Origin of the sequence: Pseudomonas sp. SWRI111 (assembly GCF_014268555.1) — a bacterium.
Lineage (GTDB): Bacteria > Pseudomonadota > Gammaproteobacteria > Pseudomonadales > Pseudomonadaceae > Aquipseudomonas > Aquipseudomonas hamedanensis.
The window spans coordinates 1-226240 of sequence record NZ_JABWQQ010000002.1 but is presented as its reverse complement, the minus strand read 5'-3'; the positions used below and the strand labels follow the sequence as shown (position 1 = coordinate 226240).

Here is a 226240-nt window from a genome sequence, read left to right as displayed (position 1 = left end):
GTCGCTGTTCATGATTGTCGCGCTGGTCATCGGCATCCTTCTGGTGCCGCGCCTGCTGGCCTACGTGGCGAAATTCGACAGCAACGAGATGCTGCTGATCACCGTGCTCGGCCTGTGTTTCGGCTTCTGCCTGCTGGTGGTCAAGCTCGAATACAGCATGGTCCTCGGCGCCTTCCTGATCGGCGCGATCATGGCCGAGTCGCGGCAACTGCTGAAGATCGAACGGCTGGTCGAGCCGGTTCGCGACCTGTTCAGCGCGATTTTCTTTGTCGCGATCGGCCTGATGCTCGATCCGCTGATCCTCATCGAATATGCCTGGCCGATCGCGGTAATCACCGTGGCTGTGGTGCTCGGCAAGATGTTGTCCTGCGGCCTCGGCGCGTTTATCGCCGGCAATGACGGACGTACCTCACTGCGGGTTGGCATGGGTCTGTCCCAAATCGGCGAGTTCTCCTTCATCATCGCCGCGCTGGGCATGACTTTGCAGGTCACCAGCAATTTTCTTTATCCGGTCGCCGTGGCTGTGTCGGTGATCACCACGCTGCTGACGCCATACCTGATCCGGGCGGCGGATCCGCTGTCGATCAAGCTGTCTGCCGTCGTGCCCAAGCGTCTTGGCCGCGTGCTGGGCATGTACGGCGAATGGTTGCGCAGCATTCAGCCGCAAGGCGAGGGCGCGATGCTGGCGTCGATGATCCGGCGGATTCTTTTGCAGGTCGGGGTGAATCTGGCGCTGGTGATTGCGATCTTCTTTGCCGGCGCGTATTTCGCCGAGCGCATGTCGCTGTGGCTGCAAGACTGGATTGGCGACCCGAGCTGGCAGAAGGCATTGATCTGGGGCGGGGCGCTGCTGGTATCGCTGCCGTTCCTGATAGCTGCGTACCGCAAGCTCAAGGCGCTGTCGATGCTATTGGCGGAGATGGGCGTCAAGCCGGAAATGGCCGGGCGTCACACGCAGCGAGTGCGCCGGGTGATCGCCGAAGTGATTCCGATCCTCTCGCTGCTGGTGATTTTCCTGCTGTTGGCAGCCTTGTCGGCCAGTATCCTGCCGACCAACAAGTTGCTGGTGCTGATTGCCGTGGTCGCGGCCGCCGTGGCGGCGCTGCTTTGGCGCTGGTTCATCCGTGTGCATACGCGGATGCAGGTGGCCTTGCTGGAAACCCTCGACAACCACAAGGAGTCGTCGGGGCATTGACCACTCGGGGCGTCAGGCGAATCAGCTTTCCAGCCAGACGTCCCGCGCCCAGTGCCAGACCGATTCCCAGGTCTCTTCGGCAATCAGCTCTTCCTCGGCCTGCCACAACACCACAGTGCCGTCTTCTTCGACACAGTAGTAATCGTCGCCGTCCTGGCAGATAGGGATCAGGCTGCGATCGACACCGGCATCCCAGGCATTGGCGGCGACGTCCGGCAGGTAAGTGTGTGATTGCGGGTCGGTGACCGTCACCGGTTCCAGGCTGCCGTACACCACATCGCTGACCGTCAGCAAAAACTCCCTGAAAACAAACGGGATATCGATGAACAGTTGTTCTTCGATTTCCACCAGCAGGTCTTCGTCAGGCAACTCCAGCGGAACCGGCACGGGTTCGTTGGCTTCGCGCAGTTGTTCGATGATTTCTTCCACGTCCGGGATCCTCTTGCTGAATGGCGCGGTTCATATGGGCCGGTTTATACAGTAGCTCGCTATAGATGCAACCGTGAAATGAAAAACCCCGGCCTGGGCCGGGGTCTGTTACCACAAGGAAGCGCAGGAAGGGATCAGCCGTTCTGGCGGATACCGGCCACCAGCCAAGGCTGGTTCTCGCCCTGCGGACGTTCCATGTTCCAGCTCTCGCTGAACACTTCGCCCTGGTCGAAACGCGAAGTTTTCGAAACGCCGGTGAAGGTCAGGGTGGCGATGGTCTTGTCGGCACGATCGTCGACGCCGTCCAGTTGCACCTGCAGGTTGTCGATGTAAGTCGACTGGAAGCCCTCGCCCAGGTCCGCACGCTCACGCTTGAGGAAGTCGAGCATTTGCGGGGTCACGAACTCGGCGATCTTGTCCATTTCGTTGGCGTCCCAGTGCTGCTGCAGCGACTGGAAGTGGCTACGCGCGGCTTCAAGGAAGTTCTGCTCGTTGAACCACGCCGGTGCGTTGATCACTGGGCGGGCGGCAGCAGGCGCGGCCGAACCACCGAAGATCGAACCCATACCGGCAGGCTTCTGCTCGAACACTTCACGCTGCATCGGCGCGCCGGCCGGAGCCAATTGCTCCTGCTGCTTGCGACGACGGGCGGCGATGAAGCGGAAGATCACGAACGCGATCAGGGCCATGATCAGGATGTCGAAAATCTGCATGCCCTGGAAGCCGCCGCCCATGAACATGGAGGCGAGCAGGCCACCGGCGGCGATACCGGCCAGCGGGCCAAGCCATTTCGAGGCACCGCCGGCCTTGGCCGCAGCGCCTGCGGCACCGGCAGCACCCGCGGTTGCGGCGGCGCCGCCCACGCCTGGAGAAGAAGGAGCCATCTGGCTGGTCTGGTGCGTCGGCGCAGCGCCGGCGCTTTTGCCACCACCAAAGCGCTTGGCGTTGGCGTCGAGGCTCATCGTCAGGCCGATGCACAACGCCATGGCGATGCTAAGAAAACGTTTCATAAAAGGTATTCCCGTTTTGTGGAGACTCGCGCGTCATGTTGCACAGCTGAAGTGTTACTGGCTAGCGAGAGAGTGTTTCGGGCTTTTGCCTGACAGGTTGCGTTCAGCTTGGCGAGGCAATCGGCCGATGTACTTTTGGCTGTAGGAAAAGACGATTGGTTCAGAGAGATTTTTGGTCAGAGCACTGAACCCTGTGGGAGCGAGCCTGCTCGCGAAAGCCACACCGCGGTTAATCAGATCAACCGCGGTGTTTTCATTCGCGAGCAGGCTCGCTCCCACAGAAAGGCAAAATCTACGTCAAATGGCTTCCAGCTTGGCGTAGCCGAGCATCAGCCACTTGCTGCCTTCACTGAAGTTCACCTGCACCCGCGCCTGGGCACCGGAGCCTTCGAAGTTGAGGATCACGCCATCGCCGAAGATCGAGTGGCGCACGGTCTGACCGAGGCTGAAGCCGGTTTCCGGGATCTCGCTGCCACTGAACAGGTTGCTGCCGCTCATCGACTGGTTGCCGCCGAACGGGCGGCTGACACTGTTCGACAAACGAACTTCCTGAATCAGGCCTTTCGGCACTTCGCGTACGAAACGCGAGACCTTGTTGTAGGTTTCACTGCCGTATAAACGGCGGGTCTCCGCATAGGTCATGACCAGGTTCTGCATGGCCCGGGTGATGCCCACGTAGGCCAGGCGCCGCTCTTCCTCAAGGCGACCCGGTTCTTCCAGGCTCATCTTGTGCGGGAACAGACCTTCTTCCATGCCCACCAGGAACACGTAAGGGAACTCCAGCCCTTTGGCGCTGTGCAGGGTCATCAGTTGAATGCTGTCTTCGTGTTCGTCGGCCTGGGTGTCGCCGGCCTCCAGCGAAGCGTGGCCGAGGAACGCGGCCAGCGGTGTCAGCTCTTCATCTTCTTCGGTGTTCTCGAAGTTGCGCGCGGCGCTGACCAGTTCCTCGAGGTTTTCCACCCGGGCCTGGCCTTTCTCGCCTTTTTCCGCTTCGTGGTAGGCGATCAGGCCGGACTGCTCGATAACGGTCTGGGTCATCAGGTGCAGCGGCATCTCGGCACACTTGGCGGCGAGGTTTTCGATCAGCTCGATAAAGGCGCCGAGGGCGCCCGCCGCGCGTCCGGTCAGGCCTTTGTTGGCGACCAGCTGGCGCATCGCTTCCCACATCGACACGTCGCTGTGGCGCGCATGTTCGCGGATCGCTTCGACGGTTTTCTCGCCGATGCCACGGGCCGGCACGTTGATTACCCGCTCCAGCGCCGCATCGTTGCCGCGACCTTCGAGCAGGCGCAGGTAGGCCATGGCGTTTTTGATTTCCGCCCGTTCGAAGAAGCGCTGACCGCCATAGATGCGGTACGGAATGCGCTCGCGCAGCAGGGCTTCTTCGAGAACGCGTGATTGGGCGTTGGAGCGGTACAGAATCGCAATGTCGCTACGGGCCAGACCGGTTTTCAGCGCGCTTTCGATGGTTTCGACCACGTAGCGCGCTTCGTCGTGTTCGTTGAACGCGGCGTACAGGTTGATCGCTTCGCCATCGCCGCCGTCGGTCCACAACTCTTTGCCCAGGCGCCCGGTGTTGTTGGCGATCAGGGCGTTGGCGGCTTTCAGGATGCCGGCGGTGGAGCGGTAATTCTGCTCCAGGCGAATGGTCTCGGAGTCCGGGAAGTCAGACGAATACTGATGGATGTTCTCGATCTTCGCGCCGCGCCAGCCGTAAATCGACTGATCGTCGTCGCCGACCACCATCAGGCTGTCGCCGCCCTTGCCGAGCAGGCGCAACCAGGCGTACTGCACGGCGTTGGTGTCCTGGAACTCGTCGACCAGAATATGCCGGAAGCGCTTCTGATAATGCGCGAGCAGGCCGGGGTGGTCACGCCACAGGTCGAGGGCGCGCAGCAGCAGTTCGGAGAAGTCGATCACGCCGGCACGCAGGCACGCTGCCTCGTAGGCTTCGTAAATGCCGCGCATGGTCGCCAGGTACAAGTCGCCGCTGGCCTGAATGTGCTGTGGACGCAGACCTTCGTCTTTCTGTCCGTTGATGAACCACTGGGCCTGACGGGCCGGCCAGCGCTGCTCGTCCAGGCCCAGCTCGCGGATCACCCGCTTGACCAGGCGTTGCTGGTCGTCGCTGTCGAGAATCTGGAAGGTCTGGCTCAGGCCCGCTTCCTGCCAGTGTGCCCGCAGCAGGCGGTGCGCGAGGCCGTGGAAGGTGCCGACCCACATGCCGGCCGGGTTGATGCCCAGCAACTGCTCGATGCGGTGACGCATCTCGGCAGCGGCCTTGTTGGTGAAGGTCACCGACAGAATGGAGTGAGGCGAGGCGTTTTCGACCTGGATCAACCAGGCGATACGGTGCACCAGCACTCGGGTTTTACCGGAGCCGGCACCGGCCAGGACCAACTGACGGCCAACGGGGGCCGCTACGGCCTGGCGTTGGGCATCGTTGAGGGAGTTCAGCAGAAGGGAGAGATCATCGCGCATCCGGGCATTCTAGGGTGCGCCGCAGGCCCGGGCAAACCGAGCTTTGCATTAGCCGATGAAAGCGCCTTCGATGACGACCGGTCGGTCACTGGCTGCAGGCTTCGGCCCGTCTCGCTTGAGGGGTTGAAGCGGTGCCTGGGCAGCGGGAAATTTCGCGCAAATTCTGATCTGCAGCAGTTTGGCAACGGGATCGCCTTGTGTATGCTCCGTCCACGTTTCGGGCGCAGGCCCTTCCTTATAAGAACAAGAACGTTGCCCATGACCCTCAGCGCCGAACTGTCGGGCCCCTTCGTGGAATCCCGGGTGATCCGCAAGCACTATGCCGTCGAAATGGCGGTGGAGCGTACGCGACTGCTGTATCAGGGCTCGCTGCTGCCCACGCTGTTCATGTTGATCAATGGTCTGATTTGCGCCGCTTTGCTCTGGAGCCCGCAGCGCTACTTCGTGGTCAGTGTCTGGCTGGTGTGGTTGCTGTCGCTCGTCGCATTGCGGGTGATACAGGTGGCCGCGTTCGATTCGGCGATCCCCGAACGCCAGGCCCAGCCAATCTGGTTTCGCATGTTCCTGCTCGGCTCGACCTTGACTGGCCTGACCCTGGCCGGTGCCGGCATCGCCTTGGTGCCTGCGGACAATTTTATCCAGCAAGCCTGGGTTTTCGGCCTGATCGGCGCGGCGACCCTGTCGGCCAGCGTCGCCTATGCGGTGAGTCTGCCGGCATTCCTGTCGTTTACCTTGCCGTGCCTGCTGCCGGCGATCGGTTATCTGTTCTGGGGCGGCGACGATCAGGCGCGTGGCTGGGGCTGGCTCGGCTTGATTCTGCTCGGCTCGCTGAGTGTGGTGGCGTGGCAGGTCAATCGACTGATCGATCGCGGATTGCTGCGGCGTTTCCAGAATCAACACCTGATCGAGCATTTGCAGCAAGCGCAAACGCGCAGCGAACAGCTCAACCAGGAACTCGGCAAGGAGATCGAACAGCGCCGTTGTGCAGAAGCGCAGTTGCGTAAAGCGCAGGTCGATCTCGAAGACCGCGTGGCCCAGCGCAGCCGTGAACTCGATGCCGCCAACCAGGCCTTGAGCAAAAGCGAAGCGCGGCTGGCACTGGCACTCAAGGCCAGCGAACTCGGGCTGTGGGACTGGAACCTGCAAACCGACGAAGTTCATCACACGCAGATTCAGGAACTGTTCGGCCTTGCCCCGGAATACGTCACGGCGCTGCTGCGCGACCTCAAACCGCGACTGCACCCCGAAGACGTGCCGTCACTCAAGTTCGCGCTGGTCGAACATCTGAAGGGGCGCACGGAGGACTATCAAGTCGAATACCGCCTGCGCCATGGCGACGGCCACTGGGTGTGGATCGAAGACCGCGGTCGTGCCGTGGAGCGCAGCGACAGCGGTCGGGTGATGCGCATGGTCGGCACCCGTCGCGATATCAGCGCCAGCAAAAGCCTGGAAGAGCAGCAGCGGCTGGCAGCCACGGTATTCGAGGCAGCCAGCGAAGGCATCGTGATTCTGGACCCGGATTACGCGCTGATTGCGATCAATCAGGCCTTCAGCCGCGTCACCGGCTATGAAATCGACGACATGCTCGGGCGCAACGTCGTCGAGCTGCCGTGCAGTCGCGATGCCCGCCGTCACTACGTCGCGATCCGCCACGCGCTGGACCAGCATGGCACTTGGCAGGGCGAACTGGTGGAAACGCGCAAAAACGGTGAGTTGTATCCCCAATGGCTGCAACTCAATGCCGTGCGCGGCAGCCGAGGCAATGTCAGCCATATCGTCGGCTTTTTCGCTGATCTCTCGGCTCGGCGCGAGTCCGAAGAGCGGATGCGCTACCTGACCCACTACGACGAACTCACCGGCCTTGCCAACCGTTCGCTGTTCCGCGAGCGCCTGCACGAAGCCCATCAGCGGGTTCGGCAGGGCGGGCGGCGCAGTCTGGCGCTGCTGCACATCAACCTGGATCGTTTCAAGTTGCTCAATGACAGTCTGGGCCACGAAATCGCTGACCAGTTGCTGCAAAAAATGGCCCGTCGACTGGTTAACGCGTTGCCCGAGGCCGACACCATCGCTCGCTTGTCCGGCGACGAGTTTGCGGTGCTGTTCGATGCTTACGGCAATCTTTCCAGTCTGGCTCGGGTGGCGACGCGGTTATCGGCCAAGTTGCGTCTGCCACTCAGCGTCGACGGGCATGAATTGGTGGTCAGCGCCTCGATGGGCATTAGCCTGTTGCCGGACAACGCGCGGGAAATTGCCGCACTGGTCAGTCAGTCGAACATGGCCATGCAACATGCCAAGCATTTGGGCGGTAACAATTTCCAGTTCTACACCGACAGTCTGCAAGCGAGCACGCTGGAGCGTCTGCAACTGGAGAATCAGTTGCGCAAAGCCATTGAAGACCGACACCTCAAGGTGTTCTATCAGCCGAAGTTGTGCCTGGCCACCGGGCGCATGAATGCCGCCGAAGCGCTGGTGCGTTGGGACCATCCGACGCTGGGTCAGGTCCCGCCGGCGGACTTTATCGGGCTGGCCGAGGAAACCGGGCTGATCGGGCCGATTGGCGAGTTCGTCCTGCGTCAGGCTTGCTGGCAGGCGTGCCAATGGCAGCGCGAGGGGCTGGCGCCGATCCGCGTATCGGTGAACCTGTCGGTGCATCAACTGCGTCAGGGCAAGCTGGTCAGCCTGGTGCGTCAGGTCCTGGAGGAAACCGGTCTGGCGCCGCACTACCTCGAACTGGAGCTGACTGAAAGTCACTTGCTCGACAGCGTCGAGCACATCATTGCGACGTTCCGGCAATTGCGTGAGCTGGGGGTGAAACTGGCCATCGACGACTTCGGCACCGGTTATTCGTCCTTGAGCTACCTCAAGCGGATTCCGGTGGATTACGTGAAGATCGATCAGGCTTTTATCCGCGGTCTGGGCCAGGGCAGCGAGGACGCGGCAATCACCCGGGCGATCATTGCCATGGCCCACGGGCTGTCGTTGAAAGTGGTGGCCGAAGGCGTCGAACGCGAAGATCAGCTGGCGTTTCTGCGCGCCGAAGGCTGCGATGAAGTGCAAGGCTATCTGATCAGCCGTCCCGTGGAGGCCGCTGGGCTGGCCGGGATTTTGCGTGAACAACTCAATCCGTTTTAAGGGCTACATGCACTTGATCATGCCTGATTCGGGGACATCGAGTTACGCATTGAGCAGGCAAAATGCCAATTCATGTAGTATAACTACAAGCATGCTACATCCCTGCCCATAAGAAGAGTCCAGCCCCTTGAATCTGCTGCAACACATCGCCCAGTCACGTCACCTGTTACGCAAGTCGGAGCTCAAGGTCGCCGACCACGTGCTGCTTGACCCTGCGGCCGTGATGCACAGTTCCATGGCCGATCTGGCCCACAGCGTGGGTATCAGTGAGCCGACCATCGTGCGTTTCTGTCGCGCCATCGGTTGCTCGGGCTTTCAGGATCTGAAACTGAAACTGGCGCAAAGCCTCGCGGCCGGGGCCAGCTTCGGCCAGTTCGCGATCCACGAAGACGACTCTGTCGCCGATTACAGCCTGAAGATTTTCGACACCACGCTGCACACCTTGATGGAGGTTCGCGAGAAGCTCGATCCGGTGGAGCTGCAGCGTGCGGTAACGCTGATGTCCCAGGCCCAGCGGGTCGAATTCTATGGATTTGGTGCCTCGGGTGCGGTGGCGGCGGATGCGCAGCACAAGTTCTTCCGCTTGCTGCTGACAGCGGCGGCGTATTCCGATCCGCACATGCAGGCGATGTCGGCCGTGACCTTGAAGCCGACCGATGTAGCGATTTGTATTTCCCAGTCGGGGCGCTCCAAGGATTTGCTGATTACCGCCAATCTGGTGCGTGAAAGCGGAGCGTCGTTGATCACCCTTTGCCCGAGCCAGACGCCGTTGGCGGAATTGTCGACCGTGAACCTGGCGATCGATGTCCACGAAGACACCGAGATCTATACGCCACTGACTTCGCGGATTGCCCACCTGGTGGTGATCGACGTGCTGGCGATGGGCGTGGCAATGGCGCGCGGGCCGAGTCTGGTCAATCACCTCAAGAGTGTGAAGCGCAGTTTGCGCAGTTTGCGCTTGTCGCCCAAAGCCGTGAAAGCCTTGGATGACTGATGTCATCACAAGGTCGTTCCGACCTTGATCGCGAGCAGGCTCGCTCCCACAGGGGATCTCCCTGTGAACACAAATTTCCATATCATGTCGAGATCAAATGTGGGAGCGAGCCTGCTCGCGAAGGCGTCCTCAACCACACCGCACATTTGCGAAACTTTCATCAGTCTGTAACCCCGGCGCAGCCAAACCGTCATCCTGTCTGCCTATCGTGAAACTCCCGTCATCGCCTTGGGAGACTCGAAATGGCTCAGCCCTACGAAGAACGCAACAGCGCCGCGAAAACCCGCCGTCAGCAGGAAGACCAGCGCCGCATGGAATTTCGCCGCGCGATTGAAGATCGCTTCGAACTTCGCCAGCTTCAGGCCGAAATCGGCGATTTTCCCGAAATCACTCACTGGCAGGCAGCGCCCGCAGCTTCCCGTCGAAACGCTCAACCAACGCGCTGATCTGCGCGCGCTCGCTGCGGATAAACGCCAGAAAGGCGTGTGCCACCGGTGACAGCCGTTTGGCTTTTGCCTGCACCAGGCACCAACTGCGCAGCAGCGGCAACTCTTCGACCGGCAGCTCGACCAGCCCGCCGGTCGCCAGCTCCAGGTTCAGGGCGTGGCGCGTCAACAGCGCCAGGCCCAGACCCGCCAGTACGCATTCGCGCTGAGCTTCGGCCGAGGCCACTTCCTGGGTCTGGGTGAAATGCACGCGCTTTTCCTTGAAATACTCTTCGCACGCCAGTCGCGTGCCTGAGCCAGACTCGCGGATCAACAGCGTGTAGGGCTCAAGGTCCTGTAAACGCAGCGGGCCCATGTGTGCCAGCGGATGATCGGGACGGGCCACGGCGACAATCGGGTTGTTGAGAAACGGCAGAAATTCCAGGCCCATGTCCTGCGGCACCATCGACATGATCACCAGATCGTCGCGGTTGTCCGACAGACGCCGGATCACCTGGCCACGGTTGACCACTGTCAGTTGCAGGTTCACTTCCGGATGCTGGCGCTTGAAAGCGGCGAACAGGTGCGGCACGAAGTATTTGGCGCTGGATTCCACCGCCAGTTTCAGCTGACCCTGCAGCGAGCCCTGCATATCCGACAACTGCATATCGAGGTTTTCCAGCCGCCCGAAAATGTCACGGCTGGCGCGCTGGAGGGCTTCGGCGGCCTCGGTCATGTAGAGTTTTTTGCCGACATAATCGAACAATGGCTGGCCGATCAGCTCTTCGAGCTGACGAATCTGTAGGCTGACGGCCGGTTGGGTCAACGACATTTCTTCGGCGGCGCGGCTGTAAGAGCGTAAATCGCACACTTCATTGAAGATCTGCAACTGACGCAACGTCATACGCATCAATGACTTACGCATATTATTCTGGCTCTTGGCACAAGCGGATGCTTCAACTATAAGTGTTTACTTATGCCTGACCCAATTTTTATTCATTTTTGTTAATCCCTTGTGAGCGCTAGTGTGGGCCTGCGACTGAATTGAAACATTTGGTCACGCGTCGACCTGGGTCTAGCAGGTCGTGGTGCCACCGGCTCAAGGGAACCTCCAAGTGATAAAAAAGATCCTGATCGCCAACCGTGGTGAGATTGCCGTACGAATCGTACGAGCCTGCGCCGAAATGGGCATTCGCTCGGTAGCGATTTTCTCCGACGCCGATCGCCATGCCTTGCATGTAAAGCGTGCGGACGAGGCCCACAGTGTCGGTGCCGAGCCGCTGGCCGGCTACCTGAACCCGCGCAAGCTGGTGAACCTGGCGGTGGAAACCGGCTGCGATGCGCTGCACCCCGGCTACGGTTTCCTGTCGGAGAACGCCGAACTCGCGGAAATCTGCGCCGAGCGTGGTATCAAATTCATCGGCCCGTCGGCGGAAGTCATCCGGCGCATGGGCGACAAAACCGAAGCGCGCCGCAGCATGATCAAGGCCGGCGTACCGGTGACGCCTGGTACCGAAGGCAATGTTGCCGGTATCGAGGAGGCGCTGATCGAAGGCGACCGCATCGGTTACCCGGTGATGCTCAAGGCCACTTCCGGTGGCGGCGGCCGTGGTATCCGCCGCTGCAACAGTCGCGAAGAACTCGAACAGAACTTTCCCCGGGTGATTTCCGAGGCCACCAAGGCGTTCGGTTCAGCGGAAGTGTTTCTGGAAAAATGCATCGTCAATCCCAAGCACATCGAAGCGCAGATTCTCGGCGACGGCTTCGGCAACGTCGTGCACCTGTTCGAGCGTGACTGCTCGATCCAGCGGCGCAACCAGAAGCTCATTGAAATCGCACCGAGTCCGCAACTGACTCCGGAACAGCGCGCCTACATCGGTGACCTGTCGGTGCGGGCGGCCAAGGCGGTGGGTTACGAAAATGCCGGTACCGTGGAGTTCCTGCTCGCCGAGGGCGAGGTGTACTTCATGGAGATGAACACCCGGGTGCAGGTGGAACACACCATCACCGAAGAAATCACCGGCATCGACATCGTCCGCGAGCAGATCCGCATCGCCTCCGGCTTGCCGCTGTCGGTCAAGCAGGAAGACATCCAGCACCGTGGTTTCGCGTTGCAATTCCGCATCAATGCCGAGGATCCGAAGAACAATTTCCTGCCAAGCTTCGGCAAGATCACCCGCTACTACGCTCCCGGCGGTCCGGGCGTGCGCACCGACACGGCGATCTACACCGGCTACACCATTCCGCCGTTCTACGACTCGATGTGCCTGAAGCTGGTGGTCTGGGCACTGACCTGGGAAGAGGCGATGGACCGTGGCCTGCGCGCCCTCGACGACATGCGTCTGCAAGGTGTGAAAACCACCGCCGCGTACTACCAGGAAATCCTGCGCAACCCGGAATTCCGCAGCGGCCAGTTCAACACCAGCTTTGTTGAAAGCCACCCGGAACTGACCAACTACTCGATCAAGCGCAAACCCGAAGAGCTGGCCCTGGCCATCGCCGCCGCCATCGCCGCCCACGCAGGCCTGTGAGGAATACCCGAATGAGCAAGAAGATCTTCGTAACAGACACCATCCTGCGCGACGCCCACCAATCGCTGCTCGCCACCCGCATGCGCACCGAAGACATGCTGCCGATCTGCGACAAGCTCGACAAGGTCGGCTACTGGTCGCTGGAATGCTGGGGCGGCGCGACGTTCGACGCTTGCGTGCGCTTCCTCAAGGAAGACCCGTGGGAGCGTCTTCGCCAACTGCGTGCGGCGCTGCCCAACACACGCCTGCAGATGCTGCTGCGCGGGCAGAACCTGCTCGGTTATCGCCATTACAGCGACGACGTGGTCAAGGCCTTCGTCGCCAAAGCCGCGGTGAATGGCATCGATGTATTCCGCATCTTCGATGCCATGAACGATGTGCGTAACCTGCGTGTAGCGATCGAAGCGGTGAAGGCGGCCGGCAAACATGCGCAAGGCACCATCGCTTACACCACCAGCCCGGTGCACACCATCGATGCCTTCGTGGCGCAGGCCAGGCAAATGGAATCCATGGGTTGCGATTCGGTGGCGATCAAGGACATGGCCGGCTTGCTGACGCCATACGCCACCGGTGAACTGGTGCGCGCGTTGAAAGCCGAACAGTCGCTGCCAGTGTTCATCCACTCCCACGACACCGCTGGCCTGGCGGCCATGTGTCAGCTTAAAGCGATCGAAAACGGTGCCGATCACATCGACACCGCAATCTCCAGCTTCGCTTCCGGCACCAGCCATCCGGGCACCGAATCGATGGTCGCCGCGCTCAAGGGCACCGAGTACGACACCGGTCTCAATCTGGAACTGCTGCAGGAAATCGGTCTGTACTTCTATGCGGTGCGCAAGAAGTACCATCAGTTCGAAAGCGAGTTCACTGCCGTCGATACCCGCGTGCAAGTCAACCAGGTGCCGGGCGGGATGATCTCCAACCTCGCCAACCAGTTGAAAGAACAGGGCGCCCTGAACCGTATGGCTGAAGTGCTCGCGGAGATCCCGCGCGTGCGTGAAGACCTCGGCTTCCCGCCGCTGGTGACCCCGACTTCGCAGATTGTCGGCACCCAGGCGTTCTTCAACGTGCTGGCCGGTGAGCGGTACAAGACCATCACCAACGAAGTGAAGCTCTATTTGCAGGGCGGCTACGGCAAGGCGCCGGGTGTGGTCAACGAGAAGCTGCGCCGTCAGGCGATCGGCAGCGAAGACGTCATCGACGTGCGTCCGGCGGACCTGCTCAAACCGGAAATGACCAAGCTGCGTGCCGACATCGGTGCACTGGCCAAGTCCGAAGAAGATGTGCTGACCTTCGCCATGTTCCCGGACATCGGCCGCAAGTTCCTCGAAGAGCGCGCTGCCGGCACCCTTACCCCGGAAGTGCTGCTGCCGATTCCGGAAGCGGGCGCGGTTGCCTCGGTGGGCGGTGAAGGCGTGCCGACCGAGTTCGTCATCGACGTCCACGGCGAAACCTACCGCGTCGACATCACCGGTGTCGGCGTCAAGGCCGAAGGCAAGCGTCACTTCTATCTGTCCATCGACGGCATGCCGGAAGAAGTGGTGTTCGAGCCACTCAACGAATTTGTCGGCGGGGGCAGCAGCAAACGCAAACAGGCTTCGGCACCGGGCCACGTCAGCACCACCATGCCGGGCAACATCGTCGATGTGCTGGTCAAGGAGGGTGACACCGTCAAGGCTGGCCAGGCTGTATTGATCACTGAAGCCATGAAGATGGAAACCGAAGTCCAGGCCGCCATTGCCGGCAAGGTCGCCGCGATCCATGTGGCCAAGGGTGACCGGGTCAATCCGGGCGAAATCCTTATCGAGATCGAAGGCTGAGATAACCGCCGCGATCCAACGCTTTAAACCTCGGGGGAGCATGTGCTCCCCTTTTTTTTGCCTGCGATTTTTCGACTTTGCAGGCCATTGCAGGAGATCCAATGTGGGAGCGAGCCTGCTCGCGAATGCGTCGGATCAGCCAACATCATTGCTGAATGACTTACCGCTTTCGCGAGCAGGCTCGCTCCCACAGGGAGAATGTTCAGCCTGTCAGAACGCCATGCGCCACTGACCTGCCACGCCATACGTTCGGCTGTCATTGCCCATTTCGCCGGTTAACGCTACACCAAGGGTGTGCGCCGCCGACAGTCCGAGATCCAGCCCCGCCTCCATGGACAGACTGTTTCGATCCAGCGCGGCACCGGCCACCTCGAAACGCTTGCCGCCGTTGAGCAGTTGCTGACGGGTATCGCTTTCGATCTCGCCGAAGGTGTGTTTCCAGCCCGCGCTCAGCCGTGGGGTCAAGTGCATGCCGTTATCCAGCGAATTGATCTTCGCAACCCGCAGGCCGAAGGTGCTGCTGAAATTGTCACGGGTCTGGCCATAGACTTTCAGCGCCGCATCGCCGCCCTTTTCGCTGTAGGTGTCGCGCTGATAGCGCTGATAACCCAGGCTGGCGAAAGGCTCGAGGGTCAGATGGTCGCGGCCCAGATTGAACCCGGCCTCGGCAAACGCCTGTTGAGTATTGGCGTCGTAGTTGCCTTTGAGGCGATCACTGAAACCCTTGAAGGCGACCCGCCGTGTGCTGCTGCCGTCATGGCGTGCGTAGATGGCGCCGAGGCGCAGAGACAACGGGCCGTCCTGGCGCACGGCGTAGGCGCCGAGATGCCAGCTGTCGAGATCACCATCGTATTGACGGGCATCGAGCTGCGTCTGTGATTTGCCGCCGAGCAGGCCGACATGCCATTGCTCGTCGAGCCGCCAGTCGGCGCCCATGACCAAGCCTTGGGTGGCGTGCTTGAGGGTGGTGTCGACGTTGCGATCAACTTTGCCGCCATGGCCCAGCGCCTGAATCCAGACCCGACCGGAATCTTCGCCGCCCGCCGCTTGGCGAGGTGAGCTGCGCGAGCCGTAAGTTGCGCCGGAACGGTTGTCCAGTTGCCCCATCGCCGAGAGCATGCTCGCACTGACCGGCATGATGCTGTTCAGCGTGGCTTTGGCGAGGTTGGCGTTGCTGCCGGCGGCGAGTTGTTCCAGCGCAATGGGAGCAGTGGTTTTATCGCTGGTTAGCAATGCAGCGACGGCTGCGTTAGCGGGTTTCGCAAGCTCGACGATTGGCTGTTCGGGCGCCTCGTCAATTTGTGCGGTGACGGTCTCGTCAAGCATTGGCGAGGGCAGAGGTGCGGTTGATGAAGAGGCCACGGGACCTGCAGCGGGGGCCGATGCAACCGCTGATGCCGGTATTGCCGATGGCAGTGCCGATGCCGATGCCAATGCTGATGCTGATGCTGATGCTGATGCTGATGCTGATGCTGATGGCGACGGCGATAGAGGGGCTGTCGGCGCTTCGATAATGCTTTCGGCAATTGCCCGGCCGTTGTCTGTGGTGGCAACGCTCGGCAGCTCTACCTCGTTGCGAGCGTAAGTCAGTCCGACGGATTTCTTGTTGTATTGCGCTGTGGCGGTCATGAACGCCAGATCGTTCTCGATCCTGCCGAACTGGCCTTTCACCTCGCGCGCTTCAATGATTTTGTATTGGCTGCTTTGTGGATATTCGCCGGGAGCTGCAACGATCTTCAGGGTGGCGCCTTCCAGCTGGGCGGTGCCATCGACCTTGATTGTCTGAGCGCCGCCGGGAGTAACCTCGTAAGCCAGTTCGGCAGTGGGGGACAAATGCAGATTGCCTTTCACTCGCGGACTGCCGAGGGCTTCATTGACGGTGAGCAACCCGTCGACCTCAAGATTCCCCACTGTGCCTTTACCTGCGAAGCCGCCGCCCTTCTGGATATAAACATCACCCTTGATGCTTCCAAGGTTGGTCAGGGCTCCGCCGCTGTTTACCAGCACGCCTTCCTGAAAACTACCTTTTGGGCTCAGCGTCCAGTCGCCCTGGGCGATGAATAGTCCATTGAAGTTGCGCGTGTCGCTCAACGTGCCGCCGTTCGCAGCATCCAGGAGCAGCACGTTATCGCCCTTACCCCCATCCAGCCGGCCAGTGAAGCTGGCGCCGTCCTTGAGAATGATCAGGTCGTTGACGTCGGTACCGTTGAAAGCGGTTTCCGGTGCTGTGAAGGTGATGGGGACCGTGCTCGCGTCGCTGAGAAAGCCCTGAAGTCGTTGCACGGCTTTTTCTTTAGGGCTTGTTTCCGGCACCTCGGTCGCGTCCACGCTTGGGGGCGGCTCGGTGCCTTCAGCGGATTGCTCGGCGTTGGCCAGTGCTACGCAACCCATTGCCAGCGAAATAGCCAGAGCCAAGTGTTTTGGTGCGAATACGTATTGAGCGGTCATCGAGTTCAACCTCCTTGTATGGAGGCCCCAACTCTATTGATGCACCACAAAAAGCGCTGTCGGCCGCTTCCCGTAGCCATGCAGCCGACGTCGGATCGTTCTGTAGTAAATCCTCACCGGATTTCGCAAACAAAGCTTTTGCGCGGCGGCGCCTGTTCTTTTTCCTACAGCCGATAGGGGCTCCAGAGCGGCATTTATCGGTAATCGATCTGCATTGTTTTGCATCGATTGAAGCTTCAGCGGCTCCGCTCTGCATTTTGTTGCAGTTTAATCACCAAAACGGCGATCGAGCTGCACTACATTGCGTGTTTCCCCAAAATCCTGTCGAAGTCATGAAGAGACTGAAATCAGCAAAGGATCTGACCGTTCCCGAGCGCATAGAACTAATCGAGAGCATTCAGCAAGCACTGGCCGAAGGCACTCTGGAAATCGGTGACGCCGTGCGCCGCTTGCGCGTGGAAGTCACTGGTTTGCATCAGACCCAGTTCGCGAGGATGTGCAAGATCTCTGTCCGCACCCTGGTACATATCGAACACGGCGAAGGCAATCAGACCCTGAAATCATTGAACGCCGTGTTCCGCCCATTCGGCATGAAAATGGGCGTTGTGCGGATTCGCCGGGACAACCTTTGAACCGCGTCGCCCCCCTCAGCTGCGCCGCACATACGCCTTGCCGTAGTGCCGCTCCATCCGCGCCTGGATGAGTTCCAGCCCGATCGACATCAGCCAGTAGATGATCGCTGCCGCGGTCAGCATCTCGATGTAGCGATAGCTCGAACGGCCATACGATTGTGCGAGAAACATCACTTCCCAGACGCCCATCACCGAGATCAGCGAGGAGTCCTTGAGCATCGAGATGAACTGGTTGGTGGTCGGCGGAATGATGGTGCGCATCGCTTGGGGCAGGGTGATGCGCCAGAAGATCACACTTTCGCGCAGGCCCAGCGCCAGCGACGCTTCGCGTTGGCCGTGATCGACCCCGACGATGCCGGCGCGGAAGATTTCGCTCAGGTAGGCGCCGTAATTCAGCGACAAGGCAATGATGCCGGCGACAATCGCGCCGGGCACGATGCCCAGTTGCGGCAGGCCGAGGTAGATCAGCAGGATCTGGATCAGCAACGGCGTGCCGCGAAAGAACGAGGTGTAGAAACTGGCGATGCCGAACGCCACGGCGCTGTTCGACAAACGTGCCAGAGCGGTAACAAAGCCCAGCAGTGACGAGGCGACAATCGAGCAGGCACACAGGAACAGCGTCAGCGCTGCACCTTGCAGAAAGCCATTAGGCGCCAGTTTAAGACCGACGAGATTGGGCAGCTTGTCGAGGATGATCGCGAACTTCAGATCGAAGCTCAGAAAAAATCCGGCAAACAGGCAGAACAGCGCGAACCAGGTCAGGTACAGCCGGGTGCGAAAGCCGAACAGCCGTTGCAGGCGTGATTCAGCCACCGGTTGCGGTGGCTGTGGCGGGGGCGGAAAAGAAGTCATCGGCTGATATCGGCGCCGATCCATTTCTGCGAAAGCTTGCTCAGCGTGCCGTCCTGTTTGAGCTGGGCAAACACCTCGCGCACTTTGCCGTCCCACTGTGGATCACCTTTTTCGATGGCCACCGAGTTTGGCTCCGAGTACAGCGGTTCACCGGCCAGTTTGAAACGCTGATCCTGATTCAGGCGTGGCTGCGCGGTGACCAGGTTGGTGAGGATCGCATCCAGCCGCACTCCGGCGCCTAGGCCGAGGTCCTGGAAGGCGACGTTGTCGGTGTCGTAAGGCGCGATCTGCACATCCTCGAACGGATATTGCAGTTGCGTGTCCTCGGCGCCTTCGATGACCAGGTTCTTGTTCAGATAGCTTTCATAGCTGGAGGCGCTGGTCAGGCCGACTTTCATACCGCTCAGGTCTTTGGCGCTGTGAATGCGTTCATCCTTGGCGTTGACCACGATTACCGCTGGCGAGGCGTAGTACTCGACGGGGAAGTCGAACACTTCGGCGCGGGCCTTACTCGGGGTCATCGAGCAAATGCAGATGTCGTAGCGCCCGCTCCAGCGGCCGGCGGCAATCACGTCCCAGGACGGGGTTTCGAGGCGCAACTTGACCCCGAGTTTGTCAGCCACGGCTTTGGCCACGTCGACGTCGAAGCCGTCGAGTTGATTCTGCTCATTGAGAAACGAGAAGGGCGGATAGCTTTCCATCAGCACGCCGACCAGCTCTTTTTTCGCCTCGATGCGATCCAGCGTCGCGCCGCCGAAAGCTTGGGTAGAGGCGGCCAGTATCGTCAGGCCCAGGGCCAATAGCGGTTGGAATTTCACAGTCGATCCCTGTTGAAAAAAGAGGTTGTTATTAACCGAGTGGTGCGTATTAAATAGTTATAAGAACGACTCTGATAGTGAGTTATTTTCATAAGCATATGAGTGAAAAGCATATGGGCGCAGCAGGTACGGTCATTCTTGATGGCGGCATGGGCCGAGAGTTGCAACGCGCGGGTGCGCCGTTCCGCCAGCCCGAGTGGTCGGCATTGGCACTGAGCGAGGCGCCGCAAGCGGTCGAGGCCGTGCATGCCGCCTACATCGCCAGTGGTGCCAACGTGATCACCAGCAACAGCTATGCGGTGGTGCCGTTTCACATTGGCGAGGCACGATTTGCCGCTGAAGGCCAGGCGCTGGCGGCGCTGGCCGGGGAGCTGGCGCAGCGTGCGGTGCAGGCGTCGGGCAAAGCCGTGCGAGTGGCCGGCTCGTTGCCGCCGCTGTTTGGCTCGTACCGTCCGGACCTGTTCGAAGCGGATCGCGTGACCGAGCTGCTGACGCCGCTGGTCCAGGGGCTGGCTCCCCACGTCGATCTATGGCTGGCGGAGACCCAGAGTTCGATCGTCGAGGCGCGCGCCATCCACGCCGGTCTGCCGAAGGATGGCAAGCCATTCTGGCTGTCGTTCACTCTCAAAGATGAAGACACCGATGAAGTACCGCGCTTGCGCTCCGGTGAGCCTGTGGCCGAAGCGGCTGCTGCGGCGGCGGAACTGGGTGTGCAGACGCTGCTGTTCAATTGCAGCCAGCCGGAGGTGATTGGTGCGGCGATTGATGCGGCGCGCGACACTTTCCAGCGTCTTGGGGTGGCTATCAATATTGGCGCTTACGCCAACGCCTTTCCACCACAGCCCAAGGAAGCCACGGCCAACGACGGACTCGATCCGTTGCGCGATGATCTCGATCCGCCAGGTTATCTGCACTGGGCGCTGGACTGGCAACAGCGCGGCGCCAGCCATCTGGGCGGCTGCTGCGGGATCGGGCCGGAACATATTGCGGTGCTGGCGCAAAAACTCGGTAGCTGAGCAAATACAAATCCGAAATGTGGGAGCGGGCTTGCTCGCGAAGGCGGCTGCTCAGTCAGTGTTTGCAGTGACTGACACATCGCTTTCGCGAGCAAGCCCGCTCCCACAGTGGGGTATTGTCAGATTCAGCTACGGCATTCGGCCAGGGTTTTCAGTTGCCCCGACGTGGTCTGATTCGCCTCTGACAGCCAACGCTCAAACCCTGCGCCGATCGCCGGCCACTCCGAATCCAGCATCGAGAACCACGCCGTATCGCGGTTCTGTCCCTTGACCACCATGTGCTGACGGAACACGCCTTCGAAGCTGAAGCCCAGACGCTCGGCGGCGTATCGGGAGCGGGCGTTGCCGTTGTTGCACTTCCATTCCAGCCGACGGTAGCCGAGTTCGAACGCGTACCTGGCCAACAAATACACCGCCTCGGTACTTTTGGGTGAACGCTGCATCGGTGCGCCGAAGGTGACGTGGCCGATTTCGATACGGCCCTGCGCCGGGACAATCGACATCAGGCTGAGAATGCCCTGCACCTGACCCGTAGCGTTGTCGATGACGCTGAAAAAATACGGGTCGCTGTTGGCCGCGTGGTTGTTCAGCCAGGCGTTGAACGTACTGCGCTGGGCGAACGGGCCGTAAGGCAGATAGTCCCAGAGTTTCGGATCAGCGCCGGGGCCTTCGAGGGCGGCGTACAGTTCGTCGGCATGACGCGCCGGATCGAGTTTTTCCAGACGAATGAAGCGGCCCTCGAGCAGGGTGGCGGAAGGGGCGGGTACGCCTTTCCAGTCAGCGAGTGAAGCGGTCATGCGCATCTCCTTAAAGGGCTTTGCGAAACTGAATGAAGCCCGGGCGTTCAGCGATGCGCTCGTAGAGCTGGATCGCCGTGGCGTTGGTTTCGCGCGTCAGCCAATGGACTTTGCAGCAACCATCAGCCTTGGCGGTCGCATAGACATGTTCGATCAGCAGACGACCGACTCCGGTGCCACGCGACTCGGGGACCACCAGCAAATCCTGCAGATAGCAGGAGTTTTCGATGCTCCAGTTCGAGCGGTGATAAATGTAATGCACCATGCCCAGCGCCTTGCCATCGGCCCAGGCCAGCGCCGCATGCGTTGGTTCGGTCGGGTCGAGAAAGCGCTGCCAGGTACTCTCGCTGACGGCCTCCGGCAGGTCGGTGTTGTAGAAGCGCAGGTAGGCCTGCCACAGCGGCAGCCACGCGGCGTGATCAGCGGCACTGACCGTGCGAATGTCGATCCGGGTCATGGTGATTTTTCCTTAGCGCATCAAGCGGGCGAGGGTTTGATCGTGGGCGTCCGGGCTGGCGGCGAGGCCATCACGCACGCCGGCAATGTCGGCGGCGCTGCGGTTCTGGCTGAGCTTGCGCTTGCCCTCGAGACGGTCGATGGGGATGGCGAAACCGACGATGGCTTTGAGCATCCCGTCAATGTAATCGGCCGGCGCGTCGTCGACTGACCAGGGCTGTGCGCGGCCCGCTTCATGGCGGTTGGTCAAGGTGCTGACGATGTCGAGCAGGCGCCCGCCGTCGCTGAAGGTTTCGGCGTGGCCATAGGCATGCACCGCGACATAATTCCAGGTCGGCACGACTTTGCCGTGCTCGGCCTTGCTCGGGTAGAAGCCGGGACTGACGTAGGCGTCGGGGCCAGCGAAAATCAGCATCGCCTCGGCGCCGTCACGCAGGTCTTTCCACTGCGGATTGGCCTTGGCCAGATGCCCGTACAGCGTGCCGTACTCGCCTTGCTCGCAATGCAGCAGCACCGGCACATGGCTGGCTTGCAGACCGTTTTCGCCGTGGCTGACCAGAATGGCCAGGCGCGTGGCGAGGATCAGTTCGTGCAGTTGGGACAACTCTTCGATGGCAAAGGCGCGTGGCGTGTACATGAGCAGATTTTCCTTGGCGAATGCCTGCATCCTAGGCAGGCTATTGGTCTGTTGTAAGAGCCATTGATGGCCAATTTCATAGGTCCATTGCCATGCCTGATTCGCCACCGTTGCCGATGCCCTTCAATCCGGCCGGCATAGCGCTCGATCGCCGACAAGGTTTGAGCCGCCAGCTCTATCAGGCGTTGCGCCTGCGCGTGCTTGATGGACGTCTGGCCAGTGGCACGCGGTTACCGGCCAGTCGTGATCTGGCGGGGGCCCTGGGTATCTCGCGCAACAGTGTCGTACGCGCCTACGATCAGTTATATGCCGAGGGGTTTATCCAGGGGCGTGTCGGCGATGGGACCTACGTTGCTCGATTGACCCCGGCGTTGGTCCCGACGAAAAAATTATCCACAAAACCATCCACAGGTTTGTCAACAGGCTTACCCACAACCTTATCCACAGAATCGCTGGATTTGCCTGTGAATCCATCCAGTAAAGTTATCCACAGTGGCGGTTTTTCCCGCATCGAAAAACACCATTTGCCTCGCCCGCCGAGCGGTCCGCCGCGGGCTTTTCGGGTTGGCGTTCCGGCGTTTGATCTGTTTCCGTTCGAGGTCTGGGCCAAGCTGAATGCGGCTTTCTGGCGCAAACCGGATCTGCAGCAACTCTGTTACGGCGATCCGGCGGGTGATGCGCGACTGCGCACGATGATCGCGGCCTATTTGCGCAGCTCGCGTGGCATGCAATGTGCCGCTGAGCAAATAGTGATCACCAGTGGTGCGCAGCAGGGCATCAGCCTTTGTGCACAGTTGCTGGTCGAGCCGGGAAGCGGCGTGGCAATCGAAAATCCTGGCTACCGTGCGGCAGGTCATGCCTTTGCCGTGGCGGGTGCACGCTTGCATGGGATCCGTGTCGACAGCGAAGGCATCGATTGCAACGAAATGGCTCGCCTCAGCGACTGTCGCGTGGCCTACGTGACGCCCTCCCATCAATACCCGACCGGCGTGGTCATGAGCCTGGCCCGACGCCTGGAGCTGCTCGCCTGGGCCGAGCGCACCGATGGCTGGATCGTCGAAGACGACTATGACGGCGAATACCGCTACACCGGCGCGCCGCTGGCGCCCTTGGCCGCGCTCGACCGGCAGGGACGCGTGCTCTATGTCGGCACCTTCGGCAAGGTGGCGTTCCCGGCGCTGCGCCTCGGCTATCTGGTCTTGCCACCGGGGCTGGTGCATGCGTTTGCGCAACGCCGCGCGGTCGACGTCCGGCATTCGGAAGTCAGTACGCAAGCAGTCATGGCCGAGTTCATGGCCGCCGGGCATTTCCAACGGCATATCCGGCGCATGCGCCGCGCGGCGCTGAGTCGGCGCAATGCGCTGCTTGCCGGTTGGCCGGCGGCGGTTGCCGGTGTGGGCAGTCTTCCCGCGGTCTCGGCCGGACTGCACCTGACCGTGGCGGTGGACAGCATCGAGCGCGAGCAGCAGTTGATCGAACTGGCCGCTCGCGCGGACGTGGAAATCAACGGTTTGAGCAGTTATTGGCTAGCCGACTCGGCGACGCCCCTGTCGCAGCGCGCCGGACTGGTGTTGGGGTTCGCTGCCGTGCCCGAAGCGGCCATCAGCGCTGCACTGGCGCGCCTGCGCCAGGCGTGGCAGGGCTGAAGAACAACGCTTGCGCCAGGGTGCTGTCAATTTTGCTGCGGTAAATTTCGATGAGCTCTTCGTTGCTTTTGCCTTGTTGATAGAACGCTCGGCCCAAACGCCGTTGGGCGGCGGTTTTCATGTGCCCAGCGGTGAACGCACTGACCGCGTCTTCGGCGTTGGCATAATGGAAATGGGCGTACCACAGCACCCCGCCGTCTTTATCGCGGACTTCGTATTCGTCCATATAGTCCCGTCGCGAACCCTTGAGCCGGCGTCGGGTAACGGTCTTGGCGATGCGCACGTCGTTGCGACTTTTCAACCACTGCACCCGAGCGGCCGTCGGCGGCTGTTGCTTGATCAGCTGGATGCGCGCCGCAGTACCTTTTTCATACAGCGCGGTTGCCGCTTCACTGAGCGAATGCCCAAGCCTCTCGGCTGATCCTGTCGAGTCTGCACTTTGGTTCGCTGCGGTCAGTGCCGCATCGATGGCATCGCCAGCGCGGCGTAAACGCGCCGCGTGTTGATGGTAGATTTCTTCGATCTCCACCGGGATCCGCGCGCCTCGCTTGATGTGAGCCTCGTTCTGTCGATAAAACTGCGCTAAGCCGTCCACCAGTGCCGTCGCTGACGCGACGCTTTCTTCGACACTGGGTACGGTCTTGGCAGGCGTCGGAGTCGAGGTGACATGTTCGACCCATTCCCCTGGTGATTTTTCATGAAAGGTGGCGATGACGCCGGTCAGTTGGGTGCGCACCTCGACCAGATCGGTGTCCTCGCCGTTGAGGCTTTTTTTCCGTTCGCCAACCAATGTCCCCTTGAAGCGGGTTTTGATGATCTTTCGGTTCCCTGCCGCTGGTGCTGGCCTGGAGGGACCCGGTAACGGCTCCAGTACGTGCTTGTTGCGCAGCAGGTCGGCGAGCCGTACGTCGCTGCGTGCCTTGAACTCGACCACCCGTTTGCGCACGTGTGCCAACCGCTCGGTGTTGATCTGCTCTGGATATTCTTCGGCGAAGTCGGCGAAGCGTTGATCGACCGCGCTGAATTGTTCGCAAACGTTGCTCAGCGCATCAATCCGTTCACGCAGATCGCTCAGGCTTTCGTCCTCGATGAGGCTCAGCGAACTCTGAATGTTCAGCGCAGCATCTTCGATGAGCTCGGCGAGGACCTTTCTCGCATCGGCATGGGCTGCGGTAGTGCCGGTCTTGAGGCAAATATTTTCCGCAAGGCTGATTTGCAGCAGCTTGAGATCGTGCAACTCGTAGCCCGGCAGTGCCTCGCTGTAGGTAAGACGGACCTCGACGGCTTCCTTCCCCAGTCGTTCCAGTTCTTCGAAGCGTGTCTGGGCGAATTCGATTTTTTCAATGATCTTTTGGGTCTGGTCGGTCGTGACTTCCTGGGCCTGAATGTACGCCTGGTCGTCGGCGCGGGTTCCACTGGCCATCATTGCCATCACCGATTGCAGCTGTTGCTGATACTCCGGGATATTTTGACTCAGCCACTCTTGCCCCAGGAACAGCTGCATCTCCAGCCGCTCGATCATGACCGTACGATAATTGGGAATGGATTCTTCCAGCTGCAATGCCTTGATCTTTTCGATGATCGCCTCGTACGCCTGACTTTGCGAGACGAGGGTAGCCAGGTAGCGTTCGCGTGCCTGCGCACGTGTTGCCGGGAGGGCTGTTTGCAAGGCCTGACGGTCTTCCTGCAGACGTGTTTCCTTGGTTTGCATCGTTTGGTCGAATGCTGTGATGTCGGTTTTCAGTGCCTCGATATGCGTGTTGCGTTTTTCTCTTGCCTTGCGCCGGCGTGCGGACAGCCCGCCACCGCGCAGACGCAAGCGCAGATCGATCACCCACTGCGCACCGCCGGCCCGGCTGAGCAATGGTCCGACACGAGGGGGAGGCTGGCGTGAGTCGATGATCTGCACATCCCCGTGCTCATTGAGCATCACCTCGAACCAACGCTCGCCAACCGGCGCGTACCAGCGCTCTTGATGCGCATGGAGAAAACGATGCGCGCCTGTGCTGGCGGCTGTGCCGAGCGCCTTGGGTTTGTCAATCTTGAAGCGGTCGAGTAAATCGTTGAGCGCCACGGGCGAACGTTTCAATGCCGCGACACCGTTGAGCGATGCTTCATGATTGGCCGACAGCTCCGTGCCGGTGATATCGGGCAAGCGTAGCGGCTCGATGAGTTTTAGCGGTGCTGTCGGGAGTGGCGTCATCTCTTCCGTTATCGTTGCCGGTTTCGACTCGGGTAACGGCCTGTTGCCCACGGCTGCGCGGTGGGCCAGCACCATGCCCAACGCCAGCAGAATGTCGGCGATGGCGCTCCAGGCGACCTTGCCGGGTTGCTGATTGGCCTCGTCGCTGACTTCCTGAAGGTCATCCAGGATCTGCCAGATCCAGGCGGCCGTGCCGACACTGCGCCCGAGAAACGGCAAGGCTGCGTTGAACATTGCCCAGCCGCCACGTTTGAGCGAGGCCCAGCGCGCTTCGGCGTTGGACACTGACTGGCGGTCAGCCTGGGCGATGATGGCCTGGACGTTGGCCTTGTGCAGTGTCGTCAGCACATCGCTTTCGATCGCTGGGGTGCCCAGTGCTACCGGCCCCGACATGTCGAGGGCCGTACTTGGGTTGACGAGCAATTGCGGGATTGTCCAGACCGAAGGCAGGCTGGCCGTGAACACGAACTGGCTGTAGTTGAATCGCGCGTCATCCGGCAGCCAGGCGAGTACCGATTCGCGCAGTTGCCGTGAATGCTCAATGGCATACAGCAGGTTGGCGTGGCTGGGGTACTGCAGCAGCGTCTGCTCGAACAACGGCTGATAGAGCACGCAGGGACCTTTGTCCGTTTCCCGCGGGCCGATGACATACATGTTGGCGACCTTATCGGCCCGCGATGTGCTGCGATGGGCGACGAATGCCAGTTCACGGATGACGATCTCATGGCCATCGACGTGGCGCGCGCCGTGGGTATTGGCCAATGCTGCGACGACATACCGGTAACCCAGCTCATCGATGCCGGCGCGGGCCCGAATCTTGTGTTGCAACGCCAGCAGCGGCAGTTCGATAGCCAACTGGCTGGTGTACAGCGCTTGCAGCGAAGTGGCCTGCCGGATGTCGTCGACCAAGTGCTTTTTCAAGTATGCCGGGTAGGTTTCACCAATGTTGACCGTATTCACCAGCGATTCGACATAGGCCACGGTCATCCAGTCCGGGACGGCGCTGGCGTCTTTGTAGCGGACGGTCTTGTTGCCCAACGGCTGTCCCGCGAGGTTTTGCAGGGCCAGATCCATCAGCGACAGGGATTGGGTCTGGGTATTGCCTGGCCAGACGAACGTGCCCCAGACCTGCAGGCTGGTAATACTGATTTCGATGTCATCAAGGTTTACCTCACTGGCGGTGGGATGGTCCTTGCGTATTTGTTGTGTCAGGGCATCGCGGGTAAACGTTTGCAGGCTGGCCAGTTCGCTCTGAAAGGTCTTGCCGTTGTGTTCATGCTGGACGGTTGTCAGATCCAGCAGATGGCGGCTGTAACGGGTCTGGTCGGCCGCCGGAGCGTTGCTCAGCCAGTCGGGCAGCAACGGGCGCAGGCGCTCGATGTGCGGCTCCAGGCGTGGTGTCGGGCGATCAGGATTGCCGGTTGCGCCGGAATGAGGGAACAGGTTGGAGAGGGTCGAACCCTCGAAAAAATTGATTGCGCCGAGGGCGTCGGCCTCAAGGGCAATCAAGGTGCAGGCCTGATGGTCGAAAAAATGGCCTTGGGGCTCGACCAGGCGCCATTTGAAGCTGGCGCCGGGGGTTCCTTGCCGGAAGCGGCGCGGCAACGCCTTGGCGATGTCCTCCACCGAATCGAAGCGCTGGAAGCCGTTGACCACCGAGTGGGTCACGATCAATGTACGTTTTTCAACCGTCCCGATAATGACCGCCGTATCGAGCATCATCCTGTGACGGCGGTCAGTACCCTCGTCCTGGTCGATGTCGATCAGGCAGGCTCGCGTCTGGTATGGGTCCGCGACTCGCTGAAGCTTGTCCGGGTGGTTGAAAACAGCCTGGGCCATGGCGCACTGGTCGGCATCCCAGCCAAGGCTTGCATCGACATTCCACACATTGCGCAAGGCATCTGACATTTGCTGCCAGCGCGGTTGACCCGGGTAGGTGAAATCGTCCCAGTAGTCAACCTGCTGCTCTTGATAGGCAATGAACAGTAACGGCGCCAGTTCGTTGAGCAGGCAACCGATGGCGGCGATTTTCACCGGCAGATGAATGGGCGAGAGCAGCTCGGCCTCCCGGGCCAGGAAATGTTCGCCATCGATGTAGGTCACGCTGGAGCCAGACAGGGCGAGCCGTACCAGAACGCCGGTCAGGGACTCGATTTGATTGTCTCCGGGGATGACCCGGTCGCCGACGACAACCCAGGCAGGTGTCACCACCAGGGTCAGTTGCGGATCAAGATCAAGTTGCGGATACAGCGTCTCGAGTGCCGGGCGCAGGGTCTTCGAGGCGACCTCGCGCAACGACGGTCCAGTGACCAGTTGGGTTACGACATCAACGGCACTGGGTGTGGGCATTTCGGACATGGGCACTACCTGCTCTGATTGGAGCGCCGGAAGGCGCGGAATCGGAGCAGGCTAAAGCGGCCGTGGAAAGGTCGTGCGGTAGATAAATATCACCGGCCAAAAAAGCCCGTACGCGCGATCACTGTGGCGAGACAGCCCTCGCCACGGTGATCGCGTCATCTTTAAGTGCACCCGTTTTAGACGCGCAGGGTGCGATCTTCGCGTGGGCGCCAGCGCTCAGCATGGCCGCGCACAGCGCCGAGGCGATCAGTCGCTTTTTCATTGTGCAAAACCTTCCAGCACGTTCACCGCGTTGATGCCGATTTCTTCCACCGCATAACCACCCTCCATGACAAACAGCGTCGGCTTGCCAAGGGCGGCGATGCGTTTGCCCATGGCCAGGTAATCCGGGCTGTCGAGTTTGAACTGCGAGATCGGGTCATCCTTGAACGTATCAACACCGAGTGAGACGACGATGACGTCAGCAGCATAGCGGTCGATCTTGTCGCAGGCCCGATCCAGCGCCGCGCTCCACACATCCCAGCCGGAACCGGCCGGCAGCGGATAGTTGAAGTTGAAACCTTCGCCAGCGCCTTCGCCGTGCTCATCGTCATAACCGAGGAAGAACGGAAACTCGGCTTCCGGATGGCCATGGATCGAAGTGAACAGCACATCGCTGCGCTCGTAGAAAATCGACTGAGTGCCGTTGCCGTGGTGGTAGTCGACATCGAGGATCGCAACCTTTTTGTGGCCCTGATCGAGAAAGGCCTGGGCGGCGATGGCGGCGTTGTTGAGGTAGCAATAACCGCCCATCAAATCGCTGGCGGCGTGGTGCCCCGGCGGACGGCACAGGGCGAAGGCACTGTGTGCACCGGCCTGGACGTGCGCTTGCGCGGTCAGTGCCACCTGCGCCGCGCTGTATGCCGCTTGCCAGGTGCCGGCGGTGATCGGCGCGCCGCCGTCGAAGCTGTAATAGCCGAGCTGGCCATGCAGGCTGGTCGGCTTGATCGCCCGCAGAGTACGCGCCGGCCAGGTGTAGGGCAGCAAGTCACCGTCGGTGTTGAACGCGCTCCAGCGATCCCACGCGCCTTTGAAAAATTCCAGATAGTCGCGGCTGTGAATGCGTGCGATTGGTTCCAGACCGAAGTCCTTTGGCGCCTGGACCGCACCGAGGTTCTGCTGCTGTACGCGTTGCAGCACATGGTCGGCGCGCGAAGGCATCTCGAAACACGGTTTGAGCTGGCCATCGATGAGTTCACAGCGGCCATGGTGCAGGTGGTGATCATCTGAGTAGATCGTCAGCATTTGTTGTTCTCCGCAAGGCTGATTCGGTTGACCTCAGTGTTGCGGCGCACGGCGAATCGGAGAACGTCGGGAGCGGCCAAAAGGGGATTGATATGGCCAAAACCTGTGACCGCAATTCGCCCCTCGTTGACGCAGGCTGAGGGGTGAAATACGAACCCTTGTGGGAGTGAGCCTGCTCGCGATAGCGGTCTGTCAGCCAACAAAAATGTTGGCTGATAAATGGCTATCGCGAGCAGGCTCACTCCTGCAAAGGGATATCAATGCGGGCGAAACTGACTCGGCGCCACACCACTCCAGCGCACAAACGCATGCCGGAAACTCGCCGTCTCGCTGAAACCCAGCGTCTCGGCAATCCTGTAGATCGGCAACTGATCCTCACACAACATCTGCTTGGCCCGCTCGAAGCGCAGCTCATCGAGCAGTTCCTGATAACTGCTGCCCATGTCTTTCAGACGTCGGCGCAAGGTACGCGGCGAGCATTTCATCTGCTGCGCCAAACCTTCCAGCCCCGGCGCGGCATTCAATTGCGCGCCGAGCAACTGCCGAATCCGCCCCAGCCAGGCCTGGCGCCCGGTGAATTCCAGATTCTGCTTGCGGCAGCGCTCAGCCATGGCTTGATGGGTAATGGCGTCGGCCAGTGGTAACGGTTGATCCAGCCAGTGACGGTCAAAGGCGAATGCGTTGTCTTTGGCCGAAAAGTGCAAGGGCGAGTCGAAGGGGTCGGCATAGCTGTCCCGGTAGTCCGGCGCGGCATGTTCGAAACGCGTGGCGCGTAGCGGCAGCGGATGGCCGAGCAAGTCGTCACAGATGACTTTCAGCGAGACCAGGCAAAATTCGGCATTGAACACGGCCATGGCCGGGCTTTCGCGATAATCGGCGGCGACGAACCAGACCTGTTCGCCAGCGTCTTCCAGACTCAGTTCGAAAAGTGTTCCCAACAGCGCCGGATAGCGGATCGCCAGACGCAAAGCGTCACCGAAGGTGGCACAGGTCAGCAGTGCATATCCGAGCATGCCGTAACAGGACACGTGCATGCGCCGGCCCAGTTCGAGGCCGATGTCACGCTTGAGTGCGACGGCGTTGGTGCAGACCTGCATTTCCTGATGGGTGGTGATACGCGTGTCGGCACGCTGCAGATCCGCCGCTACGATGCCGCTGCCGGCCAATAGCGCCTCGCTCGACAGGCCTTCGGCCTTGAACGTGTTGAGGATCAGCGAGACGGCGTTGAGGGTGGTGAGGTGGGAGTGCAGCATAAAAAGTTTCCGGCCATGGACGATAAAGCTCAGCAATTTATGTGCCGTACACCTCGATTGATGACTTAAAGATTAGATCAGAAATTTTTTGATACTAAGCAGGGAATAATGCGTTAAGCATTGTTTGTTTTTTTTTAGTTGTTTTTTGGGGCTTTGTATTCGTTGGGCACGGCCTTGTGCATGTCAATCTTAAATTCCAGAATCGGTTAGTGTCTACTGTTAGAAATTACAGGTTTTGAGCGATTTTTTAACCGCTTGTCGTATATATTTATTTGTATATTTGTTTTTTGACAGTGCGCTAAGTTGGGTCTAGGTTGCATTGCGTGGCGAGAAATTATTTGACACGGACTTTAACTTAATGAGCTGGAAGGAGGTTTATATGGGTGAGTTAAATTCGAGCCAATATACGAAGGAATTCTTCGAGGGGATCAAGAAGGCAAGTGAGGGCCAACTCAAAGTTAAAGTAGGTGGTGTCGCGCAGACGTTTCCGGTTAGCCGCGCTGAAGTGCGCGCAAACGATATTGTTATGGAATTCGATATGAGTGGCGGGAATCCGGACTTTAATCGCATGATTTATATTGTTATTAAAAAGTCCGAGTTGAGCCGGAAAGTGGTTTTCACCGCGCCGGGTGAACCCGTCTATTTCTTGTTCCAGAATGCTACGCAAGAGTGGTTGGCAGCAAGTGGCTGGATCAGTGTTGAGTGGCAGGAAGGCAGTAAGAAAATCGAAGGTTTGCTGGATGACATCCAGGGTGAGCGGGATGAGGGTTCCAAACTTGCCAGCGGCGAATTCTGGGTGACATTGAGTTGATCTTTCAAACCTTCCTGCAAACAGTTTTGCAGGAAGGTTTGATTTTATTGCCAACGCTGATCAGAGGCGTTCCCCGCAAAGGTCAAGCTCGATAAGTCGGCGCACTTCTTGTATTTCAAGCTCAGCACCCAGCAATCCATGTAGCTTGCCGAACGCTGTCTCGCGAGTCATGCCACCACCGGACAACACACCCACGCCGCGCAAACGGCTACCGGCCTCGTAAACATCCAGTTCCACGCCACCTTCATGGCACTGCGTGACCGCGACCACCACCACGCCGCTATCCCGCGCGCGGGCGAGGCTGGCGAGGAATTGCGGGTTGTCGCTTGGCCCGGTACCGCTGCCGTAACATTCCAGCACCAGGCCTTGAATGCCACTGTCGAGCAGGCCGTCGAGGATTTCGGCACTGATGCCGGGGAACAGCGGCAGCACCGCGACGTTCGCCAGTTGCCTGGGCTGGTTGTAGTTCAGAGAGGCAGGGATCGAAGCGGCTTTCGCTCCGCCGCCCTGACGCTCCAGGCGTTGGAACGGATGGCGGCCGAAGCTGCGCACTTTCGCGCAGCGGGTCGGGTCCAGCAACTCACCGTGAAAATACAGATGCACACCCGGTGCAAGGCCCTGACCGAGAGCAACCAGCGCGCCGCTGAGGTTTTCCCAGGCGTCGCTGTCGGTCACGCCCGCCGGCAACATCGAGCCGGTGAAACACACCCGGGCATGCAGGCCGAGCAACTGGAAGCTCATCGCGGCCGCGCTGTAGGCCAGCGTGTCGGTGCCGTGCAGGATCAGCACGCTGTCGCAGCCCTGTACGTCAACGGCATCGACCACCGCTTCGCGCAGTTGCTGCCAATAGGCCGGGGTCATGTTGGCGCTGTCGATCAGCGGCGACATCTCGCGGAAACGCCACTGCGGCACGACGAGTTCAGGCTGGCTGTGCAGATAGTCGCGCATCCGTGTTTCGAAACCGGACGCCGGAGCCAGACCGTTGGCGCTGGCCTGCATGCCGATGGTGCCACCGGTGTAGAGCACCATGACGTGTTGAGCGGCGGGATAGGAATTGGCAATCATCTGAGATCTCCACAAGAGATGACGTTGTAGGAGTGAGCCTGCTCGCGATGGCGGTTCATCATTCAACATTGATGTTGGCTGAAAGGTAGCTATCGCGAACAGGCTCGCTCCTACAAGTTATTGCACCACAATAACCGACGGGCGCAGGGGATGCGCCCGCCATTTACCTGTCAGCGTTGCGCAGCAGGTACGCCTTGCGGCGCAGTTTCAGTGTTGCCCTCAACTGCCGGCGGGTTGACCGGCCAGGCGTTGCGATCCAGATCGAGATCGGCGAATTTGCTGGAATCGAACACTGGCTGTTTGACGCCGGCGCGGCGCTGCTCGTCGTAGTCACGCATCACGCGCAGGCCGACCTTGAACAGCATGGCCAGGGCCACCAGGTTGACGAAGGCCAGGCAGGTCATGGTGATGTCGGCAAAGGCGAACACAGTCGACAAGTCCTGCATCGAACCCCATACCACCAGCGCCAGCACCAGGCCGCGGAAAAGCATCAGCAGGGCGCGGTTGCGGCTGAGGAACTGCAAGCTGTTCTCGCCCAGATAGTAGTTGTAGAGAATGCAGGTGAAGACGAACAGCGACAGCGCGACGCTGACGAACATGCGACCCCAGTCACCGACCACGGCGGCGAGCGAGTTCTGGGTCAGGACAATGCCGTCACCTTCGAAGCCTGGCGTATAGAAGCCCGACAACAGGATCAGCAGCGCGGTGCAGGTGCAGATCACGAAAGTGTCGAGGAACACACTGAAAGCCTGGACCACGCCCTGCGCGCCCGGGTGTTTCACGGCGGCCACGGCGGCGACGTTCGGCGCACTGCCCAGACCCGCTTCGTTGGCGAACACGCCACGCTTCACGCCCATGACAATGGCGCTGCCGAGCAGACCGGCAAAGGCCGGGTCGAGGCCGAAGGCGCTCTTGAAGATGGTCTCCAGCATGGCAGGCACGTGTTCGATCTGGGTGCCGATCACGTACAGGGTCACGCCGATATAGGCCAGCGTCTTGATCGGTACCAGCAGATCGGACACCGAGGCGATGCGCTTGATGCCGCCGATGAAGGTGATGGCCAGCAGCACCGCCAGGACAATGCCGGTGTGCTGTGGGTTGAAGTCAAAGGCGTTCTGCAGCGAGTGAGTCACGGTGTAGGACTGCAGGCCAATGAAGGCGAAGCCGTAAGTGACCAGCAGCAGAACGGAGAACACTATTGCCATGCCCTTGAGCTTGAGGCCGTGCTGGATGTAGTAGGCCGGGCCGCCGCGGTACAGGCCGTCGCCATCGGCGCGCTTGTAGACCTGAGCCAGGGTGCATTCGAAGAAGCTGCTGGACATGCCGACCAGCGCGGTCACCCACATCCAGAACACCGCACCCGGACCACCGAGGGTCACGGCGATGCCGACACCGGCGATGTTGCCGGCACCGACGCGGCCGGCGAGGCTGAGCATCAAGGCCTGGAACGAGCTGAGCTGTCCGGCGCTGCCTTTGAGGCTGTCGCGGAAAACCGCGAACATGTGGAAGAAATGCCGCAATTGAACGAAACGCGAGCGAATCGTGAAGTAGCTACCGAGCCCGACAATGAGCACGATCAGTACTTTCCCTGAGAGGAAGTCGTTGATGACTTCGAGCATGGATTTTTCCTCGCTGTTTTTTGTGGGTGCAAATGCTGGATCGGAGAAACATCGTGTTACACCGGTCTGCGCGCGGCACGACGGGTGAGGCGAAGGTTTCGTCCCGGATCCATATCGCGGGTTTTGTTATTAGTTCGGGTTTCGCATGGGTTATGGCCTCGTTACCGACGACCGCTCACGCGAAGAGGGGCGGCACTATACCGATCAGTGGCGCGCCCGTCTGCACGGTTGTGGTGCAAGCGACGAAACGAAGCTTTGAAACACCTTGTGGCGAGGGGATTTATCCCCGTTCGGCTGCGAAGCAGTCGTAAACCGTTGCACGCGGTGTTTCTGATACATCCTTATTCCTGGTATCGGGGCCGCTTCGCGACCCAACGGGGATAAATCCCCTCGCCACAAGGGTTCACCTCCATATTGTTCAGTCCTCTACATTCGGGTCTCAGGATCAAACGGTTAAAAAAAAGGGCTCGGGGACAAAATCCCCAAGCCCTCAAAAGGTGAGAGGTGTCTAGTCCCTCGACCTGGTGAGCGGTGCTACAAGTGCGCGTCGGTTCAGGCTTTGAGCGGAACCAGGCGCGGGGCAATCATGTTTTCCGGGCGCAGGATGTCGGCGAGCATGGCTTCGTCGAGCAGGCCTTCTTCGCGCACCAGTTCCAGCACGCCGCGGCCGCTTTCAAGGGCGAGGCCGGCGATGCGCGTGGCGTTTTTGTAGCCGATGTACGGGTTCAGTGCGGTGACCAGACCGATCGAATGTTCGACCAGTTCACGGCAGCGCGCTTCGTTGGCGGTGATGCCGACGATGCAGTGTTCGCGCAGCATGTCCATGGCGCGTTGCAGCAGGCGGATCGAGTCGAAGATCTTGAAGGCGATCAGCGGCTCCATCACGTTCAGTTGCAGCTGACCGCCTTCGGCGGCCATGGTCAGCGCCAGATCGTTGCCGATGACCTGGAAGGCCACCTGGTTGACGGCTTCTGGAATCACCGGGTTGACCTTGCCGGGCATGATCGAACTGCCTGGCTGACGCGCCGGCAAGTTGATTTCGTTGATGCCGGTACGTGGGCCGCTGGACAGCAGGCGCAGGTCGTTGCAGATCTTCGATAGCTTGACCGCGGTGCGCTTGAGCATGCCGGAGAACAGCACGAAGGCGCCCATGTCGGAGGTCGCTTCGATCAGGTCGGCCGCCGGCACCAGCGGTTGACCGCTGATCAGCGCCAGACGCTGAACCGCCAGCGCCTGATAACGCGGATCGGCGTTGATGCCGGTGCCGATCGCGGTGCCGCCCAGGTTCACTTCGGTCAGCAGTTCCGGAGCCAGTGTCTTCAGACGCGCGAGGTCTTCGCCCATGGTGGTGGCGAACGCGCGGAACTCCTGGCCGAGGGTCATCGGCACGGCGTCTTGCAGTTGGGTACGGCCCATTTTCAGGACGTGGTCGAACTCTTTCCCCTTGGCCGCGAACGCCTGGATCAGGCTGTCGAGGCTGGCCAGCAGGGTGTCGTGACCCAGCAACAGACCCAGACGGATCGCGGTCGGGTAGGCGTCGTTGGTCGACTGCGCCATGTTCACGTCGTCGTTCGGGTGCAGGTACTGGTACTCGCCTTTCTGGTGACCCATGGCTTCGAGAGCAATGTTGGCGATCACTTCGTTGGCGTTCATGTTGGTGGACGTACCGGCGCCACCCTGAATCATGTCGACCACGAACTCTTCGTGGTAATCACCGCGGATCAATCGTGCACAGGCTTCGCTGATGGCAGCGTGCTTGGCTTCGCTCAGATGGCCCAACTCACGGTTGGCGTCAGCGGCGGCCTGTTTGACCATCGCCAGGCCGACAACCAGTTTCGGGTAGTGCGAAATCGGAACGCCGGAGAGGCGGAAGTTGTTCACCGCTCGCAGGGTCTGGATGCCGTAATACGCTTGAGCGGGTACTTCGAGGGCGCCAAGCAGGTCGGTTTCTGTGCGGAAAGATGCAGCGGAGGACATGATAGAAATCATCTCGATAAGGACCCGGTCTGTGCCGGAACGCTGCGAATGCTAGGCTTGTAGGAATTTTTGGGCCAATGCTGTTCAGCACTGCCCTATGCACATTCGGCATAATGCCGATGTGACGCCGCCTGTGCGGCAGACGTGTGACCTGTTTTGGTGCGTGTCCGGGAGGACGTGATGAATCTGGAAAGCAAATGGCTCGAGGACTTCAGTGCTCTGGCTGCCACTCGCAGCTTCTCGCAGGCCGCCGAACGACGCTTCGTGACTCAGCCGGCGTTCAGTCGGCGGATCCGCAGCCTTGAAGCGGCGCTGGGCCTGACGCTGGTCAACCGCTCGCGCACGCCCGTCGAACTGACGGCGGCGGGGCAGTTGTTTCTGGTTACCGCGCGCACCGTGGTCGAACAACTTGGTGAAGTGCTGCGCCACCTGCATCATCTGGAAGGCGGGCAGGGCGAAGTGATGCAAGTCGCTGCGGCTCACTCGCTCGCGCTGGGTTTCTTTCCCCGCTGGATCGCCCAGTTGCGCAACGAAGGGTTGAACATCGCCACGCGACTGGTGGCAACCAACGTCGGCGACGCCGTGCATGCACTGCGTGAGGGTGGTTGCGATCTGATGCTGGCGTTCTACGACCCCGATGCGGCGATGCAGATGGACCCGGAGATCTTCCCGTCGCTGCATTTGGGCCAGACCGAAATGCTCCCGGTGTGCGCGGCGGATGCCGAGGGCAAACCGCTGTTCGATCTGGAAGGTGACGCCAGCGTGCCGTTGCTTGCCTACAGCGCCGGGGCGTTTCTCGGCCGCTCGGTCAATGGTTTGCTGCGTCAGCGCCAGTTGCGTTTCACCACGGTCTACGAAACGGCCATGGCCGACAGCCTGAAAAGCATGGCGCTGGAAGGCCTGGGCATTGCCTGGGTGCCGCAGCTGAGCGTACGTGCCGAACTGGCGCGCGGCGAACTGGTGGTGTGTGGTGGCCCGCAATGGCATGTGCCGCTGGAGATTCGTCTTTACCGCTGCGCATTGGTGCGCAAGGCAAACGTGCGGTTGCTGTGGCGCAAGCTTGAAGGTGGTGCTGCACAATCCTCCTGACCCACCACAAATCCACTGTAGGAGTGAGCCTGCTCCCGATGGCGGTGTGTCAGTCACAGCAAATGTAGAATGTACCGACGCTATCGCGAGCAGGCTCACTCCTACAAGGGATTGGCGGTGTTCTTTGGCTGACCTGAAGGTCAATAAAACCGGGCTATTGCGGCATTTGACAGATGGTCGTTTCGGGGGCTGTTTATTGCTTTCTTTGCGGTATACTGCGCGGCCTTCGGCCGGCACGTCCGGCCATTTTTCGTACAATCAAGCCACGCAACCTGCGTGGCTTGTTGTTTTATGACGCGCCTGCGGGCGCTCCAGAGAGAAGAGGCGCGACGATGAGTGCACTGGTTGGCGTGATCATGGGCTCCAAGTCCGATTGGTCCACCCTTAGCCACACCGCCGATATGCTGGAAAAGCTCGGCATCCCGTACGAGGTCAAGGTGGTTTCCGCCCACCGCACCCCGGATCTGCTGTTCCAGTACGCCGAAGAGGCTGAAAGCCGCGGCATCGAGGTGATTATCGCCGGTGCTGGCGGCGCAGCCCACTTGCCTGGCATGTGTGCGGCCAAGACCCACCTGCCGGTGCTGGGTGTGCCGGTGCAGTCAGCCATGCTCTCGGGCGTCGATTCGCTGCTGTCGATCGTGCAGATGCCTGCAGGCATTCCGGTTGCCACCCTGGCCATCGGCAAGGCTGGCGCGATCAACGCCGCGCTGCTCTCGGCGAGTATTCTGGGCGCCAAGCATCCGCAGTTCCACGCGGTACTGAAAACCTTCCGTGCCGAGCAGACAGACAGCGTCCTGGACAATCCAGACCCACGTATTGCCTGAGGTTGTTGAGATGAAGATCGGTGTAATCGGTGGCGGCCAGTTGGGCCGCATGTTGGCCCTGGCGGGCACTCCGCTGGGCATGAACTTCGCTTTCCTCGACCCTGCGCCGGACGCCTGTGCGGCCGCGCTGGGCGAACACCTGCGGGCCGATTACGGCGATCAGGATCATCTGCGCCAACTGGCCGATGAAGTCGATCTGGTGACCTTCGAATTCGAAAGCGTCCCGGCCGAAACCGTGGCGTTTCTCTCGCAATTCGTGCCGGTGTACCCGAGTGCCGAAGCCCTGCGTATCGCCCGTGATCGCTGGTTCGAAAAGAGCATGTTCAAGGATCTGGGCATTCCGACCCCGGCCTTCGCCGACATCCAGTCGCAAGCCGATCTGGACGCCGCCGTCGCTTCGATCGGTCTGCCGGCCGTACTCAAGACCCGCACCCTGGGTTACGACGGCAAGGGCCAGAAAGTCCTGCGCAAGCCGGAAGACGTCGCCGGTACTTTCGCTGAACTGGGCAGCGTCGCCTGCCTGCTCGAAGGCTTCGTGCCGTTCACCGGTGAAGTGTCGCTGATCGCTGTACGCGCTCGCGATGGTGAAACGAAGTTCTATCCGCTGGTGCACAACACCCACGACAGCGGCATTCTCAAACTGTCCGTCGCCAGCACCGATCACCCGTTGCAGGACCTGGCGGAAGACTATTCCAGCCGCGTACTCAAGCACCTCGACTACGTCGGCGTGATGGCCTTCGAATTCTTTGAAGTCGACGGTGGCCTGAAAGCTAACGAAATCGCGCCGCGCGTACACAACTCCGGACACTGGACCACTGAAGGCGCCGAGTGCAGTCAGTTCGAAAACCACCTGCGCGCCGTGGCCGGTCTGCCGCTGGGCTCGACCGCCAAGGTCGGCGAGAGCGCGATGCTCAACTTCATCGGCGTTGTGCCGCCGGTTGAAAAAGTCATCGCCATCCAGGACTGCCATTTGCACCACTACGGCAAAGCCTTCAAGGCCGGGCGCAAGGTCGGTCACGCCAACCTGCGCTGCGCCGACATGGCCACGCTGCAAGCGCAGATCGTCAAGGTCGAAGCGTTGATTGCCGAGTAAAACAGTTTCATGTGACAGCGGCGGAACCATTCAGGGCCCGCCGTTCTCTGATGGCAGGATGCCAAAGTCTGGCTAGGCTATAGCCAATCAATCAGAGGGAAATGTCATGGGAATTATCGGAACCATTTTTATCGGCTTGATCGTCGGCCTGCTGGCGCGGTTCCTGAAACCGGGCGATGACAGCATGGGTTGGATCATGACCATCCTGCTCGGTATCGGCGGTTCTCTCGCGGCCACCTATGGCGGTCAGGCTCTGGGTATTTATCAGGCTGGTGAGGGTGCCGGTTTCCTCGGCGCGCTGGTTGGCGCGGTCGTGCTGCTGGTGATCTACGGCCTGATCAAAAAGAACTGATCCAAAGCGACAAAGTCCTCTCTGCCATCGCGGCAGGGAGGGCTAGAATGCTCGGCGATTCACTGTTCTAACTTTCATACCGAGCACCTCATGCGCCATTTTCTGTTGACTCTCCTCTTGCTGGGCAGCGGCTTGGCCCACGCCGGCGAACTGCCGGAAACCGACTGGCTCGACCTGATGCCCAAGTCGGACCAAAAGGCCCTCGAGGCCATGCCGGAAATCGACCACAACTCCCCCGAAGCCAGCGGCACCTTCACCGAGAAAGGCGGGATGAAGCAGGCCAAAGGTTTGCCGGCGGTGATGTATTCAAGCAAAACCGTAGCGTCGATGAACGACAAGCACATCCGCATCGGCGGTTACCCGGTGCCGCTGGAATCCGATGCCAAGGGCCGCAGCACACTGTTCTTCCTGGTGCCGTACCCGGGCGCGTGCATCCACGTGCCGCCACCGCCGCCAAATCAATTGGTGCTGGTGCGCTATCCCAAGGGCCTGAAGCTGGATGACATCTACACACCGCTGTGGGTTACGGGCACGTTGAAGATCGAAAAGGTCAGCAATGACCTGGCCGACGCGGCGTATGCGCTGGAGGCAGAGAAAGTGCGGGTGGTGCAGGAGGCTGACCTCTAAAGCGCGCCGCACATAAATTTAGGAGCGAGCCTTTGTGGTGAGGGGATTTATCTGTGGCGAGGGGATTTATCCCCGCTGGACTGCGCAGCAGGCCCCAGCTTTTGATTTAAAAAAAGCGGGGGCCGCTGCGCGACCCAGCGGGGATAAATCCCCTCGCCACAGGGCTCTTTGCCCTTTTGTATGGCGCTAGAGCTTAGAGCGGCGTAGTGGCTACGCTCACACCCATGGTATGGCTCGCCCCCGGCGCCAGGGTGACGATGTCATCCATCACATTCGCGGTCTCGATGCACAGCATGCGCTGCCAGCCGTCGTTGTCCATGTCGGGCAGTGCGGCGGCGCGGTCGATCCACGGGTTCCAGATCACGGCGGTGCGCGAGCCCGTTGAGGTCAACACGATGCGGCGTTCCCAGGTTGGATCAATGATGCTCAACTGCGGCGGTACGTCGAGGTAGATGCGATCGGTCTCGCCGGTGAACTGCAGATCAGCCTGCTGGCGATGCGTGTTCCAGTTGTCGAGCGTCTCGATGTAATTCAGTCCGGCCACGCCGTCGACATGCACGTTACGCACGTCACTCACGGAGAAATAGGTGTGCAGCGCCTGGCTCAGGCTGACGGTGTCATGGCCACGGTTATGGCTGGTCAGGCTGTAATGCAATTGATCCGAGAGATGCAGGGTCAGGGTCAGGTCGACTTCATGCGGCCAGCCCGGCAGGCCACCTTCCGGGCAGGGCAGCGTGAACTCGACCTTGATGCCGTCAGCCTCGGATTCGATGCCGCCCAGCTCCCAGTCCATCGCTCGCACCAGACCGTGCGCGGGGGCCGGTTGCTCGCCGACGTACATGTTCTGCACGCTCTGCGGGTTGCGTTCAAACTTGCCGAACCACGGCCAGCACACGGGCACGCCGGCACGAATGCTCTTGCCGGTTTTCAAGTCGGCTTTGTCGTTCAGCCAGATGATCGGCGGCTGTCCGTCGATCTGATAACTGAGGAGGTGCGCGCCTTGCTGGGCCACCAGCACTTCAGCCTTGCCGTGGCGGATGCGCCAGCAGTTCAGTTCATCCAGTTTCACGGCTTCAACGTTTGGCGTGTTCATGGGCAACTCTCGATCAGACACTGGGGACGACTATCGACCGCGAAACGGCCGCGAGGTTTAACGCGCGCGTGGCGGAACCGAGCGCGTGCGACCACTGCCGTCGATGGCAACGAAGACAAAGACCGCTTCGGTGACCTTGCGCCATTCGCTGGAGAGTGGGTCGTCGCTCCACACCTCGACCATCATCTGGATCGAGCTGCGGCCGATTTCCAGGGTCTGGGTATAAAAGGACAACTGTGCGCCAACGGCGACCGGTACCAGGAACGCCATGCGGTCGATGGCGACCGTGGCGACGCGGCCACCGGCGACACGGCTGGCCATCGCGGTGCCGGCCAGGTCCATCTGCGCCACCAGCCAGCCGCCGAAAATATCGCCAAAGCCGTTGGTTTCGCGCGGCAGCGCGGTGATTTGCAGGGCCAGGTCGCCCTGTGGGATCGGATCTTCTTGTTCGAGCTCTATCATGCCGGGGGGCCTCTGACCCGTGACTCTTCGTGGGTAATGCGGGTGGTAGCCGTCTTCGCGAAAAACGATTCAACACCGAACATACTACGTTCGTCACGTTTTCCATCAGGCGCCTAAAGGGAAACTCTGCGAAAAAGGCTAAATCCCGAGCAAAGGACGGGCCAACAACGTTTTCGCACAGCAACCTCCTACAAAGCCTGCGCAGGGGGCGAGTATATCGGTCGACAGACGCCACGACGACCACCCGGTTCTGATTTCGACCGTCAATTACGCGCCTCTATGTGCTTTTTCGAACAATTTGCTATGGTGCCGAACCTGTCCGAGCCACTGCCAGCGTTGTTGTGGCGACAGATTCGACTATAAGAGAAGCCCTTGCCATGACCTCAGCGCCTTCGAGCCTCGCGCAGCCCGAGCAACCCGCACGACCGTTGACCCGCAATGACTACAAGACCCTGTCGCTGTCCGCCTTGGGCGGCGCGCTGGAGTTCTACGATTTCATCATCTTCGTTTTCTTCGCCACCGTCGTCGGCAAGCTGTTCTTCCCGGCCGACATGCCCGAATGGCTGCGCCTGATGCAGACCTTCGGCATTTTCGCCGCCGGCTATCTGGCGCGTCCTCTGGGCGGCATCGTCATGGCGCACTTCGGCGACCTGCTGGGGCGCAAGAAAATGTTCACCCTGAGCATTTTCATGATGGCCGTGCCGACCCTGATCATGGGTCTACTGCCGACCTATGCGCAGATCGGCATCTGGGCGCCGATCCTGTTGCTGTTGATGCGGGTCATCCAGGGCGCAGCGATCGGCGGTGAAGTGCCGGGGGCCTGGGTATTCGTTTCCGAACACGTTCCGCAAAAGCACATCGGATATGCCTGTGGCACCCTCACCAGCGGCCTGACGGCCGGTATCTTGCTCGGCTCGCTGGTCGCCACGGCGATCAACAGCCTTTATACGCCAGCAGAAGTGTCGGATTACGCCTGGCGGATCCCGTTCCTGCTCGGCGGCGTGTTCGGCCTGTTCTCGGTGTACCTGCGCCGCTGGCTGCACGAAACCCCGGTGTTCGCCGAACTGCAACTGCGCAAGGCGCTGGCCGAAGAAGTGCCGTTGCGCGCGGTGCTGCGTGACCATCGCGGGGCGATCGCCATTTCGATGTTGCTGACCTGGCTGCTCTCGGCTGGCGTGGTCGTGGTCATTCTGATGACCCCGACGGTGCTGCAGACGGTTTATCACTTCTCGCCAACCACCGCGTTGCAGTCCAACAGCCTGGCCATTGTGTTCCTCAGCCTCGGTTGCATCGGCGCCGGCGCACTGGCGGATCGCTTGGGTGCCGGCCGGGTCTTCGTGTTCGGTTGCCTGGGCTTGCTGATCAGTTCCTGGACCTTCTATCACAGCCTTGCCGATCACCCGAACTGGCTGTTTCCGCTGTACGCGCTGACCGGTCTGCTGGTCGGCACCATCGGCGCGGTGCCGTACGTGATGGTCAAGGCGTTCCCGCCAGTGGTGCGTTTCAGCGGCTTGTCGTTCTCGTACAACGTGGCTTACGCGATCTTTGGCGGGTTGACGCCGATGGTGGTGAGCCTGCTGCTCAAGGAAAGCGCGATGGGCCCGGCTTACTATGTCGCGGTGTTGTGCGGGGTGGGGATGCTGGTCGGCGCGTGGCTTTGGAAGAAGGGGCGCTGACCCCAGGATCTTCCCCCGGCAATACCGGCCCCTTCGCGAGCAGGCTCGCTCCCACAGTTGGAATGCATTTCAATTGTGGGAGCGAGCCTGCTCGCGAATGGGGGCACCACAAATCATCCAGTAACAGCCTGATGCTGGCCTTTCATCCAATTGTCATATTTCAGCCATAGAGTGTTCACACGGCCTGCTGATACTTGGCCCCGACTTAACACACCCTATCTGCTAGGAGTAAGGCATGAAACTGAAGCGTTTGATGGCGGCAATGACTTTTGTCGCTGCTGGCGTTGCGACTGCCAACGCGGTTGCCGCTGTTGACCCTGCTATCCCGAGCTACACCAAGACCACTGGTGTGTCGGGCAACCTGTCCAGCGTCGGTTCCGATACCCTGGCCAACCTCATGACCCTGTGGGCCGAGAACTACAAAAAAGAATACCCGAACGTCAACATCCAGATTCAGGCCGCCGGTTCTTCGACCGCGCCACCGGCGCTGACGGAAGGCACCGCTAACCTGGGCCCGATGAGCCGCAAGATGAAGGACAACGAGCTGCAGGCCTTCGAAACCAAATACGGTTACAAGCCAACCGCGATCCCGGTGGCTGTGGATGCCTTGGCCGTGTTCGTGCACAAGGACAACCCGATCAAGGGCCTGACCATGGAGCAAGTCGACGCGATCTTCTCGTCCACTCGCCTGTGCGGTGCCAAAACCGACGTGAAAACCTGGGGCGACCTGGGCGTGACCGGCGACCTGGCGAACAAGCCGGTTCAGCTGTTCGGTCGTAACTCGGTATCGGGCACCTACGGCTACTTCAAAGAAGAAGCCCTGTGCAAAGGCGACTTCAAGCCAAACGTCAACGAACAACCCGGTTCGGCCTCGGTCGTGCAGTCGATCAGCTCCTCGCTCAACGGCGTGGGTTACTCGGGCATCGGTTACAAGACCGCTAGCGTGAAAACCGTAGCGCTGGCCAAGAAAGGCAGCACTGACTTCATCGAAGACACCGAAGAAAACGCCCTGAACGGCAAGTACCCGCTGTCGCGCTTCCTCTACGTTTACGTGAACAAGGCACCGAACAAGCCTCTGGCCCCGCTGGAAGCCGAGTTCGTCAAACTGATCCTGTCCAAACAGGGCCAGGAAGTCGTGGTCAAGGACGGCTACATCCCGCTGCCAGCCAAGGTTGCTGCAAAAGCACTGGCTGACCTCGGTCTGCAGGAAGGCGGCGCTGTCGCCAAGAAGTAACACCCTGAGTCCGGCCTGAAACCGGACTCCTGTGGGAGCGAGCCTGCTCGCGAAGGGGACGTCATTCATGTGACTGACCCGATGCTTTCGCGAGCAGGCTCGCTCCCACAACCACCAAATTTTCGACTCCGCTGCCGGACCTCCCCGGTGGCGGATTTGCTGCGTCACTGCATTGTCATCTTTCTGTCATACAGGATCGCTAGGGTGTGCGCATGAATGATCTGGCCAATTCCCCAATGACTACGACTTCCCCTCCCAAGCGCATTGATTTCAATACGCCTGAGCTGCAACGCAAGCGCCGCATTCGCGCGCTCAAGGATCGCTTCACCCGTTGGTACGTCCTCGTCGGCGGCCTGGCGGTGCTGGCAGCCATCACCCTGATCTTCTTCTTCCTCGCCTATGTGGTCGCGCCGCTGTTCCAGGGTGCCGACCTGACCGCGAAAGACTCGATCACCCCGGCCTGGATGCAGGACGCCGGCAAGCCGCTGATGATTTCGCTCGAAGAGCAGAATCAGGTGGCCATGCGCGTGTCCGACAAGGGGCAGGCGCTGTTCTTCGAGGTCGACAGTGGCGCTGAACTCAAGCGCGTCGATCTGCCATTGCCGGCCGGCGCAACCGTGAGTTCCATTGGTGAAGACCAGCCCGGTCATCCGCTGGTGGCCGTGGGCCTGTCCAACGGTCAGGCGCTGGTGTTCCGTCACACCTATAAAGTCACCTACCCCGATGGCAAGAAAACCATCAGCCCGGCCATTGAATACCCGTATGGCGAGGCGCCGATCGCGCTGAACGAAAGCGGCGGCGCGCTGGAGCATGTCAGCCTCAACGCCACCGACTCGACCCTGGTGCTGGTTGGCTCCACCGGTTCGCAACTCAATGTGCTGTCGCTGACCAGCGAAGAAAACATGATGACCGGCGAAGTCACCAACGAGCAGAAGCGTATCGATCTGCCGCAGATGACCGAGCCGGTGAAAAACATCTTCGTCGACCCGCGCCAGCAGTGGCTGTACGTGGTCAACGGGCGTGCCCAGGCCGACGTGTTCAGCCTGCGCGACAAGAGCCTCAATGGTCGCTACAAACTGCTGGAAAATGCCGACGCCGAAGTCACCGCGACGACGCAACTGGTCGGTGGCATCTCGCTGATCGTTGGCGATTCCAAGGGTGGTCTGGCCCAGTGGTTCATGGCCCGCGACACCGATGGCGAGCAGCGTCTGAAGCAGATTCGCACCTTCCAGATGGGCACCACGCCGATCGTCGAAATCGCTGCCGAAGAACGTCGCAAAGGCTTCCTCGCCCTTGATGCCAGCGGCAAGCTTGGTGTGTTTCACAGCACCGCGCATCGCACTTTGCTGGTTGATCAAGTCGTTGAGGGCCAAGGCCTGTTCGGTCTGTCGCCACGCGCCAATCGGGTGATCGTCGAGGCCGGCGGCAAGCTGCAACCGCTGCTGCTCGATAACCCGCACCCGGAAGTTTCCTGGAGCGCGTTGTGGAGCAAGGTCTGGTACGAGAACTACGACGAGCCTAAATACGTCTGGCAATCGACCGCGGCCAACACCGATTTCGAACCTAAGCTGAGCCTGTCGCCGCTGACCTTCGGTACTCTGAAAGCCGCGTTCTACGCCATGCTTCTGGCTGCGCCTCTGGCTGTCGCCGCTGCGATCTACACCGCGTACTTCATGGCCCCGGGCATGCGCCGCAAGGTCAAACCGGTGATTGAGCTGATGGAAGCGATGCCGACGGTGATCCTCGGTTTCTTCGCCGGTCTGTTCCTTGCGCCGTATGTCGAAGGCCACCTGCCGGGCATCTTCAGCCTGTTGATGTTGTTGCCGATCGGCATCCTGGTCGCCGGTTTTGGTTTCAGCCGCTTGCCTGAGTCGATCCGCCTGAGAATCCCGGACGGCTGGGAAAGTGCGCTGCTGATCCCGGTGATCCTGTTTGTGGGCTGGCTGTCGCTGTACATGAGCCCGTTCATGGAGAACTGGTTCTTCGGCGGCGACATGCGCATGTGGATCTCCCACGACCTGGGCATTACCTACGACCAGCGCAACGCTCTGGTGGTCGGTCTGGCCATGGGTTTCGCGGTGATCCCGAACATCTACTCGATCGCCGAAGACGCCGTGTTCAGCGTGCCGCGCGGCCTGACCCTGGGTTCGCTGGCCCTCGGTGCCACGCCATGGCAGACCATGACTCGTGTGGTCATCCTCACCGCCAGCCCGGGCATCTTCTCGGCGCTGATGATCGGCATGGGCCGTGCGGTCGGCGAAACCATGATCGTGCTGATGGCGACCGGCAACACCCCGGTGATGGAAATGAACCTGTTCGAAGGCCTGCGCACCCTGGCCGCCAACGTCGCGGTGGAAATGCCCGAGTCGGAAGTCGGCGGCAGTCATTACCGTGTGCTGTTCCTCTCGGCGCTGGTGTTGCTGCTGTTCACCTTCGTCATGAACACCCTGGCAGAACTGATTCGTCAGCGTCTGCGCAAGAAATACTCGTCGCTTTAAGCAAAGGTAGAAGTCTGTGAAACAGAACTCCCTGAAAGGTTGGTTCAAGAGCGGCGCCCCAGGCGTCTGGATCAGCGGTGGCGCGGTGTCCATCGCGGTCATCATGACCATTGGCCTGTTGGCGGTGATTGCCGTGCGCGGTCTCGGTCACTTCTGGCCGGCGGACCTGATCCACGCCCATTACGACGTGCCGGGCCAGGCCAATCACCTGATCGTCGGCGAAGTGGTGCAGAAAGAACAAGTGCCCCGCGCGCGTTTGAAGAGTGCCGGCCTGCCGGTGCCTGACGAAGGCCCGGAATTCATGACCCGCGAGCTGATCAAGGTCGGCAACCGTGACCTGAACGGCAACGACTTCACCTGGATCGTCGGCGAGTGGCTGACCAACCAGACCACGCCGCCCGAGTTGATGGCGATCGAGCGTCGCGAATGGGGCAACTTCTACGGCTACCTGGTCAACGTCAAACAGGACGGCAAGGTCATCGCTGAAGGCGAAGCCGCATGGCCTGAGCTGCAAGCGCGGATCAATCGTGTGAACGATCTCGCCGCTCAGCTCAAGACGCTGGAAAAAGTCGACATTGGCGCGATCAACGCCGGTCTCGAACGCATCCGCCTGCATGGCCGCAAACTGGAACTGGAAGGCAAACTCGACGCCACCGCACAAGCGGACATGGAATCCGAGCGCGCCGAGCTCAATGCCCGCTATCAAGACATCGAAGCGCGCCTGGCCGACCTGCATGCCCAGTTCAACCGCGATGCCCTGACGGCTCGCGATGCCAACGGCAAAGAGATCGAAATCGGCCTGGGCAAAGTGGTTCACGCTTATCAGCCGAACGCCATGGGCACCCTGACCAAAATCGGTTTCTACTTCAGCAAGATCTGGGAGTTCCTGTCGGACGACCCGCGTGAAGCGAACACCGAAGGCGGGATCTTCCCGGCGATTTTCGGCACCGTGATGATGACACTGATCATGGCGATGATCGTGACCCCGTTCGGCGTGCTGGCGGCGGTGTACCTGCGTGAATACGCCAAACAGAACACCCTGACCCGCATCATCCGCATCGCCGTGAACAACCTTGCCGGCGTACCGGCGATCGTTTACGGCGTGTTCGGCCTGGGCTTCTTCGTTTACGTGCTGGGTGGTTCGGTCGACCGTCTGTTCTTCCCTGAAGCATTGCCGGCGCCGACCTTCGGTACGCCGGGCCTGCTCTGGGCGTCGCTGACCCTGGCGCTGCTGGCGGTGCCGGTGGTGATCGTCGCGACCGAAGAAGGTCTGGCGCGGATTCCGCGTACCGTGCGTGAAGGCTCGTTGGCACTGGGCGCGACCAAGGCGGAAACGCTGTGGAAGATCGTCATTCCGATGGCCAGCCCGGCGATGATGACCGGCATGATCCTCGCCGTGGCCCGTGCCGCCGGTGAAGTGGCGCCGCTGATGCTGGTGGGTGTGGTGAAACTGGCGCCGTCGCTGCCGGTGGACGGCAACTACCCGTACCTGCACCTGGACCAGAAAATCATGCACCTGGGCTTCCACATTTACGACGTCGGCTTCCAGAGCCCCAACGTCGAAGCGGCCCGCCCGCTGGTGTACGCCACGGCGCTGCTGCTGGTGCTGGTGATCGCGACGTTGAACCTGTCGGCGGTGTATATCCGTAACCACCTGCGCGAAAAGTACAAAGCACTGGATAGCTGAGGATGACGCAAACCCTGTGGGAGCGAGCTTGCTCGCGAAGCTTTTGGCGGCCGCACCGGCCCCTTCGCGAGCAAGCTCGCTCCCACATTGAACTGCGTCCGTCGCAACATTGATGGAAGCTGCAAAAGCAGTGTTCCGAACCGAATTTGTCAGCACAGGGAGCCTCCCATGCAGCACGAAACACACAGCCACGGCATCAACATGTCTGCCCTGGGCCGCGACAAGCAGAGCCTGAACCTGGCGCAGGAAACCGTCGCCATCGAAGTGCCGGGCCTGAGCCTGTACTACGGCGACAAACAAGCACTGTTCGACGTCAGCATGAACATCCCGAAACAGCGCGTGACCGCCTTCATCGGCCCGTCCGGCTGCGGCAAGTCCACGCTGCTGCGTACCTTCAACCGCATGAACGATCTGGTCGACGGCTGCCGCGTCGAAGGCGCGATCAACCTGTATGGCAACAACATCTATCGCAAGGGCGAGGACGTGGCCGAGCTGCGTCGTCGCGTCGGCATGGTGTTCCAGAAGCCGAACCCGTTCCCGAAAACCATCTACGAAAACGTGGTGTACGGCCTGCGCATCCAGGGCATCAACAAAAAGCGCGTCCTCGACGAAGCCGTCGAGTGGGCACTCAAAGGCGCGGCGCTGTGGGATGAGGTCAAGGACCGTCTGCATGAGTCGGCGCTCGGCCTGTCCGGCGGCCAGCAGCAACGTCTGGTCATTGCCCGCACCATCGCCGTTGAGCCTGAAGTGCTGCTGCTCGATGAACCGTGCTCGGCCCTCGACCCGATCTCGACACTGAAAGTCGAAGAGCTGATCTACGAGCTGAAATCCAAGTTCACCATCGTCATCGTGACCCACAACATGCAGCAGGCAGCGCGGGTGTCCGATTACACAGCGTTCATGTACATGGGCAAACTGGTGGAATTCGGCGATACCGATACCCTGTTCACCAATCCGGCGAAGAAGCAGACCGAAGACTACATCACCGGCCGCTACGGCTAACCGTAGAGCCGCAAGCCTGGAGCTGCGAGCGGCAAGTTTGAAACGGTGTGATTGACAGGACTAACACATAACTGCTTGAAGCTTGCGGCTTGAAGCTTGCAACTTTCGCGGAGCGAACGAATGATTTCCAAAGAAGGCCTTACTCATCATATTTCCGCGCAGTTCAACGCCGAACTGGAAGAAGTGCGCAGCCACCTGCTGGCCATGGGCGGGCTGGTCGAGAAGCAGGTCAACGACGCGGTCACGGCACTGATCGAGGCCGATTCCGGTCTGGCTCAGCAGGTTCGCGAGATCGACGACCAGATCAACCAGATGGAACGCAACATCGACGAAGAATGCCTGCGCATCCTCGCTCGTCGCCAGCCAGCAGCATCTGACCTGCGCTTGATCATCAGCATTTCCAAGTCGGTGATCGACCTGGAACGCATCGGCGACGAAGCCACCAAGATCGCCCGCCGCGCCATCCAGTTGTGCGAAGAAGGCGAAGCGCCGCGCGGTTATGTCGAGGTTCGCCACATTGGCGACCAGGTGCGTAACATGGTTCGCGACGCGCTCGATGCATTTGCCCGTTTCGACGCCGATCTGGCGTTGTCGGTGGCGCAGTACGACAAGATCATCGACCGCGAATACAAGACCGCGCTGCGTGAGCTGGCGACTTACATGATGGAAGACCCGCGCTCTATCTCGCGGGTTCTGAGCATCATCTGGGTCCTGCGTTCGCTGGAGCGCATCGGCGATCACGCACGCAACATCTCCGAACTGGTGATTTACCTGGTACGCGGCACCGACGTGCGGCACATGGGTCTCAAGCGCATGAAGGAAGAAGTTGAAGGCACAAGCGGTGAAACCGCTAATGTTCCGGGCGAAGCTGACGATAAGTAAGATTGCCTGAGAAAAGCGCCCGGCCCTTTGGCCGGGCGTTTTTGTTTACGGCTTTTGTATTGAAAAGCAGCACCCGCGAACGAAAAGTCCCGGCGTGACTGAAAAGTTTTGGCAAAGTGCCATCATTCAAGCGTTATGCTTGCCGGGATTTTTTTTAGGGGTGTTGGATGAGCAAGATCAGTGTGTTGGTCGTGGACGATGCTTCGTTCATTCGTGACCTGGTGAAAAAGTGCCTGCGTAATTACTTCCCGGGGATCCGCACCGAGGACGCCATCAACGGCAAAAAGGCCCAGGCCATGTTGGCCAAAGAGGCCTTCGATCTGGTGCTGTGCGACTGGGAAATGCCGGAAATGTCCGGCCTCGAACTGCTGACCTGGTGCCGCGAGCAGGACAACCTCAAGACCATGCCGTTCATCATGGTCACCAGTCGTGGCGACAAGGAAAACGTCGTGCAGGCGATCCAGGCCGGTGTTTCCGGCTACGTCAGCAAGCCGTTCACCAATGAGCAGTTGCTGACCAAGGTCAAGCAGGCGCTGAACAAGGTCGGCAAGCTCGACACCTTGATGAACAGTGCGCCGACCAAAATGAATTCGGCGTTCGGCAATGATTCCCTGAGCGCACTGACTGGCGGCAAGCCTGCCGTGGTCGGCGCAGCGGCTGCCAATCCGTTCGCCAAGCCCGCTGCGGCGGCGCCAGCCCCGGCCGTAGCGCCATCGCGAGGTCTGCTCAACAGCCCGCCGGTGCAGGCACCTGGCACGTCGAAAGCGCCAGTCGGTGGTCGCGGTCAGGGCCAGTTGCGTTTGCCGAGCGGCACTCAGCAATGTGTGATCAAGGCCTTGAGCATCAAGGAAGCGCTGCTGGTGGTGAAACGCACCGAGACCCTGCCGCAGATCCTCGACAGCGCGGTGCTCGATCTGGAGCAGGGCGACAATGCCGAGATCGCCCGCCTCAATGGTTACTTGCACGCCATCGTCGCCCATGAGCAGAAAGCCGACAGCGACTGGCTGCAACTGACCTTCCGCTTTGTCGACCAGGACGCGCAGAAGCTCGACTACATCTCGCGCCTGATCGCCCGTGGCACGGCGCAGAAGCACTTCGTGCCGGGCGCCTGACCTTCGTCGCCTGACACACCGTCTTCGCGAGCAGGCTCGCTCCCACCCTGGAATGCATTTCACATGTGGGAGCGAGCCTGCTCGCGAAGGGGTCGTCAAAGAACACCGCGCATCTCCTGCGCTGGCCAATTTGAAACATCTGTCGACTAGCCTGGTCTGTCTCAGCTGCTAGGCTGATTCCCAGGCCTCCCTTCGACAGACTTTTGCCCATGCTCGCGCGCCTGCTGTTTTTCTGTGGTCTTTGCCTGGCCTCCCACTTGGCGATGGCCATGACCATCTACAAATCCACCGATGCCAACGGCGTGGTCTCGTACAGTGACCAGCCGAGCAAAGGCGCGAAAGTGTTCGTGTTCCAGGACCGCATGGTCGAACGCCTGGAGCGACAGGTGTACCTGGACATCAAGAAGCAAAAAGGCGTCGACGTGGTGTTTGCGCGCAACGATCTGTATGCGCCAGTCGAGGTTGCCCTGGCCTTTATCGGCATGAGCAATGTCCGTGGCGCGCCGGCCAAAACGATTCGCCGGGTGCTACCGGCGCGCAGCAATACCCGTCTGGCGCTGCTGACGGCGATTAGCGGTGACAAGCCGCTGGTGTATTCGCCGCAGTTCCAATATTCGCTGGGTGACCCCGCAGGCACCGCGCAGAGCTATCGCTATCCGTTGCCCTGGCGTGGTGGACCGTTTCGCCTGAGCCAGGGCGCCAACGGCCAGTACAGCCACTACGGGCCGAAGAATCGCTATGCCATGGACATCGCCATGCCGGTGGGCACGCCGATCATCGCCGCGCGGGCCGGCGTGGTGGTGAAGACCGAGAATTCACAGAGCGGGCGCGGCACCGATGCGTCGGGCAATTTCGTCCGGGTCCTGCACGATGACGGCACCATGGGCGTGTACCTGCATCTCAAACAGGGTTCGGTGAGCGTACGCGAAGGTCAGCGCGTGAAGGTTGGCAGCCCGCTGGCGCTGTCGGGCAACACCGGCAACAGCAGCGGCCCGCACCTGCACTTTGTGGTGCAGCGCAATACCGGGGAAGGGCTGGTGTCGATTCCGTATCAGTTCAACCAGCCGCTGGGGGCGTTGCCCAACTTTGCGTTGGGCAAACAGTGATGTGTTGACCATGCGAGCCCCTTCGCGAGCAGGCTCGCTCCCACAGTTGAAATGCATTCCAATGTGGGAGCGAGCCTGCTCGCGAAAGAAGCGGCGCGGTGCCGGATCAGCCTATCAATCCAGCATCAACACCTTGGCCAGCACAATCTTCGGCCCTTTCATCTTTTTGATGATGATGCGCAGGCCTTCGACTTCCAGCACTTCTTCCTCTTCCGGCACCCGTTTCAGGGTTTCGTAGACCAGCCCGGCGAGGGTCTCGGCTTCGATGTGATCGAGGTCGATGCCCAGCAGGCGCTCAACCTTGAACAGCGGCGTATCACCGCGCACCAGCAGCTTGCCCGGCTGATAGGCCAGGATGCCGCGTTCGGCTTTGCGGTGCTCGTCCTGAATGTCGCCGACCAGCACTTCCAGCACGTCTTCCATGGTCAGGTAGCCGATGATGTTGCCGTCAGCCTCCTCGACCACGGCGAAGTGCGAGCCGCCCTTGCGGAACTGCTCCAGCAGTTGTGACAGCGGCATATGCCGCGATACGCGCTCCAGCGGGCGGGTCAGTTCGGCCAGGTTGAACGACTCGGGGATGTGATCCAGGGCGGCCAGTTCCAGCAACAGATCCTTGATGTGCAGCAGGCCGACGAACTCCTGGCGCTCGCTGTCGTACACCGGATAACGGCTGAACTTGTGGCGACGGAACATCGCCAGGATTTCCTTCAGCGGCGCGTTGAATTCCAGGGTGATCAAGTCTTCCCGGGAGTTAGCCCAGTCGACCACTTCCAGCTCGCCCATTTCCACCGCCGAGGCCAATACGCGCATGCCCTGATCGCTCGGATCCTGGCCACGGCTGGAGTGCAAAATCAGTTTCAGTTCTTCGCGGCTGTAATGGTGCTCATGGTGCGGGCCGGGCTCGCCTTGGCCGGCGATGCGCAAGATGGCGTTGGCGCTGGCGTTGAGCAGATAGATCGCCGGGTACATCGCCCAGTAGAACAGGTACAGCGGCACCGCCGTCCACAGCGACAGCAGCTCGGGTTTGCGGATCGCCCACGACTTCGGCGCCAGTTCACCCACCACGATGTGCAGATACGAAATGATAAAAAACGCGGTGAAGAACGACACGCCTTTGATGATCTCGGGCGAGTCGACGCCGATCGCGCTCAACAGCGGCTCGAGGATGTGCGCAAACGCCGGTTCGCCGACCCAGCCCAGGCCAAGGGAGGCGAGGGTGATGCCGAGCTGGCACGCCGACAGGTAGGCATCGAGCTGACTGTGCACGGTGCGCAGGATGTGCCCGCGCCAGCCGTGCTGTTCAGCGATGGCCTCGACCCGGGTCGAGCGCAGTTTGACCATGGCAAATTCTGCCGCAACGAAAAAGCCGTTGAGCAACACCAGGATCAGAGCAAAAAGAATCATGCCGAAATCGGCGAAAAGCGTAGCGAGGGACAAGCCAGGGGAAGGGTCCATGATGGAGTTTTGCGGGTTCCGTGTGATTCGAAAGTAAGGGGAAAAAGCGCCTGAAAGGCAGGCACAAGTCAGCCAATGTAGCGGCTGACCGGGCAATTGCCTAGTGGCGTGTGCCGGACGGCATCACTCGGCGGCGCTGATAGCCCGTGCGCTGGCCACCTGGGCCGGGGCGAAATGGCAGGTGAACGTGCTGCCGTGGCCGGGCACGCTGCTGATCTCCATGCGCGCGCGATGGCGCAGCAACACATGTTTGACGATGGCCAGGCCCAGGCCGGTGCCGCCGGTGTTGGAGTTGCGACTGGAGTCGACGCGGTAGAAGCGTTCGGTCAGGCGCGGCAGGTGCTTGCTGTCGATGCCGATCCCGGAATCCTGCACGCTCAGGTGCGCGCCCTGCTCGTCGCCCCACCAGCGAATGCGGATGTTGCCCTCGGCCGGGGTGTACTTGACCGCGTTGAACACCAGGTTGGAAAACGCACTGCGCAACTCCGCTTCGCTGCCCTTGAGCAGCACGCCGGCACTGGCTTGCAGCGTGATGTGCTGGTTCTTCGCGCCGGACAATTGCTGCGCGTCGCTGGTGATCGACTGCAATAGCGTGTCGATCTGCACGGGCTGGTTGTCCGACGGGTAATCGGTGGCCTCCAGTTTCGCCAGCAGCAGCAAGTCATTGAGCAGCGTCTGCATGCGCCCGCCCTGTTGCTGCATCTGTTGCAAGGCGCGGCTCCAGCGCGGATTCACTTCTTCGACATTGTCGAGCAGGGTTTCCAGATAGCCGCAGATCACCGTCAGCGGTGTGCGCAATTCGTGAGAAACGTTGGCGATGAAGTCCTTGCGCATCTGTTCCAGCTGATGGATCCGCGTGACATCGCGCACCAGCATCAAGTGTTCATTGTTGCCGTAGCGGGTCAGATACAGCTGGATGCGCACGCGATCATTGGTCGGCGAGGGGATTTCCAGCGGTTCGGCGAAGTTGTCCTGCTCGAAGTATTCCTTGAAGCGCGGATGGCGCACCAGGTTGGTCACCGGTTGGCCGCTGTCTTGTGGGGTCTTGAGGCCGAGCAGGGTTTCCGCGGCGCGGTTCCACCATTCCAGGTTGCCGTCGCTGTCGAGCATGATGACCGCGTCTTTCAGCGCGGCGGTGGACTCCTGCACCCGGTCGATCACCGCTTGCAGACGCCCGCGTACGCGTTGGTCGCGGCGTTGCAGGTGATAAATACTGTCGAACACCTCGCCCCACAGGCCGTAACCATCGGGCGGCGCTTCGTCGGGTTGGTGCTGGCGCAGCCATTCATGCAGACGCAGCAATTGCTTGAGCGTCCAGGCCAGGTAAAGACCCAGACCTGCGGCGAGGCTCCAGCCGTAATAGCCGCTGATCAGGCCGACCACCAGGCAGGCGGTGACCAGCAACAGCATGTGGCGAATCAGAGTGCCATGCCAGTTTTGATTCACGTTCGATACGGTCCTTGTCAGCGAGTCTGGCGGGCGGATCAGGCCTTTGTAGAGAACCGATAACCGGTGCCGCGCACGGTTTGTACCAGATTTTCGTAGGCATCGCCGAGGGCCTTGCGCAGGCGGCGGATGTGCACGTCGACGGTGCGTTCTTCAACATAGACGTTGCCGCCCCAGACCTGATCGAGCAATTGGCCACGGGTGTAGGCGCGTTCCTGGTGGGTCATGAAGAATTGCAGTAGACGGTATTCGGTCGGGCCCATCTCGGCGGGTTTGCCGTCGATGGTCACGCGGTGGCTGATCGGGTCGAGCAACAGGCCGCCGACTTCGATCGGCGCTTCACCATCGGTCGGGCCGGCGCGGCGCAGCACGGCTTTGAGGCGGGCGACCAGCTCGCGCGGGGAAAACGGTTTGGTGATGTAATCGTCGGCGCCGACTTCCAGGCCCTGAATCTTGTTGTCCTCTTCGCCCTTGGCGGTGAGCATGATGATCGGGATGTCGCCGGTCAGCTCGTCACGCTTGAGGCGTCGGGCCAGCTCGATGCCGGAGGTGCCGGGCAGCATCCAGTCGAGCAGGATCAGGTCCGGCTTGCGATCAACGATGATGGCGTGGGCCTGCTGCGAGTTCTCTGCCTCGAGGCAGTCATAGCCGGCCATCTCCAATGCAACGGCGATCATTTCGCGAATGGGCGCTTCGTCGTCGACGATCAGAATGCTCCTGCCAACCATGCCTTAATCCTCTTGTCATTTAACTGTCTTGCGCCGCATTAGATAACGGAATTATTGCAGTCGTGTGACAGTATTTTAGTCGGGCGGCGATTATCGGGATCCTGGACTAAGCTCTAAGTCCGAACCTGACAACCACCCCGGAAGGTTTCCATGACTCAGATGACTGTTTGCTTGAAAGCACTGTTGCTGGCGGCTGCGCTGGCTCTGCCTGGACTGGCCATGGCGGCCGATCCGGCGATGGAAAAGGACGGCATGTTCACCGACCACAAGGGCATGACCCTGTACACATTCGCCAAGGATTCCGCTGGCAAGTCTGCCTGCAACGACAAATGCGCGGCGAACTGGCCGCCGTTGATGGCTGAGGCCGGCGATAAATCGATGGGCGACTGGACGGTGATCACGCGCGACGATGGCAGCAAGCAGTGGGCCTACCAGGGCATGCCGCTGTACACCTTCGTCATGGACAAGAAGGCCGGCGACATGACCGGCGAGGGCAAAATGGACGGCGCCTGGAAAGTCGCCAAAGCCAAATAACCACGGTCCCCTTGTAGGAGTGAGCCTGCTCGCAATAGCGGTGTATCAGTCGGCATTTTCGTTAGCTGACACACCGCTATCGCGAGCAGGCTCACTCCTACAAGGATTGCGTTCAGCGCAGTGCGTAATCCAGCACAATCCCGACAAAAATCGCCAACCCCGCCCAGTGGTTGTGCAAGAACGCCTTGAAGCAACGCATCCGGTCGCGATCTCGCGTGTACCAGAACTCCCACACATAACAGCCCGCCGCCACCAGCAAGCCGAGGTGGAACCACATGCCCAGCTCGAACTTCGCCCCCGCCAGCATCAGGCAGCCGAGCGACAGCGCCTGCAAGGTCAGGATGATCACCCGGTCCGCCTCGCCGAACAGAATCGCCGTGGACTTCACGCCAATCTTCAAATCGTCATCACGATCGGTCATCGCGTAATAGGTGTCGTAACCCACCGTCCACAGCAGGTTGGCGATCCACAGCAGCCATGCCGCCGCCGGCAGTTCGCCGGTCTCGGCGGTGAACGCCATCGGCATGCCCCAGGAAAACGCTGCGCCTAGCACCACCTGCGGGTAATAGGTGTAGCGCTTCATGAACGGGTAGGTGAACGCCAGCGCCAGCCCGCCCAGCGACAACCAGATGGTCGGTGCGTTGGTGCACAACACCAGCAGAAAACTGATGCCCATCAGCACCGCGAAGAACACCAGTGCTTCCTTCGAGCTGATTTTGCCGCTGGCCAACGGCCGTTGCGCGGTGCGTTTGACGTGGCCGTCGACCTTGCGATCAGCCCAGTCGTTGATCACGCAGCCGCCGGCACGGGTCAGCACCACGCCGAGGACGAAGATGGCGACGTTGGCCAGCGACGGCGAGCCTTTGCCGGCAATCCACAGCGCCCACAGCGTTGGCCACAGCAGCAGATAAATGCCGATCGGCTTGTCCATGCGCGTCAACTGAATGAAATCCCAGGCGCGCGGGTTCAAGCGGTTCAGCGACTTGAGCAGGCTCTGATACATCAGCAGTTCTCCGGATGGGCGCGGGCGGCGCGCCACAGGCTCGGCAGGAAAATTTCCGCGACCAGGACGCTCAGCGCGCCACGGTCGAAACGCGAACGCCGGCCCCACAGCTCGGGTGCTCGGTCGGCGGGCGGCAACCATTGTTCAGGGTAGTGGCAAACTTCGATGGCGCGGCGCTGGAACGCCTGATCGCAAAACAGCAATTCGCCCAGCGATCGGCTGCCCAGTTCGTCCATGTGCAAGCCGTCGCCCTGCAAGGCCGCGCGTGAAGCGACGCTGCGGGCAAACACCCAAGCCTCGCCATGGCCGTGTAAATACACCTCGCGCACCCAGCCTTCGCTGCCTTCGGCCAGTTCCAGCGCTGCGCATTCATCGGCGCGCAGGGTGTCCCAGCCTTCAAACAACGGCGACACGCTGAAGCCATCGTTGGACAAACGGGTCAGGCGACGGGTCAGCGAACCTTCGTCGAACAACCAGTCGAGGGTCAACGAATCGGGGCAGGGCGTCAGGCGGTTTTGGGTCAGCCAGAGCGGGGCGGGGCAGGCATTTGAATGTTGCACAATGAGTCATTATTGGCCGCAAATGAGGCGGCGAGCTTACCATGGCAGATCACGATATTGATCGGCGCCGGCCGCCATTGCGCCGAACAGGCTTGCATCTGCCCGGCACCCTCAGTACAAAACGCCCTGAGCCGGATGGCAGCGCAACACCCATCGACCGTCCGCGCCGGCACTACGCCTGAACCCTGAGGAAGTACCTGAATGAAGAAGTGGCAATGTATCGTCTGCGGCCTGATCTATAACGAAGCCGACGGCTGGCCGGATGACGGCATCGCGCCGGGCACCCGCTGGGAAGACGTACCGGCAGACTGGCTGTGCCCCGACTGCGGCGTCGGCAAAATGGACTTCGAAATGATCGAAATCAACTGAGTACAACCAAGGAGTAAGGCATGAGCGCACCTGTCGTCATCATTGGCACCGGCCTGGCGGGCTACAACCTGGCCCGGGAGTTTCGCAAGCTCGACAGCGAAACCCCGCTGCTGTTGATTAGCGCCGATGACGGCCGCTCTTACTCCAAGCCGATGCTCTCCACCGGTTTCGGCAAGAACAAGGACGCCGACGGCCTGAGCATGGCCGAACCCGGCGCCATGGCCGAGCAGTTGAACGCCGAAGTGCGCACGCACACGCGCATCAGCGGCATCGACGCCGGCCACAAACGCCTGTGGATCGGCGAAGAAGCCGTACCTTATCGCGACCTGATTCTTGCCTGGGGCGCGGAAACCGTGCGCGTGCCGATCGAAGGCGATGGCGCTGACCGGGTGTTCCCGATCAACGATCTCGAAGATTACGCGCGCTTCCGTGCCGCAGCGGCGGGCAAGCGCCGGGTGCTGTTGCTCGGGGCCGGGCTGATCGGCTGTGAATTCGCCAATGACTTGATTCTCGGTGGCTACGAGGTGCAACTGGTCGCGCCGTGCGAACAAGTCATGCCAATGCTGCTGCATCCCGCTGCGGCGGCGGCCGTGCAGGCCGGGCTGGAAAGTATCGGGGCGAAGTTTCACCTCGGCCCGGTGCTGACCCGTCTGCAGAAAGTCGCCGACGGTCTGCAAGCGCATCTGTCCGACGGTCAGGTCATCCCGTGCGACGTGGTGGTCTCGGCGATCGGCCTGCGTCCACGTATTGATCTGGCAGCAGCGGCCGGCGTGCAGGTCAATCGGGGCGTAGTGGTTGATCGCTACCTGAAAACCTCCCACGCCAACATCTACGCCTTGGGCGATTGCGCCGAAGTCGACGGGCTCAATCTGCTCTACGTGATGCCGCTGATGAGCTGCGCACGTGCGCTGGCGCAAACCCTGGCGGGAAACCCTACGGCGGTGAGCTACGGCCCGATGCCGATCACCGTGAAAACCCCGGTGTGTCCGCTGGTGGTGTCGCCGCCGCCACGGGGCAGCGAAGGCGTCTGGAGCGTTGAAGGGCAGGGCGCCGATATCAAGGTTCTGTGCCACAGCGCCGACGGACAATTGCTCGGTTATGCCCTGACCGGTGCAGCGGTCATGGAAAAACTGGCCCTGAACAAACAGCTTCCGCCGCTGCTGGCGTAAATACCAGCCGTTCTGTCGCAATCGCCGCTCTTTTGCCCCGACAAAGGTCGTGGGGAGACTGGCGCCGCCGTTGGCGGCGTGCCATTCTCACTCCCGTCTGCCGCAGAGTAGAGCCTGCGGCGCCTTGGGCGCTGTTCCAACGAGAACAGCACGGACATAACAACAAAAAACCGTCAAAGGGGCTTCACTAATGCGTAAACCAGAACTCGCCGCTGCAATCGCTGAAAAAGCAGACCTGACCAAAGAACAGGCCAACCGCGTCCTCAACGCCGTCCTCGAAGAAATCACCGGCGCCCTGCACCGCAAGGACAGCGTGACGCTGGTCGGCTTCGGCACCTTCCTGCAACGCCACCGCGGCGCCCGCACCGGCAAAAACCCGCAAACCGGCGAACCGGTCAAGATCAAGGCCAGCAACACCGTGGCGTTCAAGCCAGGCAAATCGTTGAAAGACAGCGTTAATCCATAATTGCGGCGTACTCCCCGGACGGGGAGAACCGCAAGGAAAAATGGGCATATCGATTGCGGTCGAATGCCCATTTTTTATGTGTGCGGATTAAGCCAGACATGCAGTCACTGTTCTGCCCTTTATACCCAGCGACGCATCGGTGGGTTATTCGCCGTCGCCAGATGCGTTCGAAATACGTGTATATATAAAGGCCATCATAATGATGGCACTTTTATAGTTATCGATTGTCTTGCCGCGTTTTGTTGAAACAATACCGAAATCTTTCGGAATCATCCTACATCCGGATTTTGCAAATACCGTCATGCTCTGCCCGGATCCTGATTGCCGTTTTTCCGTATGTCTCATGGATTTGGTACGCCCGCTCTAGATCAGGCTTTTCAGGCATCCTCCGGGTCGATCGGCTTAAAAAATGGGTGTAAGGGATTCCCTGACGGAATATAGGGAAACCTCCTACAACAAACAAAGAACACTTCGTCTTGTTGTTTAATCAGATGCTTGCTAGTGGCCATCATTGTGATTACGATGCGCCCACTTGAAAGAGCACATCTCAATTGGATGAGTCGCATAACTGCTCTTCGATACTGTCCCGCGTCGCTGCAACTCCCTTTGCGCGCATGACTGTAATCCTTAATAAAGGCCATGGATGTCCTACTCAAGCAAACTTTCCGCCCATTACCTCGAACTCGCCAAAGTCTCTGTTTCCAAAGAGAATTTCGCGGGCGAAGACGTTCGTTTTTCGAGCGAATTCGAGGCGCTGGAAAGTGAGCTGGCCAAGGCTTCGTCGATGCACGAAAGCGGGCAGATCGACTGGCTGAAAATCCGCGAAAACAGCGAAAATCTGCTGCGTACCCAGTCCAAGGATCTGCGTGTCGGCGCCTGGCTGACCTGGTCGCTGTACCAGCGCGAATCCTTCCCCGGGCTGCTCGCCGGCCTCGGTTTGCTGCACCATCTGTCGGAAAACAACTGGGCCGACGTTCACCCGCTCAAACCCCGCACCCGCGCCGCCGCGATCGGCTGGCTGGTGCCGCGTCTTGAGCAGGTCATCACCGAAAACATAGCGATCAAAGAGCAGTTGCCGATGTTCAGGCAGCTCTCCGAGCACCTGGCCGGTCTGGAAGCAGCCTGCACTGAACATCTGGGCGATGACGCGCCGCTGCTGCTGCCGATCTCCCGTCGCCTGAAAACCATGATCCAGCGCGCCGCTGACAACCAGCCGGCCCCCGGCGTGGTCGGTGCGGCGGTAGCGCAGGTCAAGCAGGCAGCGAGTCAGTTGCTCACCCCCGGCGCGCCGATCGACAACGAGCGAGACGCGCACAAAGCCCTGCGCGCCCAACAGGACAGTGCCCGTCCGTTGTGTGCCTGGTGGCTGAAGCAGAAGGCCACCGACCTGCGCGCCCTGCGCCTGAACCGTACGCTGCTGTGGATGACCATCGACGCGGTGCCCGAGCGTAACGCCGAGCAGATCACCGTGTTGCGCGGCCTGCCGCTGGAAAAGCTCAAGCTCTATCAGGACCGTTTCGATCAAGGCAAATACGCCGATCTGCTGGTGGAATTGGAGGCGAGCCTGGCGAAGGCGCCGTTCTGGTTCGATGGCCAGAGGATGGTCTGGGAATGTCTCCAGAACCTCAACGCCGAGCTGGCCATGCGCGAAGTGGAAATCCACTTCGCGCTTTTGATTCAGCGCCTGCCGGGCATCATCGAGCTGCGCTTCCATGACGGCGCGCCGTTTGCCGATCCGTCCACCCGGGCGTGGATCGCTGCCAACGTCATGCCGCACCTGCAAAGCGCCAGCGCGCCGCGCAAGGTCGAAAGCGAGAACGTCGAAACCCAGCCGGCCTGGGAAAAAGCCCTCGAGGAAGTCCAGCCTATTCTGCGCAAGGAAGGTTTGAAGCCTGCCGTGCAGATCCTCAAGCAGGGTTTGCAATCGGCCCACGGTGGCCGCGAACGCTTCTTCTGGCAGTTCGCGCTCGCGCGGCTGTGCTTCCTGGCCAAGAAATACGAACTGGCCAAGAACCAGCTGGAAACCCTCGATCAGACATTACTGGACTCAGGCCTGCACGCCTGGGAGCCCGATCTTGCATTGCAAGTGCTGCACCTGCTGCACAGTTGCTGCGAGTTGTTGCCGCAGAACCATGCCGTACGTGAACGCAAGGAAGAGATTTATCGCAGGCTGTGCCACCTCGACCTCGAAGTGGTACTCGAATAGGCCCCAGGGCCACAACCGCAAGGAGAAAAGCCATGGCCAAAGAAGGCTCGGTAGCCCCCAAGGAACGCATCAACGTCACCTTCAAACCCGCCACCGGCGGTGCTCAGGAAGAGATTGAACTGCCGCTGAAGCTGCTGGCAATCGGTGACTACACCCACCGCAAGGACGATCGCAAAATCGAAGATCGCAAGCCGATCAGCATCGACAAGATGACCTTCGACGAAGTGTTGGCCAAGCAAGAGCTGGGTCTGACGCTGAGCGTGCCGAACCGTCTGCAGGAAGATGGCGAGGCCGACGAGCTGGCCGTGCAACTGCGCGTCAATTCGATGAAGGACTTCAACCCGGCCAGCCTGGTCGAGCAAGTGCCTGAGCTGAAAAAACTGATGGAACTGCGCGATGCGCTGGTGGCCCTCAAAGGCCCGCTGGGTAACGCACCTGCGTTCCGTAAAGCCATCGAAGGCGTGCTCGCCGACGACGAATCCCGCGGTCGCGTACTCGGTGAGCTGGGCCTGAACGCCGCAGCCCCGGACGCTTGAGACTCCAGTAGCCAAGGAAGCCAACACAATGAGCACTAGCGCAGCACAAGAGAAGAGCGCCGCCAGCGGCGAATACAGCATTCTCGACAGCATCATCGCCGAAACCCGTCTGACGCCTGACGACGAAGCCTACGACATCGCCAAGCGTGGCGTGTCGGCGTTCATCGAAGAGCTGCTCAAGCCGCAGAACAACGGTGAGCCAGTCAAGAAAGCCATGGTTGACCGCATGATCGCCGAGATCGATGCCAAGCTCAGCCGTCAGATGGACGAGATCCTGCACCACCCGGATTTCCAGGCGCTGGAATCGTCGTGGCGTGGCCTGCAGTTGCTGGTCGACCGCACCAACTTCCGCGAAAACATCAAGATCGAAATCCTCAACGTCTCCAAAGAAGACCTGCTGGACGATTTCGAAGATTCGCCGGAAGTCATGCAATCCGGCCTGTACAAGCACATCTACACCGCTGAATACGGCCAGTTCGGTGGTCAGCCGGTGGGCGCGATCATCGCCAACTACTACATGTCGCCAAGCTCGCCAGACGTCAAGCTGATGCAGTACGTGGCCAGCGTTTCGTGCATGTCCCACGCGCCGTTCATCGCTGCTGCCGGCCCGAAATTCTTCGGTCTGGAAAGCTTCACCGGCCTGCCGGATCTGAAAGATCTGAAAGACCACTTCGAAGGCCCGCAATTCGCCAAATGGCAGAGCTTCCGTACCTCGGAAGACTCGCGCTACGTTGGTTTGACCGTTCCGCGTTTTCTGCTGCGTAACCCGTACGACCCGGAAGAAAACCCGGTCAAATCGTTCGTGTACAAGGAAACCGTTGCCAACAGCCACGAGCACTACCTGTGGGGCAACACGGCCTACGCGTTCGGCACCAAGCTGACCGACAGCTTCGCCAAATTCCGCTGGTGCCCGAACATCATCGGCCCGCAGAGCGGTGGCGCGGTTGAAGACCTGCCGTTGCACCACTTCGAAAGCATGGGCGAAATCGAAACCAAGATTCCTACCGAGGTATTGGTTTCCGACCGTCGTGAATACGAACTGGCCGAGGAAGGCTTTATCTCCCTGACCATGCGCAAAGGCTCCGATAACGCGGCGTTCTTCTCCGCAAGCTCGGTGCAGAAGCCGAAGTTCTTCGGCATCAGCGCAGAAGGCAAGGCCGCTGAGCTCAACTACAAGCTCGGCACCCAACTGCCGTACATGATGATCGTCAACCGTCTGGCTCACTACTTGAAAGTGCTGCAGCGCGAGCAACTCGGTTCGTGGAAAGAACGTACCGACCTTGAGCTGGAACTGAACAAGTGGATCCGTCAGTACGTTGCCGACCAGGAAAACCCAAGCGCCGAAGTGCGTGGCCGTCGTCCGCTGCGCGCTGCGCAAGTGATCGTCAGCGACGTTGAAGGCGAGCCAGGCTGGTACCGCGTGAGCTTGAACGTGCGTCCGCACTTCAAGTACATGGGTGCCGATTTCACCCTGTCGCTGGTTGGCAAGCTGGACAAAGAGTAAGAGCGACTCATGGACGGATACGGCAGCCTGTTCGAGCGCCTCAACGGCGACGCACAACTACGCAAGGGCAAAAGCCTCGAGGCTTCGGCCATGGCGTCGGTGGCTGCCCATCTGGCCAAAATGCTCAGCACCCGGGCCGGCAGCGTGCAAACGCTGGCCGACTACGGGTTGCCCGATCTCAATGACATGCGCCTGAGCCTGCACGACTCCCTGAGTCAGGCCCGCCTGGCCATCGAAAGCTTCATCGAAGCCTACGAGCCGCGCCTGAGCAACGTGCGTGTCATTTCCCTGCCGCGTGACCACGATCAGCTCCGCCTGGCCTTCAGTATCGAAGGCCTGCTGGAAATCGAGGGTTTCAAGCGTCAGGTCAGTTTTTCCGCGCGCCTGGATGGCAGCGGTCAAGTCAAGGTCACCTAAGGAGATCCCCGATGTCTGGCAAACCCGCAGCACGCGTATCCGACCCTACCGCTTGCCCACTTCCAGGCCACGGTACCAACCCGATCGCCGCCGGTTCCGGCGACGTGTTCTTCGACGGCCTCGCGGCCGCCCGCCAAGGCGATGCCTCGGCGTGTGGTGGTGCGCTGGTCGGCGACCTTGCCACTACCGTTTTGATCAACGGCAAACCGGCTGCGACCGTAGGTTCGGTTGGATCTCACGGCAACAAGGTCACGGCTGGATCCGGAACGGTGATTATTGGCAATTCGCATACGCCGGCGCCGTTTGTTCCGCCGTTGCCTTTGATCATTCCGGGCTTTGATGCTCAATTCCAACTCAAAAACGGCCTTGGGAACCCGCTAGCGGATACCAAGTACTTACTACGCCGAGCGGATGGATCTCTCGAAAGCGGAATCACCAATGAGTTGGGTCTGACTCACCGCGTGAAGGCACACACAGCCTCCGAAAAAATTGAAGTTTTTATTGAGAGCTGAGGGAGTACTCGTTCATGGCCGAGGCTGAAAAAATCAGTAAGGATGGGCAGGAATATGTGCCAGCGGGCGCGGCCGCGAGCACGAAAACCTCTGATGTTGCGCCAGTAGAGTTGCAAGTTTGCCGCTGTAATGGAAAGGAAGTCACAACGCTGACTGGCTACGACAGTGTCCCTAGCTATACCGGTGAGCTGCCTTCTCCGTTGCAAATAATGTGGTATGTGCCAAAAACCAAAGAAATGCTCAAGGCGAGTTTCTCTGATACAGAAATTCGAGTCTGGATTAAGCAGGCGGCTGAATATTATGGGATCCCGCATATTTTGCTTGCGGTTATTCTTCAGCAGGAGAATGGACCTAAGGGTAGTAAATTTCTGCAAACTATGCAGTTCGGCGAACGCTCGCTGACCACTCTGTTAGCGATTGTCGACAATATGGCTTTTGACGCCGTGCCGGACAAGTTGGCTGGGGGCTCCAGCGGTTTTGCCAACATGAGCCGCGCAACATTGCAGAACTCTGTTAAATACACAGAGAACTATTACTGCAAGAAACCATTGCCCGAAGACGTTCAGTACCGGATTTTTGGTTGGAATCAGGACACGCGAATCCCGGGTGATGACTGGAAGGCAGACCTCTACTATTGCGCCGGCCATCTACGTGAACTGATTGACCGGGCTACCGGGACTCGTTGTCATTCCGGGGCATTGTCCGCAGATCAACTGAAAAAAGTCATTGCTTCCTACAACGGTTCGGGCCCGCTTGCCGAAAAGTATTCAAGCGATGCGATGGCGTTGTTAGACGCAGCGAAAGCAGGCACTGCGTGGTTGTATTTTTATGAAAAATAAACTGTCGACGTCTACCTCTATTGCGCTTGTTGCCGGAGTTTTGGTTTTGGGGGGCGTCTTGTTGACTAATATTTTCTCTAACTCGCTGATGCTGTTGATGGACCGCGTTAATTTTATTCCTGCGGAATCTTCAATCCTCGCCTTCGAACCCTATGAAATAAATCAAGGGTCGTCCTCTTATTGGATCTACGGCCAGGACGGTGAGAATTATTATTATTTTTCTTATGACGCGGCTGCGCCTTATATTTTTATTTCCAAAGCCAATGTTTGCCAGGGATTTGATCGCTTGAATTTCAAAACATGGTGCAGTGCGAAACAAGGCGCGAAGAGATGATCGGCGAGACAACGATCTACCCATGATTTTTTTTTGCGGAACAGCTCAATGAAAATCAGAGCGTGGCAATGCCTTGGCGCTTTCCTATCTTCGGTCGGTTTGCTGACGATTCTGGTCGGCTTCGCTGTGCTGTTGCGAATGGAAAGCTCGACCGAACCAAAGCTGTTCGCGCATCCAAATGCATTGTGGGTTGGGGCCGAGGATGGCGGGGTATTCGTCGAGATTACGAAGCACGAAGCGCCGGACTACTACGTGGAAATTCGTCACCAGAATGGTGGGATGTGGACTGAGGGTTGGGTTCGATACGGCACCCGGGATAGCCATCCACTCAGCGCTGCGGCCATTGGTGGCTACGGCGGTGAAGAGCTCTATATCTATACGGGTGTGGCGATCACGCCGCAAAAACAGGGAGTTGGGCAGCGATGAATATCTACTTGCGCCTTGCACTTTGCTTGGCGATCCATGCGGCGGGCTGCGTGGCCTACGTGTTTCTGAATAACGCAGTGGTTGTAGCCTACAAGGCATTCAACGGCGGATTCACGTCCCGTGGTGTGGCATACGGTATCGCCCACTATATGTTCATCTACATCTTTTTCGGGGTGAACGCATTGGCCGCAATTATCCCGAATCTATGGGCCAAGCTCGGTCTGCTCGCTCTGATGGTTGCCTGGATTTTGTTCATAACAGTGCCCCACAACCCACTACGTGCGCTGTTCTACACCGTGGCCCAAGGCGGAGTTACTTTGTTGGCGATTCTGGTCACGCAGGTCATCGAATTGCGTTGGGAAAAATGTGTGCTGATGCGACGCAAGTCGCTTGTGAGCCCTACCCATGCTTAGCCGCGCACAACTTAGCTTCTTCATGGCTGCATTGTGGCTGCCACTGCTGGCGGTGTTGGCGATTACTTCCTATGACCTGTGGAGTGGCGAGTATTTAACCTCCGAGTCGTCCGGGATTTATTGGCAGTACCTCTTGTGGTGGGGAGTTCCCGGGCTTCTGGGCTTTTCGCTGTGGATGTCCCGATCGGCGCAGCGCCGAAATGAGCAGCAGGCATTGCGGATGGTTTGGTGGGCGCCAGTAAAGTTCATCCCGTTCTATGCCGTGCCCTGGATGCTGTATGGCTTGTTCAGTCTGATCGTCCGTCCGCTGAGTGATGCTTACATGGCGTACGGCTGGATCTCGGTTGTGCCGTTCCTGCTGATTGGCGGCTATGTCTGTGCCGGCGTGACGGTCGCGCTCTACAGGATTTTTTTTTGATGAGTTCCACTACCAGGCAGGTAACCCGTGTCCTTTAACCACTACTACCAAAGCGAACTCACCGCACTGCGCCAGCTCGGTCGCCGTTTCGCCGAGCGTAGTCCGGCGCTGGCGCCGTATCTGGGGCAGGCCGGGCGGGATCCGGATGTGGAGCGGTTGCTCGAAGGCTTTGCGTTTCTGACCGGGCGTTTGCGCCAGAAGCTCGATGACGAACTGCCGGAGCTCAGCCATTCGCTGATGCAGTTGCTGTGGCCGAACTACATGCGCCCGTTGCCGGCGTTCAGTATTTTGCAGTTCGATCCGCTCAAGCGTTCCGGGCCGGCGCTGCTGGTTGAGCGCGATACGCCGATCGAGAGCAAGCCGATCGAAGACGTGCGCTGCCGCTTCCGCACCTGCTACCCGACCGAAGTGCTGCCACTGGATCTGGCCGCGCTGAACTACTCGGTGAAGGGCGATGGCTCGCTGCTCAGCCTGCGTCTTGAAATGAGCGCCGACGGCCACCTCGGTGAGCTGGAGCTGAGCAAATTGCGCCTGCACTTTGCCGGTGAGCGCTACATCAGCCAGATGTTGTACCTGAGCCTGCTGCGCAATCTCGACGGCATCGAACTGATCCCGCTCGACGGCGCCGGCAAGCCGATCGATGGCGTCAGCGGCAAGCCGATGGCGTTCAAGATTCCCGGCGACCGGGTTAAACCGGTGGGTTTTGCCGAAGAAGAGGCGCTGATTCCGTATCCGCTGAACACCTTCCGTGGCTATCGCTATTTGCAGGAATACTTCGCCTTCCAGGACAAATTCCTGTTCGTCGACGTCAACGGCCTCGACATCCTCAAAGCGTTGCCGGAAGACACGCTCAAGCAAATGCGCGGCCTTGAATTGCGCTTCGACATTCGCAAGAGCGGCATCATGCGCATGCGTCCGACCCTGGACAACGTGAAGCTGTTCTGCACGCCGATTGTGAACCTGTTCGAGCACGACGCATTGCCGATCCGTCTCGACGGCAAGCAGGACGAATACCTGCTGCTGCCGGCGGAGTTCGATCTGGAAAACTGCGGCGTGTTCTCGGTGGAAACCGTCACTGGCTGGAAGCCCGGCGGTCTCGGTTATCAGGAGTACGTGCCGTTCGAGTCCTTCGAGCACGACCCGAGTTTCGACGTGCCCAACAGCCGTCCGCATTACAGCATCCGCCAGCGTTCGTCCTTGCTGCACGACGGCCTCGACACTTACCTGAGCTTCGGCATCCGTCACACCGAAGCCCACGAAACCCTGTCGATCGAGCTGATGTGCACGAATCAGAACCTGCCGAAAAAGCTCAAGCTCGGCGACATCTGCATGGCCAGCGAGCAGACCCCGGAATTCCTCAGTTTCCGCAACATCACCCCGGCCACCCCGAGTTTCGCACCGCCGCTGAACCGCGACTTCCTGTGGAAGCTGATCAGCAACATGTCGCTTAACTATCTGTCGCTGGCGGACGTCAATGCGTTGAAGGTGATCCTGGAAACCTACGACCTGCCGCGCTACTACGACCAGCACGCGGAGAAGGTCAGCAAGCGCCTGCTCGGCGGCCTCAAGCACATCAAACATCATCACGTCGACCGGCTGCATCGCGGTCTGCCGGTGCGCGGCTTGCGCACCGAACTGACCATCGACCCGGAAGGCTATATCGGCGAGGGCGATCTGTTCGTCTTCGCTTCGGTTCTCAACGAGTTTTTCGCGCTTTACGCCAGTCTCAATTCATTCCATGAGCTGCGGGTAAAAAGCACACAGGGAGAGGTGTACCAATGGACACCACGTATGGGCCTGCAGCCCCTGCTTTAAGCGGGCTGACCAAGGTAATACGCGAGTACTCGCTGTTTCAGGCCGTGCTGCTGGTGATCGACCGGCTGCGCGAGGCCCACCCGCATCTGAGCGAAGACGATCTGTACGACCAGGTCGAGTTCCAGGCCAACCCGAGCCTGGGCTTTCCGCGCAGCGACGTCGATCGCGTGGAGTTTTTCGAAGAGCACGGCAAGATGCGCGCGCGCGTGCGTTTCAACCTGATCGGCCTGGTCGGCTCCGGTTCGCCGTTGCCGGCGTTCTATGGCGAGCAGGCCCTGGGCGACAGCGAGGACGGCAACCCGACGCGCAACTTTCTCGACCTGTTCCACCATCGTCTGCAACGGCTGATGCTGCCGATCTGGCGCAAGTACCGCTACCGCGCGAGCTTCCAGAGCGGCGCGATCGACCCGTTCTCGGCGCAGCTGTTTGCGCTGATCGGCCTGGGTGGCGACGAGATCCGCAAGGCCAAGGAACTCAACTGGAAACGCCTGCTGCCGTACCTCGGCCTGCTCAGCCTGCGGGCGCACTCGGCGGCGCTGATCGAAGCCGTGCTGCGTTACTACTTCAAGCACGAAGACCTGGTCATCGAGCAGTGCATCGAGCGCCGCGTGGAAATTCTCGAGGAGCAGCGCAATCGTTTGGGCCGCGCCAACAGCCTGCTCGGCGAAGACCTGGTGCTGGGCGAACACGTGCGCGACCGCAGCGGCAAATTCCGCATTCACATTACCGAACTCGACTGGCAGCGATTCCATGAATTCCTGCCCATCGGTTTCGGCTACCAGCCGCTCTGCGCGCTGGTGCGGTTCACCTTGCGTGACCCGCTCGACTACGACATTCGCCTGGTGCTGCGCCAGGAAGAAATCCGCGAACTGCGCATCGGTGAGCAGAACGCCTGTCGCCTCGGTTGGACCAGTTGGCTGGGCCGCGAAAAAGCGGACGGCGTGGTGACCCTGGGCAGCAAAATTCATTAAGGACGTGAGCCATGATCAACGTAGACCTGCAACAACTCATCCAGGCGCTGGACGCCGAAACCCGTCGTGATCTGGAACGTTCGGCCGAGCGTTGCGTCGCCCGTGGCGGCAGCAAGATTCTCGTAGAAGACTTGCTGCTTGGCCTGCTGGAGCGTCCGAACGGCTTGCTCAGCCGCGCCCTGCAAGATGCTGACGTCGATGCCGGTGAACTGACCGCGGCACTGCAATCGCGGGTCGAGCACAGCGCCTCGCGCAACCCGGTGTTCGCCCCGGAACTGGTGCAATGGCTGCAAGATGCGCTGCTGGTGGCCAACCTTGAACTGGGCCAGACCCAGGTTGAAGACGCCGCGCTGATTCTGGCTTTGCTGCGTAACCCGATGCGTTATGCCGGCAGCCGTTATCAGCCGCTGCTCGCCAAGCTGAACATCGATCGCCTGAAAGAATTTGCCCTGTCGCAACAGGAGCAACCGGCGGCCAATGGCAAACCGGCCGCACAGGGCGAATCACTGTTGCAGCGCTTCACCCACAACCTGACCCAACAGGCCCGCGACGGCAAACTCGACCCGGTGCTGTGCCGTGACGGTGCGATCCGGCAGATGGTCGACATCCTTGCCCGTCGTCGCAAGAACAACCCGATTGTGGTCGGTGAGGCCGGTGTCGGTAAGACCGCCATCGTTGAAGGTCTCGCTTCGCGCATCGCCGCCGGTGAAGTGCCGCAGGTGCTCAAAGGCGTAGAACTGCTGTCGCTGGACATGGGTCTGTTGCAGGCCGGCGCCAGCGTCAAAGGCGAGTTCGAGCGTCGTTTGAAAGGCGTGATCGACGAAGTCAAAGCCTCGCCGAAGCCAATCATCCTGTTCATCGACGAAGCCCACACGCTGATCGGCGCTGGCGGCAACGCTGGCGGTTCCGACGCGGCCAACCTGCTGAAGCCGGCGCTGGCCCGTGGCGAACTGCGCACCATCGCCGCGACCACCTGGGCCGAGTACAAGAAATACTTCGAGAAAGATCCGGCGCTGGCCCGTCGTTTCCAGCCAGTGCAACTGCACGAGCCGACCGTCAGCGAAGCAGTGACCATTCTGCGTGGCCTGGCCCAGGTCTACGAGAAGAGCCACGGCATCTACCTGCGCGATGACGCGGTGGTATCCGCGGCCGAATTGTCCGCGCGTTATCTGGCCGGTCGGCAACTGCCGGACAAGGCCGTCGATGTGCTCGACACCGCGTGTGCCCGCGTGCGCATCAGCCTTGCTGCTGCCCCGGAAAGCCTTGAGCGTCTGCGTGGTGAACTGGCTGAAGGCGGCCGGCAACGCCAGGCTCTGCGTCGCGATGCCGAGGCCGGTCTGCTGATCGACCACGAAGCGCTGGACGCACTGGAAGCGCGGCTGGACGAAGCCGAAAGCGAAATGGTCGCGCTGGAAACCTTGTGGACTGAGCAGAAAGCTTTGGCCGAGCGCCTGCTGGAGCTGCGTCAGCAACTGGCCAAGGCCCGCGAAGCCGCAGCCGTCGAGCCGACCGTCAGCGTTGAAGAAGACGCCGAAGGCACTGTGATTGAGACCGTGGTCGCCGAAGTCGAAGAAGGCCAAAGCGTCGAAGCGCTGGAAGCTCAGCTGCATGAAACCCACGCTGCGCTGACCGCTGCGCAAGTCAAAGAACGTCTGGTCAGCTTTGAAGTGTGCCCGCGTCTGGTCGCCGAAGTGATCAGCGCCTGGACCGGTGTGCCATTGGCGCAACTGGCCCGCGAGCACAACGCCAAGGTCGCCAGTTTCGCTACCGACCTGCGCACACGTATTCGCGGTCAGGAGCAAGCCGTGCACGCACTGGATCGCTCGATGCGCGCCACCGCTGCCGGTCTGAACAAGCCTGATGCACCGGTCGGGGTGTTCCTGCTGGTCGGCCCGAGCGGCGTCGGCAAGACCGAAACCGCGCTGGCCCTGGCTGACCTGCTGTACGGCGGCGATCGCTTCATCACCACCATCAACATGTCCGAGTTCCAGGAGAAGCACACCGTCTCCCGCCTGATCGGTGCACCGCCGGGCTACGTCGGTTACGGCGAGGGCGGCATGCTCACCGAAGCCGTGCGCCAGAAGCCTTACTCGGTGGTACTGCTTGATGAAGTCGAGAAGGCTGACCCGGACGTGCTCAACCTGTTCTACCAGATCTTCGACAAGGGCGTGGCCAACGACGGCGAAGGTCGCGAGATCGATTTCCGCAACACGCTGATCCTGATGACCTCGAATCTGGGTAGCGACAAGATCAGCGACCTCTGCGAAGACGGCGCGCGGCCAACCGCCGAAGTGCTCGAAGAAACCATTCGCCCGGTGCTCAGCAAGCACTTCAAACCGGCGCTGCTGGCGCGGATGAAAGTAGTGCCGTACTACCCGGTGGGCGGCCCGGTGCTGCGCGAGCTGATCGAGATCAAACTCGGCCGTCTCGGCGAGCGCCTGAACCGTCGCCAGCTGGATTTCAGCTGGTGCCAGAACCTTGTCGATCATCTGTCCGAGCGCTGCACGCAAAGCGAAAGCGGCGCGCGCCTGATCGACCATCTGCTCGATCAGCACGTGCTGCCGCTGGTGGCCGATCGTCTGCTCGATGCCATGGCGACCGGCGAAAGCCTCAAGCGTGTGCATGCCACGCTCGACGGCAACGCCAGCGTGATGTGCGAGTTCGCCTGAGGTGGGCGTGATGTTCACTCAGGTGCCGCAGCCACTGGTCTACGCCGAAGCGTTGCTGGCGCAGTTCGCCAGTCTGTCGCGGGCGGCGGACGGTGCTGCGTTGCTGGGTGAATTCGTCCGAGGTCTGGCTGAACTGAGCGGTTGCGAATTGACTCAGCTGTACCTGCTCGACGCCACTCACACCTGCCTGGGGATGAACGCCGAGTGCCTCGACGGCGCGCTGCAACCGCGCCAGGCGGCGAGTCTGCCGGCGGATTACAACGGTGAGCAACTGCTGCAATTCGCCCTGTGCCAGAACCGCGTGGTGTGCCTTGATGACCTGAGCGCCAGCCTGCACGAGACCAGTTTCCTGCCGGCGGCGACCGCGCCGTGGCAGTCGTTGTTGTGCGTGCCGCTGGTCAATCAGCACAAGGCGGTTGAAGGTCTGTTGCTGTGCGCCAGCCACCGTCGCACCGACCTGCAAGGCTTTGCCGATTCCCTCGGCCAGCTCGGCTCGTTCGTGCTCGGTCAGCTGCATTTGCTGCAGCGCCTGCGCCAGCCGTTGGCTGAATCGGCCACCGTCACGCGCAGTGTGCCGAGCATCAGTGGCTACGGTTTGATCGGCAAAAGCGCGGCAATGCGCCAGACCTACTCGCTGATCAGCAAGGTCTTGCATAGCCCGTACACCGTGCTGTTGCGCGGTGAGACCGGTACCGGCAAGGAAGTCGTTGCGCGGGCGATTCACGATTGCGGCCCGCGTCGCTCTCAGGCGTTCATCGTGCAGAACTGCGCGGCGTTCCCGGAAAACCTCCTGGAAAGCGAACTGTTTGGCTACCGCAAAGGTGCCTTCACTGGCGCCGATCGCGATCGTGCCGGGCTGTTCGACGCGGCCAATGGCGGCACGCTGCTGCTCGATGAAATCGGCGACATGCCGCTGTCGCTGCAAGCGAAGATTCTGCGCGTGTTGCAGGAAGGCGAGATCCGTCCGCTGGGCTCCAACGACACGCACAAGATTGACGTGCGCATCATCGCCGCGACGCACCGTGATCTGGCGGTCCTGGTCAGCGAAGGCAAATTCCGCGAGGACTTGTACTACCGCCTCGCGCAATTCCCGATCGAGCTACCGGCCCTGCGTCAGCGCGAAGGCGACATCCTCGATCTGGCCCGTCACTTCGCCGAGAAAACCTGCACCTTCTTGCAACGCGATCCGGTGCGCTGGTCGGACGCCGCGCTGGAACACCTGTGCGGCTACACCTTCCCCGGCAACGTTCGCGAGCTGAAGGCACTGGTCGAACGCGCGGTGCTTTTGTGCGAGGGCGGCGAGTTGCTCGCCGAGCATTTCTCGCTGCGTCTGGAGCCGATGCCCGAGGACACCAGCGGCCTGAATCTGCGCGAGCGCCTGGAGCAGGTCGAGCGCACTTTGCTACTCGATTGCCTGCGCAAGAACGACGGCAACCAGACCCTCGCCGCCCGCGAACTGGGCCTGCCGCGGCGCACACTGTTGTATCGCCTGGGGCGCTTGAATATCAATCTGGGAGATTTCGATGGTTGAGCTACGGCACTTCTTCGGACCCAAAACATACCCTGTGGCGAGGGGATTTATCCCCGTCCGGCTGCGCAGCAGTCGCAGTCCGGTAAATACGGTTTCACTGAGAGACCGCGCTGGCAGGTTTTGGGGGCGCTGCGCACCCCAACGGGGACAAGTCCCCTCGCCACAGGAGATCGTGGCGCCTGCTTGGATTGGCTCTGAGCCCCGGTTCAGAGCCTCGCAAAACAATGAATTCGCTAATAACGGCGCCGCCCGCAAGGGTCGGCGCTTTGTGCTTTGTCTACACCTGGAGACCCTCTGATGTCTGTTCGTCACTGGCACGCTGTCCTGCTGACCCTCGTCGTTCTATGCGGCCTTGGCGGCTGTAGCGGCAATTACAAATTCAACGACACCGACTATCGCCCGTTGGGTGATCCGCAAGCGGTCAATCGCGGCAAGTGACCGCAAGGAGCATCAAACATGGAATTGGTTTTCGAAATGCTGAACACCAAGCAGTTCGTGCCCACCGAGTCGTGCCAGCGGACCTTCAAACAGGCCGGCGGCGTGATCGGGCGGGGCGAGGACTGCGACTGGATCATCCCTGACCGCAAGCGTCACCTGTCCAACCACCACGCGATTGTCAGTTACCGCGAGGGCTCGTTCTTCCTCACCGACACCAGCAGCAACGGTGTCCAGGACGGCAGCAGCGGCGCGCGCCTGCACAAGGGCGAGCCGGTGCGCATCGAGCACGGCAGCACTTACGTTCTCGGCGACTTCGAAATTCGCGCACGACTGGTGCGCGATCCGGCCACCTTCGACGGTGAGGTCGGTCGCCCACGCCCTGCCGGCAGCATCATTCCGGACGACGCGTTCCTCGACCTCGACCCGCTCAATGCCCTCGAACAGCAAGAGCGCGTGTACTCGGAAATCGACGAGCTGCTGGCGCCCAACACCAAGCCGGAGGACTCGCGTCAGCGCGCCGATTACGCACGCATCGACATGGAAAGCCTGATGGTGCCAGAGCTGATCGCTGCCCCCGTCGAACCTGAGCCTGCTCCGGCGCCCAAAGCCGTTGAGCGCCAGAGTGAAGGTTTCTGGGAGCATTTCGGTGCGGCGCTGGGCGTGGACGTCAAAGGCCTCAGCCACGACGAACGCGAAGCCCTGGCGCTCAACGCCGCGCGCCTGCTGCGGCAGAGCATCGGTGGTTTGCAGCAGAGCCTGCGCACCCGCTCGGAGCTGAAAAACGAGCTGCGTCTGGCCCAGACCACCGTACAAGGCACCAACAAGAATCCACTGAAATTCGCCGTCGATCCGAGCGAAGCACTGGAGATTCTGTTGCAGCCAAGCAAGCCCGGGCACCTGCCGGCCGAGCAAGCGATTTCCCGCGCGTTCCGTGATTTGCAGGCGCATCAAGTGGCCTTGCTGACCGCCAGCCGCGCCGCCGTGCGCGGCACCCTGGAGCACTTCTCGCCGGAGCAACTGACCCTGCGTTTCGAGCGCGACAACAAGCCGTTGATCGCTACTTCGGGCGGGCGCTGGAGAGCGTTCGGCCGCTATCACCAGGCCCTGCGTCAGGACGATGACTGGAGCGAGCGTCTGCTGGCCCGCGACTTCGCCCAGGCCTACGAAGAACAGATCCGCCTGATCTCCACCCTCCACACCGACCACCAAGGATGATGCGCATGTCTCGCCGCTCGACCGCTTTTTTCAAGACGCTGACTGCGCTCACCTTATTGGTGCTGCTTGCCGGTTGCTCGTCGCTGTCGCCGTACTCGAAAGTGACCAAGCTCAACCTCAAGCTGACCGGCAGCGATCAGCTCAACCCGGACCTCAACGGTCGTCCGTCGCCGATTGTCGTGCGCCTGTTCGAACTCAAGCACCCGGTGACCTTCGAAAATGCTGACTTCTTCAGCCTCTACGAGCGCGCCAAGGAATCTCTCAACCCGGATCTGGTGGCCAGCGAAGAACTCGAACTGCGCCCGGGTGAAACCGTGGAAATGAAGCTCAGCGTGGAGGAGGGCAGCCGTTACGTGGGCGTCCTCGCTGCCTACCGTGACCTGCCGGAAACGCAATGGCGCTACACCGTGCAGATCACTCCGCTGGAACTCACCGAAGCTGATCTGACCCTCGATCAGGCCGGTATCCGCAATACCCAACAAGTGCTCGCCAAGGCGGATGACTGATCATGAACACCCATAAAGTCATTTGGCAGGAAGGCATGCTGCTGCGACCGCAGCACTTCCAGCACAACGATCGTTATTACGATCACCAGATGAAAACCCGCACCCAGTTGCTCGGTGGCTACACCTGGGGTTTTCTCAATCTGGAGATCGACTTGCAGTTCCTCAACATGGGCAAACTGGTGATCAGTGAAGCCTCGGGGATTCTGCCGGACGGCAGCCTGTTCGAACTCGGTGGCAACACCGAGCCGCTGGCGCTGGACGTGCCGCCGAACACCGGCAACACGCCGATCTATCTGGCGCTGCCACTGGTCACCGGCAACCACATCGAGGCCCGTCGGCCAGAGCAATCCGACGTGCTGGCGCGTTACACCGCGTATGACGCCGAGGTGGCTGATTCCAACGCCGGCGACGATTCCGCCAGTCAGGTCAGTTGCGGGCGCCCGGACTTCAAACTGTTGCTCGGCGAGCAGCAGAGCGATCAGGCTTACGTGAAGCTGAAGATCTGCGACGTGCTCGACACCACGCCCGACGGTGTCATCAGCCTCGACCCGGATTTCGTGCCGACCTACATTCAGGCCCACGCTTCCAGCTATCTGCTGTCGTGCCTGAAAGAAGTCATCAGCATGCTCAGCCACCGCGGCGACACCATTGCCGAGCGGATTCGCTCCAACGGCAAGGTCGGCGGTGCCGAAGTCGGCGACTTCATGATGCTGCAATTGATCAACCGCACCGAACTGCTGCTGCGCCATTACCTCGGCCTTGAGCAGGTGCATCCCGAAGAGTTGTACCGCACGCTGCTGACCATGCTCGGCGATCTGGCGACCTTCTCCGGCGAGAGCAAACGCCCGCGTCTGGACAGCCGCTATTCCCACGCGGACCAGGGCGGCAGCTTCCGCAAACTGATGGAAGCGATCCGGCAGGTGCTGTCGATGGTGCTCGAACAGCACGCCATCGAACTGATCCTGCAGGCGCGTCAGTACGGCATCATTGTGTCGCCGTTGCACGACCACAAACTGCTCGGCTCGGCCTCGTTCGTGCTGGCGGCCAGTGCCAACTGCGACTCCGAAGAACTGCGCCACCGCTTGCCGGCGCACCTCAAGGTCGGCCCGGTGGAGCGCATCCGCCAACTGGTCAACCTGCACCTGCCGGGGATCAAGGTCAAACCGTTGCCGGTGGCCCCGCGGCAGATCGCGTTCCACTCGAACAAAACCTATTTCATCCTCGAACTCAGTTCCGAAGACCTGGCACAACTCGAGCGCTCCGGCGGTTTCGCGTTCCACGTGTCCGGCGAATTCGCCGAGCTTGAACTGAAATTCTGGGCCATCAGGAACTGACCGACATGATCAAGGAAACGGATTACAACCAGGACGACAAAACCGTCCTGCTCGACCGTCAGGGCCACGGGCCGGCGTCGAGTCCGCTGACCGACTTCGCCGCGCCGCCGCGTTTCGAGCAACTGGAAGAACGCATGATCTACGCCGCGCGCCTGCGCCCGGCAGAGGCGTTCAACATCAGCCTCAATTCGCTGGTCGCGGCCTCGTCCGAACTGCTCTCGGAAGTGGTGCGCCTCAAGCACAGCGAAACCCGCGAAGATCTGTATGCGCTGAATGAGCGGCTGACCGCCGGGCTGAAATTGTTTGAAGTACGCGCCCTGCACAACGGCGCCGAAAGCAGCCAGGTGATGGCCGCGCGTTACGTGCTCTGCACGGTGGTCGACGAAGCTGTCGTGACCACGCCGTGGGGCAACGAAAGCGAGTGGTCGCAGATGAGCCTGCTGAGCAGTTTCCACAACGAAACCTTCGGCGGCGAGAAGTTTTTCCAGCTGCTCGATCGGCTGTCGAAAAACCCGGTCAAGCACTTGCCGATGCTCGAACTGATGTACCTGTGCCTGTCCCTCGGTTTCGAGGGCAAGTACCGCGTCCAGGCGCGCGGCATGCTTGAGCTCGAAGGCATCCGCGACGCCTTGTATCGGCAGATTCGTCAGCTGCGTGGCGACGTGCCGCGCGAGTTGTCGCCGCACTGGGAAGGCCTCAACGATCAGCGCCGCAATCTGGTGCGCATCGTGCCGGCGTGGATGGTGGTGCTGTTCACACTGGTCTGCCTGGTGGTGATGTATTCGGGCTTCGCCTGGGTCTTGGGCGAGCAGCGCGACACCGTTCTGCAACCTTATCAGCCGCTTGATCCAGCCGCGGTGCAACCGCAGGCGCAGCCGTAAAACAGGGACGTGTGATGAAAAAGTTTTTCAAGAAAGTCGGCGCCTTCCTGCGCCAGACCTGGGTCTGGACCTTGCTGCTGGTGCTGTTCGTGGCGCTGCTGGTGTGGTTCGTCGGCCCGTTGTTGGCGGTCGATGATTACAAGTTCTGGGAAAGCGCGACCTCGCGCCTGCTGACCATCAGCGTGCTGTTCCTGATCTGGGGCCTGACCATGGTCTTCGTCAGCTGGCGCGCCGGTATCCGCAAGAAAGCCGAGGAAGAAAGCGAGGATGGCCAGGACCGCATTCGCCGCGAAGAGCTGATCGACGAAGAGCAGAAGGAGCTGAAGGCGCGTTTCAAGGACGCACTGAAAACCCTGAAAACGTCGAGTCTGTATCGCGGCCGCAGCGAGCGCTGGCGCAGTGATTTGCCGTGGTACCTGCTGATCGGTCCGCAGGCTTCGGGCAAGACCAGCCTGCTGGATTTTTCCGGCCTGGAATTTCCGATCAACAAGATCGACCGCAAGCTGACCCGCGACACCCTCGGCACTCGTCATTGCGACTGGTATTTCGCCGATCACGGTGTGCTGATCGACACCGCCGGGCGCTACACCACTCAGCCGGACGCCGAAGTTGATGGCAGCGCCTGGACCACTCTGCTGGAGCTGCTGCGCAAGCGTCGTCGAGGTCGTCCGTTGAACGGCGTACTGGTGACCATTCCGGTGGAAACCCTCACTGGCGGTAGCGAGCAGGACATCGACACGCTGGCGCGCCAGGTGCGCAGCCGTCTGCAGGATGTGCATCAGAAACTGCACGTCGATGTGCCGGTGTATCTGGTGCTGAGCAAGGCTGACAAGCTGCTGGGCTTCGACGAGTTCTTCGATCAACTGACCCGCGAAGAAAGCGATCAAGTGCTCGGCACCAGTTTCCGCAAGGATCAGGTCGGTACCGACGTGGCGGTTCTGCGCAACGAGTTCGAAGAGCTGCTGCGACGCTTGAACAGCCAGGTGATCATGCGCATGCACTCCGAGCGCGACACTCAGCGCCGTGGCCGCATCCTCGACTTCCCGCATCAGCTCGGGCAGATCGGCGAGCGTCTGTGCCTGTTCGTCGACATGGCGTTCACCGGCAACCGCTATCAGCGCGCCACGCAACTGCGCGGTTTCTACCTGACCAGCGCACCGCACCTGACCCAGGAAATGGATTCGACCACCGCCGGCATCGGCGCCAGCCTGGGCATGAACGCCGGTGTGCTGCCGACCCTGCGCAGCGGCCGTTCGCGTTTCATCCACCACTTGCTCAGCCAAGTGATTTTCCCGGAGGCCGATCTGGCCGGTCTGGACAAGCGCGAGCGCAGCCGCATTCATTGGGGCCAGCGTGCGTTGTACGTCGGCGCACTGGCAGCACTGGCACTGTTCGGCATGCTCTGGGCCGGTGGTTTCTCGGCCAACTACGAGCGTCTGGAAAACCTGCGCACGCTGGCGCAGAACTGGACCCAGCAACGCTCGTCCGTGTCGCCGCGCGATGACGCCATGGGCGTGCTGAAAGTCCTGGATACGAGTTACGCCGCGACCCAGGTGTTCCCGAGCAAAAGCGACGTGTCGTACCACGAGCGTGGCGGCCTGTATCAGGGCGAAGACATCAATCCGGTGGTCAAGACTGCTTACGAGCGTGAGCTTGAAGCGCAACTGTTGCCACGGGTGGCGACCCTGCTCGAAGGGCAGATTCGCGCCAACATGAAGGACCGCGATCGCCTGCTCAACAGCCTGCGTGCGTACCTGATGTTGAACATGAAAGACCGTCGTGATCCGGCGTGGCTCAAGGACTGGATCGCCACTGACTGGTCGCAGCGCTACACCGGCAACACCGCTGTGCAGAACGGTCTGAATACTCACCTCGAGCGTCTGCTCAAGCAGCCGTTCATTTATCCGTTGAACGACCAACTGGTGACACAGGCACGTCAGGTTCTGCGCAGCGAATCGTTGGCCAACGTGGTTTACCGCATGCTCCGCGAGCAGGCGCGCAACCTGCCGGACTATCGCTTCAGCCAACACTTGGGCCCACAAGGCTCGCTGTTCATCGGCACCGAATACGTGATACCGGGGTTCTACACCCAGCAGGGTTATCAGCAGTATTTCTCGGTACAGGGCGCGGCGCTGGTCACCGATATCCTGCGCGACAACTGGGTGCTGGGCGAAGGCGCGGGCATCAGCGACATGGACTTGCGTCGCCTGATGGTCGAGCTGGAGCAGCTGTACTTCCGCGATTACGCCAACTACTGGAGCGAAGCTGTTGGGCAGGTGGCATTGCCGCCGATCAGCGACGCCGGCGAAGGCGCCGAGCAACTGGCGGGCCTGACTTCGGCCAACTCGCCGGTGCTCGCGTTGCTCACCGAAGTGCGTGAAAACACTCGCTTCGAAGCCGCGGCCGATCCGGTCGATGAAGCCGGCGAAGCCGCCGATGCGCTGGCCGGGCAGAAAGGCAAACTGGGCAAGGTCGGCAAACTCGCCGCTGCTGCCGCCGACAAGGCTTCGGCGCTGAACGTGGCGAAGAACCTGCCGGACACCGCGAAGAAATCCCTGCAACGTCGCTTCGAGCCGCTGCATCGTTTGCTTGATGACAACAACGGCCCGGGCGCTGACCTGACGCCAGCGTTCAACGCGCTCAACGACCTGCAACTGCAACTGGCCGGTCTGGCTCGTTCCAGCACGCCGGAACAGGCTGCGTTTGAAATGGCCAAGACGCGCATGAGCGGCCAGCGTGATGCGCTGACCAACCTGCGCAACGCGTCCGGTCGCCTGCCGCGTCCGCTGAGCGTGTGGTTCAACGTGCTGGCCGAAGACTCGTGGCGCCTGGTACTCAACGATGCCTACCAATACCTGAACGGTCGTTATCAGAACGAGCTGTACAGCGTGTATGGCAAGACCATCAGCAAGCGTTATCCGTTCAGCGCGAGCAGCACCAGCGATGTTTCGATCAGCGATTTCCGCGAGTTCTTCAAGGCGCAGGGCATTGTCGACCGTTTCTTCGACAGCTACATGCGTCCGTTCGTCAGCGGCGATCCGGGCAACTACCGCATGCGCAGCGTCGACGGTCACAGCCTGCCGGTGTCCAAGGTCTACCTCGATCAGATGGCCGCCGCACTGACGATTCGTCAGAGCTTCTTCTCGATCAACCCGGCCGAGCCGACCGTGCAGTTCAAGCTGGAGCCGTACACCCTCGACCCGGCGGTCAGCCGTTCCGAATTCAAGTTCGGCGACAAGACCATGGAATACCGTCACGGCCCGATCCTGCCAATGACCTTCAAGTGGCCGACCGATGCTGAAGACGGTCGCACCAGCCTGGTCATGGACAAGATGGCCGGACGCCCGATCGGTATCGAGAAGAACTCTGGCCCTTGGTCGCTGTTCCGTCTGTTCGATCTGATGCAGACCGAGTACCTGAGCGGTCGCGACGTGCTGGTGCTGAAGGCGGACGTAGGTGGCCTGCGCGCCAACTACCTGCTGACCAGCCAACGCTCGCCGAACCCGTTCGACCTGGGCGTGCTGCGCACCTTCCGTATGCCGGTGCAGCTCTGATGCTGGTGGCCAGTCCCTGGCGCAGCGCGGCGCGTACCGACCCGGGCAAGGTGCGGGCGCGCAACGAAGATGCCTTCCTTGACTCCCCGCAGCATGGGCTGTGGGTGGTCGCGGACGGCATGGGCGGTCATCAGGGTGGCGACATCGCCAGCCAGTTGATCGTCGCCAGCCTGGCTGAGTTGCCGCAACACGAGGACTTCGACGAACGCCTCAAAGCCATCCGCCAGTGCCTGCACTGGCTGAACCGGCGTTTGGGGCAAGAGTTGACGGTCACTGCCGGCCGCCACGACAGCATCATGGGCAGCACCGTCGTGGCATTGCTGGTGGAAGGCAATCGCGCGGCCTGCATCTGGGCCGGCGACAGCCGTTGCTACCTGTGGCGTGGGCAGCGGCTGTATCAGCTGTCCAAGGACCATTCGCTGCAACAGCAACTGATCGACGAGCAGCAAATGAGCGTCGAACAGGCAGCAGCGCACCCGGCGGCTCAGGCGTTGACCCGAGCCGTTGGCGCCGCCGAGACACTGACTCTGGATGTACTCGAACTCGAGGTCTATCCGGGCGATGCGTTTTTGCTCTGCAGCGATGGTTTGTATCAGGGCCTGAGCAGCGATGCCCTCGGCAACGCCCTCAGCCTCAGCGCGCCGCACGTGGCGCTGGAACGTTTGTTCGACGGCGCCCTGCGCGGCGCTGCGCGTGACAACCTGACTGCCGTGGTGATCTGCCAATGAGTGAACTCGAATCGCCCATCGATGACCTGCTGATCAGCGAAGAACAGGCCAACAACCTGACCTACTTCGCCTTCGCCAAGGGCAACAAGGCCGAACCGTTGCTGGCGCCGACCAAGGCCAGCATCGGTGCGCTGCCGGATGTACTCGCCGGTCGCTACCACCTCGAGCGTCTGCTCGGGGCCGGTGGCATGGGCGCCGTTTACCGGGCGCGGGATCTTTTGCACGAACAGTTCGGCGATCCTGATCCTTACATTGCGCTGAAAATTCTCAGCGAAGAATTTGCCGAATCGCCGGACGCCAGTGCCTTGCTCTACAGCGAGTTCGCCCTGACCCGGCGCCTGCGCCACGACAACGTCGTGCGTGCGCACACCTTTGAAGTCGACACCGACTGCCAGCGGGCCTTCATCACCATGGAATACATGCGTGGCCTGACCCTGGACAAATTGCTCTGCGAGCGGCCCCTCGGCCTGCCGTGGAAAGAACTGCGCGACATCGTCCTGCCGCTGCTCGACACGCTGGCCTACGCCCACCGTCGCGGCGTGCTGCACGGTGATCTGAAACCGAGCAACGTCATGCTCAGCGAAGACGGCCTGCGCCTGTTCGACTTCGGTCTGGGGCAGGCAGAAGAGGGCACCTTGCCCGGCCTGCCGCACCTGAGCCGTGAGCGCTTCAATGCCTGGACCCCGGGCTACGCCGCCCCCGAACTGCTTGAAGGCCAACCCTTGTCGGCCAGCGCGGACGTATACGGCGTGGCCTGCGTGATCTACGAGCTGGCGAGCGGCAAACACCCGTTCCGCCGCTTGCCCTCGACCCAGGCCCGCGACGAGCACCTGGAGCGCGAGCTGCACGCACCGAAAAATCTAGCGAAACACGGCTGGTCAGCGCTGCAGACCGCGCTGAGCTTCAATCCGGCAGAGCGCAACATCACTGCCGCACAATTGCGTGACGCCTTGGGCGCCACTTCGTCCTGGCTGCAACGTCTGCGACTTCGGGCGTAACGGATGACATTCGAACAGGGAGCACACGATGTTCAACTCAGCTAACGAAACCCACTTCAGCCTCAAGGTCGAAGACTACGTCGGCGACCTGCAAGTGCTGTCGTTCACCGGCACCGAAGGCATCAGCCAGGCGTATCGCTTCGACCTCGAACTGGTCAGCGAAAATCCGGATCTGGACCTGGAAAAGCTCCTGCACAAGCAGGCCTTCCTGGCCTTCGATCCACAGGGCAGTGGCATTCACGGCCAGATCTACCGCGTCGCCCAGGGCGATGCCGGCAAGCGTCTGACCCGCTACAAAGTCTCGATCGTGCCGCAACTGCAATACCTGCATCACCGCACCAACCAGCGCATCTACCAGCAGATGTCGGCGCCGAAAATCATCGCGCTGATCCTCGAAGAGCACGGCATCAAAGGCAACGCCTACAGCTTCCAGCTCAGCCAGCCGTGCCCGGATCGCGACTACTGCGTGCAGTACGACGAAACCGACCTGCATTTCGTCCAGCGCTTGTGCGAAGAAGAAGGCATTCATTACCACTTCCAGCACAGCGAAAAAGCGCACCTGCTGGTGTTCGGCGACGACCAGACCGTATTCCAGAACCTCGGGCAGCCAACTGCTTATGTGCAGGGCAGCGGCATGGTCGCCGACGAGCCGGTGATCAAAGCCTTCAAGCTACGCCTGGAAACCCGCACCAGCCGCACCACGCGCCGTGACTACGATTTCGAAAAACCGCGTCTGCAAATGGAAGCGGCGTACAAGCCCGATGGCGACAGCACCGAGCCGGATCTGGAAGACTACGACTACCCCGGCCGCTTCATTGACCGCGCGCGCGGCAAGTTCCTCAGCCAGCGCGCCCTCGAACGCCACCGTGCCGACTATCGTCAGGCCGAAGGTCGCGGCGACCAGACCAAACTGGTCAGCGGCCACTTCATGGAAATGTCCGACCACCCGCGCAGCGAGTGGAACGATCTGTGGCTGCTCACGGAAATCTTCCACGAAGGCAAACAACCGCAAGTCCTCGAAGAAGGCGTGACCAGCGACACCACCGACGAAAAAGACGACTTCCACCAGGGCTACCGCAACACTTTCCTCGCCATCCCGTGGGACGTGTTCTACCGCCCAGCCCTCGAACACCCGAAACCCCGCGTGCTCGGCAGCCAGACCGCCATGGTCACCGGCCCCAAAGGCGAAGAAATCCACTGCGACCAATACGGCCGCATCAAAGTCCAGTTCCACTGGGACCGCGAAGGCCTCGCCGACGACAAAACCAGCTGCTGGCTGCGCGTCTCCAGCGCCTGGGCAGGCGACCGCTACGGCGCCATCTCCATCCCGCGCATCGGCATGGAAGTCCTCGTCACTTTCCTCGAAGGCGACCCCGACCAACCGCTGGTAACCGGCTGCCTGTACCACAAGGAAAACCCGGTGCCGTATGCACTGCCGGCGAACAAGACTCGCAGCGTGTTCAAAACGCTTAGCTCGCCGGGTGGCGGTGGGTACAACGAACTGCGCATTGAAGACAAGAAAGGTGCGGAGCAGATCTACATCCACGCCCAGCGTGATTGGGATGAGAACGTTGAGCATGACCAGAGAATTCGGGTCGGGAATGAGCGTCACGACACGGTGGTTAAGAACACCTACACCGAACTGAAGGCCGAAGAACACCGCACCACCATTGCCGACCGCAAGGTTGAAGCGAAGCTGGATGATCACCTCACGGTTGGGCAGAACCAACACGTCAAACTCGGTACGGCGCAGCTCACCAGCGTGGGGAAAGAGATTCACCTCAAGGCTGGGGACAAGATCGTTATCGAGGCGGGGACGGAGCTGACCATCTTAGGTGGTGGGAGCTTTATCAAGCTCGATGGCGGTGGGGTGACGGTGGTTGGGCCGGTGATCAAGATCAATGCGGGTGGCTCGGCTGGGTCGGGGACGGGCATCGGGATTAAGCCGCCGGTGTTGCCGGGGGCGGCGGATAAGGATAAGGCGGGGAGTTTGATGGATCAGGCGTTGGGGAATGCGGTGCCTGAGAAGGTTAAGCCGACAGTTGATTACCCTTTTTCGCTTTGAGCGGACGTACAAGCGTCATTATGAACAAGGAATTTTTTGAATGATCATTAGCCCTCCCTTTATTCCTGCTCCAGTGGCGGGTGAAACCGACGATGCTTATCTTGCGCGTGCCATGGTGGGTGGTGTACCCGGTGATGGTGGCTACCCGCTGAGCTTCGACCTTAACTGGCATGGTGGCATTCACTTAACAGCTCCCCAAGCGGGGGGGGACGTTTTGCCTGTGCGTGTTGTCTCAGATGGGACGCTAGCCTACTTTCGCAAACCAACCTTGGAAAGTTCTGCGTCTCCAGATCATGCACTGCGCTACCGTGACAAGTGGACCGATGATGGTTGTGTAGTAATTCGTCATGAAACAGAGGTTGGGGAGGGAGAGATTGGGAAGATCGTTTTCTATTCCATTTATATGCACCTTTCAGAAATCTTGATTCCCAATCCTCAGAAGGGAATGGCTTTGTATCGAAAGGATTTAATCGGAGAGGCCGGTAGTATCTATGGTGAACGAAATAGAATTCATTTTGAGATAGTGGCTGATCAAGCCTACATCGCCAAAATATTAGGGCGGAGTGAAAGGGAGCTTAAACATCAGTCTTCCAACGGTAGGGCCGACAGTTGTTGGGGCGACGTACATTTCTTTGTGCCACCTGAAGTACATATTTATGAAAGTGCTCCGGCGGATCTCACGCAAGCTCAAAATATGTCGCCAGTAATTTACCGCTGCCCTGCAATGCCGTCTGGTCCAACTCCGATTCAAGAAGGGGGCTCTCCGGCAAGCACCTCCTCCTCCCCGATATTAGCCGATGGCTATGATTGGGCTATGGCCTCAGAACTGCAGGAAGGTATATTCGTGCAATTAGCGTATAGCAAAGGCGAGTGTACATTGACTTCCTATACTCATTCCGGTTTCGAGATTGGTAGCGAAAGTGAAGAGAAAGACTATGAGCACAATCTTTTTAAGAAGGCAAAGTCAATATACTCCCGGTCTCCTAGCGCTGGGTATGAGTTGTTACGTTTTGGGAGGGTTTTAGGCCCCGACCAACTTTTGCCTGCGGAAGCCGCGCATTGGAGGAAGATTAAGTTTCCGGGGAAAGCGGGGGAGCAGTCTAAATCAGGATGGGTAAATTTAAATTCTCCAACGGTCACAAAATTTAGTGACGCCGATTTCCCCCATTGGAAAGGCTGGAAATTAATTGATGATGATACCGACTCAGATAGCCACTGCCAGTCATCTTATATACGTGGACTTCTAAATCTTGATGCCGGTAAAGTTGTGAGTGATAGCGTTGATGCGGTGAGCATTGCGTCCTCGACAAAATATACGGAGCTTTCTGATGAGCAAAAAAAAGATTTATCAGAGAGATATGTAATGGAGCGAGAGATAAATAAGGGAAAACTCCAAGATGAGGTTTTTCAGGAAAAAATAAAACGTACTATTTGTAAGTTTCCGAGCGAATGGTGCAAGAACGATTTTGATGCAAGGTATGGTTGGTTGCTGAAAGTCTGTGACGGCGGCCCGTTACCACAAGACAAGTATGATAAGTTAAAAGCGCACCAGCAAGCTTTGGGTTTCTGGGAAGAGGCTGCACTGGAAGATATAAGCAGCAAGCATTGGCATTTTCCTCCACGACACTTTATCGAAATATTCCGTAAGTGTGCTTGGCTAAGTCTAGATGAGTTCGCCTACACTCTACCGAAGTACCATTTTTACGAAAAAATTGGTAATAACTGGGTTGCCCATACAACTGGATCGCCAAGTGTCTACCAAATATCTCATGCTGTGGCGAAAAGTCGTTTTGCAGATCATTACGTGAACATGAATAAAACGATGCTTCGATATGGTTTAGTTACTGTTGAGCGAAGAACTCACTTTTTGGCTCAAACAATTCTTGAGACTGATCGTTGGAGAACGTTGTCAGAATATGGGTCTGGACACCCTAATCCTAATATTCCTATGGCTCAATATTATGCCGCTTTCTATGGGCGGGGGATTATGCAGTTAACATGGGCTGGTAATTACGAAAAATATGGTGATTATAGGGCAGCCGCACTTCCCGCAGCGGGGGGGCAGTATGCTGATGCTCGAATTACTGCAACTTCAACCCATTACTGGGCTGACCCGACTCAAAGAAATTCCAATGGCGCTATTATTGGAGTTGTCGGAGTTCCTAAGCGATGGGCTCCGCGTTATGATCCGACATTAATTAAAACGAACTCCCACAACGCTTGTGATAGTGGCGGATTTTATTGGGTCTCTAAGGTTGTTAACAGAAGCCAGGATTTAAATATAAATCGTAGCTGTGATGCAGCGCTTAGTGCTGCATCTGTTGGCAGCGTTTCAGTGTTGGTCAATGGAGGGGGTAACGGATATCATGAGCGTCAAGCATATGCTCAGTATGTTTTTCGTTATTTAAGTGACTCCGTTGCGACCTCAACCACTGAGACCATTACTACACCGAGACAAACTGTTGTTGTCAATTTTTCCATGAGTAAGCCTTGATGAAAAAATCTTTATTGGCTGTTTTTATAGTTGGCACTTGTGTTGCCAGTTCGCAGGCAAGTTCCGCAGGTCAAAGTCTTGAATTTGTACAAATTCCTAGCGATTTAAGGGTTGAGATAGCGAAAGAAAATGAAATGAAGGTTGATGATGTTCATTCCTACGCTATGGGGACCTTGTCTTGGGGCGGAGGATTCATATCCGCAGTGACTTTTGAAGACTCTGTTAAAAACTGCTCAATATATGTTTCGAATGGAAAAGTTCTTTCTAGTTTGTTTTCTGGTGCGCCCTGTGAATTTGTGGGGAAGCCTAGAGTTGAGTCTTCAAGGAAAGTCACTTCGCCAGATGTTTTGTATGATATTCGATTGTTTTCCCCTACCAGTGGGGCTATGGCTGACGACGTGATTGCGCTGTTTTACGATCTAGAAAAGCAAACTTACTGCGTGAGTCAATCGTTGGGTAGCTGGTATCAGGTAGGAAACAAAGAAATCCCAGCAGACTTGTCCGACGGAAGATGTTTTTCAGAGGGGGCTGGGTATTAACTGGGAACAAACGAACAGGGGCGAATTTATTTTCCTTAATTAAGAGGTCATTTTTCATGCTCCGTTTTTTCATTTTTGCTTCAGTTTTCCTTCTAGCAAATCCCTGCAGCGCCCAAGATGCCGACTATCTTCAGAGGCAGGTGATACAGGGGCCGTTTAAAACTGATGTTATAAAAGGGGGAGAGTTATCATTCCTGCAGACGAGGGGCGAGGAGCAACATTTTTCATATGTTAATGCAAGTTTGATAAAGGCCTATTTTAAGAAAATCTATGGCGCTAAATAGTGATAGCTAGCAGGGTTTTTTTCATTTCATAGGGAAAGGCGCCCCTTTATTGCTATACGCAAAGATGGTTTCCCCCTGATTCCAAGCGCAAAGCCTGTACCATTCAAGGATGAACACCGTGAAACGTTTTGTTTTTACCCTGCTGGCCGTGCTGCTGCCAGTTTCAGCGGCCTATGCGCAGAACGACTGCAGCCATGTCACCTCAAGCCTGGAAATGGTGCCCTGCTCGGAGGCGGCGAAGAAGGCTGCCGATGCGCAGTTGAACGTCAGCTACAAGCAGTTGATGGCGCGACTTGAGTCTGGCTATCGAGCAGATCCGGCGTTGGGCGTGGAGTACGCAGCGAAGGTTAAAGAGTCCCAGCGAGCCTGGCTAAAACTGCGCGATGCGAACTGCCCGTTGGAGGCGTTCGAAATCGAGACGGGGATGCCGGCGCATGTGTTCGCGGTTAACTCGTGCATCGCCAGAATGAGCCGCGAGCGCTCGCTGTATCTGGACAAGATCGCCCCTGCGCTTGCATCCAACAAGAGCGCTTCGACGGCGCCGACCAGCGATATCTGCCCCTCGGAGGAGTTCGCACCTTTCCTGACGGCGTTTTCCGCCAACAGCCAATCACAGCGCCGTCTCACTGCGTTGACGGTCAAGTCGCTTGTGTTGAAACCGGTAGCGGGGAAGGGTCAAAGTACCTTTGAGCCTTCGACCTCGGGTGTCAGTGGAGCTACTTTCACCTATCCGCTGATGGCCGCTATCACGCCCGGCAAAACGCCTGGAGTTGAGATCGAATAGTGAATAGGGCCAGACCACCTTTTAGTAGTGTCCGAAAACGTGGTCTGTCCCCCTTTTCCTCCTTTTCCTTTGATGGTTGATTCAATGAAAAATCTATATTCGCTCCCCTGCTTTTTATCGTTAACCTTTTTGCTATTCAGTTCGGTCGCATTTTCTGCTAGTTTCGATTGTGGTAAAGCTTCGACGGACGTAGAGAGGAAAATTTGTAGTTCTCCTTCTTTGTCCGCAATGGACGAAAAGCTCAGTGAGGTTTTCAAACCGATAAAAAATCGGCGAGCTTTTCAAATAATCGAAAATGATTGGCTTGAGTCAGAGCGTAATTCTTGTGAGTCAGGGGAGTGCTTAGAGGACTCTTATGTTCGGCAGATACGCTTTCTGTCGCCGGTTTCTATTGCGCCTAGGCCAAATCAGAAAGATATTAAGTTAATGTCGGGTGATAAGCCGTACACACAGTTTGCGCGCTCATGGAAGGTCATTGATTTAGCGTGGCTTCCCAATGAAAAAGGGGCTGTCGAACGATTTTTGATCTCCGCCGAAACAATTTCAGGCATGTTGCATGTCATCGTGTTTGAAGGGCATTTTGATGCGGCGATGATTGCGTACCGGGGTAATCTATATGAGTACGTCGATCGCAACGACAGGCCAGTATTGCACACGATTGCGAAAGATATCGGTTTTGATGGTGCTCTGAGTTTGGGTTCAAACGACGAAGGGAAAAGATTCGCGGGAATCTTGGATGAGGCGTTTTACTATCGACAGCAGCTCTCTAAGAACCAGCTGCGGGGGATGGTTTATAAGCTCGGTTCAAAATCCCCGCCAGTAGAAAGCAGTTTGTTGTTCCAGCAGTGGCCAAATACTGATGAAAATGCGGTTAGTGGTTTGACATTCGGTTGGGGTGGTGAGTATGGAAAATTGCAGGCGTACTACTCGCACACCCCAGGGTATGAAACCATAGCTCCAGTTGGTCTGCCCGAGGCCGGTTGGAATATTTATGCTCCGATTTGGAGCAAGTCGCGGCCAACGTTTTACTTTAAAAATGGTGATGAAACTATTTGGCGTGCCAATGTTGCGGATAAGACGTTAACAAAAATTGCGAAGGCTAGTGATGAAGGAATGATCCAGAATCCTACCCCTGTCGATATTAATGGGCGCGAAGCAGTCGTTTATCTGAATGGACCTACTCTGAAAATGGCTATCTCCCTTGACGAATAAGCACGACTTAAAAATACACTTTCGCAAAATATTGTTGGAATTTGCCTTGAGTAAATATCTTATTCCGGTGCTGCCCGCCGTGTTGATTGGTGGTTTATCTCTGTTGGGGGGACATGCATTTGCTGACGATGCATGTACCGATATCACTACGAACTCTCAGGGGGAAAGATGTTCTGTGAGTGCCAAGGTTGCTGCAGATAAGCAGTTGAATACCAGTTATCAAGAACTGATGGTTCGGCTCGAAGGTGGGTATCAAACTGATCCAGTTCTTGCGGCGAGCCAAAAGGCAACGGTTCAGGAGGCTCAGCGCGCCTGGATCAAACTGCGCGATACCGATTGCCAGGTCGATGCGTTGGAGACGGAACCGGGCTCTTCGGCGCATGTGGCAGCGGTGAACAATTGCATCGCCAGTATGAGTCGTGACCGTTCAGTGTTTTTGGACAATATCGCGTCCGATACAGGGAGTGGTCCGACAATTGGACGTGGTTCGTGCCCTACGCAAGACTTTGCACAATTTCTTCCAGCATTCTCCGCTAATGTCGAATCGCAGAAGCGACTAACTGCGCAGGCCGTGAAGCTGCTGGTATTAAAGGGAACGTCGGATATAGGGCGGATTGTGACTCACGTTACTGCGGAGGTGGGACGCGATATGGCGTTTCCTTTAATGGTGGCCGTGCCCGATGGGAAAGTGGAAGGAATAGAGATCGAGAAGGTGGATGACCGCCACGTTAACGTTGTGGATAAACGCGCCGGCAACAGCAATATCAAGATTTTCAACTTTTCGCGAAAATCCTGCTGGACGCTTGATGGGGTTGAGGACTGGTCGATTCCTGATAAAGAGCTTTCTGTAGCCAGTACGCGGAAAATGAGTCGTTCGGAGAATTTCTGTTGGCAGCGCGGACAAGGATTTGCTGGCTTGGGCGGCCTTGAGCAATACCGACTGACAGGAGAACTTTTTGAGGCGACTTTGGAAAATTACCTGTGCGCGGCCGCTTCAGGCGATCCTATATCTAGTTCGGCTGCGGCCGGGCTGAGTCTGTCGGGTATGGCCCCGCAATTGGAATACGACAAAGTTGAGGCTCTTTTCAAAGCAGCAGCCGTTGATTCACCGAGCGGTGCTGAGTCGTTGGCTGGCTTCTATTGTTTTGGCAATGAATTGGCCGGCTCAGGCCCCTGCCAGCGCCCGCTGGACGTTGAAAAAGAGTTGATTCGTGCTACCACCATGGGATCAACCCATGCATTCGTTTCGTTAGGCGATTATTGGAAAAGCGGCGATCTAGGAAAGAAAGATACTCCTCGCGCCTTGGCCTGTTATCAGCTTGCTGCCGACAAAGGTAACGACTCGGGCATCAATGCGATTAAGCGACTTCAGTCCGAAGTGGCCGAACCGATAGTGGCCAGCAGCTGCTTTTAGTAAGGTTAAGTGAGGAAGGGCGTTTACAGAGCCCGAGGCCTTTTCACCTCGATGTCATCAAACGCGTTCCGCCATCATGGCTAACGTGTTTTCATATGCGCTGAGCCAGAATCCGCGGCGCTTAAACGTTTAATATTTGAGCAGCTAACGACCCCGATTTTCCTTTAAACTCCCCACCCCAAGGAACGCGCTCAGGACACGGAATGCCAGCCCCTTTTTCCTCGCTTCGCCCAGCGTTGGTGCTTTGGCTATATGCCGCTGCGATCACGCATATTCTCGCCGGTGTCACCCTGACCTGGGCCGGTGACTCCGGCTTGCTCGATGGCTACCTGCGAGTCCTCGAACTGTCGTTCTGGGGCGCCGATGCGGTACCTGCTGCCGGACACGATCAACAGGTCTGGTGGCTCGCGCTGTTCGGCGCGACGTTGCAAAGTTATTCGCTGTACATGCTCGCACTGGTGCACCTGGGCAATCGCTTGAAAGCCCCGGCAGTCTGGGGTTGGTTGATCGCGGGCATCCTGTTATGGGCGCCTCAGGATATGTGGCTCTCGGCGCAACAGCAGGTCTGGTCGCACGTGTGGCTCGATGGTTTTGCGTTGTTGGTGTTGTTGCCGCCGCTGTTTTGGCTGTACAGACATGACCGTCAAGGGAAGGAGTAACAGCGTGAAAGTATTTTCGATTCTTCTCGGTTGCTTGCTCTCTGCTGCTTCATCCGCATTGTTTGCTGGAGAAGCGTGCAACCCAGACAGTTTGTCCAATCCGGACTTGATCATTTGCGGCCAGCAAACCTTCAAGAAAGTCGATGGTGTCTTGAACGAGCAATACAAAAAAGCGCTGTCGACTTTGGCTCCAGCGGAGCAAAGCCGTCTGAGAGATGTGCAAAAGAACTGGGTGCGCTTCAAAGAGTCGTTTTGCGAAGAGCTTTATCAAGCCGCGTTGCCGGGCGCTGAGGCGCCAATCGAGAGGCTTGGGTGTCTGGTGCAGACGACCAATGCTCGGCTGGGAGAGTTGATCGCTCTACAGACGGGTTTACCGCTGGATGGTTTTTACAAAGCGGCATCCGCGATTGCCGGGAAGGATCGTGAGAGAGATGTAACGAACTCAATTGAGCTGCTGGGAGGGGAAGAGCTCGATGATTCGCTTTGGAGGCAATACGCGGAGGGGCACTGCAAAATGAGCGAGCGTTTGTTTCGTGAGGATTTTGCGAATTGCAGGGTGCGGATGCGCTTTCAGTTGCCTATGAATCGTTGAATGAATTTCCGATTTGAAGTTTCGCGTGCGTTTATCTCTGCTCTGCTGCTAGTACCACTGACTGCCCATAGTGAAGTTTCTACACAGCTAAAGCGGTTGCCATGTTCGGTACTTCAGCGTGGTCAAGCGTTCCTTCAATAGCCTTTTACGTCCTGCCGATGAGCGACTGCGTCGGCGGTTGAGGCTTGAAGGCTGCGGAATGCTCGGACTAAGTAATCAGTGTCAGGTTATTTCTGTTTATGTTCAGAAGCTTGGGTTGAGCGGTAATACTGTCCAGTCAAATTCGAGACCCGAGAGGTTTCCATGAAAAAGTCCAAACATGAACCCAAGCCTTTGATGGCTGCCCGGTTCCAGGCTGAAGCTCTTGAAGTCTTGGCCAAACGCTCCGGTAAGCGCAGCCGCTTTCTGGATGCTGCACTGTCAAAAGGCAGTGATTTTGAGCCTGTCGGTCGACTGGCCGGTTGAAGCTTTCGAGACTTTTAAAAAAGCTGCCCTCGTTGGCAGCTTTTTTATGTCTGGATTTTTACGGACATTGTTGGAAGGGGATTTAACGTCCCCTTTTTTTCATCCGCAAATCCCGCTACGGCTTCGCCGCCGCGCAATATGATCAAGCGTCCCTTCCACCATCAATCGCACCCCATCCGCCATTCTGCTCAGGGCCAGTGCCACAGAACGGCGTGAGCCGTGTAGATCGTCGGCCAAGTCGCAGGCGATGACGCTGATGGGCAGCAGGTCTTCGGAGGCGTTGGCCATGAGGGCTTCGGCGTCGGTGCCGGGGGAGAGTTTGAAGAGGCCGGTTTCGCGTTTGGGGTGGGGTTCGGTGGGCGGTTTGAAGTGATGGTCGAGGGCGCGCTCGGCGGCTTCGTGGAATTTCTTCGAATTGGGGGATTCGTAGGGCGAGGTTGCTTCAGTGCTGAATGTTTCATCGGTCATCGGTGTAAATCCTGAGCAGTTAATTGATTTCCCCGAGTTCGGACTTGCACATCCGGCCACCGATTTTGCGGCGACAAACAGAGCCTATCGCTAGCCAGCCAACTCGCCTAGTTCACAGACAGCCCGGCACTTTGCAGGAAATTTCCCATAGGTTTGCGGGCCGGGAGATCAAAGGATCGCAGGCTTCGCCAGCTCCTACAGAGTTGTGTTTCAACAGGTGTAGGGGGTGAGACGCGGAGCGTTTCGGATGCATTACCACGCAGAGCGTGGGAGCGATCAGTTGGGGAGCGCTGAATCGTGACTTGGCGGTCATCGTGCGGGTATTGGTCCGCATCCTCTTCCAACAGCGGCAGATACTGGCGTTATCGTCCGAATCCCTTACACTGCCCCGGCCGTTCATTTTCCTTTAGAGGCTGTGCGCATGAAATTTCGTTTTCTTCTGTGGATGATGGGTTTGTTGATGGCCAAGGCCAGCCGGACCAATCCGGCGTTCCAGCAGCAGTTGGGTGACAAGGATCTGGTGTTTCAGCTACAGACGCTGGACGGGAAAGTGGCACGGCATTTCGTGGTCAAGGATCAGCGCATCACCAGCAAGTCCGGCGTGGTGGCGGAGCCGGCGTTTGCGATTGCGTTTAAAGATGCGGGTTATGGCTTTGCGACGATGCAGGCGAAGAACAAGCAGTTGGCGTTTATGCAGGGGATTCAGGACAAGTCGATTCAGCTTAAGGGCAACCCGGCGCTGGTGATGTGGTTTCAGGGATTGATGAAGTATTTGAAGCCGAGGAAGGCCAAGCCTAAGGCTTGAGCCTTTGGTGACGCGAAGCGTCGCGGGATGCATTCCCACGCGGAGCGTGGGAGTGATTAGATGTGGTCAGTTGGACCGTGGTGGATTCATCGCGAGCAGGCTCACTCCTACAGGGATTACCTAAACCTTGTAGGAGTGAGCTTGCTCGCGATTGCGTTTAGCCCTGGCTGAACTGCGAAGCCAGTTCGCGCAGCAGCACTTCGGCCTCGAGGACTTTGCTGACGACGTCGTTGGCTTTTTCGCGAGTCAGGCCGACACGGTCGAGCAGGGCATCGGGAATATCTTCATCCGGCCCGGAGCCGATGCCGCGGCTGCGCAGCAGGCGCACGGCCAGGCAGACGAGGTTCGGGTATTCGGCGTAGGCGCCGTCGTAGCTTGGGTCGTGCTGGAAGCGCAGGGCGGTAGCCAGCTCATCCGGCATGTCCCAGTAGCGCATCAGCCACGAGCCGATCTGTTCGCGGCTGATACCCAGCAGGTGTTGCTCGATGTAGCTGTGGCACAGGTGCGGGTTGACCTCCAGATGGCGGCAGATCAGCGAGAAGTGCGGCGGGAACACGTGGGCCAGCAGCAGATAGCCGAAGTTGTGCAGCAGGCCGGCCAGATACGTCAGGCCGGCTTCCGGGCGCTGGGCGCGCGGCATGGCGCGGGTCAGGCCTTCGATGACGGCGGCGGTGTAGATCGATTGCTGCCAGTACGGCGTCGTGTGCTGCGGGTGGTCTTTGGGCAGGCTCAGGGTCTTGCCGAGGGCCAGGCCCAGCGCCAGGTTGATCACCAGATCAAACCCCAGCACGCGCACGATCGCGTCTTCCACCGAACGGATCTTGCCCGGCGAAGCGTAGTACGGCGATGCGGCCCAGCTCACCACTTGCGCGGCCAGCGCCGGGTCGGTTTCGACCACGCCGGTGATGTCGTCGATGGTGGCGTTGGGGTCGACGCGCAGCTTGATGATTTTTTGTGCGGTTTCAGCCAGCGGCGGAATTTCGATGGTCGCTTCCAGACGTTGCTGGATGCGCCGTGCGGTGAACGCCTGCACGGCCTGGGTGATTTCCTCACGGTCATCGTCCGGGCGGTCGAGGTTGGGGCGAATGCTGCTCAGGGCTTCGCCGAAGTTGGCGGCGCTGGCCTTGGTCAGCATGGTCTTGAAGTCTTCGCTGCTGATCTCCAGCAACAGGCCCGGCTCGCCGGAGTTGATCAGCAGCTTCGGCTCACGCAGCAGGCTTTCTTCATAGAGGCACGGCGAGCTGGTCAGCGCCGGCAGGCCCGGCAGCAGGCTCAGGTTGTGTTTGCCGAGCATCTTTTCCAGACGCTCGGTGGACACGGCTGTGAGACGACGGCCAGTCAGCTCGGCGAGGCGATTGAGATCGAGCAACTGGCTTTGCGGAAACAGCACCATCAGCGCGCCCACGGCATCGTCCAGCAACACCGCTTGCACCTTGCGCGAGGCGTTGAGGCCGTGGTGCTCCAGCACTTCTTCGTAGGCGATACCCAGCTTGCCGAGCAACAGCCGAATAACAGACGGCGCGTGCGGGGATTCGGGGGCGAGAGCTGCGTCAGTCATGGTCTGTATCCGTTTTTGAAACAATGGCAGGAGTATAACCAGCTTGCTCGGAAGGTTCTGTCAGAAACTGCGACCGTGCTCACACTTGGCCATATTGCTGCCCATGCCGCAGCCAGCGGTCGAGCAACGGGCTGACGTGGGTCGGCCAGCGCTCCAGCAATGCTTGCGCGGCGTCACGCACGGCGGGCAGTAAATCGGCATCGCGCATCAGGTCGGCGACCTTGAATTGCAACAGGCCGGTCTGGCGGGTGCCGAGCATTTCGCCGGGGCCGCGCAGCTCCAGGTCCTTTTCGGCGATGACGAAACCATCGTTGGTTTCGCGCATGATGCCCAGGCGCTGGCGACCGATCTGCGACAGCGGCGGATGGTAGAGCAGCACGCAGTGGCTGGCGGCGCTACCCCGGCCGACGCGGCCGCGCAATTGGTGCAGCTGCGCGAGGCCGAGGCGTTCGGGGTTTTCGATGATCATCAGGCTGGCGTTGGGCACGTCGACGCCGACTTCGATCACCGTGGTCGCGACCAGCAGTTGCAGGTTGCCGGCCTTGAATTCGGCCATGACGGCGGCTTTCTCGACCGGTTTCATGCGCCCGTGGATCAGCCCGACTTTCAATTCGCCAAGGGCGGCGGTGAGGTCTTCGAAAGTGGTTTCGGCAGCCTGGCAGGTCAGCTCTTCGGATTCTTCAATCAGCGTGCAGACCCAGTAGGCCTGACGACCCTCGGCACAGGCGCTACGCACTCGCTCGATGACTTCGACGCGGCGGGTGTCGGTGACCAGCACGGTGTTGACCGGCGTTCGACCGGGCGGCAGTTCGTCGAGGATCGAGGTGTCGAGATCGGCGTAGGCACTCATCGCCAACGTCCGCGGAATCGGTGTGGCGGTCATGATCAGTTGATGCGGGCACATGCGCCCGCCAACGCCTTTCTGCCGCAGCGCCAGACGCTGCTGCACGCCGAAACGGTGCTGTTCATCGATGATCACCAGTGCGAGATTCTTGAACTGCACTTCGTCCTGAAACAGCGCGTGTGTACCGACCACCATCGGTGTGCCGCTGGCGATCTGTTCCAGCGCGGCGACGCGGTTCTTGCCCTTGAGCTTGCCAGCCAGCCACGCGACTTCAATGCCCAGCGGTTCGAGCCAGCGCTTGAAGGTGATGAAGTGCTGTTCGGCAAGAATCTCGGTTGGCGCCATGAGCGCGACCTGATAACCGGCCTCCAGCGCTTGCAACGCGGCGAGGGCGGCGACCACGGTTTTACCCGCGCCGACGTCACCCTGAATCAACCGCAGCATCGGTTCGTGCTGGCTGAGGTCGTAGGCAATTTCGTTGCCGACCCGTTGCTGCGCGCCGGTCGGGCTGAAGCCGAGGTTCTTCAGGTATTTCGGTGGCAGCTTCGTGGCTTTCGGCATCGCCGGGGCGCGTAGCGAACGCAGGCTTTCGCGCAGGCGCTGCTGCGACAGTTGATGGGTGAGCAATTCTTCGAAGGCCAGACGATGCTGCGCCCAGTGATGGCCGAGGGCGAGTTCATCGACGTCGGCATCGGCGGGCGGGTTGTGCAGGTAGCGGATCGCGTCGGCCAGCGGCGCCAGTTGGTAGTCGCGGGCCAGCTCGGTCGGCAGCCAGTCGGGCAGGGTGCTCGGTTTGAGCAGGGTCAGGGTCTGCATGCACAACTGGCGCAGACGCTGCTGGGTCAGGCCTTCGGTAAGCGGGTAGACGGGGGTCAGGGTTTCATCCACTGGCGGCGGTTCGTCGCTGGTGATCGCGCGGTATTCCGGGTGGTAGATTTCCAGGCCTGAGGCGCCGGGCCGGGCTTCGCCGTAACAGCGCACCCGCGTGCCGCGTTTGAGGCCTTCTTTCTGAGCGTTGCTGAAATGGTAGAAGCGCAGGCTCAGGCCGCCGGTGCCGTCTTGCAGACGCACAACGAGGCTGCGGCGGCGGCCCATGACCACGTCAGCGCCGCTGACGGTGCCTTCGACCACGGCGTCCTGCCCCGGCCGCAGCGCGCCGATCGGCACCACACGGGTGCGATCCTGATAACGCAGCGGCAGGTGAAACAGCACGTCCTGAAGATTTTCCAGGCCGACCTTGGCCAGTTTCTCGGCCATGGCCTCGCCGACACCCTTGAGTGCCGTCACCGACACTTGCGACAGCTCCGTCATGACCGTGGCTTAACCGGCTTTAACCGGCGCGGCGGGTTTGGCCACCGAGCACAGGCGAATGGAGTCGGCGAGAATTTCGATGGCTTTGGGCCGCGGGAAGCTTGCGCGCCAGGCAATCGCCACAGTGCGGAACGGTACGGGGGCTGACAGTGGACGCACTTCGATCACGCCCGGGGCGTAGTGATGGCTGTCCACTGCCGACAGCGGCAGGATCGAGATGCCCAGACCGGACGCGACCATATGGCGAATGGTTTCCAGCGAGCTGGATTCGACCGTAGTGTGCTTGGCGCCGTCGTTGCCTTTGGTCAGGGTCGGGCAGGCTTCGAGCACCTGATCGCGGAAGCAGTGGCCTTCGCCGAGCAGCAGCAGGCTCTTGTCGTTGAGCAGGCCGGCGTCGATGGTTTCTTTCTGCGTCCACGGATGCTGGGCCGGCATCAAGACGTAGAACGGCTCGTCGTAGAGCTGCAGCGTCAGCACATCGGCTTCGTTGAACGGCAGGGCGATGATGATCGCGTCGAGCTCGCCGTTGCGCAGTTTGTCGCGCAGCACGTGGGTGAAGTTTTCTTCGATATACAACGGCATCTGCGGGGCGACCCGGTGCAGTTGTGGAATCAGGTGCGGGAAAAGGTACGGGCCGACCGTGTAGATCGCGCCAACCTTCAGCGGTGCGGTCAGTTGGTTTTTGCCCGCCTGGGCCAGTTCGCGGATGCCCTGGGCTTGTTCGAGGACCTTCTGCGCCTGAGCGACGATGCCTTCGCCCACCGGGGTCAGGCGCACGGCGCTTTTGCTGCGCTCGAAAATCAGCACACCGAGTTCGTCTTCAAGTTTCTTCACGCCCACCGACAGCGTCGGCTGACTGACGTGGCAACGCTCGGCCGCGTGGCCGAAATGCTGCTCTTGGGCGAGGGTAACGATGTAGCGTAATTCTGTGAGGGTCATAGCAAGCGTCCATGAAGATGCGCGCCAAGCATACCGGCTGCAATCGATAGACGCACGTTATCAGACTGAGGGCTGAGTGCGACACCTGCCTAGGTGGGTTTGCCGCTGGCAGATACGCAAAAGGCACCTTTCGGTGCCTTTATTATCCTATCTCCCGGCTGCAGAGATCCCTTGTAGGAGTGAGCCTGCTCGCGATTGCGGTGTATCAGGCAGAAAATCATCGTCTGACATACCGCAATCGCGAGCAGGCTCACTCCTACAGGGTATTGCGGTGTTGCTTAGCGGCGGCGTTCGAGCGAATAAACAAACGGCGCAACAATTTCGATCGAGCCGTTGTTCAGCATGTCGGCCGGTGGCTTGGGCAGCGGTTGGGCGCGGCGGATCATTTCCAGGGTCGCCCGGTCCAGATCGGCGTTGCCGGAGCGGCCTACCAGTTCGAACGACAGCACGTTACCCTCGGCATCGACCACGAAGCGCAGACGGTTCAAGCCTTCCTTGCCCCGTGCCTGAGCGCTGGCCGGGTATTTTTTGTACTTGGCCAAATGCGCGAGCAGGGTGCCTTGCCAACTGGCCTTGGCCGCCAATTGTGCTGGCGACGGACCCGGCGCAGGCTGGGCGGATTTCTCCGTGGGTGCCTGGGTCGGCTGGGTGTCGGCCGGTTTCTCTTCGGAAGGCTTCTCCTTCGGCGGCTCGGGCTGCTTCTTCTCCACTGGCTTCGGCGGTTTGGGCTTGGGCTTCGGCTTGGGTTTCGGTACCGCGATTTCCGCTTTTGGTGCTTCGGCCAGTTTCGGAATCGGCAATTCTTCAACCGGAGCCGGTGGCTGCGGCGGTGTGACGACTTTCGGCGGAGCCGGCGGTGGCGGGGCAGGCACCGGGGCCAGCTCGACCATCATTGCCTGGGGTGGCAACTCGATGGGCGGGCGGCTGGTCCAGTTCAGCGCCAGCGCGATGGCCAGCGCATGAACGCCCAGCACCACGGCCAGGCTACCGCTGTAACGCGTCAGCTTATGGCGCGTCGTGATCATTTCTTGGCTGCCGTCTCAAGTCCGACCAGACCGACCTTCAAGTAACCGGCCGAGCGCAATTTGTCCATCACGCTCATCAGATCACCGTAGTCCACGCCTTTGTCGGCCTGGAAGAAGATGGTGGTGTCTTTCTTGCCCTGGGTTTTGGCGTCGAGCACTGCACCAAGGGTTTCGGCTTTCACTTCGTCGTCACCGATGTACAGACGCTGATCAGCCTTGACGCTGAGGAACACCGGTTTTTCTGGCCGCGGCGCCGGTTTGGCGGTCGAGGCCGGCAGGTCGACCTTGATGTCCACAGTGGCCAACGGTGCGGCCACCATGAAGATGATCAACAGCACCAGCATCACGTCGATGAACGGCGTGACGTTGATTTCGTGGTTCTCGGCCAGATCGTCGTCTGCGCCTTCTTTCAAATGCAGGCCCATGGCCGATTACCCCACTTTAACCATGTGCGGCTGCGAGCTGCGCTCAGGCTGGTGGTCGAGGTCGCGGCTGACCAGCAGCAGGACTTCTGCCGAAGCATCGGAGACCTGCGCCTTGTAACCGGCGATGGAACGGGCAAAGACGTTGTAGATGACCACGGCAGGGATCGCTGCAACCAGACCCAGGGCAGTGGCCAGCAACGCCTCAGCGATACCCGGCGCTACGACGGCAAGGTTGGTGGTCTGGGTTTTGGCAATGCCGATGAAGGAGTTCATGATGCCCCATACGGTACCGAACAGACCGACGAACGGCGCGGTGGAACCGATGGTAGCGAGGACGCCGGTGCCGCTGCTCATGTTGCGACCGCAGGCAGCGACGAGGCGCTCGAGGCGGAAGCTGACGCGTTCCTTGATACCTTCTTTCTCGCGGCTGTTGACCGACAGGCGCATTTCTTCGAGCGCGTCGTGCACCAGCAGGTTGGCCAGAGTGCCTTCCTTGCCCGCGGTCGCGCTGGCTTCTTTGAGGGTGGTGGCTTTTTTCAGTGCGGCAATCTCACCACGCAGACGGCGCTTGGCACCCATCAGCTCGAAGCCTTTGGCAATCCAGATGGTCCAGGTGATGATCGAAGCGATGGCCAGACCAATCATCACGATTTTCACGATGATGTCGGCGTTCTGGTACATGCCCCATGGCGACAAGTCGTGGGCCATACCCAAGGTGTTGTCGGCTTCAAGGACTTCAGGTGCGTCGGCCGCATCGACAGCCTGCACCGGATCGGTGGCCGCCGGTGCAGCCGGAGCGGCAGCCGGTGCGTTCTGTTCGGTGGCGGCTGGGGTGGCTGGTGCCTGGGCGTCGGCGATAGCAGCGGTCGGTGCCAGCATCAGGCTGAGCAACAGAGCCGCGACAGCGCTCCAGGCGCGAGGTCGAATGGTTGGCGAAGCGGGAGTTTGATTACGTGTCATGCTGGCCGGACCTGAGATTGAAAAACGTTATTGCTCTTCCAGGCCTCGTGAGGCCGAGAACAAAAGTGGCGTGCATTATTGCAAGTAATTCTTGTTAACAAAAGTAATAGAGTAACTTTTTTTCCTTGATCGCTAGCCGCTCGTCCTGCGCCAGCGCTAGTCTGTGCCTTTCTGATGGGAGTTTTCTGATGTCCGCGCCTTCTGTTTTGATTGCCGGTTGTGGTGATGTCGGCAGTCGTCTGGCCACGCAATTGCTGGCAGCCGGTTGGGACGTTTACGGCCTGCGCCGGGACGTTTCCAGGCTGCCGGAGGGTGTGATCGGCGTTGCCGGGGACCTGTTCAACGAGGAATGCCCGGCGACCTGGCCGGTAGGCGCCGTTGATCATGTGGTTTATTGCGCAGCGGCGACCGATCACGATGAAGAGGGCTATCGTAAGGCCTACGTTCAAGGCTTGCAGAATGTGCTGAGTTGGTTGGGCGACTATGGGCAAGTGCCTGAGCGACTGGTCTTCGTCTCTAGCAGCAGTGTGTACGGCCAGCAGGACGGCGCGTGGGTCGATGAGACCTCCGAGACTGTCGCGGCCGGTTATTCGGGGCGTTTGATGCTCGAGGCCGAGCAGGTCGCGCTCAACAGCGGCATCCCGGCGAGCGTGTTGCGTCTGACCGGTATCTACGGCCCGGGCCGCGAATGGCTGCTGACTCAGGTGCGTCGCGGTTATCGCGTGGCGGTCGAGCCGCCGTTATATGGCAACCGGATTCATGCCGATGATGCGGCGGGGTTGCTGGCGTTTCTGCTGGAGAAAGATCGGCAGGGTGTGGCGCTTGATCAGTTTTACATCGGTGTCGACGATGCGCCGGCGCCATTGGCTGAGGTGGTAGGCTGGTTGCGCGAGTATCTGGGCGTGACTGAATGGGCCGACGACGCCAGCGTACGGCGCACCGGCAGCAAGCGTTGCAGCAATGCGCGGGCGAAAGCGTTGGGGTGGGTGCCAAAGTATCCGAGTTATCGCGAAGGCTACGCAGCTATCCTCGAAGGTCGCTGCTGACTTTCTGGCCTCGCAAAACCCCTGTAGGAGTGAGCCTGCTCGCGATAGCGGTGTATCAGACACATCGATATTGACTGATACACCGCTATCGCGAGCAGGCTCACTCCTACAGGGGGATTTCTGCGAATTCAGAGACGGTTACTGCTTCTCCAGCAACCACTTGCGCTCACCCGCCGCAAACTGCGGCTGCTCATCCGCCAGCGCGGTATTGACTGCTTGCAGGATTTCCAGCTCCTTGCCCTTGCGCACAAAGATCCAGTTATTGCCCTGACCATTGAGCTGCAGCCACATGCTGTCGTTGCCATTGCTCATCGACGCGCAGTCACCGGCCAGGCACAAGGCATACCGATCCGCGCCCGGCAGGCCGGTCACTTGCCCGTCGGCCTGGAACTGTACGGTGCCGCCTTCGCCCTGACCGCTGGTGATGGTCCAGTTGCCGCCCAGATACGCCGAGTACAGCGCTCGTTCGAAACTGGCACCGATCGGCGCGCCTTCCGGCACCGGGATCTGCGCGCGGTCGAACAGCTGTTCCGGTTCGTTGTCGCTCGCGGCTTGCTGCAGGTGGTTGCCGTCGCGTTTCAATTCGCTGGCAGAGCTGCCGTAAAAATCGACTTTCCAGGCACCGGACTGTTCGCCCAGCAGCCGTCCTTCGACGTTTTCAAAACCGTTGGTGTAGCGGGCCTGACCGGCCTTGGTGTTGACGTCCCACTCCAGGTTCGGGCCATAGGCCTGCAGCGCTTCGCGCAGGGGGCCGCCCTTGGCAGCGGCATCGATCGCCACCTGGTTGATCCAGGTGCCGCTGATGTCACGGTCGGCAGGGTCGCTGGCGCAGCCGCCAAGGAAGAGGGCGAGCAGCGAGAGAGCTAGCGCTTTGCGCATGGTGGAGTCCTTTCAAAACCTTTTCTTGCAGCAGTCGGCGCGACGGTTGAAGGCCGCGCCGTGCGCATCACTCGATGACCAGAATGGCATCCATTTCAACCTGCGCACCCTTCGGCAGGGCAGCCACGCCAATGGCGGCGCGAGCAGGGTAGGGCTGGTCGAAGTACTTGCCCATGATCTCGTTGACCTTGGCAAAGTGGCTCAGATCGGTGAGGAAGATGTTCAGTTTGACGATGTCCTTGAACGAACCGCCAGCGGCTTCGGCCACGGCCTTGAGGTTCTCGAACACCTGGACAGTCTGGGCTTCGAAGCCTTCAACCAGTTCCATGGTCTTTGGGTCCAGAGGAATCTGCCCCGACATGTACACGGTGTTGCCTGCCTTGATCGCCTGGGAGTAAGTGCCGATGGCGGCCGGGGCCTTGTCGCTGGTGATAACAGTCTTGGTCATGTAGGACTCCTTGTTAGGTTTGAGTTATGCACGCATGCGAGTGATGCGGATCACTCCGGTCAGGGCGCGCAACTTCTTGATCACGCGAGCCAGGTGCACACGGTCGTGGACGCTGACCACCAACTGCACGACGCTGATGCGGCCATCGCGTTCGTCCATGCTGATTTTCTCGATATTGCCGTCGGCGGCGTTGACGCTGCTGGCCAGCAGGGCGATCAGGCCGCGCTGGTGCTCCAGTTCGACGCGCAGTTCGACGTTGAATTCGCCGGTGACATCCTTGGCCCACGAGAGCTGGATGCATTTTTCCGGGTTGTGCCGGATTTCACTGATGTTGCGGCAGTTGTCCAGGTGCACGACCATGCCTTTGCCCGCCGACAGGTGACCGACAATCGGGTCGCCCGGGATCGGCGTACAGCATTTGGCGTAACTGAGCACCAGACCTTCAGTGCCGCGAATGGCCAGCGGGCCTTCCGGACTTGGCAGTTGCTCGCCTTCGCCGAGCAGGCGCCGGGCGACCACGTAAGCCATGCGATTGCCCAGGCCAATGTCTTCGAGCAAGTCTTCGATCAGTTCGAGGCGGTATTCGGTGAGCATCGCTTTGACGCGTTCGGCCGGGATCTGCTCCAGCGCACTATCGAAACCGTTGAGGACCTTGTTCAGCAGGCGTTCGCCGAGGCTGATGGACTCCGAGCGGCGCTGTAGTTTCAGTGCGTGGCGAATGTGCGTACGCGCCTTGCCGGTGACCACGAAGTTGAGCCATGCCGGGTTCGGCCGTGCGCCCGGGGCGCTGACGATCTCCACCGTTGAGCCGCTTTGCAGCGGTTCGGACAGCGGTGCGAGGCGGCGATTGATCCGGCAGGCGATGCAGCTGTTGCCGACGTCGGTGTGTACGGCGTAGGCAAAGTCGACCGCCGTGGAGCCTTTCGGCAGCTCCATGATCCGGCCCTTTGGCGTGAACACATAGACCTCGTCCGGGAACAGGTCGATCTTCACGCTCTCGATGAATTCCAGCGAGTTGCCGGCACGTTGCTGCATTTCCAGCACGCCTTTGACCCATTGCCGGGCGCGGGCGTGAGTGCCTTTGGGCTGCTCGTCGCCGCTGGATTTGTACAGCCAATGGGCGGCGATGCCGTTGTTGGCCATTTCTTCCATTTCACGGGTGCGGATCTGGATCTCGATCGGTACACCGTGCATGCCGAACAGCGTGGTGTGCAGCGACTGATAGCCGTTGGCCTTGGGAATCGCGATGTAATCCTTGAAGCGCCCCGGCAACGGTTTGTACAAATTATGTACAGCACCCAGAACGCGGTAGCAGGTATCGACCTTGTCGACGATGATCCGGAACGCGTAGACGTCCATGATTTCGTTGAAGGCCCGACGCTTGCCGCGCATTTTCTTGTAGATGCCGTAGAGGTGTTTCTGCCGACCGCTGACTTCGCCCTGGATGCCGTCGATGGCGAGGCAATGGCCGAGGGATTCTTCGATCTTGTTGACGATTTCCTTGCGGTTGCCCCGGGCGCGTTTGACCGCCTGGTAAATCCGCGCAGAACGCATCGGGTGCATGGCCTTGAAGCCGAGGTCTTCGAATTCGATGCGGATCGCGTGCATGCCCAAGCGGTTGGCAATGGGCGCGTAGATTTCGAGGGTTTCCTTGGCGATGCGCCGGCGCTTTTCGCCGGACAGCACTTCCAGCGTGCGCATGTTGTGCAGGCGGTCGGCGAGCTTGACCAGGATCACGCGAATGTCGCGCGCCATGGCCATGGCCATTTTCTGGAAGTTTTCCGCCTGGGCTTCGGCCTTGGTCTCGAAATTCATCTGGGTCAGTTTGCTGACCCCGTCGACCAGTTCGGCCACGGTTTCGCCGAACTGCGCTTGCAGCGCTTCTTTGGCAATACCGGTGTCTTCGATCACGTCATGCAGCATTGCGGCCATCAGGCTTTGATGGTCCATGTGCATGTCGGCAAGAATATTCGCCACGGCAAGAGGATGCGTGACGTACGCCTCGCCACTGCGACGGCGTTGACCGTCATGGGCTTGTTCGGCGTAGAAGTACGCTCGGCGGACCAGGTTGACCTGGTCGTTGCCGAGGTAGGTCGATAAGCGATCGGCGAGGGCGTCTATGCTCGGCATGATGATTCCTGCCGAAAGCTTTGACCCCGCGCCGTGCTACGTCGACCAGGCATAGGCTTAGACGGCCTCGTTCGACTCGTCCTCGAACGCTGCGAACAGCGGTTCATCCTGGACGATTTCCTGCTCGGCGATGAACTCGTAGCTCATCAGGCCTTCAGCAATTTCACGCAGCGCGACAACGGTCGGCTTGTCGTTTTCCCACTGGACCAATGGCTCTTTGCCGCCGGTGGCCAGTTGACGGGCACGCTTGGTAGAGAGCATGACCAGCTCAAAGCGGTTTTCCACGTGTTCTAGGCAGTCTTCAACGGTTACGCGGGCCATGGTATTCCTCGGAGCGAATGCAATATGCGCGCTGCCCGGTTGGGCGAGCGGACTGAGCAGTTTAAAAAATCACCAGCGATTAGGGAAGCGCTGATTTTTTGACCAAGCCCTTCAACGCGCTGCAAGCACCAATGTAAAGCGCTTGCAGGCATTTTGGGAAGTGCTGTTTTAACCGAGCAATTCGGCCAGCAATTTGCCGAAACGTACCTGCTGGCGTTTCTGTTGCAGCTGGTTGGCGCGGAAAATCGCCTTCAGGTCGTCGAGCGCGTGGGCGAAATCGTCGTTGATGATCAGGTAGTCGTAATCGACATAATGACTCATCTCGCTGACGGCTTCGCGCATCCGGCCGTCGATGATCTCGTCGCTGTCCTGGCCGCGGTTGGTCAGGCGCTGGTGCAGGGCTTGAAGCGACGGTGGCAGGATAAAGATCGAGCGCGCCTGCGGCATCAGCTTGCGCACTTGCTCGGCGCCTTGCCAGTCGATTTCCAGAATCAGGTCGTGGCCTTCGTCCAGCGTCTGTTGCAGGCGGCTCTGCGAGGTGCCGTAGAAGTTGCCGAAGACTTCGGCGCGCTCAAGGAAATCACCGTGCTCGCCCATTTTCACGAACTCTTCGCGGGTCACGAAGTGGTAGTTCACGCCGTCCACTTCGCCCGGACGCATGGCGCGGGTGGTGTGCGAGACCGAAACGCGGATCTCTGGATTGGCGTCGGTCAACGCTTTGACCAGACTGCTTTTGCCCGCGCCCGATGGCGCGGAAATGATGTACAGGGTGCCGGTGTGGTGGTTCATGTCAGGGTAGCCTTACTCAATATTCTGCACTTGTTCGCGCATCTGCTCGATCAACACTTTGAGGTTGACGGCGGCTTGGGTGCTGCGCGGGTCGAAGGCCTTGGAGCCCAGGGTGTTGGCTTCGCGATTGAGCTCCTGCATCAGGAAGTCCAGGCGTCGCCCGGCCGCACCGCCGGATTTGAGCACCCGGCGAACTTCGATGATGTGGGTGCTCAGGCGATCCAGTTCTTCGGCCACGTCGCTCTTTTGCGCGAGCATGACCATTTCCTGTTCCAGGCGCTGCGGATCGAGCTCGGCCTTCATGTCGGCGAAGCGGTCGAGGACTTTCTGGCGCTGGGTGGCAAGCATCTGCGGCACCAGTTCGCGCAGCGTCACGACGTCCGCTTCGATGGAGGTCAGGCGCTCATTGATCAGCCGTGCCAGCTCCGCGCCTTCGCGCTCGCGGCCGGCCTTCAACTCACTGAGGCCTTGATTGAACAGGGCCAGCGCGTCGGCGTTCAATGCCTGCGGGTCAGTCGCATCGCCCACCAGCACGCCGGGCCAGGCCAGCACTTCGAGCGGATTCAGTGCGGCGGGATTGCTGATCAGCCCGGCGACGGTTTCCGCGGCGGCGACCAGTTGCGCGGCGCGCTCGCGATCGACTTGCAGGGTTTTGCCGGTGCTTTCTTCGGTGAAGCGCAGCGTGCACTCCAGTTTGCCCCGCGACAGCCCCTGGCGCAGCGCTTCACGCACCGAGCCTTCCAGGTCGCGAAACGACTCCGGCAAGCGCAGGTGCGGTTCCAGATAGCGGCTGTTGACCGAGCGCAGTTCCCAGCTCAGGGTGCCCTGAGCGCCGGCTTTCTCGACGCGGGCGAAGGCGGTCATGCTGTGCACCATGGCGGTGACCTCGCAATGCAGATCGGCGCAGCAGGGTGTTCCGCAGGCGCGATTTCAGTGAATTTAAGCCGACTGGCAGCAAAGGCGCAGGATTGTAGCGCAGTGCGGCGAATGCGCCCAAACACACGGTGTGACAAAGCGCTGCAGCCCGTCGGTTATGCGCGACTCAGGGCCTTCGGCCGTCGGCCAGCGTTTTTAACAAGTGCCCAGGCGCGGTGCAGCGCTCTATAATGCTCGGCAGTTTTCCGTCCTCAGTACAGGTGTCCCTATGAAACGTCCAAGTGGTCGCGTTGCCGATCAGCTACGCTCGATCCGCATCACCCGCAACTACACCAAACACGCCGAGGGATCCGTACTGGTCGAATTCGGTGATACCAAAGTCATCTGCACCGTCAGCGTCGAAAACGGCGTGCCGCGCTTCCTCAAAGGCCAGGGTCAGGGCTGGTTGACTGCCGAGTACGGCATGCTGCCGCGCGCCACTGGCGAACGTAACCAGCGCGAAGCGAGCCGTGGCAAGCAGGGCGGCCGCACGCTGGAAATCCAGCGCCTGATCGGCCGTTCGCTGCGCGCGGCGCTGGACATGTCGAAGCTCGGCGACGTGACCCTGTACGTCGATTGCGACGTGATCCAGGCGGATGGCGGCACCCGCACCGCGTCCATCACCGGTGCCATGGTCGCGCTGATTGATGCCTTGAAAGTGATCAAGAAGCGCGGCGGCCTTAAAGGCGGCGACCCGCTCAAGCAAATGATTGGCGCGGTATCGGTCGGCATGTACCAGGGCGAAGCCGTACTGGATCTGGATTACCTGGAAGACTCCGCTGCCGAGACCGATCTCAACGTGGTGATGACCAGCACTGGTGGTTTCATCGAAGTACAGGGCACCGCTGAAGGTGCGCCGTTCCAGCCGGAAGACTTGAACGCGATGCTGGAGCTGGCGAAAAAAGGCATGAACGAGATCTTTGAACTGCAAAAGGCGGCACTGGCTGACTGAGCAGTTTTCACGTCTACAAGGAGAGTGCGATGAGTGATGAGCAAGAGTTACTGCCCAAGCCGAGCCAGGAGGTTCGCCAGTGGGCGATGTTTTGTCACTTGTCCGCCTTGCTGGGGATCTGGATTCCGTTCGGCAATCTGATCGGACCATTGATTCTGTGGCAGATGAAGCGCGAGAAAGATCCGTTCATCGATGCGCAGGGCAAAGAAGCGCTGAATTTTCAGATCACTGTCGCGATTGCTTCGATGATCTGCTTCCTGCTCATGCTTTTGATCATTGGTTTCTTCCTGTTTGGTTTGCTCGCGATTGCTGCTTTGGTTCTGACGATTATTGCAGGTGTCAAAGCCAACGAAGGTTTTCCTTACCGATATCCGTTCACTTGGCGATTGATCAAGTAACGGTCCGCTGATTTGTAATATTAAAAATGCCCCTGACTTGTCGGGGCATTTTTGTTTGTGCAACTGAATAATTGTTTTTTTGTTGTAGGAATAATCTCTTGGCGATGTGCGGTTTGCTAATTATTAATCCATGTTTCGCCATTACACCTTTGGTCACAACTGAGCGAGCAAGTGCTTATACCTGTCCTTGTTATTAGCGTGAGAGGGTTGTTAAAGTTGTTCGTGCAATGTTTCGATTGAAACATTTCGATATGTTCAAGCCATCGACGGTTATTGAATTTCCCGGAAATCAGTGTTGAGACAATCAGCCAATTCACCAGTCGAGCTCAGGTAAACGCTCGCCTCGTGAATATTCAGCAAAGAATAATCCACATGATTCAGCTCGATTTTTACGGCACGCTCGTGGCCGCTTCTTTGGTATTACTGCTCGGGCGCGGACTTGTTACGCGTGTTGGCTTTTTGCGAAGTTACAATATTCCTGAACCGGTAGCGGGCGGCCTGGTGGTTGCCTTGCTCCTGTTGATATTGCGCACCTTTGATATTGAGGTGCGCTTCGATACGTCCTTGCAAACACCGTTGATGTTGGCTTTCTTCGCCACGATTGGATTGAGTGCGGACCTTGCCAGTCTGAAAAAGGGTGGCCGCATTGTTGGGGTCTTCCTGCTGGCGGTCATTGGATTGCTGGTGGTGCAGAATGCCATGGGAATCGGCTTGGCAACCCTGCTCGGGCTCGATCCGTTGATGGGCTTGCTGACGGGGTCGATCACGCTTGCCGGCGGCCACGGTACCGGCGCTGCATGGGGCACGGTATTCAGCGAGAAATATGGCTTGGCCTCGGCTTCGGAACTGGCGCTGGCCTCGGCGACGTTCGGTCTTGTCCTGGGTGGTCTCATCGGTGGGCCCGTTGCCAGGTTGCTGATCAAGCGCGTGCAAGTGCCGGGTTGCAGTCCGCAACAAGTGCCGCGACTACCAAGAGGTTTTGAGCAGCCGAACAAGGAACGTTCGATCACGCCCTTTTCCTTCGTTGAAACGCTGGCGCTGATTGCCGTCAGCCTGCTCGCGGGCAACCTGTTGAATGGCTTGCTTCACGGTACTGTCTTCGAATTGCCGACCTTTGTCTGTGTTCTGTTTGTAGGCGTGGTGTTGCGTAACGGGCTATCAGCGCTTGGCTTGTATCAGGTATTCGAACGTGAAGTCTCTGTGCTGGGCAATGTCAGCCTCTCGCTGTTTCTGGCGATCGCTCTGATGTCGCTGAAGTTGTGGGATCTGGCGGCGCTGGCATTGCCGATCTTCATTATTCTGGCCGTGCAGGCGCTGGTCATGGCGCTGTTCGCGATTTTCGTAACGTTCCGGGTGATGGGCGGTAACTACGATGCCGCCGTGCTCGCTGCGGGGCATTGCGGCTTCGGTCTGGGTGCCACGCCGACGGCCATTGCCAACATGCAAGCAGTGACGCAGCGCTATGGGCCGTCGCAGATCGCGTTTCTGGTGGTGCCGATGGTGGGCGCCTTTTTCATCGACATCATCAACGTTATCGTGATCAAGCTTTATCTGACCTTGCCATTTTTTGCCTCCGTCTAGTACGAGGCGCATAAAAAAGCCCGCATCTTACGGTGCGGGCTTTTTTAATGGCTGCGATACGACTTAGATGGTCAGCGTCCAGTCGTAGTCGACGATCAGCGGCGCATGCTGCGAGAACCGAGGCTGACGCGGCAGGCGTGCGCTGCGCACAAAGCGCCGCAGGCCAGGTGTCAGAATCTGGTAGTCAAAGCGCCAGCCCAGATTGAGCATCTCGGCCTGTTCGTTGTCCGGCCACCAGCTGTACTGGTCGCCTTCACGGCTGACTTCGCGCAGGGCATCGACATAGCCCATGTTGCCGACAATCTCGTCCATCCAGGCGCGTTCCGGCGCCAGGAAGCCTGGAGATTGCTGGCTGTCGCGCCAGTTCTTGATGTCCAGCTTCTGCTGCGCCACATACAGCGAGCCACAATAAATGTACTCGCGACGTTTGCGTCGCTGCTTGTCCAGGTACTTGCCGAAATCGTCCATGAGCTTGAACTTCTGGTTCAAGTCCTCATCGCCGTTCATCCCCGAAGGAAGCAGCAAGGTGGCAATACTGACTTTGTCGAAATCTGCTTGCAGGTAGCGCCCGTAGCGGTCGGCCGTCTCGAAACCGAGACCGCTGATGACAGCCTTCGGTTGCAACCGCGAATACAAAGCCACGCCACCTTGGGCAGGGACTTCAGCATCGCAGGCATAAAGGAAGTAGCCATCCAGTTGGAAGGCTGGGTCATCCAGTTCAAAGGCGGAGGCACGGGTGTCCTGCAGGCAGATGACGTCGGCATTCTGTGCTTGCAGCCAACTGAGCAAACCACGCTCGACTGCAGCCTGAATACCATTGACGTTCACACTGATGATCCGCATAAATGGCCCCAAAAATCGCGTGCGTGTATGATACACGGCGTCAAGCTAATTAGCTAAATCCGTGGTATTTGGGGTTTTTTCATGCAAGCGTATCAGCGCGATTTCATTCGTTTTGCCATCGATCGCGGGGTTTTGCGCTTCGGTGAGTTCACCCTGAAGTCCGGACGCACCAGTCCCTACTTCTTCAACGCCGGCCTGTTCAACTCGGGTTCGGCCCTGGCGCAACTGGGGCGTTTCTACGCCGCTGCCATCGCCGAAAGCGGTATCCCTTTCGACGTTCTGTTTGGCCCGGCCTACAAAGGCATCCCGCTGGCAGCGACCACTGCCGTTGCGCTGGCCGAACATCATGGGCGTGACTTGCCATGGTGCTTCAACCGCAAAGAGGCCAAGGCCCACGGCGAAGGCGGCAGCCTGGTCGGCGCGGCGCTGACCGGTGACGTATTGATCATCGATGACGTGATCACCGCCGGTACCGCCATCCGTGAAGTGATGCAGATCATCGCCTCCCAGGACGGCGCGAAGGCCGCCGGCGTGCTGATCGCTCTGAACCGTCAGGAGCGTGGTAACGGCGAGCTGTCGGCGATCCAGGAAGTGGAGCGCGATTTTGGTATCCCGGTGATCAGCATTGTTTCGCTGAATCAGGTGCTGGAATTCCTCGCCGACGATCCGCAGCTCAAGCAGCACCTGCCGGCCGTGGAAGCGTACCGCGCCCAGTTTGGCGTTTAAGCGCCGGCTTTTGTGGGAGCGAGCCTGCTCGCGAAAGCGTCCTGCCAGCCGACATCAATGTTGAATGGAAGTGGGTATTCGCGAGCAGGCTCGCTCCCACATGGGTTCTTCCACTTGGGTTTTGCGGTAAAAAAAGACCCCGCACAGTCAGGCTGAGCGGGGTCTTTTTGTTGGCGCTGGCGCTTATGGACGCTTGCGATTGCTGATCAGCGTGCCCACGCCGGTGTCGGTGAAGATTTCCAGCAGGATCGCATTCGGTACGCGACCGTCGATGATCAGCGAGCTGCCGACGCCGCCCTGAACCGCTTCCAGTGCGCAGCGGATCTTCGGCAGCATGCCGCCGTAGATCGTGCCGTCGGCGATCAGGTCGTCGACCTGCTGTGTGCTCAGGCCGGTCAACACGGTGCCCGACTTATCCATCAGGCCGGCGATGTTGGTCAGCAGCATCAGCTTCTCGGCTTTCAGCGCTTCGGCGACTTTACCGGCCACCAGGTCGGCGTTGATGTTGTATGACTCGCCGTTTTCACCCACGCCGATCGGCGCGATCACCGGGATGAAGTTGCCTTTGACCAGCAGGTTCAGCAGCTCGGTGTTGATCCCGACCACTTCGCCGACATGACCGATGTCGATGATTTCCGGCTGGGTCATCTCCGGGGTCTGGCGGGTAACAGTGAGCTTCTTCGCGCGAATCAGCCCGGCGTCTTTACCGGTCAGGCCGATGGCGCTGCCGCCGTGGCGGTTGATCAGGTTGACGATGCTTTTGTTGACCTGACCGCCCAACACCATTTCCACCACGTCCATGGTCGCCGCGTCGGTGACGCGCATGCCGTCGACAAAATGGCTCTCGATCGACAGGCGCTTGAGCAGATCACCGATCTGCGGACCACCGCCGTGCACGACCACAGGGTTGATGCCCACGGCTTTCATCAGCACGATGTCGCGGGCGAAGCCGGTTTTCAGCTCCTCGCTTTCCATCGCGTTGCCGCCGTATTTGATTACCAGGGTCTTGCCGACATAGCGTCGGATGTAAGGCAGCGCTTCGGACAGGACCTTGGCAGTGTTGGCGGCGGCTTCGCGTTCGAGGGTCATTCAGGGCTCCGGGTGGATCAGAACGGTAGTTGGAGATCAGGTGCAACGCGTTTCAGTTGGGTGTGGAACACATTCTTGATGCGCTGCAATTCAGCCTCGTCATCGGCCTCGAAACGCAGTACCAGCACCGGTGTGGTGTTGGAGGCGCGCACCAGGCCCCAGCCTTTGGCGTAATCGACCCGCACGCCGTCGATGGTGGTCAGGTCGGCGCCTTCGCCCCACTGAGCATCGTGCAGTGCATCAATGATGCTGAATTTGCTCTCTTCGGTCACATGGATATTGATTTCCGGCGTGGAAATATCGTTCGGGAAGGTGGCAAACAGCTCTTCCGCGGTGGATTTTTCCTTGCTGAGGATTTCCAGCAGACGTGCGGCGCTGTAGATGCCGTCGTCGAAACCGAACCAGCGCTCCTTGAAGAAGATGTGCCCGCTCATTTCACCGGCCAGCAGCGCGCCGGATTGTTTCATTTTCTTTTTGATCAACGAGTGACCGGTCTTCCACATTAGCGGCCGACCGCCGTATTCCTTGATCAGCGGCACCAGGCGACGGGTGCATTTGACGTCGAAGATGATTTCCGCGTCCGGATTGCGTGCCACCACATCGCGGGCGAACAGCATCAGCAGGCGATCCGGGTAGACGATGCTGCCGGTATTGGTCACTACGCCGACGCGGTCGCCGTCGCCGTCGAAGGCCAGGCCGATATCGGCGTTGGTTTCCTTGACCTTGGCAATCAGGTCGACGAGGTTCTCAGGCTTGCCCGGGTCCGGATGGTGATTCGGGAAGTTGCCGTCGACTTCGCAGAACAGCGGGATCACTTCGCAATTCAGCGCTTCGATCAGTTGTGGAGCGATCACGCCGGCCGCGCCGTTGCCGCAGTCGACCACGACTTTCAGGCGGCGGGCCAGTTTGATGTCCTGGACGATTTCGGTGTTGTAGCGGTCGAGGATTTCGACCTGAGTGACGCTGCCCTGGCCGCTGCTCAGGTCATTGTTCTTGATGCGCTCGTGCAGCACCTGGATCTGCTCGTTGGCGAGGGTGTCGCCGGCGATCACGATCTTGAAGCCGTTGTAGTTCGACGGGTTGTGGCTGCCGGTCAGCATGACCCCGGACTTGCCGGCCAGCACATTGGCGGCGTAGTACAGCGCCGGCGTCGGCACCAGGCCGACATCGCTGACGTGGCAACCGCTTTCGGCGATCCCGCGGATCAGTTCCGCGACCAGCTCCGGGCCGGACAGGCGGCCGTCACGACCGACCGACACGTTCGGCTCGCCCTGGGCCAGGCTCTGCGAGCCGATGGCGCGGCCGATCCAGTAAGCGGTTTCACCGTTGAGGTATTCCGGCACGGTGCCGCGAATGTCGTAGGCGCGGAAAATGCTGTCAGGCAGCTTCGGGGCGATCTTGGCGGGGGTGCTCATCTGCGGAAATGCTCCATCTCGAAAGGGCGGGACAGACCGGCGAAACGTTCGACGGCAGGCTCAAACTGAAGGGTATGACGGCGTTTTCCACAGAGAGTTCGTGGTATGAAAGGGCCATGACACCTCGGCTGGCGTGGCTTGCGGCCAGCAAAACCTTGATATTCCGCGCTTAACCGTGCGCCATCCATTGCACAAAATTTGTGGCGAGGGAGCTTGCTCCCGCTTGGGTGCGCAGCGCCCACAAGATTTTGGGTCTGCTGCGCAGCCCAGCGGGAGCGAGCTCCCTCGCCACAGTAGTGTTTCTGCGCTACTGGGTGCCGGTGTGGCCGAAACCGCCGGTGCCGCGCTCGGTCTCGACAAACTCTTCAACCATTTCAAAATGCGCCTGCACCACCGGAACCAGCACCAGTTGCGCCAGACGTTCGCCGACGGTCATGGTGAAATCGCTCTGGCCACGGTTCCAGCAGGACACCATCAGCGGGCCTTGATAATCGGAGTCGATCAGGCCGACCAGGTTGCCCAGGACGATGCCATGTTTGTGGCCCATGCCCGAGCGCGGCAGGATCAGTGCCGCGAGGTTCGGGTCGCCGATGTACACCGAGAGGCCCGTGGGAATCAGCACGGTTTCACCCGGTTTGATCACGATGTCCTGTTCCAGCATTGCGCGCAGGTCGAGGCCGGCTGAGCCCGGGGTGGCGTATTGCGGCAGCGGGAATTCGGTGCCGATGCGTGGGTCGAGGATCTTGGCTTGCAAAGCGTGCATGTAAATTAAACCTGGTTCAGACGTTCGGCGATAAAAGTGACCAGTTGGCGAGCAATCTTGCTCTTGCTGGTCTGGGCGAAAACCGTGGCGTGCAGCTCACGGTCGATGACGCTGCAGGCGTTTTCTTCGCTGTTGAAACCGATGCTCGGGTTGGCCACGTCGTTGGCGACGATCAGATCGAGATTCTTGTCTTTCAGCTTGCGTGCAGCGTAGTCGAGCAGGTGTTCGGTCTCGGCGGCGAAGCCGACGCTGAACGGACGGTCGGGACGGGTCGCGATGGTGGCGAGGATGTCCGGGTTGCGCACCATTTGCAGGACGAAGCCGTCACCGCTCGTAGGATCTTTCTTGAGTTTATGCGGGGCGACGACTTCCGGGCGGTAGTCCGCCACCGCAGCGGAGGCGATGAAGACGTCGCACGGGATCGCCGACTCACAGGCGGCGAGCATGTCGCGGGCGCTGACCACATCGATGCGCGTGACGCGATCCGGGGTCGGCAGATGCACCGGGCCGCTGATCAAGGTGACGCGGGCGCCGGCTTCCACAGCCGCTTCGGCGAGGGCGAAACCCATTTTTCCGGAGCTGTGGTTAGTGATGTAGCGCACCGGGTCGATGTTTTCCTGGGTCGGGCCGGCGGTGATGACCACATGCTTGCCGGTCAGGGCCAGACGCTGGAAGCAATCGGCGGCGAGCAGCGCCAGATCGGTGGCTTCCATCATGCGGCCCATGCCGACGTCGCCGCAGGCCTGGCTGCCCGAGGCCGGGCCGAAGGTCTTCAGGCCACGGCTTTGGAGGACTTGCAGGTTGGCCTGGGTCGCCGGGTCGCGCCACATGGCCTGGTTCATTGCCGGCGCAACGGCGACGACGGCGTCGGTGGCCAGCACCAGCGTGGTCAGCAAGTCGTTGGCGATGCCTTGGGCGAGGCGGGCGATCAGGTCAGCGGTAGCCGGGGCGATCAGCACCAGGTCGGCCCATTTGGCCAGTTCGATGTGGCCCATGGCGGCTTCGGCGGCCGGGTCGAGCAAGTCCAGATGGACCGGGTGGCCGGACAGGGCCTGCATGGTCAGCGGGGTGATGAATTCGGCGCCGCCATGGGTCATGACCACGCGCACTTCGGCGCCCTGGTCGATCAGGCGGCGAACCAGATCGGCGCTCTTGTAGGCCGCAATGCCGCCGCCGACGCCCAGAACGATGCGTTTCCGATACAGCCGCTGCATAGGTCTGCCTTTCATTTCGTTGATGACTGCAGTGCGATGCCCCTCCCCAGGGTTGAATCGACCGCAAAAAAGATGGGCTAAGATATCACAGCGACCGCTACGGAACAGCGGCGCCCACAGACAGGGAGTGTGTATGAGTATTCGCGATTGGCCAGCGGCGGAACGGCCGCGGGAGAAACTGCTGGAACAGGGCTCGGGAAGCCTTTCGGACGCCGAATTACTGGCGATTTTTCTACGCACCGGAGTCTCCGGCAAAAGCGCTGTGGATCTGGCGCGACACCTTTTGAGCCAATTCGGCAGCCTGCGCGTTCTGCTCGACGCCGATCTTGGCTCGTTCAGCGAGCAGTTGGGCCTGGGGCCGGCGAAATATGCGCAGTTACAGGCGGTGCTGGAAATGGGGCGGCGGCATCTGGCAGAACGAATGCGGCAGAAACCCGCGCTGGAAAACCCTCAGGTCGTACGCGACTACCTCAAGGCCATGCTGCGGCATGAGCCGCACGAGGTGTTCGGCTGCCTGTTCCTGGATTCGAAACATCAGGTGTTGAACTTCGAAGCGCTGTTTCGCGGCTCGATCGACAACACCAGTGTGCATCCAAGGGAAGTGGTGAAGCGGGCGCTGGCCAATAACGCGGCGGCCGTCATTCTCTGTCATAACCATCCGTCCGGTAATACCGATCCGAGTCAGGCGGATCGTGTGCTGACCAAACGGTTGCAAAAGGCGCTGGAGCTGATCGATGTGCGGGTGCTCGATCATTTCATCATTGGCGATGGCGAGCCGTTGTCGATGGCGGAGTGCGGCTGGATGTAGCTCTCAAAGACAACGCGGTCCCCTGTAGGAGTGAGCCTGCTCGCGATGGCGGTATTTCAGTCAACCCATGCGGTGACTGGAAGATTGCTATCGCGAGCAGGCTCACTCCTACAGGTTTTGTGCAGGACGGGTTATTTGAGGTTGACCCTGGAGTAGTCCTGCCGGCCAAACGGGCTCACCGAGTAACCCTGCACATCCTTGCGCGTCAGTGCATACGCCGTCGGGTGCGCCAACGGCAGCCACAATGCCTGCTGCTGGATCTGCGCCTGTGCCTGTTCATACAGCTTGGTGCGCACGCCTTGTTCGCTGGTGGTCTTGCCGGCGCTGATCAGTTTGTCCAGATCGGCGTTGCAGTACCGCGCGAAGTTGGTGCCGGACTTCACCGCCGCGCAGGAAAACTGCGGCGTGAGGAAGTTGTCCGGGTCGCCGTTGTCGCCGGCCCAGCCCATGAACAGCAGGTCATGCTCGCCAGCCTTGGCGCGACGAATCAGCTCGCCCCATTCGATCACACGGATCTCCGCCTGAATGCCGATCTCGGCCAGATCCGACTGCAGCATCTGCGCACCGAGGCTCGGGTTCGGGTTGAGCAGGCTGCCTGACGGACGCGTCCAGATGGTGGTCTGGAAGCCATCCTTCAAACCGGCCTTGGCCAGCAGCGCCTTGGCTTTGGCTACGTCGTGCGGGTAGCCCGGCAGGTTCTTGGCGTAGCTCCAGGTGTTCGGCGGGTAAGGGCCGTTGGCTGCTTCGGCGGTGTCTTCGAACACAGCTTTGATGTAGTTGGCCTTGTCGAACGCAAGGTTGATCGCCTGGCGTACTTCCGGCTTGTCCAGCGGCGGGTGCTGGCTGTTGATGCCGACGAAAGCAGTCATGAATGCGTCAGTCTTTTCGACTTTTAACGTCGGCTCCTTCAGCGCCGCCTGTACGTCCAATGGTTTCGGTGACAGGGCGATCTGGCATTCATTGCGCCGCAGCTTTTGCAGGCGCACGTTGGCGTCCGGGGTGATGGCAAAAATCAGCGGATCGACCGAGGGCTTGCCACCGAAATAATCCGGGTTGGCCTTGTAGCGGATCGCCGCGTCTTTCTGGAACCGGTTGAACACAAACGGCCCGGTGCCGATCGGCTGGCTGTTGAGCTTGTCCGTGGCGTTGGCCTTCATCAGCTTGTCGGCGTATTCAGCGGAATAGATCGAGGCGAAACCCATGCTCAGGGTCGCGAGGAAGGTCGAATCCGGGTGATCAAGCGTGAAACGCACCGTCAGCGGGTCGAGCGCATCGATCTTTTTGATCAGCGCAGGCAGTTGCATCGACTGCGCATGGGGGAAGCCGCTCTGGGCAACTTTGTGCCACGGGTTGGCCGGGTCGAGCATGCGATCGAAACTGAATTTTACGTCTTCGGCGGTCAGCTCGCGGCTCGGTTTGAAGTAATCGGTGGTGTGAAACTTCACTTTCGGACGCAGCTTGAAGACATAGGCCAGACCGTCGCTGCTGACCTCCCAACTGTCGGCCAGGCTCGGTACCACCTTGCCGCTGGCGGTATCGAAATCCACCAGGCGGTTCATCAACACGTCAGCCGAGGCATTGGTGGTGGTCAGCGAGTTGTACTGCACCACATCGAACCCTTCAGGGCTGGCCTCGGTACAGACGCTCAACGCGGCGGCCTGGGCCAATGGGCTGAGCAGGAACGGGACGAGCAACAGGGGTAGGGCAGCGAGGCGCATGGTCGGTTTCCTTTACAGATCGAAGGCCCATCTGCAAGTGCAGTCTGGAAAAGTCCTACCCTAGAGCTCTGGATTGCAAATGACTATCCCCTTTTTGCATTTTCAGGGGCATGCTGATGCGGTTCCGCTCGATAACGGCGTGATGAAAAGTCTGAATCCCCTGTAGGATGGGATTTCTGCGACGAGTGGTCAAAATCGGTTGCGGCCTTTGTCCAAGGCGCTCGCAGCGGGAAAAAACGCCTTTTTGCCGATTGATTGCACACCGATTGTTGTTGCTCCCCGGTCTTTCTGGTATAAAGCAGCGCTCTTTTCTAGGGGCCCGGTTCCTTCACTGTAGGTGTAGCCGGTAAGACCTCTAAAGAAACGCGGCGCCTGGCGCCAAATGACTGAGAGATTAAGCGGCCAACCCATGCCGGGTTGGGCATGTGGTTTTAGAGGGCTGAGGCATGTCGAGAGTATGTCAAGTTACCGGTAAGGGTCCGGTGACTGGGAATAACATTTCCCACGCAAACAACAAAACCCGTCGTCGTTTCCTGCCGAACCTGCAGCATCACCGCTTCTGGGTTGAAGAAGAGAAACGTTTTGTGCGTCTGCGCGTATCTGCCAAAGGCATGCGTATCATCGACAAGCGTGGCATCACTGTCGTGCTCGCCGAACTTCGCCGCGATGGCAAGATTTAAGGGAGCTAATCATGCGTGAATTGATTCGTTTGATCTCGAGCGCCGGTACTGGTCACTTCTACACTACCGACAAGAACAAGCGTACTACCCCGGACAAAATCGAGATCAAGAAATATGATCCGGTTGTTCGCAAGCACGTGATGTACAAGGAAGGCAAAATCAAGTAATTGATTTTTCCTGACTGCGAAAAAGGCCCGTATCGTGAGATGCGGGCCTTTTTTGTTGCCCTTGAATTATGCGGTGTCTGGTGGGGCCTCATCGCGAGCAGGCTCACTCCTACAGGGGAACGCATTCCAAATGTAGGAGTGAGCCTGCTCGCGATAGGGTCAGATCAACCAACACACCTCTCAAGTCTTCTGTTCAAAGATCACATAAACCTTGCGGCAAGCCTCCAGCACTTCCCACGTCCCGCGAAACCCCGCCGGAATCACAAAGCGATCGCCCACCCGCAAGGTCTTGGCATTGCCGTCGCTGTCACGCAGCACCGAAACTCCCTGGAGAATTTCGCAATACTCATGCTCGGTGTAGTTCACCGTCCACTGACCCACCGCGCCTTCCCACACACCCACACCCATCTGCCCGCATGGGCTGTCGTACTGGTGAAACACCGCCTGCTCAGGGTCGCCCTTGAGCACTTTGGTCGGGTCCGGGCGATAGCGCTCGGCTTCGCTGCCGGCCAGGCTGATGTCGACGACGTTCTGGATGTTCATTGTTGTTTTCTCCCGTAATGACGGCGCGTTGGCTGGAATGGGCCAAAGTCTATGTTTATTAAAATGAACACCGCAAGGCCGTATCGCAGGCTTATGTCAAATATATTGAAACAAACCCGGCCGCTGGTTTAGGGTGGCGGGTGCCTTGGGCCGAAAGTGCTGGCTGGCCGGGCAGTATTCTTGAAGAGCGCCGCAGCGCTTGTATTCAATAAGAGGAGGACACCCGAATGACCACCCTGACTCGTGCCGACTGGGAACAACGCGCCCGCGATCTGAAAATCGAAGGTCGCGCCTTTTTGAATGGCGAATACACCGACGCCGTCTCCGGCGAAACCTTCGAATGCATCAGCCCGGTCGATGGCCGTCTGCTCGGCAAAATCGCCAGCTGTGACGCCGCCGACGCCGACCGTGCCGTGGAAAACGCCCGCGCCACTTTCAATTCCGGCGTCTGGTCGCGCCTGGCGCCGACCAAACGCAAAGCCACCATGATCCGCTTCGCCAGCCTGCTGAAACAGCATGCTGAAGAACTGGCGCTGCTCGAAACCCTCGACATGGGCAAGCCGATCAGCGATTCGCTGTACATCGACGTACCGGGCGCAGCGCAGGCGCTGAGCTGGAGTGGTGAAGCGATCGACAAGATCTACGACGAAGTCGCGGCGACCCCGCACGACCAATTGGGTCTGGTGACGCGTGAGCCGGTGGGCGTGGTCGCTGCCATCGTGCCGTGGAACTTCCCGCTGATGATGGCTTGCTGGAAACTCGGTCCGGCGCTGTCGACCGGTAACTCAGTGGTGCTCAAACCGTCGGAAAAATCGCCGCTGACCGCTATCCGCATCGCTGCGTTGGCCGTTGAAGCCGGAATTCCGAAAGGCGTACTCAACGTGCTGCCGGGCTATGGCCACACCGTCGGCAAGGCGTTGGGTCTGCACAATGACGTCGATACGCTGGTATTTACCGGTTCGACCAAAATCGCCAAGCAACTGATGGTCTACGCCGGCGAATCGAACATGAAGCGCGTCTGGCTGGAAGCTGGCGGCAAGAGCCCGAACATCGTCTTCGCTGATGCGCCGGACCTGCAAGCTGCCGCCGAGTCCGCCGCCAGCGCCATCGCCTTCAACCAGGGCGAGGTCTGCACCGCCGGTTCGCGTCTGCTGGTCGAGCGTTCGATCAAGGACACATTCTTGCCGATGGTGATCGAGGCGTTGAAAACCTGGAAACCGGGTAACCCGCTGGACCCGGCGACCAACGTCGGCGCGCTGGTCGACACCCAGCAAATGAACACTGTGCTGTCCTACATCGAATCCGGTCACAGCGATGGCGCCAAACTGGTCGCGGGCGGCAAGCGCATCCTTCAGGAAACCGGTGGCACCTACGTTGAGCCAACGATTTTTGACGGCGTGAGCAACGCCATGAAGATTGCCCAGGAAGAAATTTTCGGCCCGGTGCTGTCGGTGATTGCTTTCGATACCGCCGAAGAAGCCATCCAGATTGCCAACGACACGCCATACGGTCTGGCCGCAGCGGTGTGGACTCAGGATATTTCCAAGGCGCACCTGACCGCCAAGGCCTTGCGCGCAGGCAGCGTATGGGTCAACCAGTACGACGGCGGCGACATGACCGCACCGTTCGGTGGCTTCAAGCAGTCGGGTAACGGTCGCGACAAATCGCTGCACGCGTTCGACAAATACACCGAGCTGAAGGCGACTTGGATCAAGCTGTAACTGTTCAGGGAGCCTGATTCAATCAAGCTCCCGAGCCATGCAGAGATCCCCTGTGGGAGCGGGCTTGCTCGCGAAAGCGGTTTTACTATCAGCAGATTGGCTAACTGACACACCGCCTTCGCGAGCAAGCCCGCTCCCACACTGGTTTGTGGTGTGCATAGAAACAATCCACAGGAGCGTGGAACATGCGGTGGGCGACGTATTTCGCCGTGTTGGCGTCTGTCTTGAGTGTCGGTCTGGCCCTTGGGGTCAGCATGCCGTTGGTGTCGTTGCGCCTGGAGGGCTGGGGTTATGGCTCGTTTGCCATCGGTGTGATGGCGGCGATGCCGGCGATCGGGGTGTTGCTGGGCGCGAAGGTTTCCAGCCACCTCGCCGCGTATTTCGGCACGGCGAACCTGATGCGTCTGTGCCTGTGGGCCGGGGCATTGTCGATCGGTTTGCTGGCGCTGTTGCCGAGCTACCCGATCTGGCTGGTGTTGCGCCTGATGATCGGCGTGATCCTGACTATCGTGTTTATTCTGGGCGAAAGCTGGATCAATCAACTGGTGGTCGAAAACTGGCGCGGGCGCTTGGTTGCTTTGTATGGCAGCAGCTACGCGTTGAGCCAACTGTCCGGTCCGCTGCTGCTGGGGGCGCTCGGCACTGAGCATGATTACGGCTTTTGGGTGGGGGTGGGTCTGCTGACGGTCTCGCCGTTGTTGCTCTTGGGGCGCAGTGGCGCGCCCAGCAGTGAGGCCAGCAGCGTAACCTTCAGCGAGTTGTGGGGCTTTGCCCGCGAGTTGCCGGCGATTGCCTGGGCGGTGTCGTTGTTTGCCGCGTTCGAAGCGATGATCCTGACCTTGTTGCCGGTGTATTGCCTGCAACAGGGCTTCTCGGCGGACATCGCTTTGGCGATGGTCAGCACCGTGGTGGTCGGCGACGCACTGCTGCAGTTGCCGATTGGCGCCCTGGCCGATTATCTGTCGCGACGCACGCTGTTTGCCGGTTGTGCGGTGGTGTTGATGCTGTCGAGTCTGGCGATACCGGCGTTACTCGATACGCTGCTGATCTGGCCATTGTGGGTGCTGTTCGGTGCGAGTGCCGGCGGCTTGTTTACCCTTTCGCTGATCCTGATTGGCGAGCGTTATCGCGACGACGCGCTGGTGCGGGCCAATGCGCATATTGCCCAGCTGTGGGGCGTTGGTTGTCTGGTCGGGCCGCTGGCGGCGGGGGCGGGGAGTCAGTGGATCAACGGGCATGCGTTGCCGCTGCTGATGGCGGTGGGGGCGTTCGGGTTGGTGCTGCTGTTATTGCGCCAAGGCGCTTTCGGCCCGATGACCGAGCCTGCCTGATACGGCGTTTCGGATAAACAATGTGGCGAGGGAGCTTGCTCCCGCTTGAGTGCGCAGCGCTCACAAGATCTTTGGGGCAGCTGCGCAGCCCAGCGGGAGCAAGCTCCCTCGCCACAATTAGTCCCCTGTCTGATTACAACATCCGCTCAAGCCCTACGCTGGTACTGAACCATGAATTGAAGCGCCGCCACCAGCTCCCCGGTTCTTTGGTCAGCGTATGCATCTGGCCGTTGTCCTCGGTGACCCAGACAACCTGGCCGTGTTCAAGTTTTGCCTGGTAACTCAAGGTCGGCGCCATGCCTTGCAGCGCCAGTGCGCGCACATGCTCGGCAAGTTCCGGGCTGTCGACCAGGACGCCGACTTCGGTGTTCCACAGCACTGAGCGCGGATCGAAATTGAACGAGCCGATAAACGATTTGCGTCGATCGAAGATGATCGCCTTGCTGTGCAGGCTGGAATCCGAGCCGCGATACGAGCGGCTGTAGAAGACTCGCGGCCCGCTGCCGTAGTTATCCCCAGGCTGGCGCCGCAGCTCATAGAGTTTTACCCCATGCTCCAGCAAGGCCTTGCGATAGGGCGCGTAGCCGCCATGCACCGCTGGCACGTCGGTGGCCTCCAGCGAATTGGTCAACAGGCTCACGGCAACCCCGGCATCGGCGCGCCCGGTCAGGTAGACGAGCCCTGGCTGGCCCGGCACGAAATACGCCGAAATCATGACCAGCTCTTTGCTCACCCCGGTCAGTTCCGGGCCTAACTGCGTGGTCAGCAGAAGGTGCGGATCCGGCTCGCCCTTTGACAACACCTTGCTCGGTGCGTCCCACAACGCCTGATTCCACGCCCAGATCAGCTCTTTGCGCCAGATGTCCATGCGCGGGTCGGTGGTGAATTTCATCAGTTGTTGATACAGCGCGTGGTTCTGCTTGCGGGTTTCTTCCAGCGACTCCTCAAGGCGTGTACGCGTGTTCTGCAGATCCCTGGCGGTGGGTTGGCTGGAGAGGAATTCGTCGATCGGTTTGCTCAGCGCGCTGTTCCAGTACTGGTCGAAACTGTGCCCGAGCTGCTCGGCCACCGGGCCGATGCTGAGCATGTCGATATCCGTGAAATTCAGATTGGGTTCGGCGTCGAAATATTCATCGCCCAGATTGCGCCCGCCGACGATGGCCGCGCTGTTATCTGCCAGCCACAGTTTGTTGTGCATGCGTCGGTGCTGCACGGACAGATTGAACAGCCGTCCCGCCGCCCGCGTGACGCCAGTGCTGCGCCCCAGGTGCAGTGGATTGAACAAGCGAATCTGGATCTGCGGATGCGCCGCCAGCGTGGCGATGATCTGATCGAGGCCATCGCTGGTGGTGTCGTCGAGCAAGATGCGCACACGCACGCCGCGGTCGGCAGCCTTGAGCACTTCATCCACCAGCATCCGCGTGCTGATGCCGTCATGGACGATGTAGTACTGCAAATCGAGGCTGACCTGGGCATGGCGAATCAGCTCCGCCCGGGCGGTAAACGCCTCGCCGCTGTCAGAGAGCAGGCGAAACCCCGATTGCCCTTTGTAGGGGGCAGCCTGCGCCTGAATCGAACGGCCGAACGCTGACTCTTTCGCCGGCAAAGCCTGGCTGGGTTGCCGAGGGACATCAACAGTCGCGCAACCGGCAAGTAGCAGCAAGAGCAACGGTACCAGCGGCTGGGGGAGTCCGATTCTCAAGTCAGATTTCTCCGCTCAGGGGTGGGGTCTGGAGTATGGCACGCCGGCGATGAAGTGTTGTTCGCGGCCAGGGCAGTCGATCCGTGGGGCAGGGCAGAGCGGTTTGTAGTCTGTGACTGTCGGGCGGATGCAGGGTATTCAACAAACTGATGAATTTTCCGGCTCTGATCAGCTACGTGTTGCAGCGATTTTTCCAACATGCATTGTTACCTCCTCTTACATCGCTGGGCGCAAGTAATCGGAATAATGACAACGCAGAGAAGGACATTTCCGTTTTTCATGCAGAAGAAATCCACTTGGCTGTCATCTTTCGATTCTTATGGAGTGAGAATTTTCATGCGCAAAACCTTTCGTGCAATTGCTGTCGCAAGCGCCCTGATACCGACATTGGCCATGGCCGATAGTGCGGATCTGTCGATCACCGGGACCATCATCCCGACCTCATGCATCCCTGGATTTTCCGGGGGAAATACCGTGGAGCTGGGCAATATTCCCGCCAGTTCGCTGAACCGCGACCGGCAGACCGAGCTGCAAAACCACAACATCACGCTTAGCGTCAATTGCTCGGCAAACGCGCCCATGGCAATTAAAGTGCACGACAACCAGGCGAGTACTCAGCTGCCCGGGATTGTTGTCGATGGCACGGACTGGGCGATGTACATCTACGGCATTGGCGAAGTGGCCGGCGCCAAGATCGGTGGCTACGGTCTGCGCTTCGGTACACCCACCGTCGATGGTCAGCCGTCCATGGTCATGTACAAGCAAGGGGGCATGGACAACTGGGACAGCCCCGATGCGGCCACACTGGTGGGCAAGAACGCCGAGGGAGGCAATCTTCGCTACTCGTGGGGCGCATCCCTCGCCGCAGGCCCGACACCGGGTATCGTGCATATCTTTCCCATGACGCTGGTGCCGGTCATCGGGCCCTCGCAGGACCTTCCGATCACCTCCGAAATCGCCCTCAACGGTTCGGCGACATTCGAGCTGCTCTACCTCTGACGCGACGCGCACTGCTGCCATGCATTTGGTTGGCAGTGCTGAAAAACCGCAGTGACTTTCGACGGGCGCCGGTTTTTTTTCGGACCTGTTACGTTCAATCAAAACAACGAATTGGCCCGCGGCTCCGGCATCAATCCCGGCTGCGCGCGTGCCTGTGGGAAACGAGATGAACGCCTTCGTGCGCAACGTCATTGCCAGCGTGCTGCTGGCTGTTTCATGGCTGCCGGGTGCGAGCCAGGCGGCGGGGATGGTTCCGGAAACACCGGTCATGGTGTTGGAGGAAGGAGTGGGCGAGGCGGCAATCAATGTCACCAACAGCGAGTCACACCCGGCGCTGCTGCACACATCGGTCCAAGATGTACCGCAGGACACCGAGTCCCTGTTATTGCTCACACCGCCCGTAGCCCGGGTTGAACCTGGCGCCACCCAGCGGGTGCGATTCATCCTGCGCAGCGCCGAGCCGTTGAAGACCGAGCGTCTCAAACGTGTGGTCTTCGAAGGGATCGCGCCGCAGGATTCGACGGGCAAGGCGCGGGTGGATCTGAGTGTGCGGCAGAATATCCCGGCGATTCTGCGCCCGGCGAACCTGCCGGTCGATCGCGAGCCATGGAAGCATTTGCGCTGGTCGCGCCAGGACGACCGTCTCCAGGTGCGCAATCCCAGTCCATATGTCGTACGCCTGCGACACTCGGTGACGTTGCTGCCGGAACCGCAAGCGATGGACTTGGGGCGCACTTACGTCCTGCCCGGCGAAACCCTGACATTGACCGGGCCTGCCGCGCCGGATCAGGCGCAGACGAAGGTACGTCTGTACCCGGTGACCACTTACGGTTTCGCCGTTTCGCACTTTGATGCCCCGTTGGGACCGGACTGATGCGACCGGGTTGCGGTGCCGGGCTCTTGCTGGCGGGCGCATTGGGCTATTCATCGATGGGCAGTGCGGCGCCGGCCAGCGTGCAGTTCGATCAGAGTCTGCTCAGGTCGCGCGGGCTGGATCCGCGCCTGGCCGAGTATTTCAGCCAGGCGCCGCGCTTTCGCGAGGGCCCGCAGACGGTGACACTGGCGGTCAATGGCGTGCCCAAGGGGCGGTTGCAGGTGACGTTCGATGCCGAGGGCGAGTTGTGTTTTTCGCCCTCGTTGCTCGAGCGTGGCGGCATCAGCCACCTGGATCGCGTCGGCGCAATAACCGAGCCGGGATGCGAGCTGTTTGCCCGGCGTTTTACCCACGCCGTTGTGCAGGCCGATCCCGCCCGTGGCCACGTCGAACTGCTGGTGCCCACCGATGCCCTGTTGCCGGATAGCCCGACGCGGCGCAGTTTTGCCAATGGCGGTACGGCGGGTCTCATCAATTACGACGCGTTGATGCTCGGTAGCCGCTATGCCGGGCAATCCTCGCAGTACCGTAGCCTCAATGCCGAGTTGGGCCTGAACACCGCAGATTGGGCGTTTCGAAGCCGCCAAGGGTATAGCGAGTCCGGCGGCGAGGGGCGCGTCGAACACTTGAATGCCTATGCTTCGCACACCTTTGAACGTTACCAGGCAAACCTGCAATTAGGGCAACTGAACATGCTCTCGCCGCTGTTTTCCGCAGAGTCTTTCAACGGCCTGCAATTGCAGCCGGAGCTGGCATTGATGGAGCTGGACGAGGACAGCGCCGGTGCCAGAGTCGAGGGCATTGCCTATTCCTCCGCCCGGATCGAAGTCACCCAGAGCGGCGCGCTTATCTACACCACCGTGGTGCCCAGCGGGCCGTTTACCCTGGTGGGGCTGCCGTTGCTCAGTCAGAGCGCGGATCTGGAAGTCACGGTGCACGAGGAGAGCGGCCAGCAGCGGCGTTTTATTGTGCCGGCAACGCAACTGCGCGGTGCGCTGCCGGGGCGGACGGCGGGTTATGGCTTGGCCGCCGGGCAAGTCCGACGCTATTCGGGGGACGAGCGTGATGCGCCATCATTTGTCGCCGCGAGTAAGGATTGGCGCTTTGGTCCACGTTGGCAGGCCACGGGTGGAGCGATGCTCGGCGCGGGGTATGAGGCCGTGGGCTGGGCCGTGCAAACAGCCGTCGGCGATCGTCTGGTGCTGGGCGGGCGGCAAGTGGTCTCCCGGGTGCAAGATCAGGCGCTGGCTGGGACGCAGATGCGCTGGACGGCCAATGGTCTGCTCGGCGAAGCGCTGTCAGCCAGTTTGGCAATGACCCGCCAGACCGCGGATTTCCGCACGTTGTCGGACACCACCTGGGATCCGCGCCATGATCAGCCCTTGCAACGAGTACGCGATCAGTTGACGGCGAGCCTGAGTGTCAGCAGCCATGCGCTGGGCGGGTTGTCTGGAAGCTACTCACGAATGGCCATGTTCGACGGCTCGACCACGTCCAGAGTGGCGGTGGCCTGGTCGCAGCTACTGCGCCGGACCAGCGTGTCCTTGACGGTAGAGCGCGATGTCGCGGACTCCGAGGACGATGCGCGGGGGATGGCGGTCTACCTGAGCGTCAGCCTGCCCCTGGGTGCTCGCCAGGCCATGCGCGGCTACGTTCGCAATGATCAGCTCAGCGGCACGCGCAGCGGTCTGCGATTCAATGAACAATTGAGCGATAACCTGGCCTATAGCGTCGGCGCCGAGCGACCGGATCACGGCCGGGTCGGCTATAACACCCGGGTCAGTCTGTTGCCACGTTACAGTCAACTGGACATCGGCTACGCGCACAGCGGGGCGGGCGACCAGAGCTATGACGTGGGCCTGCGTGGCGGGGTGCTGCTGCATGCGCAAGGCGTGACCCTGTCGCCCTATTCGTTACGCGATACCTTCGCCTTGCTCAAGGCGGGCGACAGTGCCGGGATCAAGCTCAACACCCCGCGCGGCCCGGTCTGGACGGACTACGCCGGCCACGCCGTCGCGGCCAGTCTGCCGGCCTACAGCAAAGGGCGGGTTGAACTCGATACCGCGAGCCTTGGGCGTAATGTCGACGTACACAACGCTTATCAGGAAATCGAGATCGGACGTAACGCGGTAGCACATCTGGCCTTCGACATCGTCACCGCGCGACGTGTGCTTCTACAAGCGCGCACGGCAGACAACGTACTCATACAGAAGGGTGTCGGGGTGTTCGACGAGCAGGGGCAATACGTCACCAGCGTGCTGGAGGCCGGGCGGATTTTTCTGTCGGACGTGCAGCCAGACCTGCAATTGCACGTGCTGTTGGCGGACGGCCAACGGTGCAACCTTGAGTTCGCCATGGACGAGGCGCGTGACCTCGACACGCTCTATGAATCCGCCACAGCCATCTGCCGCACTGTCTGAAAAAGGAAAAGCACCATGCGAGGATTGAAAGCCATTGCGTTGAGCGGGCTGTCGTTGAGCTTGCTGATGTTCGTTTTTCCAGCGCCGGCGCACGCCGAATGCACGGTCAGGCTCGGCCCGGCGGCCATCGATTTTGGCTCGACGACGCGCGGGCAATTGCTGGCGCAATCAGTGCACAGTGACCCGTTGAGTTTTGGTCTGCGGCGGGCCCAGGCTCATGTCCAGTGCGAGCGGAGCCGCTTGATGCGTCTGGAGCTGGTGGGTGCGGCAGCCGACGCCGGGCATTACCGCTTCGGCGCCGGAACGCTTCAGGTGCGGGTGCTGGCGGTGCGGCTCGATGGCAAAGCGGTGCAATGGCTTAGCGAAGGACAGGGGGAAGAACCCGATGCGCGCGTCTGGCGTCCGGGCGTCCGCTTGGTGCCAGCGATTGCGGACGCAGGCGTTGAAGGCCAGCGCATGGAAATCGAGCTGGAGTTTGAGGCCGGCGTTGCGTCAGCCGACACGCGGGTCAGTGACCTGACCCGGTTCGACAGCGAACTGAAGTTTGTCCTGCGCTGAGGCGTTCCGGCGTCAGAAGGCGGGGTTCTCGGCAAGCAGCTTGATCGCCGCTGCGCCCACCTTGCGCACGGCCTCTTCGATCTGTGCTGTCGGTTTCGCCGCGTAGTTCATGCGCAGGCAATTACGGTACTTGCCCGAAGCGGAAAAGATGCTGCCGACAGCAATCTGTACGCCCTGGTCGTGCAGCGCGCGATTGAGTTTCAGGGTGTCGAAGCCTTCCGGCAGTTCCACCCACAGCATAAAGCTGCCCTGCGGACGGCTGGCGCGGGTGCCGGCGGGGAAGTAGCGGGTGACCCAGTCGATCATCGCGTCACGATTGCGCTGGTACTGCGTGCGCATGCGCCGCAAGTGCGGTTCGAAATGCCCGGCCTTGATGAATTCGGCAATGGCGATCTGCGGTTGCGGCGCGGTCGATCCGGTGCTGATGTATTTCATGTGCAGCACGCGTTCGAGGTATCGCCCCGGCGCGACCCAACCGATGCGCAGCCCCGGCGCCAGGGTTTTGGAAAACGAACTGCACAACAGTACCCGGCCGTCTTCGTCGAACGATTTGATCGTGCGTGGCCGCGGGTAGGTGTAGGCCAGTTCGCCGTAGACATCGTCTTCGATGATCGCCACGTCGAAGCGCTGCGCCAGGTTGAGCAGAGCGCGTTTACGCGACTCGGGCATGATGTAGCCGAGCGGGTTGTTGCAGTTCGGCGTGAGCTGAATGACTTTGATCGGCCACTGCTCGAGCGCCAGTTCCAGCGCTTCGAGGCTGATGCCGGTGAGGGGATCGGTGGGGATTTCCAGGGCTTTCATGCCCAGCCCCTTCAGCGTCTGCATGGCGCCGTGAAAACTCGGCGAATCCACCGCGACGATGTCGCCCGGCTCGCAGATCGCGTGAATGCTGGTGGACAGCGCTTCGTGACAACCGGTGGTGATGACCAGCTCGCTGGCGCTCAACTGGCAACCGGAATCGAGCATCAGGCGCGCGATCTGTTCACGCAGTTCGAGATTGCCGTGGATGTTGTCGTAATACAGACCGGGCATGTCCTGCCGGCGACTGATCCGTGCCAGACCGCGCAAAAGCGGCTTCATGGTCGGCGAACCGACATCGGGCATGCCACGACCCAACTGCACGACGTCCTTGCGCGGGACGGCGCGGATCAATTCCAGTACCTGATCCCACTGCGAAATCTCCACCGGCCGCTGCGCCGGGCGGCCAATGGCCGGTAGTTCCGGCAGTTCGCGACCGACCGGCACAAAGTAGCCCGACTTGGGTTTTGGCGTGGCCAGGCCGCTGTCTTCGAGCATGCGATAGGCCTGCTGCACCGTGCTGAGGCTGACGCCATGTTCGACGCTCAAGGCTCGCACCGACGGCAAACGGTCGCCTGGGCGATAGAAGCCTTGTTCGATGCGGGTGCCGAGCAATTCGGCGAGGTTCACATACAGAGTCATCACTGCCTCGGTGCGGGTTGGCTTAAAACCAGTACAGATGCGGCAAAAATCGATCATTCAGTCAGCAAATCGGCAAATCTGTATGGGGTTAATACAGTTTGTTTGCGTCTGTAATGGTTTTGCTCGCCCGCGCATCATGGAATCTCTTGCTACCCAAGTAAACAGGAGCTACGAAAATGAACGGCTTGAGCGATGTGCGGCTGACGTTACACAGTCAGGAACTGGCGGCAGGGCAGCGCAACGATGCGCGCAATCTGATGCGCAGCGCGCCGTCCGGCCTGAGCCTCTGGGGTCTGTTCTGGCATCGTCGGCACACGCGCAAGGCCTTGTTGACGCTGACGCCGGAGCAGCTCAAGGATGTCGGGCTGACCCGGGAGCAGGCGCGGGAGGAAGGGCTGAAGCCGTTCTGGCGGATCTGAGATCTGTATCGTCCTCTCGATCCATTCGCGAGCAGGCTCGCTCCCACATTGATCTGCGGTGGATACAAATTTTCCGTCCGCCGCAAACCTCCTGTGGGAGCGAGCCTGCTCGCGAAGGCAATCTCAGGATCGCTGCAGAAACGTCAGACTAACTCTTTGAGCCGATGCCATAACATCCCCAACGCCAACAATGGCGAGCGCAAATGCTTGCCGCCGGGGAAGGTGATGTGCGGCACCTTGGCAAACAGATCAAAGCCACCACTGTGCCGCCCGCTGATCGCTTCGGCCAGTAATTTGCCCGCCAGGTGCGTGGCATTCACCCCGTGCCCGGAATAAGCCTGGGCGTAATACACGTTCGGCTGGTCGGCGAGCCGGCCAATCTGCGGCAAACGGTTGGCGCCGATGCCGATCATGCCGCCCCATTGATAATCGATCTTCACCCCAGCGAGCTGCGGAAAAACCTCGAGCATTTTCGGCCGCATGTACCCGGCGATATCTTTCGGATCGCGCCCTGAGTAATGACACGCGCCGCCAAACAACAAACGTCGATCCGCCGAGAGCCGGTAGTAATCCAGCGCCACCCGCTGATCGCAGACCGCCATGTTCTGCGGTAGCAGGCTGTGCGCCAGATCATCACTCAGCGGTTCAGTGGCGATGATGTAGCTGCCGGCCGGCAGGACTTTGCCACTGAGTTGCGGATTGAGCTCATTGAGGTAAGCGTTGCACCCCAGCACCAGCGTCTTCGCCCGCACCGAGCCTTGCGCTGTATGTACCTTCACTTGCGGGCCGTAGTCGATGCGCGTCACCGCCGAATGTTCGAAGAGTTTTACCCCGAGCTGCTGCGCCGCCGCCGCTTCGCCCAAAGCCAGATTCAGTGGATGCAGATGCCCCGAGCCCATGTCGATCAAGCCGCCAGCGTAGCGCGTGGAACCGACCACGGTGTGCATCTCATCGGCTTGCAACAAACGGGTTTCATGGCGATAGCCGAGGCTGCGCAGGTCCTCGGCGTCTTCGGCGAAACCTTCGAGGTCGGAGGGTTTGTTGGCGAGGTCGCAATAGCCCCAGGTCAGGTCACAGGCAACCTGGAAACGCTCGATGCGCTGGCGGACGATTTCCACGGCCTCAAGGCCCATGAGTTTCATCGCGTGCACGCCATCGGCACCGATGACATTGGCGAACTGATCGAGACCATGGCCGACCCCGCGAATCAGTTGCCCGCCGTTGCGCCCGCTGGCGCCCCAACCGATCTTGTGCGCTTCCAGCAGGACCACATTCAAACCACGCTCGGCCAGTTCCAGTGCCGTGTTCAGCCCGGAAAAGCCGCCGCCGACCACGCAGACATCGGCCACTACCTCACCTTGCAATACCGGATGGTCAGGCTGCGGCAGGCTGCTGGCGGCGTAGTAAGAGGCAACGTGGGGTTGGCTCGCGGTGGTCTGGGCGCGGGCGGTCATGGGCATCATCCAACGGCTGAGTGTCGAGAAAATTTGACGGAGCATAAGCCGCTCGCCCGAAAGTGGGCAACCCGGCTGGCCTGCGGTGTCTGCATCGCGGCTTTTGCGGCACAATTATCGCCTGTTCCCATTCGGTCACCGTTTCGATGAGCTGCAACAGCCAGAAAATCCGCGCCCTGCGTCAGCAGATTCCCTCGTTCGAGTGCGTCCCCGGCTGCCACGACTGCTGCGGCCCGGTGACCACCTCGCCGGAAGAAATGGCCCGCCTGCCGCGCAAGACCCGCGCCGAGCAGGATGCCGCGATGGAAGAACTCAACTGTGTGCATCTGGGGCCGAACGGCTGCACGGTCTATGAAGAGCGGCCGTTGATCTGCCGGTTGTTCGGCACGACCAAGACCTTGCCATGCCCGAACGAGCGGCGGCCGGTGGAGTTGATTCATCCGCGGGTGGAGAAGCAGATTTTCGAGTACATGGCGGCGAATCGGCAGGTGTTGGTTTAGCGGTTGCGTTCACGTCAGACCGAGTCGACCCCCTTCGCGAGCAGGCTCGCTCCTACATTTGGAATGCGTACCCTTGTAGGAGTGAGCCTGCTCGCGATAGGGCCGGGTCGGGCACCGAAAATTTCAATCCGGAATCGGCAGACACAGGCTCTCTTTCACCTCTTCCATCACGATATAGCTCTTCGATTCGCGCACATGCGGCAGTTTCAACAGAATGTCGCCGAGCAGTTTGCGGTACGAAGCCATCTCGGAAATTCGCGCCTTCACCAGATAGTCGAAATCCCCTGATACCAAATGGCATTCCAGCACATGCGGCAATTTCAGCACCGCGCGTCGGAACTCTTCGAAAGTGTCGCCGGATTTGTAGTCGAGGCTGATCTCGACGAACACCAGCAGGCTACCCTTCAGATGCTGGGGATTGAGCCGGGCGTTGTAGCCCATGATGATCCCCTCGCGCTCCAGACGCCTTACGCGCTCGGTGCACGGCGTGGTCGAGAGGCCGACCTTTTCCCCCAGTTCGGTGAAGGAGATTCGCCCGTCCGCCTGCAAGATCCGCAAGATGTTGCGGTCGATCTTGTCCAGCTCACGTTTGGTCTGAGTGTTGGTACGCATAGGGGATGCGCCTCCGTGAAAAGGGTTTTTGCCGAGAATTGTCGCCAAATATAGGCGCTTATATAGTGAAAAACACTGGCATTTCTTTTTTACACTGCGCCCATCATTGCTCTAACAACACAGCTCGGCGGGAAAGCCGCGATGAGGGATTGAAAATGCGCGTCATGGTCTTGGGTAGCGGCGTCATCGGTACCGCCAGTGCTTACTATCTGGCCCGTGCCGGGTTTGAAGTGGTGGTGGTCGACCGGCAGCCAGCCGCGGCCATGGAGACCAGTTTCGCCAACGCCGGCCAGGTCTCGCCGGGCTACGCCTCGCCGTGGGCCGCGCCGGGTGTGCCGCTCAAGGCCATCAAGTGGCTGCTGCAACGCCATGCGCCGCTCGCGATCAAGGCCACTGCCGACATCGACCAATACCTGTGGATGGCGCAAATGCTGCGCAACTGCACCGCCAGCCGTTACGCGGTGAACAAGGAACGCATGGTGCGTCTGTCCGAGTACAGCCGCGACTGCCTCGACGAACTGCGCGCCGAAACCGGTATTGCCTACGAAGGCCGCAGCCTCGGCACTACGCAGTTGTTCCGCACTCAGGCGCAACTGGACAACGCCGCCAAAGACATCGCTGTGCTGAAAGAGTCCGGCGTACCCTTTGAAGTACTCGACCGCGCCGGTATTGCCCGCGTCGAGCCGGCGCTGGCCGACGTCACCGACATCCTTGCCGGTGCACTGCGCTTGCCAAACGATCAGACCGGCGACTGCCAGATCTTCACCACCCGCCTCGCCGAAATGGCGCGCAAGCTGGGCGTGGAATTCCGTTTCGGTCAGGACATCCAGAAGCTCGACTATGCCGGTGATCGCATCAACGGCGTGTGGATCGATGGCAAGCTGGAAACCGCCGACCGCTACGTGCTGGCGCTCGGCAGCTACTCGCCACAACTGCTCAAGCCGCTGGGCATCAAGGCTCCGGTCTATCCACTCAAGGGTTACTCGCTGACCGTGCCGATCACCAACCCGGGCATGGCGCCGACGTCGACTATTCTGGATGAGACCTACAAGGTCGCGATCACCCGTTTCGACAACCGCATCCGCGTCGGCGGCATGGCCGAAATTGCCGGTTTTGACCTGTCGCTCAATCCGCGGCGGCGCGAAACCCTGGAGATGATCGTCAACGACCTTTATCCTCAGGGCGGCAATCTGGCCGAAGCGAGTTTCTGGACCGGTCTGCGTCCGACCACGCCGGACGGCACGCCGATCGTTGGCGCCACGCCGTTCAAGAACCTCTTCCTCAACACCGGTCACGGCACGCTCGGCTGGACCATGGCATGCGGTTCCGGCCGTTTGCTGGCCGACCTGATGGCGAAGAAAAAGCCGCAGATCAGTGCCGAAGGCCTCGATATTTCCCGTTACGGCAACAAGACCCAGGAGTCCGCAAAACATGTCAATCCAGCGCCAGCTCACCAATGAGCGCATGAGTCAGATCGTCAGCCACAACGGCACCGTGTATCTGGCCGGGCAGGTCGGCGACGACTTCGACGCCGGGATTGAGCAGCAGACCCGTGACGTGCTTGCCAACATCGAACGTCTGCTCGATCTGGCCGGGACGGACAAACAGCATTTGCTGTCGGCGACCATCTACCTGAACGACATCGAGGCGCACTTTGCCGGGATGAACGCCGTGTGGGACCAATGGCTGCCCAAAGGCGCCGCGCCGGCCCGCGCCACCGTCGAAGCGAAGATGGCCAAGCCGAGCATTCTGGTGGAGATCTCCATCGTCGCCGCGCTGCCGTAACGTTTCAAAGATCCCTCTCCCGGCGCTGTTGGCGGTTCACCTCGTCAGGCGGCGCCGGTTTTTCTTCCCATGAACGCCTAGAAGTCTGCCGCCATGCGTCCTGCCCGTGCCCTGATCGACCTTCAAGCCCTGCGCCACAACTACCGAATTGCCCGCGAAGTCACCGGCGCCAAGGCGCTCGCGGTGATCAAGGCGGACGCCTACGGTCATGGCGCGGTGCGTTGCGCCCAGGCGCTGCAAGCCGAGGCGGATGGCTTTGCCGTGGCCTGCATCGAAGAAGCGCTGGAGCTGCGCGCTGCCGGGATTCAATCGCCGGTGTTGCTGCTGGAAGGCTTCTTCGAGGCCGACGAGTTGGCGCTGATCGTCGAGCACGACTTGTGGTGCGTGGTGCATTCGCTGTGGCAGCTCGAAGCGATCGAGCACGCGGCGCTGAGCAAACCGCTCACCGTGTGGCTCAAGCTCGACTCCGGCATGCACCGTGTCGGCCTGCATCCGAAAGATTACCCGGCGGCGTATCAGCGTCTGCTGGCCAGCGGCAAAGTGGCGAAAATTGTGCTGATGAGTCATTTCGCCCGCGCCGATGAACTGCACGCGCAGAGCAGCGCCGAGCAGGTGGCGGTGTTCGAAGCGGCGCGTCAGGGCCTGGCTGCGGAGGTCAGCCTGCGCAATTCGCCAGCCGTGCTGGGTTGGCCAGAGATCAAAAGCGACTGGGTGCGCCCGGGCATCATGCTCTACGGCGCGACACCGTTCGAAGAAGCCAACGCTGTCGCTGAACGCCTGCAACCGGTAATGACCCTGGAATCGAAAGTCATCAGCGTGCGCGAACTGCCGGCCGGCGAACCGATTGGCTATGGCGCCAGATTCATCACCGACAAGCCGATGCGCATCGGCGTGGTTGCCATGGGTTACGCCGATGGCTATCCGCGTCAGGCGCCGACCGGCACACCGGTACTGGTGGAAGGCAAACGCAGCCGCCTGCTGGGGCGGGTGTCGATGGACATGCTGTGCATCGACCTCACCGACGTGCCGGAAGCGGGCCTCGGTTCGACCGTTGAGTTGTGGGGCAAAAACATCCTCGCCAGCGACGTGGCGAAATGCGCCGACACCATCCCCTACCAGATTTTCTGCAACCTGCGCCGGGTGCCAAGGCTCTATTCCGAGGGCTGACGGCGCTGCGGGGGCCAAGTGTTGTAAATACTGAACGCTGTCGCCATGATAACGCTCAATATTCTTACAACATCAGGAGGCTCCCGCCTTGGACGTCGGTGAACGACTGCAATCGATCCGCAAGCTCAAAGGGCTTTCCCAGCGTGAACTCGCCAAACGCGCGGGCGTCACCAACAGCACCATTTCGATGATCGAAAAGAACAGCGTCAGCCCTTCGATCAGTTCGCTGAGGAAGGTCCTGGGCGGCATTCCCATGTCCATGGTCGAATTCTTTTCCGAAGAGATCCTTCAGGAAAAACCGACCCAGATCGTCTACAAGGCCAACGAGCTGATCGACATCTCCGACGGCGCCGTGACCATGAAACTGGTTGGCCGCGCGCACCCGAGCCGCGCCATCGCTTTCCTCAATGAAATCTACCCACCGGGCGCCGACACCGGCGAAGAAATGCTCACCCACGAAGGCGAAGAAACCGGGATTCTGGTGGAAGGCCGACTGGAACTGGTCGTGGGTCTGGAAACTTTTATCCTCGAAGCCGGCGACAGCTACTATTTTGAAAGTACCAAGCCGCATCGTTTCCGGAATCCGTTCGACTTGCCGGCGCGACTAATCAGCGCAGCCACGCCAGCGAATTTCTAAGCAAGAGGCGCCAGGCCATTACGGCACAGGTACCCGAACCGTTTCACCGATGCGCAACAAGACCCCTTTAACCATGGGGTTGTTTCAGTGTGGCGGGCTACCCGCTATACTTGCGCCCGCCTGCGAACCGTGGCCGCAGGCGTGAATAGCCACCATTGAGGGTGAACGCGTGAACCTAATTATGAAAATGCTGGCTGCACCAGCAACCGTACTGGCCCTGTGGGCTGTCAGCGCTCAAGCTGCGACGAATGACGACATTGCCAAACGCCTTGAGCCTGTCGGCCAGGTGTGTGTTCAGGGGCAGGAATGCAAGGGCATGGAAGTGGCCGCGACGGCTGGCGGCGGCGGTGGTGCGAAGGCACCTAAAGACGTGATCGCCAAGCACTGCAACGCTTGCCACGGTACCGGCTTGCTGGGCGCGCCGAAAATCGGCGACAAGGCCGCCTGGAAAGAGCGCGCCGACCATCAGGGCGGTCTGGACGGCATCCTCGCCAAAGCCATCACCGGGGTCAACGCCATGCCGCCTAAAGGCACCTGCGCCGATTGCTCCGATGAAGAGCTCAAGGGCGCGATCAAAGAGATGTCCGGTCTGTAATCGGCGGCTATCTCGACAAAAAACCGTCTTCGGACGGTTTTTTTGTACCTGCTATTTTGCGACCGGGCTGTTCTTTGCAGCAAAGTAGCGGCAATCTCGGTCTACCCCTATCAACGGAACGGGCGGGAGGCTTCAGATGGTGCAGTTGTGTTCGATCGAACAGGCCGTGGACGACGTGCTGGCGCGGTTGCCGGCGCACATCCACATGGGCCTGCCGCTGGGGCTGGGCAAACCCAATCACTTCGTCAACGCGCTGTACCGGCGGATCAAAGAGCTGCCCGAGCGGCAGCTGACGATCTACACGGCGCTGTGCCTCGGTCGGCCTAATCCGGGCGACGGCTTGCAGAAACGCTTGATCGAGCCCTTCGTCGAGCGCGTGTTCGGTGATTACCCCGAGTTCGATTTCCTCGCCGATCTGCACCGCGACAGCCTGCCTGCCAACATCCGCATCGAACAGTTCTTCATGCAGCCCGGCAGCCTGCTCAACAGCGCGCCGGCCCAGCAGGATTACGTCAGCAGCAATTACAGCCACGCCGCGCGTGACATCAACGCCGCCGGGCTGAACCTGGTGGCCCAGCTGCTCGCCAGCAGCAGCGAGCATCCGGATCGTCTGAGCCTGAGCTGCAACCCCGACATCACCCTCGATCTGTTGCCGATGATCGCCAAGCGCCGTGAGGCAGGCGAGACCATCGTGCTGGTCGGCCAGGTGCACACCGAGCTGCCGTACATGCCCGGTGATGCCGAGGTCGACATCGACACCTTCGATCTGCTGATCGATGCGAAGGACAGCAGTACGCTGTTCTCCACGCCGAACATGCCGGTGGGGTTTCAGGATCATTTCATTGGTCTGCACGCCAGTACGCTGGTACGCGACGGCGGCACATTGCAGATTGGCATCGGCTCGATGGGCGATGCGTTGACGGCCGCGTTGCTTGCCCGCCAAGCCGATAACGCCGGGTATCAGGCGTTGCTCGACGACATAAACCTCAGCCAGTGGGCGCAGTTGATCCAGCGCGAGGGCGGCACCGCGCCCTTCGCCAAAGGCTTGTATGGCTGCAGCGAGATGTTCGTCAACGGCCTGCTGGTATTGGCGGATGCCGGGATCATTCGGCGCAAGGTCTACCCCGACGTACCGACCCAAGAGCAGGCCAACGCCGGCACCCTCGACGAAGCCGCACAGCCTGACGGTATTTCCGTGCACGGTGGCTTCTTTCTCGGCCCGCGCAGTTTCTACGAGCGGCTGCGTGAGTTACCGCAGAGCAAGCTGCGCGAATTCAACATGACCCGCATCAGCTACATCAACGAGCTGTACGGCCAGGAGCAACTCAAGCGCTTGCAGCGCCTCGATGCGCGTTTCATCAACACCGTGTTCACCATGACCCTGCTCGGCGCCGGCGTAGCCGATCAGCTCGAAGACGGGCGCGTACTCAGTGGCGTCGGCGGACAATACAACTTCGTTGCCCAAGGCCATGCACTGGAGGGCGCGCGGTCCATGCTGATCCTGCGCAGCTGGCGCGAATCCGGCGGCGACGTCAGTTCCAACATCGTCTGGGAATATGGCCACTGCACGATTCCGCGGCATCTGCGTGACATCGTCGTCACCGAATACGGCATCGCCGACCTGCGCGGCAAGTCTGACGCGGCCGTGATCGAAGCACTGCTCAATATCAGCGACTCACGCTTCCAGCTGGGACTGATCGAACAGGCGCAGAAAGTCGGCAAGCTGCCCAAGGACTTCCGCCTCGACCCGCGCTTCGCCGACAACACACCGCAACGTCTGCAAGCCATCGCCGCGCGGCATCCGAACCTGTTTCCAGAGTATCCGCTGGGGTGTGATTTCACCGCGATTGAACGGGATCTGCTGCGAGCGTTGAACTGGCTGAAGAGCAAGTTCAAGCTGACCGAGATACTGGAGCTGGGCAAGGCTGCGCTGGACGCGCCGGAGGCCTCGGCGTTTCCGGAACATCTTGAGCGGATGCAGCTTACAAACCCGGAGGGCCTGAAAGAAGAACTGTTCCAGCGCTTGCTGCTCACTGGCCTCAAAGCTACCGCGCAATAACTGACCACCCCAGAGCCAGCTGTAGGAGTGAGCCTGCTCGCGATCGCGGTGCATCAGTCACCGAAATGATTGACTGACACTACGCTATCGCGAGCAGGCTCACTCCTACAGGGGATCGGCGGTGTGGCTGATTTACTCGATGAAGGTGACGACGCCATCCTTCAGCGATTTCACCCGGGCCAGCGACTCGACGCGGTAGCCCTGCGAGTCCAGCTCGGCGCGGCCGCCCTGGAACGATTTCTCGATGACGATGCCCAGGCCGGCAACGGTGGCGCCGGCCTGTTTGATGATCGAGATCAGCGCTTGCGAGGCCTTACCGTTGGCCAGGAAGTCGTCGATGATCAGCACGCGGTCGCTGCTGGTCAGGTGACGCGGGGAAATCGCCACGGTGCTTTCGGTCTTCTTGGTGAACGAGTAGACCGTCGCCGACAGCAGATTTTCCGTCAGGGTCAGGGACTGCTGCTTGCGGGCGAAAATCACCGGCACGCCGAGGTTCAGACCAGTCATGATCGCCGGGGCGATGCCTGAAGCTTCGATGGTGACGATCTTGGTGATGCCCGAGTCCTTGAACAGCGTGGCGAATTCGTCGCCGATCAGCTTCATCAGGGCCGGATCGATCTGGTGGTTCAGAAAGGCGTCGACTTTCAGGACCTGATCGGAAAGCACGATGCCTTCTTCGCGGATTTTTTTGTGCAGTGCTTCCATGAAGCTGTCCTCGTTCAGCGCGTGGTGCGCGCCAGGCTTTGAAAAAAAGTGGTCAATTCTAGCGCTTTAACATCGCGCGTATATCGGCCAATGCGTTGTTGCCACGCACGGCTTTGACTTCGGTCGGGGTGTCGTCGTTGCCTTCCCAGGCCAGATCGTCCGGCGGCAGCTCATCGAGGAAGCGGCTCGGCGCGCAGTCGATGATTTCGCCGTACTGCTTGCGCTTGGCGGCGAAGGTGAACGCCAAAGTCTGGCGCGCGCGGGTAATGCCCACGTAGGCCAGACGGCGTTCTTCTTCGATGGTGTCGGCTTCGATGCTGGAGCGGTGCGGGAGGATTTCCTCTTCCATGCCCATGATGAACACGTAGGGGAATTCCAGGCCCTTGGAGGCGTGCAAGGTCATCATCTGCACACCTTCAGCACCGTCCTCTTCTTCCTGCTGGCGCTCGAGCATGTCGCGCAGGACCAGTTTGCCGATGGCGTCCTCGATAGTCATTTCGCCTTCTTCGTCCTTTTCGAGGGTGTTTTTCAACGCCTCGATCAGGAACCAGACGTTGCCCATCCGATAGTCCGCCGCCTTGTCACTGGAGCTGTTGGTGCGCAGCCAGTTCTCGTAGTCGATGTCCATGACCATGCTGCGCAGGGCCGAGATCGGATCCTCGCCGGCGCACTGTTCGCGGACTTTGTCCATGAAGCGCTTGAAGCGCGACAGGCGATCGGTGAAGCGGCTGTCGAGATGTTCGCCCAGACCGATTTCGTCGGTGGCGGCGTACATCGAGATCTTGCGTTCGGTGGCGTAGTTGCCGAGTTTTTCCAGGGTGGTCGAGCCGATTTCCCGGCGCGGTACGTTGATCACCCGCAAAAAGGCGTTGTCGTCATCCGGATTCACGATCAGTCGGAAGTAGGCCATCAGATCCTTCACTTCCTGGCGGCCGAAGAAGCTGTTGCCCCCGCTCAGGCGATACGGCACCTGGTGGTGTTGCAGCTTCAATTCGATCAGCTTGGCCTGGTAGTTGCCGCGGTAGAGGATCGCAAAATCGCTGTACGGACGGTCGGTGCGCAAGTGCAGGCTGAGAATTTCCATGGCCACGCGCTCGGCTTCGGCGTCCTCGTTGCGGCAGCGGATCACGCGGATCTCGTCGCCGTGGCCCATTTCACTCCATAGCTGTTTTTCGAATTCGTGCGGGTTGTTCGAGATCAGCACGTTGGCGCAGCGCAGGATGCGGCTGGTGGAGCGGTAATTCTGCTCGAGCATCACCACTTTCAAGGACGGATAGTCGTCCTTGAGCAACATCAGGTTTTCCGGCCGCGCGCCGCGCCAGGCGTAAATCGACTGGTCATCGTCGCCGACCACGGTGAACTGGTTGCGCTTGCCGATGAGCATTTTCACCAGCAGGTACTGGCTGGCGTTGGTGTCCTGGTATTCGTCGACCAGCAGGTAGCGCACCTTGTTCTGCCACTTTTCGAGGATGTCGGCGTGTTCCTCGAAGAGTTTTACCGGCAGCAGGATCAGGTCGTCGAAGTCCACCGCGTTGAACGCCTTGAGCGTGCGCTGATAGTGGGTGTAGACGATGGCGGCGGTCTGTTCCTTGGGATTGCGCGCGTTTTCCAGGGCCTGGGGCGGCAGGATCAGGTCGTTTTTCCAGGCGCCGATCATGTTCTTGATCTCGTCGACGCCGTCGTCGCCTGCGTATTCCTTCTGCATGATGTCAGTCATCAGGGCTTTGACGTCGGTCTCGTCGAAGATCGAGAAACCGGGTTTGTAGCCCAGCCGCGCGTGTTCCTTGCGGATGATGTTCAGGCCCAGGTTGTGGAACGTGCAGACGGTCAGGCCGCGCCCTTCGCCGGCACGCAGCAGGCTGCCGACCCGTTCTTTCATCTCGCGCGCGGCCTTGTTGGTAAAGGTCATGGCGACGATGTACTGGGCGCGGATGCCGCAATTCTGGATCAGGTGCGCGATTTTGCGCGTGATCACGCTGGTCTTGCCGGAGCCAGCACCGGCGAGCACCAATAGAGGGCCGCCGACATAGTTCACGGCTTCTTGCTGCCGGGGATTGAGTCGGGACATACGAAGATTCGGGAGTCGTTGACGAAATGGGCCGGCATTTTAACAGGCTCAGCGAATTGTGCTGCTCTGTCCGACTTGTGACGTACCACGCGATTCAGATTTGCCGGTTTTGTTACTTTCACGCAGGATGCGCAAGGATTTTGCGGCTAATGTTCTCGTTCGTGACACAAAATAACGTTGTGATAACCGTTGTCATTGGTCATTGCCCAACGCAACGGCATAATGCCCGCCGCCCACATCATTGCAGAGTCTAGGGAGTCAGCTTGTCTACGCCTGTCGAACCCTTGCGTTTGCTGCTACTGGCCGAAGAGCCAGCGTGGACAGCGTTATTGCGCGAGTGTCTGGCTCCGTTGGGGAGTGCGGCGGTGCTGATCAGCGCGCCGAGCTGGGAGTCGGTCAGCAGTCTGTTCGAAGACAATCGCCATGCGGTGTTATTGACCATCCCGGCGTTGCAACCGGCACCGGGCCGTTGCAGCCTGCCGACGGTATTGCTGCTGGATCACGAACCGGCCACGGCGCCAGACGGGGTCAGTGACTGGCTGGCGTTCGACGCGCTCGATGCCGGCATGCTGCGCCGTTGCCTGCGCCATGTGCGCGAGCGCGGCGTGCTGGAAAACACCTTGCAGCGTCTTGCCGAACAGGACCCGCTGACCGGCATCGCCAACCGCCAAGGCTTCCAGACCTTGCTGGCCGCCCGTCTCGCGGAAGGCGACGGGCGCGGTCTGGCCCTCGGGCATCTCGACCTGGATAACTTCCGTCACGCCAACGACGCCCTCGGCCATCAGGCGGGCGACCGGCTGATTCTGCAAGTCGTCGCCCGGCTGAAAAGCCAGCTGGAGGCCGGTGATCAACTGGCGCGCCTGGGCAGCGACGAGTTTGCCCTGCTGATCGACACCCGCCGTGCGCCGCAGCGGGCCGAATGGATGGCCGAGCGCATCACCGAAGCCCTGTCCGAACCGTATTGGGTCGATGGCGAAAGCCTGCTGATCGGCTCCAGCCTCGGCATCGCCCATGCCCGTGCGCAGGGCGGTGCCGATCCGCTGATGTGGCACGCGCACATCGCCATGCAGCAGGCCAAGAGCACGCAGGGCTGCACCTTTCATATCTTCAACGAACGCATCAACCGCAACGCGCGAAGCATGGCCGATCTGGAAAGCGAGCTGCGCCGGGCCTTGCGCCGTGATGAGCTGGAACTGCACTACCAGCCACGCCTGAACCTTGCCGACGGTCAGATCGTCGGCCTCGAAGCCTTGGTGCGCTGGCGCCATGGCGAACGCGGTTTGCTGCCACCCAGCGAATTCGTGCCGTTGGCCGAACAGAGTGGTTTGATCGTGCCGCTGGGGTATTGGGTGATTTCCCGGGCGCTGCGCGATATGCAGGATCTGCGCGAACGCGGCCTGCCCGCGCTGCACATGGCAATCAACTTGTCATTCCGCCAATTTCAGGACAGTCAGCTGTTGCCGACACTGAGCCGTTTGATTGCCGAGCGCGGTGTCGAGGCGCAGTGGCTGGAATTCGAACTCACCGAAACCGCCGTGATGCGCCGCAGCGACCTGGTCAAACAGACCATGGACGCCCTTGGTCGCCTTGGCGTGCGGTTCTCGCTGGACGATTTCGGCACCGGGTTTTCTTCGTTCGTGCACCTCAACAGCCTGCCGATCACCTTGCTGAAGATCGACAAGAGTTTTGTCGGTGGCATGGAACAGCGCGAAGAGAACCGCAAGCTGGTACACGCGATGATCAACCTTGCGCACAACCTGCAACTGGAAGTGGTGGCCGAAGGCGTAGAGACGCCGGAGCAACTGGATCTGCTGCGCGGCTATGACTGCGATCAGGTGCAGGGATACCTGATCAGCCGGCCGTTGCCGTTGGCGGAGTTGGTGGAATACCTGACGTCGGGATCGAGCCAGCAGCCTGCTTTGGAGATCGTCGGCTGATCAGCGGCCCCTTGTAGGAGTGAGCCTGCTCGCGATAGCTTTCCAACGGTCAACATTTGCATTGACTGATACACCGCTATCGCGAGCAGGCTCACTCCTACAGGGGATCTCATTCGGCCTGAGGGATGTTGAAACCTTGAGCCTGTGGCTCGCGCCGAATCATTCGCTTCATCTTCCATTCAAACGCCAGCGTCAGGCTCACCGCCGCACAGGCCAGGCCCAGCGCCAGTCCCCACCAGACGCCCGTCGGCCCCCAGTCGAGGTGGAAGGCCATCCACCACGCCGCGGGCGCGCCGATCAGCCAGTAGCAACCGAGCCCGACCAGAAAGGTGGTCTTGGCATCTTTCAGGCCACGGATACAGCCCATGGCAATCGTCTGCGTGCCGTCGAACAATTCGAACCACGCCGCCACTGCCAGGAGGCTTACCGCCAGGCGGATCACCTCGGCAAACGCCGGGTCGTTATGGTCAAGGAACAGGCCAACCAACTGATTCGGCCACAGCCAGAACACCAAGGCAAAGCCGAGCATCACTACCGCGCCGAAGGCGATGCCAACACGGCCGGACATGCGCGCATCGATCAGTTGTCCGGCGCCATAGTGCTGGCCGACGCGCATGGTGATGGCATAAGACATCCCGGCCGGCACCATGAATGCCACCGAAACGATCTGCAGAGCGATCTGATGCGCACCCATTTGTGTGCTGCCCATGGTGCCCATGCACAGCGCCGCAAAGGCGAACAGCCCGACTTCCACCGCGTAGGTGCCGCCGATGGGCAGACCGAGGCGCCACAGCTCCTTGAGGTATTGCCGGTTGGGCCGCGACAGTCCGGCGCGCAATGGATAGGCGTCATACGCCGGATGCCGGCGAATGTGCCAGGCCAGCGCCAGCGCCATACAGTTGGCGACAATCGCCGTGACCAGACCGATGCCCATCAAGCCGAGCTGCGGCAGGCCGAACAGGCCGGTGATCAACGCGTAATTGAGCAGAAAGTTGGCCACGGTGCCAGCGAGGCTGATGACCATGACCGGCGTGGCCCGGCCAATCGCGCTGGTAAAACCACGCAGGGCCATGAAGCTCAGGTAGCCCGGCAGGGCGAAGGGTAGGGCGATCAGGAATTGCCCGGCGGCGTTGACGTTGGTTTCGGTCTGGCCGAACAGCAACAGCACCGGTTTCAGATTCCACAGCAACAGCCCTGCGCCCAGCGCCATCAGCCAGGCGAGCCACAATCCGGCCTGAGTCAGGCGTGCTGCGCCAAGGATATCGCCGGCACCCTGACGAATCGCCACCAGCGTGCCGACCGCTGCAATGACGCCGATGCAGAAAATCGACACAAACGAGTAGGTCGCAGCGCCGAGGCCGCCACCGGCCAGCGCCTCGGGGCTGAGCCTGGCCATCATCAGCGTGTCGGTCAGCACCATCAGCATGTGCGCCAACTGTGAAGCGATCAGCGGCCCCGCCAGCCGCAGAATAGCCCAGAGTTCGGTACGCACAGGATGTTGCATAGTCATCACCACTCAATTTGCAGAGGGAACAGGAGACCGTCGATTCTCGGTGCGTGGAGGGATTTGCACAAAGGGATAAAAAGGATGGGTGGCATGATTAAAACTCATCCTGAGCACTTTCTGCTAAGTTGGCTGCATCCCGCCCCAGGAGCTTGTGCATGTCCCGTCGACTTCCTCCGCTGTATGCCCTGCGCGCATTCGAAGCGGCCGCCCGGCACAGCTCGTTCACCCGTGCGGCCGAAGAGCTTTCGATCACCCAGAGCGCGGTGAGCCGGCACATTCGTACGCTCGAAGAGCATTTCGCTTGTCGGCTGTTCCATCGCAGCGGCCGTCATCTGCAATTGACCGAGGCGGCCCGCCTGCTATTGCCTGGCATCCGCGAGGGCTTCACAGCCCTGGAGCGGGCCTGCAATACCTTGCGTGCCGAAGACGACATTCTGCGTATGAAAGCGCCATCGACCCTGACCATGCGCTGGTTGCTGGCGCGGCTCAGCCGTTTTCGGCATTTGCAGCCAGGTAACGAAGTGCAACTGACCAGCGCGTGGATGGACGTGGATTCGGTGGACTTCAACGATGAGCCGTTCGATTGCGCGGTGCTGCTCAGTGACGGGCATTTCCCGCCGGACTGGGAGGCCAGCCTGTTGTTTGCCGAAGAACTGATCCCGGTTGGCGCGCCGAACCTGCTCAATGACCAGCCGTGGGACGTCGCGCGGCTGGCATCCACCGAGTTGCTGCACCCGACCCCGGACCGCCGTGACTGGCGCAGCTGGCTTGAGCACATGGGGCTGTCCGATCAGGTGTCGCTCAAGGGCGGACAGGTGTTCGATACCCTCGAGTTGGGGATGATCGCGGCGGCGCGCGGTTACGGTGTATCGATGGGCGATCTGTTGATGGTGGCCGAAGATGTCGCCCAGGGACGTCTCAGCCTGCCGTGGCCAACCGCCGTCGCCAGCGGACTGAATTACTACCTGGTGTGGCCAAAAACCCGACCGGGAGGTGAACGTTTGCGCCGTCTCAGCGACTTCCTGCAAAGCGAGGTCCGCGCCATGGAACTGCCGGCGGTGACACGCTTGAGCTGAAACGTTCGAGCCGGCACAATGCCGGCCTTGTGCCATATCCCTGTCAGGCGCTCAAGTATTCGGATTTACCGCCGACTATGAGCAAGTGGAACCGTCGTGCCGGTTTTTACGGTTCACCCCCACTATTAGAAAATAATCCGAGTCGAGATCAAGGAGGATCCCGCAGCTCGGCCAGGAGCTGTCCATGTCTCAACCTCGCGCTCGGATCGCCTCGCAGCTGGGCCTCGCGCTCGCTGTAATACTGGCGATTGTCATCAGTGGCAGTACGGTGTTCGCTCTGCGTTCGCTGGATTCGGCCAACCTCGCCACCCGTGAAGAACATCTGGCCAGCGAGGCGCGGCTGCTGGCCGACCAGCTGAGCACGTTCCACGGCACGCTGCGCGAAAGCACCTTGCGCCTGAGCGGCTTGTTCGAGAAACGCTTCGGTAGCGGCCTGAGTGTTCATCCGGAAGAGCCGGTCACCGTGGCCGGCGTACAGACGCCGGGACTGCGTCTGGGCAGCGAAGTGCTGAACAACAACTTCAAGGAAGTTGACGAGTTCAAGCAGATGACGGCCGGCGTGGCTACGGTGTTCGTGCGCAGCGGCGAAGAATTCATTCGTGTCAGCACCAACGTCACCAAGCAGGACGGCACCCGCGCCATCGGCACCGTGCTCGACCACGCCAACCCGGCTTACGCGAAGCTGATGGCGGGCCAGAGCTTTGTCGGGCGTTCCCTGTTGTTCGAACGCTATTACATGTCGCAGTACACCCCGGTTCGCGATGCGGGCGGCAAGATCATCGCCGTGCTGTACGTCGGCTTCGATTACACCGATGCGCAGAACGCCCAGTTTGCCAATCTCAAGCGCTTCCGCATTGGCAAGACCGGCTCGCTGGCCTTGCTTGACGAGCAGAACAAATGGCTGGTGCCGATTGCCGGCGTCGAGTCGCTGGACCAGGCTGTCCCGGCCATCAACGGTCTGGTGAAAACCCCGGGCACGGGTGAGTTCTGGAACGATAAAGGCGAAGACTTCTACAGCGTCGCGGTGCCGTTCGAGGGCGGACCGTGGTCGGTAGTGGCGAGCATGCCGAAAGCCGAAATCCGCGCGGTGACCTGGAGCGTCGGTACGCAACTGGCTATCGGCAGCCTGCTGGCGATGTTGCTGGCCGTTGGCTCCGTGGTCTGGCTGCTGCGCAGCAAGCTGGCACCGCTGGGCGATCTGGTGCGTCAGGCCGAAGCCTTGGGCGCCGGTGATCTGAGTGTTCGCCTGAACGTATCGAGCCACGACGAGATCGGTCAGCTATCCCGCGCGTTCAACCAGATGAGTCAGGCGCTGTCGACCATGGTCGAGCACATCCGCCGCGCCTCGGAAGAGGTCAACAGCCGTGCGCAGGCCTTGTCCGGATTGTCCGGAGGGGCCTATGAAGGCATGGAGCAACAGTCGGGCGAAATCACCAGCATGGCCGGCGCGGTGGAAGAATTCAGCGCGACTTCGCTGAACATCGCCGACAACATGGGCGCAACCCAGCGTCTGGCTCAGGAAAACGCCCAACAGACGCAGATCGGGCGCAGCTCGATGGAAGAAGCGTCGTCCTCGCTGGAGCAAATCGCCGGCGCGCTGAACAGCACCGCCACGGTGATCAACACCCTCGGCCAGCGCTCCCAGGAAATCGGCGGCATTGTCGGGGTGATTACCTCGATTGCCGAACAGACCAACCTGTTGGCCCTGAACGCGGCGATCGAAGCGGCGCGTGCCGGTGAACAAGGTCGCGGCTTTGCCGTGGTGGCTGACGAAGTGCGCAGTCTGGCCTCGCGCACCCGTCAGGCGACCGACGAGATTTCCAGCATGATCCACAGCATCCAGCAGGAAACCGGCAATGCGATCAGCACCATGGAACAGGGCAACGTGCTGATGCAGGAAGGCCTGTCGCGCAACGCCAATGTCGCCTCGGCACTGGCGCGGATCGACGAGCAGAGCCGTTCGGCGGGGCAGCAGTTTGCTGCAATCACCACTGCGACGCAGGAACAAAGCAGCACCGCGACGTTGCTGAGCAGCAACTTGCAGAGCATTGCGCTGGCCAACAGTGAGCAGCGTGAGGTTGTGTCGAACCTGGCGGTGACGGCTAAAGAGCTGGAGAAGCTGGCGGCGGATCTGCGTTCCGAGGTTGATCGCTTCCGTTGATGCGTCTTTGAATAGCTATCGCGAGCAGGCTCGCTCTCACAGTTTTCGGTGTGATTCACAAATGTTGTGAAGGCCCGATGTCCCTGTGGGAGCGAGCCTGCTCGCGAATGCTTTTCTCCCACCGCTTCTTTGGACTTGCTGAAACGTTTCCGCAGCGCTATAAAAATGGCACAACTCCAATAAAGGCTGCTGCCATGACCCCGCTCAAACTCTTTGTCGCCCTCGGCGCATTCTCCGCTGCTTCCCATGCCATGGCCTGGGACTACGTCTTGCTCGATGCCAATACGCCCGCGAAAAACTGGACGATCACCAGTGAACAGCTTGGTGTGAAAACCACCAAACCGTTTTCCGTGACCTTGCGCACCCTGCACGGCGGTCGTCAGGAGGGCGTCAGCGTTGTCGACATCGATAACGGCGCAATGAAATTGTCGGTGGTGCCGACCCGGGGCATGAATGTGCTGCAAGCCTCGGTGGGCAATGTGCGCATGGGCTGGGACTCGCCGGTGCAAGAGGTGGTCAATCCGGCCTTCATCGAACTCAACGGACGCGGTGGCCTGGGCTGGCTCGAAGGCTTCAACGAACTGGTCACCCGTTGCGGTTACGAATGGGTGGGCCATCCCGGCATGGACAACGGTGAACTGCTGACACTGCACGGTCGCGCCGCCAACATTCCGGCCAGCACCGTCACTTTGCACATCGATGAAAAGCCGCCATATGCCATTACCTTGCGTGGCGAGCTGAAAGAGCAGGCGTTCAAGAAAGTCGATTTTAAAGTGGCGACGGAACTGGTCACCGAGCCGGGCAGCGCAAGCTTCGCCCTCAACGACACCCTGACCAACAACGGCGACTATCCGAAGGAATATCAGGCGCTGTATCACAGCAACTTCAGCACGCCGTTTCTTGAGCAGGGTGCAAAGTTTGCCGCGCCGGTGAAGCAGGTATCGCCATTTAACGACAAGGCCAAGGGCGATCTGGCCGACTGGCAGACTTATCGCGCGCCGACCAAGGACTACGACGAAACGGTGTACAACGTCGTGCCCTATGCCGACGCCAAAGGCGAAACCCTGACTGTTCTGCATAACAAGGCGGGCAGCCTCGGTGTTTCTGTTGGCTTCAATACCCAGCAGTTGCCGGTGTTTTCCCTGTGGAAGAATACCGACACGCAAGGGCAGGGCTACGTGACGGGGCTTGAGCCGGGGACCAGTTTTTCCTACAACCGTCGCTATCAGCGACCGTTGAACCTGGTGCCAACCATTGCGCCGAAAGAGCACAAACAGTTCCAGATCAGCTACAGCCTGCTGGCGGACAAAGGTGCTGTGGATAACGCCTTGAAGCGCGTGAGCGCGATTCAGGCCGGGCGCGACACCGAAGTGCGTCAGGCGCCACTGGTTGGCCTGACTGAACATTAAGGCGTCGCCGGTCGGTATTGCAGTGCCTCGGCCAGGTGCTCGCGGGTGATCGCATCGACCTGCTCAAGATCCGCCAGCGTGCGCGCGACCTTGAGCAGACGATGGGCCGAGCGCAGCGACAGGATCAGTCGCTCGCAGGCCGATTCCAGCCATTTTTCGTCGGCTGTGGATAACCGGCAATGGCGCTTCAATCCCGGCAAATCGAGAAAGGCGTTGGCGCAGCCCTGACGTTTGTGCTGGCGCTCTCGCGCTTCGGCTACCAACGCCGCAGCGCTGGCGCTGTCCTCGCCGGGCTTCGCTGCCGGATTCAATGCTGTTGCCTCTCGCGCCACGGTCAGGTGCAAATCGATTCGGTCCAGCAGCGGCCCCGACAGCTTGTTGCGATAGCGCTGGACCATGTCCGGCGTGCACGAGCACTTGCCACTGGGTTCGCCAAGATATCCACAGGGACACGGATTCATTGCCGCCACCAATTGGAACCGCGCGGGGAAACGCACGCGATCCTTGGCCCGGGCAATCACGATATGCCCGGACTCCAGCGGCTCGCGCAGTACCTCCAGAACCTTGCGATCAAACTCGGGTAATTCGTCGAGAAACAGCACACCATGATGCGCCAGGGTGATTTCGCCGGGTTGCGGTTTCGAACTGCCACCGACCAGTGCCGGCCCGGAAGCGGAGTGGTGCGGTTGACGGAAGGGGCGCTGTGGCCAGTGAGTTAACGGTACGCCACTCGCGACTGACTGAATCGCTGCGACCTCCAGGGCTTCGCATTCGGAAAGCGGCGGCAGCAATCCGGGCAGGCGGCTGGCCAGCAACGTCTTGCCTGTGCCGGGTGGCCCGCTGAACAGCAAGTTATGGGCGCCCGCCGCCGCAATCAGCAATGCGCGCTTGGCGGCTGTTTGCCCCTGCACCTCATTGAGGTCGGGATAAGGTTTGGCGGCATGCATCAATCCGTCGGAAACGTAAGGCTCCACCGGCGTATGCCCGTTGAAATGCGCCACCGCTTCCAGCAGGTGATCCACTGCATACACTTTCAGTCCTGATGCCAAGCACGCTTCCTCGGCGTTCGCGCGCGGCACCACCAGCGCCCGACCGGCCTTGCGCGCCGCCAGTGCCGCCGGCAGCACACCACGCACCGGCCGCACCGCACCGGACAACGCCAGTTCGCCAAGACATTCCACATCATCCAGCGTCAGACACGGCACCTGCACACTCGCCGACAAAATCCCCAAGGCAATCGCCAGATCAAAGCGCCCGCCATCCTTGGGCAGATCCGCCGGCGCCAGATTCAAGGTGATACGCCGCGCCGGAAATTGCAGCCCGGAATTGATAATCGCGCTGCGCACCCGATCCTTGCTCTCCTTCACCGCCGCCTCGGGCAGACCGACCATGGTCAGCGACGGCAGACCGTTGGCCAGATGAACTTCGACGGTAACAGCGGGGGCTTCCACGCCAATCTGGGCGCGACTGTGGACGATGGAGAGGGACATGGTCGTTCCTTGAGCTGAATCGGGGGCCGCTTCCTGCGGGTTTTTGAAGGGTAGTAGGGCATAGTCGTTTTAGTGGGGCGGGTGGCGCGCAAAAACTTCTCAGGATGTTGCTGCAAGAAATGCCAGGAAATCGGCAAGGCATCGCAAGCAGAAATAGGGAGAGTTTGTGTAGGAAATAGCGACGGGTTCAGTAAGGATTAGCCACCACGCGTAGTCCATTTCTGAAAGCCCTGAAAGAACACCGAAATCGCAGGATCACCTGTTTGCGTCAATGATCTTCACGAATACACTCAAGGTTAATGCATAACGTTAAGCTTTAAATTATGATCGTTAGCTTCAGATGTTCTGAAACCGAATACCTGTTCCGAAGCGGTAAAACCCGTTTCTGGTCAGCCATATTGAGTGTCGCGGAACGTAAGCTGACGATGCTTGATGCAGCAGCTGCGTTGGCTGATCTCCGATCTCCTCCCGGAAATCGGCTCGAGACCTTGGGAGGCGATCGGAAGGGGCAATGCAGCATTCGTATCAACGCCCAATGGCGAATTTGCTTCGTCTGGGGGCTGAATGGGCCCGAGGATGTTGAAATCGTCGATTATCACTGAGGTGAGTATGACCAAGAATGGTATGCGTCCGGTCCATCCCGGCGAGATCCTCAAAGAGGAGTATCTGGAGCCTCTGAACCTGACAGCCGCTGCGTTGGCGCGAGCATTGAATGTGTCTACTCCGACGGTGAACGATATCGTTCTACAGCGCCGAGGCATCAGCGCTGACATGGCTTTAAGACTTTCTATCTGTCTGGACACCACTCCTGAAGTTTGGCTGAACCTGCAATCGACGTACGATCTGCGAAAAGCTGAAATTGAAAGAGGAGCTGCAATCCGTGATCAGGTAGAGCGGCTGGCACATTGCGCATGATTCCGTATCCGGGCAGTACACCGAGGCTGAAGACCGGCCCGGGGGAAGCACTTTGAGGGCGTCTATTCGACGCCTTTTTTACTAACCAAACTCAATATCCGGGAACTGGGCCGTTATTCAGCCGGCGGATTCAGCTTCGCTTCCAGCTCAGCAACTTTGGCTTCAAGACTCTCAAGCCGTGCACGAGTGCGCGCCAGCACCACCATCTGACTGTCAAACTCTTCCCGGCTGACCAGATCGAGTTTGCTGAAGGCGCTTTGCAGCAGCATTTTGAACTGGCTTTCCATTTCGGCTTTCGGCAGCGGGGTGTCGCCGCTGAAGAGACGGGAGGCGGTGCCGCTCAGGGCGTCGAGGAAGTCTTTGGGTGCGAGCATGGTGAATGTCCTGAAAACAATGGCCGGCAGTGTATCACGCAGTGTCTATAGTCAATCCCGCAGCCAGATGCACGCTTTTCGCGCAAGCGCACGGGCACCCGCGCACCGTTGTTGTGCGTAACCGCTGTGCCTTCGGCACGGCATTGCGCGCGACAGCCGCCAAGGGATTGAAATCAGGGGGTTTTGTCGAGATGGCAAGGTTTCTGCTTAGTCACCCTTGACCCATGCACTGATGCAGTCGCTGTGACGAATGCAGTGCGGCAGACGAAGCGGGGAGTTTCGTCTGATGCGGTTAGCTGGCGTCAACGATGCGTTACAAAGCCAGGCACTGCGCTTAGACTTGAGACGGGTTTGTTTTCCTGGGGCAAGTCCACCAAATCGGGAGAGAGTTTCATGAAGCTAGTCACTGCCATCATCAAGCCGTTCAAGCTGGACGACGTGCGCGAGTCGCTGTCCGAAATCGGCGTGCAGGGCATTACCGTTACTGAAGTCAAAGGCTTCGGCCGGCAGAAGGGTCACACCGAGCTGTATCGCGGCGCGGAATATGTGGTCGATTTTCTGCCCAAGGTGAAAATCGACGTGGCCATCGACGACAAGGATCTGGATCGGGTTATCGAGGCGATAACCAAGGCTGCCAACACCGGCAAGATCGGTGACGGCAAGATCTTCGTGGTCAATCTGGAACAGGCGATTCGTATCCGTACCGGCGAAACCGATACCGACGCGATCTAAGCGCCGCCACAAACCCAACGCCCCAGGAGAAAACAATATGACTCTGCGTAAATTCGCAGGGCTAGGCGCCCTGTTGTCCATCGTAATGCCCGGCCTTGCCATGGCGGCAGACGAAGTGGCCGCGCCAGTCCTCAATTCCGGCGACACGGCCTGGATGCTGACCTCGACAGCCCTCGTGCTGTTCATGACCATTCCGGGCCTGGCGCTGTTTTACGGCGGTATGGTTCGCTCGAAAAACATTCTTTCCGTGATGATGCAGTGCTTCGCCATTACCGGTCTGATCAGCATCCTCTGGGTCATTTATGGCTACAGCATTGCGTTCGACACCACCGGCATGGAGCAGGGCGTCGTCAATTTCAACTCGTTCTTCGGTGGCATGGGCAAGGCGTTCCTCGCCGGTGTCACGCCTTCGAGCATTACCGGCCCGGCGGCGCTGTTCCCTGAGGCGGTGTTCATTACCTTCCAGATGACCTTCGCGATCATCACCCCGGCGCTGATCGTCGGTGCGTTCGCCGAGCGGATGAAATTTTCCGCGATGCTGATCTTCATGGCCATCTGGTTCACCCTGGTTTATGCGCCGATTGCGCACATGGTCTGGTCCGGTAACGGCGGCCTGATGTGGGACTGGGGCGTGCTCGACTTTGCGGGCGGCACCGTGGTGCACATCAACGCCGGTATCGCCGGTCTGGTAGCGTGCCTGGTGCTGGGCAAGCGCAAGGGTTTCCCGACCACGCCAATGGCGCCGCACAATCTCGGTTACACCCTGATGGGCGCGGCCATGCTGTGGGTGGGCTGGTTTGGTTTCAACGCCGGTTCCGCTGCAGCCGCTAACGGCACTGCGGGCATGGCGATGCTGGTGACTCAAATTGCAACTGCCGCTGCGGCACTGGGCTGGATGTTCGCCGAGTGGGTCACCCACGGCAAACCAAGCGCACTGGGCATTGCCTCGGGTGTGGTTGCCGGTCTGGTAGCGATTACGCCGGCCGCCGGTACCGTGGGCCCGATGGGCGCGCTGGTGATTGGTCTGGCTGCAGGCGTGGTGTGCTTCTTCTGCGCCACTACCCTGAAGCGCAAACTCGGTTATGACGATTCCCTGGATGCCTTCGGCGTGCACGGCATTGGCGGTATCCTCGGCGCGATCCTCACCGGTGTGTTTGCTGCACCGGCGCTGGGCGGCTTCGGCACCGTGACTGACATCGGCGCGCAGGTCTGGATTCAGATCAAAGGCGTTGGCTTCACGGTGATCTACACCGCGATCGTCACCTTCGTCATCCTCAAGGTGCTGGATGCTGTCATGGGTCTGCGCGTAACCGAAGAAGAAGAGTCGGTCGGCCTCGATCTGGCACAACACAACGAGCGCGGCTACAACCTGTAAGCTCGCGCAGGAAAAAAATTGCCCGGCTTGCCGGGCATTTTTTTGCCTGCGATTTGTCAGTCAGAGGGCGGCTGAAAGGATTTTTCTTACGGCTTTTGTCGTCTTTACAGCGGAGGTTTTTCTGCGGGCAATGGCTTACACCGTTGCAGGAATATTAGGGCCTTTGTTTTTTTTCAGAGCGCGCTAGAATGCGCCCCGAACGAGCGGAGAACTGTATGTGGCAACAGACTCTGATAACCCTGCGGGCAAGGCCCCGGGGCTTTCATCTGATAACGGACGAGTTGCTTGCCGGCTTGCCTGAACTCAAGACCTGTCGGGTCGGTCTGTTGCATTTGTGGCTGCAGCACACCTCGGCGTCGTTGACCATCAACGAGAACGCCGATCCGGCAGTTCGTCGCGACTTCGAACGATTTTTCAATCGTCTGATCCCACAAGGAACAGACGGCTATGAGCACAACGACGAAGGCCTGGACGACCTCCCGGCGCACTTCAAGGCCAGCGTGCTGGGCTGCCAGATCAGCCTGCCGGTTTCGGCGGGTCGCCTGGCGCTGGGCACCTGGCAAGGCGTTTATCTGGGCGAGCACCGAGATCATGGCGGTGCCCGTAAAGTCCTCGCCACCTTGCACGGTGAAGGGGCATAAGCCGCTGATCAGCAGCGGCGGAAGATTTTTTAACGGCGGCTTACGACAGTCGCCAAAGCTGGTCTATAACTAATCTGCTTTTGGCAAGTCATGAGGTAGGACATGAGCGACGATGATCTGGAAAACGACGACCTCGAAGTAGGCGACGAAGACGAGGCCGAGGAAGGCCTGGAAGCGGCAGCGGAAGACGTGGCCGAAGACGATGTCAGTGACGATACACCGGCCCCGGCTGCCAAAGGCAAAGCCAAGGCTGCGGTATCGGTCGACGAGTTGCCGAGTATCGAGGCCAAGAACAAGGAACGTGACGCCCTGGCCAAGGCCATGGAAGAATTCCTTGCGCGCGGTGGCAAGGTGCAGGAAGTGGAGGCCAATGTGGTCGCCGATCCGCCCAAGAAGCCGGACAACAAGTACGGCAGCCGCCCTATCTGAGGCGTGTCGCTCGCTTGCTGAAAAAGCCCGCCGTCGCTGCGGGCTTTTTCATGCCCGCAAAGCCAGCGCAATTTCCCTGTAGGAGTGAGCCTGCTCGCGATAGCGGTTTGTCAGATACATCGAATTGAATGACACACCGCTATCGCGAGCAGGCTCACTCCTACAGGGGGCGCGTGTTAATTCGAGGTGGCATTCCAGCGCGCCAATACCGCTGGCAACTCGGTGAGGCTGCGGATCTCCGCATCCGGCAAGCGCTCTGCCTCCCAGACCTTGCCCGCCGGGTTGAACCACACCGCACGCAACCCTGCCTGCTGCGCGCCGGCGATGTCATCGCCGGGATGATCGCCGACATGCACCGCGGCTTCGGCGCTTACCCCGCCACGCTGCAAGGCCTCGTGAAACAGTCGCGCGTCCGGCTTGGCGATGCCGATGTCTTCGGCGCACAAGGTAAATTTGAAATAATCCGCCAGCCCCAGCCGGCGCACATCGGCATTGCCGTTGGTGACAACGCCGAGGGCGTAGTGATTGGCGAGACCCTCCAGCAGCGGCTCGACCTCGGGGAACACTTCGATCTGATGCCGTGCATGCAAAAACACGTCAAAACCCTTGTCCGCCAGGGCTGACGCCTCGTCGCGCTCATACCCGGCGTCTTCCAGTGCATGAAACAGCACGCGCCGGCGCAGCGCACTGATGCGGTGCTTCAGGCCCGGCTCGCCCGCCAGCACGCGCTCGCGAATCGCCCACAAATGTTCCACCGGCACCGCGCCCAGATTCGGCGCCTGGTCGCTCAGCCATTCGCGCAGCACGGTTTCGGCGCTGGCGATCACCGGGGCGGTGTCCCAGAGGGTGTCGTCAAGGTCGAAGGTGATCAACTGAATGCTCATGAATCGTCGCCTTTCATGCGTTTGGCCCTTGGGTGGGCGCTGTCATAGACCGCCGCCAGATGTTGGAAATCGAGGTGGGTGTAAATCTGCGTGGTCTTGATATCGGAGTGGCCGAGCAACTCCTGCACCGCGCGCAGGTCTTGGGACGACTCGAGCAAATGGCTGGCAAAGGAGTGCCTGAGCATGTGTGGGTGCAGGTTCTGCCCCAGTTCGCGCTCGCCGGCGAGTTTGACCCGCGCCTGGATCGCCCGTGGACCCAGACGCCGGCCTTGCTGGCTGACGAACACGGCGTCGTCGGCCGGGTTGGTCAGCGCGCGCAACGGCAGCCAGTGCTCAAGCGCTTCCCGGGCTTTTTTGCCAACAGGCAACAGCCGGGTTTTGCTGCCTTTGCCAAGTACCTGGACCATGCCGTCGGCCAAGTCCAGTTGATCCAGATTGAGTCCGGTCAGCTCGGACAGGCGTAGCCCCGAAGAATAGAACAACTCCAGAATCGCCTGATCGCGCCGGGCAAGAAAATCATCCTCGACCGCACCTTCGAGCAGTTGCAGCGCGCGGTCGGTGTCGAGGGTTTTTGGCAGGCGACGTTCGCCTTTCGGCGGCGCCAGACCCGTGGCCGGATCATGGTCGCAAAGGCCTTCGCGGTTCAGATAGTGATAAAGCCCGCGCACCGCTGAGAGCAGGCGGGCGAGGCTGCGCGAGGACTGGCCTTGTGCGTGCAGCCGAGCGATCAGGCTGCGCAGACGCTGGATGTCCAGCGCAGCCCAACTGCCGATGTTCTGCTTGATGCACCAGCCGAGAACCTTGTCGAGGTCGCGGCGATACGCCGACAGCGTGTGCGGCGACACCTGGCGCTCACTGCGCAGGTGTTCGCAGTAAGCGTCCAGTTGCCGTTCCATGCTCAGCGCACCGAGCGCAGGGAGCTGTTGACCCGTGGCAGCACGCGGCCCATGACCTCGGCGATGTAGCTGAGGAACAGGGTGCCGACCGAGCTCTTGTAGTGCTGCGGATCACGGCTGGCGATGGCCAGAATGCCGTGGATGCCCTGATGGCTGACGGCAACGACCGCCGTCGAGCCGATCTGCTGGCGCTGTTCTTCGCCAAAGAGGAAATCCAGCTCATGCTCGCGCAGGTTGCCGCTGACGCTTTTGCCTTCGGCGAGCAGGCCGCCGATGGCGGTTTGCGCGTCGGCGTGGGTCACCCAACGGCCGACCGGAGCCGGGTTGTCGCCGAGCAGGATCAGGCTGACAAAAGGCACCTGGAAATCCTGGCGCAGGCTGTCTTCGACACTGATCACCACGTCCTCCAGGCTCGACGCATCCATCAGCGCGAGAATCAGGCGGCGGGTTTTTTCGAACAGGCGATCATTGTCACGGGCCACGTCCATCAGGTGCGAAAGGCGATGGCGCATCTCTATGTTACGGTCGCGCAGCAGGGTCATCTGTCGTTCGACCAGCGACACCGTGTCGCCGCGCCGATGCGGAATGCGCAGGGATGGCAGCAGTTCTTCGTGTTCGACGAAAAAGTCCGGATGAGCCTCCAGGTAGGCGGCAACCGCTGCCGCTTCCAGGCTTTCGGACGCTGATTCGTCGGTCTGTCGGGCGGGTACCTGAGGCTTGTCGGTCATGATTTTCGCTCGCTCAAAGACGCACTTGTCCTTCGTATACACGCACTGCCGGACCGGTCATCAACACCGGTTGGCCCGGGCCTGCCCACTCGATGGACAGACGCCCGCCGGGCAGGTCGATCAACAGCGGCGAATCCATCCACCCCTGAGTGATGGCGGCAACCGCGGCGGCACAGGCGCCGGTGCCGCAGGCCTGGGTTTCCCCGGCGCCGCGTTCCCAGACGCGCAATTGCGCACGGTGCCGATCGATGACCTGAAGAAAACCGACATTGACCCGCGCCGGGAAGCGCGGATGGTGTTCGATCTTCGGCCCCAGTTCATGCACCGGTGCACTGTTGATGTCGTCCACGCGAATGACTGCATGGGGATTGCCCATCGACACGGCGGCCAGTTCGACCGTGGTGCCATCGACTTCCAGCTGATAGCTGCTGGCCTGGGCTGGCGCTTCGAACGGGATATCCGCCGGCACCAGACGCGGTGCGCCCATGTTCACGCCGATCTGGCCGTCGTTACGCACGTCCAGTTCGATGATGCCGCCCTTGGTCTCGACGCGCATCTGACGTTTGGCGGTCAGGCGTTTGTCGAGCACGAAACGGGCAAAGCAGCGCGCGCCGTTGCCGCACTGTTCCACTTCGGAGCCGTCGGAGTTGAAGATCCGATAGCGGAAATCCACGTCCGGGTTGCTCGGTGCCTCGACAATCAGCAACTGGTCGAAACCGATACCGGTGTGCCGGTCGCCCCATTGTTTGGCGTGCTTGGGCTGAATGTGCGCGTGCTGGCTGACCAGGTCGAGGACCATGAAATCGTTGCCCAGGCCGTGCATTTTGGTAAAACGCAGCAGCATGGGTTACTCCGGCAGCAGGCTTTCGCCGGCAAACAGCTCGGCCACGGTTTCGCGGCGACGCACTTCAAAAACCTGATCACCATCCACCAGCACTTCGGCGGCACGGCCGCGAGTGTTGTAGTTGGAGCTCATGACGAAACCGTACGCACCGGCCGAATGCACCGCCAGCAAGTCGCCTTCTTCCAGCGCCAGTTCGCGGTCCTTGGCAAGGAAGTCGCCGGTTTCGCAGATCGGGCCGACGATGTCGTAGTGGCGCGCAGCGTTGTCGCGCGGTTTGACCGCCGTGACGTCCATCCAGGCCTGATACAGCGCCGGGCGGATCAGATCATTCATCGCCGCGTCGACGATGGCGAAATCCTTGTGTTCGGTGTGCTTGAGGTACTCGACCTGTGTCAGCAGCACGCCGCCGTTGGCGACAATGAAGCGGCCCGGTTCGAACACCAGCGCCAGATCGCGACCGTTCAGGCGCTCGCGCACGGCTTTGATGTAGTCGGCGGCCAATGGCGGCTCTTCATCGCGATAACGCACGCCCAGGCCACCACCGAGATCGATGTGGCGCAGGTGGATGCCGCAATCGCCGAGGCGATCGACCAGATCGAGCAAACGATCCAGTGCATCAATGAACGGCGGCAGCGTGGTCAGTTGCGAACCGATGTGGCAATCGACTCCGACCACTTCCAGGTTCGGCAGATGCGCGGCACGTACGTACACGTCTTCGGCGTCAGCGATGGCGATGCCGAACTTGTTCTCTTTGAGACCGGTGGAAATGTACGGGTGGGTACCGGCATCGACGTCCGGGTTCACGCGCAGCGAAACCGGGGCGCGAACGCCCAGCTCGGCGGCGACCACTTGCAGGCGCTCGAGCTCGTCGGTGGATTCGACGTTGAAGCAGTGCACGCCGACTTCCAGCGCACGGCGCATATCGTCACGGGTCTTGCCGACACCGGAGAAGACGATCTTGTCGGCACTCCCGCCAGCGGCCAGAACACGTTCCAGCTCGCCACGGGAAACAATGTCGAAACCGGCGCCGAGACGGGCCAGGACATTCAATACGCCGAGGTTGGAGTTGGCTTTGACCGCGAAGCACACCAGGTGTGGCATGCCGGCCAGCGCATCGGCATAGGCCAGGTATTGCGCTTCGATGTGCGCGCGCGAGTAGACATAGGTGGGCGTGCCGAAGCGGTCGGCGATGGCGGACAGTGCCACGCCTTCGGCAAACAGCTCGCCGCCACGGTAGTTAAAAGCGTCCATGGCGATCCCTTAATAAACGTCGTGCTTGTGTGCTTTGGACGGTTGTTTCTGCGAAGACTGGGCTTGTTCAGCCGGGTCTTGACTGTCGTCGGGCAGGTACAGCGGGCCTTTTTGACCGCAGGCCGATACAAGGCAGGCAACCGCGACGAGCGCAGCAAGGGACGAGATCAGGCGCTTCATGGCGAAATCCTTGAAAATGCGTTAATTGCGCCGGAGTATACCGGCCACCCGGCAGCTTGCCTATGTGATGGCCCTCCCGTCCGGCGGGGCTCGCGCAAACCCCTGTAGGAGTGAGCCTGCTCGCGATTAGGCTCTTTCAATCACATCACCGTCGACTGGACGAATGCAATCGCGAGCAGGCTCACTCCTACAGGGGTTGTGTTTGGAGTGGGGCAGGCACCCGGTCTTAATCCTTTGCAATCGGCCGGCAGCGTCCGTATCTTTCGGCTGCTTGAGCCTGATCAGACATTTTTTGAGGTTGCCGCAATGAGTTTGTCCGAAGCCCGTTTCCACGATCTGGTCGATGAAACCCAGGAAAAACTGGAAGACATCTTTGATGAGAGCGATCTGGACATTGATCTGGAAAGCTCGGCCGGTGTGCTGACCGTCAAATTCGAAAACGGCAGCCAGTTGATCTTCAGTCGCCAGGAGCCGCTGCGGCAGCTGTGGCTGGCGGCGGTGTCCGGTGGTTTTCACTTCGACTACGACGAAGAAAGCGAGCGCTGGATGTGCGACAAGAGCGAGGAGCAATTGGGCGAGATGCTTGAGCGCATCGTCAAACAGCAGGCCGGTGTCGAATTCGATTTCGAGGGCCTGTGAGTTGCTGACAGACGCCGCTCCTGTTCGGCCACCCAAGCCGCTCTACAGCAACGTCAGCCCGGCGGTGCCGTCGCCGTGCAGCGGTGTATGCCGGCTGGATGAGCAGAAGGTTTGCCAGGGCTGTTTCCGTCATGTCGAAGACATTCGTGAATGGCGTTCGGCTGACGACCAGCGCCGGCGCGTGATATGCGCGCAAGCCGCAGAGCGCCGCACTCGAGCCTGATACGAACTTGTGGCGAGGGAGCTTGCTCCCGCTGGGTCGCGAAGCGGCCCCAAACTCTGGCGACTGCTGCGCAGCCGAGCGGGAGCAAGCTCCCTCGCCACAGCCGATCAGGGCATCTCAAGGTGCGTGGCTTGTATATTTTTTGAGCTGTGATAGTGTCCGCAGACGCCTCAAACCACCGAGGCACGGTGAAAACCCCGTCTTTTTTGGCGGGGTTTTGCTTTTTTTGTGCAGAAGAAAGGAGTCTGCCCGGATCATGACCGCACCTTCCATCACCCTTACCCGTCTGGACGTGCAACGTCTGGGGCGCCTGATCGACAGCCTGAGCGAGAAAGACCAGGCTGCGCCGGGCGTGATTGCGCTGCAAACCGAGCTGGACCGCGCCGATACCGTGGTCGGCCACGATGAAGTGCCCGCTGATGTCGTGACCATGAATTCTCGCGTGCATTGCCGTGAAGAAGGCAGTGGCAAGGATTACCACCTGACGCTGGTTTATCCAAAAGACGCCAACGCCGACGAAGGCAAGATTTCGATTCTGGCGCCGGTCGGCAGCGCGTTGCTGGGCCTGAAGGTCGGTCAGCACATCGACTGGCCGGCTCCGGGCGGCAAGTCGTTGAAACTGACCTTGCTGGAAGTGGAATCGCAACCGGTCAACGGCGGCGCCTTTCCCGAGTAAACCCCTGCCTCACACCTGTTCGAGCGCTTCATTCAACGAGCGCTCCAGGTCCGCCTTGTAGCGCAAATACAGATTGCTCGAACTTTGCCCGTCCCCGAGCAGGCCCGACAGGTCGAGATCGGTGATGTAGCAGCGATAACGTTCGGCTTCACGGCGCTGCTCGACGATCTCGCGGGCGACCACGCTGAACAGCTGGTCGCCATGCTCCAGCTCGCTGAATTCCCGCTGATTGCAATACAAGGTGACTTGCACGTTTCCCGGTGCGGCTTTACCGATGATTGCCTGCACGTCATAGAACGGCTTGTTCACCGGTGTCTGCGGCGCCGGTCGCGCTTCGACCCGCCGTGCCCGGCCCGGGCCGGATGGCAATAACTGGTAATACAAAGTCTCCAGCCTCGCCTCCGGGCCGGCCTCCATCGGCAGCACGGCTTCGCGGCGGAACTGTATCGATTGCAGGAAGCGCTGCAGTGGCACCAGCAGACTCTGCTCGTCGTGGTAGGGCAGCCGCTGTTGCCACAGCGCATTGAACTCATCCAGCACGTAGAGCTCGGCCTGCTGCTCGGTTGTTCGGTAGAACACCTGGATGCATTCGGGCTGGCCCATCGGCAGGATCAGCGCAATGTCTTGATCTTCCAGCGCCATCGGGTCCAGGTGCAGCGGGCTGTAGCGCGGCTGTTCTTCGCCCAGATAATCGAGTAGCGCCGGCAGGGTGGCGAGGGCGACATGGTTGACCTGGCCGGGCACCAGTTCCAGCACGTGATAGTGCTGCTGTACCTGGATCAGGTAGCGGTGATTGAGATCGCTGAGCAGCAGATGTTGCGCGGTGTCGACGATTTCTTCGACGCGGCGCGCAATGAACTGCGCGCGGTTGTGGCAAAAACAACGCACCTTCAGTGACGGTTGCAACGGCCCGCGCGGCAAGTTGTTGAGGTAGTCGCGCAGGCAGTCGAGCAAGGCGTGCGGGCCGTCAAAACGACTGACCAGCACTTCGTTCCAGCTGTTGAGCGTGACCTGATCCAGCGTCAGTACAAGATTCTCGCGCACGCCGGCATAGCTCAGCGAGTCGGTGCGCTCGGTGGTCATCAAAATGTTCAGGTCGCGGTGATGCTTGAGCGGGTCGACGCCAACATTGATCAGCATCAGCACCTCGCTGGGCACGGCCGCCCGCAGCAGTGCCTCTTCGGCAACAGTCGGCAAGGGCAGGGCGATGCACTGTTGCAGGCTGCCCAGCAGGTTGAACAGTTCGAATTCGCTCAGGTCACTGGTGCCGGGGTGCAGGGCCAGGCGCGTGCTGCTGTCGATGACGCCGTTGCGGTGGCACCAGGTCAGCAGTTCGAGCAGCTCGCGGCTGCGCTTGATCGGCGCGAAGTGTTCCCACTCCAGCGCGGTGAGGCTGCCGTTGTACAGGCCCCACTGGGTTTGCCCCGGTTCCTTTTTGTTGCGCGACTGCACCAGGGTCAGGGTGTCTTCGGCAAGGTCCGGGGCAATGCCCGGGTTGATGAACTCGACCTTGTCGGCCTTGCGCTCGAAGGCCGCATAGAGGCGACGGCCGAGGACGTTGAGGTCGCGCTTGTTGATCAGGCTGACGGTCTGCTCGCTGCGCGCGAACTGGGTCAAAAAGCGATAGCTGTAGTTGAGTTCGTTGACCAGCGCACGGCGCTCGGCACTGACCTGGCGGACTTTCCACTGGCTGCGACTGTCGAGCAGCGCCAGTTGCCGCTGATCCCAATGCCATTCGCTGGCCAAACGCTCAAGCAACGCGCGTTGCCAACCCTGGCTGCGGCTATTGCCGGTGAGCTTGCGGTTGACCTTCAGATACAGCGCGCGGCGCACCAGCTCCAGGCGTTCCGGTTCGTTGCGCGTGGTGAGGTATTCCTCGATACGCCGGTACACGACCATGTACGGGTCCAGCTCATCGAGATCGAGCTGATTGGCAAACACGGCTTTTTTGAAGCGCAGGCTCAGGCATTGCACGTGCGGATGCTCGCTGGCGTAGACCTCGGTCAGCAGCAGCTTGAGCACCGACTTGTAGGGCGACTCGATGCCCTTGAACAACTGCCATAAACCGGCACCGATGAACTCGCCCGGCGGAATCGTCGCCATTGGCCCGAGGTCGAGGGTTTCGTCGGCGCGAATAAAGCGTTTGGACAGCAGAGTATGGGTGTAGGCGTCGTAGGCGGTTTCTTCATAAACCGGCACCAGCCACCAGATCGGTGTGCGCCCGGCGAGCCAGATTGCCGTGCGATAGAACTCGTCCAGCAGCAGATAGTGTTGAGTGCTGCCGCAGTTTTCCGAACTGAGCTGGGTGTCGCGTTCGCCTTTGACGAAGCGCGCCGGATCGATCAGAAAGAAGTGAGCTTCGGCGCCCTGGCTCGCGGCCCAGCTTTCGAGCAACTGGCATTTCTTGCTCAGCTCGGCGAGTTCGCTGTCGCTCAGGTCCGGCGCATGGCACACCCACACGTCCATGTCGCTCTGATCCGCCTGGGCGAGAGTGCCGAGGCTGCCCATCAGGAACAGGCCGTGAATCGGCCGCGGCGGATTACTGCCATGGCGTGGTTTGTAGGCGAATGAACGGGTCAGGCGTTGGGCTTCGGCCAGCGTGTCGGCGTCCGGCTCGTAATTCGACAGGCCGGCCGGCGTACTGCCCGAGACATAGCCCGGCAGCAGCGGATGATTGACGTGGAAGAACAGCGGCAGCAGCGTCAGCACGCTTTGCTGGCGCGTCGACAAGCCTTCAAGCGCGCGGCCCAGGCGACCTTCATTGAGTTTGAGAAAACGCGCGCGCAGCTGGCTGAGTACCTTGCGGTCGATTCCCTCGTCCAGGTCGGGGCGGATTTCGTGGGTGCGCGTCATGTCAGCTCAAACCGGCTCGCAGGCTCGGACGTAGAGGGTCTCGGAATGGAAGGCAGTTTAGCCTTAGCACAGCGGGACGTTTAAGCTGAATTTGGTTTTTGCTGTCAGATTTTTCCCGCACAGACCAAGCGGGCCCGCGGAAATCCCGTGGCAGGAGTTCCCGTGGGCAAAGTCAGGGGGATCAGGCGGTTTCTTGCTCTTTCAGAATCGTCAGCACGGTCTGCACGTTTTGCGCGGCATCGCGACCGAGGCTGGTCAGATAGCCGCCATCGGGCTGATCGGTGAGGTCTTTTTCAAACAGGCGCTGGGCAGCGGCGATGTGTTTGGGGGCAGCGGTCTGATGAATTTTCAGACCTTCCTGGGAACTGTCCAGGGGAAAGAGTGCAAGGACTTCCAGTTCGGCAACCAACTCAGGGGTAAGCGACATAAGGACTCCAGACTTTCTAGGAATTGGACGACAGCGCCCCTAAGGTGAACCCGCTGGTGCGGCATGTCCAGTGCTCAGCTCAGGGATTTTGTCTTGAGGCGGATTCCAGTGTAGTCCGGCGGCAGGAGATGGCTGGAGGGATGCGTAACAAACCTTGTAGGAGTAAGCCTGCTCGCGATTGCATTCTTCCAGTCGACGGTGATGTGATTGAAAGAACGTAATCGCGAGCAGGCTCACTCCTACAGGATCGGGGGCGTTACTGCTTTTCCGGTGGCAGCTCAGGCAGCTCAGGCAGCGCACGCAGCGCCGCTTCGTACCATTGAGTGTCGAACGGACGGTCTTCATCCAGCATCGCGTCAATCTCGTAAGCCAACACATGCGCCATCAGTTCAAGGATCTTGTCGCGCTCCGTGCCCACCAGCGTCAGTTTGTTAAAAGTCGCTTTGGCCGCTGGCGGGTTGCCGCTCTCGATCTGGTTCTCGATGGCTTCGATCAGGGTCGCCTCGGTGAATGCTTCTTCGTCATCATCATTGACGATATCTGTCGGCTCGCTCATGGCAGGCTCCTTTAGGTAAGGGCGCCAGTTTACCTGCATTCAGCGGCGTGATGCTGCTGGCGAGAAACGCCGCCGCGATCTATAAACAGGCACTGCCCACCCCGCACGGCCTGGAGGCTCTGTGATGTTCAAGCTCTACGGATTCGCTGTCAGCAATTACTACAACATGGTCAAACTGGCGCTGCTGGAAAAAGGCCTGCCCTTCGAAGAGGTGACCTTCTACCCGACGCAAACCCTGGAATCACTGGCCATCAGCCCGCGCGGCAAGGTCCCGGTGCTGGGCGTCGATGCCGGCTTCATCAACGAGACGGCGATCATCCTTGAATACCTGGAACAGACCCAGCGAGGCACGCCATTGTTGCCGAGCGATCCGTTCGCTCGTGCCCAAGTGCTGGCGATCGCCAAGGAAATCGAGCTGTACATCGAACTGCCGGGCCGTGCCTGTTACGGCGAGGCATTCTTCGGCATGACCCTGCCAGAGGCAATCAAGGAAAAGGCCAGAACCGAGTTGCTGCTGGGCTTTGCTGCGCTGGGCCGTCACGGCAAATTCGCCCCGTATGTGGCGGGCGACAGCCTGAGCATTGCCGACTTGTATTTCCTCTACAGCGTGCCCCTGGCCTGTGCGGTCGGGCAGAAGCTGTTCGGGATTGATTTGCTCGCCGAAATGCCGAAGGCGAAAGCGCTGCTGGAACGGCTTGAGCAGAACGCGCATGTGCAGAAGATTGCCGCGGACAAGGATGCGGCGATGCCGGCGTTTTTGGCGATGGTTGCTGCCAAGAAGTGAGATTTATAGCGTTCTGAAGTCAGCCTTCGCGAGCAGGCTCGCTCCCACAGGGGATTTCTGTTGATCACAACATGTGTGACCAATAGAAATCCCCTGTGGGAGCGAGCCTGCTCGCGAAGCTTTTGCTTTTAGCGGCTGGCGATCAACGCCTGACCGCGCGCCACAGCAGCTTTGACCTGCGCCGGCGCAGTCCCGCCGATATGGTCGCGGGCATTCACCGAGCCTTCCAGGGTCAACACGGCAAACACGTCCTGCTCGATCTGGTCGCTGAACTGACGCAGTTCTTCCAGGCTCATTTCCGCCAGGTCCTTGCCGGTGTCGACGCCGTATTTCACCGCATGGCCAACAATTTCGTGGCAGTCGCGGAACGGCAGGCCACGGCGTACCAGGTAATCCGCCAGATCGGTCGCGGTGGAGAAACCGCGCAGGGCCGCTTCACGCATGATCGCGTGTTTTGGCTTGATCGCCGGGATCATGTCGGCAAAGGCGCGCAACGAGTCACGCAGGGTATCGGCGGCGTCGAACAGCGGTTCCTTGTCTTCCTGATTGTCCTTGTTGTAGGCCAGCGGCTGGCCTTTCATCAGGGTCAGCAGGCCCATCAGTGCACCGAACACCCGGCCGGTCTTGCCGCGCACCAGCTCGGGCACGTCAGGGTTTTTCTTCTGCGGCATGATCGAGCTGCCGGTGCAGAAGCGGTCGGGCAGGTCGATGAACTGGAACTGCGCGCTGGTCCACAGCACCAGTTCTTCGGAGAAGCGCGACAGGTGCATCATGGCGATGCTCGCGGCCGAACAGAATTCAATGGCGAAATCGCGATCGGAGACGTTATCCAGCGAGTTGCCGCCAACGGCGTCGAACCCCAGCAATTGCGCGGTGTATTCGCGATCGATCGGGTAGGTGGTGCCGGCCAGCGCAGCGCTGCCCAGCGGCATGCGGTTGGTGCGCTTGCGGCAGTCGACCAGACGCTCGTAGTCACGGCTGAGCATTTCGAACCAGGCCAGCATGTGATGGCCGAAGGTCACCGGTTGCGCGGTCTGCAGGTGAGTGAAGCCCGGCATGATGCTCGCCGCTTCACGCTCGGCCTGTTCCAGCAGACCTTTTTGCAGGCGGGTGATCTCGGCAAGGATCAGGTCGATTTCGTCACGCAGCCACAGACGGATATCGGTAGCGACCTGATCGTTGCGGCTGCGTCCGGTGTGCAGCTTTTTGCCGGTGACGCCGATGCGATCGGTCAGGCGCGCTTCGATGTTCATGTGCACGTCTTCGAGATCGACACGCCAGTCGAACTCACCCGCCTCGATTTCGCCCTGAATCGTGTTCAGGCCATCGATGATGCTGTCGCGCTCGGCATCGGTCAGCACGCCGACCTTGGCCAGCATGGTGGCGTGGGCGATCGAACCCATGATGTCATGGCGATACAGGCGCTGGTCGAAAGTGACGGAGGCGGTGAAGCGGGCGACGAAGGCGTCGACGGGTTCACTGAAGCGGCCGCCCCAGGACTGATTGGTCTTGTCAGTGCTCATGAATTCGCTCGTATCGGCTTGAAGAAAGAAGGCGTGAAACGCTGGCGCGGATAATAACAGGGTTGCCAATCCTGTCGCTGACACCGGTCGACAGGTTTTTTCGCGATGTGTCAGGCATGTCCGGCGCTGCCTGCGAAGAATTTACGAAAGGATATTTTTCGATTGAGCAATATCGTTCCGACGAACGTCTACAGTGGACAGAAGGGTCGGTGCGAATGCGGATCATGTGAAGGTCTGGCCACTGACTATAAAAAGAGGGGGCGGGTGAGTTGTCCTTGCGTCAACCCCGTGAGAAACGCAGGAAACAGCGGGCTCTGAGCGGTACGACCCGGACACTGGCAAATATTGCTGGCCGACGTACGGCACTTTTTGGCGCTCGGGCTAGTCTTAGCGTGGATCGCGGTGACGGACGTCACTTCACCTGTCTACGCTATCCTTGTGCGAGACTCACGCAGGAATCCAGCGCAATATGAATGTCCTGATCGTTGATGACGAACCCCTGGCTCGCGAGCGCCTCAGCCGAATGGTGAGCGAACTTGAGGGTTATACAGTCCTGGAGCCCGGCGCCACGAATGGCGAGGAGGCGTTAGCGCTGATTGACAGCCATAAGCCGGATATCGTCTTGCTCGATATCCGCATGCCGGGCCTCGATGGCCTGCAGGTGGCTGCCCGACTGTGCGAACGAGAAACGCCGCCCGCCGTGGTGTTTTGCACCAGTCCCGATGAATTTGCCGTGGAAGCCCTGCAGGCCAGCGCCGTGGGCTATGTGGTGAAACCCGTGCGAACCGAACACTTGCAGGACGCCCTGAAACGGGCTGACCGTCCCAACCGGGCGCAACTCTCCGCCCTGACCCGGCCCGCTGCCGAAAGTGGCAACGGTCCGCGCAGCCATATCAGCGCCCGCACCCGCAAAGGTATTGAACTGATCCCGCTGGATCAGGTGGTGTACTTCATCGCCGACCACAAATATGTGACCTTGCGCCACGAAGCCGGTGAAGTGCTGCTGGACGAACCGCTCAAGGCGCTCGAGGACGAGTTTGGCGAACGCTTCGTGCGTATCCATCGTAATGCGCTGGTCGCCCGCGACCGTATCGAGCGCCTGCAACGCACGCCGCTGGGCCATTTCCAGTTGTTCCTCAAAGGCCTCAATGGTGATGCGTTGATCGTCAGCCGTCGGCATGTGGCCGGTGTGCGCAAAATGATGCAGGGCCTGTAAACCCTGGTCATTGCGGGGGGCGCTTGCGACTGTTCATCAGGCATTTCAGGCCAGGGAGGCCACGCCATTTCTGATTCAAGTCAAAGTGGATTTGGCTGAGCTGTTATTATCCGCCGTATCTATTCAGTACGGATTGATCCATGTCCTCTCGCGAAATCCGCATCGCCACCCGTAAAAGTGCGCTGGCCCTCTGGCAGGCCGAATACGTCAAAGCCCGTCTTGAGGCAGCCCATCCGGGTTTGCTGGTGACACTGGTGCCCATGGTCAGTCGCGGCGACAAGCTGCTCGACTCACCGCTGTCGAAGATTGGTGGCAAGGGACTGTTCGTCAAGGAGCTGGAAACCGCACTCCTGGAAAATGAAGCGGATATTGCCGTGCACTCGATGAAAGATGTGCCGATGGACTTCCCTGAAGGCCTCGGCCTTTTTTGCATCTGCGAGCGAGAAGACCCGCGCGATGCCTTCGTTTCCAATACTTACGAAAGCCTCGACGCGTTGCCGGCCGGCGCCATCGTCGGCACTTCCAGTTTGCGCCGTCAGGCGCAATTGCTGACGCGCCGTCCGGACCTGCAAATCCGCTTTCTGCGCGGCAACGTCAACACCCGCCTGGCCAAACTCGATGCTGGCGAATACGACGCGATCATTCTTGCCGCGGCGGGGCTGATTCGCCTGGGGTTCGAAGACCGCATCACCTCGGCAATCAGTGTCGATGACAGCTTGCCGGCCGGTGGTCAGGGCGCGGTCGGCATCGAGTGCCGCAGCGCCGATACAGACATCCACGCCTTGCTTGCACCGCTGCATCACGCCGATACCGCCTCGCGCGTCACCGCCGAGCGTGCCCTCAACAAACATTTGAATGGCGGCTGCCAAGTGCCGATCGCCTGCTACGCCGTGCTTGAGGGCGAGCAGTTGTGGTTGCGTGGTCTGGTCGGCGAGCCCAGCGGCGGCAAGCTGCTCAGCGCCGAAGCCCGGGCGCCGCGGATCGATGCCCAAGCGTTGGGTGTGAAGGTTGCCGAAGCCTTGCTCAGCCAGGGTGCCGGCGACATCCTGAAAGCGGTTTACGGCGAGGCAGGTCACGAGTGACGGGCTGGCGCCTGCTGCTGACGCGCCCTGCGGATGACTGTGCGGCGCTGGCCGCGACGTTGGCCGCAGAGGGGATTTTCAGCAGTTGCCTGCCGCTTTTGGAAATTGCTCCGTTGCCGGTCTCTGCCACAATGCGTCAGGCGATTGCGCGGCTGCCGGCTTGCGACGCAGTGATTGTGGTCAGCAAGCCGGCGGCGCGGATCGCGGTGGATCTGCTTAAGTCCGCAGGCACGTCGTCATTGGCGATGCCGTGGTTCAGTGTCGGCGCGGCGACCGCAGAAATTCTTCGCGAGCATGGTCTCGATGTGAGCTTCCCGGCGGACGGCGACGACAGCGAAGCCTTGCTGCAACTGCCGCGTCTGCGCGAGGCGATCAGTGAGCCCGGTGCGCAGGTGTTGATCCTGCGCGGCGAGGGCGGGCGCGAACTGCTCGCCGAGCGCCTGCGCGCGCTTGGTGCTAGTGTCGAGTATCTGGAGTTGTACCGGCGCGACCTGCCAGCCTACGCCCCGAACGAGCTGCCACGGCGGATCGAAGCGGAACGCTTGAACGGGCTGGTGGTCAGCAGTGGACAGGGTTTCGAGCACCTGCGCGAAATGGCCGGCGAGGTCTGGCCGACGATTGCGCGGTTGCCGTTGTTTGTACCAAGCCCCAGGGTGGCCGAGCTGGCATGTGCCGCCGGGGCCCAGACAGTTGTGGATTGTCGCGGCGCCAGTGCCGCGGCTTTGCTGACGGCGTTGCGGGAACATCCCGCGCCCGTTTTCTGATGCAAAGGATGGATACGTGAGCGAAACAGCCTTGCCTAAAGATGATGTGCAACCTGTGACCGATGCCCAGGTTGAAACGCCAGCGCCGGCCAAAGAACCGCGCCGGGGCAATGGACTGGCCATAGTCGCCGTGCTGCTCGGCGCCGCTGGCGTGGCGATCGGCGGCTGGGGTGTCTGGCAGGTACGCCACCTGCAAACCAATACCCAACAGCAGTCCGCTCAGGTGCAGGCCTTGAACGATCAGGCGCAGAGCCTGAAGCTCAACGAGCAGCGCCTGACCGAGCGCCTCGCGCAGTTGCCCGGCGCTGACGAGCTTGCCGAGCGACAACGTCTGGTGACGCAACTGCAAGGTGATCAGCAGCGCCTCAATCAGCGTCTGGAAACGGTCCTGGGGGCCAGCCGCAAGGACTGGCGTCTGGCCGAGGCCGAGCACCTGTTGCGTCTCGCCAGTCTGCGTCTGTCGGCGTTGCAGGACATCAGCAGCGCTCAGGCGCTGGTGCAGGGCGCCGACGAAATTCTCCGCGAACAGAACGATCCGGGCGCCTTCGCCGCTCGTGAGCAATTGGCGAAAACCCTTGTCGCGTTGCGCAGCACTGAGCAGCCGGACCGGACCGGATTATTCCTGCGCCTCGGTGCGCTGCGCGATCAGGTTATCGACCTCACCGAACTGGCTCCGGAGTACAAGGACCGCGGTGAGTCGCTGCTGGGCTTGACCGCTGACGGTGATGGCGCCAGTCGCTGGGCGCAGTGGTGGGATCAGGTTTCGCGCTACATCCGTATCGACTTCAACGCGGACAAGAATGTACGGCCGCTGCTGGCCGGGCAGAGCCTGAGCCAGGTCCGCCTGGCCCTGAGCCTGGCGCTGGAGCAGGCGCAGTGGGCGGCGCTCAACGGTCAGGCGGCGGTCTACACCCAGGCGCTGGCCGAGGCGCGTGATGTGCTCAGGGGCAACTTCAATCCGGACAATGCGCAAAGCAAAGTGATGCTTGAGCAGGTCGGCGAGCTGAGCAAGGAGCCGGTCACAGTCGTCACCCCCGATCTGGCCGGCACCCTGAGTGCGGTGCAAGCGTATTTGGAGCGACGTAACGTCAACGCCGAAGAATCGGTGAAACCGTTTGCCAGACCTGCCGGCAATACCGCGCAGGAGGCGACGCCATGAAACGCCTGTATGTGATCGTGTTTCTGGTGATCGCCGCCACCGCGGCGCTGGGCCTGGCGATTGCCGAGCATTCCGGTTACGTGCTGGTGGCGTACAAGAGTTTCCGCTACGAGTCGAGCCTGTGGGCGACACTGGCGGTGGTCGCGGTGCTGTGGCTGCTGTTCTGGGGGATCAAGGCGCTGGTCGAGCTGATCATGACTTCCACTGGCGTGGTCAATCCATGGTCGCGGCGCAACCGCAGTCGTCGCGTGCAGGTGGCAATCGAGCACGGTCAACTGGATCTGGCAGAAGGGCGCTGGGCCAGTGCGCAGCGGCATCTGACCCGTGCAGCGGAAGCCGAGCGGCAGCCGCTGTTGTTTTACCTCGGCGCGGCCCGTGCGGCCAACGAGCAAGGTCATTACGAAGAATGCGACCGCCTGCTCGAACGCGCACTGGAGCGTCAGCCTCAGGCTGAACTGGCGATTGCCTTGAGCCATGCACAACTGCAAACCGATCGCGGCGATACCGATGGCGCACTGGTGACGCTGCAAGCCATGCATGAACGGCACCCGCGCAGCGCACAGACCTTGCGCCAGTTGCAGCGGCTGTATCAGCAGCGGGGTGAGTGGTCGGCGGTGATTCGCCTGCTGCCGGAACTGCGCAAGGACAAAGTGCTGCCACCGACTGAACTGGCCGAGCTGGAGCGTCGCGCCTGGGGTGAAAACCTGTCGTTGGCGGCGCAGCGTGAAGACGATGGCACGGTGGGTCTGCAATCGCTGAAACGCGCCTGGGAGCAGCTCACCGCGGCGCAGCGTCAAGAGCCGCCGCTGGTGCTGGCCTATGCTGAACAATTGCGTCAGCTGGGTGCTCAGGTCGAGGCGCAAGAAGTGCTGCGTACGGCCCTCAAACGCAAGTACGACAGCCATTTGGCGCGTCTCTACGGCTTGGTCCGTGGCAGCGACCCGGTACGCCAACTGCAAACCGCCGAAGGCTGGCTCAAGGAACACCCGGCCGATCCGAGCCTGCTGCTGACCTTGGGACGCCTGTGTCTGCAAGCCAGTCTGTGGGGCAAGGCGAGAGACTATCTGGAGAGCAGCCTGCAGTTGCAGCGCAATCCTGAGACCTGTGCGGAGCTGGCGCGCTTGCTGGCGCAGCTGGGCGATACCGAACGCAGCAATCAGTTGTTCCAGGAAGGTCTGGGTCTGCTGGATGAGCGCCTGCTGGCCGCGCCACTGCCGGTTTCCGCGCGCATCTGAAGTGACGAGGGAGGCGGCTCCCTCGCACATTCTTTTTAACTTCGTCGCGCGCTCGGTAAAAAGTCCTACGGTGCGTTACCCATATTCCTCTTGAACCTGTCGGGTTTTCCCTACACCTCTGGTGAACTGTCGGCAGGGCCTCGCCTTGAAAGGCTGACACGCTTTCCTCTACCGTAACCCTCTGTCTCTACTGTTACGGAAAAGCCATGTCGTTGGCCTGCTCACGCTCCTTGTTCTTCATGGCTTTCATTGCAGGAGCCTTTGCTCTGGGAGCTTCTTATTACCTTGAATACACGGTCGGTCTGACGCCGTGCAGCCTGTGCCTGGTGCAGCGCCTGTTCCTTACGCTGCTGTGCATTTGCTGTGGCGTGGCGGCGGTGCACGGCCCCCGGCGTGCCGGTCTTGGGCTCTACTGGCTGTGCGCGCTGGGCGCCAGCCTCGGCGGGACCACGGCAGCCTGGCGGCAAGTGTTGATTCAGAGTGATCCGCTGTTGCAGATGGTCAAATGCACACCCGCCGCCGAGCCGCTGTTCAGTGCCCTGCCGTGGGTGTGCGCCTTGCAACGGATGTTTAATGGCGGTGCCGACTGCGCGGAAATTTCCTGGACATTGTTTGACCTGAGCATTCCGGAGTGGAGCCTGTTGTTCTTTGTCGCGGTCTCGATACTCGCGGTGTATCAATTGTTGCGGCTGGCCTGGAATGCTCTGCAACGCCCGTTCAGCGGCGAAGCGTCGCACCCGGTGCTGCTGAGGGATTAAACACTTGTATGAACTTTATCTCCTGCGTACCTTGAAGCCATAGGCGTGCGGGCATAATCTGGCCGGCACGTGTCATTGGAATTATGTTGCTCGATGACGCTCTGCCCGACCATCCCCACAAGCCAAAATCAGAAGCGGGACGCGGGTGTAGAGCAGCATGACCCACAAGGGAAGAGAGATCGCCATGCTCGAAAGTTGTCAGAATGCTCAGGAACGTTGGGGTGGAGTTCATCTGCTGATCGACCGCTGGTTACAGGAGCGTGAAGAACTGATCAGGGTCTATGACCTGCTCGGTGACAAGCCTGAGGCACTGTCGGAGAGCCGCAAGCCTTTGCTGGAATTCTGCGGTGTGCTGGTCGATTACGTCTCGGCCGGCCACTTCGAAATCTACGAACAGCTCACCGGCGAAGCCAAGGCGTTCAATGACAAGCGCGGCCTGGAACTCGCCGATACGATCTATCCACGTATCGATGTGATTACCGAGAAGCTGCTCGCCTTCAACGATCTGTGCGACGAAGGCAAATGCGTTGCCGAGAAGTTCAAGGAGCTGGGCGGACTGCTGCACGAGCGCTTCGAGCTCGAAGACTGCCTGATTGAAGTGCTGCATAACGCGCACAAGGAAGAAGCGGCGGTTCAGGCCTGATCCGAACCCTGATCAAAAAAACGGTGCGCCCCAGGCGCACCGTTTTTTATTGCCTGCTCAATGGGTCGCGCCGCGCAATTCCACTTCGAACACCAAAGGCGTGAACGGCGCGATCAAGTCGCCGGCACCGTCGGCGCCATACGCCTGATCCGAAGGAATCACCAGTCGCCATTTGGCGCCCACCGGCATGTTCTGCAATGCGGTGCGCCAGCCGGCGATCACACTGTCTAGATTGAACCACTGTGGCTGAGTGTTCTGATCGAAGACAGTGCCGTCCGGCAGCCTGCCGATATACAGCACCTGCACTTTTCCGTCGGGGCCGGCCTTGGCGCCGGTGCCCGGAGCGAGCTCAGTCAGCAGGATGCCATCGGCCAGTTCCTTCACGCCGGGTCTGGCTTTTTCCGCGCTGAGAAAACGTTGCTCGTTTGCCATCGCCGCATCGCTTGAAGAGCGCGATGACTGTTCGGCATTTTGCGATTCATGTTCGGCCAGAATCTGTTCGATGCGCGCTTCACTCAATGCCAGTGGCTTACCCTGATAAGCCTGTTGCAGGCCTTCGATCAGCGCCTGGATCTGCAGCTGCGGGACCTCTTGGCGCAGGCGTTCGCCGAGGCTGGCCCCGAGGCTGTAAGCCAGGTCGTGAGCATCGTTGGCCGTGGTTTTTTCAGTGGCGTGGGCCGCCGAAAAAACCAGGCAGAGGGTTAAAAAAAAGTAGCGCGACATCGGCACTCTCCGTCCTGAGATGCGCTGGATTATGCCAGCGCGAACGGCTGCAACGGTGAACTGCTTTTGTTTTCGCGCATGACATTTTCGCTTCGGTGCAACGCAACGGTTTCGATACTGTCAAGATGCCCTAGCGGCGGTATCAGCAGAGGTCTAGTATGAGCCGCACCCACGTCAGCCAGGAGGTAAACCATGTCGGCCACCAAGAAGCCTGTAAATACTCCGTTGCACTTACTCCAACAACTCTCGGGCAGCCTGCTCGAGCATTTGGAAAACGCTTGCTCCCAAGCCTTGGCTGATGCTGAAAAACTGCTCGCCAAACTGGAAAAGCAACGCGGCAAGGCGCAAGAAAAACTGCACAAGTCGCGCACCAAATTGCAGGATGCAGCCACCGCCGGTAAAGCCAAGGCACAGAACAAAGCCAAGGCCGCCGTGCAGGAACTGGAAGAGCTGCTCGATGCCCTGAAGGATCGTCAGTCCGACACGCGCAGCTACATTCTGCAACTCAAGCGCGATGCTCAGGAAAGCCTGAAACTGGCCCAGGGTGTTGGCCGCGTGCAAGAAGCCGTGGGCAAAGTATTGTCCGCCCGTTCGGCCAAACCGGCTGCGGCACCGGCGAAGAAAGCCGTGGCCAAACCGGCTGCTGCCAAACCTGTAGCGAAGACGGCTGCGGCCAAGCCTGCTGCCAAGGCACCGGTGAAAGTGGCGGCAAAACCGACGGCTAAAACCGTGGCCAAACCGGCGGCGAAAAAACCGGCTGCTACAAGCGCTGCAAAACCCGCTGCCGCCAAGCCGGCCAGCAAAACTGTCGCGGCCAAGCCAGCGGCTAAACCCGCTGCTACCAAAACAGCCCCGGCGAAAGCCGCAGCCGCCAAACCCGCCGCCAAAGCGGTCGCCAAACCCGCCGCAAAACCTGCTGCGAAAACCGCTGCGGCCAAGCCCGCTGCGAAACCTGCTGCCGCCAAACCGGCCGCAAAAGCGGCGGCAAAACCTGCTGCCAAGTCAGCCGCAAAACCCGCCGTGAAAGCAGCCGCGAAACCGGCAACCAAGCCCGCCGCGAAACCGGCCGCCGCGGCTAAACCAGCGACTGCCGCCAAGCCTGTTGCGGCAAAACCTGCCGCCAAGCCAGCAGCCAAACCCGCCGCGAAGCCTGCCGTGAAAAAGCCGGCGGTTGCCAAGCCAGCAGCCGCCAAACCGGCTCCAGCCGCGAAGCCAGCCACTGCGGCGCCTTCGGCTTCGACCGCAGCACCGGCCCCCGCCGCCAACTCGGCCTCTGCCCCGGCGCCAACGCCAGCCGCTGTGTCGAGCGTCAGCAGCACCCCGGCCAGCGCTTCCTAAGTGCCGGTCGCCGCGACGCGCAGCACTTGCAGCGCGTCGCGGTTCGGGCTGGCCGCAGCGCCGGCCAGGCCTTCAAGCCAGGTCATCGAACCACTGGCGTTTCGCGCCCACCCCTGCGCTATCCCCTCAAGCCGCGACAGCAGCGCGCGTTCTGCCTCAAGTTCGAGTGATTTGATTTGCTCGCGCATGCCTTGTAACAGCGCATCTTTCGAGGCTGCGGCTTTCCATTGCAGGCGCACTGCACGCAGTGGCTGCACGACGTCGCGATCCCAGGGCTCGGTCAGCGCCTGAAGCTGGCGCACGCGTTGTTCATCGCAAGCGACCCCACGGTGTTCCAGCCACAAGCCGCACAACAGCAGGCAGACGTTGGCCCCCGCCGTTTGCAGTTGCAGGCAGGCATCTTCGACGCCCGGTCGGGCGTAGACATTCAGGGCAAAGCTCCACAGGTCAGAGGACATCGTGCTACTCGCGCCAGTTGTGAGCGAAGCTGGTAGACTCCGCCGCCATTATGATCCGACTTCAGAACCTGACTTTACAGCGTGGCCCGCAACGTCTGCTAGAAGACGCCGAGCTGACCCTGCACGCCGGCCACAAAGCCGGCCTCATCGGCGCCAACGGTGCCGGCAAATCCAGCCTGTTCGCCTTGCTGCGCGGCGAGTTGCATCCGGACTCGGGCGACTGCCTGCTGCCGGCCGACTGGCGCATCGCGCACATGCGCCAGGAGGTCGACACCCTCGAGCGCCTGGCAGTCGACTATGTGCTCGATGGCGACCTGCGACTGCGCGAGGTGCAACGCGACCTCGCTGCCGCCGAGCAGGCCCACGACGGCACCGCACTGGCCCGTCTGCACGCCGAACTCGACAGCGCCGACGGCTACACCGCCGACGCGCGAGCGCGCAAGCTGCTCGCCGGGCTTGGGTTTACCAACGAGCAGATGGATCGTCAGGTCGGCGATTTCTCCGGTGGCTGGCGGATGCGTCTGAACCTGGCGCAAGCCTTGATGTGCCCCTCGGACCTGTTGCTGCTCGACGAACCGACCAACCACCTCGACCTCGATGCGATCATCTGGCTCGAAGACTGGCTGAAAAACTATCCGGGCACCTTGCTGCTGATTTCCCACGACCGCGACTTCCTCGACGAAGTCGTCGACCACGTGGCGCATGTCGATCAACGCAAACTGACGCTCTACCGTGGCGGCTACACCGCGTTCGAACGCGCCCGTGCCGAGCGTCTGGCCCAGCAGCAACAGGCCTACGAGAAGCAGCAGGCGCAACGTGCGCACATGGAAAGCTACATCGCCCGCTTCAAGGCTCAGGCGACCAAGGCCCGTCAGGCGCAGAGCCGGATCAAGGCACTGGAGCGCATGGAAGAACTGTCGGCGGCCCACGTCGATTCGCCGTTCGATTTCGTCTTCCGTGAGTCGACGAAAATCTCCAGTCCGCTGATCGATTTGTCCGATGCGCGCCTGGGCTACGGCGACAAAACCATCCTGGAGAAGGTCAAGCTGCAACTGACCCCGGGTGCGCGAATTGGCCTGCTCGGGCCGAACGGTGCGGGTAAGTCGACGCTGATCAAGAACCTCGCCGGCGAGCTGGAACCGCTGGCCGGGCGCCTGACCCGTGGCGAGAACACCGTGGTCGGCTATTTCGCCCAGCATCAACTCGACTCGCTCGATTCCAAGGCCAGCCCGTTGCTGCACTTGCAGCGTCTGGCGCCGGGCGAGCGTGAGCAGACCCTGCGCGATTTCCTCGGTGGCTTTGACTTCCGTGGCGCGCGCATCGATGAGCCGGTGCTGAATTTCTCCGGTGGCGAGAAGGCGCGTCTGGCCCTCGCGTTGATCGCCTGGGAACGGCCGAATCTGCTGCTGCTCGACGAACCGACCAACCACCTTGATCTGGAAATGCGCCTGGCGCTGACCATGGCCCTGCAGGAATTCAGCGGTGCGGTGCTGGTGGTGTCCCACGATCGGCATTTGCTCAAGAGCACCACCGATAACTTCTATCTGGTCGCCGATGGCAAGGTCGAAGAATTCGACGGCGATCTCGAAGACTACGCACGCTGGCTGGTGGAATACCGTCAGCGCAATGCGCCGGTCAGCAACACACCGGTCAACCCGGACAAGACCGACAAGAAAGCTCAGCGTCAGGCAGCAGCAGCGTTGCGCCAACAACTGGCCCCGCACAAACGCGAGGCCGACAAGCTTGAAGCCGAACTGGGCAAGCTCCACGAAAAACTCGCCAGGATCGATGCCAGCCTTGGCGACAGCGATATCTACGAACCTGCGCGCAAGAACGAATTGCGTGATCTGCTGGCCGAGCAGGCCAAGCTGAAGATTCGTGAAGCCGAGCTGGAAGAGGCGTGGATGCAAGCGCTGGAGACGCTGGAAAGCATGCAGGCGGAGCTGGAGGCGTTGTCCTGATGGAAGCCTTCAAGCTGCCGCTGCCAGCGATGTGGGTCGAGCCGATCTGGCTCGGCGTGCAAATTCTGCTGATCCTGCTGGCGGGCTACCTCGCCCAGCGCTTCGTCGCCAGAGTCCTGACCGGCCTGGGCCAGCGCTATTCGTTTCCGCCGCAGTTGCTGATGCCGCTGCGTGGTGTGCTGCGCTGGTTGATCATGGGCAGCGCGCTGATCTTTGTGCTGGAGCGTCTCGGGGTGTCGGCGACGGTGCTGTGGACTGCCTTGTCGGGGTTCGTCGCGGTGGCGGCGGTGGCGTTCTTCGCGATGTGGAGCGTGCTGTCGAACCTGCTCTGTGCGGTTCTGATCTTCACCGTCGGGCCGTTTCGCCTGGGCGACGTGGTCGAGCTGGTGGACACCACGGACAAGCCGGGCGTGAAAGGGCGAGTGGTGGCGATCAATCTGCTCTACACCACGTTGATCGAGGCGGAAGAGCTGGGCACGGGTAGCGCGATGGTGCAGGTGCCGAACAGCTTGTTCTTCCAGCGTTCGGTGCGGCGCTGGCGCGGGACGGATGTGTTTCCGTCGAGTGGCTTCGAGAAGTAATTTCGTGGCGTCTGTTCCGACGCCTTCGTCGGAACGCCGTCCGGAGCAGGCTCGCTCCCACATTTGAAATGCGTTTTCCTGTGGGAGCGAGCCTGCTTGCGAAGGGGCCATTAGCCGCACCTGCAACCTTCAGCAAGAAATCGATAGTCATCCACGCGAAGCCGCATTAGCTTAGGCATTTGTCACAAGCATCAGTCGAGGTGTGCGATGGAGCTTCAAACATGGCTGGCGTTTTTTGCCGCCTGCTGGGTGATCAGTCTGTCCCCGGGCGCCGGCGCCATTGCGTCGATGTCCAGCGGACTGCAATACGGCTTCTGGCGCGGTTACTGGAACGCCCTGGGTCTGCAAGTTGGCCTCGCCGTGCAGATTGCCATTGTCGGGGCCGGTGTCGGTGCGATCCTCACCGCCTCGGCCACGGCGTTTTATGCGATCAAATGGTTCGGCGTGGCCTATCTCGTTTATCTGGCGATCAAGCAATGGCGCGCGTTGCCCATGGACATGAGCGATGACGCAGCGGTGCGACCGATCGGCAAGCCGCTGGCGCTGGTGTTCCGTGGTTTTCTGGTGAACATCAGCAACCCCAAGGCCCTGGTGTTCATGCTCGCGGTGCTGCCGCAATTCATCAACCCGCATGAACCGCTGCTGATCCAGTATCTGGTGATTGGCGTGACGATGATTTGCGTCGATCTGATCGTCATGGCCGGCTACACCGGGCTGGCGTCGAAGGTGCTGCGCCTGCTGCGCACACCGAAACAACAGAAACGCATGAACCGCACGTTTGCCGGGCTGTTCATCGGTGCAGCGGCGTTTATGGCGACGTTGCGCAAAGCAGCGGTGTAAACCTGGCAGACAAAAAAAGGCGACCTTTGCGGGTCGCCTTTTTTATTACCTGCGAGATATCCGACTGAAACTCGATTGTGGCGAGGGGATTTATCCCCGTTGGCTCGCGCAGCGGGCCCTCTTGATCTTAAAAGAAGGGGCCGCTGCGCAGCCCAGCGGGGATAAATCCCCTCGCCACAGAGAGTATTCATCCAGGTGTCAGCGCAGGATTACCGGTGCGGTATCGCGCGGCAGGTTATTGCGCTGCGGCGTCTCGCGCGGTTGCTCGTAACCGTCGCCACCGAGCTGCATGCTCAACTGCCCGGCCACGTCTTCGCCCAACGCCTTGGACACGTCACGCACCACTCTTGGGCGGTTCAACGAGATCTTGATGTCGCGGTGGTTCACCAGTTTGGTGTCCTGCGCTTCACCCATCGCCGTGAAAGCCGAAGTGATCTCGAAAGTCTTGGTGTTGATCAGGCTGAAATCCGCCACCAGCGTCAGGCCCAGCACCGCCGAATAGCTGTCGGTGTGCGCCAGCTCGTTGATGTCCTGGGTGAAGTCGATGTCGGACACGGTGCCGAACAGCACGTAGTCGGCGCCTTTGAAGTTGCCGGCCTTGATGCGCTTGATCACGTCATACACATCGCCCTTGGACGAGGCGGTGTATGGCGTGCCCTGCACCAGCTGGAACATGCCGGTACGGAGGATTTCACCCTTGATGTCGCCGGTGAATTTGCGCAGTTCGCCCTGTTCGATGTAGCTGGTGGTCGCTTCGATTTCGTTATAGCTCGAAGAACCGCTGGCGCTGTAATAACTCTCGCGGTGATTGCTCTGCGCCGAAACGATGTGGATGTATTGCTCCACGCGCTCCTGATACGCCAGATCCGTCACCGCCACTTTCGGGGCCGCCTGCACGCTGAACGCGCAAGCCAGGGCCATCATGCCAATCCATGTGCGCATCGATTAACGCTCCGTGGTTTTGCGAATCTCTTTTTCGTCCATCCACTCGGCCAGACCGCTTTCGACGTCGATCAGTTGCAGGCTGAATTTGTAGAAGACGTCCTTGTAGTCGCTGCTGCGCTTGACGATCGAGCTGATCGAGCCTTCGATGCGGTACTTGGCAGCAATCATGTTGCCGGTCTTGGCCACAGTGCTCTTCTTGTACAGGCCGCTCTGGTTCTGCAGCTTGAGCTGGTCGACCTGGCTCTGCATTGCCGTGTTGTCGCTGGCGAAGCGCGCCACGCCGGTCTTCATCAGTTGGGTCTTGATGCTGGTGGTGATTTCGCGGGTATCGATGTACTCGCTGGTCTTGTTCTTCACGTCGTAGACCTGAACCACCGGACGCCCCTGCAAAATGCCGGACTGGGCCAGCGAGCGGGTCATCGATTCGGCGATCATCTGCAGGTCGGTCGAACCGAATTCATTGGTCACGGTTTCCACCGCTTTGGTGTCGCCGTAGCTGATGTTTTTGCTGCCCAGAGTCGGCGAAGTATTGGCGCAACCGGAGGCCAGCAGGGCGATGACGGCGATGCAGGAAAAGCGTGCAAACATGGGAGTGCTCTCTAAATCAGAAAAAGGGTGACGGGCTTACGGCGTCTTGATTTCCAGACGGAAGTCCACGGCTTTCGGAGTCGGGGCGATGGCCTGAATGAAGCTGGTCTGGGCGCCGTACATCATTTGGCTTTTCCAGACTTCTTCTTCGGCCACCGGGAAACCCTCGGCGCCAAGCCAGGCGAAGCGGTAGTAGAAAATCTTGTTGCTGTTGAGGGTGTTGCTCAACTGCACGTTAACGGTCATGAAGCCGTTTTCACGGGCGACGCGCATGGCGCCGACAACGATGTGTTTCTGCGGGCCCATGGCCACGACCTTGCTCGCGGCGCTGCCCGGCTCCGGCGGTGGCGGGGTGGCGCAGCCTGCCAGCAAGGCGAGGGCGGCGACGGCGATGATCTTCAAGCGCATTGCAAAGACTCCGTTCTTAAGGTTGTTTGAGGCTGGCGACGTTGGTCGCGCCGGCACTCGGCATTACGTGCGCGGCGATGCCGCCGGCGAACACCTGATTACCCACGGCACGCAGGCTGACCACCTGATAACGCTGATCGACGGTGACCTTGACCACCGAGCCGCCGACGGCGCTCGGCAGGGTAACCTGATGCTCGCCCTTTTTCAGGCGCAGACGCACCACTTGGGTGTTGTCCGGCAGGGTGCGCCATGTACGGGTATCGGCACCTTCGAGCACCGCTGAAGAAATGCCCACGGCAAGACCGGCCAGCGGGTTGGTTTCGTTGATCTGTTTCTGCGCCACGCCCTTGGTGATCGCGCGCACGGTGGTGCGTACGATGATTCCCGGCATGTCATCGCGCAGGGCGCGGCGGGACATGGCAGTGGTGCTGTTGAGCGCGGTCAGGTCGACTTGCTTGCCGTCGACACCGATCTGCGCGAACGGCGCGGTGGAGGTGTCCGGTTTGATGATCGGGAACGACAGCGGGGTGATCACCACGTTGTTGGAAATCGGCAGAGGCAGCGGCACGCGGATCGAGTCGCGCGCCGGCGCCAGACCGCTCTGCACCACGATCAGGATGTCGCTGTCGTCAGACTTCACAGGCTTGTCGAGGTTGACCAGCGCCTGCTCGAGCAGCGGCGTGTTCGGGCGCAGCTCGGCGGCTTTGCGATAACCCGGCGCCGCCAGATCTCTTTCGCCCAAGGCTTCGTAAACGAAACCGGCCAGGTAATGACTGAATGCGCTCTGGTAGCTGTTCTTCAGACCGACCACTTCCGGGGCGTCGAGGCTGGCGACCGGATAACCCTGCAAATCCTTGTACTGGGTCTTGATGCCTTCTTTCTCGGCCTGTTCTTCGCTCTTGAGGTATTCCTTGTCGCGCAGGTCGGCGATCACCGCTTCACGTTCGTGAGTCTTCTTGATCGCGGTGCGGGCGCCATCGAAGTCGTTGACTGCCAGCAGGTTCAGGGCCATCTGCGTGGTCAGCATGACTTTTTCGTAGTCATAACCTTCGTAGCGACGCACCTTGTCGTTGACGATGAAGCTACCGAACTGCGCCAGATACTTGGCCGAGTCGAGCTTGACCGCGTCTTCCCACTGCCCGACCACCTGATCGGCGCTGCCCCAGGCGTTCTGGCTGCCGGACAGGTCGCCCTTGGCGCGCAGCAGCTCACCTTTCTCGAAGTAATAAAGCAGGTCTTTGTCGGTGCCGGTGTTGTTCTTTTCCAGCAGGGTCAGGGCGGCGTCGACATTGCCGGCCGCCAGTTGCTGGTTGGTCTGGGCCAACTCGGAATCGTAGTTGCGAAACGCCGAACAGCCAGACAGCAACGTGACCGCGCCGAGGGCGATCAAAGTGGGAGTGCGCAATGCCATGGAGGTACTTCTTCCCTGAGTAGCGATAACTACAGCCGCCTGTGCTGGTCGGGCTGGTGAGACCTATCGACGGCGGCGCTGGCCTCCTGCCAATTCCTCATGCGTGAGGAGCTTTGATGCCGGCTCGCTGGGCGAGGGCGCAGCATTATAAGCGCTGAGTGATGGCTATGTAATAGCTTTTTGGGTGCATTTTTCTGACGCTGTGCCATCACTTGTCCGCAGAAGCGGGTTTATCCGGTGCAGGTTTGTGATTCGGCACAAAGGCGGATCCAACGGTGTAGACCTCATCCCGGAATACCCGCAGGTGCAGAATCTGGCGATCCTGATCGACGCGTAATTCAAAAGGGTGGTCGATGGGTGCAGTCGCAAAACGGAAGGTATGCAGGCCTTTCTTCAGGCGCAGGCGGGCGACCAGTGTCTTGTCCGGCAGCGCTCGCCATGTGCGGGTGTCGGCTTCTTCGAACGGATCATGCTGAGTGACGATCAACGATGCTTTCGCCGGGTTGCGCTCGTTTTCCTGCGCTTGACCGATAGCGGCCATGTTGGCGCGGAACATCGCCCGCGAGATGATTTCCGGCATGTCGTCGCGCAGTGTGCGCATGGACATGTCGGTCACGCTGTTGATCACCACCAACGGCTGCTTGCGACCCTCTACGGTGATATGGCTGAAGCTGGGCGTGACCGCGTCCGGCACCATCACCGGGAATGAAATGGGCGCAATGATGACCAGCGTTTCGTTCAGACGAACCGGGATCGGCACCTGCACGGAGCTGCGGGCCGGGGCCAGGCCACTCTGGATAATCAGCAACACATCGCTTTCATCGGCTTTCGCTGGCGGTTTGTCGAGATTGCGCAGGGCCTTTTGCAGCAAGGGCATGTCTGGCCGCAGTTCGATCGCCTGGCGATAACCGGCCGCTGCCAGGGCGCGCTCGCCGAGGGCTTCGTAAGTGAAGCCGGCCAGATAGTGGCTGAACGCACTCTGGTAACCGTTTTTCAGCTCCACGACCTGCGGCGCTTCGAGCTGGGCGACCGGGTAACCCTCCAGGTCCTTGTAATGCAGGGTCTTGCCTTGGGCTTTGGCCTGTTCCTCGGCCGCTTCGTATTGCTGTTCACGCTGCCGGGCGATCAATGCTTCGCGTTCGTGGGTCTTCTTGATGTCTGCGCGGGCGCCGGCGAAGTCATTGACGGACAGCTGGTTCAAGGCCATCTGTGTGGTCAGCATGACCTTTTCGTAATCGTAGCCTTCGTAGCGCCGCAACTTGTCGTTGACCAGCATCGTGCCCATTTCATCGCCGAAGCGCGCCAGCAATTTCATCGCGCCGGACGGGTTGGCCTCCTCGCGCTGGAAGATCATCCGGTCGGCGTTGCGCCAGGCGTCCTGGCTGTCGGGCAGGACACTGCCAGCGCTGAGGATTGCGCCTTTTTCCAGGTAATACAGCAGATCCTTGTCTTCCCACGGGTTGTGCATTTCCACCAGTGCCAGAGCCCCGGTCAGATTGCCCCGGGTCATTTGCTCGGTGGTCTGCTGCATTTCAAGATCGTAGTTGCGGTAGGCGGCACAACCGCTCAACTGAATAGCCACGCAAAGCAGCAAAACGAACGGAAGACTCCGCATTAAGGTTGTTCCTTGCACGCAAATGCTCTGGGGCGGGCAGTATAAGGTGGGTGATGGCAAATGGCTGCGATCTTCATCCAAGGTCAATCGGCAGCGCGCCGTGCGGCAATACTCGGCGACAGACGTTGTTGCTGTCTGCCGGGAATGTCCTGCCTATCAAGGTGAAACGCCGACAAAGCTTGAGAGAAACGTCTGCGAAGTGAACAATATGTAACTTCGTATTTCCATTTGAGATTCTTTCATGACTGCCTCGTCCCGATTGCTGGCCTGGCTGCTGCTCCCGTTATTCGCCCTGAGCAGCTCGTCGCTGCTGGCCGATAGCGTGGACGGCGCGCCGCAAGCGCTGCACCTGCTGGATTACATCAGCGCCGACTATCCGCCGACCGTCGCGGCAGGCAAAGTCATCGACGACGGCGAATACCGCGAACAGCTGGAATTCACGCAGGTGCTGCAAGGCTTGATCACCGCGCTGCCGGCGAAACCGGAAAAAGTTGCGCTCGAGCAGGGCGTCGCGTCGTTGCACGCCGCTATCAGTGCGAAGCAGGAGGGCGCCGATGTCGCCCGTCAGGCTCGCCAGTTGGGGGCGAAACTGGCCGTGGCTTATGAAGTCAGTCAGGCACCGATCATCACGCCGGACCCGACGCGGGGTGCACCGCTGTATGCGCAGAACTGCTCGGTGTGTCACGGCGACACTGGCGCTGGCGACGGCCCGGCCGGGGTTGGCCTGACGCCCGCGCCAGCGAATCTGCGCGACGCTTCGCGGATGGATCACCTGAGCCTGTACGCGATTTACAGCACCCTTGGCCAGGGCGTCGAAGGCACCGACATGCCGGCGTTTGCCGATCAGCTCGATGATCGCCAGCGCTGGGATCTGGCCACCTACATCGCCGGCTTCAGTGCCGATGCGGCAGCCGCCAAGTCCGACAAGGTCTACAACATCGCCGATCTGGCGCGCCAGACGCCGGCCGAAGTGCAGGCTGTCGAGGGCGCACAGGTCGCCGCGACGTTCCGTGCCCAGCGCGCACAACCGCCGCAGGTTAAACGCGGCCCGGCGCAGTTGCTCGATTACACCGCCGCCACGCTCGACAAGAGCCTCGCGGCCTACCGCGCCGGTGAACATGATCAGGCCTATGACCTGTCGGTAGCGGCGTATCTGGAAGGTTTCGAACTGGTCGAAAGCTCGCTGGACAACGTCGATGCCAACGTACGCAAGGACACCGAAAAATCGCTGATGGCGTACCGGCAGTCGCTGCAGGACGGTCTGCCGGTCGAGCAAGCCGAACAGCGTCTGGACGCGGCCAAGGCGAAACTCAAGGAATCCGCCGGCCTGCTGGGCAGCGATGGGCTGAGCTGGTCGCTGAGCTACATTTCCGGGTTGCTGATTCTGCTGCGCGAAGGCCTGGAAGCGATTCTGGTGCTGGCGGCGATCCTCGCCTTCCTGCGTAACACCGGCCAGCAATCGGCGGTGCGCAGTGTCAATGTGGGTTGGGGGCTGGCGTTGCTGGCAGGTTTGGCTACCTGGGCGCTGGCGGCATACGTGATCGACGTCAGTGGTTCGCAACGTGAGTTGCTGGAGGGCGCGACGGCGCTGTTTGCCAGTGTCATGGTGCTGTGGCTTGGCGTGTGGATGCACGACCGTCGCCATGCCGCTGCCTGGCAGGATTACATCAAGAGCAGCCTGGTCGGTGGCGGCGGGCGTTTCGGCTTTGCGATCCTGGCGTTCTTCTCGGTCTATCGCGAGTTGTTCGAAGTAATCCTGTTCTACGAAACCCTGTGGCTGCAGGCCGGGCCTGCCGGGCACAACGCCGTGCTGGCCGGCGGCGCGACAGCTTTAGTCTTGTTGGTCGGTCTGGCCTGGGTGATCCTGCGCGGTTCGGCGAAACTGCCGCTGACGCTGTTCTTCAGCATCAACGCCGCGCTGCTGTGCGCGTTGTCGGTGGTGTTTGCCGGGCATGGCGTCAAAGCCTTGCAGGAAGCCGGGATCTTCGGCACTCGGCCGGTGGCATTCTTTGAGTTCGACTGGCTGGGGATTCATGCCGATGCGTATTCGCTGACCGCGCAGGCGGTGGCGATTCTGGCGATTGTTTTGTTGTATGGGCGTAGTTGGGTGGCGGAGAAGCGCCGAGTCGTCGCTTAAAGAAGCATTCGCTGGCGCTCACATTCGCGAGCAGGCTCGCTCCCACAGGGTCGGTGTGTATCCTGTGGGAGCGAGCCTGCTCGCGAATTTTCTGGAGGCAAGAACATGCGTGTATGGATCGATGCCGACGCCTGTCCGCGGGCGGCTAAGGATCTGGTGGTGAAGTTCGCCCTCAAACGCCGGTTCGAGGTGGTGCTGGTCGCGGGCCAGCCGCAGATCAAGCCGGGCCTGGCCATCGTCAAACTGATCGTGGTACCGAGTGGACCAGATGCGGCGGATGATTATCTGGTCGAGCACGCCGTACCGGGCGAGCTGGTGATTTGCAGCGATATTCCGCTCGCCGACCGGCTGGTGAAGAAGGGGGTGGCGGCGCTGGATCCGCGTGGCAAGGAGTTCGATGCGCAAAACATGGGCGAGCGTCTGGCGGTGCGTAATCTGTTCACCGATCTGAGAGAACAGGGCCAGATGAGCGGCGGTCCGGCGCCGTTTGGCGAGCGTGAGAAGCAGGCGTTTGCCAATGCGCTGGACCGGATTCTGACCCGGCTGACCCGCAAGCCCTGAGCCTTATACAAGACCTGTGGGAGCGGGCTTGCTCGCGAAAGCGGTGCGTCATCCAATCCGATATCGCCTGACACTACGCCTTCGCGAGCAAGCCCGCTCCCACAGGGTTCAGTATTCACTCAGTCGAAGGAAAACGTCAGGCGTCGTTTTCGTGTGTCAGTTCGAGCACGCGGTCGACCAGCTTGTTGATCCCGGACGCCGCTTCGCTGATGGTCTGCGCCAGCATATAAGCAGGTGTGGTGACCAGTTTGCGCGCCTTGTCTTCAACGATTTCGGTCACGGCGCAGTCTTCGTGGGTCGCGCCCATTTTGCTCATTGCGGCGGCAGTGTCGGCATCGTTGCCGATGGTGCAGGTCACGCCCGGTCCGTAGATTTTCGCCGCCAGTGCCGGTGAGATACAGATCAGCCCGACTGGTTTGCCGGCTTCGGCAAACGCCTCGGCCAAGGCCAGTACATCCGGTTGTACGGTGCAGCCGGCGCCTTCGACGGCGAAGTTCGACAGATTCTTTGCTGCACCGAAGCCGCCGGGCACGATCAACGCATCGAAGTCATCGACGTCGGCGTCGCGGATGTCCTTGACGTTGCCACGGGCAATGCGCGCCGACTCCACCAGCACGTTGCGCGATTCGGGCATTTCTTCACCGGTCAGGTGGTTGATCACATGCAGCTGCGCAACGTTCGGAGCGAAGCACTGCACCTGCGCGCCTCGCTGGTCCAGGCGCAGCAGGGTGATGACACTTTCGTGGATCTCGGCGCCGTCGTAGACGCCACTGCCGGACAGGATCACTGCAACTTTTTTGCTCATGGGCTTCTCTCCAGATTCATGGCGCTCAATGTCCACTATATTGCTGCGGGTTGCCAGAGCGGCAAGCGCCGGCCAACACCGGGACAGAGCGCTTTCTAAATGGATCGCAACGACGGCGGGGTGTTCATTATTTGCCGGCTGTCGGGCGCATGCGCCCGCAATCAGTCAGCCGGCGTCTTTGGTTCGGCAGGATCGGCCGACTCGGTCTCGCGCAATTGTTCAGCCTGGGCTGCTTTGGCGATTTGCTCGTCCTGATAGACCTGTCTGGCCAGGCGGGCATTCTTGAAGCGTCGACGCAGCCACAGGCCGAGGCCCAGCAACAGCAGGGCGCCCAGTACCCATAGCTCATACTTCTTGATGCTGCCGAGCATGCCTTCGAGTACCGCACCGAAGTGATATGCCGCCGCTGCCAGCGCCGTTGCCCAGATCGCCGCGCCGATGCCGTTGAGTAGCAAATAGCGTCCCGGCGGATACCCGGACAGGCCGATCGCCACCGGCATCACTGTGCGCAAGCCGTAGACGAAGCGGAAGCTCAACACCCAGATGTCCGGGTGCCGGCGGATATGCTCCAGCGCGCGGTCGCCCATCATTTGCCAGCGCGGTTTGCGCGCGAGCAATTTGCGCCCGTGCTTGCGCCCCATGAAGTACCACAGCTGATCGCCGGCATAGCTGCCGAAGAACGCCACGACCACCACCAGGTTGATGTCCATATAGCCACGGAACGCGAGAAAACCCGCGAGCACGAGGATGGTTTCGCCTTCGAAGAACGTGCCGAGAAACAGGGCAAAGTAGCCGAAGTCATGCAGAAATTGTTGGAGCATTGTCTGGGTGCTGGCGAAATGAACGCGCAGCCTAACCCTTCGGACACATTCAGGAAAGTATCGAAATGTGTCTCGACGTGAACAATTCCTGCACTGAGAATGGAATGCGGCTACCTGTCACAGCTCTCACACAACTGTCATCCGTTCGTCATAATGGCCGTCTATAACTGTCACGCTCGCCCGTTTGCGCGGGCTCAGGAGTCTGCCGTGAGCTTTACCCCCGCCAATCGTCTGTTCCCTGCCACTCGCCTGCGCCGCAATCGCCGTGATGATTTTTCGCGGCGGCTGGTGCGGGAAAACGTGCTGACGGTCGATGATCTGATCCTGCCGGTATTTGTGCTCGACGGTGAAAACCGCCGCGAAGCCGTGGCGTCGATGCCGGGTGTGGAGCGTTTGACCATCGATCTGCTGCTGGAAGAAGCCGCCCAATGGGTCGAGCTGGGCATTCCGGCGCTGGCGCTGTTCCCGGTCACACCGCCGCAACTGAAATCCCTCGACGCCGCCGAAGCCTGGAATCCCGACGGCATCGCCCAGCGCGCCACCCGCGCGTTGCGTGAGCGCTTCCCGGAACTGGGCGTGATCACCGACGTGGCGCTCGATCCATTTACCACCCACGGTCAGGACGGCATTCTCGACGCCGACGGCTACGTGCAGAACGACATCACCGTTGACGCACTGGTGCGCCAGGCGTTGTCCCACGCCGACGCCGGCGCGCAGGTCGTCGCGCCGTCGGACATGATGGACGGTCGCATCCAGGCCATTCGTGAAGCGCTGGAAGTCGCCGGCCACGTCAACGTGCGGATCATGGCCTACTCGGCGAAGTACGCCAGCGCCTATTACGGCCCGTTCCGCGACGCCGTGGGTTCGGCGTCGAACCTCGGCAAAGCGAACAAGGCCTCTTATCAGATGGACCCGGCCAACAGCGACGAAGCGCTGCACGAAGTCGGCGCGGACTTGTCTGAAGGCGCGGACATGGTCATGGTCAAACCGGGCATGCCGTACCTGGACATTCTTTTTCGGGTCAAAGATGCCTTCAAGGTGCCGACCTTCGTCTATCAGGTCAGTGGCGAATACGCCATGCACATGGCAGCGATCCAGAATGGCTGGTTGAGCGAAGCGGTGATTCTCGAATCATTGACCGCCTTTAAACGTGCCGGTGCAGATGGCATCCTGACTTACTTTGCCGTTCGTGCCGCTCAATTGTTACGAGAGCAGAAATAGCCCTCCCAGGAACATTCCATGAATACCGAAGGACTCACTGAAGTTGCCGTAAAAGAAGCTCAGCCGGTGGTCGAGCAAGTCACCGAAACCCCGCCGGAACTGGAGCCAGCGCCACCCGCGCCGGCGGCCGAACCGGTTGCGGCGGTGCCGGCGATCGCCATTCCCGGTCTGGATGACAGCAGCCTGTACATCCATCGCGAGCTTTCGCAATTGCAGTTCAACATCCGCGTGCTGGAACAGGCGCTGGACGAGTCCTATCCGTTACTGGAGCGACTGAAGTTCCTGCTGATCTTCTCCAGCAACCTCGACGAATTCTTCGAGATCCGCGTCGCCGGGCTGAAAAAGCAGATCACCTTCGCCCGTGAGCAGGCCGGCGCTGATGGTCTGCAGCCGCATCAGGCGCTGGCGCGGATCAGCGATCTGGTCCACGGCCATGTGGACCGCCAATACGCGATCCTCAACGACATCCTCCTGCCAGAGCTGGAAAAGCATCAGGTGCGCTTCATCCGTCGGCGCAACTGGACGACCAAGCTCAAAACCTGGGTGCGCCGCTACTTCCGCGACGAGATTGCGCCGATCATCACCCCGATCGGTCTCGACCCTACGCACCCGTTTCCGTTGTTGGTGAACAAGAGCCTTAACTTCATCGTCGAGCTCGAAGGTATCGACGCCTTCGGTCGCGATTCCGGTCTGGCGATTATTCCGGCCCCGCGCCTGCTGCCGCGGATCATCAAGGTACCGGAAGAAGTCGGCGGCCCCGGCGACAACTATGTATTCCTCTCGTCGATGATCCACGCCCATGCCGACGACCTGTTCCAGGGCATGAAGGTAAAAGGTTGCTACCAGTTCCGTCTGACTCGAAACGCCGACCTGGCGCTCGACTCCGAAGACGTCGAAGACCTGGCCCGCGCGCTGCGTGGTGAACTGTTCTCGCGGCGTTACGGTGATGCAGTGCGGCTGGAAGTCGCCGACACCTGCCCGAAACACCTGTCGGACTACCTGCTCAAGCAGTTCAACCTGAGCGAGACCGAGCTGTACCAGGTCAATGGCCCGGTCAACCTGACGCGTCTGTTCAGCATCACCGGCCTGGACAGCCATCCGGAGCTGCAATACACGCCGTTCACCCCGCAGATCCCGAAACTGCTGCAGAACAGCGAAAACATTTTCAGCGTGGTCAGCAAGCAGGACATTCTCTTGCTGCACCCGTTCGAGTCGTTCACGCCAGTAGTCGACCTGCTGCGTCAGGCGGCGAAAGATCCGCATGTGCTCGCCGTACGGCAAACGCTGTACCGTTCCGGGGCCAACTCCGAGATCGTCGATGCGCTGGTGGATGCCGCGCGTAACGGCAAGGAAGTCACGGCGGTCATCGAGTTGCGTGCGCGTTTCGACGAAGAGTCCAACCTGCAATTGGCCAGCCGTCTGCAAGCAGCCGGTGCGGTGGTGATCTACGGCGTGGTCGGTTTCAAGACCCACGCCAAGATGATGCTGATCCTGCGTCGTGAGGCCGGTGAGATTGTCCGCTACGCGCACCTCGGCACCGGTAACTATCACGCCGGTAACGCCAAGCTGTACACCGATTACAGCCTGCTGACCTCCGACGACGCCTTGTGCGAAGACGTTGGCAAACTGTTCAGCCAGTTGATTGGCATGGGCAAGACGCTGCGCATGAAAAAGCTGCTGCATGCGCCGTTCACCCTGAAGAAGGGCATGCTCGACATGATTGCCCGCGAAACCCAGTTCGCCGTTGAAGGCAAACCGGCGCACATCATCGCCAAGTTCAACTCGCTGACCGATCCGAAGATCATCCGCGCGCTGTACAAGGCCAGCCAGTCGGGCGTGCGTATCGATCTGGTGGTGCGCGGCATGTGCTGCCTGCGTCCGGGCATCGCCGGGGTCTCGCACAACATTCACGTGCGCTCGATCATCGGCCGCTTCCTGGAACACACCCGAGTGTTCTACTTCCTCAACGGCGGCGAGGAGCAGATGTTCCTCTCCAGCGCCGACTGGATGGAGCGCAACCTCGACAAGCGTGTCGAGACGTGCTTCCCGGTCGAGGGCAAGAAGCTGCTGACCCGGGTCAAGAAAGAGCTGGAGCTGTACCTGACCGACAACACCCACAGCTGGAGCTTGCAGTCGGATGGCCGCTACATCCGCAACACGCCAACCGGCAACCAGAACCCGCGCAGTGCGCAGGCGACGTTGCTGGAGCGGTTGGGCAGTCCGATATTGCCGGTGAGCAGCTGACCGTCAGCGCACTAAAAAAGGCGATCCCTCGGGATCGCCTTTTTTGTGCCTGCACTGATTCAACCTGTGGCGAGGGGATTTATCCCCGTTGGCCTGCGCAGCAGGCCCGGTTTGATCAAAGAAAGGGTCGCTCCGCGCCCCAACGGGGATAAATCCCCTCGCCACAATCAGTGTCAGTGAACCGTGAGGACGATGCCGACCCGCGTCAGCCAATCTGCCTCGAGGCCGAAATCCGCCTGGGTCAGTTGGTTTTCTTCCAGCCAGTTCTCCGGGAATTCCACTTCCAGCCTGTCGCCATTGGCGTGCAGCACCACCTGCGGCATCGCCTGAGTACCACGAATGTGGTGGAACAGGATGGCAAAGCGTAGCAGCACGCACAGGCGGATCAGCTTGATGCCGTCGTCGCCGAATTCGGCAAACTTGTCTTTGGGAATGTTGCGTCGGTGGCCGCGCACCAGCAGGGCGAGCATTTGCTGGTCTTCGCGGGAGAAGCCGGCGAGGTCCGAGTGCTCAATCAGGTAGGCGCCGTGCTTGTGGTAGTGGTAGTGGGCGATGTCGAGGCCGACTTCGTGCACTTTCGCCGCCCAGCCCAGCAGTTCGCGCCAGATGCCGTCGTCCAGCTCCCAATCCACCGCGACCTGGTCGAACGCATGCAGGGCTTTGCGTTCCACCCGCGCGGCTTGTTCCAGGTCGACGTGGTAACGCTCCATCAGCGAGGTCAGGGTGCGTTCGCGCACGTCTTCGTGATGATGGCGGCCGAGCAGGTCGTACAGCACGCCTTCACGCAGGGCGCCGTCGCAGTGGTCCATGCGTTGCAGTTCGAGGGCGTCGAAAATCGCTTCGAGAATCGCCAGGCCCGCCGGGAAAATGGTCCGGCGGTCAGGCTTGATGCCTTCGAAGTCGATCTTGTCGACGTCGCCCAGTTTGAACAGCCGGCGCTTGAGCCAGGCCAGGCCTTCGGCATTGACTTCGCCTGTGCCGTGTCCGCCGGCCTTCAACGCCAGGCCGATGGCGCGAATGGTGCCCGAGGAGCCGATGGCTTCATCCCAGGTCAGGCGGTGCAGGGCGTGCTCGATGCTCATGATCTCCAGCCGCGCCGCCGTATAGGCCTGGGCGTAGCGCGCGGGGGTGATCTTGCCGTCCTTGAAGTAGCGCTGGGTAAAGCTCACGCAACCCATTTGCAGGCTTTCACGCAGCAACGGCTCGAAACGCTGGCCGATAATGAACTCGGTACTGCCGCCGCCGATATCGGCCACCAGGCGTTTGCCGGGGGTGTCGGCGAGGGTGTGCGACACGCCGAGGTAAATCAGTCGCGCTTCTTCACGACCGGAAATGACTTCCACCGGATGGCCGAGGATTTCTTCGGCACGGCGGATGAATTCGCCGCGGTTGCGCGCTTCGCGCAGGGCGTTAGTGCCGACAATGCGCACGGCGCCGAGCGGCATACCGTTGATCAGTTGGGCAAAACGCTTGAGGCAATCGAGGCCGCGCTGCATCGATTCTTCGTTGAGCTGGCGCGCGTCGTCGATGCCCGCGGCCAGTTGCACCTTTTCGCCGAGGCGCTCAAGAATGCGGATTTCGCCGTTCTGGGCCTTGGCCACGACCATGTGAAAGCTGTTGGAGCCCAGGTCGATTGCGGCGATCAGGGACAGATTCTTGGCTTGGGATTGCGGCATGGTCAGGGGGTCTCGGTCGATAACCCCGCCATCGTGCCACGATCAAACGCTGGCGCCAACGCACACGGTTCAAACCGTTGATCCTGCGCAGCAAGCTTGACACCGCAGCGCGGCCATTCGCGAGCAGGCTCGTTCCCACATGGCAATGCGTACTGCTTGGGGTTTGCTTTGATCCCATTGGAATGCATTCCAATGTGGGAGCGAGCCTGCTCGCGAAGGCGCCCGCCTCGACACCGGAGAGTTTTCAGGCTGTCGCTTCCACTGTGCCAATAAAGTTCGCCAGCTCGGCCGTCTGCGGATTGGCAAACAGCACCTTCGGATCCCCCACCTCATGCACCTTGCCGTGGTGCATGAACACCAGTTTGTCGCCTACTTCCCGGGCAAAGCGCATTTCGTGGGTGACCATGATCAAGGTCATGCCTTCCTTCGCCAGTTGCCGCACCACGCTGAGCACTTCGTTGACCAGTTCCGGGTCGAGCGCCGAGGTGATTTCATCGCATAACAGGACTTTCGGCGACATCGCCAACGCCCGGGCGATTGCCACGCGCTGCTGCTGACCGCCAGACAACCGGTCCGGAAAGGCATCGAATTTTTCCCCCAGACCGACACGTTCAAGCATCTCGCGCGCCAATTGCGCGGCCTTGGCCTTCGGCACTTTCTGCACCACTTGCGGCGCCAGCATGACGTTCTCGCCCACGGTCAGGTGTGGGAACAGGTTGAACTGCTGGAACACCATGCCGACTTTCTGCCGCAGGCTGCGCAGATCGGCACGGGCGGCGTCGAGGTATTCGCCGTCGACTTCGATCACGCCGTCGTTGATCGACTCCAGACCATTGAGGGTGCGTAGCAACGTGGACTTGCCCGAGCCGCTGCGGCCGATGATTGCCACGACCTGGCCTTCCTCGACGCTGAGGTCGATGCCTTTGAGCACGTGATGATCGCCGTAGTATTTATGCAGGGCGGAAATTCTAAGCAGAGGCATGCAGTCTCCTTTCCAGGTAGCGCGCACTGAGGGACAGGGGGTAGCAGAGCAGGAAGTAGCCGAGGGCGACGAGGCCGTAGACCATGAACGGTTCGAACGTGGCGTTGGCGAGCATGCCGCCGGTCTTGGTCAGCTCGGTGAAACCGATAATCGACGTCACCGCCGTGCCTTTGACCACTTGCACCGAGAAGCCCACGGTTGGCGCCACAGCGATGCGCAGCGCCTGCGGCAGGATCACGTAGCGCAGTTGCTCAAGCGGATTGAGCGCCAGGCTCGAGGAGGCTTCCCACTGGCCGTGGGGAATGGCCTCGACGCAACCGCGCCAGATCTCCGCCAGATAGGCGCTGGTGAACAGGGTCAGGGCGATCGCCGCGGCCATCCACGGCGAAATCTCGATCCCGGCCAGGGCTACGCCGAAGAACACCAGAAACAGTTGCATCAATAATGGCGTGCCCTGGAACAGCTCGATCCAGGTGCGGGCGATGCTGCTCGGCAAGGTGTTTTTCGAGATGCGCATCACCAGAATCAGCAGCCCGACGAGGCCGCCACCAATGAACGCCACCAGCGACAGCGCCAGCGTCCATTGCAGGCCGGTGAGCAGGTTGCGCAGGATGTCCCAGAAAGTGAAGTCGCTCATTGGCTGCTCCTGGCGATGAACCGGCGACCGAACCAGTTGAGCAATTGGCGGATCAGCAGCGCCATGCACAGGTAGATCAGCGTGGTCAGCGCATAGGTCTCAAAGGCGCGGAAGTTGCGCGACTGAATGAAGTTCGCGGCGAAGCTCAGTTCTTCCGTGGCGATCTGCGAGCACACCGCCGAACCGAGCATGACGATGATGATCTGGCTGCTCAGCGCCGGCCAGACCTTGCCCAGCGCCGGCAGCAGCACCACGTGGCGGAACGCTTCGAAGCGCGTCATGGCCAAGGCTGCGGCGGCCTCCAGTTGCCCACGGGGGATCGCCTGGATGCCGGCACGAATGATCTCGGTCGAATAGGCGCCGAGGTTGATCACCATTGCCAGCACCGCCGCCTGCCACTCGGAGATTTGCACGCCGAGCGACGGCAGACCGAAGAAGATGAAAAACAACTGCACCAGAAACGGCGTGTTGCGGATCAACTCGACGTATACGCCGAAAATCGCCGAGAACGGGCGGATATGCCAAGCCCGCACCAGCGCCCCGACAATGCCCACGCCCACCCCGAGCAACGCGCCGATGGCGGTCAGCTCAAGGGTGAACAGTGCGCCACGCAGCAGCAGGTCGGTGTTTTCCACCACCGGCAGGAAATCGAACTGATAAGCCATGAAGGTCTCCCGCGCAGTCGATCAGAGATCGGCCGGCAGCGGCTCTTTCAGCCAGGTCTGCGAGTTCTTTTCCAGTGCGCCGTCAGCCTTGGCGGTGTTGAGGATGTCGTTGACCTTGGCCAGCAGCGCCGCTTCGTTCTTGTTCACACCGACGTAGACCGGCGAATCCTTGAGCTTCACTTTCAGCGCTGGCACGCGCTTCGGGTTCTTCTCGCTGATGGCGACCATCACCACGTTGCCGCTGGCGATCAGATCGACTTGGCCGGCGAGGTAGGCGGCAATGGTCGAGTTGTTGTCCTCGAAGCGTTTGATGGTCACGCCTTCGGGGGCGACTTTGCTCAGTTCGATGTCTTCAATGGCGCCACGGGTGACGCTGATGGTTTTGCCTTTGAGATCGTCGAGGCTGGTGATCGCAGCGTCTGGCGGGCCGAACACAGCGAGGTAGAACGGCGCGTAGGCGCGGGAGAAATCGATGACTTTCTCGCGCTCGGCGTTTTTGCCGAGGCTGGAGATCACCAGATCGACCTTGCCGGTGGTGAGGAACGGGATGCGGTTGGTGCTGTTGACCGGGGTCAGCTCCAGTTTGACCTTGAGCTGGTCAGCGAGCAGTTTCGCCGTGTCGATGTCCAGTCCGCGCGGCTTCATGTCCGGGCCGACCGAGCCGAACGGCGGGAAATCCTGAGGCACGGCAACTTTCAGCGTGCCGCGTTTGACCACGTCGTCCAGACCGTCGGCATGAGCGGGAGCCTGGCACAGCAGCAGGCCGGCAAACAGGGAAGCGAGGAGGGCGCTGTAACGCTGGGTCATGGACAATCTCCGGATCGGCGGGAAGTGGTTTCTGCGATCGGACAGAGCATGGGCCGTGCCAACGCGTGGCATTCGCCTGCGCAAGCCGCGGTATCAGCGGCTTCGTTCGGTCTTACTGGTCTGAACAGTCAGGTCGCATTTCGCACTGCGATGGCGCATCGACGGTGCGCGCCGAACCCCGCTGGGGCACGACTTGCCGGACTCGGCGAATAGCTTTACAACTAGCCGCACCTTGGCCCTGACGCGTCCGCAAACCATGAATTCGATCTCCCGCGCCGTACCCGAAGTGGCGCTGCAAGCGATCCGCAAACTGATCACCGAACAGGGCTTCGGCGCTGGCGCTGCCTTGCCTTCGCAACGGGATCTGGCGCTGCAACTGGGCGTCAGCCGGGCATCGCTGCGTGAGGCGTTGTCGTCGCTGAGCGCGTTGGGCGTGGTCAGTATTCAACCGGGCAAGGGCGTGTTTGTGCAGTCGCCGGTGGAGCTGCCGCGCGGCGAAGCGCCGGGCTGGCCGTTCGCGGAGCAGGCCTCGCCGCTGGACATCTTCCAGCTGCGCTACGCGCTGGAGGGCTTTGCCGCAGGGCTAGCAGCGACCACGTTGAGCACGTTTGATCTGGATGCGCTGGAAGACAACGTCGCGGCGATGCGCGAGCAATTGCGCGGCGGCGACTTCGAAGCGGCGGCGAAACTCGACTTCGAATTCCATCGGCGCATCCTGCTGGCCAGTGGTAATCAGGCGATGCTGAGCATCCTCACCGCCAGCGCCGAAATCTTTCTCGAAAGCCAGAAACTGCCGTTCATCCGCGCCGAGCGCGCCATGGAAACCTGGCAGGAACACCGCAAGATCCTCCGCGCTCTGGCCCGCCGTGCGTCGGCGGCTGCGCAAAAAGCCATGCAGGAACACGTGCGCAATGCGGCCCTGCGTACCGGAATCGCCTTCATCGCTCCCGTCGCCGGGTGATTTGAGCTATACCGAAACTCATCAGGGGCCATAGCAACACTCAATCATCTGCGACTTCCTGAACAAGGGAAGGGCGGCTATGATGGGCCACGTTTTTTTGCTTACAACCTGGAGAATTCCATGAGCAGCGATCTGATCAAACACGTTAGCGACGCTAGCTTCGAAGCCGACGTACTCAAGGCCGAAGGCGCTGTCCTGGTCGACTACTGGGCTGAATGGTGCGGCCCTTGCAAAATGATCGCACCGGTTCTGGACGAGATTGCCGAGACCTACAAAGGCAAGCTGACCGTCGCCAAACTGAACATCGACGAAAACCAGGAAACCCCGGCCAAGCATGGCGTGCGCGGTATCCCGACGCTGATGCTGTTCAAGAACGGCAACGTTGAAGCGACCAAGGTCGGCGCCCTGTCGAAGTCGCAACTGGCGGCTTTCCTCGACGCCAACATCTAAGCGTCGCAGTAAAACGCTGAACAAAAGCCCCGCAATTCGCGGGGCTTTTTGCGTATTCAGGGCTAGACGCTCCGAAACTCAGGTGGTACATTCGGCCCCGCACTGGTTTCTCCACTGCCCCCTGCTAGCCGTCGCCGACGCACTCCTTTTCGAATTAGTTCGCGATCCTGTCGCCTTCTCCGCGGCGCGGCCTCATTAAGCCAAAAGCTTAATTTCCCCCCTCCATAAATGATTACGTCATTCCTATATGAATCTGACTGAACTCAAGCAAAAGCCGATTACCGAACTGCTCGAATTGGCCGAACAGATGGGCATAGAAAATATGGCCCGTTCGCGCAAGCAGGACGTGATTTTCTCCCTGCTGAAAAAGCACGCCAAGAGCGGCGAGGAAATCTCCGGTGATGGCGTGCTGGAGATTCTCCAGGACGGCTTCGGCTTCCTGCGCTCCGCAGACGCTTCCTACCTGGCCGGCCCTGACGATATCTACGTCTCGCCAAGCCAGATCCGCCGCTTCAACTTGCGCACCGGTGACACCATCGTTGGCAAGATTCGCCCTCCGAAGGAAGGTGAGCGGTATTTCGCCCTGCTCAAGGTCGACACGATCAACTTCGATCGTCCGGAGAACGCGAAGAACAAGATTCTCTTCGAGAACCTGACGCCGCTGTTCCCGACCGTGCGCATGAAGATGGAAGCCGGTAACGGTTCCACCGAAGACTTGACCGGCCGTGTGATCGACCTGTGCGCGCCGATCGGCAAAGGCCAGCGTGGCCTGATCGTGGCGCCGCCGAAAGCCGGCAAGACGATCATGCTGCAGAACATCGCCGCGAACATCGCCCGTAACAACCCTGAAGTTCATCTGATCGTGCTGTTGATCGACGAGCGTCCGGAAGAAGTGACCGAAATGCAGCGCACCGTGCGCGGCGAAGTGGTCGCCTCGACGTTCGACGAGCCGCCGACCCGTCACGTGCAAGTGGCTGAAATGGTCATCGAGAAGGCCAAGCGCCTGGTCGAACACAAGAAAGACGTGGTGATCCTGCTCGACTCCATCACCCGTCTGGCCCGTGCCTACAACACCGTGATCCCGAGCTCCGGCAAGGTCCTGACCGGTGGTGTCGATGCCCACGCCCTGGAGAAGCCGAAGCGTTTCTTCGGTGCGGCGCGCAACATCGAAGAAGGCGGCTCGCTGACCATTATCGCCACCGCGCTGGTTGAAACCGGCTCGAAGATGGACGAAGTGATCTACGAAGAGTTCAAGGGTACCGGCAACATGGAGCTGCCTCTGGATCGCAGGATCGCCGAGAAACGTGTGTTCCCGGCCATCAACATCAACCGTTCCGGCACTCGCCGCGAAGAGTTGCTGACCGCCGATGACGAGCTGCAGCGCATGTGGATTCTGCGCAAGCTGCTGCACCCGATGGACGAAATCGCCGCCATCGAGTTCCTGGTCGACAAGCTGAAAACGACCAAGACCAACGACGAGTTCTTCTTGTCGATGAAGCGCAAGTAACAGCAAGTCGTTGAAAAAGGCGTCCCGCGAGGGGCGCTTTTTTTTGCCTGCGATTTTATTTGTATCTGGATTGAAGCTTGTGCGGCTGCTAACTTCGCGCCTTCAAGGGACTCTGTATCCAGAACAGGTAAGGTTTTACATGCACACGTTTGGCAATCGCCGTGATATCGACGGTTTACGCGCACTCGCGGTACTTCCCGTCGTGCTGTTTCATTTCGGATTCACTACATTCAGCGGCGGCTTTGTCGGCGTCGACGTTTTCTTCGTCATTTCCGGTTTTCTGATCACCTCGATCCTGTTCCGTGAAATCAGTGCGCAGCGCTTCAGCTTTCTCGATTTCTGGAGCCGTCGTGCCCGGCGCATTCTGCCGGCGCTGACGTTGGTGGTAGTGGTGACGCTGGCGCTGGGCTGGCTGTTGCTGACCGCCAAGGACCTGTCCGATCTGGGACGGACGATTCGTTACCAGTCGCTGTTCATTTCCAACATCCTGTTCATGCGCGAAGACGGCTATTTCGAGCCGGCGTCGGATCTGAAACCGTTGCTGCATACCTGGTCGCTGGCGGTAGAAGAGCAGTACTACATCTTCTTCCCGCTAATGATGGTGCTGTTGATGCGTTATGTCCGGCACTGGCGCTGGATGCTGTTCGCGGTGCTGCTGGTGTCGTTTGGGCTGAACATCGTTTACATCGAGCGCCGCCCGGAATTCGCTTTCTTCTCGCTGCCGACCCGCGCCTGGGAACTGCTCTGCGGCGCCATGCTCGCGGTACTGCCGGCAGCAAAGCACGCGCCGCGGCTTTGGGTACGGCAAACGGTCGGCCTGGCCGGACTGGCGGCGGTGCTGCTGGCGGTGTTCACCTTTGATAAAACCACGGTGTTTCCGGGTTGGGCAGCGTTGTTGCCGGTGCTCGGTACGACTGCATTGATCTGGTCGGGCGCACGTGGCCCGACCCTCGCGGGCCAGCTGTTGAGCCTGCGACCGATGGTGTGGATCGGTCTGTTGTCCTACTCGCTGTACCTCTGGCATTGGCCGATTTATGTGTATGCCAACGCCATCTCCATCGATGGCATTCAACCGCTGGAAGCTGTTGGCTGGATTGCGCTGGCAGTGGCGCTGGCGTGGCTGAGCCTGCGTTATGTCGAGCTGCCGTTTCGCGAGAAGCGCGTGTTTGCCAGCCGTAACTCGGTGCTGGTCGGGGGGCTGGTTTCCATTACTGCGCTGGCCGTGGTCGGCTCGGCCATCCGTTCGGCGGACGGCGTGCCTGAGCGTCTGAGCGGCAAGGCCCTCGAATATGCGCAGTCCCAGGAATGGAACGCCGGGCAAATGAAATGCATGCACATGAGCAAGGACAAGACGCTGGACAAGGCGTGTCGCGTGGGCGGCGATCAGAAGATTGCCCCGACGAAGATGTTCTGGGGCGACAGTCATACCGCTGCACTGCTGCCGGCCATCGAAGGCAATAGCCAGCGTGACGGTCAGCCAGTGTGGCTTTACAGCCTCACGGGATGCCCGCCGATCATCGATGACGCCTTGCGCCCGCAGTGCAAGCAATTCAACCAGCGCAACATGCAATTGGTCCGCGAACTGGGCATCAAGGACGTGGTGCTGGCGGCAAACTGGAGTTTGTATGTCTACGGCCGCGAGGACGGCGACGGCGACAAGCAGTTCCTGCTCGATCCTTCGCGCAATGTTGCGCAGTCCGAGAAGCGCATGGCGGCCGCGATCAAGGCGCAGGTCGGCGAGCTGCGCGAGGCTGGCGTGCAGGTCTGGCTGTTCAAGGAAGTACCGCTGCAGCACAAGAGCTACATCAGTCGCCTGACCAGCCTGGCGCGCATCGGCCGTTCGGCAGAAGGCCTGGGTCGCCCGCTCGGCGAACATCTGGCTCGCCAGCAATTCTTCACTGAGCTGTTCGGCTCGATGAATGCAGCGGATGCCGGTGTGCACGTCATCGACCCGACGCCGCTGATGTGCAAGGACGGCCTGTGCATGATTGATGTCGATGGCCACTCGCAGTACAAGGACGCCGATCACCTTTCCGACGCCGGCAGCGCGCGGCTGAGTCCGCTGTTTGCGCCGATGCTGCTGGGCGCAAGCCAAAATTGAGTGGTGCCGGGCACTGACGGGCTGCTGTTTGCCCGTCAGAGCAGGTAGGATGTACGCCTATTTTGAGGGTGCCATCGTCAATGAAATTCAAGGATCTTCGGGATTTCGTGCAGCAGCTTGAGCAGCGCGGAGAGTTGAAACGCATCCAGATTCCCGTCTCGCCGGTGCTGGAGATGACCGAGGTGTGCGACCGCACGCTGCGGGCCAAGGGGCCGGCGCTGTTGTTCGAAAAGCCCACGGGCTACGACATTCCGGTGCTCGGCAACCTGTTCGGCACCCCCGAGCGCGTGGCCATGGGCATGGGCGCCGAGTCGGTCAGCGAACTGCGCGAAATCGGCAAGCTGCTGGCCTTCCTCAAGGAGCCGGAGCCGCCGAAGGGCTTGAAGGACGCGTGGTCGAAGCTGCCGATTTTCCGCAAGATCATCTCGATGGCGCCGAAAGTCGTCAAAGATGCGGTGTGCCAGGAAGTCGTCATCGAAGGCGACGACGTCGATCTGGCGATGCTGCCAGTGCAGACCTGCTGGCCCGGCGACGTCGGCCCGCTGATCACTTGGGGTCTCACCGTCACCAAAGGTCCGAACAAGGAGCGCCAGAACCTCGGCATCTACCGCCAGCAGGTGATCGGCCGCAACAAGGTGATCATGCGCTGGCTCAGCCACCGTGGCGGTGCCCTTGATTTTCGCGAGTGGTGCGAGAAGCACCCGGGCCAGCCGTTCCCGGTGTCCGTGGCGCTTGGCGCCGACCCGGCGACCATTCTCGGTGCGGTGACGCCCGTCCCGGACAGCCTCTCCGAATACGCCTTCGCCGGTCTGCTGCGTGGCAACCGCACCGAACTGGTCAAGTGCCGTGGCAACGATCTGCAGGTGCCGGCCACCGCCGAGATCATCCTTGAAGGCGTGATTCATCCGGGCGAGATGGCCGATGAAGGCCCCTACGGCGACCACACCGGTTACTACAACGAAGTCGACAGCTTCCCGGTGTTCACCGTCGAGCGCATCACTCACCGGATCAAGCCGATCTACCACAGCACCTACACCGGTCGTCCGCCGGATGAGCCGGCGATTCTCGGCGTGGCACTCAACGAAGTGTTCGTGCCGATCCTGCAAAAGCAGTTCCCGGAGATCACCGACTTTTACCTGCCGCCGGAAGGCTGCTCGTACCGCATGGCCATCGTGACCATGAAGAAGTCATATCCGGGGCATGCCAAGCGCGTGATGCTCGGTGTCTGGTCGTTTTTGCGACAGTTCATGTACACCAAGTTCGTTATCGTCACCGACGACGATATCAACGCCCGTGACTGGAATGATGTGATCTGGGCCATCACCACACGCATGGACCCCAAGCGCGATACGGTGATGATCGATAACACGCCCATCGACTATCTCGACTTCGCCTCGCCGATTTCCGGCCTGGGTTCGAAGATGGGCCTGGACGCCACCCACAAGTGGCCGGGCGAGACCACTCGCGAGTGGGGCCGTGTGATTGTCAAGGACGACGCCGTTACCCAGCGGATCGATGCCATATGGAATCAATTAGGAATAGATTGATGCGTGTAACCTTGCAGCCCTCCGGAGCAGTGCTTGAGATACGGCCCGGTGAGCGGATTCTCGACGGCGCGCGGCGCCTGGGCTACGACTGCCCGCAAAGCTGCCGCAACGGTAATTGTCACGTGTGTGCGGCGCTGCTGGTGGAAGGCCGCGTCGAACAGGCGGGCAACGTGCACGATCATGGCGAGTTCTACACCTGTATCGCCGAGCCGCTGGAAGACTGCGTGCTGCTCTGGGATGGCGTGCTGGCGCTGGGCGAGTTGCCGGTGCGCAGCCTGTCCTGTCAGGTCATTGAATGCCGTGAGGTCGGTGGCGATACCTGGCGGGTGCGTCTGCGTGCGCCGGCGGGCAAACCGCCGCGCTATCACGCCGGCCAGTACCTGATGATCGAGCGCGAGAGCGGCGAGAAATCAGCATTTTCCATGGCTTCGGCGCCCCATGGCGGGCGCGATCTGGAAATTCACGTGCTGGCGCGCGAAGCCAGTGCACTGAGCCTGATCGAGCAACTGCAACGCAACACGCTGGTGCGCGTCGAACTGCCGTTCGGCGACACCCATCTTGCCGAATTGCCCGACGGCCCGCTGGTGCTGGTCGCCGCCGGTACCGGCATGGGCCAGATTCACAGCCTGATCGAACATTGCCGCGCTGAAGGCTTCAAGCATCCGGTGCATCTGTACTGGGGGGTGCGCCGCCCGGAGGATTTCTACCAGATCGAACATTGGGACGAATGGCTGAAACTGCCCAACCTGTTTCTGCACAAGGTGGTCAGCGATCAGTGCGGCTGGGAAGGGCGCTGCGGCATGCTGCATGAAGCGGTTTGCGAGGACTTCCCTGATCTGAAACCGTTGCACGTCTATGCCAGCGGTTCGCCCGCCATGGTCTACGGCACGCTGGACGCGCTGGTCGACGCGGGAATGGATGCGCACCAGATGCGCGCCGACGTGTTCGCATACGCCCCGCGCTCTTGAAAATGTGGGAGCGAGCTTGCTCGCGAATGCGGTTTGGCAGTCACCATTGATGTCGACTGACAGATCGCTTTCGCGAGCAAGCTCGCTCCCACCTTGGTTTTATGCGTAGCGCTGGTAATGCGTTATAACTCTGCATATAGCCGATCGGTATTTAAGTAATTGCATAAATACCGCTAGGTTATATATCAATCAGGCAATTAATCAGTGGCACTTAATTTGCCTTAAACATATGTGCCTTACTGTTACAGCGGTGCGTTCTATTAAGTAATTCTTCACCCGCGGGGAGCTGAACGCTATTCGCCATGAGCGCCATTGAAAACGCAATTCTGAACCTGGCTTACCCTCCGCGACTCGATCTTGGGCCGCAGCTGACGCACGAACAACTTCTCGCTTCCATGCAATCGACCATGGCGCGCCACAAGGGCGGGCCGGTGTGGCTGTTCGCGTATGGCTCGCTGATCTGGCGACCGGAATGCACAGCGGTCGAGCGCATGCGCGGTCGTGTGCATGGCTATCATCGCGGCTTGTACCTCTGGTCCCATGAGCACCGTGGTACGCCGGAAATGCCCGGTCTGGTATTTGGTCTGGATCGCGGCGGTTCCTGCAGCGGTTTTGCCTACCGTTTGCCGGAAGACAATCTCGATACCGCGCTGTATGCCCTGTGGAAACGTGAAATGCCGTTCCCTTCCTATCGCCCGCACTGGCTCAATTGCCGGCTCGAAGATGGCACTCGGGTACAGGCCTTGGGATTCGTTCTGGAGCGACACCTGCCCAGCTATGCCGGCAACTTGCCGGATCATGTGCTGAGCCAGGTGTTCGCAAGCGCTTGCGGGCGTTACGGCACCACTCGCGATTATGTCGAGCAGACCGCCCACGCCCTGCGCAGCCACGCCATGCCAGACCGCAATCTGGAGGCGCGGCTCAAGCGCTGTAAGTCACACAGTGATCAGGCGACCGCTTCGCGGCTCTGACTGGCGACTTGCTTGTGCCATAGTGTTGGCGCAAGGAAGGCCATCGCCAGCAGGCAAGCGCTCACCAGCAACACAAAGCCGCCATCCCAGCCGAAATGGTCAACGGTGTAGCCCATAGCCGCACTGGCCGCGACCGAACCACCCAGATAACCGAACAGACCGGTGAAGCCCGCTGCGGTGCCTGCGGCCTTCTTCGGTGCCAGTTCCAGCGCCTGCAAACCGATCAGCATCACCGGGCCGTAGATCAGGAAGCCGATCGACAGCAGCGCGATCATGTCGACCATCGGGTTGCCGGCCGGATTGAGCCAGTAAACCAGTGTGGCAACTGTCACCAGTGCCATGAACACCATGCCGGTCAGGCCACGGTTGCCACGGAAGATCTTGTCCGACATCCAGCCGCACAGCAGCGTGCCCGGGATACCCGCCCACTCATAGAAGAAATAGGCCCACGAGGTTTTATCCACGGTGAAACCCTTGGCTTCCTTCAGATAGGTCGGCGCCCAGTCCAGTACGCCGTAGCGCAGCAGATAGACGAAGACGTTGGCCAGCGCGATGTACCAGAGCATTTTGTTGCGCAGCACGTATTTGACGAAGATTTCCTTGGCGCTGAATTCGTCTTCGTGGCTGGCATCGTAGCCTTCCGGGTAATCGTTCTTGTATTGCTCGATTGGCGGCAGGCCCACCGATTGCGGGGTGTCGCGCATGGTGATGAAGGCGAATACCGCCACGCCCAGCGCCACGGCAGCCGGCACATAGAACGCCGCGTGCCAATCGTTGAACAGGCCCATGCCGATCAGGAACAGCGGGCCGATCAGGCCGCCGCCGACGTTATGCGCCACGTTCCACACCGAGACCACACCGCCGCGTTCCTTCTGCGACCACCAGTGCACCATCGTCCGTCCGCTTGGCGGCCAGCCCATGCCCTGGGCCCAGCCATTGATGAACAGCAGGATGAACATCATGGTCACGCTGGACGTTGCCCAAGGCGCGAAACCGAAAACGAACATCACCCCCGCCGACACCAGCAGGCCGAACGGCAGGAAGAAGCGCGGGTTGGAACGGTCGGACACCAGGCCCATGAGGAACTTCGACAAGCCGTAGGCGATGGCGATTGCCGACATCGCCAGGCCCAGATCGCCCCGGCTGTAGCCTTCATCGATCAGGTAGGGCATGGCCAGCGAGAAGTTTTTGCGCAGCAGGTAATAACCGGCGTAGCCGATAAAGATACCGGCGAAGATCTGCCAGCGCAGGCGTCGGTAGGTGCTGTCTATTTTTTCTTCAGGCAATGGAGCCTGATGTGCGGCAGGACGAAAGAAAGCAAACATTCAAGAGCTCCAGTTTTCTTGTTTTGACTGCGGATGCGAATGTTACAGTTTCGTTACCGAAAATAGCACCGCTTCACGTCGGCAAAACAGCGGAAATTTGAGCTGTCGAGCGTTCCTTTATGAACATGTCGCTCAGGTATAAGCGCAGGACGTTGTGGGAATAATCATCTGGGCGGGATTCTGCGGTTTGGCGGGTCGAAGTAAGGCAACTCTTGGGGAAAAGTCCTGCGTGCTAAAAGGAAGGCATGAAGGCAGTGAAGCTCAAAGACCAAAGCGATCCGGGTCCTGATCCGGATCGCTCTACGGAATCAGCGCACCTGGACCACCACCTTGCCTACGGCTCTACGCTGGCCCAAATCATCAATCGCCTGCGCCGCATTGCTCAGCGGATAGACTTGCGACACCAGCGGCTTGAGCTTGCCCTCGGCAAACCAGCCGAACAGTTGCTGGAAATTCGCCGCGTTGTCCTGCGGCTGGCGCTGGGCGAAAGAGCCCCAGAACACCCCAAGTACTGCCGCCCCTTTGAGCAGGGCGAGGTTGACCGGCAGTTCCGGGATGCGTCCGCTGGCGAAACCGACCACCAGCAAGCGACCGTTCCAGGCGATGGCACGAATGGCCTGGTCGAACAGGTCGCCGCCGACCGGGTCGTAAATCACGTCAGCACCCTGGCCGTCGGTGAGGCGTTTGATTTCGTCCTTGAGATTGCTTTCGCTGTAGTTGATCAGCTCATCGGCACCAGCCGCTTTAGCCACCGCGAGTTTCTCGGCGCTGCTGGCAGCGGCGATGACCCGGGCACCCATGGCTTTGCCGATTTCCACAGCGGCGAGGCCGACGCCGCCGGAAGCACCGAGCACCAGCAGGGTTTCGCCCGCTTGCAGGTTGGCGCGCTGCTTGAGCGCATGCATCGAGGTGCCGTAGGTCATGCTGAAGGCGGCAGCGACGTTGAAATCCATCGACTCAGGAATCGGCAGCACGTTGTAGCCGGGAACGGCGACCTGCTCGGCGAAACTGCCCCAGCCGGTCAGGGCCATGACCCGGTCGCCGACCTTCAAATGGCTGACCTTTTCCCCGACTTCGCGAACCACACCTGCCGCCTCACCGCCCGGCGAGAACGGGAAGGGCGGCTTGAACTGGTACTTGCCCTCAATGATCAGCGTGTCCGGGAAGTTCACCCCGGCGGCGTGCACGTCCAGCAGGATTTCGTTCTTCTTGGCGACAGGACTGGCGACGTCTTCCAGCACCAGCGATTCGGCAGGGCCGAAGGCTTTGCACAGCACGGCTTTCATCAGGGCTATTCCTTTGGGAGTGATGGCCGATAAGTGTAGGTGTGTGAATCAACGGGTCAACGAGCATGCCCGGCCCTGATAGTCAGCCATAAGCTTGTGCTTGCGCGGCGGGTCGTTATGCTAGGCCGCAAACCGGATAAGGAGCGAATTGTGAAAGCGTGGATCATGTTGTTGCTGGCCCTGTCTCTGCCTCTGGCAGCCTCGGCCGAAGAAGCCAAAGAAGGCGCGGCGCCGAAGGTCAACTACATCACCCTGAGCCCGCCGTTCGTCGGCAACTATGGGCTGGACGGCACGACGAAGCTCAAGGTCTACAAGGCCGATGTGGCCTTGCGCGTGACCGGCGATGAAGCGACCAAACTGGTCAAGGCCAACGAGCCGCTGATCCGCAACCAACTGGTGGCGCTGTTTACCCAGCAGAGCACCGAGGCGATGGGCAGCATCGAAGGCAAGGAAAAACTGCGTCAGGAAGCGCTGAAGCAGACCCAGCAAGTGATGAATGACGAGACCGGCAAACCGGTGGTTGAGGATCTGTTGTTCAACAACCTGATCATTCAGTAAATCTTGTGTTGTCCGGGCTGGCGCCATCGCGAGCAGGCTCACTCCTACAATTGGAATGCGTTCCCCTGTAGGAGTGAGCCTGCTCGCGATAGCTGTATTTCAGCCGCGCAATTTCTTACGGCTTGAGCGCAGTCACCGCCGCCCACTGCTCCGCCGTCACCGGCATCACCGACAATCGCGATCCCTTCTGCACCAGCGGCAGCTCGGCCAGCGCCGTTTGCTGCTTCAGATAATCGAGCTTCAACACTCGCGCAAACGTCTCGACGTGCGCCACATCGATCGCGCTCCAGGCATTTTTCTCCGGCGTCGCCTTGGGATCGAAGTAATGACTCTCGGGTTCAAGCGCCGTCGGATCCGGATAGGCCGCTTCGATTATTTTGCCAATCCCGGCAATCCCCGGCTCCGGGCAACTGGAATGATAGAAAAAGAACTCATCGCCCACCGCCATCGCCCGCAGGAAGTTGCGTGCCTGATAGTTGCGAACCCCGTCCCAGCGCGCTTTGCCGAGCTTCTCCAAAGCCTTGATCGAGAGTTCGTCGGGCTCTGATTTCATCAGCCAGTAGGCCATGTGGTGTGCTCCTGAAGCGGTCATTGGGCAGGTTGTCGGGCAATTTTATGACAAACCGACAGTCGGTTGACGTCAGCATTTGCGCGCGGGTTCACGTTGTCGCAAAATGCCGGCCTTTAAAGCTTGACGCTGCTGCACGGCCTACGAATGGAAACCGCTGCTGTCATCGTGATGATGTGCCTTGAGGGGGGCAATCGATGAAACGCAAACCGGATTTGCTATGGACTTTGGTAATTTTGTTCGGCCTGGGCGTTGTAACCACCGGTTATGCGCAAAGCCTGTGGACCGCCAAGACCGATGCGCCGATTGAAGTGGCGCAACAGGTTCAACAGTCGACCGCGTTCAAACGCTGAAACGACTTGCTCGACGCCGCTGTTCTGCGCGGCGTCCTATCCCGCGAAATACCACGCCTTGTCGGTGACCGTGCCTTGTAACGGTACATCCCAGCTTGCCTGCGCCAACCGCTCGACCTTCTGACATTCATGGGCCAGGCCCAGCAGCGTCGGCTTGCGCCACTTTTTGCGCCGCGCCAGGTACGCCAGGCTGCGATCATAAAAGCCGCCGCCCATCCCCAGTCGTCCGCCGACATCGTCAAAGCCCACCAAGGGTAGCAGCACCAGATCCAGCGCCCAGACCTTGCGTTGCCGAGCCAGATTGGCCCGTGGCTCAAGGATGCGGAAGCGATTGGGGATGAGCTTTTCGCCGGGGCGGATGCGCTGGAAGACCATCTTGGTCCGCGGCCAGGCGCTGAGCACCGGCAGATAGGTCGCCTTGCCCCGGCGTTGCGCTTCGCGCAGCAGTAGACGCGGATCGATTTCACCGTCGGTGGGCAGGTACAGGGAAATGTGTTTCGCCCGGCGAAAGTGCGGGTCTTGCGCCAGTTGCCGGAACAGGCCTTGGGCGGCCTGGCGTTGCTCGCTCGGCGTCAGGGCGCGGCGCGCCTTGCGCAGCAGGCGGCGGAGTTGCGGGCGGGGCAGCAGCGCGGGTTCGGTCATGGTTCGGCTTCGGCAGGTGGATGCAAAAACGTACGCATAAAAAATCCGATGTCGGCACACACCGACATCGGATTCGAATCAGGCTCCCCGGATGTACCGCTGTCAACTCAGCCCTTGAACCCGAAAGTTCAAGGTGGAAGAAGCAGTAGACTTTAAGGCTTTCCGTCTAGCGGACATGCACACCAGCCCAACGTGCAACTTCCAGGGTAGTGCGAATCGGCTCCGGGACATCGTCAACTGGCAAGCACCCCAGGGAGTGCCGCGAGTATACCTCAAGCCGCCAGTCGAATCAGCCCTTGCCGGTGCTCTGCTCGTCGGCGAGCACCAGATCGACACGATCGAGCAAGTCGCGCACTTGCTCACGGGTCGAACCGCTGGCCTGGATATCCGGACGCTCTTCTTTGTGCAACAGGTCATGGGTGATGTTCAACGCGGCCATTACGGCGATGCGGTCGGCGCCGATGACTTTGCCGCTGCTGCGGATCTCGCGCATCTTGCCATCGAGATAGCGCGCGGCGCTGACCAGATTGCTGCGTTCTTCCGGCGGGCAGATGATCGAATACTCTTTGTCGAGGATCTGCACGGTGACGCTATTGCTTGAACTCATGAGTCTTGCTCCAGGGCCTTGAGGCGCGAAATCATCGATTCGACCTTACGCCGGGCGATTTCGTTTTTTTCAATGAGGTGAGCGCGTTCCTCGCGCCAGGTTTTTTCCTGAGCTAGTAAGAGTGCGTTTTGACTCTTTAGTTGCTCGACTCGGCCAATCAGCAGTTCGAGTCTGGCCATCAGCGCTTGCAGGTCGGTGTCTTCCATTGGGTCCACGTGTTCGTCTGATGGGTGGGAACTGGCGGACAGCCTTTAATGGTCTTGGCGGGGCTGTCGATGTAGGATACAAGGCCTTCATTCTAGACATAGCGCCGTCTGGCGCCTAGCTGCCCATGACCATTGCAAATTCCCCGTACCAAGCCTTTGCCACCCTGCTGACTGCCAGCGGCCACAACGTCTCGCCTGCCGAACTGCATGGCCTGCTGCTCGGACGCAGTTGCGCCGGCGCCGACTTCGATCACGAAGGCTGGCTGATCGACGCCGCCGAACTGCTCGAAGGCGATCTTCAGGACAACGTCCGCAACGCCTTGATCGGCTTGCAAGAGATGGTCAAGGGCGAACTCACCGGCGACGACGTTACCGTCGTTCTGCTGTTGCCGACCGACGACGCGCCACTGACCGACCGCGCCGCCGCACTGGGCCAATGGTGTCAGGGCTTCCTCAGCGGCTTCGGCCTGAACTGCCGCGACAGCAGCATGCTCAGTGTTGAAGCCACGGAAGTGCTGCAGGATCTGGCAGCCATTTCTCAGGTGCAGGACGCACTGGAAGAATCCGAAGACGGCGAGTCCGACTACATGGAAGTCATGGAATACCTGCGCGTCGCGCCGCTGCTGCTGTTCTCGGAAACCAAGAAAGCCGACGTGCCGCCAGCGGCCAAGCCGTCGCTGCATTAATCGCGTGTCAGGGAAAGCCATCTGCCCATGATCCATATCCCCAAAGCGGAATACAGCCGTCGCCGCAAGGCGCTGATGGCGCAGATGGAACCCAACAGCATCGCGATCCTGCCCGCCGCCGCGGTGGCTATCCGCAACCGCGACGTCGAGCACGTCTACCGCCAGGACAGCGACTTCCAGTACCTCAGCGGTTTTCCCGAACCGCAAGCCGTCATCGTGCTGATGCCCGGCCGTGAGCATGGCGAGTACATCCTGTTCTGCCGTGAACGCAACGCCGAACGCGAATTGTGGGACGGCTTACGCGCCGGGCAAGAAGGCGCAATCCGCGATTACGGTGCTGACGATGCGTTTCCGATTACCGACATTGACGACATTCTCCCGGGCCTGATCGAAGGCCGCGACCGGGTGTATTCGGCGATGGGCAGCAACCCGGAATTCGACCGGCACCTGATGGACTGGATCAACGTGATCCGCTCCAAGGCGCATCTTGGCGCGCAGCCGCCGAATGAATTCGTTGCCCTGGATCATCTGCTGCACGACATGCGCCTGTATAAATCGGCGGCAGAAGTGAAGGTGATGCGCGAAGCGGCACGAATCTCGGCCCAGGCGCATATCCGCGCGATGCAGGCCAGCCGTCCCGGGCTGTATGAGTACAGCCTCGAAGCCGAACTGGATTACGAGTTCCGCAAGGGCGGGGCGAAGATGCCGGCCTACGGCTCGATCGTTGCGGCCGGTCGCAACAGCTGCATCCTGCATTACCAGCAGAATGACGCGTTGCTCAAGGACGGCGATCTGGTGCTGATCGACGCCGGTTGCGAAATCGACTGCTACGCCAGCGACATCACCCGCACCTGGCCGGTCAACGGCAAGTTTTCGCCGGAACAGAAAGCGATCTACGAAGTGGTGTTGGCTTCGCAAGAAGCGGCGTTCGCCGAAATCGCCCCGAACAAGCACTGGAACCAGGCGCACGAAGCCACGGTTCGAGTGATTACCTCGGGTTTGGTGAAACTGGGCTTGTTGCAAGGCGGGGTTGATGAATTGATCGCCAGCGAAGCCTACAAAGCGTTTTATATGCACCGTGCCGGTCACTGGCTGGGCATGGACGTGCACGACGTCGGCGAATACAAGGTCGGCGGCGAATGGCGAGTACTCGAAGTCGGCATGGCGCTGACCGTCGAGCCGGGCATCTACATCGCCCCGGACAACCAGAACGTAGCGAAAAAATGGCGTGGCATTGGCGTGCGCATCGAGGACGACGTGGTGGTGACCAAAACCGGGTGTGAAATTCTAACCCGCGGCGTGCCAAAAACCGTCGCCGAGATCGAAGCGTTGATGGCACAAGCAAGGACACACGCGGCATGAGTCGAGTCAATCTGGCAATCATCGGTGGCGGCCTGGTCGGCGCCAGTCTGGCGTTGGCCTTGCAGGCCGGAGCCAAGGCCTGTGGCTGGAAAATCGTGCTGATCGAACCGTTCGCCCCCGGCGACAGTTGGCAGCCGAGCTACGATGCGCGTTCCTCAGCGCTGTCGTTCGGCTCGCGGCAGATTTACCAGCGCCTGGGCGTTTGGCAGGAAATCTCCCGCCGCGCCGAACCGATCAAACAGATTCATGTGTCTGACCGTGGCCGTTTCTCTACCGCCCGGCTGTCGGCGATGGAAGAGGGCGTGCCTGCGCTGGGTTACGTGGTGGAAAACGCCTGGCTCGGCCAATGCCTGTGGCAAAACCTCGACAAAGACGTGATCAGTTGGCGCTGCCCGGCCGAGGTCATGCGGATGGAGCCGTTGCCCGATGGCTATCGCCTGACCCTCAACGATGAAACCACGCTGGAATGCGACCTTGCGGTACTCGCCGATGGCGGTCGTTCGGGACTGCGCGAGCAGTTGGGGATCAACGTGCGCCAGCGGCCGTACAACCAGAGCGCGCTGATCGCCAACATCACCCCGAGCGAAGCGCACAACGGCATGGCGTTCGAGCGCTTTACCGACGAAGGGCCAATGGCACTGCTGCCGCTGCCGGACAACCGCTGTGCGCTGGTCTGGACGCGGCTGGGAATGGACGCGCAGCGTCTGACGGCGTTGAGCGAACGCGACTTTCTCAGCGAATTGCAGGGCGTGTTCGGCTATCGCCTCGGCACGTTGAAACAGGTCGGCGCGCGGCATCTGTATCCGCTGTCGCTGATCGAGGCCGAAGAGCAAGTGCGTTCGCACCTGGCCGTGCTCGGCAACGCCGCGCACAGCCTGCACCCGATCGCCGGGCAGGGCTTCAACCTGTCGCTGCGCGATGCCGATGCCTTGGCAACCGCGTTGCTGAGCAGCGACAAAGGGCTGGGCGATTTTGCCACGTTGCAGGCGTATCGCGAGCGGCAGCGTCTGGATCAGGACCTCACCGTCGGTTTCTCCGATCAGGTCACGCGCCTGTTCGGCAGCACGCAGCCACTGGTCTCGCTGGGCCGTAATATCGGCCTGCTCGGCCTCGACCTGCTGCCTCCGGCCAAGCGCTGGTTTGCCCGGCAGGCCATGGGGTTGGGAACGCGTCCGGATGCTTGAGTGGCTGGCCGGCATTTTCATTTTCAGGATCGCGCCGTCAACTGGCGCGCTCGGTAAAACCCTTTACGTGCGGCGCAAGCCGCAAGCGAGACAGGCATAAAGCATGGAAATGCGCGCAGATCTGCTGATTGTCGGAGCCGGAATGGTCGGCAGCGCCCTGGCGCTGGCGCTACAGAACAGCGGGCTGGAAGTGCTGCTGCTCGACGGCAGCCCGCTGAGCGTCAAGCCCTTCGACGCGGCCGCACCTTTCGAGCCGCGCGTCAGTGCCTTGTCGGCGGCCAGCCAGCGGATTCTGCAACGCCTCGGCGTGTGGGACGGCATCGCCGGGCGCCGCAGCAGTCCCTACACCGACATGCACGTCTGGGATGGCAGCGGCACCGGGCAGATACATTTCTCGGCCAGCAGCGTGCATGCCGATGTGCTTGGTCACATCGTCGAAAACCGCGTGGTGCAGGACGCCTTGCTCGACCGTCTGCACGACTGCGATCTGGGCATGCTGGCCAACGCCCGCCTGGAACAGATGCGCCGCTCCGGCGATGACTGGTTGCTGACACTGGCCGATGGCCGCCAGTTGCGCGCGCCGCTGGTGATTGCCGCGGATGGCGCGAACTCGGCGGTGCGCCGCCTGACTGGCGTCGCCACTCGCGAATGGGATTACCTGCATCACGCCATCGTCACCAGCGTGCGCAGCCGCCAGCCGCACCGCAAAACCGCGTGGCAGCGTTTCACCGACCACGGACCGTTGGCGTTTCTGCCGCTTGAGCGTGACGGGCAGCAGGATTGGTGCTCGATTGTCTGGTCGACCACGCCGAGCGAGGCCGAACGCTTGATGGCGCTGGACGGCGCTTCGTTCTGTGCCGAGCTGGAGCGTGCTTTTGAAGGGCGCCTCGGTGAAGTCGTCAGTGCCGATCCACGCGTGTGCGTGCCGCTGCGTCAGCGCCACGCCAAGCGCTACGTGGCTGAAGGCCTGGCGCTAATAGGTGACGCGGCGCACACCATCCACCCGTTGGCGGGACAGGGTGTGAACTTGGGTTTCCTCGATGCGGCGGTGCTGGCGGAGGTTGTGCTGCAAGCGCACGAGCGCGGCGAACGTCTGGCGGACGTGAAAGTGCTGAGTCGCTACGAGCGCCGGCGCATGCCGCACAATCTGGCGCTGATGGCGGCGATGGAGGGCTTCGAGCGATTGTTCCAGGCCGATCCGCTGCCGCTGCGCTGGTTGCGCAATACCGGGCTGAAACTGGTAGATCAAATGCCCGAGGCGAAGGCTTTGTTTGTGCGTGAAGCCCTCGGTTTGACCGGTGATCTTCCGGCCCTCGCCAAGCCCTAAGATATGCACTGAGTTTGATGGCCTCATCGCGAGCAGGCTCACTCCTACAATTGGAATGCGTTCCCCTGTAGGAGTGAGCCTGCTCGCGATGGCGCCAGTCCAGTCACAGCACATTTCAGCCTGTGCAACATCTGGTAACGCCTTCAGCAAGTGTTCGATTGTGGTGGTAAATGTGAGTCCTTATCATTTGCCTCACAATTCCCGACCGAGAGACCACTCCCATGTTGGCACCCAAGCGTCTTCTGACTGCACTGGCCTTGACCCTGATCGGCAGCACCACGGCCCAGGCCGCCGACGAGGTGGTGGTTTATTCCTCGCGTATCGACGAACTGATCAAACCGGTCTTCGACGCCTACACCGCCAAGACCGGGGTGAAAATCAAGTTCATCACCGACAAGGAAGCGCCGCTGATGCAGCGCATCAAGGCCGAAGGCGTGAACGCTACCGCCGACCTGCTGCTCACCGTCGATGCCGGCAACCTCTGGCAGGCCGAGCAAATGGGCATTCTGCAGCCGTTCACCTCGAAAACCATCGACGCCAATATCCCGTTGCAATATCGCGCCTCCAGCCACGCCTGGACCGGTCTGAGCCTGCGCGCGCGGACCATCGCCTATTCGACCCAACGGGTGAAGCCGGGCGAGCTGACCACTTACGAAGCGCTGGCTGACAAGAACTGGGAAGGTCGTTTGTGCCTGCGCACCGCGAAGAAGGTCTACAACCAGTCGCTGACCGCGACCATGATCGAAGTGCATGGCGCCGAGAAGACCGAGAAGATTCTCAAGGGCTGGGTCAATAACCTGTCCACCGACGTGTTCTCCGACGACGTCGCGGTGCTTGAGGCGATCAACGCCGGGCAGTGTGATGTCGGTATCGTCAACACCTACTACTACGGTCGCTTGCACAAGCAGAAGCCGGACCTGCCGGTGAAACTGTTCTGGCCGAACCAGGCGGATCGCGGCGTGCACGTCAACCTGTCGGGCATCGGCCTGACCAGGCATGCGCCGCACCCGGAAGCGGCCAAGGCGCTGGTCGAGTGGATGACCACACCTGAGGCGCAGAAAATCTTCGCAGACGTAAACCAGGAATTCCCGGCCAACCCGGCGGTGGCACCTTCCGAAGAAGTGGCGGCGTGGGGCAAGTTCATCGCTGATACCTTGCCGGTGGAAGTGGCGGGCAAACGTCAGGCTGAAGCGATCCGGATGATGGATCGGGCGGGCTGGAACTGACCCGGCGTTTATACTGCGCCACGCGACACTGATCGTTCCCACGCTCTGCGTGGAAATGCATCCATCGACGCTCTGCGTCGTGCCGCTGAAAGCGTGACGCAGAGCGTCACAGGATGTGTGCCCACGCAGAGCGTGGGCACAATCATTTGAACGAGATCGTTTCTTTGGCCCACCCCGCCCAACGCCGCTGGTACCCCATCGTCTTCGCCATCGCCGCGCTGGTGCTGTTGCCCCTGAGTGTCCTGCTGCTGTCGTGGCAGACCATCGATCAGCAGATCTGGTCGCACCTGTGGCAAACCCAGATGCCGCGCCTGCTCGGCAATACCCTGACGCTGATCCTCGGTGTCGGTGTCGGTGTGACCCTGCTCGGGGTCAGCCTTGCCTGGCTCACCAGCCTCTGCGAATTCCCCGGACGGCGCTGGCTCGACTGGGCGCTGATGCTGCCTTTCGCCATTCCGGCTTATGTATTGGCGTTCGTCTTTGTCGGCCTGCTCGATTTCGCCGGCCCCGTGCAGACCCTGCTGCGCGAAGGGTTCGGCGCGGGCCTGCGCCTGCCACGGGTACGCTCGACCGGCGGGGTGATTGTTGTGCTGGTGCTGGTCTTTTATCCCTATGTTTACCTGCTGGCACGCACCGCATTCCTCGCCCAGGGCAAAGGCCTGATGGAAGCGGCGCGGGTGCTTGGGCAATCGCCCTGGCAGGCGTTCTGGCGCGTGGCGTTGCCGATGGCGCGCCCGGCGATTGGCGCCGGTGTGGCGCTGGCGCTGATGGAGACCCTCGCCGATTTCGGTGCGGTGTCGGTATTCAACTTCGACACTTTCACCACTGCGATCTACAAAACCTGGTACGGCTTCTTCAGCCTGCCCAGCGCCGCGCAACTGGCCAGTCTGTTGCTGTTGGTGGTGATGCTGGTGCTGTACGGCGAACGCCGGGCGCGTGGGGCGAACCGGGCGAGTAACGAGCGGCCCCGGGTCAAGGCGCTGTATCACTTGCGCGGGTTCAAGGCATTGGCGGCCACGAGCTGGTGCGGTCTGGTGTTCGCCTGTGCCTTCGTCATCCCGGTGCTGCAACTGATCGTCTGGTTCTGGCAGCGCGGGCGTTTCGATCTCGACGAGCGCTATGCCGGACTGATCCTGCACACCCTGTACCTGGGCGCGATGGCCGCGTTGATCACTGTCAGCGTGGCGTTGCTGCTGGCGTTTGCGCGGCGACTGGCACCGACCCGCGCGATCGACTCCGGGGTCGGCCTGGCCAACCTTGGCTACGCCTTGCCGGGTTCGGTGCTGGCGGTGTCGATCATGCTGGCGTTCAGTTATCTGGACCGCGAGCTGGTGATTCCGCTTTCCGCCTGGCTGGGCGGCGCGGGCAAACCGTTGCTGCTCGGCAGTCTGGCGGCGTTGTTGATGGCCTATCTGGTGCGTTTCGTTGCCGTGGCGTACGGGCCGCTGGAAAGCAGTCTGGCACGTATACGGCCGTCTTTGCCCGAAGCGGCACGCAGTCTGGGTGTCAGTGGGCCGCGACTGTTTTTCAAAGTGTATCTGCCGTTGTTGCTGCCCGGCACGCTGAGCGCTGCATTGCTGGTGTTTGTCGATGTGCTCAAGGAAATGCCAGCGACCCTGCTGATGCGCCCGTTTGGCTGGGACACACTGGCCGTGCGCATCTTTGAAATGACCAGTGAAGGGGAGTGGGCCCGGGCGTCGCTGCCAGCGCTGACCCTGGTTCTGGTCGGCCTGTTGCCGGTCATCGGTTTGATCCGCCGCTCGGCGCACCGAAACACTTAGTCGTCAGTCCTGAATCATGCGGCTACAATGCGCGGCATTCGGTGCGGTTCGTCTGACGGACCTGTTCGCTGGGATCGGCTCAAAGCCTGTAATTCAAGGCTTTCGCCCGTGCAGCGGCAGTCCGCACCTTCGCCACGCCCGGAAGGAGAAACCCATGGGACAGCGTACGCCTCTGTATGACCTGCACCTCGCGCTTGGCGCGAAGATGGTCGATTTTGGCGGTTGGGACATGCCACTGCATTACGGCTCGCAGGTCGAGGAACACCACGAGGTGCGCCGTGATTGCGGGGTGTTCGATGTATCCCACATGACTGTGATCGATGTTTGCGGCCACCAGGCCAAGGCCTGGCTCCAGCATTTGCTGGCCAATGATGTCGAGCGCCTGCACAGCCCCGGCCGAGCGTTGTACAGCACCATGCTCAACGAGCGCGGCGGCATCGTCGACGACATGATCGTCTACCGTCTCGATGAGGCGTACCGGCTGGTGTTCAACGCCTCGACCCGCGATCAGGATCTGGCGTGGATGAACGCGCAGCTCGGCGAGTACGACGTGCAACTGCATGAGCGCACCGAACTGGCCATGCTCGCCATTCAGGGCCCGCAAGCCCGGCACAAGATCGCCGAACTGGTGAGCCAGTCGCGTGCCGCGCTGATCCAGCAACTCAAACCTTTTGAAGGCCACACCGACGGTGACTGGTTTATCGCCCGCACCGGTTACACCGGTGAGGACGGCCTGGAAATCGCGCTGCCGGCGGACCAGGCGCCGGGCTTCTTCAACGATCTGGTCGGTGCCGGTATTTCCCCGATCGGCCTCGGTGCCCGCGACACCCTGCGGGTTGAAGCCGGAATGAACCTCTACGGTCAGGACATTCATCAGGACGTTTCGCCACTGGCCTCGAACATGGCCTGGAGCATCGCCTGGGAACCGGCCTCGCGCCAGTTCATTGGCCGCGCCGCCCTGGAGGCGGAAAAAGCCGCTGGCGTGGCGCACAAACTGGTCGGTCTGGTGCTGGAAGAACGCGGCGTTTTGCGCGCTCATCAAGTTGTTCGCATCGCTGATGTTGGCGAAGGGGAGATCACCAGTGGTAGTTTCTCTCCTACGCTAAGCAAATCGATTGCCCTGGCGCGTGTTCCGATGGCAACTGCCGACCGCGCCGAAGTGGAAATTCGTGGCAAGTGGTACCCGGTGCGAGTGGTCAAACCGACCTTCGTACGCCATGGCAAAACCTTGATCTAACCTTTCCCGGCGGGCCTGACCGCTGACCTGATTGCTGAGGACACCAAAGATGAGCGATATCCCTGCCGAACTGCGTTTCGCCGAAAGTCATGAATGGGCACGCCTGGAAGCCGACGGCACCGTCACCGTGGGCATCAGCGATCACGCGCAAGAAGCGCTGGGCGATGTGGTGTTCGTCGAACTGACCGAAGTGGGCAAGGTGTTTGCTGCCGGCGACCAATCCGGCGTGGTCGAGTCGGTGAAAGCCGCGTCCGACATCTATGCCCCGGTCAGCGGTGAAGTCATCGCGATCAACGAAGAGCTGGGCGGCTCGCCGGAGCTGTTGAACTCCGATCCGTACGGCGCGTGGATCTTCAAGCTCAAGCCAAGCGACAAGGCCGAACTGGACAAGCTGCTGGATGCCGGCGCCTACAAGGCTGCCATCGGCGAGTAAGCCTTTAGCGACATCAAAGCCCCGTTTTCATAGTGGGAGCGAGCCTGCTCGCGAAAGCGGTGGTGCAGGCAATGACATGGTTACTGCCAGAAAGCCTTCGCGAGCAGGCTCGCTCCCACAGGGCTCTCGGGTACCCCGGTTTATTGCAGACAAAAAAATGCCGCTCAATCGCAGACTGTGTGAAAACGCAATCTGCCCCGGTTAAATACAAATGCCCCGACTTGTCGGGGCATTTGTATTTCTGAAAA

Annotated in this window: 209 protein-coding genes, 1 other RNA gene and 1 pseudogene (1 of these 211 cut by a window edge); 128 read left to right on the top strand and 83 right to left on the bottom strand. The window is 60.4% G+C overall.

The features are described 5' to 3' along the window. Positions 1-1195 carry the 3' portion of a cation:proton antiporter gene (locus tag HU755_RS04545; protein ID WP_186630749.1) on the top strand. The gene continues 569 nt to the left of window position 1, outside the view, so 1195 of the gene's 1764 nt are visible here — the last part of the coding sequence; its start codon lies off the left edge, out of view; its stop codon occupies positions 1193-1195. 21 nt (positions 1196-1216) lie between these two features. On the opposite strand, the gene HU755_RS04540 is transcribed toward HU755_RS04545, so the two are convergent. The 3 genes from HU755_RS04540 to uvrD form a co-directional block, all read right to left on the bottom strand. Next, positions 1217-1624, bottom strand: a complete 408-nt coding sequence (locus HU755_RS04540) for an SMI1/KNR4 family protein (RefSeq protein ID WP_003187120.1) — start codon at positions 1622-1624, stop codon at positions 1217-1219. A gap of 134 nt (positions 1625-1758) precedes the next feature. Then, positions 1759-2634 (bottom strand): Tim44 domain-containing protein, encoded by an 876-nt coding sequence (locus HU755_RS04535; RefSeq protein ID WP_186630748.1) that lies wholly within the window; start codon positions 2632-2634, stop codon positions 1759-1761. Positions 2635-2931: 297 nt separating this feature from the next. Further along, complete coding sequence (uvrD, locus tag HU755_RS04530) at positions 2932-5115, bottom strand: DNA helicase II (RefSeq protein WP_186618803.1); 2184 nt, start codon at positions 5113-5115, stop codon at positions 2932-2934. 258 nt (positions 5116-5373) lie between these two features. Between uvrD and HU755_RS04525 the strand changes: the two genes are divergently transcribed. The 3 genes from HU755_RS04525 to HU755_RS04515 all read left to right on the top strand — a co-directional run bounded on the left by HU755_RS04525 (position 5374) and on the right by HU755_RS04515 (position 9687). Then, positions 5374-8247: a GGDEF domain-containing phosphodiesterase gene (locus HU755_RS04525; RefSeq protein WP_186630747.1), complete on the top strand. Its 2874-nt coding sequence runs from the start codon at positions 5374-5376 to the stop codon at positions 8245-8247. Between the two features lie 127 nt (positions 8248-8374). Beyond that, positions 8375-9241, top strand: coding sequence for a transcriptional regulator HexR (gene hexR, locus HU755_RS04520; RefSeq protein WP_007962240.1), 867 nt, complete (start codon positions 8375-8377; stop codon positions 9239-9241). Between the two features lie 242 nt (positions 9242-9483). After that, positions 9484-9687 (top strand): PA3496 family putative envelope integrity protein, encoded by a 204-nt coding sequence (locus tag HU755_RS04515; protein WP_186546158.1) that lies wholly within the window; start codon positions 9484-9486, stop codon positions 9685-9687. Here HU755_RS04515 and HU755_RS04510 read toward each other — a convergent pair. Next, positions 9629-10591: a LysR family transcriptional regulator gene (locus tag HU755_RS04510; RefSeq protein WP_186630746.1), complete on the bottom strand. Its 963-nt coding sequence runs from the start codon at positions 10589-10591 to the stop codon at positions 9629-9631. The two genes, HU755_RS04515 and HU755_RS04510, sit on opposite strands and share 59 nt — an antisense overlap. A gap of 190 nt (positions 10592-10781) precedes the next feature. Here HU755_RS04510 and HU755_RS04505 point away from each other — a divergent pair, with 190 nt between their 5' ends. Continuing rightward, entirely contained in the window at positions 10782-12197 is a 1416-nt protein-coding gene (locus tag HU755_RS04505) for an acetyl-CoA carboxylase biotin carboxylase subunit (RefSeq protein ID WP_186630745.1), read from the top strand. A gap of 11 nt (positions 12198-12208) precedes the next feature. Continuing rightward, positions 12209-14017, top strand: a complete 1809-nt coding sequence (gene oadA, locus HU755_RS04500) for a sodium-extruding oxaloacetate decarboxylase subunit alpha (RefSeq protein WP_186546155.1) — start codon at positions 12209-12211, stop codon at positions 14015-14017. A 210-nt stretch (positions 14018-14227) separates the two neighbouring features. Here the strand turns inward: oadA and HU755_RS04495 are convergent, their stop codons facing one another. Next, the gene (locus HU755_RS04495; RefSeq protein WP_186630744.1) at positions 14228-16465 is read right to left on the bottom strand and encodes an autotransporter outer membrane beta-barrel domain-containing protein; all 2238 of its coding nucleotides are present in this window, start codon (positions 16463-16465) and stop codon (positions 14228-14230) included. A gap of 332 nt (positions 16466-16797) precedes the next feature. Between HU755_RS04495 and HU755_RS04490 the strand changes: the two genes are divergently transcribed. Continuing rightward, positions 16798-17097 (top strand): helix-turn-helix transcriptional regulator, encoded by a 300-nt coding sequence (locus tag HU755_RS04490; RefSeq protein ID WP_186630865.1) that lies wholly within the window; start codon positions 16798-16800, stop codon positions 17095-17097. A 15-nt stretch (positions 17098-17112) separates the two neighbouring features. Here the strand turns inward: HU755_RS04490 and HU755_RS04485 are convergent, their stop codons facing one another. Next, positions 17113-17949 (bottom strand): amino acid ABC transporter permease, encoded by an 837-nt coding sequence (locus HU755_RS04485; RefSeq protein ID WP_186630743.1) that lies wholly within the window; start codon positions 17947-17949, stop codon positions 17113-17115. After that, on the bottom strand, positions 17946-18767 hold the full coding sequence (locus tag HU755_RS04480) for a transporter substrate-binding domain-containing protein (protein ID WP_186630742.1): 822 nt from the start codon (positions 18765-18767) through the stop codon (positions 17946-17948). The genes HU755_RS04485 and HU755_RS04480 overlap by 4 nt, the downstream gene beginning before the upstream one ends. Before the next feature lie 113 nt (positions 18768-18880). On the opposite strand from HU755_RS04480, the gene HU755_RS04475 reads away from it, so the two are divergent. Then, entirely contained in the window at positions 18881-19783 is a 903-nt protein-coding gene (locus HU755_RS04475) for a homocysteine S-methyltransferase family protein (RefSeq protein ID WP_186630741.1), read from the top strand. A 125-nt stretch (positions 19784-19908) separates the two neighbouring features. On the opposite strand, the gene HU755_RS04470 is transcribed toward HU755_RS04475, so the two are convergent. Genes HU755_RS04470 through HU755_RS04460 form a run of 3 tightly spaced genes read right to left on the bottom strand, consistent with a single transcriptional unit; the run spans position 19909 to position 21673 of the window. Next, positions 19909-20580, bottom strand: coding sequence for a GNAT family N-acetyltransferase (locus HU755_RS04470; RefSeq protein WP_186630740.1), 672 nt, complete (start codon positions 20578-20580; stop codon positions 19909-19911). Between the two features lie 10 nt (positions 20581-20590). Beyond that, on the bottom strand, positions 20591-21037 hold the full coding sequence (locus HU755_RS04465; protein WP_186630739.1) for a GNAT family N-acetyltransferase: 447 nt from the start codon (positions 21035-21037) through the stop codon (positions 20591-20593). A gap of 12 nt (positions 21038-21049) precedes the next feature. Next, on the bottom strand, positions 21050-21673 hold the full coding sequence (locus HU755_RS04460; RefSeq protein WP_186618793.1) for an FMN-binding negative transcriptional regulator: 624 nt from the start codon (positions 21671-21673) through the stop codon (positions 21050-21052). A 92-nt stretch (positions 21674-21765) separates the two neighbouring features. Here HU755_RS04460 and HU755_RS04455 point away from each other — a divergent pair, with 92 nt between their 5' ends. After that, positions 21766-23319 carry a PLP-dependent aminotransferase family protein gene (locus HU755_RS04455; protein ID WP_186630738.1) on the top strand — a complete coding sequence of 518 codons (1554 nt, stop codon included), beginning with the start codon at positions 21766-21768 and terminating at the stop codon, positions 23317-23319. On the opposite strand, the gene HU755_RS04450 is transcribed toward HU755_RS04455, so the two are convergent. The 3 genes from HU755_RS04450 to HU755_RS04440 all read right to left on the bottom strand — a co-directional run bounded on the left by HU755_RS04450 (position 23276) and on the right by HU755_RS04440 (position 30417). Then, complete coding sequence (locus HU755_RS04450; protein WP_186630737.1) at positions 23276-27880, bottom strand: DUF6543 domain-containing protein; 4605 nt, start codon at positions 27878-27880, stop codon at positions 23276-23278. The two genes, HU755_RS04455 and HU755_RS04450, sit on opposite strands and share 44 nt — an antisense overlap. Positions 27881-28138: 258 nt before the next feature. Then, entirely contained in the window at positions 28139-29164 is a 1026-nt protein-coding gene (locus tag HU755_RS04445) for a histone deacetylase family protein (RefSeq protein ID WP_186630736.1), read from the bottom strand. A 257-nt stretch (positions 29165-29421) separates the two neighbouring features. Further along, on the bottom strand, positions 29422-30417 hold the full coding sequence (locus HU755_RS04440; protein ID WP_186630735.1) for an AraC family transcriptional regulator: 996 nt from the start codon (positions 30415-30417) through the stop codon (positions 29422-29424). A 379-nt stretch (positions 30418-30796) separates the two neighbouring features. On the opposite strand from HU755_RS04440, the gene HU755_RS04435 reads away from it, so the two are divergent. After that, entirely contained in the window at positions 30797-31228 is a 432-nt protein-coding gene (locus HU755_RS04435; RefSeq protein WP_186630734.1) for a hypothetical protein, read from the top strand. Positions 31229-31288: 60 nt separating this feature from the next. Here the strand turns inward: HU755_RS04435 and HU755_RS04430 are convergent, their stop codons facing one another. From HU755_RS04430 to aspA, 3 genes are all read right to left on the bottom strand, one after another. After that, positions 31289-32293: an asparaginase gene (locus tag HU755_RS04430; protein WP_186618787.1), complete on the bottom strand. Its 1005-nt coding sequence runs from the start codon at positions 32291-32293 to the stop codon at positions 31289-31291. A 170-nt stretch (positions 32294-32463) separates the two neighbouring features. After that, entirely contained in the window at positions 32464-33912 is a 1449-nt protein-coding gene (locus tag HU755_RS04425; protein WP_186546139.1) for a sodium:alanine symporter family protein, read from the bottom strand. A 552-nt stretch (positions 33913-34464) separates the two neighbouring features. After that, a complete protein-coding gene (gene aspA, locus HU755_RS04420; RefSeq protein WP_186546138.1) occupies positions 34465-35889 on the bottom strand; it encodes an aspartate ammonia-lyase in 1425 nt (474 codons plus the stop codon). A gap of 180 nt (positions 35890-36069) precedes the next feature. On the opposite strand from aspA, the gene HU755_RS04415 reads away from it, so the two are divergent. From HU755_RS04415 to HU755_RS04395, 5 genes are all read left to right on the top strand, one after another. Beyond that, complete coding sequence (locus HU755_RS04415; protein ID WP_186546137.1) at positions 36070-36978, top strand: LysR substrate-binding domain-containing protein; 909 nt, start codon at positions 36070-36072, stop codon at positions 36976-36978. A 332-nt stretch (positions 36979-37310) separates the two neighbouring features. Then, positions 37311-37802 carry a 5-(carboxyamino)imidazole ribonucleotide mutase gene (gene purE / locus HU755_RS04410; protein WP_007920220.1) on the top strand — a complete coding sequence of 164 codons (492 nt, stop codon included), beginning with the start codon at positions 37311-37313 and terminating at the stop codon, positions 37800-37802. Between the two features lie 10 nt (positions 37803-37812). Continuing rightward, entirely contained in the window at positions 37813-38895 is a 1083-nt protein-coding gene (locus HU755_RS04405) for a 5-(carboxyamino)imidazole ribonucleotide synthase (RefSeq protein ID WP_186618785.1), read from the top strand. Positions 38896-39001: 106 nt separating this feature from the next. Beyond that, on the top strand, positions 39002-39247 hold the full coding sequence (locus tag HU755_RS04400) for a GlsB/YeaQ/YmgE family stress response membrane protein (protein WP_016772475.1): 246 nt from the start codon (positions 39002-39004) through the stop codon (positions 39245-39247). Between the two features lie 90 nt (positions 39248-39337). Beyond that, on the top strand, positions 39338-39874 hold the full coding sequence (locus HU755_RS04395) for a DUF3299 domain-containing protein (protein ID WP_186630733.1): 537 nt from the start codon (positions 39338-39340) through the stop codon (positions 39872-39874). A 193-nt stretch (positions 39875-40067) separates the two neighbouring features. Here the strand turns inward: HU755_RS04395 and HU755_RS04390 are convergent, their stop codons facing one another. Together HU755_RS04390 and HU755_RS04385 are read right to left on the bottom strand one after the other, a co-directional pair. Continuing rightward, complete coding sequence (locus HU755_RS04390) at positions 40068-40967, bottom strand: D-hexose-6-phosphate mutarotase (RefSeq protein WP_186630732.1); 900 nt, start codon at positions 40965-40967, stop codon at positions 40068-40070. Between the two features lie 57 nt (positions 40968-41024). Continuing rightward, the gene (locus HU755_RS04385; RefSeq protein ID WP_003229628.1) at positions 41025-41429 is read right to left on the bottom strand and encodes an acyl-CoA thioesterase; all 405 of its coding nucleotides are present in this window, start codon (positions 41427-41429) and stop codon (positions 41025-41027) included. 377 nt (positions 41430-41806) lie between these two features. Here HU755_RS04385 and HU755_RS04380 point away from each other — a divergent pair, with 377 nt between their 5' ends. From HU755_RS04380 to HU755_RS04345, 8 genes are all read left to right on the top strand, one after another. Beyond that, positions 41807-43105, top strand: a complete 1299-nt coding sequence (locus HU755_RS04380) for an MFS transporter (RefSeq protein ID WP_186630731.1) — start codon at positions 41807-41809, stop codon at positions 43103-43105. 235 nt (positions 43106-43340) lie between these two features. Next, entirely contained in the window at positions 43341-44339 is a 999-nt protein-coding gene (locus HU755_RS04375; protein WP_042561820.1) for a phosphate ABC transporter substrate-binding protein PstS, read from the top strand. Between the two features lie 464 nt (positions 44340-44803). Beyond that, positions 44804-46837, top strand: a complete 2034-nt coding sequence (locus HU755_RS04370) for an ABC transporter permease subunit (RefSeq protein WP_186630864.1) — start codon at positions 44804-44806, stop codon at positions 46835-46837. A 16-nt stretch (positions 46838-46853) separates the two neighbouring features. Beyond that, complete coding sequence (gene pstA / locus HU755_RS04365) at positions 46854-48524, top strand: phosphate ABC transporter permease PstA (RefSeq protein ID WP_186630730.1); 1671 nt, start codon at positions 46854-46856, stop codon at positions 48522-48524. A gap of 168 nt (positions 48525-48692) precedes the next feature. Next, complete coding sequence (pstB, locus tag HU755_RS04360) at positions 48693-49526, top strand: phosphate ABC transporter ATP-binding protein PstB (protein WP_186546130.1); 834 nt, start codon at positions 48693-48695, stop codon at positions 49524-49526. 120 nt (positions 49527-49646) lie between these two features. Further along, positions 49647-50408, top strand: a complete 762-nt coding sequence (phoU, locus tag HU755_RS04355; protein WP_186531114.1) for a phosphate signaling complex protein PhoU — start codon at positions 49647-49649, stop codon at positions 50406-50408. Between the two features lie 167 nt (positions 50409-50575). Continuing rightward, complete coding sequence (locus HU755_RS04350) at positions 50576-51520, top strand: response regulator (protein ID WP_186630729.1); 945 nt, start codon at positions 50576-50578, stop codon at positions 51518-51520. A 209-nt stretch (positions 51521-51729) separates the two neighbouring features. Further along, positions 51730-52626, top strand: coding sequence for a M23 family metallopeptidase (locus HU755_RS04345; RefSeq protein ID WP_186619293.1), 897 nt, complete (start codon positions 51730-51732; stop codon positions 52624-52626). A 114-nt stretch (positions 52627-52740) separates the two neighbouring features. On the opposite strand, the gene HU755_RS04340 is transcribed toward HU755_RS04345, so the two are convergent. From HU755_RS04340 to phoB, 3 genes are all read right to left on the bottom strand, one after another. After that, positions 52741-54081: a hemolysin family protein gene (locus HU755_RS04340; protein WP_186546126.1), complete on the bottom strand. Its 1341-nt coding sequence runs from the start codon at positions 54079-54081 to the stop codon at positions 52741-52743. 123 nt (positions 54082-54204) lie between these two features. Next, positions 54205-55491 (bottom strand): phosphate regulon sensor histidine kinase PhoR, encoded by a 1287-nt coding sequence (phoR, locus tag HU755_RS04335; protein WP_189663955.1) that lies wholly within the window; start codon positions 55489-55491, stop codon positions 54205-54207. A gap of 74 nt (positions 55492-55565) precedes the next feature. After that, a complete protein-coding gene (phoB, locus tag HU755_RS04330) occupies positions 55566-56255 on the bottom strand; it encodes a phosphate regulon transcriptional regulator PhoB (protein ID WP_007896474.1) in 690 nt (229 codons plus the stop codon). A gap of 150 nt (positions 56256-56405) precedes the next feature. Between phoB and HU755_RS04325 the strand changes: the two genes are divergently transcribed. Then, positions 56406-56789, top strand: coding sequence for a hypothetical protein (locus HU755_RS04325; protein ID WP_186630728.1), 384 nt, complete (start codon positions 56406-56408; stop codon positions 56787-56789). A 112-nt stretch (positions 56790-56901) separates the two neighbouring features. Here the strand turns inward: HU755_RS04325 and ubiA are convergent, their stop codons facing one another. Beyond that, positions 56902-57792 carry a 4-hydroxybenzoate octaprenyltransferase gene (ubiA, locus tag HU755_RS04320; RefSeq protein WP_186630727.1) on the bottom strand — a complete coding sequence of 297 codons (891 nt, stop codon included), beginning with the start codon at positions 57790-57792 and terminating at the stop codon, positions 56902-56904. Then, a complete protein-coding gene (locus HU755_RS04315; protein WP_186630726.1) occupies positions 57792-58352 on the bottom strand; it encodes a chorismate lyase in 561 nt (186 codons plus the stop codon). The genes ubiA and HU755_RS04315 overlap by 1 nt, the downstream gene beginning before the upstream one ends. A 41-nt stretch (positions 58353-58393) precedes the next feature. Between HU755_RS04315 and HU755_RS04310 the strand changes: the two genes are divergently transcribed. From HU755_RS04310 to HU755_RS04140, 35 genes are all read left to right on the top strand, one after another. Then, the gene (locus tag HU755_RS04310) at positions 58394-58534 is read left to right on the top strand and encodes a hypothetical protein (protein WP_186546115.1); all 141 of its coding nucleotides are present in this window, start codon (positions 58394-58396) and stop codon (positions 58532-58534) included. A 19-nt stretch (positions 58535-58553) separates the two neighbouring features. After that, complete coding sequence (locus HU755_RS04305; protein WP_003177199.1) at positions 58554-58721, top strand: rubredoxin; 168 nt, start codon at positions 58554-58556, stop codon at positions 58719-58721. A 20-nt stretch (positions 58722-58741) separates the two neighbouring features. Beyond that, entirely contained in the window at positions 58742-59890 is a 1149-nt protein-coding gene (locus HU755_RS04300; RefSeq protein ID WP_186630725.1) for an NAD(P)/FAD-dependent oxidoreductase, read from the top strand. Between the two features lie 190 nt (positions 59891-60080). Then, complete coding sequence (locus tag HU755_RS04295; protein ID WP_003213368.1) at positions 60081-60356, top strand: HU family DNA-binding protein; 276 nt, start codon at positions 60081-60083, stop codon at positions 60354-60356. Between the two features lie 643 nt (positions 60357-60999). Further along, entirely contained in the window at positions 61000-62562 is a 1563-nt protein-coding gene (tssA, locus tag HU755_RS04290) for a type VI secretion system protein TssA (RefSeq protein WP_186630724.1), read from the top strand. 32 nt (positions 62563-62594) lie between these two features. Continuing rightward, positions 62595-63098: a type VI secretion system contractile sheath small subunit gene (tssB, locus tag HU755_RS04285; RefSeq protein ID WP_003229587.1), complete on the top strand. Its 504-nt coding sequence runs from the start codon at positions 62595-62597 to the stop codon at positions 63096-63098. Between the two features lie 28 nt (positions 63099-63126). Beyond that, entirely contained in the window at positions 63127-64602 is a 1476-nt protein-coding gene (tssC, locus tag HU755_RS04280; protein WP_016772499.1) for a type VI secretion system contractile sheath large subunit, read from the top strand. Between the two features lie 9 nt (positions 64603-64611). Then, positions 64612-65019, top strand: coding sequence for a type VI secretion system baseplate subunit TssE (gene tssE, locus HU755_RS04275; RefSeq protein WP_186630723.1), 408 nt, complete (start codon positions 64612-64614; stop codon positions 65017-65019). An 11-nt stretch (positions 65020-65030) separates the two neighbouring features. Next, positions 65031-65531, top strand: a complete 501-nt coding sequence (locus tag HU755_RS04270) for a PAAR domain-containing protein (RefSeq protein WP_186568786.1) — start codon at positions 65031-65033, stop codon at positions 65529-65531. A 14-nt stretch (positions 65532-65545) separates the two neighbouring features. Further along, complete coding sequence (locus HU755_RS04265; protein WP_186546096.1) at positions 65546-66370, top strand: hypothetical protein; 825 nt, start codon at positions 65546-65548, stop codon at positions 66368-66370. Then, a complete protein-coding gene (locus tag HU755_RS04260) occupies positions 66360-66704 on the top strand; it encodes a hypothetical protein (protein ID WP_186546094.1) in 345 nt (114 codons plus the stop codon). The genes HU755_RS04265 and HU755_RS04260 overlap by 11 nt, the downstream gene beginning before the upstream one ends. 48 nt (positions 66705-66752) lie before the next feature. Beyond that, on the top strand, positions 66753-67130 hold the full coding sequence (locus HU755_RS04255; protein WP_186546092.1) for a hypothetical protein: 378 nt from the start codon (positions 66753-66755) through the stop codon (positions 67128-67130). Further along, positions 67127-67543, top strand: a complete 417-nt coding sequence (locus tag HU755_RS04250) for a hypothetical protein (RefSeq protein ID WP_186546090.1) — start codon at positions 67127-67129, stop codon at positions 67541-67543. Before HU755_RS04255 ends, HU755_RS04250 begins: the two co-directional genes overlap by 4 nt. Further along, complete coding sequence (locus HU755_RS04245; RefSeq protein WP_186546088.1) at positions 67536-67961, top strand: hypothetical protein; 426 nt, start codon at positions 67536-67538, stop codon at positions 67959-67961. Before HU755_RS04250 ends, HU755_RS04245 begins: the two co-directional genes overlap by 8 nt. A 27-nt stretch (positions 67962-67988) precedes the next feature. Then, the gene (gene tssF, locus HU755_RS04240; RefSeq protein WP_186546086.1) at positions 67989-69776 is read left to right on the top strand and encodes a type VI secretion system baseplate subunit TssF; all 1788 of its coding nucleotides are present in this window, start codon (positions 67989-67991) and stop codon (positions 69774-69776) included. Next, positions 69740-70747 (top strand): type VI secretion system baseplate subunit TssG, encoded by a 1008-nt coding sequence (tssG, locus tag HU755_RS04235; RefSeq protein ID WP_186546084.1) that lies wholly within the window; start codon positions 69740-69742, stop codon positions 70745-70747. Before tssF ends, tssG begins: the two co-directional genes overlap by 37 nt. A gap of 11 nt (positions 70748-70758) precedes the next feature. Further along, positions 70759-73416, top strand: a complete 2658-nt coding sequence (gene tssH / locus HU755_RS04230) for a type VI secretion system ATPase TssH (protein WP_186630722.1) — start codon at positions 70759-70761, stop codon at positions 73414-73416. Positions 73417-73426: 10 nt separating this feature from the next. Then, on the top strand, positions 73427-74947 hold the full coding sequence (locus HU755_RS04225; RefSeq protein ID WP_186630721.1) for a sigma-54-dependent Fis family transcriptional regulator: 1521 nt from the start codon (positions 73427-73429) through the stop codon (positions 74945-74947). 297 nt (positions 74948-75244) lie between these two features. After that, positions 75245-75385 (top strand): hypothetical protein, encoded by a 141-nt coding sequence (locus tag HU755_RS04220; protein WP_042561788.1) that lies wholly within the window; start codon positions 75245-75247, stop codon positions 75383-75385. A gap of 18 nt (positions 75386-75403) precedes the next feature. Then, entirely contained in the window at positions 75404-76600 is a 1197-nt protein-coding gene (gene tagH / locus HU755_RS04215; RefSeq protein ID WP_186630720.1) for a type VI secretion system-associated FHA domain protein TagH, read from the top strand. A 5-nt stretch (positions 76601-76605) separates the two neighbouring features. Continuing rightward, positions 76606-77106 carry a type VI secretion system lipoprotein TssJ gene (tssJ, locus tag HU755_RS04210; RefSeq protein WP_186546075.1) on the top strand — a complete coding sequence of 167 codons (501 nt, stop codon included), beginning with the start codon at positions 76606-76608 and terminating at the stop codon, positions 77104-77106. Positions 77107-77108: 2 nt separating this feature from the next. After that, entirely contained in the window at positions 77109-78440 is a 1332-nt protein-coding gene (tssK, locus tag HU755_RS04205; RefSeq protein WP_186546073.1) for a type VI secretion system baseplate subunit TssK, read from the top strand. 5 nt (positions 78441-78445) lie between these two features. Continuing rightward, positions 78446-79321: a type IVB secretion system protein IcmH/DotU gene (icmH, locus tag HU755_RS04200; RefSeq protein WP_186546071.1), complete on the top strand. Its 876-nt coding sequence runs from the start codon at positions 78446-78448 to the stop codon at positions 79319-79321. A gap of 14 nt (positions 79322-79335) precedes the next feature. Beyond that, complete coding sequence (gene tssM, locus HU755_RS04195) at positions 79336-82875, top strand: type VI secretion system membrane subunit TssM (RefSeq protein WP_186630719.1); 3540 nt, start codon at positions 79336-79338, stop codon at positions 82873-82875. After that, entirely contained in the window at positions 82875-83603 is a 729-nt protein-coding gene (locus tag HU755_RS04190; protein WP_186630718.1) for a PP2C family serine/threonine-protein phosphatase, read from the top strand. The genes tssM and HU755_RS04190 overlap by 1 nt, the downstream gene beginning before the upstream one ends. Next, positions 83600-84601, top strand: coding sequence for a serine/threonine-protein kinase (locus tag HU755_RS04185; RefSeq protein ID WP_186630717.1), 1002 nt, complete (start codon positions 83600-83602; stop codon positions 84599-84601). Before HU755_RS04190 ends, HU755_RS04185 begins: the two co-directional genes overlap by 4 nt. 28 nt (positions 84602-84629) lie before the next feature. Then, positions 84630-86666 (top strand): type VI secretion system tip protein VgrG, encoded by a 2037-nt coding sequence (locus HU755_RS04180; RefSeq protein WP_186630716.1) that lies wholly within the window; start codon positions 84630-84632, stop codon positions 86664-86666. Between the two features lie 40 nt (positions 86667-86706). Further along, positions 86707-89160: a M23 family metallopeptidase gene (locus tag HU755_RS04175; protein ID WP_186630715.1), complete on the top strand. Its 2454-nt coding sequence runs from the start codon at positions 86707-86709 to the stop codon at positions 89158-89160. Further along, positions 89160-89699 (top strand): hypothetical protein, encoded by a 540-nt coding sequence (locus tag HU755_RS04170; RefSeq protein ID WP_186630714.1) that lies wholly within the window; start codon positions 89160-89162, stop codon positions 89697-89699. The genes HU755_RS04175 and HU755_RS04170 overlap by 1 nt, the downstream gene beginning before the upstream one ends. Positions 89700-90101: 402 nt before the next feature. Beyond that, on the top strand, positions 90102-90767 hold the full coding sequence (locus tag HU755_RS04165) for a lysozyme inhibitor LprI family protein (protein WP_346655423.1): 666 nt from the start codon (positions 90102-90104) through the stop codon (positions 90765-90767). Positions 90768-90851: 84 nt separating this feature from the next. Beyond that, positions 90852-91979, top strand: coding sequence for a lysozyme inhibitor LprI family protein (locus tag HU755_RS04160; protein ID WP_238349955.1), 1128 nt, complete (start codon positions 90852-90854; stop codon positions 91977-91979). A 46-nt stretch (positions 91980-92025) separates the two neighbouring features. After that, positions 92026-93393: a lysozyme inhibitor LprI family protein gene (locus tag HU755_RS04155; protein ID WP_186630713.1), complete on the top strand. Its 1368-nt coding sequence runs from the start codon at positions 92026-92028 to the stop codon at positions 93391-93393. Between the two features lie 203 nt (positions 93394-93596). Next, positions 93597-94052: a cell division protein gene (locus tag HU755_RS04150; RefSeq protein ID WP_186630712.1), complete on the top strand. Its 456-nt coding sequence runs from the start codon at positions 93597-93599 to the stop codon at positions 94050-94052. Positions 94053-94056: 4 nt separating this feature from the next. Then, a complete protein-coding gene (locus HU755_RS04145) occupies positions 94057-94644 on the top strand; it encodes a lysozyme inhibitor LprI family protein (RefSeq protein ID WP_346655422.1) in 588 nt (195 codons plus the stop codon). A gap of 303 nt (positions 94645-94947) precedes the next feature. Then, positions 94948-95109, top strand: coding sequence for a hypothetical protein (locus HU755_RS04140; protein ID WP_186630710.1), 162 nt, complete (start codon positions 94948-94950; stop codon positions 95107-95109). A gap of 99 nt (positions 95110-95208) precedes the next feature. Here the strand turns inward: HU755_RS04140 and HU755_RS04135 are convergent, their stop codons facing one another. Further along, positions 95209-95577: a DUF6124 family protein gene (locus tag HU755_RS04135; RefSeq protein ID WP_186630709.1), complete on the bottom strand. Its 369-nt coding sequence runs from the start codon at positions 95575-95577 to the stop codon at positions 95209-95211. A 421-nt stretch (positions 95578-95998) separates the two neighbouring features. Between HU755_RS04135 and HU755_RS04130 the strand changes: the two genes are divergently transcribed. Then, positions 95999-96382: a helicase gene (locus HU755_RS04130; RefSeq protein WP_186630708.1), complete on the top strand. Its 384-nt coding sequence runs from the start codon at positions 95999-96001 to the stop codon at positions 96380-96382. 157 nt (positions 96383-96539) lie between these two features. On the opposite strand, the gene HU755_RS04125 is transcribed toward HU755_RS04130, so the two are convergent. The 6 genes from HU755_RS04125 to exbB form a co-directional block, all read right to left on the bottom strand. Continuing rightward, the gene (locus HU755_RS04125; protein ID WP_186630707.1) at positions 96540-97940 is read right to left on the bottom strand and encodes an aminoacyl-tRNA deacylase and HDOD domain-containing protein; all 1401 of its coding nucleotides are present in this window, start codon (positions 97938-97940) and stop codon (positions 96540-96542) included. 79 nt (positions 97941-98019) lie between these two features. Then, positions 98020-100095 (bottom strand): ATP-dependent DNA helicase RecG, encoded by a 2076-nt coding sequence (recG, locus tag HU755_RS04120; protein WP_186630706.1) that lies wholly within the window; start codon positions 100093-100095, stop codon positions 98020-98022. A gap of 9 nt (positions 100096-100104) precedes the next feature. Beyond that, positions 100105-101034: a hydrogen peroxide-inducible genes activator gene (locus HU755_RS04115; protein ID WP_186546032.1), complete on the bottom strand. Its 930-nt coding sequence runs from the start codon at positions 101032-101034 to the stop codon at positions 100105-100107. Between the two features lie 278 nt (positions 101035-101312). Beyond that, positions 101313-102059: an energy transducer TonB gene (locus tag HU755_RS04110; protein WP_186619265.1), complete on the bottom strand. Its 747-nt coding sequence runs from the start codon at positions 102057-102059 to the stop codon at positions 101313-101315. Further along, a complete protein-coding gene (exbD, locus tag HU755_RS04105; RefSeq protein ID WP_007920333.1) occupies positions 102056-102484 on the bottom strand; it encodes a TonB system transport protein ExbD in 429 nt (142 codons plus the stop codon). Before exbD ends, HU755_RS04110 begins: the two co-directional genes overlap by 4 nt. 6 nt (positions 102485-102490) lie before the next feature. Then, positions 102491-103444, bottom strand: a complete 954-nt coding sequence (gene exbB / locus HU755_RS04100; protein WP_186630705.1) for a tonB-system energizer ExbB — start codon at positions 103442-103444, stop codon at positions 102491-102493. Between the two features lie 188 nt (positions 103445-103632). On the opposite strand from exbB, the gene HU755_RS04095 reads away from it, so the two are divergent. Beyond that, complete coding sequence (locus HU755_RS04095; protein ID WP_186619263.1) at positions 103633-104490, top strand: SDR family oxidoreductase; 858 nt, start codon at positions 103633-103635, stop codon at positions 104488-104490. A gap of 138 nt (positions 104491-104628) precedes the next feature. Here the strand turns inward: HU755_RS04095 and HU755_RS04090 are convergent, their stop codons facing one another. From HU755_RS04090 to HU755_RS04065, 6 genes are all read right to left on the bottom strand, one after another. Continuing rightward, positions 104629-105369: a hypothetical protein gene (locus HU755_RS04090; RefSeq protein WP_186630704.1), complete on the bottom strand. Its 741-nt coding sequence runs from the start codon at positions 105367-105369 to the stop codon at positions 104629-104631. A gap of 67 nt (positions 105370-105436) precedes the next feature. Continuing rightward, positions 105437-105817, bottom strand: coding sequence for a RidA family protein (locus HU755_RS04085; protein ID WP_014340863.1), 381 nt, complete (start codon positions 105815-105817; stop codon positions 105437-105439). 24 nt (positions 105818-105841) lie between these two features. After that, positions 105842-107947 (bottom strand): bifunctional GTP diphosphokinase/guanosine-3',5'-bis pyrophosphate 3'-pyrophosphohydrolase, encoded by a 2106-nt coding sequence (spoT, locus tag HU755_RS04080; RefSeq protein ID WP_007954439.1) that lies wholly within the window; start codon positions 107945-107947, stop codon positions 105842-105844. Positions 107948-108004: 57 nt separating this feature from the next. Beyond that, positions 108005-108268 carry a DNA-directed RNA polymerase subunit omega gene (gene rpoZ / locus HU755_RS04075; protein ID WP_008030604.1) on the bottom strand — a complete coding sequence of 88 codons (264 nt, stop codon included), beginning with the start codon at positions 108266-108268 and terminating at the stop codon, positions 108005-108007. Positions 108269-108436: 168 nt separating this feature from the next. After that, a complete protein-coding gene (gene gmk, locus HU755_RS04070; RefSeq protein WP_186619262.1) occupies positions 108437-109057 on the bottom strand; it encodes a guanylate kinase in 621 nt (206 codons plus the stop codon). A 12-nt stretch (positions 109058-109069) separates the two neighbouring features. After that, positions 109070-109933 carry a YicC/YloC family endoribonuclease gene (locus HU755_RS04065; protein ID WP_186630703.1) on the bottom strand — a complete coding sequence of 288 codons (864 nt, stop codon included), beginning with the start codon at positions 109931-109933 and terminating at the stop codon, positions 109070-109072. 268 nt (positions 109934-110201) lie between these two features. Here HU755_RS04065 and rph point away from each other — a divergent pair, with 268 nt between their 5' ends. The 3 genes from rph (at position 110202) to gltS (ending at position 112903) form a co-directional block, all read left to right on the top strand. Further along, the gene (gene rph / locus HU755_RS04060; protein ID WP_186630702.1) at positions 110202-110924 is read left to right on the top strand and encodes a ribonuclease PH; all 723 of its coding nucleotides are present in this window, start codon (positions 110202-110204) and stop codon (positions 110922-110924) included. A 29-nt stretch (positions 110925-110953) separates the two neighbouring features. Next, complete coding sequence (locus HU755_RS04055) at positions 110954-111322, top strand: DUF4870 domain-containing protein (RefSeq protein ID WP_016772541.1); 369 nt, start codon at positions 110954-110956, stop codon at positions 111320-111322. Positions 111323-111694: 372 nt separating this feature from the next. After that, complete coding sequence (gene gltS / locus HU755_RS04050; RefSeq protein WP_186630701.1) at positions 111695-112903, top strand: sodium/glutamate symporter; 1209 nt, start codon at positions 111695-111697, stop codon at positions 112901-112903. 63 nt (positions 112904-112966) lie between these two features. Here gltS and HU755_RS04045 read toward each other — a convergent pair whose 3' ends face one another. Beyond that, on the bottom strand, positions 112967-113746 hold the full coding sequence (locus HU755_RS04045) for an exodeoxyribonuclease III (protein ID WP_007920349.1): 780 nt from the start codon (positions 113744-113746) through the stop codon (positions 112967-112969). A gap of 81 nt (positions 113747-113827) precedes the next feature. On the opposite strand from HU755_RS04045, the gene pyrE reads away from it, so the two are divergent. Beyond that, positions 113828-114472, top strand: a complete 645-nt coding sequence (pyrE, locus tag HU755_RS04040) for an orotate phosphoribosyltransferase (protein ID WP_186630700.1) — start codon at positions 113828-113830, stop codon at positions 114470-114472. A 183-nt stretch (positions 114473-114655) separates the two neighbouring features. Here the strand turns inward: pyrE and argB are convergent, their stop codons facing one another. The 4 genes and pseudogenes from argB to coaBC all read right to left on the bottom strand — a co-directional run bounded on the left by argB (position 114656) and on the right by coaBC (position 118953). Beyond that, positions 114656-115561, bottom strand: coding sequence for an acetylglutamate kinase (gene argB / locus HU755_RS04035; protein WP_150593448.1), 906 nt, complete (start codon positions 115559-115561; stop codon positions 114656-114658). Positions 115562-115578: 17 nt separating this feature from the next. Beyond that, positions 115579-116982: pseudogene (locus HU755_RS04030) on the bottom strand (phosphomannomutase/phosphoglucomutase); the annotation flags it as partial. A gap of 301 nt (positions 116983-117283) precedes the next feature. After that, entirely contained in the window at positions 117284-117739 is a 456-nt protein-coding gene (gene dut, locus HU755_RS04025) for a dUTP diphosphatase (RefSeq protein ID WP_186630698.1), read from the bottom strand. Between the two features lie 5 nt (positions 117740-117744). Next, positions 117745-118953 (bottom strand): bifunctional phosphopantothenoylcysteine decarboxylase/phosphopantothenate--cysteine ligase CoaBC, encoded by a 1209-nt coding sequence (gene coaBC / locus HU755_RS04020; protein WP_186630862.1) that lies wholly within the window; start codon positions 118951-118953, stop codon positions 117745-117747. 133 nt (positions 118954-119086) lie between these two features. Here coaBC and radC point away from each other — a divergent pair, with 133 nt between their 5' ends. Continuing rightward, positions 119087-119761 (top strand): DNA repair protein RadC, encoded by a 675-nt coding sequence (gene radC / locus HU755_RS04015; RefSeq protein ID WP_186619256.1) that lies wholly within the window; start codon positions 119087-119089, stop codon positions 119759-119761. 131 nt (positions 119762-119892) lie between these two features. On the opposite strand, the gene HU755_RS04010 is transcribed toward radC, so the two are convergent. Continuing rightward, positions 119893-121479, bottom strand: a complete 1587-nt coding sequence (locus HU755_RS04010; protein ID WP_186630697.1) for an ABC transporter substrate-binding protein — start codon at positions 121477-121479, stop codon at positions 119893-119895. 446 nt (positions 121480-121925) lie between these two features. Here HU755_RS04010 and rpmB point away from each other — a divergent pair, with 446 nt between their 5' ends. Continuing rightward, positions 121926-122159, top strand: a complete 234-nt coding sequence (gene rpmB, locus HU755_RS04005) for a 50S ribosomal protein L28 (protein ID WP_007920377.1) — start codon at positions 121926-121928, stop codon at positions 122157-122159. A gap of 11 nt (positions 122160-122170) precedes the next feature. Continuing rightward, the gene (rpmG, locus tag HU755_RS04000) at positions 122171-122326 is read left to right on the top strand and encodes a 50S ribosomal protein L33 (RefSeq protein ID WP_016772554.1); all 156 of its coding nucleotides are present in this window, start codon (positions 122171-122173) and stop codon (positions 122324-122326) included. 180 nt (positions 122327-122506) lie between these two features. On the opposite strand, the gene HU755_RS03995 is transcribed toward rpmG, so the two are convergent. After that, positions 122507-122869 (bottom strand): cupin domain-containing protein, encoded by a 363-nt coding sequence (locus HU755_RS03995; RefSeq protein WP_186630696.1) that lies wholly within the window; start codon positions 122867-122869, stop codon positions 122507-122509. 227 nt (positions 122870-123096) lie between these two features. On the opposite strand from HU755_RS03995, the gene HU755_RS03990 reads away from it, so the two are divergent. After that, complete coding sequence (locus HU755_RS03990) at positions 123097-124590, top strand: aldehyde dehydrogenase (protein WP_186549742.1); 1494 nt, start codon at positions 123097-123099, stop codon at positions 124588-124590. 185 nt (positions 124591-124775) lie between these two features. Beyond that, complete coding sequence (locus HU755_RS03985; RefSeq protein WP_186630695.1) at positions 124776-125921, top strand: MFS transporter; 1146 nt, start codon at positions 124776-124778, stop codon at positions 125919-125921. A 133-nt stretch (positions 125922-126054) separates the two neighbouring features. Here HU755_RS03985 and HU755_RS03980 read toward each other — a convergent pair whose 3' ends face one another. After that, positions 126055-127617: a phospholipase D-like domain-containing protein gene (locus HU755_RS03980; RefSeq protein ID WP_186630861.1), complete on the bottom strand. Its 1563-nt coding sequence runs from the start codon at positions 127615-127617 to the stop codon at positions 126055-126057. A gap of 342 nt (positions 127618-127959) precedes the next feature. Here HU755_RS03980 and HU755_RS03975 point away from each other — a divergent pair, with 342 nt between their 5' ends. The 4 genes from HU755_RS03975 (at position 127960) to HU755_RS03960 (ending at position 132474) form a co-directional block, all read left to right on the top strand. Then, entirely contained in the window at positions 127960-128622 is a 663-nt protein-coding gene (locus tag HU755_RS03975) for a DUF1120 domain-containing protein (RefSeq protein WP_186630694.1), read from the top strand. 166 nt (positions 128623-128788) lie between these two features. After that, the gene (locus HU755_RS03970) at positions 128789-129496 is read left to right on the top strand and encodes a fimbria/pilus chaperone family protein (protein ID WP_186630693.1); all 708 of its coding nucleotides are present in this window, start codon (positions 128789-128791) and stop codon (positions 129494-129496) included. Further along, complete coding sequence (locus HU755_RS03965) at positions 129496-131916, top strand: fimbria/pilus outer membrane usher protein (RefSeq protein WP_186630692.1); 2421 nt, start codon at positions 129496-129498, stop codon at positions 131914-131916. Before HU755_RS03970 ends, HU755_RS03965 begins: the two co-directional genes overlap by 1 nt. 15 nt (positions 131917-131931) lie before the next feature. Continuing rightward, positions 131932-132474, top strand: coding sequence for a hypothetical protein (locus tag HU755_RS03960; protein ID WP_186630691.1), 543 nt, complete (start codon positions 131932-131934; stop codon positions 132472-132474). Between the two features lie 12 nt (positions 132475-132486). On the opposite strand, the gene HU755_RS03955 is transcribed toward HU755_RS03960, so the two are convergent. Further along, on the bottom strand, positions 132487-133914 hold the full coding sequence (locus HU755_RS03955) for a PLP-dependent aminotransferase family protein (protein ID WP_186630690.1): 1428 nt from the start codon (positions 133912-133914) through the stop codon (positions 132487-132489). 176 nt (positions 133915-134090) lie between these two features. Between HU755_RS03955 and HU755_RS03950 the strand changes: the two genes are divergently transcribed. Next, a complete protein-coding gene (locus HU755_RS03950) occupies positions 134091-134333 on the top strand; it encodes a DUF1127 domain-containing protein (RefSeq protein WP_186619248.1) in 243 nt (80 codons plus the stop codon). Positions 134334-134476: 143 nt separating this feature from the next. On the opposite strand, the gene HU755_RS03945 is transcribed toward HU755_RS03950, so the two are convergent. After that, positions 134477-135787 (bottom strand): FAD-binding oxidoreductase, encoded by a 1311-nt coding sequence (locus HU755_RS03945; RefSeq protein WP_186630689.1) that lies wholly within the window; start codon positions 135785-135787, stop codon positions 134477-134479. Between the two features lie 146 nt (positions 135788-135933). Between HU755_RS03945 and HU755_RS03940 the strand changes: the two genes are divergently transcribed. After that, positions 135934-136287, top strand: coding sequence for a YkgJ family cysteine cluster protein (locus tag HU755_RS03940; protein WP_064116421.1), 354 nt, complete (start codon positions 135934-135936; stop codon positions 136285-136287). A gap of 123 nt (positions 136288-136410) precedes the next feature. On the opposite strand, the gene HU755_RS03935 is transcribed toward HU755_RS03940, so the two are convergent. After that, complete coding sequence (locus tag HU755_RS03935) at positions 136411-136899, bottom strand: Lrp/AsnC ligand binding domain-containing protein (protein ID WP_010465173.1); 489 nt, start codon at positions 136897-136899, stop codon at positions 136411-136413. Positions 136900-137054: 155 nt separating this feature from the next. Between HU755_RS03935 and dadA the strand changes: the two genes are divergently transcribed. From dadA to HU755_RS03905, 6 genes are all read left to right on the top strand, one after another. Then, the gene (gene dadA, locus HU755_RS03930) at positions 137055-138359 is read left to right on the top strand and encodes a D-amino acid dehydrogenase (protein ID WP_186630688.1); all 1305 of its coding nucleotides are present in this window, start codon (positions 137055-137057) and stop codon (positions 138357-138359) included. Continuing rightward, positions 138331-138684 carry a RidA family protein gene (locus HU755_RS03925; RefSeq protein WP_016772564.1) on the top strand — a complete coding sequence of 118 codons (354 nt, stop codon included), beginning with the start codon at positions 138331-138333 and terminating at the stop codon, positions 138682-138684. Before dadA ends, HU755_RS03925 begins: the two co-directional genes overlap by 29 nt. Positions 138685-138777: 93 nt before the next feature. Next, positions 138778-139851, top strand: coding sequence for an alanine racemase (alr, locus tag HU755_RS03920; protein WP_186630687.1), 1074 nt, complete (start codon positions 138778-138780; stop codon positions 139849-139851). Positions 139852-139939: 88 nt separating this feature from the next. Continuing rightward, the gene (locus HU755_RS03915) at positions 139940-140488 is read left to right on the top strand and encodes a cupin domain-containing protein (RefSeq protein ID WP_166221791.1); all 549 of its coding nucleotides are present in this window, start codon (positions 139940-139942) and stop codon (positions 140486-140488) included. Between the two features lie 181 nt (positions 140489-140669). Further along, complete coding sequence (locus HU755_RS03910) at positions 140670-141083, top strand: cytochrome c5 family protein (protein WP_186549759.1); 414 nt, start codon at positions 140670-140672, stop codon at positions 141081-141083. Positions 141084-141219: 136 nt separating this feature from the next. Next, positions 141220-143142 carry an acetyl-CoA hydrolase/transferase family protein gene (locus HU755_RS03905; RefSeq protein ID WP_186630686.1) on the top strand — a complete coding sequence of 641 codons (1923 nt, stop codon included), beginning with the start codon at positions 141220-141222 and terminating at the stop codon, positions 143140-143142. Between the two features lie 132 nt (positions 143143-143274). Here the strand turns inward: HU755_RS03905 and HU755_RS03900 are convergent, their stop codons facing one another. Together HU755_RS03900 and rep are read right to left on the bottom strand one after the other, a co-directional pair. Next, a complete protein-coding gene (locus HU755_RS03900; protein WP_186549710.1) occupies positions 143275-143847 on the bottom strand; it encodes a xanthine phosphoribosyltransferase in 573 nt (190 codons plus the stop codon). Between the two features lie 58 nt (positions 143848-143905). Next, positions 143906-145915: a DNA helicase Rep gene (gene rep, locus HU755_RS03895; RefSeq protein ID WP_186549708.1), complete on the bottom strand. Its 2010-nt coding sequence runs from the start codon at positions 145913-145915 to the stop codon at positions 143906-143908. Between the two features lie 263 nt (positions 145916-146178). Between rep and HU755_RS03890 the strand changes: the two genes are divergently transcribed. Further along, the gene (locus tag HU755_RS03890) at positions 146179-147852 is read left to right on the top strand and encodes a bifunctional diguanylate cyclase/phosphodiesterase (RefSeq protein WP_186549706.1); all 1674 of its coding nucleotides are present in this window, start codon (positions 146179-146181) and stop codon (positions 147850-147852) included. 109 nt (positions 147853-147961) lie between these two features. Here HU755_RS03890 and HU755_RS03885 read toward each other — a convergent pair whose 3' ends face one another. Continuing rightward, positions 147962-149356: a NorM family multidrug efflux MATE transporter gene (locus HU755_RS03885; RefSeq protein WP_186619335.1), complete on the bottom strand. Its 1395-nt coding sequence runs from the start codon at positions 149354-149356 to the stop codon at positions 147962-147964. 158 nt (positions 149357-149514) lie between these two features. Between HU755_RS03885 and HU755_RS03880 the strand changes: the two genes are divergently transcribed. The 3 genes from HU755_RS03880 to HU755_RS03870 all read left to right on the top strand — a co-directional run bounded on the left by HU755_RS03880 (position 149515) and on the right by HU755_RS03870 (position 154005). Beyond that, on the top strand, positions 149515-150435 hold the full coding sequence (locus tag HU755_RS03880) for a LysR substrate-binding domain-containing protein (RefSeq protein ID WP_186630685.1): 921 nt from the start codon (positions 149515-149517) through the stop codon (positions 150433-150435). Between the two features lie 184 nt (positions 150436-150619). Beyond that, a complete protein-coding gene (locus HU755_RS03875) occupies positions 150620-152596 on the top strand; it encodes a methyl-accepting chemotaxis protein (protein WP_186630684.1) in 1977 nt (658 codons plus the stop codon). A gap of 194 nt (positions 152597-152790) precedes the next feature. Beyond that, positions 152791-154005, top strand: a complete 1215-nt coding sequence (locus HU755_RS03870) for an aldose 1-epimerase family protein (protein ID WP_186630683.1) — start codon at positions 152791-152793, stop codon at positions 154003-154005. Here HU755_RS03870 and HU755_RS03865 read toward each other — a convergent pair. Next, on the bottom strand, positions 154002-155495 hold the full coding sequence (locus HU755_RS03865) for a YifB family Mg chelatase-like AAA ATPase (RefSeq protein WP_186630682.1): 1494 nt from the start codon (positions 155493-155495) through the stop codon (positions 154002-154004). The two genes, HU755_RS03870 and HU755_RS03865, sit on opposite strands and share 4 nt — an antisense overlap. 323 nt (positions 155496-155818) lie before the next feature. On the opposite strand from HU755_RS03865, the gene HU755_RS03860 reads away from it, so the two are divergent. Both HU755_RS03860 and HU755_RS03855 read left to right on the top strand, forming a co-directional pair. Further along, positions 155819-156097, top strand: coding sequence for a type II toxin-antitoxin system RelE/ParE family toxin (locus HU755_RS03860; RefSeq protein WP_186619238.1), 279 nt, complete (start codon positions 155819-155821; stop codon positions 156095-156097). Positions 156098-156104: 7 nt separating this feature from the next. Continuing rightward, positions 156105-156410: a HigA family addiction module antitoxin gene (locus HU755_RS03855; protein WP_186630681.1), complete on the top strand. Its 306-nt coding sequence runs from the start codon at positions 156105-156107 to the stop codon at positions 156408-156410. Positions 156411-156523: 113 nt separating this feature from the next. Here the strand turns inward: HU755_RS03855 and HU755_RS03850 are convergent, their stop codons facing one another. Next, on the bottom strand, positions 156524-156784 hold the full coding sequence (locus tag HU755_RS03850; protein WP_186630680.1) for an accessory factor UbiK family protein: 261 nt from the start codon (positions 156782-156784) through the stop codon (positions 156524-156526). Between the two features lie 393 nt (positions 156785-157177). Between HU755_RS03850 and glnK the strand changes: the two genes are divergently transcribed. The 4 genes from glnK to sutA all read left to right on the top strand — a co-directional run bounded on the left by glnK (position 157178) and on the right by sutA (position 159961). Continuing rightward, positions 157178-157516: a P-II family nitrogen regulator gene (gene glnK, locus HU755_RS03845; RefSeq protein ID WP_002555808.1), complete on the top strand. Its 339-nt coding sequence runs from the start codon at positions 157178-157180 to the stop codon at positions 157514-157516. A 37-nt stretch (positions 157517-157553) separates the two neighbouring features. Continuing rightward, positions 157554-158891 (top strand): ammonium transporter, encoded by a 1338-nt coding sequence (locus HU755_RS03840; RefSeq protein ID WP_186549692.1) that lies wholly within the window; start codon positions 157554-157556, stop codon positions 158889-158891. Positions 158892-159106: 215 nt separating this feature from the next. Beyond that, positions 159107-159532, top strand: coding sequence for a secondary thiamine-phosphate synthase enzyme YjbQ (locus tag HU755_RS03835; RefSeq protein WP_186549690.1), 426 nt, complete (start codon positions 159107-159109; stop codon positions 159530-159532). Positions 159533-159634: 102 nt separating this feature from the next. Next, a complete protein-coding gene (gene sutA, locus HU755_RS03830; protein ID WP_186630679.1) occupies positions 159635-159961 on the top strand; it encodes a transcriptional regulator SutA in 327 nt (108 codons plus the stop codon). A gap of 176 nt (positions 159962-160137) precedes the next feature. Here sutA and HU755_RS03825 read toward each other — a convergent pair whose 3' ends face one another. From HU755_RS03825 to HU755_RS03800, 6 genes are read right to left on the bottom strand one after another with little or no spacing between them, the layout of a single operon-like run. Further along, positions 160138-160845 (bottom strand): HAD family hydrolase, encoded by a 708-nt coding sequence (locus HU755_RS03825; protein WP_186630678.1) that lies wholly within the window; start codon positions 160843-160845, stop codon positions 160138-160140. Further along, positions 160842-161741: a tyrosine recombinase XerC gene (gene xerC / locus HU755_RS03820; RefSeq protein ID WP_186630677.1), complete on the bottom strand. Its 900-nt coding sequence runs from the start codon at positions 161739-161741 to the stop codon at positions 160842-160844. The genes HU755_RS03825 and xerC overlap by 4 nt, the downstream gene beginning before the upstream one ends. Before the next feature lie 2 nt (positions 161742-161743). Continuing rightward, a complete protein-coding gene (locus HU755_RS03815; RefSeq protein ID WP_186630676.1) occupies positions 161744-162469 on the bottom strand; it encodes a DUF484 family protein in 726 nt (241 codons plus the stop codon). A gap of 13 nt (positions 162470-162482) precedes the next feature. Further along, on the bottom strand, positions 162483-163313 hold the full coding sequence (gene dapF / locus HU755_RS03810; protein WP_186549680.1) for a diaminopimelate epimerase: 831 nt from the start codon (positions 163311-163313) through the stop codon (positions 162483-162485). Between the two features lie 3 nt (positions 163314-163316). After that, positions 163317-164564 (bottom strand): diaminopimelate decarboxylase, encoded by a 1248-nt coding sequence (gene lysA, locus HU755_RS03805; protein ID WP_186630675.1) that lies wholly within the window; start codon positions 164562-164564, stop codon positions 163317-163319. A gap of 9 nt (positions 164565-164573) precedes the next feature. Beyond that, positions 164574-164744, bottom strand: a complete 171-nt coding sequence (locus HU755_RS03800; RefSeq protein WP_186549676.1) for a lipoprotein — start codon at positions 164742-164744, stop codon at positions 164574-164576. Between the two features lie 306 nt (positions 164745-165050). Between HU755_RS03800 and cyaY the strand changes: the two genes are divergently transcribed. The 3 genes from cyaY (at position 165051) to rnk (ending at position 166282) form a co-directional block, all read left to right on the top strand. Next, positions 165051-165383, top strand: a complete 333-nt coding sequence (gene cyaY, locus HU755_RS03795) for an iron donor protein CyaY (protein ID WP_047596732.1) — start codon at positions 165051-165053, stop codon at positions 165381-165383. Positions 165384-165387: 4 nt separating this feature from the next. Beyond that, entirely contained in the window at positions 165388-165606 is a 219-nt protein-coding gene (locus HU755_RS03790) for a DUF1289 domain-containing protein (RefSeq protein WP_186630860.1), read from the top strand. 256 nt (positions 165607-165862) lie between these two features. Then, the gene (gene rnk, locus HU755_RS03785; RefSeq protein WP_186549674.1) at positions 165863-166282 is read left to right on the top strand and encodes a nucleoside diphosphate kinase regulator; all 420 of its coding nucleotides are present in this window, start codon (positions 165863-165865) and stop codon (positions 166280-166282) included. A 9-nt stretch (positions 166283-166291) separates the two neighbouring features. On the opposite strand, the gene HU755_RS03780 is transcribed toward rnk, so the two are convergent. From HU755_RS03780 to HU755_RS03770, 3 genes are all read right to left on the bottom strand, one after another. Then, on the bottom strand, positions 166292-169135 hold the full coding sequence (locus HU755_RS03780) for a class I adenylate cyclase (RefSeq protein WP_186630674.1): 2844 nt from the start codon (positions 169133-169135) through the stop codon (positions 166292-166294). A gap of 181 nt (positions 169136-169316) precedes the next feature. Continuing rightward, on the bottom strand, positions 169317-169562 hold the full coding sequence (locus HU755_RS03775; protein ID WP_101161561.1) for a TIGR02647 family protein: 246 nt from the start codon (positions 169560-169562) through the stop codon (positions 169317-169319). 256 nt (positions 169563-169818) lie between these two features. Then, positions 169819-170118, bottom strand: a complete 300-nt coding sequence (locus tag HU755_RS03770; RefSeq protein ID WP_186619232.1) for a hypothetical protein — start codon at positions 170116-170118, stop codon at positions 169819-169821. Between the two features lie 124 nt (positions 170119-170242). Here HU755_RS03770 and HU755_RS03765 point away from each other — a divergent pair, with 124 nt between their 5' ends. Then, positions 170243-170902, top strand: coding sequence for a glutathione S-transferase (locus tag HU755_RS03765; protein WP_186630673.1), 660 nt, complete (start codon positions 170243-170245; stop codon positions 170900-170902). Between the two features lie 128 nt (positions 170903-171030). Here HU755_RS03765 and argH read toward each other — a convergent pair whose 3' ends face one another. Next, a complete protein-coding gene (gene argH, locus HU755_RS03760; protein WP_186630672.1) occupies positions 171031-172425 on the bottom strand; it encodes an argininosuccinate lyase in 1395 nt (464 codons plus the stop codon). Positions 172426-172894: 469 nt separating this feature from the next. Between argH and HU755_RS03755 the strand changes: the two genes are divergently transcribed. The 7 genes from HU755_RS03755 to rsd all read left to right on the top strand — a co-directional run bounded on the left by HU755_RS03755 (position 172895) and on the right by rsd (position 179282). Continuing rightward, complete coding sequence (locus HU755_RS03755; protein ID WP_186549662.1) at positions 172895-173641, top strand: LytTR family DNA-binding domain-containing protein; 747 nt, start codon at positions 172895-172897, stop codon at positions 173639-173641. 140 nt (positions 173642-173781) lie between these two features. After that, positions 173782-174723 carry a hydroxymethylbilane synthase gene (gene hemC, locus HU755_RS03750; protein WP_186630671.1) on the top strand — a complete coding sequence of 314 codons (942 nt, stop codon included), beginning with the start codon at positions 173782-173784 and terminating at the stop codon, positions 174721-174723. Further along, positions 174720-175487, top strand: coding sequence for a uroporphyrinogen-III synthase (locus tag HU755_RS03745; protein ID WP_186630670.1), 768 nt, complete (start codon positions 174720-174722; stop codon positions 175485-175487). Before hemC ends, HU755_RS03745 begins: the two co-directional genes overlap by 4 nt. Positions 175488-175503: 16 nt before the next feature. Further along, entirely contained in the window at positions 175504-176646 is a 1143-nt protein-coding gene (locus HU755_RS03740; protein WP_186630669.1) for a uroporphyrinogen-III C-methyltransferase, read from the top strand. Continuing rightward, positions 176643-177881 (top strand): heme biosynthesis protein HemY, encoded by a 1239-nt coding sequence (locus tag HU755_RS03735; RefSeq protein ID WP_186630668.1) that lies wholly within the window; start codon positions 176643-176645, stop codon positions 177879-177881. The genes HU755_RS03740 and HU755_RS03735 overlap by 4 nt, the downstream gene beginning before the upstream one ends. A 206-nt stretch (positions 177882-178087) precedes the next feature. Further along, positions 178088-178639: a disulfide bond formation protein B gene (locus HU755_RS03730; RefSeq protein WP_186549652.1), complete on the top strand. Its 552-nt coding sequence runs from the start codon at positions 178088-178090 to the stop codon at positions 178637-178639. Between the two features lie 184 nt (positions 178640-178823). Beyond that, positions 178824-179282: a sigma D regulator gene (gene rsd / locus HU755_RS03725; RefSeq protein ID WP_186630667.1), complete on the top strand. Its 459-nt coding sequence runs from the start codon at positions 178824-178826 to the stop codon at positions 179280-179282. Positions 179283-179339: 57 nt separating this feature from the next. Here rsd and HU755_RS03720 read toward each other — a convergent pair whose 3' ends face one another. Next, positions 179340-180005 (bottom strand): FKBP-type peptidyl-prolyl cis-trans isomerase, encoded by a 666-nt coding sequence (locus HU755_RS03720; RefSeq protein ID WP_186549648.1) that lies wholly within the window; start codon positions 180003-180005, stop codon positions 179340-179342. Positions 180006-180197: 192 nt separating this feature from the next. Here HU755_RS03720 and HU755_RS03715 point away from each other — a divergent pair, with 192 nt between their 5' ends. After that, positions 180198-181343: an AlgP family protein gene (locus tag HU755_RS03715; protein ID WP_186630666.1), complete on the top strand. Its 1146-nt coding sequence runs from the start codon at positions 180198-180200 to the stop codon at positions 181341-181343. On the opposite strand, the gene HU755_RS03710 is transcribed toward HU755_RS03715, so the two are convergent. Further along, entirely contained in the window at positions 181340-181801 is a 462-nt protein-coding gene (locus HU755_RS03710) for a TIGR02444 family protein (RefSeq protein WP_186630665.1), read from the bottom strand. The two genes, HU755_RS03715 and HU755_RS03710, sit on opposite strands and share 4 nt — an antisense overlap. A gap of 50 nt (positions 181802-181851) precedes the next feature. Between HU755_RS03710 and HU755_RS03705 the strand changes: the two genes are divergently transcribed. The 3 genes from HU755_RS03705 to rhtB all read left to right on the top strand — a co-directional run bounded on the left by HU755_RS03705 (position 181852) and on the right by rhtB (position 185183). Next, positions 181852-183762 (top strand): ATP-binding cassette domain-containing protein, encoded by a 1911-nt coding sequence (locus tag HU755_RS03705; protein WP_186630664.1) that lies wholly within the window; start codon positions 181852-181854, stop codon positions 183760-183762. Beyond that, on the top strand, positions 183762-184343 hold the full coding sequence (locus tag HU755_RS03700; RefSeq protein ID WP_186549640.1) for a mechanosensitive ion channel family protein: 582 nt from the start codon (positions 183762-183764) through the stop codon (positions 184341-184343). Before HU755_RS03705 ends, HU755_RS03700 begins: the two co-directional genes overlap by 1 nt. 207 nt (positions 184344-184550) lie before the next feature. Continuing rightward, on the top strand, positions 184551-185183 hold the full coding sequence (gene rhtB / locus HU755_RS03695; RefSeq protein WP_186549638.1) for a homoserine/homoserine lactone efflux protein: 633 nt from the start codon (positions 184551-184553) through the stop codon (positions 185181-185183). A 198-nt stretch (positions 185184-185381) separates the two neighbouring features. On the opposite strand, the gene HU755_RS03690 is transcribed toward rhtB, so the two are convergent. From HU755_RS03690 to HU755_RS03670, 5 genes are all read right to left on the bottom strand, one after another. Further along, a complete protein-coding gene (locus HU755_RS03690; protein WP_186630663.1) occupies positions 185382-186125 on the bottom strand; it encodes a penicillin-binding protein activator LpoB in 744 nt (247 codons plus the stop codon). A gap of 3 nt (positions 186126-186128) precedes the next feature. Further along, positions 186129-186716 carry a penicillin-binding protein activator LpoB gene (gene lpoB, locus HU755_RS03685; RefSeq protein WP_186549634.1) on the bottom strand — a complete coding sequence of 196 codons (588 nt, stop codon included), beginning with the start codon at positions 186714-186716 and terminating at the stop codon, positions 186129-186131. 36 nt (positions 186717-186752) lie between these two features. Then, positions 186753-187124 (bottom strand): YcfL family protein, encoded by a 372-nt coding sequence (locus HU755_RS03680; protein ID WP_016772611.1) that lies wholly within the window; start codon positions 187122-187124, stop codon positions 186753-186755. Positions 187125-187140: 16 nt separating this feature from the next. Continuing rightward, positions 187141-188535, bottom strand: a complete 1395-nt coding sequence (locus HU755_RS03675; protein ID WP_186630662.1) for a COG3014 family protein — start codon at positions 188533-188535, stop codon at positions 187141-187143. A gap of 208 nt (positions 188536-188743) precedes the next feature. Then, positions 188744-190150 (bottom strand): COG3014 family protein, encoded by a 1407-nt coding sequence (locus HU755_RS03670; protein WP_186630661.1) that lies wholly within the window; start codon positions 190148-190150, stop codon positions 188744-188746. Between the two features lie 241 nt (positions 190151-190391). Between HU755_RS03670 and HU755_RS03665 the strand changes: the two genes are divergently transcribed. Together HU755_RS03665 and HU755_RS03660 are read left to right on the top strand one after the other, a co-directional pair. Next, the gene (locus tag HU755_RS03665) at positions 190392-192287 is read left to right on the top strand and encodes an FTR1 family protein (protein ID WP_186630660.1); all 1896 of its coding nucleotides are present in this window, start codon (positions 190392-190394) and stop codon (positions 192285-192287) included. Positions 192288-192392: 105 nt separating this feature from the next. After that, the gene (locus HU755_RS03660; protein WP_186630659.1) at positions 192393-192848 is read left to right on the top strand and encodes a YaiI/YqxD family protein; all 456 of its coding nucleotides are present in this window, start codon (positions 192393-192395) and stop codon (positions 192846-192848) included. 136 nt (positions 192849-192984) lie between these two features. On the opposite strand, the gene elbB is transcribed toward HU755_RS03660, so the two are convergent. Both elbB and HU755_RS03650 read right to left on the bottom strand, forming a co-directional pair. Next, on the bottom strand, positions 192985-193653 hold the full coding sequence (elbB, locus tag HU755_RS03655; protein ID WP_186623321.1) for an isoprenoid biosynthesis glyoxalase ElbB: 669 nt from the start codon (positions 193651-193653) through the stop codon (positions 192985-192987). Between the two features lie 161 nt (positions 193654-193814). Next, complete coding sequence (locus HU755_RS03650) at positions 193815-194474, bottom strand: DedA family protein (protein WP_186630658.1); 660 nt, start codon at positions 194472-194474, stop codon at positions 193815-193817. Between the two features lie 207 nt (positions 194475-194681). Between HU755_RS03650 and hemB the strand changes: the two genes are divergently transcribed. Both hemB and ppk1 read left to right on the top strand, forming a co-directional pair. Beyond that, positions 194682-195695, top strand: a complete 1014-nt coding sequence (gene hemB, locus HU755_RS03645) for a porphobilinogen synthase (protein ID WP_186623317.1) — start codon at positions 194682-194684, stop codon at positions 195693-195695. 18 nt (positions 195696-195713) lie between these two features. Then, positions 195714-197939 (top strand): polyphosphate kinase 1, encoded by a 2226-nt coding sequence (gene ppk1 / locus HU755_RS03640; RefSeq protein ID WP_186549620.1) that lies wholly within the window; start codon positions 195714-195716, stop codon positions 197937-197939. A 173-nt stretch (positions 197940-198112) separates the two neighbouring features. Here ppk1 and ppx read toward each other — a convergent pair whose 3' ends face one another. The 5 genes from ppx to HU755_RS03615 form a co-directional block, all read right to left on the bottom strand. Then, positions 198113-199615, bottom strand: a complete 1503-nt coding sequence (gene ppx, locus HU755_RS03635) for an exopolyphosphatase (RefSeq protein WP_186630657.1) — start codon at positions 199613-199615, stop codon at positions 198113-198115. Between the two features lie 244 nt (positions 199616-199859). Further along, entirely contained in the window at positions 199860-200597 is a 738-nt protein-coding gene (locus HU755_RS03630) for an amino acid ABC transporter ATP-binding protein (RefSeq protein ID WP_186530872.1), read from the bottom strand. Then, positions 200584-201234 (bottom strand): amino acid ABC transporter permease, encoded by a 651-nt coding sequence (locus HU755_RS03625; RefSeq protein ID WP_016772621.1) that lies wholly within the window; start codon positions 201232-201234, stop codon positions 200584-200586. Before HU755_RS03625 ends, HU755_RS03630 begins: the two co-directional genes overlap by 14 nt. Next, positions 201231-201899, bottom strand: coding sequence for an amino acid ABC transporter permease (locus HU755_RS03620; RefSeq protein ID WP_042607088.1), 669 nt, complete (start codon positions 201897-201899; stop codon positions 201231-201233). The genes HU755_RS03625 and HU755_RS03620 overlap by 4 nt, the downstream gene beginning before the upstream one ends. Positions 201900-201920: 21 nt before the next feature. Further along, positions 201921-202706 (bottom strand): transporter substrate-binding domain-containing protein, encoded by a 786-nt coding sequence (locus tag HU755_RS03615; protein ID WP_016772623.1) that lies wholly within the window; start codon positions 202704-202706, stop codon positions 201921-201923. Between the two features lie 256 nt (positions 202707-202962). Here HU755_RS03615 and HU755_RS03610 point away from each other — a divergent pair, with 256 nt between their 5' ends. The 7 genes from HU755_RS03610 (at position 202963) to HU755_RS03580 (ending at position 211211) form a co-directional block, all read left to right on the top strand. After that, positions 202963-203667 (top strand): FadR/GntR family transcriptional regulator, encoded by a 705-nt coding sequence (locus tag HU755_RS03610; RefSeq protein WP_186549612.1) that lies wholly within the window; start codon positions 202963-202965, stop codon positions 203665-203667. Between the two features lie 120 nt (positions 203668-203787). After that, a complete protein-coding gene (trxA, locus tag HU755_RS03605; protein WP_003206727.1) occupies positions 203788-204117 on the top strand; it encodes a thioredoxin TrxA in 330 nt (109 codons plus the stop codon). Positions 204118-204364: 247 nt separating this feature from the next. After that, positions 204365-205624: a transcription termination factor Rho gene (gene rho / locus HU755_RS03600; protein WP_057712815.1), complete on the top strand. Its 1260-nt coding sequence runs from the start codon at positions 204365-204367 to the stop codon at positions 205622-205624. 139 nt (positions 205625-205763) lie between these two features. Continuing rightward, entirely contained in the window at positions 205764-207725 is a 1962-nt protein-coding gene (locus HU755_RS03595) for an acyltransferase family protein (protein WP_186630656.1), read from the top strand. An 80-nt stretch (positions 207726-207805) separates the two neighbouring features. Continuing rightward, positions 207806-209272, top strand: coding sequence for a 4-hydroxy-3-polyprenylbenzoate decarboxylase (gene ubiD, locus HU755_RS03590; protein WP_008081413.1), 1467 nt, complete (start codon positions 207806-207808; stop codon positions 209270-209272). Next, complete coding sequence (locus tag HU755_RS03585) at positions 209272-210240, top strand: CDP-6-deoxy-delta-3,4-glucoseen reductase (protein WP_186630655.1); 969 nt, start codon at positions 209272-209274, stop codon at positions 210238-210240. Before ubiD ends, HU755_RS03585 begins: the two co-directional genes overlap by 1 nt. Positions 210241-210542: 302 nt before the next feature. After that, complete coding sequence (locus HU755_RS03580) at positions 210543-211211, top strand: gamma-glutamylcyclotransferase (protein WP_186549604.1); 669 nt, start codon at positions 210543-210545, stop codon at positions 211209-211211. Here HU755_RS03580 and glpT read toward each other — a convergent pair. Together glpT and HU755_RS03570 are read right to left on the bottom strand one after the other, a co-directional pair. Continuing rightward, positions 211187-212536: a glycerol-3-phosphate transporter gene (glpT, locus tag HU755_RS03575; protein WP_186549602.1), complete on the bottom strand. Its 1350-nt coding sequence runs from the start codon at positions 212534-212536 to the stop codon at positions 211187-211189. The genes HU755_RS03580 and glpT overlap by 25 nt on opposite strands. A gap of 308 nt (positions 212537-212844) precedes the next feature. Next, a complete protein-coding gene (locus HU755_RS03570; RefSeq protein WP_186630654.1) occupies positions 212845-213822 on the bottom strand; it encodes an NADPH:quinone oxidoreductase family protein in 978 nt (325 codons plus the stop codon). Positions 213823-213972: 150 nt separating this feature from the next. On the opposite strand from HU755_RS03570, the gene HU755_RS03565 reads away from it, so the two are divergent. Further along, positions 213973-214380, top strand: coding sequence for a flagellar basal body-associated FliL family protein (locus HU755_RS03565; RefSeq protein ID WP_186623299.1), 408 nt, complete (start codon positions 213973-213975; stop codon positions 214378-214380). Between the two features lie 115 nt (positions 214381-214495). Here the strand turns inward: HU755_RS03565 and HU755_RS03560 are convergent, their stop codons facing one another. After that, complete coding sequence (locus HU755_RS03560) at positions 214496-214948, bottom strand: EVE domain-containing protein (RefSeq protein WP_186630653.1); 453 nt, start codon at positions 214946-214948, stop codon at positions 214496-214498. A 197-nt stretch (positions 214949-215145) separates the two neighbouring features. Between HU755_RS03560 and HU755_RS03555 the strand changes: the two genes are divergently transcribed. Beyond that, positions 215146-215301: a hypothetical protein gene (locus HU755_RS03555; RefSeq protein WP_186549594.1), complete on the top strand. Its 156-nt coding sequence runs from the start codon at positions 215146-215148 to the stop codon at positions 215299-215301. Between the two features lie 36 nt (positions 215302-215337). Here HU755_RS03555 and HU755_RS03550 read toward each other — a convergent pair whose 3' ends face one another. From HU755_RS03550 to HU755_RS03535, 4 genes are all read right to left on the bottom strand, one after another. Then, a complete protein-coding gene (locus HU755_RS03550; protein WP_186549592.1) occupies positions 215338-215943 on the bottom strand; it encodes a 5-formyltetrahydrofolate cyclo-ligase in 606 nt (201 codons plus the stop codon). Positions 215944-216023: 80 nt separating this feature from the next. Then, a non-coding RNA gene (ssrS, locus tag HU755_RS03545) (6S RNA) lies at positions 216024-216202 on the bottom strand. Between the two features lie 30 nt (positions 216203-216232). Then, the gene (locus tag HU755_RS03540) at positions 216233-216550 is read right to left on the bottom strand and encodes a cell division protein ZapA (RefSeq protein WP_186549590.1); all 318 of its coding nucleotides are present in this window, start codon (positions 216548-216550) and stop codon (positions 216233-216235) included. Continuing rightward, positions 216547-216756, bottom strand: a complete 210-nt coding sequence (locus HU755_RS03535) for a TIGR02449 family protein (RefSeq protein ID WP_007911197.1) — start codon at positions 216754-216756, stop codon at positions 216547-216549. Before HU755_RS03535 ends, HU755_RS03540 begins: the two co-directional genes overlap by 4 nt. A gap of 125 nt (positions 216757-216881) precedes the next feature. On the opposite strand from HU755_RS03535, the gene HU755_RS03530 reads away from it, so the two are divergent. The 8 genes from HU755_RS03530 (at position 216882) to gcvH (ending at position 225992) form a co-directional block, all read left to right on the top strand. Then, positions 216882-217442, top strand: coding sequence for a YecA family protein (locus HU755_RS03530; RefSeq protein ID WP_186630652.1), 561 nt, complete (start codon positions 216882-216884; stop codon positions 217440-217442). Between the two features lie 27 nt (positions 217443-217469). After that, positions 217470-218804: a Xaa-Pro aminopeptidase gene (gene pepP, locus HU755_RS03525; protein ID WP_186549586.1), complete on the top strand. Its 1335-nt coding sequence runs from the start codon at positions 217470-217472 to the stop codon at positions 218802-218804. After that, a complete protein-coding gene (gene ubiH, locus HU755_RS03520; RefSeq protein ID WP_186630651.1) occupies positions 218801-219988 on the top strand; it encodes a 2-octaprenyl-6-methoxyphenyl hydroxylase in 1188 nt (395 codons plus the stop codon). The genes pepP and ubiH overlap by 4 nt, the downstream gene beginning before the upstream one ends. 109 nt (positions 219989-220097) lie before the next feature. Continuing rightward, complete coding sequence (locus HU755_RS03515; protein ID WP_186630859.1) at positions 220098-221315, top strand: 2-octaprenyl-3-methyl-6-methoxy-1,4-benzoquinol hydroxylase; 1218 nt, start codon at positions 220098-220100, stop codon at positions 221313-221315. A 221-nt stretch (positions 221316-221536) separates the two neighbouring features. Continuing rightward, positions 221537-222541 carry an extracellular solute-binding protein gene (locus HU755_RS03510; RefSeq protein ID WP_186630650.1) on the top strand — a complete coding sequence of 335 codons (1005 nt, stop codon included), beginning with the start codon at positions 221537-221539 and terminating at the stop codon, positions 222539-222541. Between the two features lie 164 nt (positions 222542-222705). Then, positions 222706-224322: an iron ABC transporter permease gene (locus tag HU755_RS03505; protein ID WP_186630649.1), complete on the top strand. Its 1617-nt coding sequence runs from the start codon at positions 222706-222708 to the stop codon at positions 224320-224322. Between the two features lie 154 nt (positions 224323-224476). Beyond that, on the top strand, positions 224477-225559 hold the full coding sequence (gcvT, locus tag HU755_RS03500; RefSeq protein ID WP_186630648.1) for a glycine cleavage system aminomethyltransferase GcvT: 1083 nt from the start codon (positions 224477-224479) through the stop codon (positions 225557-225559). Between the two features lie 49 nt (positions 225560-225608). Continuing rightward, positions 225609-225992, top strand: coding sequence for a glycine cleavage system protein GcvH (gene gcvH / locus HU755_RS03495; RefSeq protein WP_186630647.1), 384 nt, complete (start codon positions 225609-225611; stop codon positions 225990-225992). Positions 225993-226240: the final 248 nt, after the last annotated feature.

Excerpts from the sequence above, each read along its gene's own strand:
- HU755_RS04535 (WP_186630748.1), bottom strand. The coding sequence starts at position 2,634 with ATGAAACGTTTTCTTAGCATCGCCATGGCGTTGTGCATCGGCCTGACG.
- uvrD (WP_186618803.1), bottom strand. The coding sequence starts at position 5,115 with ATGCGCGATGATCTCTCCCTTCTGCTGAACTCCCTCAACGATGCCCAA.
- HU755_RS04525 (WP_186630747.1), top strand. The coding sequence starts at position 5,374 with ATGACCCTCAGCGCCGAACTGTCGGGCCCCTTCGTGGAATCCCGGGTG.
- HU755_RS04515 (WP_186546158.1), top strand. The coding sequence starts at position 9,484 with ATGGCTCAGCCCTACGAAGAACGCAACAGCGCCGCGAAAACCCGCCGT.
- HU755_RS04510 (WP_186630746.1), bottom strand. The coding sequence starts at position 10,591 with ATGCGTAAGTCATTGATGCGTATGACGTTGCGTCAGTTGCAGATCTTC.
- oadA (WP_186546155.1), top strand. The coding sequence starts at position 12,209 with ATGAGCAAGAAGATCTTCGTAACAGACACCATCCTGCGCGACGCCCAC.
- HU755_RS04495 (WP_186630744.1), bottom strand. The coding sequence starts at position 16,465 with ATGACCGCTCAATACGTATTCGCACCAAAACACTTGGCTCTGGCTATT.
- HU755_RS04490 (WP_186630865.1), top strand. The coding sequence starts at position 16,798 with ATGAAGAGACTGAAATCAGCAAAGGATCTGACCGTTCCCGAGCGCATA.
- HU755_RS04485 (WP_186630743.1), bottom strand. The coding sequence starts at position 17,949 with ATGACTTCTTTTCCGCCCCCGCCACAGCCACCGCAACCGGTGGCTGAA.
- HU755_RS04475 (WP_186630741.1), top strand. The coding sequence starts at position 18,881 with ATGGGCGCAGCAGGTACGGTCATTCTTGATGGCGGCATGGGCCGAGAG.
- HU755_RS04470 (WP_186630740.1), bottom strand. The coding sequence starts at position 20,580 with ATGACCGCTTCACTCGCTGACTGGAAAGGCGTACCCGCCCCTTCCGCC.
- HU755_RS04465 (WP_186630739.1), bottom strand. The coding sequence starts at position 21,037 with ATGACCCGGATCGACATTCGCACGGTCAGTGCCGCTGATCACGCCGCG.
- HU755_RS04460 (WP_186618793.1), bottom strand. The coding sequence starts at position 21,673 with ATGTACACGCCACGCGCCTTTGCCATCGAAGAGTTGTCCCAACTGCAC.
- HU755_RS04455 (WP_186630738.1), top strand. The coding sequence starts at position 21,766 with ATGCCTGATTCGCCACCGTTGCCGATGCCCTTCAATCCGGCCGGCATA.
- HU755_RS04450 (WP_186630737.1), bottom strand. The coding sequence starts at position 27,880 with ATGTCCGAAATGCCCACACCCAGTGCCGTTGATGTCGTAACCCAACTG.
- HU755_RS04445 (WP_186630736.1), bottom strand. The coding sequence starts at position 29,164 with ATGCTGACGATCTACTCAGATGATCACCACCTGCACCATGGCCGCTGT.
- HU755_RS04440 (WP_186630735.1), bottom strand. The coding sequence starts at position 30,417 with ATGCTGCACTCCCACCTCACCACCCTCAACGCCGTCTCGCTGATCCTC.
- HU755_RS04435 (WP_186630734.1), top strand. The coding sequence starts at position 30,797 with ATGGGTGAGTTAAATTCGAGCCAATATACGAAGGAATTCTTCGAGGGG.
- HU755_RS04430 (WP_186618787.1), bottom strand. The coding sequence starts at position 32,293 with ATGATTGCCAATTCCTATCCCGCCGCTCAACACGTCATGGTGCTCTAC.
- HU755_RS04425 (WP_186546139.1), bottom strand. The coding sequence starts at position 33,912 with ATGCTCGAAGTCATCAACGACTTCCTCTCAGGGAAAGTACTGATCGTG.
- aspA (WP_186546138.1), bottom strand. The coding sequence starts at position 35,889 with ATGTCCTCCGCTGCATCTTTCCGCACAGAAACCGACCTGCTTGGCGCC.
- HU755_RS04415 (WP_186546137.1), top strand. The coding sequence starts at position 36,070 with ATGAATCTGGAAAGCAAATGGCTCGAGGACTTCAGTGCTCTGGCTGCC.
- purE (WP_007920220.1), top strand. The coding sequence starts at position 37,311 with ATGAGTGCACTGGTTGGCGTGATCATGGGCTCCAAGTCCGATTGGTCC.
- HU755_RS04405 (WP_186618785.1), top strand. The coding sequence starts at position 37,813 with ATGAAGATCGGTGTAATCGGTGGCGGCCAGTTGGGCCGCATGTTGGCC.
- HU755_RS04400 (WP_016772475.1), top strand. The coding sequence starts at position 39,002 with ATGGGAATTATCGGAACCATTTTTATCGGCTTGATCGTCGGCCTGCTG.
- HU755_RS04395 (WP_186630733.1), top strand. The coding sequence starts at position 39,338 with ATGCGCCATTTTCTGTTGACTCTCCTCTTGCTGGGCAGCGGCTTGGCC.
- HU755_RS04390 (WP_186630732.1), bottom strand. The coding sequence starts at position 40,967 with ATGAACACGCCAAACGTTGAAGCCGTGAAACTGGATGAACTGAACTGC.
- HU755_RS04385 (WP_003229628.1), bottom strand. The coding sequence starts at position 41,429 with ATGATAGAGCTCGAACAAGAAGATCCGATCCCACAGGGCGACCTGGCC.
- HU755_RS04380 (WP_186630731.1), top strand. The coding sequence starts at position 41,807 with ATGACCTCAGCGCCTTCGAGCCTCGCGCAGCCCGAGCAACCCGCACGA.
- HU755_RS04375 (WP_042561820.1), top strand. The coding sequence starts at position 43,341 with ATGAAACTGAAGCGTTTGATGGCGGCAATGACTTTTGTCGCTGCTGGC.
- HU755_RS04370 (WP_186630864.1), top strand. The coding sequence starts at position 44,804 with ATGCAGGACGCCGGCAAGCCGCTGATGATTTCGCTCGAAGAGCAGAAT.
- pstB (WP_186546130.1), top strand. The coding sequence starts at position 48,693 with ATGCAGCACGAAACACACAGCCACGGCATCAACATGTCTGCCCTGGGC.
- phoU (WP_186531114.1), top strand. The coding sequence starts at position 49,647 with ATGATTTCCAAAGAAGGCCTTACTCATCATATTTCCGCGCAGTTCAAC.
- HU755_RS04350 (WP_186630729.1), top strand. The coding sequence starts at position 50,576 with ATGAGCAAGATCAGTGTGTTGGTCGTGGACGATGCTTCGTTCATTCGT.
- HU755_RS04345 (WP_186619293.1), top strand. The coding sequence starts at position 51,730 with ATGCTCGCGCGCCTGCTGTTTTTCTGTGGTCTTTGCCTGGCCTCCCAC.
- HU755_RS04340 (WP_186546126.1), bottom strand. The coding sequence starts at position 54,081 with ATGGACCCTTCCCCTGGCTTGTCCCTCGCTACGCTTTTCGCCGATTTC.
- phoR (WP_189663955.1), bottom strand. The coding sequence starts at position 55,491 with ATGCTGTTGCTGGTCACCGCCTGCCTGGTGGTCGGCCTGATCAGCGGC.
- phoB (WP_007896474.1), bottom strand. The coding sequence starts at position 56,255 with ATGGTTGGCAGGAGCATTCTGATCGTCGACGACGAAGCGCCCATTCGC.
- HU755_RS04325 (WP_186630728.1), top strand. The coding sequence starts at position 56,406 with ATGACTCAGATGACTGTTTGCTTGAAAGCACTGTTGCTGGCGGCTGCG.
- ubiA (WP_186630727.1), bottom strand. The coding sequence starts at position 57,792 with ATGTATCAGAGCCTGCTCAAGTCGCTGAACCGCTTGAACCCGCGCGCC.
- HU755_RS04310 (WP_186546115.1), top strand. The coding sequence starts at position 58,394 with ATGGCAGATCACGATATTGATCGGCGCCGGCCGCCATTGCGCCGAACA.
- HU755_RS04305 (WP_003177199.1), top strand. The coding sequence starts at position 58,554 with ATGAAGAAGTGGCAATGTATCGTCTGCGGCCTGATCTATAACGAAGCC.
- HU755_RS04300 (WP_186630725.1), top strand. The coding sequence starts at position 58,742 with ATGAGCGCACCTGTCGTCATCATTGGCACCGGCCTGGCGGGCTACAAC.
- HU755_RS04295 (WP_003213368.1), top strand. The coding sequence starts at position 60,081 with ATGCGTAAACCAGAACTCGCCGCTGCAATCGCTGAAAAAGCAGACCTG.
- tssA (WP_186630724.1), top strand. The coding sequence starts at position 61,000 with ATGTCCTACTCAAGCAAACTTTCCGCCCATTACCTCGAACTCGCCAAA.
- tssB (WP_003229587.1), top strand. The coding sequence starts at position 62,595 with ATGGCCAAAGAAGGCTCGGTAGCCCCCAAGGAACGCATCAACGTCACC.
- tssC (WP_016772499.1), top strand. The coding sequence starts at position 63,127 with ATGAGCACTAGCGCAGCACAAGAGAAGAGCGCCGCCAGCGGCGAATAC.
- tssE (WP_186630723.1), top strand. The coding sequence starts at position 64,612 with ATGGACGGATACGGCAGCCTGTTCGAGCGCCTCAACGGCGACGCACAA.
- HU755_RS04270 (WP_186568786.1), top strand. The coding sequence starts at position 65,031 with ATGTCTGGCAAACCCGCAGCACGCGTATCCGACCCTACCGCTTGCCCA.
- HU755_RS04265 (WP_186546096.1), top strand. The coding sequence starts at position 65,546 with ATGGCCGAGGCTGAAAAAATCAGTAAGGATGGGCAGGAATATGTGCCA.
- HU755_RS04260 (WP_186546094.1), top strand. The coding sequence starts at position 66,360 with ATGAAAAATAAACTGTCGACGTCTACCTCTATTGCGCTTGTTGCCGGA.
- HU755_RS04255 (WP_186546092.1), top strand. The coding sequence starts at position 66,753 with ATGAAAATCAGAGCGTGGCAATGCCTTGGCGCTTTCCTATCTTCGGTC.
- HU755_RS04250 (WP_186546090.1), top strand. The coding sequence starts at position 67,127 with ATGAATATCTACTTGCGCCTTGCACTTTGCTTGGCGATCCATGCGGCG.
- HU755_RS04245 (WP_186546088.1), top strand. The coding sequence starts at position 67,536 with ATGCTTAGCCGCGCACAACTTAGCTTCTTCATGGCTGCATTGTGGCTG.
- tssG (WP_186546084.1), top strand. The coding sequence starts at position 69,740 with ATGGACACCACGTATGGGCCTGCAGCCCCTGCTTTAAGCGGGCTGACC.
- tssH (WP_186630722.1), top strand. The coding sequence starts at position 70,759 with ATGATCAACGTAGACCTGCAACAACTCATCCAGGCGCTGGACGCCGAA.
- HU755_RS04225 (WP_186630721.1), top strand. The coding sequence starts at position 73,427 with ATGTTCACTCAGGTGCCGCAGCCACTGGTCTACGCCGAAGCGTTGCTG.
- HU755_RS04220 (WP_042561788.1), top strand. The coding sequence starts at position 75,245 with ATGTCTGTTCGTCACTGGCACGCTGTCCTGCTGACCCTCGTCGTTCTA.
- tagH (WP_186630720.1), top strand. The coding sequence starts at position 75,404 with ATGGAATTGGTTTTCGAAATGCTGAACACCAAGCAGTTCGTGCCCACC.
- tssJ (WP_186546075.1), top strand. The coding sequence starts at position 76,606 with ATGTCTCGCCGCTCGACCGCTTTTTTCAAGACGCTGACTGCGCTCACC.
- tssK (WP_186546073.1), top strand. The coding sequence starts at position 77,109 with ATGAACACCCATAAAGTCATTTGGCAGGAAGGCATGCTGCTGCGACCG.
- icmH (WP_186546071.1), top strand. The coding sequence starts at position 78,446 with ATGATCAAGGAAACGGATTACAACCAGGACGACAAAACCGTCCTGCTC.
- tssM (WP_186630719.1), top strand. The coding sequence starts at position 79,336 with ATGAAAAAGTTTTTCAAGAAAGTCGGCGCCTTCCTGCGCCAGACCTGG.
- HU755_RS04190 (WP_186630718.1), top strand. The coding sequence starts at position 82,875 with ATGCTGGTGGCCAGTCCCTGGCGCAGCGCGGCGCGTACCGACCCGGGC.
- HU755_RS04185 (WP_186630717.1), top strand. The coding sequence starts at position 83,600 with ATGAGTGAACTCGAATCGCCCATCGATGACCTGCTGATCAGCGAAGAA.
- HU755_RS04180 (WP_186630716.1), top strand. The coding sequence starts at position 84,630 with ATGTTCAACTCAGCTAACGAAACCCACTTCAGCCTCAAGGTCGAAGAC.
- HU755_RS04175 (WP_186630715.1), top strand. The coding sequence starts at position 86,707 with ATGATCATTAGCCCTCCCTTTATTCCTGCTCCAGTGGCGGGTGAAACC.
- HU755_RS04170 (WP_186630714.1), top strand. The coding sequence starts at position 89,160 with ATGAAAAAATCTTTATTGGCTGTTTTTATAGTTGGCACTTGTGTTGCC.
- HU755_RS04160 (WP_238349955.1), top strand. The coding sequence starts at position 90,852 with ATGAAAAATCTATATTCGCTCCCCTGCTTTTTATCGTTAACCTTTTTG.
- HU755_RS04150 (WP_186630712.1), top strand. The coding sequence starts at position 93,597 with ATGCCAGCCCCTTTTTCCTCGCTTCGCCCAGCGTTGGTGCTTTGGCTA.
- HU755_RS04140 (WP_186630710.1), top strand. The coding sequence starts at position 94,948 with ATGAAAAAGTCCAAACATGAACCCAAGCCTTTGATGGCTGCCCGGTTC.
- HU755_RS04135 (WP_186630709.1), bottom strand. The coding sequence starts at position 95,577 with ATGACCGATGAAACATTCAGCACTGAAGCAACCTCGCCCTACGAATCC.
- HU755_RS04130 (WP_186630708.1), top strand. The coding sequence starts at position 95,999 with ATGAAATTTCGTTTTCTTCTGTGGATGATGGGTTTGTTGATGGCCAAG.
- HU755_RS04125 (WP_186630707.1), bottom strand. The coding sequence starts at position 97,940 with ATGACTGACGCAGCTCTCGCCCCCGAATCCCCGCACGCGCCGTCTGTT.
- recG (WP_186630706.1), bottom strand. The coding sequence starts at position 100,095 with ATGACGGAGCTGTCGCAAGTGTCGGTGACGGCACTCAAGGGTGTCGGC.
- HU755_RS04115 (WP_186546032.1), bottom strand. The coding sequence starts at position 101,034 with ATGACCCTCACAGAATTACGCTACATCGTTACCCTCGCCCAAGAGCAG.
- HU755_RS04110 (WP_186619265.1), bottom strand. The coding sequence starts at position 102,059 with ATGATCACGACGCGCCATAAGCTGACGCGTTACAGCGGTAGCCTGGCC.
- exbD (WP_007920333.1), bottom strand. The coding sequence starts at position 102,484 with ATGGGCCTGCATTTGAAAGAAGGCGCAGACGACGATCTGGCCGAGAAC.
- exbB (WP_186630705.1), bottom strand. The coding sequence starts at position 103,444 with ATGACACGTAATCAAACTCCCGCTTCGCCAACCATTCGACCTCGCGCC.
- HU755_RS04095 (WP_186619263.1), top strand. The coding sequence starts at position 103,633 with ATGTCCGCGCCTTCTGTTTTGATTGCCGGTTGTGGTGATGTCGGCAGT.
- HU755_RS04090 (WP_186630704.1), bottom strand. The coding sequence starts at position 105,369 with ATGCGCAAAGCGCTAGCTCTCTCGCTGCTCGCCCTCTTCCTTGGCGGC.
- HU755_RS04085 (WP_014340863.1), bottom strand. The coding sequence starts at position 105,817 with ATGACCAAGACTGTTATCACCAGCGACAAGGCCCCGGCCGCCATCGGC.
- spoT (WP_007954439.1), bottom strand. The coding sequence starts at position 107,947 with ATGCCGAGCATAGACGCCCTCGCCGATCGCTTATCGACCTACCTCGGC.
- rpoZ (WP_008030604.1), bottom strand. The coding sequence starts at position 108,268 with ATGGCCCGCGTAACCGTTGAAGACTGCCTAGAACACGTGGAAAACCGC.
- gmk (WP_186619262.1), bottom strand. The coding sequence starts at position 109,057 with ATGAACCACCACACCGGCACCCTGTACATCATTTCCGCGCCATCGGGC.
- HU755_RS04065 (WP_186630703.1), bottom strand. The coding sequence starts at position 109,933 with ATGGTGCACAGCATGACCGCCTTCGCCCGCGTCGAGAAAGCCGGCGCT.
- rph (WP_186630702.1), top strand. The coding sequence starts at position 110,202 with ATGAAACGTCCAAGTGGTCGCGTTGCCGATCAGCTACGCTCGATCCGC.
- HU755_RS04055 (WP_016772541.1), top strand. The coding sequence starts at position 110,954 with ATGAGTGATGAGCAAGAGTTACTGCCCAAGCCGAGCCAGGAGGTTCGC.
- gltS (WP_186630701.1), top strand. The coding sequence starts at position 111,695 with ATGATTCAGCTCGATTTTTACGGCACGCTCGTGGCCGCTTCTTTGGTA.
- HU755_RS04045 (WP_007920349.1), bottom strand. The coding sequence starts at position 113,746 with ATGCGGATCATCAGTGTGAACGTCAATGGTATTCAGGCTGCAGTCGAG.
- pyrE (WP_186630700.1), top strand. The coding sequence starts at position 113,828 with ATGCAAGCGTATCAGCGCGATTTCATTCGTTTTGCCATCGATCGCGGG.
- argB (WP_150593448.1), bottom strand. The coding sequence starts at position 115,561 with ATGACCCTCGAACGCGAAGCCGCCGCCAACACTGCCAAGGTCCTGTCC.
- dut (WP_186630698.1), bottom strand. The coding sequence starts at position 117,739 with ATGCACGCTTTGCAAGCCAAGATCCTCGACCCACGCATCGGCACCGAA.
- coaBC (WP_186630862.1), bottom strand. The coding sequence starts at position 118,953 with ATGCAGCGGCTGTATCGGAAACGCATCGTTCTGGGCGTCGGCGGCGGC.
- radC (WP_186619256.1), top strand. The coding sequence starts at position 119,087 with ATGAGTATTCGCGATTGGCCAGCGGCGGAACGGCCGCGGGAGAAACTG.
- HU755_RS04010 (WP_186630697.1), bottom strand. The coding sequence starts at position 121,479 with ATGCGCCTCGCTGCCCTACCCCTGTTGCTCGTCCCGTTCCTGCTCAGC.
- rpmB (WP_007920377.1), top strand. The coding sequence starts at position 121,926 with ATGTCGAGAGTATGTCAAGTTACCGGTAAGGGTCCGGTGACTGGGAAT.
- rpmG (WP_016772554.1), top strand. The coding sequence starts at position 122,171 with ATGCGTGAATTGATTCGTTTGATCTCGAGCGCCGGTACTGGTCACTTC.
- HU755_RS03995 (WP_186630696.1), bottom strand. The coding sequence starts at position 122,869 with ATGAACATCCAGAACGTCGTCGACATCAGCCTGGCCGGCAGCGAAGCC.
- HU755_RS03990 (WP_186549742.1), top strand. The coding sequence starts at position 123,097 with ATGACCACCCTGACTCGTGCCGACTGGGAACAACGCGCCCGCGATCTG.
- HU755_RS03985 (WP_186630695.1), top strand. The coding sequence starts at position 124,776 with ATGCGGTGGGCGACGTATTTCGCCGTGTTGGCGTCTGTCTTGAGTGTC.
- HU755_RS03975 (WP_186630694.1), top strand. The coding sequence starts at position 127,960 with ATGCGCAAAACCTTTCGTGCAATTGCTGTCGCAAGCGCCCTGATACCG.
- HU755_RS03970 (WP_186630693.1), top strand. The coding sequence starts at position 128,789 with ATGAACGCCTTCGTGCGCAACGTCATTGCCAGCGTGCTGCTGGCTGTT.
- HU755_RS03965 (WP_186630692.1), top strand. The coding sequence starts at position 129,496 with ATGCGACCGGGTTGCGGTGCCGGGCTCTTGCTGGCGGGCGCATTGGGC.
- HU755_RS03960 (WP_186630691.1), top strand. The coding sequence starts at position 131,932 with ATGCGAGGATTGAAAGCCATTGCGTTGAGCGGGCTGTCGTTGAGCTTG.
- HU755_RS03955 (WP_186630690.1), bottom strand. The coding sequence starts at position 133,914 with ATGACTCTGTATGTGAACCTCGCCGAATTGCTCGGCACCCGCATCGAA.
- HU755_RS03950 (WP_186619248.1), top strand. The coding sequence starts at position 134,091 with ATGAACGGCTTGAGCGATGTGCGGCTGACGTTACACAGTCAGGAACTG.
- HU755_RS03945 (WP_186630689.1), bottom strand. The coding sequence starts at position 135,787 with ATGACCGCCCGCGCCCAGACCACCGCGAGCCAACCCCACGTTGCCTCT.
- HU755_RS03940 (WP_064116421.1), top strand. The coding sequence starts at position 135,934 with ATGAGCTGCAACAGCCAGAAAATCCGCGCCCTGCGTCAGCAGATTCCC.
- HU755_RS03935 (WP_010465173.1), bottom strand. The coding sequence starts at position 136,899 with ATGCGTACCAACACTCAGACCAAACGTGAGCTGGACAAGATCGACCGC.
- dadA (WP_186630688.1), top strand. The coding sequence starts at position 137,055 with ATGCGCGTCATGGTCTTGGGTAGCGGCGTCATCGGTACCGCCAGTGCT.
- HU755_RS03925 (WP_016772564.1), top strand. The coding sequence starts at position 138,331 with ATGTCAATCCAGCGCCAGCTCACCAATGAGCGCATGAGTCAGATCGTC.
- alr (WP_186630687.1), top strand. The coding sequence starts at position 138,778 with ATGCGTCCTGCCCGTGCCCTGATCGACCTTCAAGCCCTGCGCCACAAC.
- HU755_RS03910 (WP_186549759.1), top strand. The coding sequence starts at position 140,670 with ATGAAAATGCTGGCTGCACCAGCAACCGTACTGGCCCTGTGGGCTGTC.
- HU755_RS03905 (WP_186630686.1), top strand. The coding sequence starts at position 141,220 with ATGGTGCAGTTGTGTTCGATCGAACAGGCCGTGGACGACGTGCTGGCG.
- HU755_RS03900 (WP_186549710.1), bottom strand. The coding sequence starts at position 143,847 with ATGGAAGCACTGCACAAAAAAATCCGCGAAGAAGGCATCGTGCTTTCC.
- rep (WP_186549708.1), bottom strand. The coding sequence starts at position 145,915 with ATGTCCCGACTCAATCCCCGGCAGCAAGAAGCCGTGAACTATGTCGGC.
- HU755_RS03885 (WP_186619335.1), bottom strand. The coding sequence starts at position 149,356 with ATGCAACATCCTGTGCGTACCGAACTCTGGGCTATTCTGCGGCTGGCG.
- HU755_RS03880 (WP_186630685.1), top strand. The coding sequence starts at position 149,515 with ATGTCCCGTCGACTTCCTCCGCTGTATGCCCTGCGCGCATTCGAAGCG.
- HU755_RS03875 (WP_186630684.1), top strand. The coding sequence starts at position 150,620 with ATGTCTCAACCTCGCGCTCGGATCGCCTCGCAGCTGGGCCTCGCGCTC.
- HU755_RS03870 (WP_186630683.1), top strand. The coding sequence starts at position 152,791 with ATGACCCCGCTCAAACTCTTTGTCGCCCTCGGCGCATTCTCCGCTGCT.
- HU755_RS03865 (WP_186630682.1), bottom strand. The coding sequence starts at position 155,495 with ATGTCCCTCTCCATCGTCCACAGTCGCGCCCAGATTGGCGTGGAAGCC.
- HU755_RS03860 (WP_186619238.1), top strand. The coding sequence starts at position 155,819 with ATGATCGTTAGCTTCAGATGTTCTGAAACCGAATACCTGTTCCGAAGC.
- HU755_RS03855 (WP_186630681.1), top strand. The coding sequence starts at position 156,105 with ATGACCAAGAATGGTATGCGTCCGGTCCATCCCGGCGAGATCCTCAAA.
- HU755_RS03850 (WP_186630680.1), bottom strand. The coding sequence starts at position 156,784 with ATGCTCGCACCCAAAGACTTCCTCGACGCCCTGAGCGGCACCGCCTCC.
- glnK (WP_002555808.1), top strand. The coding sequence starts at position 157,178 with ATGAAGCTAGTCACTGCCATCATCAAGCCGTTCAAGCTGGACGACGTG.
- HU755_RS03840 (WP_186549692.1), top strand. The coding sequence starts at position 157,554 with ATGACTCTGCGTAAATTCGCAGGGCTAGGCGCCCTGTTGTCCATCGTA.
- HU755_RS03835 (WP_186549690.1), top strand. The coding sequence starts at position 159,107 with ATGTGGCAACAGACTCTGATAACCCTGCGGGCAAGGCCCCGGGGCTTT.
- sutA (WP_186630679.1), top strand. The coding sequence starts at position 159,635 with ATGAGCGACGATGATCTGGAAAACGACGACCTCGAAGTAGGCGACGAA.
- HU755_RS03825 (WP_186630678.1), bottom strand. The coding sequence starts at position 160,845 with ATGAGCATTCAGTTGATCACCTTCGACCTTGACGACACCCTCTGGGAC.
- xerC (WP_186630677.1), bottom strand. The coding sequence starts at position 161,741 with ATGGAACGGCAACTGGACGCTTACTGCGAACACCTGCGCAGTGAGCGC.
- HU755_RS03815 (WP_186630676.1), bottom strand. The coding sequence starts at position 162,469 with ATGACCGACAAGCCTCAGGTACCCGCCCGACAGACCGACGAATCAGCG.
- dapF (WP_186549680.1), bottom strand. The coding sequence starts at position 163,313 with ATGCTGCTGCGTTTTACCAAAATGCACGGCCTGGGCAACGATTTCATG.
- lysA (WP_186630675.1), bottom strand. The coding sequence starts at position 164,564 with ATGGACGCTTTTAACTACCGTGGCGGCGAGCTGTTTGCCGAAGGCGTG.
- HU755_RS03800 (WP_186549676.1), bottom strand. The coding sequence starts at position 164,744 with ATGAAGCGCCTGATCTCGTCCCTTGCTGCGCTCGTCGCGGTTGCCTGC.
- cyaY (WP_047596732.1), top strand. The coding sequence starts at position 165,051 with ATGAGTTTGTCCGAAGCCCGTTTCCACGATCTGGTCGATGAAACCCAG.
- rnk (WP_186549674.1), top strand. The coding sequence starts at position 165,863 with ATGACCGCACCTTCCATCACCCTTACCCGTCTGGACGTGCAACGTCTG.
- HU755_RS03780 (WP_186630674.1), bottom strand. The coding sequence starts at position 169,135 with ATGACGCGCACCCACGAAATCCGCCCCGACCTGGACGAGGGAATCGAC.
- HU755_RS03775 (WP_101161561.1), bottom strand. The coding sequence starts at position 169,562 with ATGTCGCTTACCCCTGAGTTGGTTGCCGAACTGGAAGTCCTTGCACTC.
- HU755_RS03770 (WP_186619232.1), bottom strand. The coding sequence starts at position 170,118 with ATGAGCGAGCCGACAGATATCGTCAATGATGATGACGAAGAAGCATTC.
- HU755_RS03765 (WP_186630673.1), top strand. The coding sequence starts at position 170,243 with ATGTTCAAGCTCTACGGATTCGCTGTCAGCAATTACTACAACATGGTC.
- argH (WP_186630672.1), bottom strand. The coding sequence starts at position 172,425 with ATGAGCACTGACAAGACCAATCAGTCCTGGGGCGGCCGCTTCAGTGAA.
- HU755_RS03755 (WP_186549662.1), top strand. The coding sequence starts at position 172,895 with ATGAATGTCCTGATCGTTGATGACGAACCCCTGGCTCGCGAGCGCCTC.
- hemC (WP_186630671.1), top strand. The coding sequence starts at position 173,782 with ATGTCCTCTCGCGAAATCCGCATCGCCACCCGTAAAAGTGCGCTGGCC.
- HU755_RS03735 (WP_186630668.1), top strand. The coding sequence starts at position 176,643 with ATGAAACGCCTGTATGTGATCGTGTTTCTGGTGATCGCCGCCACCGCG.
- HU755_RS03730 (WP_186549652.1), top strand. The coding sequence starts at position 178,088 with ATGTCGTTGGCCTGCTCACGCTCCTTGTTCTTCATGGCTTTCATTGCA.
- rsd (WP_186630667.1), top strand. The coding sequence starts at position 178,824 with ATGCTCGAAAGTTGTCAGAATGCTCAGGAACGTTGGGGTGGAGTTCAT.
- HU755_RS03720 (WP_186549648.1), bottom strand. The coding sequence starts at position 180,005 with ATGTCGCGCTACTTTTTTTTAACCCTCTGCCTGGTTTTTTCGGCGGCC.
- HU755_RS03715 (WP_186630666.1), top strand. The coding sequence starts at position 180,198 with ATGTCGGCCACCAAGAAGCCTGTAAATACTCCGTTGCACTTACTCCAA.
- HU755_RS03710 (WP_186630665.1), bottom strand. The coding sequence starts at position 181,801 with ATGTCCTCTGACCTGTGGAGCTTTGCCCTGAATGTCTACGCCCGACCG.
- HU755_RS03705 (WP_186630664.1), top strand. The coding sequence starts at position 181,852 with ATGATCCGACTTCAGAACCTGACTTTACAGCGTGGCCCGCAACGTCTG.
- HU755_RS03700 (WP_186549640.1), top strand. The coding sequence starts at position 183,762 with ATGGAAGCCTTCAAGCTGCCGCTGCCAGCGATGTGGGTCGAGCCGATC.
- rhtB (WP_186549638.1), top strand. The coding sequence starts at position 184,551 with ATGGAGCTTCAAACATGGCTGGCGTTTTTTGCCGCCTGCTGGGTGATC.
- HU755_RS03690 (WP_186630663.1), bottom strand. The coding sequence starts at position 186,125 with ATGCGCACATGGATTGGCATGATGGCCCTGGCTTGCGCGTTCAGCGTG.
- lpoB (WP_186549634.1), bottom strand. The coding sequence starts at position 186,716 with ATGTTTGCACGCTTTTCCTGCATCGCCGTCATCGCCCTGCTGGCCTCC.
- HU755_RS03680 (WP_016772611.1), bottom strand. The coding sequence starts at position 187,124 with ATGCGCTTGAAGATCATCGCCGTCGCCGCCCTCGCCTTGCTGGCAGGC.
- HU755_RS03675 (WP_186630662.1), bottom strand. The coding sequence starts at position 188,535 with ATGGCATTGCGCACTCCCACTTTGATCGCCCTCGGCGCGGTCACGTTG.
- HU755_RS03670 (WP_186630661.1), bottom strand. The coding sequence starts at position 190,150 with ATGCGGAGTCTTCCGTTCGTTTTGCTGCTTTGCGTGGCTATTCAGTTG.
- HU755_RS03665 (WP_186630660.1), top strand. The coding sequence starts at position 190,392 with ATGACTGCCTCGTCCCGATTGCTGGCCTGGCTGCTGCTCCCGTTATTC.
- HU755_RS03660 (WP_186630659.1), top strand. The coding sequence starts at position 192,393 with ATGCGTGTATGGATCGATGCCGACGCCTGTCCGCGGGCGGCTAAGGAT.
- elbB (WP_186623321.1), bottom strand. The coding sequence starts at position 193,653 with ATGAGCAAAAAAGTTGCAGTGATCCTGTCCGGCAGTGGCGTCTACGAC.
- HU755_RS03650 (WP_186630658.1), bottom strand. The coding sequence starts at position 194,474 with ATGCTCCAACAATTTCTGCATGACTTCGGCTACTTTGCCCTGTTTCTC.
- ppk1 (WP_186549620.1), top strand. The coding sequence starts at position 195,714 with ATGAATACCGAAGGACTCACTGAAGTTGCCGTAAAAGAAGCTCAGCCG.
- ppx (WP_186630657.1), bottom strand. The coding sequence starts at position 199,615 with ATGCCGCAATCCCAAGCCAAGAATCTGTCCCTGATCGCCGCAATCGAC.
- HU755_RS03630 (WP_186530872.1), bottom strand. The coding sequence starts at position 200,597 with ATGCCTCTGCTTAGAATTTCCGCCCTGCATAAATACTACGGCGATCAT.
- HU755_RS03625 (WP_016772621.1), bottom strand. The coding sequence starts at position 201,234 with ATGAGCGACTTCACTTTCTGGGACATCCTGCGCAACCTGCTCACCGGC.
- HU755_RS03620 (WP_042607088.1), bottom strand. The coding sequence starts at position 201,899 with ATGGCTTATCAGTTCGATTTCCTGCCGGTGGTGGAAAACACCGACCTG.
- HU755_RS03615 (WP_016772623.1), bottom strand. The coding sequence starts at position 202,706 with ATGACCCAGCGTTACAGCGCCCTCCTCGCTTCCCTGTTTGCCGGCCTG.
- HU755_RS03610 (WP_186549612.1), top strand. The coding sequence starts at position 202,963 with ATGAATTCGATCTCCCGCGCCGTACCCGAAGTGGCGCTGCAAGCGATC.
- trxA (WP_003206727.1), top strand. The coding sequence starts at position 203,788 with ATGAGCAGCGATCTGATCAAACACGTTAGCGACGCTAGCTTCGAAGCC.
- rho (WP_057712815.1), top strand. The coding sequence starts at position 204,365 with ATGAATCTGACTGAACTCAAGCAAAAGCCGATTACCGAACTGCTCGAA.
- HU755_RS03595 (WP_186630656.1), top strand. The coding sequence starts at position 205,764 with ATGCACACGTTTGGCAATCGCCGTGATATCGACGGTTTACGCGCACTC.
- ubiD (WP_008081413.1), top strand. The coding sequence starts at position 207,806 with ATGAAATTCAAGGATCTTCGGGATTTCGTGCAGCAGCTTGAGCAGCGC.
- HU755_RS03585 (WP_186630655.1), top strand. The coding sequence starts at position 209,272 with ATGCGTGTAACCTTGCAGCCCTCCGGAGCAGTGCTTGAGATACGGCCC.
- HU755_RS03580 (WP_186549604.1), top strand. The coding sequence starts at position 210,543 with ATGAGCGCCATTGAAAACGCAATTCTGAACCTGGCTTACCCTCCGCGA.
- glpT (WP_186549602.1), bottom strand. The coding sequence starts at position 212,536 with ATGTTTGCTTTCTTTCGTCCTGCCGCACATCAGGCTCCATTGCCTGAA.
- HU755_RS03570 (WP_186630654.1), bottom strand. The coding sequence starts at position 213,822 with ATGAAAGCCGTGCTGTGCAAAGCCTTCGGCCCTGCCGAATCGCTGGTG.
- HU755_RS03560 (WP_186630653.1), bottom strand. The coding sequence starts at position 214,948 with ATGGCCTACTGGCTGATGAAATCAGAGCCCGACGAACTCTCGATCAAG.
- HU755_RS03555 (WP_186549594.1), top strand. The coding sequence starts at position 215,146 with ATGAAACGCAAACCGGATTTGCTATGGACTTTGGTAATTTTGTTCGGC.
- HU755_RS03550 (WP_186549592.1), bottom strand. The coding sequence starts at position 215,943 with ATGACCGAACCCGCGCTGCTGCCCCGCCCGCAACTCCGCCGCCTGCTG.
- HU755_RS03540 (WP_186549590.1), bottom strand. The coding sequence starts at position 216,550 with ATGAGTTCAAGCAATAGCGTCACCGTGCAGATCCTCGACAAAGAGTAT.
- HU755_RS03535 (WP_007911197.1), bottom strand. The coding sequence starts at position 216,756 with ATGGAAGACACCGACCTGCAAGCGCTGATGGCCAGACTCGAACTGCTG.
- HU755_RS03530 (WP_186630652.1), top strand. The coding sequence starts at position 216,882 with ATGACCATTGCAAATTCCCCGTACCAAGCCTTTGCCACCCTGCTGACT.
- pepP (WP_186549586.1), top strand. The coding sequence starts at position 217,470 with ATGATCCATATCCCCAAAGCGGAATACAGCCGTCGCCGCAAGGCGCTG.
- ubiH (WP_186630651.1), top strand. The coding sequence starts at position 218,801 with ATGAGTCGAGTCAATCTGGCAATCATCGGTGGCGGCCTGGTCGGCGCC.
- HU755_RS03515 (WP_186630859.1), top strand. The coding sequence starts at position 220,098 with ATGCGCGCAGATCTGCTGATTGTCGGAGCCGGAATGGTCGGCAGCGCC.
- HU755_RS03510 (WP_186630650.1), top strand. The coding sequence starts at position 221,537 with ATGTTGGCACCCAAGCGTCTTCTGACTGCACTGGCCTTGACCCTGATC.
- gcvT (WP_186630648.1), top strand. The coding sequence starts at position 224,477 with ATGGGACAGCGTACGCCTCTGTATGACCTGCACCTCGCGCTTGGCGCG.
- gcvH (WP_186630647.1), top strand. The coding sequence starts at position 225,609 with ATGAGCGATATCCCTGCCGAACTGCGTTTCGCCGAAAGTCATGAATGG.